We start from the raw sequence: 216028 nt of genomic DNA on the forward strand, positions 1-216028 counted from the left end.
TATACCGGAGTCCAACCGACATGCGCTTCGGTATTTACAGTCTTGCTGGCCTGGTCCGGAATGAACTGGGCTTTGATCCGTCAAGTGGTGATGTTTTTGTTTTTCTTAGTAAACGACTTTGTTCCTAACCGCTTGAATCATTGGACCAGTTTGTAGCCTCAAAACGAGAAACAGATATGGTATTAGAAATGATTAAAAATGCACGCCAGAGTTCATCGGGAAAGAACAACGCTTCGGTAACCCAGAATCTGGGTATGTTTGAAGCACCTTCGGACATAGCCGATAACTATGGCGTGCGGATGCGGGGATATATATGCCCTCCCACAACAGGTATTTACACGTTCTGGCTTGCCGGTGACGATAATGCCGATCTATGGTTAAGTACCGACGAGAACCCGGATAATGCCCAGATCACTGCCTACCACGATGCCTGGACGCCTTCCCGTGAATGGAGCTGGTTCGCCGGGCAGCGCTCTTTTCCCATTACCCTGCAGGCCGGACAGAAATACTATATCGAGGCACGTATGAAAGAAGGGAGCGGGGGAGACAATCTTGCAGTAGGTTGGCAATTACCAAATGGTTCTCTTGAACGTCCAATTCCCGGTAACCGTTTAATTCCTTTTAGTGGAACAACAAACCCAACGAGTTGTGATTTCAATATCTCAGCCTCCAACACCAACAATAATCCATCCGCTAATCAGGGTTTACAGGTAACATACGGCTGTTCAGGAAATGACTGTGCTGGTGTTTCCTACGCTTGGAGTGGAAATGGTGTTAGCGGAAATTCATCTCCGCTCAATATCAGCGCACCAGGTTCAGCGGGGACTTACACTTATACAGTCACAGCAAGTAAAAGCGGGTGCAGTAATAAAACGGCAACGACCAGCATAACAGTATCCGAAGGTGGGGGGGGGCGGTAGTTTCAGCCAATGCCTGGAAGCAGAATCAAATTCGGGAAATGGAGCAATCACTTCTGACCCTAATGCATCCAATGGACAAACCCGGGAGGAAGAAAATAATTACAATCACTATGTGGACTATTCAGTTACTGGGGTGCCTTCGGTGGAGATTTCGGATATGCTGACCATAGGATTCCGTGGCGGACTGACCACTTGATGAAAGTGTTTTGGTTTGGTGTATTTATTTGATAATAAATCATTTATATATGATTGTGTTGCCCGATTTTCTATGATCTTGATTTCCGTATTGTAGTGATCACGAGCACCGAAATCTCCAACTCAGACCAGGTTAATAACGGAAATGTTAAACTGGTGCATTTCAACGGTACAAGATTTTGAAAAATGCTGATGAATATGGATACAGATTTCGCAATATTTCTACGTTAAATAAAAATATTTATATAAATATTTTAAAAAATTTGTTGCTCGTCGGTTACGGTTGCATATTTAGGGAGCTTTGTTCTACTCAAATCTTGCTCAATATGAAACAATTTTTTATTTACCTTTTTTTGATGATTGCGGCAAAGGGTCTTATGGCCCAAAACAATGTCGGGATCAATACCGCATCCCCCGATGCTTCTGCTGTTTTAGATATTAGTAGCAGCAACAAAGGGCTCCTAATTCCTCGTTTGTCCCAGAGCGAACGCGGCGGAATCCAAAGTCCTGCTACGGGTTTGCTGATTTTTCAGACAGACAATACCCCTGGGTTTTATTACAACGCCGGTACCACTGCAACACCTGCCTGGACAGCAGTTGGAGCGGGTAGCAGCACCGCCGGAGCCAGTATTTACGGTAATGGGGCGGGTGGTGTATTAACTGTTCCTTCCGGTAGTACTTTGGATTTGGCTGGGACTGCTACAATCCCCGCCCAGTATTCCAGCATCACCATAAACGGTACCCTGATTGTTTCTAGTGGGACGAAACTTCGTTGTAGTGGTAATGTAACAGTGGCGGGAACTATAACGGTTGCACCGGCCCCAAATACAGCGAAGTCGGTATCCGGTGATAAGGGGATTGCGAGTAGTCTGGCTCATTTTAATGATGTTACATTAGGAGCAAAGAAATTTCCAGCCTCTTCGGTTTCTTCACTAATAAATATTCCATTATATGGTGGTGGAAGCGGCGGTGGAGGCGCAACGGGTGAAAGCAACGGCGGTGGCGGTGGCGGTTCTTTTGCGATTTATGCCCTGGGTAATATTTCAGTGCCTTCGGGAGGGCAGGTTAATGCGAACGGTGCAGGTGGAGTCAATAATGTGCCTACTTCGAATACAAGTGGAGCCGGTGGTGGCGGTGGTGGACTAATCGTATTGGTATCTAAAGGCACCATCACTATTGGCGGCACGCTAAGAGCTAATGGAGGTTCAGGAACTTCCGGACTGCAATTCACAGGAAGTATGCGCGGTGGCGGAGGAGGAGGCGCAGGTGGTATTGTATGTCTTGTTGCACCTGGTGCGCCTTCTGTAACAGGATCAGTTTTGGTCAATGGGGGTGCCGGCGGAGCAACCTCTGCTGCGGGAACGGGTGGATCCACTGGTGCAAATGGCGGAGCGAGCGGTGGTGATGGGGGAATTGGAGGGAGTCCTGCTACAAGTGTGCTGGCTTCGGGCGGATCTAGCGGATTATATAAAACAATCCTTACTTCCAATCCTGAAAATCTTTATTGACAACGACTAAAAAGTTCAATTGTATGATGAAGAAAATTCTTACTTTTCTCGCACTGATAATTCCGTTGGCATTAAACGCTCAGCTGGTTTACAACAATGGAGCAGTCCTTACGCTTTTGAGCGGAAGTTCTATGAAAGTGAATGGCAGCCTGCAAATGCAAAGTGGCAGTACATTTTTGAATAACGGTGCTTTAACGATCGCCGGAAATGTGGTTAGTAACGCTGTCGGCATTACCTCAGCTGGAACATTGGTTTTAAATGGCAATGCAATACAAACGTTTAGCGGTAGCCAAAGTTTTATTGCAAAGGATGTAGTATTTAACAACGCAGCAGGAATCACTTTGGCTAGCCCGCTTAAAGCAGCTGGTATAGTAACTTTTACCTCTGGAATCATAAGTGCATCCAGTGCATCTGCTGCGCTTATAATTGCTAGTACCGGTTCGGTAAACGGCGCTGGCAACAGCAGTCATGTGAATGGTTATGTAACGAAAGAAGGCATTGGAGACTTTACTTTTCCGATTGGAGATGGTACCCGTTTCCAATCGTTAAGTGTACATCTTACTGCAAACAGTGGCGGACTTACTGCGCGCTATTACGGTTCAGATTCGGGAACAGCGCCTTTTGGTACGTCTGGCAGCTCACCAGTAGCGCTAGAATCTTATAACGCAAACGAATACTGGGATGTCAATCCAGTCGGTACAGCCACTGGTTATGTGACTATTTTTTGGGATAACTATAAAAGTCCGGTTATCACCAACACCGCTTTACTGGCTGTTGCCCATAAAAGAAACGGAAGCTGGCTTAACGAGGGCGCTCTGGCGGTCACCGGAACTACTGCAAGCGGCAGTTTGAAAAGTGCCACCATCAGCACGTGGAGTCCGTTTACGCTTGGAACTTTGCCTTTGAGCGCGCTTCCCGTACGCCTAATCAGCTTTACAGCCAAAGCTGCTGAACAAAAAGGTAGTCTACAATGGCGTATAGCCGACGCAAACGGATTTAGTCATTTCGAAGTGGAAAGAAGCAGCGATGCCCGCAATTTTGAAAGGATAGGCAGGGTTGACTTTTTACAGATGCGCCAAAGTTATGACTATGTCGATGATGCCCTGCACATGGCTACTGCATACTACCGGTTGAAGATGGTTGATTTAGATGGGTCCTGGGCTTATAGTCGTACCGAATCTATAAAAGTTGAAGGAGACGCGAATGCCCTGAGAGGGTATCCCAACCCTTTTATCAGTACCCTAACGATATCTTCACCCATCTTGCAAAAGGCAAAACTGCTAGATATCACCGGGGCTACGGTTCACGAATTTAACTTGCAGAGTGGTGACAATAATTTAAACGAATTGAAAATAACATCAGGTACTTATCTGATTAGGACTGAAAAGGGAGAAACCATAAAAGTTGTAAAGCAGTAGTGTAATGATTACTCCCTGTAATCGTATCAGCTGCGCTGATTCTTCAAACAACCATACAGATTTAGTTATATCCAGTTGCTGGTAAGCAGCTGGATATAACTAATTACATTGAGAAAGGAATTTACAAAGGCCGCCCTTTAAGCTTGTATTATACTGATAAACAGAGTATTGTAAAAACACCAAACCCCGAATATGCCATTATCTGGCATAATTCGGGGTTTTTGCTTATCTTAAGGTTACCACACTTCAAAATAAGCGCATGCAATTTACTCTATTTCCTCTAGATTTCGAATACACCTCAAAATGGTACAATTTCAAGACCACAGAACTTGGCCGTATACATGATTGTGTCGATTGGGATGGCTTGACAGCATTATTACCTAAGAAGGAGACTCTTCGTGGAGCTCCCTCACGGCTACCTCAAAAAGGCCTATTGGGGATGATGTTTTTAAAGCATTATACGGGTTTGAGCGACGAGAAACTACTTGCTCGTTTTAATACGGAGCGGTCCGCCGCCGCGGTGGGCGATGCAGCTTTTTTGCGGAATACTGTTAACTGACAATGAATCAATTAAAGACAATTCATTCATTTCCAAAGTACGGAGCTACTTGGGACGTAATGTAGATATGATAGAGGTCCAAAAAGTCTTGATTAAAGCCTGGAAGAAGGAAATTCCTGATAAAAATGTGCTTTTGATGGATGCTACTTGTTATGAAGTTCATCTACGCTTTCCGACAGATGTCAAAATACTGTGGGAAAGCTGTGGGTGGATCTGGGAGAAGAAGATCTCTGAACTTTGTAAACTCAATAAGCTGCGCCTGCCTCGCTCAAAATACAAAGAGCAAAAAATCAAAACCACTACATATAGTAAAATCAGGAAAAAGACTCATCGAAAAACTAAGGCTAGAAAGAATGCTTTATTGAAGCTATTGGCGAAGGGTATTGAAATCTACCAGGACTTACTAAATCAAGTTCACGGCCGTGGACTAACGGAGATAGATTCAAAGACTTTCAAAACCATTAAACTGGTCTATCAGCAACAGAAACACCATTTTAATCACCCCAACGCAAAGATAAAGGATCGGATTGTTAGCATTTACAAGCCATATATTAGACCGATTGTTCGTGGTAAAGAAAATAAACCGGTCGAGTTTGGGCTAAAAGCTCACAAACTTCAAGTAGGTGGGATTAGCATTTTGGAGCATGTGAGCTACAAGGCTTTTAACGAGTGTAAAAGACTAAAAACTAGCATCTTAAAGCATAAGATCATATTTGGTCAATGTTCACATGTAGGGGCAGATGCCATTTACGCTACTAATGAAAATAGGAAATTCACCACCAAAGAAGCCATTATTACAAACTTCATTAGAAAAGGAAAGGGAAAGGATGATAAACCCACCAAACTAATCAAGGCGGTTCTCAACAAAGAAAGGTCGACCCGTCTAGAGGGGAGCTTCGGAAATGAAAAGGAGCACTATGGTCTCAAAAAAATCAAAGCTCGGAAATCCGAAACAGAGCTAGTCTGGCTGTATTTTGGGGTTTTGACAGCCAATTGCGTATTAATAGCAAAATGACGGCACGGCAAAAAACAGGAAGTTAAAATCGCCGCCTAAATCAATTATCTTAATACCTTTTACATTCTTTGAAAACACGAAGAGCAGGAAAGTTATCCCCTTTTTGCATACATTATACCACATAAATAAAAACAGCAGACACAAAACTGTATTATTCCAAGTTTGCGTCTGCTGTTTCAATAATTAGGTCGCCTAAATTCAGATCTTACTCTGATTAATTCTCACTTGAAAATGAATTTCTAAGGAAAGCCTAACTAAAGCCCTGTTGGAGTGTATCTAACGGGGTTTTACATTTTTAGATGTTATTGCGATAATAAGTATGTGGATGAAATTATTTGATAGAATTTTAGTAACTAACGCAAGTCGCGTAGTATAGTAAAATGCAAAATCCGTCAAAATGAGGGTAATTTGTTTTGCGAACTGAACAACCTTATGGTGAAAGATTATACAATTGCAATGTAGCGGAACGCCGCCCGTTGCACTAATAGACAATTACAACTTAGATAAACGTAGAGATGGATATTTTGAAACCCCATTTTTCGTATTGTGAGGGGGTAGTTATTAAAATCATCAAGAAAAAACATAGAATTTATCCTGGGTTTGTTTGGAGGTGGGGGGATTCATTGATTTCGATTCAGTACACTAATAATCAACATCTTAACAGTATCCATCTCTTCCGGCTTACTGGCAGCAGTAAAAAGCGTCAAGCTGGCAAGTGCCTCATTACTAATAAGCAGATCTCCGTCTTTGGACTTTAATAAATCATTTACTTCCAAGAAGAGTAAAAAACAAGCCGCCGCGATTCGTTTGTTTCCGTCCACGAAAGAATGATTCTTGATGATTAAATAGAGTAGGGTGGCCGCCTTCTCTTCGATAGAAGGATAAAAGTCAACATCACCGAAACCTTTGCTTATCTGCGCAACGGAGCTTTTAAAGCTATCATCCTTCTCTTTTCCAAAAACGGAAGATTCGAATTCGCTTCTCACGGCTTCAATAATATTTTGGTAATCGGGCAATTCCGGGTAATTTGCCGGATGCGTGTTTCTACCTTTCTGGTCAAGGTTTTCATGATCGTAATCGTCTAATAATTCAAGGCCTTTCGCAAATTGGTCAAGCCATGCTGTGTCAGGATCTCCAATCTGGGTTTCAATGGCTCTGCTTAGGATGCGTATTCCGTTTTTTAATGTTTGTACTTCTTGCTGTTTCTGAGCAAGTCTTTTCTCATTGATGGCATAGCCTTGAATCAAATAGTCCTTTAAGCGTTGAGTCGCCCATCGACGGAATTGAATACCGCGTTTTGAATTTACCCGGTATCCTACGGAAATGACAGCGTCAAGATTATAAAATTTCATTATTCTTTTGACCTGACGTTTACCTTCTTGTTGAACTACCGAGAAATCCTCGGTAGTTGCTGGTGCTTCCAGCTCTTCTTCGTTAAATATGTTTTTTAAATGCAAACCGATGGTATCAGTGTCCTTGTCGAAAAGGTCAGACATTTGCTTCTGGCTCAACCAAACTGTGTCTTGCTCAAATTTTACTTCGATCTGGGTTTCGCCGTCACCGCTTTGATAAATTTCTATCTGGTTCTCCATTCAAAAGATTTTAATATTTCAAATTTAAGATAAAGTTGATCAATGAAAAATAACACACAAAATCGCATTACTTTTGAGATTAAGGAGCATGGTAATGGATAGTTAAGTCTTAAAAATCCTACCATACGGGAAGTGATTTTGGACTAAATGTCAGATAATACATGAAGAGAAAAACATGCTTTCAAACCCGTTTTGTACCTAATTTGTACCTTACTTAATTTAATCTTCTAATTATCAAGTATTAATACATATTGTATCAAATCTGCAAATTCCCTTGCATACTTATTGCCTGATAGCCCGGAAAGCAGTAGCATACGTATTGTTATAATACAGGGTGCATTTTGCTATACCTATTTTAACTCCTAACTTTTATCAAGATGTTTGGTAGATTCCTTCTAAGCCTCGTTGTGGGCATCTTGTTTATTCAGGAAGTTCATTCTCAACAGCTTCCGCTTCAAAAAATGGCCACAGATAAGTGGATCAAGACCTGGCTGCTGTGCGGGCCGGTTCCACTGGAAGCGCCTGTGGACGGCAAGAAAGGGGTAGGGCATTTGCGTGGTTATGAGGGCGATTATCTTAAAAAATTTGGTGGCGAGCGGAATCTTACGGTTAAGGCTGGTGACGAAATTACAGTTAAGGGAGGTACGGCCAAATGGAAATTGTACACAACGCCAGATTCAATTATCGATCTGCGGAAAGTGATTTCTAAGGATGCGCCGGTATTCGCGTATGCGTATACCGAAATCCATTCTGATCAGGATAAGACCTGTTTTGTGTCGTTTGGCTCCAACGATGGCGGGACGCTTTGGATCAATGGCGCCCATGTTTGGGATTATGCCACGGTGCGTGGCTTGCGTATCGACCACGATGTAATTCCGGTTCATTTCAAAAAAGGGAAAAATAAGATACTCCTGAAAGTAGAGCAACATGGAAACCGCTGGGAGTTTTGCATGCGGTTGCGCCAGTTTACTCCGGAAAAGCTGGAAAATGGACAGAACGTTTTTAGAATAGACAGTAAGCGTAACGGTGAAGTGGCCCTGCAATCACCTTATACCGAATCCAATTTGGCGCAGTTGGTTAAAAGTGTACAAGTGGAAGTGCGCAACTCAAAAAATCAGGTGGTTCTTTCCGAAAACAGATCTTCCGATTTTCTGGCTCCTGTCAGTCTGAAATCCATGGACTTTCAGACCTATAATGCTCATTATAATGTAGCATTGCAAAGCGGGGTAAAGATTCACCAGGACCAGATTTTCAATGCCGGGAAACGATTGGAATTTGTTTTGTTTAAGAATCAAAAAACGGATTATACCATTGTACTGGCCGATGATGCTTCCGAATCGGAAAAATGGGCTGCAGACGAATTGAAGCATTGGTTAAAGGAGCTAAGTGGCGCGGATTTTTCGATTAAATCGCTGTCTTCTGCTACCGGTCCGCGTATTATTTTAGGCTATAATCCGGTGGTCAAAAACCTGACCGGAATGCCAGCCCCTGCGGTGTTGGATGAAGCTTACCATTACAGTAACGTGGGGCAGGATCTGGTTATCTTTGGAGGGAAACAGCGGGGTACCATGTATGGGGTGATGTCGTTTCTGGAAAATGAGCTGGGGTGTCGCTGGTATACTCCCACTGTGACGAGTATTCCTAAAAGAAACGAACTAAAATTTACGCATTTAGGGCATAGCGAAAAACCTGGTGTGCGTGTTCGTAACGATTTTTACTTCGAGGCATTTGATCCTATCTGGGCGGCAAGGAATAAAATGAACGGATCGATGGGGGCGCCTAAACAGCCGGGCGAGGTGGAAAGTTACTGGTCGGTTCATACGTTTTACCCGTTGGTTCCTCCGGCAGAGTTTTTTGAGAAACACCCGGAATATTATAGTTTGCTGAAAGGGAAGCGTGTGCCGGAACTGGCGCAGCTTTGCCTGAGTAATCCGGATGTATTGGCTATTATCAGTGACCGTATCAAGAAACGCATGCGGGAAAGCCCGGAATACCTGATTTACGATGTTTCACAGAATGATTACTACAATCCCTGCGAATGTGATAAATGTCAGGCCATCGTGAAACGGGAAGGCAGTGAATCGGGATTGATGATCTGGTTTGTGAATCAGGTCGCAGAGTCTGTGGAAAAAGAATTTCCTGACAAGTTTATCGGCACGCTCGCCTACCAGTATACACGTAATCCACCCGCGCGTATCCGTCCGCGGGAGAATGTGGTCGTGCGCTTTTGTAGTATTGAGTGTTGCTTTGCACACGATTTCAAGACCTGTCCGCAAAACCAGTCGTTTATGAAGGATATGCAGGTGTGGGCCAAGATGGCGCCGCATATCTACATTTGGGACTATGTCGTTAATTTTGGACATTACCTGATGCCGTATCCTAACTTTTCCGTGCTGCAGTCCAACATCAAATCGTTTAAGGAACACAACGCTATTGGTATCATGGAACAAGCCGCGTACCAAAGCAGGGGTGGTGAGTTTGCCGAGCTGAGATCGTATCTGATTGCCAGGCTGCTATGGAATCCTGACATCAACACCAAAGATGTTATCGATGAATTTATGTACGGCTATTATGGTCGTTCCGGTAAGTTTGTCAAGCAATATTTTGATCTGTTGCAAAGTCAGGTGAAACCGGATACACACATCGGGCTGGGTACCGACCCCAGCAATCCGATTTTTTCGGAAGCATTTGTTAATCAATCCGTGGCTATTTTTGAGGAAGGTGTCAAGGCCGCCGAAAATGAAGAAATATTGCACCGCGTCGAGCTGGCTTCATTGCCGGTACTGTACCTGAAATGCAAACGGACCCCGGCGATTGCCCGCTACGACGGCAGTTACCAAAAACTATGTGAAATCGTAGACCGCGAGAAAATTACGCACTTTGCTGAGGGTGGTGAAGTGGATCAATTTCATAAGGGGATGCAGGAACACTGAGATTGATTTTAGCGAGGAGGATCTGAACAAAGCAGAGGTGCTTTGGGTCTTTCAGTCAGTCGACGAATATGATTGTAAACTGCGAAAATCCTTTGACTATTATTGCCAATTTAATAATAGTCAACAGGATTTTCGCTGATTTCACTTTATTCTCAAATCCTTCCGTACCTGATCAAAATGAACATTTTTAAGTCCCAGACGTTCAAATTCTTTTAGGTCTTCTGTCAGGTGTTCTTTGAACTTTTCCCCGTCGGCGAATTTTTTGCTGCTATGGGCACGGTATATTTCGATAGCCTGTTCATACTTGCCGGTCAAAAGGTAGTAATTTCCAAGGTTTGCAAGTAAATACAGATCCTGGGGAGCTTTGCCCAGGCCAACTGTTAAATTCGTCCGTGCTTCATCGAACTGACGCAGACAAAGCTGGTTGAAGGCGAGCCCGTTGTATACCTCCGGCGTTTTTAGGTCCATCCAAATTAATTCGTTGTAAGACAAAACAAGCCCGGGAGCATCTTTTGTGATCTGCTGTCCTTTCACCAGTTCCATAATTGCTTTGACCCGGCTGGTTTTATCGATCATGCCCGAAGTACTCATTTGCGCTATGCAGCTTTCTAGATTTTCTACCCGGACTTTATCTCTGGCCGGGTTTGTCAGATTCGCGAAGGCCGCAGGAGAATAACGGGTTTTGATCTTATTTTTTGCACAATCACAAATACTTTTGCTGGTACTATCCTTGTAACTGAATTTTGCAAGGCAGTCCGTGTAAAGCGTTTCCGTGCTTTTGACAGACCAGATATCGCGATATTCCTTATTGGAAACAATGGCAACAATATCCAGAGAAACCGCAACACCTTCGGTGATACTGGGGTTTCGTAAACAAAGAGACAGGTCATTTCTAACCACTGGGATCTGGAAAGCGCCATTACGGCTATTTTCAGCGGTGCCTTCCTTGTAAAACGTAGGGACGTCATGGCTATACATCCCGACCAGATCTTTCTGTTCAAATTCTTTTAATCCCGCGGCATTTGTAAGATAAATATCCACAGAGCTGTTACCTGTGGGTTTTATCAGCTGCCCGGCGACATTGGTAGCAAGGCCTACGCCAATCATGTTGAGCAGTCCGCTTGTGATCAGTTTGGCAATCTGTATTTCCAGGCCGGTGCCTGCTACCTTTTGGTTGGCATTGTTCGTGGCCAGCGTGGTAAAGGAATAGTACCAGGCTACGGTGCCAGGCGGAAGCTGGACGGGTATCACAATCCTGTTTTTGCCGCCCATCCGGGTTTTGCTGTTCAGGTAAATGGTTTGCCCTTTTATGAGGCTTTTTTCTTTTAAAACCGTTGTGGTGGATTGTCCGGTGACCGATAAGGAATGGAGGATAAATAATGCTAAGGCGGGTAGTATTTTATGCACTGGGTTTAATTTTAATCGGATGACTGTCGCAGGAAAATAATATCCCCATTTTCGAAGGGTTTTGTTAAATGATTCAGGACTTATCAATAAAGTATAGGCCGGGTATATGATTTGGCAGGCAAATTTAACCTAATAAGATTTCATTGCCAGATTTATTTGTCAATCTTACAACGGGGTGAAATCGTTGAGGGGAAACAAGAATTCAGATTGCGGGAAATTTTAGGGGTAAGGTATTGTATTTCAAGTGGAAACGCAGCCGAAAAAAAGGATCAGTAGCAGACGCTCTGACCCTTTAAGAATAACCCTCCTTTAACAGCATTGCAGCTGTACATCAAAATTACGGGCATTATTTTGCTTTCGATAACCTCTTAATAAATAGATATACAGAGGATTATACTTTTTTGAAGTCGTTAAGCTTTTTATATCAATTGTAGGATCACTGAATTTAAGCTGGTTTAAGGACAAGACCGGACCAGTGCGAACAAGGTGTCGAGGTAACCGGCCCTGATGAAGCTATTTATGCACCATGTAACTGTTGCGATTTTTAAATATGTTAATTTAACTTACTACTCGGATAAGAAAATGCATACGCTCTAAAAAAATATACATTTTCTTTGTATAGTTAAATTAATCTCAAAAGGGCTTCTCCGGAGGTGTTGAAGATGCTATTTTGGACGACTTCCTGGTGATAACAAACGATATTTATTTTTTTGGTTATGACGGCTAAAACCCATGCTGATTTTTTGCGGGCGATTCTACTGGCTCTTTTGTTGTTTCTTCCCGGTGCTTCCGGCGCTGTCGATATTTACGTTTCAAAAACCGGGAATGATCATAATCAGGGCAGCAAGCAAAAGCCGCTGGCCACGATTGAGGCTGCCAGAAACAGGGTCAGAAATATCCGAGGACCGGTGACGGTTTTTGTACGGGGTGGTGTGTATTACTTAAATCAACCGGTTATTTTTAGTCAGCCCGATTCCAGGAAATCCGGGGAGGAAGTGGTTTATAAGGCTTTTCCGGGTGAACACGTTGTCATCAGCGGAGCTTTGGAGGTTAAATCCAAATGGGAAACGTATAAAGGTAATATCAAAAGAGCACCGGTTTCCGGCAACCAAATCTTTGACCAGCTATATGTCAATGATCAAAAGCAACGGATGGCACGTTATCCGAATTTTGACCCGACGAGCAGTCACTTCGGTGGATACTCGGCAGATGTTTTATCTTCTGAAAAAATCAACAGCTGGAAATCTCCTGAAGGGGCTTATATCCATGCGATGCACAAGCATGAATGGGGTGATTATCACTACCTGATAACGGGTAAAAATGCAGACGGAACACTTGCCATGGTAGGCGGTTATCAAAACAACCGCCAGATGGGGATGCACGATAAGTACCGGTTTATTGAAAACGTTTTTGAAGAGCTTGACGCACCGGGGGAGTGGTATTTCAATAAAAAAGACAAGATGCTGTATGTTTATTCGGCAGAGGATCTGTCGAATAAAAAAATACTCAGCCCTCAGATTAAACATCTTTTCGAGTTCAGGGGCACTTCCGCCAATCCGGTTCGAAACATAGGTTTGGAAGGTTTTGAGTTCGCGCATACTTTGCGCACATTTATGGAAACCAAAGAACCGCTACTAAGAAGTGACTGGGCCATTTACCGGGGAGGTACGGTCGTTTTTGAGGGTACTGAGCAATGTTTTGTCAAAAAATGCCACTTTAACGCCGTGGGCGGTAACGGCGTATTTTTTAATAACTACAATCGGAAAAGTGAGGTTTCAGGCTGCCATATGGAAAACATAGGGGCCAGCGGAGTTTGTTTTGTAGGGGACCCGGCAGCGGTTCGATCACCGAGTTTCGAATACCACGAGTCGGTTTCATACGACCAAATGGATAAGCAGCCAGGGCCTAAGAGCAATAACTATCCTGCGGAATGCAAAGTATATGACAATCTGATGCACGGGCTGGGTCAGGTAGAAAAACAGATTGCCGGGGTTCAGATTTCGATGGCTATGGATATAACGGTCAGTCATAATACGATTTACAATATGCCGCGTTCGGGCGTTAACATCAGTGAGGGAACCTGGGGAGGACATGTGATCGAATTTAACGACATTTTTAATACGGTATTGGAAACAGGGGATCACGGCTCGTTTAATTCCTGGGGAAGAGACAGGTTCTGGCACCCCGACCGGGATGTGATGAATAAGCTGGCAGTGGATTACCCTGAAATCATTCTGCTCGATGCGGGGAAAACAACCATTATCCGTAATAACAGGTTCAGGTGCGATCACGGCTGGGATATTGACCTGGATGACGGGAGCAGCAATTATCATATCTACAACAATCTTTGCCTTAACGGCGGGTTGAAATTACGCGAAGGTTTTCAGCGGGTGGTTGAGAACAATATTATGATCAACAACTCATTCCATCCGCATGTCTGGTTTGCGGCGAGTGGAGATGTGTTTAGAAAAAATATTGTGACCAAACCATATTTCCCGATCCAGGTCAGGGAATGGGGTAAGGAAGTGGATTATAACCTTTTTCCCGATCAGGCAGCCCTTGAAAAGGCTCAAATCAATAAGACAGATGCGCATAGTCTTGCCGGGGATCCGATGTTCGTGGATGCCGCGCATGGAAATTATCAGGTGAAACCGGGGAGTCCTGCCTTGAAACTGGGATTTGTCAATTTTCCAATGAATAATTTCGGTGTCGTTTCGGCTGGTTTGAGAGCAAAATCGGCTGTGGTTCCGCTACCCGTTGTCAATAACAACCTGGACGATAAAAATGTACAGGATATTGTTTGGCTGGGGGCAAAATTTAGAAATGTCAACGGGTTGGGAGACCGGTCTGTGTATGGTTTGCCTGACGAAAAGGGGGTTATTCTTGAAACCATTCCTCAGGGCAGTATTCTTTCCAAATCGGGGTTGAAAAAAGGAGATGTGATTCGTCTGCTCAACAAAAAAGTGATCACCAATGTATCAGATCTGATCAACGTTTTTCAGGAGGTCAACTGGATGGGGCACTCTGAGGTGGAATTTTTCAGAAATCAACAGTTGAGCAAAGAAACGGTCTCTTTTAAATAAGTGTACAACTATTTTAGTGATTAACCTTTATAAATTCAATAAATTGAAAGCAACTTTTTACCTACTAACGCTGGCAACGCTGATCCTGGGGTTTTCCCATGAGAGTTCTGCCCAGCAAGATCTTAAACTTTGGTATAAACAGCCTGCACGTAACTGGAACGAGGCTTTACCTGTTGGAAATGGCCGCATCGGTGCGATGGTTTTTGGTCGGGTTAATGAGGAATTGATTCAGCTGAACGAAGAAACGCTCTGGTCGGGAGGGCCGGTGAACAATAACCCTAATCCCGGCGCGGTAAAATACCTGCCGCAGATTCGTAAGGCTCTGGAAAACGAAGATTACAAACTGGCCGAAGACCTGACCAAGAAGATGCAGGGCCTTTTCACTGAATCCTATGAGCCGCTTGGCGATCTGCTGATTAAACAGGATTTTAAAACAGCTCCGTCTGCTTACCGGCGTGAGCTGGATATTTCCAATGCATTATCGCTGACTACTTTTACGGTTGACGGTGTGGAGTACAGCCGTGAAATTTTCGTTTCCGCGGCCGACCAAGTCATGGTAATCAGGCTTAAATCGAGCAAGAAAGGTGCGCTTAATTTCACCGCTTCAACAAGCAGCCCGTTGGTTTACCGCAATGTAGCGCTGGCCAATGACCAGCTGGCAATGAAAGGCCAGGCGCCGGCGCACACGGATCCAAGTTATATGCAGACGATGGAAATACCGGTCGTTTACAACGATCCTTCGCAGTGTAAGGGTATGCGTTTTGAGCTGCGGGTAAAAGTGAAAGAATCCGATGGTAAGGTGACAACTGATACTGCCGGTGTACACATTACTGATGCCAGTGAAGTAGTATTGCTTCTTTCTGCTGCCACCAGTTTCAATGGTTTTGATAAATGTCCGGATAAGGAAGGTAAAGACGAAACATTGCTTGCCGGTCAGTATCTGAAACCAGCTTTGGCAAAAAACTTTGACTCGATCAGGAAAGATCATATTGCAGATTTTCACCGGTTTTTTAATAGGGTAAGTCTGGTTTTAAATGGTAATCCCAAGACGGACCTGCCTATGGATGAGCGTCTAAAGAATTATACGGAAGGAGCCAAAGATCCCGCGTTGGAATCTCTTTATTTCCAGTTTGGCAGATATCTGCTCATTTCCAGCTCCCGTCCGGGTGGGATCGCGGCCAATTTGCAGGGTATCTGGAATCATCAGGTCCGTCCGCCATGGAGCAGCAATTTTACGACCAATATCAATGCCCAGATGAACTACTGGATGGTTGAAACTGCCAATTTATCGGAGTTGCATACCCCGCTTCTTGACATGATCAAACAGATGGAGGTGACAGGGACGAAAACGGCTAAGAATTTTTATAACGCCAATGGCTGGGTCGTACACCATAACTCGGATATTTGGGCGACATCCAATCCGGTAAGCGGAAGTCCTTCCTGGGCGAACTGGCCGATGGGTGGCGCGTGGCTGTGTCAGCATCTGTGGGAACATTACCAGTTTACAGGCGACAAGCAATTTCTTTCCAAAGAAGCTTATCCGCTTATGAAATCGGCAGCGATGTTCTGTTTGGACTGGCTGATCGAAGATAAGAATGGGAAACTTGTAACTGCACCGGCTACAACGCCTGAGAATATTTTCATTGATGACAAAGGATATAAAGGCTCGGTTTCCGTTGCCACGACGATGGACATGGCGATAATCTGGGATTTGTTTACCAACCTGATTGAGGCTTCTGAACGCCTGGACACCGACCCGGAATTTAGAAAACTGCTGATTGAAAAGCGTGGTAAATTATTTCCGATGCAGGTTGGTAAAAAAGGAAATTTGCAGGAATGGTACAAGGACTGGGAAGAAGCGGAACCAGAGCATCGTCACATCTCGCATTTGTTTGGGTTGTTTCCGGGCAGACAAATTTCTCCGCTTACCTCGCCGGTCTACGCGCAGGCAGCCAGAAAAACCATGGAACTTCGCGGGGATGGAGGCACCGGATGGAGCAAGGGCTGGAAGATCAATATCTGGGCGAGGCTTTTGGATGGAAATCATGCCTACAAACTGATCCGTGAGCAGTTGAAACTGACTGGTGTTGAAGGGACAAACTATGCCAATGGAGGTGGTACGTATCCCAATCTGTTGGATGCGCACCCGCCGTTTCAGATCGATGGGAACTTTGGAGGAACGTCAGGGATTGCCGAGATGCTGGTGCAAAGCCACGACGGATTTTTGAATATTTTGCCTGCTATTCCCGATAACTGGACGAGCGGTGAAGTAAAAGGAATGAAAGCCCGTGGTGGTTTTGAAGTGGACGTTATCTGGAATAATGGAAAAATTATCCAACTGACCGTGCGATCAAAATTGGGTGGAAATTGCCGGATCGATGTTCCGAATGCCGTAAAAGTAATCGGAAAAACAGCTGTAAAAGCTGCTAAATCCGCAAATCAGAATGCATTTTATAAAGTAATTCAACAGTCCGCCGCAGAACCGGTTGTGAGAAAAAACAGACTTGTTTATGATTTCGCAACGGAGGCTGGAAAAGAATATATCTTTAAAGCTGGCAGATAAGGATCAAAAGCCGGGTGAACAGAGCCAGTCCGTTTCCGCGGACTGGCTCTGTGCTATTTTAGGAGTCCGTCTAGGTTAACTTATTTCCGCAATTTTTTCAAAAATCCTGGCGATCACTTCTGCACCGGGATCTGGCACATTTCTAAGCACCTCCTCGGATAAATAGGAGGAACGACCGAATTTAGTATTGACGATATTTTTGGTGTGGTCTGCGCCGCGGCGGGCGTGTTGGGCTGCCACCGCGACAGAATCCCCATGGGCCAGTGATTCGAATCCGGGTTGAAGGGCATCGATCATGGTACGGTCACCCAGGGCGGCACCGCCATAATCTTTAACTTTTTGCAGACCGGCTAGCAGTGCTTTGCCAAGGTCCGGGTTTTCGCTGTAAGCTGTGCCCGCTGCCGTAAACAAAATGGACAGGAGCACGCCGCTGGATCCTCCGGCTTCCCGGGCCAGAATCCTGCCGATGGTCAACAGCAATTTACCGGTTTCATTGAGCGGAAGTTTTTCAATCACGGCTAAAAGTCGCCGCCCGGACAGCGCAAAGGTGGAGCCTGCGTCTCCGTCGCCTACTTTTACATCCAGACCATTGATCTCTTTTTCAATATGTACCAATAAATGTGCCACTTCTTCGATCAGTTTTTGAACCTCTAAATTCTGCGAAGGAGCATAAGGAATCGTGTCCGGCAATTTCGGGCTGCTGATGCTGGCCGGTTTTGCAAATGCGTGGATTTGCCAGTTGACTGGTTCGGCGGGAGCTAACAAAGCTCTTTCTGTTTCCTGATTCAACAACAAAACAGAAAGGGAAAAGCCGCTCATGTTGATTGAAGACATCAGCGCCGCCGGTCCGATGATGTAATTGATTTTCCCGGCAAGTTTCGTTTTTTGAAATGAGTTAACCAGTAAACTCATTTCAATAGGACTAACACTTCCCATGTTGTTGAACAGCAGCGCATATTTGTCGTCGGTTTCCGGCAGGAAAGAGCTGAGCTTATCGACTGCCAGCGCCATCATAACATCGGCCGTATCATAAGCAATTACTTCGATGCCAGGCTCTCCATGAATACCAAGTCCTAATTCAGCCTGATGGTCATTCAACCGGTGCGTTGGCTCCTGGTCCAGATGCTGGCATTCGGTTAACGATAGCCCGATGGATGAGGTATTGTCAATGACTTTTTGCGCCGCATCGACGATCTGGTCCAGCGTTTTTCCTTCTTCGGAAAGCTGACCGGCAATTTTGTGTACGAACAAAGTTCCAGCCAATCCGCGTCTTTTTACATCTTTACCCAAGGCGATATCATCATCTACGGTAACGGTACGCACATTAAATCCCAGCGCCCGGGCTTGCTCTGCCGCCAATCCGAAATTGAGGCGGTCGCCGGTATAATTTTTTATAACCAGAAGGCAGCCGGAAGAACCGGTTACAGCCAATATTGCGGACAATACTGCATCGACCGTTGGGGACGCAAAGATATCGCCGCAGATGGCCGCCGTTAGCATACCTTTGCCAACAAAGCCTGCATGTGCGGGTTCGTGACCAGATCCGCCGCCGGATATTATGGCAACTTTAGATTTATCCCAGTCTTTCCGAACGACAACCCTGACCTCGGGAAAATTATCGAGTTTAGCCAGTTTTGGATTTGTGAGTAATCCGTTAATCGCTTCGTTAACGATCTGGTTGGTTGCATTGATGAAAAATTTCATAAGCCGCATCAATTAAATGATAGGCTGCAAATTAGTAAAAACTTGCTTTCAACAAGGTTTTTGGGCTTGAATGTGATTTAAAACTTCATCAATAACCGTATGCATCCGCTGATGAACCGTCGCGTCGTTTGCATTACAAAACCCTGGATAATTAAAAGCGTCAGGGATATCTTTTTGCAGGTTTAGTGATGACTGTTTTTGACAAAGACAGATGCCTTGCGCATGAAGACGTTTTCCTAGATATTCCTGTTCCGACTGTCCGGGCGTTGGGATAAGTAAAGCCTTTTTATGAATAACAGCCAGGTCCATCAGGGTGGAATAACCACTGCGACATATCACCAAAGCCGATTCGTTCAGTAATTTCGTCAGTTGCAGGGCGTTCAAATGCGTTTTGTAGCTGATGTGTTCAGGCATGTCCACGGGTACGGAGGTCGAAGGATTTCCGGCTACGATTGTGAAATGATATTCCTTTTGTTTGGATGCCTGTGATAATATTTTCTGCTCTAAAATACTGCGCATTGGTTCAGGCCCCGAGAGTAAAACCAGAATGTTTTTTTTGTCAGGGACCGCTTTTTCAGCCATTGGATTTAACTGGGAGAGTAAGCCAATATATTTAGCGTTTGAAGGTATCGTTCCCGGATGTGACAAACTTCCACCCAGGCCTTGTGGGGACGCTTCGTCGACAACCCAGCATTCGTCAAACTTTTCCAGCATGGGGTAATGCACCGATTTCAAAATGAGATCGGCCAGGAATCCTTTCCCCGATTTGATTTGTAGTTGATGCGTCATAATGACCGAGTAAAGGCCGGCCGTTTTTAGGCCATAACGATTATCGGAAATGACCAGATCGAATTTATACTCGTCGGCAAGCTGGCTTAACCAAAGTCTTTCCCTTTTAATTGACCGGAGGATTTTTGGGATTTGCGCGAGTATTTTTGGTGCAAAAGTGAGCGAATTTTTACTATACGAAATCCGATAGCCGCGGAGGCGCACTATTTTCAATTCGGGGAAATTACTTCTTAACAATACAGCCACAGGACCTTCGGCTGCCAGGGTTACCACGCAGTTTTTTTCAAGAAGATATCGGATGATTGGGATACAGCGGGTTGCATGTCCGAATCCCCAGTCCAGGGGGGCGACTAAAACATGTAACGGTCGGTTGGTAAGCATAACGATTTTTCTGATTGCGGATTAATTTGCTGGTATGTACCCTAAAATACCTGTTTATCTTAGAAAATACAGCTACTCAAATAAGACCCAATGCTAGCAAAAATCTTTCTAAGATTGCGAATATGGCAAATCTTTGTTTGAAAATAGTAACACTTGGACTCGGGAGCCCGCAAATTGTTGCGTGCCAACGTATACGTTATCCTGGATAACCAGAAAAATTAATGGCTGGAATTGACATGAAGCGCTTCACGTATATCTGAGTATTTGGCAGTTTTTCCCTTGAAGGTAAGTAGTAGTGGAAAATTAGTTTATATTATTGACTTTTATAATAAGCTATTAATCATCCGGTTACTGAGCTAATCGCATATAGCTAATTACCAACAGCTATTTACTTTCATGATGACTCTTCTTTGAACTTAAATTATTAAAAATATAACAATACAAATGGCGCTTGTTTTTCAACCCTGATTTTGTCCGTCTCAATGACGAACTGCAACGTTTTGTGCGCACAGACCATGAATTTTGACTTATTAAACATGCACTTGACGTGCCAACCATAAGCCAAATGAAAAGGTATTTCTTTCTGATATTCACCATCGCTTTGTCCGTTTCGGCTCGGGCACAGGAGCATCTGAGTTTAAAGCAATGCATTGATTACGGCCTTAAACACCATCGCAGCACAATTGTATATAAAAATGAGAGAGAGGCTGCCCGTTTTAAAGCAAAGGAAGCGATGGCGGCTTATCTGCCGGCCGTGAATATAAACGGGAGTGTTGATGATAACCTGAAAGTACAGCAATCCGTGATTCCTGCCGGCGTTTTTGGCCCCACCGATGTGAAAGTGGCATTTACCAAAAAATTCAACAGCAACGTAACAGCCCAGGTTGACCAGACTATTTTTGACAAATCTTTGATCACGGGGCTGCGGGCTAATAAGTTTTCGATAAAACAAGCAGAGCTGAACTCGGAACAAAATGATGAGACGATCATTTACAACATCAGCAATGCTTATTATCAGATATTTGTTTATCGTCAGCAGCTGTCGTTGCTCCAAAGTAATCTGGATACGTATCAGCAGCAGCTCGGGATTTCCAAACTGCAACTCGAAAAAGGCGTGGCAATGGAATCGGACGTCAATAAGATCCAGGTTAATTATAACAACACCAATTCGCAGGTGCTGGTGGCGGAAAGCAATCTTGAACTGGCACAAAACCAGCTGAAAAATGCAATGGGTTATTCGCTCAGTGACTCGCTTAAAATTCAGGATTTTCTTCTAGATGAGCCCGTCGCACAGCAAACACAATTTACGCCGTCTGATTTTCCGTTGTTTAACGTTTCAAACCGGACGGATTTTAAGCTGTCGGAAGTTGACATTGCGCTGCTTGATATTGACCAGAAAAGAATTCGTGCTACGGCGGTTCCAAAATTGACGGCGTATGCGAGATACGGCGGGGTGGGATTCGGCGATAATTTAGGCCAGTCTTTTTCAAAGATCAGTGATTTTGCAGCCGTGGGAATTAAGCTGGCGATACCGGTCTTTGATGGTTTTAAACGCAATGCGCAGTACAACCAGGCCAGGATCAAGCAGGTTAATGCACGTGAAAATTTGAAGATCGATCAGGAAACCTTTCATCTGGAATTTGACAATGCACGTACCCAACTCATCAAGGCGCAAAGCAGCCTGGAAAACGATAAAAGAACGATCGGACTGGCCGAATCAGTTTTCAAAAGTACCGATCTGCAATATCAGAAAGGCGTCACGGACCTGACCGACTGGCTGAACTCACAGTATTCGCTGAAAGAGGCACAAAGCAATTACCTGAATTCTCTCTATAATTTTCTGATAGCCAAAATCGACCTTGAAAAGGCGAACGGCACTTTGAAAACTTTTCATAACATGTTATAACATCCATCATGAAACGCAAATACATCATCTCAATCGGCCTTCTGGCAGTGATCTTGCTGATCGCTTTTAAGCTAACGGCCAACAAAAAACAGCTGGATCAGAATAATCAGCCTGAGAAAAAAGTGGCGGTAAAAATTCCTGTGAAGTATGCGGCAGCGAAAGAACAGGTTTTGGAAGTAAGCATTGTGAAAACAGGTAATCTGGCACCTTACAAAGAGTCAAAGGTGATTACAACCAGCAGTGGTATTTTGCAGAAAGTTCGCTTCGAACTGGGAGACCAGGTTCGTCAGGGGCAGGTATTGGCTATGATGGACAACAGAACGGCCCAGCTGGATCTCCAAAAAGCCCAGAGCAGTCTGGCCAAACTGAAAGCGGATTTACAAACCTATACAGAGCTTTTTGAGGGCAAGGCTGCAACCCGGGAAAAAGTAAACGAGATCCGTCAAAACTATAACGATGCACTGGTTGAAGTTGACCAGATCAAAAAACAGATGACGGATGCCTCGGTGAAAGCACCGACAAGCGGTATCATTGCTGCTAAAAATCTGGAAGAAGGTGTTTTTGCGAACGCCGGTTCTGAAATTGCCACGATCGTAAATTTGTCACGTACAAAGGTGCAGGTGAATCTGACGGAAGCTGAGGTGTATCAGGTTAAACAGGGACAATCGGTAAAGATTACAGCTGACGTATATCCTAATGCGGTTTTTACCGGAAGGGTATCTTTCATAAGTCCACAGGCCGATGTAACGCATAATTACATGGCGGAAATCATGATTGATAATGCACAGAATTCGCCGTTGCGTTCAGGAACTTTCGTGTATGCCGATTTTTCGCAAAAATCAAAGGAACAGATTCTGGTTATTCCCCGGGAAGCGCTGACAGAAAGTGTTAAAAATGCCTCGGTTTATGTGATCGGGCAAGACAACCGGGTGGCGTTGCGGGCGGTGCAGCCGGGAAGGGAAACCGGCGGAATGATCGAAATAATCACCGGGCTGAAATCCGGCGACCGCGTGGTGACCTCGGGGCAGATTAACCTGAAAAACGGAAGTGAAGTTAGTTTATCTAATTAATCAAAGAACATGTCAATATCAGAAATAGCCGTAAAAAGGCCTTTGCTAATCGTGGTAATATTTACTGTGCTTATCCTTTTCGGGTTGCAGAGTTATACCTTGCTTAACTATAATCTGCTGCCTAAAATGCAGGTTAATGTAGTCAGTGTCAGTACTGTTTATCCGGGTGCATCCGCCGCGGAGGTGGAAAGTTCGGTAACCAAAAAGCTGGAAGATGCCTTTGCCTCAATCGAAGGTCTGGATCAGATCAGCTCAACATCGCAGGAAGGGGTATCACAAATTTCGGTAACCCTGAAAAGTGATGCCGATGTGGACAAGGCCGAACGTGATATTCAGCGTAAAGCCGATCAGGCGCAAAATGAATTGCCTCAGGATATCGACAAGCCGCTTGTCAACAAGATCAGCCTGGAAGAAACGCCGGTGATTAAAGCCGGTGTAACGTCAAAACTCGCTCCCCGGGATTTGTATGACCTTATTGATCTTCAGGTTCGCCCGCTTCTTCAGAACATTCCCGGTGTCGGACAGGTGAATATCATCGGCGGCGACGAGCGTCAGATTCAGGTAAATATTGACCAGGCTAAACTGAAAGGTTATAATTTAAGCATTGCGCAGGTAACGCAGACCGTCGCAAAGGCAAATCAATCTTTTCCCGCCGGTCAGATTGAAACTAAAAATCAGCAGTTCTCCATCCGTTATGATGCCAATGTAACTTCGTTAGGACAGATCAACAAACTGATCGTTGCAAGGGATAGAAAAGGAGGGACGGTCTATCTGGAAAATGTGGCCGAAGTGGTGGACGCAACAGCGAAGACCACAGCCATCAATCATATCAATGGTATTCCGTCGATTGGTATTCAGCTTGTTAAGCAAACGGATGCCAATGCGGTGGATGTCAGCCGGTTGGTTAAGGAAAAATTCACTTCATTGGAAACGCAGTTTAAATCTCAGGATGTTAAATTTGAAGTTTCCAGTGATCAGAGTACGTATACGCTTTCGTCCGCACACGCCGTGATGGAGGATCTTGTGCTGGCGATTATCATTGTCGGACTTGTTATGCTTGCCTTCCTGCACAGCGTTAGAAGCTCGCTTTTTGTTCTGGTGGCTTTGCCCTGCTCCATTATCCCGACGTTTATTGCCATGTATTTTCTCGGTTTTTCACTGAATATGATGTCCCTGATGGCTATGTCGCTGGTTGTTGGAATTCTGGTCGATGACTCGATCGTGGTTTTGGAAAATATTTACCGACATCTGGAAATGGGTTCGGATAGAAGAAAAGCAGCCCTCGACGGACGTAGTGAAATTGGCTTTACAGCCCTGGCTATCACGCTCGTCGATGTTGTCGTGTTTCTTCCATTGGCACTTTCCGGTGGTATCATCGGCTCTATTCTTCGGGAATTTTCACTGGTCGTTGTGATCTCAACCCTGATGAGTCTGTTTGTTTCCTTTACCATCACGCCGCTTCTTGCCAGCCGTTTTGGCAAACTTGAAGAATTGAATGCAAAAAGCTGGTGGGGGAGGCTGAACCTTGGTTTTGAGCGGATTATCGATCGGCTGAAAGATGATTATGCTTACTTATTGGAGATTGCGCTGGGGAAAAAACGCTGGTTGTTATCAGGCGTTCTGGTACTTATTTTTGGCTCTGTGATGCTGTTGGCCAAAGGCTTTATCGGAGCTACTTTTATTCCAACATCGGATCAGGGGGAGCTGATGATCAAGATTGAACTGGATCCGTCGGCGACCATTTATCAGACGAATATGATCACCCAGCAGGTGGAAAAGATGGTGATGCAGAAACCCGAAGTGGTCAATGTTTTTTCAAGTATTGGTTTTGTTTCGGGTAGTGTTGCAGGCGCGGCTAATAACGGAAATTTGGCGGAACTGACTGTAAGTCTGGTAGATAAAAATAAAAGAAACTTTTCTCCGGGTGAATTCGGGCTGAAAATGCAGCGGGAAATCAGTGCGGTGATACCGGGGATCAAGGTATCTTCTTCGCCGACAAGCATTTCCGGACAAAGTCAGGCGCCGATTCAGGTCGCTGTAAAAGGTGTTGATCTTGAGCAGGTTCGGGCGGTGGCCAGTCAGTTTAAAGATACCATAGCCAGTATTCCGGGAACCCAGTTTGTTGAATTATCGGTAAAAGATCAAAAACAAGAGGTGGATGTAAAGCTTGATCGCGAAAAAATGACGTTGCTGGGTCTCGATGCCAGCCAGGTTGGTGCTGCGCTGCAAAATGCTTTCAGCGGGGACGATAAGAGTAAATTCAAGCAGGCGGGTAACGAATATGACATTAAAATTGGCCTTGACCAGTATAACCGTTCGGAGATTGGGAACGTTAAAAACCTGTCTTTTGCCAACAGCGACGGTCAGAGTTTTGTACTAAGCCAGTTTGCCGAAGTGGGCGATGCGCTGGGCGAGAGTGTGTTGCAGCGAAATAATCGTCTCAATGCGATAACGGTTAATGCCAACGTAGTAGGCCGTCCGGTGGGATCTGTGGCAGACGATATTAAACTTAGCGCCAGCCACATCAAATTGCCTGAGGGTATTACAATTGAGTATCTGGGAGAAGTGAAAAACCAGGGGGACGCATTCAGCAGTCTTGGACTGGCGTTGGTAACGGCTATCCTGCTGGTTTATCTGATCATGGTTGCGCTTTATGAAAGTCTGATTTATCCGTTTGTGGTATTATTTTCGATACCGGTTGCGCTGATCGGGGCATTTCTAGCCCTTGCCCTGACGATGGAAACGCTTAATATTTTTTCTATAATCGGCGTCATTATGCTGCTGGGGCTGGTTTCTAAAAATGCCATTCTGATTGTTGACTTCACCAATGAGTTGAAAAGCAGAGGACATTCGGTTAAAGATGCGCTTATTGAAGCGGGGAAAGAAAGGCTTCGCCCCATCCTGATGACGACATTGGCGATGATCCTGGGCATGCTGCCGATCGCGCTTGCCAGCGGTCCGGGTGCCGAAGTTAAAAACGGAATGGCCTGGGTGATCATAGGCGGTCTGACGAGTTCGATGATTTTTACCTTGTTTGTGGTACCCTCTGTTTATCTGATCGTTGAAAAACTGCTTGTTCGCTTTGGCAGTAAGCCACAACCCGAACCCGTCATGGCGCTGAATACTTAAAGCCGGAATCAGAGATTTGAATCGGTTTTGACGGGATAAGGCAGTGTTTTTGACTATGTCTCCGGGGTTAACTTATGAAGATAAGTTAACCCCGGAGACATTTTTCTTGTTTCCAAACGGCATAATTTTCAAATGCCTAGCCATCTTTCGCACCGGTATTATTTTTAATTAATTTTTTGAAAAATGGATAGGGGGAAGAGCGTTCTGTCTTGTCATGGATTTGTAGCCTCAAAAGATTATTACAAACCAATTAAGTCGCTGAATTTCAACCTCCATCTGGGCCGGTGTGCTGTGTCTAATAGGCAGAGGCTGCCAAGGATTTGAAAGTTGAAAAATGACAGGATCAGGTTTTCATGAAGGGGCTGGCTAGCACCATGATATTTATCCCGATTGTGTTTGGTTTTTGTCTGATCACCAAAGCATGATGATCCGGTTTGGCTACGAAAAAGTGTAAAGTATTAATTCAAGAAGCCGTCAAAAATCTAACCTAATTTATTAACAATGAAAACGATCATTGCTTGTGCCCTTTTGTGGGTAATCGGAATTCCTGTGTTTGGCCAGGGCCTGAAATATCAGCTGAGCCCAAAAGCACTGGACTCGTTAAAATTCGTGCACTATCGAATGGCTGCCTTAAAGTACCCGAGTATCCGGCAAGCGTCCATTTCAACGGATTTTGTTGCAAGTGCGAATGTGAATTCAAAACTGCTGGGGGAGGATCTGTTTGAGGGCCAGGCACAAATCACAAGGGTTAAAGCGCATTTTACAATACCCGTGGTGTCCTGGGGAAAGAATACAATAGCCTCAACATTGGGGATTACCAACCAGCATTTGAACCTGAACCGTGTCAGTAGTTATACATCCCTTCTTGGTGTAAAAAACATGAAAACGGATCTGACCACGCTCAATTTCATTGCCAGTTTTACCCGAAGTGATTCACTGTTTAATAAACCCATCACGCTGGGCGTCGCGGCATCCGGACTGGCTAATACCTCATTTGACCGGACAAGAATGGTTTTTACCGGATTCGCATCCATTAATCTCATCAGAAACCCGGTTTCGAGCCTGTCGGTTGGGTTGGCGCTGATCAGTGACCGTTCATCGATGACACCCGTTACTCCGATCATCAGTTATTCCCGTAAATTCTCTAACCTGGGCATGGAATTGCTGGCGGATATGCCTTCAAGGATTATTCTTAGAAAAGAATTGTCTGCCCGAACTTTTGTGTCGCTCGGTTCTGAGCTGACGGGCAATTTCTTCTTTTTCAATGTGAACGATTCGAGCCTGCCTGCGAATGCCGTTGGCACTACATTAATTATCAAGTCCGGGGTGACTTTGGAGCATTTAATTTCCAAAAGTATCGTTGTCGGTGTCAATGCGGGTTTTTTCACAACGCCGTCCACCAAAGTGATGGGTGATAAGGCGCGCCCGACAGATTATTTTATCAAAACTAAAACCACAAACGAACCCTATCTCAACCTGACAGTTTCGTTTCTACCATTCTGGAAAGGACTGAAATTATAATTTAAATACCTAGCCCTGAAAGGGCGTCATCCCTCACCACAGGGCATCGCCCTGTGAGGTATTGATATTGAGGTATTATCTTGTCATGCATTACCCCTGTGAGGCATTACGGATGCCCCGATAGCCAGGCCAGGAATTGGGGCGTCTTCTCTTTGCTTACCGTGATAATGTCATGGAAAGGAATCGAAACGGCAACGGAGAGCTTTCGGGAAAGGTAGCTCGAAGCGTTCACCACACTTTTTCGGTTTAAAAGACACTGTCGGTTAGCGCGAAAAAATCCGGTACCGGTTACCTTTTCCAATTCATCCAGATTGCTTTTAGGGTAATAAATTTTGTTGTCAAAAGTAACCAAATGGGTAATTTCATTTTCGACGTAAAACAAAGCAATGTCGTCGAGTTTTACCGGCATGATCACGTCTTTGTAATAAACCAGAATCGCCGTTTGCCTGGGCTGATATTGATTCGAGATCTCCTTAATCAGCGACTGGAAATAGCTGTCGTTATTAGCCGGTTGAACATTTCGCAGATTATTAAACTTTTTGAGTGCCGCCTGGACGGACGTCAGTGTGAAGGGTTTAAGCAAATAATCGATGCCATTTGCGTTGAATGCATTTAAAGCATATTCATCAAAAGCCGTACAAAAAATGACCGGTGTGGTGATCTTGATTGCTGAAAAAATATCAAAACTCAGGCCGTCGCCTAGCTGTATGTCGCTGAATATTAAATCCGGAGGGGAATTTTTACTGAAATAGCTCAGGGCCTCTTTGACAGATGGTAAAACCGCAATGATCTCGCTTGCCGGTGCAGCCTGAATAATCGTGTCGGCAAGATCATCAGCAGTCCATTTTTCGTCCTCAATGATTATAATTTTCATTCTCATACATTTTAATAGTTACCGAAAAACTTTCAGCGCTCTGTTTTATATCGATCTTATCACCCGACAACAGTTTGTATCTTTCAGCAAGATTCGCCAGACCCAGGCCCGTAGAAACTTCCTTATTGGATTTTACCTGAAGGTTGTTTTCAACCGTGATGAAATCGCCGTCATCCGAGACATTGATTTTTAATGGATTTTCTTCTGTCAGTGCGTTATGCTTAATCGTATTTTCCAGCAAAACCTGAATGGAAAAGAATGGCACAAATTTGCTTCTGGCCTGCTGAGATACGTTTATATTGTATTCGATCGCATCGCCAAACCTAATTTTTTGCATTTCCATATAGTCCATGCAAAGCGTTAATTCCGTTTGCAAGGAAGAAATTTTGGAGGCGTGGTCGGAAATGGAGGCCCTGAGAAAATTGGCTAATTTGGTGAGATAGAATTCGCCCTTTTCCGTGTCTTTTTTATAAAGGGATTTTAAAATGGTCAGGGAATTAAAAAGAAAATGAGGATGTATCTGCTGTCTTAACAGAAAGTTGGAAGCCTCACTGACAGCTGCTTTTAATTGCATATTTTCAAGTTCGGCCTGCGTCTTGCTATGCTGGAGAAGCACCTGGTTTTGCATCACGATCATCAGGGTGCTGAAAATTACATACGACACAAAATGAGTAATGATCATTCGTTGATCCGATAATTCATTTTGCTTCCCGGATAGTATTGAAAAAGATATAATCAGTATTGCGTAAATACTCAGACTTAGTATCGTGCCGAATAAATATCTGAAAAATAGCCCCTTTTTATGCGATTGGGGATATCTTGCCCGCCAAAAACGGAGTGTATAAATGTTCGACAGCCCAAGCAAGTAAATCATAATGCAGCCACGAATGAAGGTCATGACGACAAAGGTTATCGACTCAACCTTGCTGATGATCAGTATGACAAAGACAAACAAGTTGATGAAAATTGTCATCAACAGGTTAAGCCGGTACAGATTTTGAAGTGGGAGCGATGCGTTCATGCTGAAAATTAGCAAAAATTAAGCGTTTACTTTCAGGGTTTCCGATTGAAACGGACAAAATTGATGGTGACGGGCGCCATTTGTTTTGTCTGTGCACATCTCGCAAACCAGTCTGCTCATGAACCCAGGTAAGATTGATGCCTTTGTAATACAAAACGATTCGCCCGACATAGCAGACGAATCGTTTAAGAATTTTATCAAATAAAACTGACCCGGTATCGCTCGGGAATATTTAGGGTTTGCCAATAACGGTCACAATACTTTTTGCGGCAACCGCAAATTCTCCCGTCTTGTTAATGCCCACTGGCACCATATCCGATTGGGCGGATGTTTGATAAATCCGGTTTTTTACCGTGGAAGCGGAATAGTTTAATTTTACGGGTATGTTCTGACCAGTCGGGTTCACGATCACGGTTACCAGTTGGTTGTTGGTGTTTTTAAATGAAGAAATCAGCAGTTCGGAATGATTTGTAACATCAATTCTAACCGCGCCCGGCTGAATGAAACGGCTGTACTGGCCCAGCGCCCAAAGCATTTTTGAAGTCTGGAAATTACCGTCCGTTTTATTTTTATCAACGTAAATCAGGCCGTCTTTGTAATCATAGGGCGAAAGTGCGATCCACCAGTGCCATCCCGAAGCGTTGGCGTTAACGAGGTCGTTATGGATTACGCGCGCCACATAAAGCGCCGGATCAATCCCCAGATCTTTCCCTTCTCCCTTGATATCTCCGTTGTTATCGCCCAAAATACAGTACTCCGACATCCAGTATTTTAATCCCGGGTTGCTTTGAAGAGCCTGTGCGATCTGCACCCTTTTTGTTACCCCATCCTTGTATGGCGATGTAGTAAAATAGCTGTGTCCTGAAATCACCGGCGTCAGGTTGGGCAGATTGCCGATATAGTCTGCGGATGACTTGTTAAAAAAGGCACTGATCTGATTTTGCCTGCCTTGTTTATTGAATTCGGAATAAAGATATTCGATCTGACCGGCTTCTGCCACGTCAATTTTTGTTGTCAGGTTTTTTTTGAGCAGGGAGGCGCTGAGAGATCTGGTAATCGCTGCGATTTCGTTGTTGAAAAAAGGCGTTCCTTCTTGTCCGCCGTCGCTCCAATCCCATTGAGGTTCGTTTAAAGGGCTTATGTGGTTGAAAGTAATCCCGGTTTTTTGTTTGACACCGGCAATCACATCAGCCATGTAATCAGCGAATTTTCCGAATTGCTCCGTGGAAAGATTGGGTTTGCCAGCAGTAGCATATCCTTTTTTATTAACCGTCAGCTGGACGGGAGGACTGTTGGGAAACGCGAGAAATTCGTTGATACCGCGCATTTTTGCCGCATTCATAAACCAGATCTGGCCCGCTTGTTTATTGAAATTGTACGTGCCGTCGTCATTGAGAAATCCTTCTGCACGGCGCCATTCGTCTTTTATTCCGCTGGCGTCACCTTGTTCGGCTGTTCCTGCTCCGATATTGAACCGCCATAACGAAAGGCCAATACCCTTTGGTTGTCCGTTGGCAAGCGTATCACGGCTGAAAAGAAGATCAGCAATGGCGTTCCGTTTCACATCGGGCCAGTTGCCTACAAACTGGCAGGCCCAGGCATCGGACGCTCCGAAATGGTCGATGGTCTGATACGTTTTTGCCGGATTTATGGTGATCGTCACCGATTTGTTATCATCGGGTGTCGTATTGTTTTTTTGCGGCTCAGATCCCTTACAACATGTTACTGATAGAAAAAGACTGGCAGCAATGACTGTTTTGCTGTAATGATTTTGTGGAAAATACATGTGGTTTTGTTTAGGGGAAATAAGATCGCCCTTTTCCGATGAGAAAAGGGCGATTAAAAAAGGTCAGTTAATAACCCGGATTCTGTTCAAGCTTGTTGTTGGAAGCCTGAATTTCCGAACGGGGTATCGGCAGCCAATACTGCTTGTCAGCGAAATTTCTTCCGGTCAGCGCTTCTTTTTTTGTATAAGTTAAAGCCGTTCCGTTTTTACCGATCTCGATACCGTAAGCAGGGACATTCTCAGTAACATTCGCAATCTTCCAGCGACGTACATCATAAAAACGATGTTCTTCAAAAGCAAGCTCAATGCGGCGTTCATTTCTGATTTTTTCACGCATTTGTGCCTGAGTCAGGCCGGCCGCAAGGGCTGGCATAGCCACACCGGTACGTTGTCTGATCGCGTTCACGGCTGCATACACACTTGCGTCAGGACCTGAAGCCTCATTTTGTGCTTCCGCATAATTGAGAAGAATTTCAGCGTAGCGGAAATAGATCCATGTCTGCGTGCCTGCGATATCCCACGGGTTGTCGATCGGCAGGTTGTCGTTCATGAATTTTTTAAGATAATAACCTGTCTTGGATGTGTTCCAGTTGGATGGACCGTCTTTACTATCCTTACCACCCGGGGTGTAAGTCTGAATGGTGCTGTTGCGGTACGTAGCGCCATTGTACAGAATGGTTGCGTAGAACCTTGGATCCCTGTTTTTATATGGGTCTTTCGGGTCATAGCTTGTACCCGGATCCGTGATCTTTGTCCCGTCAAGCATTTCGTAATCATCCACCAGATTTTGAACCGGCACGTTTCCGCCCCAGGCGTTGTAGCTATTAGGTCCGTTGGCGATTTCCAGACATACGTGGCGTGCGCCTTTGGTGTACAAACGCCCGAAAATAATTTCTGAATTGTTCTCAGCGGTAAAAAGATTACCGTATCCACCCGTATACAAGCTGTATTTGTTCAAATCCATAACAGCCTTGGAAGCCGCTGCGGCCTGCTGCCAGGTTGCGGCGTTGTTGTACAACGGACTTGCGCCGTAAAGCAGCAGTCTTGCTTTCAAAGCCAATGCAGCACCTTTGGTTGCACGGCCCAGTTTCCAGGTGTTGTTATCATTGGCAGCTGGCAAAAGGGCAGTCGCCTCATCCAGCTGAGCCACCGCATAATCAATACCCGCTTTGATATCCGAGCGGTTGAAGAGGTCCTGACTGGTCAGATCATCACTGATTTCGTACACTTTATCGCCAAGTAAAACCACTTTCCCGTAGTTACGGATCAGGTCATGGTAACGGAACGCGCGGATAAACTGGATTTCACCTTTCAGCGCATTTTTCTTCTGCTGGCTCATCGGTACTTTATCTACGTTTGCCAGCGCATAATTCAGCTCACGGATGCTTCTGTAACTTCTGCCCCAGAAAGTACCGGCAATCCCGGTGTTCTCCGGCGCGATTTGTCCGCGCTGAATAAGCCAGGTATTATCGTCATTGTTGTAGATGGATTCGTCGGTCACGGACGACCACATGGCGTACTCAAATCCGCGTCCAAATCCAGGCAGCGTTCCTTCTGCTTCCTTATCTGTCAGCCTTGCACCCATGTAGCGGTTCAACACAAAGGCTTCAAAAAGTACGGAATCAGACAGGATCGACGCATCCGAAACACGGTCCGTTGGCACAACGTCCAGAAAATTTTCCTGACATGCTGAAAAAGTTAAAAGCATGGCACCCATCAGCGCAGGTATTGTTATATTTAGTATTCGCTTCATAATGATTCGGTTTTCAATTAAAACTTAATGTTGACACCCAGGTTGATAATTCTTTGCTGCGGGTAAAACTGGCCGCTTGAACTATTTCCTTCCGGATCGTAATCCTTCACGCCTGTGATGGTGAACAGGTTAAATGCGCTTGCATAAACACGCAGAGACGACAATCTGATTTTTGAAAGGGTTGCTTTCGGAAGTGTGTAACCTACTTCGATGTTTTTAAGCCTTACAAAAGAGGCGTTGTTCAGCCAGAAGTTATTTTTATAAAGCCCTCCGTTGATGGACGAAGATGCTCTCGTATCCGCTCTCGGATAAGTGCCTTCGGTGTTTGTCGGGCTGTAACGGTTATCCGCCCAGCTGCTGTAAAAGTTTCCAACCTGACCCGATTCCGGCAATACATATTGCGTCACCATGCCTTGTCCTGAGAATACGATCGAAGCATCAAAAGCCTTGTAACCACCGTTGAAAACCAAACCGTAGGTTAGCAAAGGAACATTGCCATATTTTGTTCTGACCTGGTCATCTGCCGTGATCTTGCCGTCCTGGTTGTGATCTTCCAGAATCAGGTCACCAAATTTTGTTCCCTGAATATGCGGATACTTATCCAGATCAGCCTGGGTGCGGAAAATTCCGAGGGTATTGTAAAGAAGTTCCGTGTAAAGCGGGCCGCCCGTCTGGCGCTGATAATCCAGCACACCCGGTGCTTCGTCGATAAACACGATTTTACTTTTGGCATAGGTAACATTTCCTGAAATGCTGTACCGGAAATTCCCCGAATGGTTGTATCCCGCAGTAGCTTCAAAACCGCTGCTGTTCACCTTTCCAAGGTTTTCATCGGGTACAAGCGGCGTGTTTTGGTCTGTTTTGAAAGGGTTAACGATACCGGAAGTATTAGGAATCGACGCGTTACGTGCGGCAAGAATGTTTGAGCGTTTCTGATTGAAATAAATAACTTCCAGATTGAAATGTTTCAATACCACCGCATTCAAACCGATATCCATTTTCTTGGACGTTTCCCAGGTAATGTTCGGGTTTGCCAGCTTGGTCAAATCGATACCGGATGTGATCACATTGTCGCCGGTAACATATTGGTTATTAAATGAATAGTTGTTGTAGTACTGGAACTGACCTACGTTATCATTACCCAGTGTTCCGTACGATGCTCTGATTTTAAGGTCATTAACAAAATCGACACTGTTTTTAAACCAGTCTTCTTCCGAAATGCGGTAACCTGCCGATACCGATGGGAAAAAGCCATATTGCTTTCCTTTCGGGAAAATCGACGAACCATCCAGACGTGCCTGTACTTCGGCCAGATATTTCTCATTGAAGTTATAAGCCAGACGACCAATAACACTTTTTCTGGTGAAGTTATAGCTCTTGCCGTTGTTGTCCTTGTCCGTAGCAGCCGGACCTCCCTGAGAAAGTTCAGGTGTTGAAGCGGTAGGGTAGTTGATCCTTGATGCACCGAAAGTTGTCTCATTGCGTTTGTTTTGCTCATAAGCAACGAATGCATTGACGTTATGTCCCCCAAACTGACGCAGGTAATTCAGACGGATGTTCTGGGTAATGTTGGTAATATTCGTCTGGCTTTCCGTCAAAGAAGCCTTGCCCGCCGATCCGCCAGTTACAACAGGGCTATAGGCGTCTGTTGTTTTGTTATAATTATAAAGTGTGTAAGGAACGCTGAACGTTTTCGAAAAGTTGAAAGATTTATCCGCCGAGTAAAAACCGTCCACCGAAAGTCCCTCTACAAAAGGCGTGTAATAACTTGCCCGCAAAATACCGTTGAAAACCGAGGTAGGATTGCTGGTTGTTCCGCCCATGTTTGTCCCCAAAACTACCGGGTTGCTATTTTCTACACCGGTTGAGTAATAACCGTTTGGATATTTTGAAATAACCGTCGGGTAAGCGCGGTAAATGGAACGGAAAGTGTTTCCTGCCGAGGAAACCGGGAATTGTCTGTTTTCCTGACGGCCCGAAAGCGAAAGGCTTACCTTGAAATCTTTGGTAATATTGGCGTCAACGTTGGAGCGGAAGTTGTACTGTTTGTACTTGGTGGCTCCGTTTTTGTATAAACCGTCCTGATAGATGGTACCCAGAGAAACATAGTATTTTACATTTTCGGTACCGCCATTAATACCCAGGTTATGCTGGTTTTGCAACGCCACTTTTTTTAAGGCTTCTTTCTGCCAGTCGGTATTGGGGTAATTGATCGGATCTGAACCATCTCTGAATTTCTGGATTTCCGCAGCCGAGTAATGCTGATTCATGCCGCCAACCGGATTGTTGTAATAATCAATCTCGTTCAGGATCGTCGCATAGGTCGGTGCGTCAGCCAGTTTTGGAAGGCGCGTCGCTGAGGAGAAGCCCTGGTTGAAACTATAAGAAATAACAGGTTTGCCGGTTCCGCCACGTTTGGTCGTAACCAGGATAACACCATTCGCTGCACGGCTTCCGTAAACAGCGGCCGAAGCATCCTTCAGGATGGAAATACTTTCAATATCATTCGGGTCAAGACGATCAAGGCCGCCAACCTGACCAGGAATACCGTCTACAACGATCAGTACATCGCTATTTCCCGTGGAAGCGAAACCACGGACGGTGTAGCTCGAACCGTCATAACCCGGCTCACCACCGCGGTTATTGGCAACAAATCCAGAAAAACGTCCAGCCAAAGAGTTGGAAAGGTTTGGCTGTGGACTTTTTACGATATCCGAACCTTTTACTTCGGAAACAGATCCTGTTAAGGTCGCCTTTTTTTGTGTGCCATAACCCACCACGACAACCTCTTCAAGCGTTTTGTCATTGGTAAGCAGCTTTACATCGATCTGACTTTTATTGGCAACCGCAATTTCCTGTCCCACGTAACCGATGTAGGTAAAAACAAGCGTGCCTTTGGAATCAGGAAGATTCAGTGCGTACTTTCCTTCGGCATCTGTGGTTGTACCCGTGGAGGTTCCTTTTAAAATTACACTGGCACCGGGCAGGGTTTCGCCGGTCTCGGAAGTCAGCACGCCTTTGACATTAAATGCCTGTCCAAAACTGAACGTAGATACGACCATAAAAAGCAGAGCAAAAAGCCCGCCTTTCCAAATTGTTCTACCGGCATCTTGCGAATGGAGATGCGAAGCAGAGGTTTTACGAAAAGTTTTTTTCATACCGAAATGATTGAATAATTAAATAATTGGCTTTTAAAATCAGCGCAGAATTGCGTGCGGATTTTTCATTATTTTGAAAAGATGCCTTTGGAAATCGTCTTTCTTGAAATAATAATATGTCCTGCCGGGGTTCTGATTTTTTATAAATTGATCAATCAAAAGTAGGATTATTTAAATCTGCCGGACGGGGGACATTCTCACATTAAAAAGGGGGTATTTCAATAAAAAAGCCCGATTCTAATCGAATCAGGCTTCTCTTGCGCTTCATACTTCAATATTCTTACCGAATTATCCCATTTTGTTCCTGAAAACATCCTTGTTGATCAACTGATTTTCATGGAAGGGTTTTCTGTATTTTTTTATATATTCCGAAGGTTTCATGCCAAAAAGTTTATTGAACTGTTCGCGGAAATACTTGATGTCATTGATACCAACCTGGTACGCCGTTTCGGAAATGGTTGTGTCGGTGGTGATCAGAATTTCAGCAGCCCGGCGCAGTCTGATGAAGCGGATAAAACTGTTGGTAGACTGGCCAGAGATCGACTTGATCCGGTTATACAATGTCGAGTGGCTCATCCCGATTTCAGCCGCCAATACTTTAATATTAAAGGATGGGTCGGTCAGGTGATTTTCGACAATGCTGATGCAGCTTTTAAGAAATTCTTTATACTCCGATGAGATCTTGAAATCGTTACTTTGCAGCGTAATTTCGTTGAAAAAATACTTTTGCAGATCGCTTCGGTTTTTAAGGATGGAAGCGATTTTAGCAACGAGCAGATCCTTGTCAAATGGTTTGCTGATGTAATCATCGGCCCCGCCTTCGATCCCTTTTAAACGGATCTGCGCGGAGGAGCTGGCCGTGAGCAGCACGACCGGAATATGACTCAGTGCAACATCGGCTTTCAGCTGCGCGCACATTTCAATACCCGAAATCCCGTCCATCATGACATCGGAAATGACAATGTCGGGCAAATACCTTTTGACGAGCATAAGTCCTTCTTCACCGCTGACGGCTTCCAGCAGTTTGTATTTTCCGGTAAAAATGTGTCTTAAATATTGCCGGATCTCCGTGTCATCATCCACGATCAGAAGCGTGGCAAAGTCCGCGCTCAGCTCCTCGATCACAGGTTTGCTTTCGCTGGTTATGCCAGTTGGCTTTGTCTCCTCCGGTGGCACCTCCGCAAGTTCTTCCAGAAGAACGGAAGCATTTTCAGTTTTGATACCTGTTTTATTGTCCGCCCGCAGTGCGTGATGCTTTTTCCAAAGGGTCATTTTAAAAACAGTACCTTCTCCTGGAACAGAGTCATAGGTTAATGAGCCGAAGTGGCTTTCGGTAAAAGTTCTCGCCAGAAACAAGCCGATTCCGAAACCACCTTTTGAAGGGAAACGACTGTCGGCATACTGGTGAAACACGGAAAATATTTTTTCCTGCGCTTCTTTAGGAATACCACGTCCCGAATCGGCCACAAGTATCTGAACCTGATCCCCGGTCTCGGTTAAGTGAATGCTTACCCGGCCATTTTCCGGTGTGAATTTGAGTGCGTTAGAAACCAGGTTAAATAAGGCAATCTCTATTTTTTCGCGGTCCGCCGTGATTTCTATATCTTCGTTTTCACAGATGAAATCGTAGTGAATATGCTTATGTTCGGCCTGATGGGAAAAGTATTGAAACACTTCTCTGATCAGCTCGGGCAAATTATGAACAGCCAGTTTTAGTTCATCCTGTTTCTGTTCAGCCTTCCGGAAAAGCAAAAGCTGGTCAACCAGACTAAGCAATCTTTTTGCATTACGATAAATGATATTCAGGCTATTGGTATCCTGCTGCGTGTTATTTTCTTTTAAAAGCTCTTTGGCCGGATTGATGATCAGCGTTAACGGCGTACGGAATTCATGCGAAATGTGTGTAAAAAATGAGATTTTCTTTTCATTAAGTTCCTTTTCTTTCTGCGTCTCAAAATGCGCCAGTTTGATCTCGTATTGAAGGTTGGCCTGTCGGATTTTATATTGCTGGTAGTAATAAAAAGCCAGTGCTACCGCCGTCACGTAGAGCATATAGGCCCACCAGGTCTGATACCAGGGCGGAAGGATGCGGATGTGCACGCTGGCATAATCATCAAACCAAATCCCATCCTGATTGGAAGCTTTTACTTTAAAAGTATAATCGCCTGCGGGCAGATAACGATAGGTGGCAGCGTGTTCGTTAAGCACATAGTTCCAGTCTTTATCCAATCCTTCGAGCCTATAGGCAAACTTGCTTCTTTCCGGATATGCATAGTTTAATGCCGTATACAGAACAGAAAAAACGGCCTGCTTCGGATCAAGAACAATGCTTGTTTTATCCGTGATCTGCTCATTGAGAATCATTTTCCCATCTTTTTCCAGACCGACCTGAACATCTTTTCCGAATAGCTGTATGCCTGTAACCAAAACACGGGGACGGTAAAGCGAAGATTTGATCTGATCTGGATAAAACAGGTTCCAGCCTTCGGTTCCGCCAAAACAGATAAATTTTTCCTTTTCATGGTATAACGCCGAACCCGGATTGAACTGTCCTGATTGCAATCCATTGCTCCGGTCAAAATTTTCGACCGAATGATCAAGCAGATTAATTCTAGAAAGACCTTTGTTGGTACTGACCCAGATCTTGTCCTCGCTTTCGGCTTGTATGGCATTAATGACGTCATTGGCCAGGCCGTTTTTTTCGGAAAATAGTTTGGCTGTTTTCTTTCCGGTATCAACGATCAAAAGTCCGTTACCCTCCGAGCCAACGAACAGACGTCCTTTTTTATCAAAATAAAGTGAGAAAATAATACGGTTGGAAAGGAAAACTTTTTGTTTCGGGTCGTTTAGAAACGAAGTGAATTTCATGGTTTTTGAATCCAGATAATTCAATCCGCCACCGTAAGTGCCGATCCAGAGATTTCCTTTTTTATCTTCGGTTATCGCCCTTACATCATTAGCGTTAAGCGTGCTGTTCGATGGGATAAACTGGCTGAAAGTGCCGGTTGTTCTGTTCATCCGGCAAAGCCCGCCGCCATTAGTGCCGACCCAGATCGTCTTTTTTGAATCTTCAAAAATTACCCGGACATCATTTTTGGGCAGGCTCCGGAGATTTCCCGGTTCGTTGGCATATTGTTTGAAGGAGTCGGTCGCCGGGTTGTAAAGATAGAGGCCTTTGGAATAAGTCCCGAACCACAAGTTGCCGCCACTGTCCCGGTAAGCGGAAATAACCGCACCGTCAGAGAGGCCTCCGGGTTTGTTTGTAACCGGGTAATGCTTGATTATTTCACCTGTGCTTTTGGTTTTATAAATGCCGTCGCCGTCGGTTCCAAGCCATAAGTTTCCATCTTTATCCGCACACATGCCATAATATCGCAGATAACCTTCTGCCCGTTCGTCCACGACTTTCTTTTCGAAATGCTGGAATTTTTCTGCGATGCTGCTGATCAGATATACCCCTTCACCGTACGTGCCCAGCCAGATATTGTAGTCTTTATCCATAAAAAGTGACTGGATGGAACGCTGGGTAATACCTTGACCGCGGGAGTTTTTTACGGGTTCAAATGAAAATTGGGTGGGTTCTCGTTCCTGAACCTAGTTAAGGTCAAGGCTATACAATCCTCCGTCCTGCACACCAATCAACAGCCTTTTCTTTTGGTCTTGCAGGAGAGAAAGGCAAATATTACTCCCGTGAAAGGTGTTTAATTTTAGTACGTGAAATTTACCGTTGCTGCGCTTAAAAAAGATGAGTCCTTTGGAGGAAGCAATCCAGATGTTGCCAAGGGAATCTTCGTAAATACTGTTGATACGGGCGTCAGGCAAAGCGGAAAGGTCCAGACCAGACTTTGTTAGCTTCCGGTTTTTGTCAATGCGGAAAACCTCTATCCCTGAGTCACGTGTCCCCGCCCAAAGCAGATTATGAGAGTCTTCAAAAATATTTAAGATGGCGTTGGAGGCCAGTATTGGCAGTGTGCTTTGGTTGTAATAGGTGAAACTTTTCTTTTTCCTGTCAAAAGAACAAAAACCGCTCCCATTCAAAGAAAGCCACAAATCCCCGTTTCTTGCCTGGCTGATATCACTGACATCATTGTCGGTATTGTTGTTGGCAGGAGAAGGGTGGTGACGGACAAATTGCTCTTTATCAGCTGAAAATTCATTAAGTCCGTTACGGGAGGAAACCCAAATAACACCATCTTTGTCCTTAAAAATGGATTTTACATAATTTCCGGAGATGCTGTTTTTGTTATCCGCGTTGAACTTGAATATTTTGAAGGTATTGCCGTCAAACTGATTGAGGCCGTCACTCGTGGCAAACCACATCAATCCTTTATCGTCCTGAACAATACTGTTGACGATGCCAAAAGACAAGCCTTGTTTTAGGGTATAATTAAGCACCCGGCCTTTTTCTCTCTGGAATCCAAAGGAAAAAAAGCTGGTAAAAATTATCATGAATGCAATCAATCCGGTCTTGCTTTTCACTTTGCAGACATAATTCATACGTCAATTACTCAGAAGTTTTACGTACGAAATTACGATTACTTTTTGAATTGACGGTTTAATTATCAGAAGTGGGTTAGGTGGAGTTGATCCTGTTTGGTTTGAAATGCCGGGTGAAATTTACACCCTCAGCCAACCGCGGAATCCTCTGGCGGCATAGTAAGATTCTGCGCCGTTGTGATACAGGAAGACATGGTTATAGCGGCGGTCACAAAAGAAGGCACCGCCAAGCTTTCTGATGGCTGCAGGTGTAACAACCCAGCTGGACGTTTTTAAATCGAAATTTCCAAGTTGCTGTAAAGCGCGGTATTGTTCTTCAGTTAAAAGTTCAATGCCCATGTCTCTGGCCATCTCAACAGCGCTGTTTTCCGGCTTATGTTCTTTTCTGGATTCCAGCGCTTCATGATCATAACAAATACTTCTGCGACCTTTGGGACTTTCTGCTGAACAATCGAAAAAAATGTATTCGCCCGTTTTTTTATCGTGACCGACAACATCCGGTTCGCCGCCACTTGTTTCCATTTCATTCAGTGACCACAGTTTTTTGGTATCAGCCTCCAGCCTGGCCTGTACTTTGGTCCATTCGAGACCTTGATGACGGCTCATGTTTTTCTCAAAACGGACTTTTATTGTGCTAAGTAATTCGTCGCGCTGTTCCTGCGGAAGCTCTTTTTTATTGCTATGCATCTGGTTCGTGTTTTTATTTATTGCTTAAAAAAAATGTATCAGGCGAATAAATGCAATTTTATTCGACGTTTTCTTCACGAAGAAGATTGGACAGATATTTTTCAAGTTTTTCTAGATTCTGCTTCTGGCCTTCGTCTGCTTTGTGTGTTTTGGTCACAATTTCACACATTTCAGCGGTGTCAAATAACAGTGACCAATCTATTACCGTTTCTTGCCCTTTGGATTCAAAGAGAACCGTGGTAACAAAATGCGGATTGAAGTGCTCAAATACGATTTTTTTTAACGGAATGATTTCCTTGAAAATGCTCCGGTTGGGATAGCTTGTTCCATCGGGTCCTCGCATCGTTAATCTCCATTCGCCTCCTTCCTGAAAGTCCATTTTATGAATTGTATTGGTAAATCCATTAGGTCCCCACCAGTTTGCAATGTGTTCAGGGTTAGTCCAGACTTCCCACATCGGTGCAATGGACGCCTTAAATGTTCTGGTCATTCGGGTTTCTCTGTTTTCTGGTTTTTCCATGGGTTTATTATTTTGAATTTTTTTCTTAATACCTGTCAGGATTATCGAAGCGATCTTCCGGATTTCTTTTCAAAAATGCACGGCATTGCGCAAACGTTCCATACGGGAGGTAAGTTGCCAAGTGAATTACGTATATATATAATCGTTTAAATTGCTCCTGAATGCACAAAATCAATATTGTCGATAACCGAAGATATGAATGAATCCCGCCGATTCTTACCGTTAAATAAATTTCCGTTCGATAATTGTATTACTATTATAATATTTTCTAGGTTTATGTATATATTGTGTCATAATTATTTTACATAAACTACAAATAAATATGACATCAGCCAAACTCAACGTTTTTTGAATAGTATCTGATTTTTATGCCCTCCTATGCGACAAGTATACCTTGGTGATGTAGCCATTGCTGAGGGGAAACTGTTGATATGTTGCTTTCCATGAACTTCAACTTAATCGGGAATCATTCCCTTTAGCCAACCTGCGAGCCTTTTATAATATGGTTAGATGGCTCTAAAAGCAGGATTAATAATCATGAAACAAGACGTAACCCCCCAAACTTTATTTCTTGAAATCTCAGTGCTTCTTACAGGTTTTAACAAGGCTGAGCTTTACGGAACCGGTATGTTTGATACCTACTATCATGCTTTGCAGGCCAATACGGGGCAGGCGAACTTTATGTACTTTTTTGAGGAAGTAGAAAAAATTTTACTGGAAAATGGAAATGCGGCTGAAAAAATTAATCAGGCCATAACCTCCAGACTTATGCAGCCCTCGTCGTACAACGGCCTTGCCGGGTCAATCATTACGATGTGGTATACAGGTAATTGGGGAAATGATGTCATAGATGGCCAGGCCTACGTGCAGGGACTTGTCTGGGATGCTGCACAGGCACACCCGCCTGGCGCGAAACAACCGGGATTTGGCTCCTGGAGTATGCCTCCTTTGTAATCGTCATCTAAAAAGCTGAGAAAATGGAATCAAAACATTATGATGTGGTGATTGTGGGTTCGGGTATAGCGGGCTCAGTAATTGCCAAAACTTTAACGAATGCCGGCAAAAAAGTACTGATACTTGAAGCCGGTTTGCAGGCCGGTATCGCACTGGAAGGGGAGGCGGCTTACAATGTTTATCAGGATTATATCCAGACTTTCTACAATGCTCCGGCAAAGGTACCCAATTCACCGTACCCGGATCTGAAAGACGCGCCGTCGATTGATGTCCTTGAAATTCAGAAACTGCAACCGGGACAAGCCCCACCTCCGGGTTATCTGGTGCAAAAAGGGCCGCTGCCTTTTGCCAGTGACTGCATGCGGGGGCCGGGTGGCACGACATTGCACTGGCTTGGCACGACGCTGCGTATGCTTCCCAACGATTTTAGAATGAAGTCGGTGTACGATCAAAACGTGGATTGGCCGATAACCTATGAGCATCTGAAACCCTATTATGAAATGGCCGAGCTGGAAATAGGTGTCTCAGGGAATGTGGAAGATCAGCATTATCCGGGTATCGGCCCCGATTTCTTTGGAGAAGATTATGTGTATCCGATGAGAAAAATCCCACAGAGTTACATGGATGGGCTGATTGCCAAGAAAACAGACCGGCTTAAAGTAACGGTGAACGATAGAACCTATGAGCTGAGCTGCATCAGTACCCCGCAAGGTCGCAATTCTGTACCCAATACCCGTTATGCATACAGTAAAATAGTCTGGGATAAAACGAAAAAGAAACTCCGGTTAGCGAAGGCAGATCAGTACAGCACGATCCCGTCGCTCTGGGATAATTATACGGGAGAACGCTGCGAAGGCAATGCGAGCTGCGTGCCCATTTGCCCGGTGCAGGCCAAATATAATGCCCTGAAAACACTTAAAAAGGCAAGTCAGGAAAATCTGGAAATATCCACGCGGTCGGTGGTGTCGAGGATCATGATTGACAGAAAAACGAAACGTGTGGACGGCGTAGCATACAAACGGTACGAGAATCCCGGCGAACCGGAGCATGCAACCCGGCTTGCCAAAGGCACGATTTATGTCCTGGCTGCGAGCGCCATTGAAAATGCCAAGATTTTACTGGCCTCCGATGCTGCCAATACGAGTGATCAGGTCGGCCGTAACCTGATGGATCATTTGGTGATGTTAACCTGGGGTCTTTCAAAGGAAAAAGTTTATCCCTACCGCGGACCAGGATCGACAACCAACATTCCAACTTTCCGGGACGGTGCGTTCAGAAAAGAACACGCTGCCTGGATATCGCCCATTGATAACTGGGGATGGAGCTGGCCTGTTTTTTCGCCGGGTTCCGATGTCAGCGCCGCCATTGCCAATGGTCTGTTCGGCAAGGCGCTGCGCGATCACATCAATGAAGTGGTGACCCGCCAGATCTTGCTGCATTTTGAGGTCGAACAAAGCCCGGAGCCGGGAAACCGGGTGACCATTGATCCCGCTTACAAAGATGCTCTTGGGAATTACAAACCGGTCATTCATTATAGTGTAAGCGACTACATGCTGAAATCGTTTGAAGCCGCCAAGATCGTTTCCGATCAGATTTTTGAGGCAAACGATATTGAAGATCATACGGTTTACAATCCTGTGACGGACCCGGACTACGTGGTTTATAAAGGCCAGGGGTATACTTTCCGGGGGGCAGGGCATATTGTGGGCACGCACCGGATGGGTTTTACAAAAGACGATTCGGTCGTGGATAAAGATCAGCGCTGCTGGGATCATGACAATTTGTTTCTGGCGGGTTGTGGAAATATGCCTACGCTGGGCACATCAAATCCAACCCTGACCATGACGGCGCTGGCGTTCAACGTTGCCGAAAATATCCTCAAACAACTTTAAGTTTTTCACCGATGAGCGAGTTACTAAACAAAATATATACCGAATCAACAACGCAGCCGGGCAATCCGAAACGTCAGAAACTGATCAAGGCATTACCGGCCGTTCCTGTTGCCCGCTTATTTACCGCAGAGGCTGCCGGACGGGAGCAATTTCCGCAGCCCTTGATCAGAACATTGGAGGATCTGAAACGTAACCTGCAAACGGCTGTTGCGCTGGAACATTCGACGATACCACCATACCTTTGCGCCCTTTATTCGATCAAAGAAGGTACGAATACCGTCGCCTCGACGATTATCCGCAGTGTCGTGGTGGAAGAAATGCTGCACATGATCCTGGCAGCCAACATTCTTAACGCCATTGGCGGCAAGCCGGTCATCAATCAAAAGGAATTTGTTCCGACATATCCCGGCTATCTTCCCGGAAGTGATAAGTCTTTCATTGTTGGGCTTGAAAAGTTCTCGAAAGAAAGCATCGACGTTTTTCTCAAAATTGAAAAGCCTTCACCGCCACTTCCGAAAATAGATCCCGAACAGGCGGTTGATCTATTGTTTGAAGATCCCGGTTTCCAAACGATAGGACAGTTTTATCAGGCTATTATGCTGGGGATTGAATATGTAAATGCCAATACACCGGGAGGGATTTTTATCAATGATCCAGAAATTCACAAAAGACAGGTAACGCAGGAGCATTATTATGGGAGCGGAGGCATGATTGTACCGGTGTACAGCATCGAAAACGCCCGGGAAGCAATCGAAGAAATTGTAGGGCAGGGGGAGGGAATAGACGATACCATCGAAGACTCGGACGCGAAATTATTCGATCAGACAACGGAGTATGCGCACTATTTCCGGTTCAACGAGCTGTTGATGGAGCGCATGTATGCCGAAGATGACACACCGAAAAGCGGCCCTACGGGTGAGCCAATCGTGGTTGACTGGATCGCGGTCCATAACATGAAAGCGAATCCGAAAGTAGCGGATTACAAGGATCAGCCTGACTTACTGGCAAAAGCGAAGGAGTTTAATCAGGCGTATACCCAACTGCTTGACCAGATTCATAAAGCCTGCAATGGTGAACCGGAACAGCTTATGAAAGGGATAGCCCTGATGTATAAACTGAAATATCTGGCGACCGAACTGATGAACATTCCGCTGGCAGATTCCGGCATGATGGCTGGCCCTACCTTCGAATTCGAGCCATAGTTACCCCGAATAATTTTAACCATACAATGATCACCGTAAACTTAATCCCTATGTTAAAAGTATCAAGTAATGTCGCCCAAACCATAAGGCTTGGCGGCGAGGTTTCTGAAACTACCTCCATGTTTGGTCCGCTTACAGACCTGATTGGCACCTGGGTAGGAAACAAAGGCTGGAACCTGGTAGCGGTTCCGAACCAGAAAGGCGGCTTTTTGCTGCTGGTGCAACCCTACACGGAAACGCTTACGATTACACCATTAAGTACGCCAACGCCGAACCGTGGAACGGACATTATTCAGCAGGTGCCCACTTTGCTGTATAGCCTGAGTGTGCACAGTAATGTGGACGGAAGTTTGCTGCATGCTGAAAATGGAACCTGGCTCTTGCTGCCGGATTGTCCAAGTGATTTCAGTATTGCGCGACAGGCGTCGGTTCCGCACGGAGACTCGCTGTTGGCTCTGGGAGGTTCATCGGTTACAGCCGGGCCGCCGCCGATCCAGCCGATAAGCACCCTGCCGATTACCGGGCCGGGCCGAATGCCATTGGGGTACACAGATCCTTATCTTGTGCCCATGCAGGGGTTTAACAAAATAAACCCGCATGCCACTTTGCTTGATGCTATCAGCGGACAAACCATTGTTTCGTCTACCAATATCTCCATCAGCACCGCGAACCAGGGAGGTATTTCCAATATTCCCTTCATTACAAAAAATGCCAACACAACCAGTTTTGAAGCAACATTCTGGATAGAAACCGTGCGAAACCCGACAACCGGGGGCACATTCCTGCAATTGCAGTATTCTCAAACAACAATCATCGAGTTCATTCCTCAGTTTGGTGATCCATCGAAACTGATACAGTGGCCTCACGTGAACATCAACACGATGGTTAAACAATAAGGGATTGGAGCCGGAACTTGTTTCCGGCTCGTGTTTCTACAATCACCAAATTAAAAAAGAAAGATCAGTTACCGGGCCTTTAATTGACATAAGTATTATAGTCTTCCCCTCAAACATCTGAAATTATGACAAAAGAAACAGGTAATCACTTCGATGTCATCGTCATTGGCGGAGGCGCTATCGGGTTGGCCACGGCTTATCATTTAAATAAAAGAAGCTGCAAGACACTGGTGCTCGAACAGTTTAACTTCAAAAATCAGCTGGGTAGTTCGGCAGGGGTATCGCGGCAATACCGCATTCCGTACCCGGAGGAGTACATGGTACAAATGGCGCTGGATGCTCAGCCTTTCTGGAACGAATTACAAAATAGGACTCCCCGGAAATTACTGGATAAAGTTGGGACGCTCTGGTTTGGCGATCCGGCTGTGCATTCCACCGAGGGTAATATCGCCGAAGCAGAACAGGCGCTCAAAGCATTAAATGTCCCCTACACGACATTGACTTCGAAAGAAATTGAGGGAAAGTATCATTTTAAAAACTTGCCCGATACTTATACCGGTCTTTTCCAGGCGGACGGAGCCAGCATTGATTTTAAAGCCACGATCGAAACGTTATACGAGGCCGCAGAGAAAAGTGCTCATATTACCTTGAAAGAAGAATCGCCTGTTACGGATATAAAACAGGTGGGCAAATTATTCGAGGTCGTGACACCGAAAGGAACATTTATCAGTGAAAAACTGATCCTTGTGCCCGGGCCGTACATTGACAATGTTATCAACTTGTTAAACTTCAGAATCGAAGCGACTTACTGGAATATGTCGTCCGCTTATTTCAAAAAAACGGATCCTTCCATGCAATACCCCACCTGGTTTGTCTTTCAGAATGCCATTGCGCAAAACGGGAATCAGTTCTATGGTTTTCCGGGCGTGGTCTGGGATCATCCTGAGTATATCAGGGTAGCGCCGGATTTTGTGATTGATCCCTTATCAGATCCCGACCAGAGAAGTTTAGTGCCTAACTCGCAGGAGCTCGCTTATACATCGGAATGGATCAAAAATCACATGACCGGATTGGACCCTGTTCCGCATTTTACTTCCACCTGTCTGATCGCGCTCAGCAAGATTGCCAATAAGGAACTGCTGATTGATTTCGCGCCGCCTTATGTGCCCAACAATAAAAACATAGTCGTTTACGCGACAGGTTGGGCCGCGAAGTTTACGCCGTTTTTAGGCAAAATATTAACCGATCTATCTCTTGACGGACATTCGGACTTCGATATTACTCCGTTCAAACTGGGATATAATTTTTTCAAAGCTATTTAAATCCGACAATAACCACGATGAATAAGAATACTCCACTTAACAGCGGCATGGCGCCCGGAATGAAAATTGAGGTGGCCATCATAGGTGCCGGGACTTCGGGCCTTTACAGTGCTTACCGGTTGACAGAACATAAAAAATACACGGCCGATCAGGTGCAGATATTTGACATGAGCGAAAGACTTGGCGGCAGGCTGGAATCCGTCATCATGCCGGGAATGAACTTCTGGGGAGAACTTGGCGGGATGCGCTACCTGACTTCCCAGGAAATTGTGACCACACTCATTGAAGGCTATCCCGTCTCGGAACCAGATCTCAGCAAGCGAACGCCGGTACTGAAAGACAAAATGACGCCGGTGGATTTCCCCATGGGTAATCCCGCAGAATTGTTATTCTATTTGCGTAAGCAGCATTTCAAACAGGATGCGTGGAATATTGCACAGCGTTATGGCGAAAAACTTCAAACCAGGTATTACCTCAATGAAGATGACCACGGTTTCAGCTCCGATCAGCTGTTCAATAAAATTATTTACGAGGTATTAACGGCCGATCCCTGGTTTGTCGGAAACTATTCGGACAAAGTGTCGAAGGGCCCTTCTCAGTATGATTTTAGCTTTATGCTGACGAGCCGGGACTGGGACGAAGTAAAACCTAAACTGACCTATCATTTCAAGGGCTCTCCTTATGACGGACGGAAAGTGAATGACCTGGGTTTCTGGAACCTGATCAAAGACCAGGTATCGCAGGAAGGATATTCGTTTTTAGCCAATGCGGGCGGTTATTATTCCAATACCATCAACTGGAACGCTGCCGAGGCATTTCCATATATGGTTGGAGATTTCTCTGAAAACATTACCTACAAAACGATCGACGAAGGCTACGACAGCATTGCTTATGCTTTGGCTAATCAATACATGGGGCATGACGGGGCCTGTATCTGGTCGGAAAATAAACTGCTCACTTTCACAAGAGATCATGCTGAAAAGGGTTATCGATATGAGCTCACTTTCCTGAACCTGAAAACAAATAAGCGATGGAAAGCATATGCCAACACACTGATTTTGGCGATGCCGCGCAAATCGCTGGAACTGCTCGATCAGGACAATTTCTTTTTCAATGTTAATGAAAATACTGTTCTGGATAAAAACATACGCTCCATTATCATGGAACCTGCTTTTAAAATTCTGATGGGCTTCAAGCATCCCTGGTGGAAACAACTTGGGTTGGATTCCGGACATTCGATTACGGATTTACCGATACGTCAATGTTATTATTTCGGGACGGACCCTGTGACTGACAATTCGATGTTGCTGGGCAGTTATGGAGATATGGAAACGGAAACTTTCTGGAAGGCGCTTTCGGATGACAAGGTTTTGTTCAAGGTGAAAGCGGCCAAATCTGCCTCACTTAATGAGTTGAAGTCGCTGGACCATGTTCAGGCAACGCAGCTGATGGTGGATGAAGTGATGTCGCAGCTCCGTGAAGTGCATGGGAAAATGGTGGCCATTCCGGATCCCTATGTGACATATTTCAGAGACTGGACCGATGATCCTTTTGGCGCCGGATACCACGCGTGGAAAGCGGGTGTTTCCGTGAAAGATGTGATGCCTTACATGCGCAAACCGGATGCCAACGAACAGATTCATATCTGCGGGGAAGCGTATTCGGACCAGCAGGGTTGGGTGGAAGGTGCTTTCTGTGAGGCGGAAAAAATGTTGCAGGAGCATTTTGGTATGAAACGTCCTGTTTGGTTGAGTAAAGGGTATTACATGGGCTGGTAAGTGCTGTGCCTATAAATCTTAACGAATGAAGACCTTGCCGAATTTTCCGGCAAGGTCTTCATTCGTTATCTGATCATTTACAAAATACTTAGACAAAAATTTTACTGTCAATCAGGATGATAGCTCCGTTGTTATTTAAGGTAAACAGCTTCAAACCTTGCCAGCGGAACATTCTTTGAAGAGCTTAGCAATAAAGTTTCTCCTTTCAATGTGTAACGCGTAGCGGTTTGCAGGACTTTTATGAGTCGTTGTTCATTATCGGTATTTTGGCAGGCCATTTTTGTGGTAATAATTTTCGAGAAAGCGATGCGGCTGTCGGCTTTTAACTCATACTGTCCGTTGAGCACATTGCACCCGCCGTGCCCTTTGAAACGTCCTCCCTGGGATTTGAGGATGATATGCGGTTCGCGGCTATCATTTTTTGCAAGGGGTTTGCCGCCGATGTCGATCAGTTTCCAATATTTTTCGGTTATATCAGAGGATTGCATCGTAAGAATGTATCGATCCGCATGGGGACCTGTGATCGCATTTCCTTTTTTATCCAGCTGTATTAGTTTCTGTTCTCCGACATGGAAAATCGTTGTACTGTTCTTCGCTTCTCTCAGGAGAATCGAGTTTCCGTCTTTGCGCCATGAAAATGTTCCGCTCGACTTAAAAGACGCACTTTTTTTACCCAGATATTTTCGCTCGATTTGAAATGTAAGGTTCTTTTCCAGAGAAATGGTTGTTTCAATACCTTCGCAATCCGCACAGGGTGTAATGCCGTGATAAGTCCCGGGCCAATCCAGCGATTGAGCGCTCGTATGTCCGTCCGATTCGGTGTTATTTTTTCTGTTAAAACGCATCATCGGAACATCATTGGTCAGGAGGCTTAATGTATTTCCGTCGCTGCTGATGTTGTAGGAGGTAATTTGTTTCAGTGTTTTAAAATAAACCTGCTCCCCGTTGCCTTCACAAGCGATCATGGTCGCGATAGCATCCCCAAAGGTGATTTTGCTGCCTTTTACACTGACTTTTCCCCCATATCCGTTACAGCTGCTATTGCCGCTAAATTCAGAAAGTGGTGCATTCAGGATAAGCGTGGGTTTATTTTCAGGATACAATCCGTCAAATGCAATCCGGGGACCGGAAATGTAATTTAACGCCCAGCTACCCGAAAGCGCGGGAGATTTCGAGGGCTGGTGTTTTTCTCGATTGGCGGGTTTTTGACTCACTGCGCCATTTGTAAACGCCATAAAGGCAAAGAAAACAAAGAGGATGAATTTTTTCATTTTACGTTTTGCTTGATGAATGTTTTGAACAAAATCAGTTGATTTCCTCGTTGGGGTATTATGGGCAATATTTCAATAGCACTGTTTGGTTTTGCACTTAAATATCAATACTATTGCCTATGTCAGGTAGATGAAGGGTCAGGCCGGCATTCTTAAAGGTTTGAATGGCTTCTGATTTATCTAATTTGATAAACCCGAATGTATCATAGTGTACGCCTACGATCCTGGTTGTTTTAACAAATTGTGCCGCTTCGATCGCGTCTTCGACACCCATGGTCAGCACATCGCCAATTGGAAAAACCGCGAAGTCTAAGTCAGCCCATTTGGGGATTAAGGTCATGTCAAGGGAAAGTCCGGCATCGCCGCTGTAATAAAAGTTGCCGTCAACAGTTTTTAAAACAAAACCGCTCGCTACACCGGCATAACTTCCATCCGGGAAGCTGCTTGAATGTTGTGCGATCACCGCTTTTACAGTGCCAAAATCGAAGGTTACCTTGCCGCCCGGATTCAATGGATGGACATTTTTAACGCCTTCTTTACCAAAATAGCCGTACAGTTCCCAGCCTCCGACAACCATTGCCCCGGTACGGTTGGCGATCGCCACGACATCGAGCATGTGGTCAAAATGTCCGTGGGATACAAAGATATAATCGGCTTTTATGTCATCAATGTTGATATGTTTTGCCAATTCATTTCCCGAAATAAAGGGGTCAAATAAGATATGCTTTCCACCAGCCACGACCGAGAAGCAAGAATGACCATAATACGTAATTTTCATCGTTATGTTTTTAATGCAATAATAGTAATTTGTTATACAGAATCAATAGACAAATCAATACTTAGACATCATCGTTGAAATGCTCGGCTGCAAACCGGACGGGTTATCACGCAGCTGGCCTTGTTTATCCAAGATAAACAAGGCCAGCTGCGTAGGTAGAAAATCGTTGAATCCTTTTTTAAACAGGGTTTTATCGCTTTAAATAATAGAAATGGCCGTCCTCCGCGCCGACCAACAGGTCGCGGACCCCGTTTTTATCCCAGTCAACGGTTGTAGGGCTAGTATCGTGACCGGCCAGTTTTCGGCTCGAAAGATTACCCTGGTTTTTGAATTTTACTTTGCCATCCTGTTCGCCCAGATTCTCGTAGAAATCAACATTTTTGCTGTCGATCAGCATATCCAGGTCGCCGTCGTTGTCCCAGTCGGTCAGGGTGAATTTCCTTCTTCCGCTGCCACCATTTTGTTTCTGGTTTAAACGGAGTAATTCGCTGCCGGTTTCATTGTAAAAGATTCTTTTTCCCGGTTTGAGAAAAAGGGCGTTATTTTTCCGGAAGCGTTCGAAAAACGCCAGATATCCTTCATGATCCAGCATGACAAGATCGGTAAGGCCATCCTTGTTCCAGTCGGTTGCATAAGGCGTGGTCCGCCACTGCGTAGCTAGTTCATTGGGTTGCGGGGTCCACCAGTTCCATTTTGGTTTTGGCACCACATCACCCCAGTCGACCAGGACCGGCTGGGATTTGGCCAGGACAGGGGATTTTTTACTGCCTTTGTTACGGAACCATTCGACTTTCCCCCATATCGAATTCACAATAATATCGTGGAGCCCATCTCCATCCCAGTCGGTTACCGACAGGGTGGTATACCCCCATTTGGTTTCACAAGGTCCCTGAATGGAGCCGTTCGGTCCGGCCTGCAACCGAATCACCTTTCCATCCGCTTTTAAAAATTGCGGAGCCGCCCAGTCGGGATTAGAACCGCCGTTTTTGTTTTTAATAAATGTGATATACCCTGCGGAATTGCCTGTGATAATGTCTTCGTCTCCGTCATGATCCCAATCCACACTGACAGGTGTCGCCAAGGCACCCGATTTCACATTTCCTGCTTTTTGCTGAAAGTAAAACGGCGCTTCAAAAACCGGCATCCTGTCTTTCTTTTTACCTGTATTTCTAATATACGCCACGCGCCCATCTTCATCACCAACGATCAGGTCCACATGCCCGTCCTTATCCCAGTCAACAGCCACCGGAATAATCATTTCGAGATCCATTCTGATGGCGCCGGTGCTGTTGGAAAGATGTTTTCCTTCGGCGTATTCAGGTTTTTCACGGGAGCCTGTATTTTCAAACCAGGTAAGTTTATCTACAAATTCGCCGCAGATCAAGTCGAGATCGCCGTCACTGTCAAAATCTGCAAAGTTGGGGGATGGCGGACCGTATATGTCCAATATTTTCCCGCCCGCTTTAATCCTTCCTTTGTTGTGATAAGTGCCATTCTGATTTTCTATCAGATAAACGTAACCATGCAGGGTGCCGGTTATCCATTTTCCGGAAGAATCATACCCCGTGTCCCAGCCGTAGTCAAGCCAGTCGTCAATACCAGCCACCAAATCCAGGTCCGAATCATTGTCGTAGTCGACGAATTTCCATTCGGTAAAACGCGGTTTCTTTTTGAAATCGCGCTGAAGAGAATCCGGCGAATAAAGCAATACTTTCCGGCTGCCCTGAGCGGCTATAAAATCAATCATTTCTGAGCCCTGGTCCAGGACTCTCGGTTTGCCGTCGACATAAGAGACCTGCGGATTTTTAAGGCCTGCCCCAATGCGTACCGGTGCTTCAAAAACCGGCACTTTTTTTCCGGATTTGTTTTCAAAAAAATATAGCCCGTTGAAGGGTGCATCCGGGCAGGACAGCACCATGTCCATATCGCCATCCTGGTCATAATCCATGGGCAGGGGCCATGCCCAAAGACCGCCGCCAAGATCCGTCACCAGATCCTTATTCTGATATTCCAGCCTGACCAGATCCGGTAAAACGGGATTGGCTGGTTTTTTACCCGCGGGTGGTTGTAAAGCCACGGACGCGAAAAGTATAATAATACCACAGGCTAATTTCATTTTTGACAGGGTTTGATGAGTCGTTGCAGACACAGTTCAAAGACAATATGATGTTTTTTAAGGAAGTACGCCGGGTATTTCAACTCCGACTATCCCGTTGCCCATTTTTTATCGGTATTCCAGTCACTTATGGAAAGTAGAGATGGGGGAATGGCGGAGGAGCGCTGGAAATACCTTTAAATTATTTAAAAATAAAATCCTAAAAAATATTTGAATAATAGTTTTTTATTTATGTAAATAGTTATCTTTATAGTAACCTAGTTATTACCAAATCTGAAAAGAGAAAGGAGCTGATTATGGGAAAAGTCAGGAATATTCTGGAAACAAAAAAAATAGCGCCAATATCCATTCACCCGGATAGCACTGTTTTTGAAGCCCTGGAACTGATGTTTGAAAAAAATATCGGAGCGCTTTTGGTAATGGAGCAAAAGAAGTTTGTTGGTATTTTCACCGAGAGAGATTACGCGCGAAAAGTTATCCTGAGAGGTAAGGCCTCTAAAGAGATCATGATCAGAGAAATCATGACAGAAAATCCTGTTACGGTATCCTCAGATACGACCATAGAAGATTGCATGGCACTTATGACTGATAAATTCATCAGGCACCTGCCCGTTATGGACGACGAAGAGCTTATCGGAATCATTTCCATTGGTGATGTGGTCAAATACATTATTGAAGACCAGGAATTTATCATCGGAAACCTGAAACATTACATCACCGGTATTTAAACCGTTTGATTTTTGTTGTATTAGATTTCAGAATATTACCCATTAAGAAAGGACAGTTTTTGGCTGATAACATTTTTTAATAAGGTGGATTATGAATGACTTAAATACGTCTGAAACACCAGGCTGGCCTTTTTGGGTTTACGCACTCTTGGTTTTTGGTTTGTTAACACTGATTATTTCGCTTTCTTATTTTCTTGGACAACGTCATCAGGACCGGGCAACCGCACAGCCTTACGAATCCGGTATTCTGGAAACCGGATCAGCGAGGCTGCGGTTCTCTGCCCAGTTTTACCTGGTTGCGATGATGTTTGTCATATTTGATATCGAGGTGGTTTTTATTGTTTTATGGGCGCTGGCGTTCAAGGAACTGGGATGGCCCGGCTACCTTGGAATTTGTGTTTTTATTGGACTTTTATTTGCTGTACTGATCTACGAATGGAGTGTGGGTGCGCTGGACTTTGGTCCCGATGGGAAAAAGATCCTCAAAGCTTACCGACACCTTCCTTTAAAGAAACCTGTCATATGAAATGGTGGCTGAGTAATCCTTCCGAGCCCGCAAATGCGGTACAAGGCACGGGTTCTTTCGAAGAATCGGTGCAGCAAAGTATCATGCTCACCACCGTACAGGATCTGTTGGCCTGGGGACGTAAAAATTCGATGTGGCCTTTCCATTTTGGCTTATCCTGTTGTTTTGTGGAAATGGCAACGAGCCTTACCAGCAAATATGATGTCGCCCGTTTTGGGGCGGAAGTGATCAGGGGAACGCCCAGGGAAGCGGATGTGATGGTGATCGCAGGCACTGTTTTTGTGAAAATGGCGCCGATTATTAAAAGATTGCATGAGCAAATGATGGAACCTAAATGGGTGATATCCATGGGTTCCTGTGCTAATTCGGGTGGTATGTATGACATTTACAGCGTGGTACAGGGCGTCGACAAATTTTTGCCCGTCGACGTATATGTGCCGGGTTGTCCGCCGAGACCCGATGCTTTTATGCAGGGATTAATGCTTCTGGCCGATTCAGTTGGGAAGGAGCAGCGGCCTTTGAGCTGGGCCATCGGCCCGCAGGGGGTTATAAAACCCGAGCAGTTGGTGATGAAGGATGAGAAAAGAGAAGAAAGAAAAAAGATGATTGATTTTCGTACGCCTGACCATGTTTAAAAAAGTCAGAAGTATGTAAGTGCGGTTGGCAAACTAAAACCTCAAGAGCATGAATGAATATTCAGGCTTGGAAGATGAACTGATCTCCGTTTTTGGAGAATCCGCCATAGTTCAGCAGTCAGCAACTGATGGAGTAATAACCTTATGGGTAAAAAAGGACAATATGGTCAAAGTCCTGACTTACCTTAAACAAACGGTTGGTCATCCGTTCGGGATGCTGTTTGATCTCTCTGCCATTGACGAACGAAACAGGGTGAAATCAAGGTCGAACGGTGTTATCCCTCCTGATTTTACCGTCGTATATCATTTGTTTTCCTTTGAACGGAATTGTTTCATCCGGCTTAAAGTCGCGTTACATGGTGACTTCCCGGCGATTTCTTCCATCCATACGTTGTGGAAGAATGCAGATTGGTATGAAAGGGAAGTTTATGACATGTTTGGAATTCAGTTTGAAGGGCATCCAAACCTTAGACGTATATTAATGCCGTTAACTTGGATCGGGCATCCGTTAAGAAAAGAACATCCGGCACGTGCAACAGAAATGGGGCCGTTCAGGTTGTGGGATGAGAAACAGGACAGGGAGCAGGAAGCGCTGCAATTTAAACCGGAGGATTGGGGTTTAAAAAGGCACAGCGCCGACGCCGATTTTATGTTTCTGAACCTGGGGCCGCAACACCCGGGTACGCATGGCGTGCTGAGAATTATCCTTCAGCTGGATGGAGAGGATATTGTGGACGCCGTGCCCGATATCGGTTTTCACCACCGGGGAGCTGAAAAAATGGGTGAACGTCAGTCGTGGCATACGTACATACCGTACACCGATCGGGTGGATTATCTGGGCGGCGTGATGAACAACCTTGCCTATTTGCTGGCCGTGGAAAAACTGGCGGGTATTAAGGTCCCCGAAAGGGTGGAGGTGATCCGTGTGATGCTTTGCGAATTCTTTCGTATTGCCAGTCATCTGGTCTGGTATGGTACATTTGCACAGGATCTCGGGCAGCTTTCTCCGGTGTTTTACATGTTCACCGACCGTGAAAAGATCTTCGATATTGTGGAGGCGATATGCGGTGCACGCATGCATCCCAACTGGTTTCGTATCGGAGGCGTTGCGCAGGATTTGCCGGTGGGATGGGATAAACTTGTTCGCAATTTTATTGCGCATTTCCCCAAACGGCTCAGAGAATATCATAAGATGGTGATGCAAAACAGCATTTTTAAAGCACGCACGGTGGGTATCGGGATCTATACTTTGGAAGAAGCCATTGAATGGGGGGTAACTGGTCCGGGGTTACGAGCATGCGATTTTGCCTGGGATTTTAGAAAAAAACAGCCCTATTCCGGGTATGAAAACTTTGATTTTGACATACCCACGGCTAAAAATGGTGATTGTTATGACCGTGCCGTGGTGCGGGTAGAGGAAATGTCGCAAAGCCTGCGGATTATTGAGCAATGTCTTAACAATATGCCTGAAGGTCCTTACAAATCCGATCATCCGTTAACCACACCACCCGTTAAGAAAAACACGATGAAAGATATTGAAACACTGATCACGCACTTTCTGAATGTCAGCTGGGGGCCTGTGATTCCGGCGGGAGAGGCCATGAGCTGCATTGAAGCAACCAAGGGAGCCAACAGTTATTACCTGACCAGCGACGGCAATACATCGGCATACCGGGTCAGGATACGGACTCCTTCATTTCCCCACATGCAAATGCTTCCGTATATCAGCAAAGGCTACACGGTAGCCGACTTGTTGTCTATTCTGGGAAGCATGGATTATGTTTTGGCAGATATCGATAGGTGAAAATGTTCAGGTTAGACTATTATTCGTATTAAATATGCTGACAGCAGAAGAAATAACGGAAATAGATCACGAGATCGCACTAGTTCCCATTCGCAGGGCGGCCTGCATAGAGGCATTGAAAATTGTCCAGCAGCACCGTGGGTGGATCTCGGATGAGAGCCTGAGAGCCATTGCCGAATATATGCAGATGTCGCCTGAGGAACTGGACAGCGTGGCAACATTTTATAATCTTGTTTTCCGAAAACCCGTGGGCAGAAATATTATTTTGCTTTGTGACAGCATCACCTGTTATGTAATGGGTTACGAAAAACTCTACGAACATCTGAAAGCCAAACTGCGCATCAGCTTTGGAGAAACCACCGCTGACGGTCGTTTTACACTTTTGCCCAATGCCTGCCTGGGCACCTGCGATCATGCGCCGGCACTTATGATCAACAACGAATTGTACCGGAACGTGACCCGTGAAGATCTGGACGGAATTTTAGACGGATATAAATAATACCATGGAAACACCGCTCACCCAACATATCAGCGCGTCGCGCCCACCGCTTAATCTGAGAGATTATGAGCAGGTGGGAGGATATCAGGCTTTGCGCAAGGTGTTAAAGTCCATGAATCCATCCGAGGTGACAAAAACGGTCCAGGAATCTGATCTGAAAGGCAGGGGAGGCGCGGGGTTTAATACCGGAATGAAATGGAGTTTTGTTCCCATGAATGACGGAGAAATGACCAAATATCTGATCGCTAACGCAGACGAAATGGAGCCCGGTACTTTCAAAGACCGTCTGTTGCTGGAAGGGAATCCGCATCAACTGTTGGAAGGTATGATCATATCTGCCTTTGCGATCCAGGCCAATATATCCTATATCTTTTTACGCTGGGCTTATAAAAAGGCAGCCAGGCTCGTCAGGCATGCCATGGATGAAGCCTACGCCGCCGGATATCTGGGCAGAAATATCCTTGACAGCGGATACAATCTTGAAATGTATTTGCATACAGGCGTGGGAAGGTACATATGTGGCGAAGAAACCGCGCTTCTGAATGCGCTTGAAGGGAAACGGGCTACCCCCAGAACGAAACCGCCGTTTCCGCAGGTGAGCGGGTTATTTGGAAAACCTACCATCGTCAATAACGTTGAAACGCTTTGCAATATTCCGCATATCGTCAACAACGGAGCCGACTGGTTTAAAGGGTTAAGTCCTGGAAGTGACGCAGGTACCAAACTTTATGGGGTCAGCGGACGCGTCAATAATCCCGGATTATGGGAATTGCCGATGGGAACAACGATGAGGGAATTGATCGAGGGGCGCGCCGGGGGGATGAAAGAGGGATATAAATTCCGGGGCGCCTTACCGGGTGGCGCCTCCACTGATTTTCTGGTGGATCAGCATTTTGATATTAAAATGGATTTTAAGTCGGTTGCTGCGGCAGGAAGCAGGTTGGGGACCGGTACGATGATCGTTCTTGATGACCGCACCTGTCCCGTTGGATTCGTCCATAATCTGGAACATTTTTTTGCACAGGAATCCTGCGGTTGGTGCACACCTTGCCGGGAAGGATTACCGTGGACGGAGAAAATATTGCTTTCGCTTGAAAGAGGGGAAGGCCGGCCGGAAGATCTAAAACTGCTTGCGCTGCACACGCAGTTTTTGGGACCCGGTAACACGTTTTGCGCCCTGGCACCGGGAGCAATGGAGCCGCTACAAAGCGCACTGAAATATTTCAGGGAAGATTTCGAAAGGCATATCAACGAAAAAAAATGCCCCTGGGCGAAGGATCATGGCACACATTAATATAGATAAAAAGTCTTATGAAGCGAAGGAGGGTAAAAACCTGCTGGAAACCTGTCTGACGCTGGGTTTTAACCTGCCTTATTTTTGCTGGCACCCGGCAATGGGTTCTGTTGGGGCGTGCAGACAATGTGCCGTTAAGCTTTTTAAAGATGAAAATGATACGCAGGGGCGCCTGGTGATGGCTTGTATGGAAAGTATTCGGGACGGTATGTTTTTATCGGTGGATGATCCTGTTGCCAAAGCTTTTCGCTCGCAAAATATTGAATGGCTCATGACCAATCACCCGCATGACTGTGCGGTTTGTGATGAGGGCGGTTCCTGTCATTTGCAGGATATGACCGTGATGACGGGGCATGCTTACCGCCGTTTTGAGTTCAAAAAACGAACCTATAAAAATCAGTATCTGGGCCCGTTTATCAACCACGAAATGAACCGGTGCATCCAGTGTTATCGCTGCGTGCGGTTTTACAAGGATTATGCGGGCGGAAAGGATCTGGACGTTTTTGGCGCGCATAACCACGTATATTTTGGAAGGGAAAGCGATGGCGTGCTCGAAAATGAGTTCAGTGGTAACCTCGCTGAAATTTGTCCGACGGGCGTTTTTACCGATAAAACGTTGAAAGACCATTACACCCGGAAGTGGGATATGACCATGGCACCGTCCATTTGTCAGCATTGCAGTGTTGGCTGTAATGTCATAGCCGGTGAACGTTATGGAAAACTCAGGCAAATCACCAGCCGCTTTAACAGTGAGGTGAACGGTTATTTTATATGCGACAGAGGACGTTTTGGCTACGAATTTGTCAACAGCATAACCCGCGTTCAACAACCGCTGATCCGGAGAGAAATGGTGGGTTTTGATGAAAAACGGAATTTGTACGACAATTTGAAAACGTTTTTCGGAAATCAGAATATCATAGGCATCGGATCTCCACGGGCATCACTGGAAGCGAACTTTGCTTTAAGACAGTTGGTCGGTGAGGAGCATTTTTATCAGGGTATTTCGGAAAATCAGGCTGGTCTGTTACGGATTATACTCGAAACTTTAAATTCCGGAAAAATCCATACGCCGTCACTAAAGGAGATGGAACAGGCGGATGCTGTGCTGATTTTGGGCGAGGATCCCACCAATGCGGCGCCGCGCATAGCCCTGGCATTGCGGCAGGCTGTAAGGAGAAAACCATTGGAGCACGCGCAGCAGATTAAGATACCGGCCTGGCACGATGCGGCTTTGCGCGAATTTATTCAGGAGGAAAATGGAGATATGTTCATCGCTTTTCCCATTGAAACGAAACTGGATGAGCTAAGCACTGATACAATTTTCAGTTCACCTGAAGAGATCGCACGTTTTGGTTTTGCCATTACCAGTTACCTGACTAACGATGTTTCGAAACCGGAGGGTTGTGATGAAACGATGATGAAACGTGCGCAACACATCGCAGAAATTTTTAAAAATGCAGAGCATCCCCTAATTATTTCCGGTACAAGTTTGTGCCATGAAGGCATTATCAGAGCGGCTTGCAATATTGCCCTGGCACTCCGTTTACATAAGGAAACCGCTAGTTTATCCATGATTGTGCCGGAATGTAACAGCATGGGATTGGCCATGATGCAGGCTCCAGCTCTTGACAAAGCCTTTGAGCGGGCAGAGCAAGGGAAGGTGAATGCTGCCATTATTCTCGAAAACGATTTATATACTAGAAATTCAAAAACAGCCGTCGACAACTTTTTTGATTCCTGCCAGCATGTGATGGTGCTCGACCATTTACATCACGCAACAACCAGTCGGGCCTCACTGCTGATCCCGGTTTCTACCTTTGCCGAGGGAGATGGCACGATGGTCAGTAATGAAGGACGCGCGCAAAGGTTTTTTCAGGTTTTTATGCCAAAAAATGAAAATATCCGCGAAAGCTGGCTTTGGCTTGACGAGTTTAAACAATTTAAAAACGGGGTGAATCCGCAGAAATTAAACGAGTCGGCAAACCTGATCGAGGAATTGGTCAAGGCAATGCAGCAATTTAAGGGAGCTGAAACAGTTTCGCCCCCGTCTGATTTTCGTATCAACGGACAAAAAATTCCGAGGGAACCACATCGTTACAGCGGGCGTACCGCCATGTTGGCGAATGTCGCGGTGAGTGAACCCAAACCGCCTCAGGATGAAGATTCGCCGCTTTCTTTTACCATGGAAGGATATCGGGGAATTCCTCCGGCGCCGTTGATCCCGTTTTTCTGGTCGCCCGGATGGAATTCCGTACAATCCATTAATAAATATCAGATTGAAGTTGGCGGGCCCTTGCATGGGGGAGATCCGGGCAAGCGATTATTTACGGAGGAAAAAATATCAAACCTTGATTTCTGGGAAATGCCTGCGCAGGATTTTTCGCCTGCCGCTGGTGAAGTAGAGATTGTACCCCTGACCCATATTTTTGGCTCGGAAGTGTTGAGTGTATATTCAGCGGCTATTGCGGAAAGAGCACCCAGGCCTTACCTAATGATCGGAGAAAAAGATGCTGGGGATTTTGATGTTGCCGAGCATGCGTTATTGCGTGTGAAGATTCAAAACCAGAGCTTTGATCTTCCGGTGAGAATAAAAAAGGAATTGCAGCCGGGGCTGGTGGCCATACCGTTTAACCTGCCTTCAATGACAGGAATCGGCTGGCCGGCAAAAGGTACCTTATCAAAAATAAAGCCATGAACGAGATACTCCGATATGTGCTGATGATTGTGATCGTGTTGTTTACACTGACCACCACTGCTGCCTGGCTGATCTGGCTCGAACGTCGCATGCTGGCTTTGTGGCAGGACCGATATGGCCCCAACCGCGCAGGGCCGTTCGGACTGTTGATTGTGGCTGCCGACACCATCAAGCTGTTTTTTAAGGAGGACTGGATTCCGCCATTTGCGGACAAGTTTATTTTTGTGATTGCCCCCACGATTGTTGCCGCAGCGGTTCTGATGAGTTTTGTTATCGTACCCTTTGCGCCCGGAATTCTTATCTCGGACCTGAACGTAGGTTTATTGTTTTTCCTGGCTATGGCATCGTTGGGCGTATACAGTATTGTACTGGGGGGATGGGCTTCCAATAATAAATATTCCTTACTGGGTGCGCTGCGTGGCGCTTCTCAAATGATCAGTTATGAGGTTTTTATGGGGTTGTCACTCATGGGTGTGGTGATGCTTTCGGGGTCATTCCGGCTTACGGATATTGTTTTGGCGCAAAAAGAATATTGGTTTGTTTTCACGCAACCCGTGGGTTTTGTGCTTTTTTTAATCGCCGGAATTGCTGAAACACACCGTCTACCTTTTGATATTCCAGAGGCTGAAAGCGAGCTGGTGGCAGGTTTTCACTCCGAGTATTCCGGTATGAAATTCGGGATGTTTTTTATCGGTGAGTATCTGGGGATCACATTGGTTTCCGCCATGGTTGTTACGGTGTTTTTCGGAGGGTGGCTTGGGCCTTCATTTTTGCCTCCGCTGGTTTGGTTTATACTGAAAACTTTTGTTTTTATTCTGCTTTTTATACTACTGCGGGCATCGCTTCCCAGGCCAAGGTATGATCAGTTAATGGAATATGGCTGGAAAATAATATTGCCAATAGCGCTGCTGAACTTATTGGTTACTGGCGCTATCGCATTGCTAATATATTAATAATCAGGTTAAATGACACGATTATGATCAGTCTGTTAAGAACGATGGGACTTACTTTTCTGCACATGTTCAGAAAACGGGAAACCATCCAGTACCCGGAGGAAAAGGTGGTATTGCATCCACGTTGGCGGGGGAGAATCGTTTTAACCCGCGACCCGGATATGGGCGAGCGCTGCGTGGGATGTTATTTGTGTGCCGCCGCTTGTCCGGTGGACTGCATTTCTTTGCAGGCGACCGAAGATGAAAATGGCAGGCGGTATCCCGAATTTTTTCGCATCAACTTCTCGCGCTGTATTTTTTGCGGCTATTGTGAAGAAGCCTGCCCCACCTATGCCATTCAGCTTATTCCTGATTTTGAGATGGCTGAGTATAACCGGCAGAATCTGGTGTATGAAAAAGAGGATTTGCTGATCAATAGCGAAGGGAAATATCCGGGTTATAATTATTACAAGGTAGCGGGTTTGTCTGCGGGGATCAAAGGCAAGGGTGAAGGAGATAATGAAGAACCGCCAGTGGACGTACACAGTTTATTACCGTAAAAATGGACATTGCATTTTACATCACAGCAGCGGTCACGCTGATTTCGACGGGCATGGTTATTACCCGGCATAATCCGGTGCATGCACTGTTGTATCTGGTCATTTCCCTGCTGTCACTTGCCATGATTTTTTTCTTGCTTGGCGCTGCCTTTGCGGCGCTTTTGGAAATAATCATTTATGCGGGTGCGATCATGGTGCTGTTTATTTTCGTGATCATGCTCCTGAATCTGGGCGAGGAAACGGCTGCGCAGGAGAAGAAATGGCTGAAAACGAGAATCTGGATAGGGCCGGCCATCATGGCAGGGGTTCTGCTGTTCGAGCTTTGTTATCTGATATCGTCTTCGGATGCTGTTTTATACGATCAGCCCAACGTTGGCCCGCGGCCCGTCGCCCTGGCACTATTCCGGGAGTACTTGATCGGTGTGGAGCTGGCGGCGATGCTGCTTATGGCCGCCATGGTTGGTGCTGCACATATTGGTCGACATAAAAAAATGGTATTGCACCGGTTTTTAAAAGAAAAGGAAATACAATGAACTCGTCTGTATCCACCGAAATCGTGATGTTGCTGGCCGGTCTGCTTTTCGTGCTGGGCATTACCGGCGTGGTCATCCGTAAGAATATCATTTTTATGCTGTTGTCGGTCGAGATCATGCTGAATGCATCCGGGCTGGCATTTATAGCGGCCGGTGCACGCTGGGGCCAGCCTGACGGACAGGTCATGTTTATTTTTATTCTGGCGATGGCGGCCGCGGAAGTTTCCATTGGTTTGGCACTGATCTTGCAAATCTATCATCAGCACAAGTCTTTGGATATTGACAAACTAAGGGAAATGAACGGATAACGCACCTTTAATTGAAAGGCTATGAATAACCTGTTATGGCTCATACCCGCTTTACCTCTTGCCGGTTTCCTGATTTTGGTAGCCGCTGGAAAACATTTGTCCAATAAACTGGTGGCGTTAACCGGCGTTGGAAGTATATCGCTTGCCGCAGTCGTAACGATTATTGTTGGCTTTAACTTTTTGTCATCTCCACCGGAAGGCGGGGCTTATGCACAAACGTTATGGACCTGGATGGATGTTGCTGGGTTTAGCCCGAAAATAGCACTTTCGCTCGATTCTCTTTCACTGGTTTTTATTTTTGTAATCACGTTTATAGGCAGTTTGATCCACATTTATTCCGCCGGGTTTATGGCGGCTGATAAAGACTATTCCCGGTTTTTTGCCTGCATGAATTTGTTTGTGTTTTCAATGCTCGTACTGGTTTTAGCCGACAATCTTTTACTGATGTATCTGGGCTGGGAGGGTGTTGGCTTATGCAGTTATCTGTTGATCGGATTTTGGTATGAAAATCCTGCGAACGGCTATGCAGCCCGAAAAGCCTTTGTCATCACCCGAATAGGTGATACGGCCATGGCACTCGGACTTTTTACTATTTATTATCAGTTTGGGACGCTGGTTATGTCGGAGATCACGGCCACTGCGCCGTCTGTCTGGCAATCCAATTCCTCCATCGCAACCGTTACGGCACTGTTGCTTTTGGCTGGTGGTATGGGTAAATCTGCCCAGCTGCCCTTACAGACCTGGCTCCCTGACGCAATGGCGGGGCCATCGCCGGTCAGCGCACTTATTCATGCGGCAACGATGGTCACAGCCGGTGTTTATCTGATAGCCCGAATGCATGTTCTTTTTGAACTGTCCGCCACTGCACAAATGATCGTTGCGGTTGTCGGGGCGGTAACTTTACTTGTTGCCGGTTTCAGCGCACTTACCCAATATGATATCAAACGTGTACTGGCATATTCTACCATCAGTCAGATCGGTTATATGTTTCTGGCATTGGGCGTGGGTGCCTGGACGGCCGCAATCTTTCATTTTATGGCCCATGCTTTTTTTAAAGCACTTTTGTTCCTGGCTGCCGGTGCAATCATTGAAGCGCTGGGACATGAGCACAGCATGTTTAAAATGGGTGGACTAAAAGATAAAATGCCCGTTGTCTTCTGGACTTTTCTGATCGGGGCCGCGTCGTTATCGGCTTTGCCGCTGGTGAGCGCCGGTTTTTACAGTAAAGATCAGATTCTCTGGTATGCCTGGGCGTCAGATAAGGGAAGCCCGCTATTGTGGCTCACTGCTTTTCTGGGTGCGTTTACTACCGCAGCTTACACGACCCGTATGATGATCCTTACGTTTTTGGGGGATAGTAAGACCGGGATCGGCCATCATCCCGGAAAACTCATGACGATACCGCTGATCGTTCTCGCCTTTTTCTCTGTTGTCGCCGGCTTTATTGAACTACCCCACAATTTCGGACATTTCACACTTTTTTCAGATTTGCTTCATGGGGTGCTTCCGTCCACGGTATTACGGGCTGACGAAAGCTCGGAATGGAAATTTCAGCTGCTGGCGTTTGTCGCCACTTTCGGTGGTATTTATCTGGTATTTATTTACTATTACAGAGAACCATATAAAATAGAAAGATTACGGGAAAGTCCTTCGTTTCAATGGCTTTACAGGTTCTGGCACGGTGGCTGGGGATTTGACAGGTTATTCGATCTGGTATTTGTAACGCCGTTCGTTTTCCTGGCTAAGATCAATAAACGTGACGTCGTTGACAGGTTTTATGAGGGTATAGCTTCCGTCACAAATCATCTTTACCGACTCCTGTCCGCCACGCAAACGGGGTCGCTGAGATGGTATATCATGGGTATGGTCATCGGCGCAATAATCATTTTAGGCTTACAAATCATGTTATGATACTCGTCTGGCTCATCGGCATTTTAATGGGAGGAGGTACCGCGGCACTTGTCCTGGGACAATGGAATAAAACAATTCCAAGATGGATTGCACTGGTTACGGTATTGACCGGATTTTTGCTTATTCTGATTTTTTGGATGGATCAGTATCAGACGATTGATGAGCATTCCGCCGATGTATGGCTTATTGATTTTAAACGGGACTGGATCTTGTCGTTCGGGATAAGTTTTCATTTGGCGATCGATGGGCTAAGCCTGCTTTTGCTGGTGTTAACAGGTTTTCTGGGGATTTTGGCTGTGCTTTGTTCGTGGAAAGAAATCACGGAACGGACCGGTTTTTATTACTTCAATTTGCTTTGGATACTTGTCGGCGTTTCAGGTGTTTTCATGGCTATGGATCTGTTTCTCTTTTATTTTTTCTGGGAAGTCATGCTGATTCCGATGTATTTTCTGATCGGCATATGGGGAAGCGAAAACAGGATCTACGCTGCTTACAAGTTCTTTATTTTTACCCAGGCGAGCGGTTTGCTAATGCTCCTGGCTATTTTGGGATTGTATTTTATTCATGGTCAGAATACAGGAATTTATACGTTCAATTATTTTGAGCTGTTAGGAACCGTTATTCCATCCGGAACAGGTCTTTGGCTGATGATGGGTTTTTTTGTTGCTTTTGCCGTAAAACTTCCGGTATTTCCCTTTCATACCTGGCTGCCCGATGCGCATAGCGAGGCACCCACGGCAGGAAGTCTGATATTGGCCGGGTTGCTTTTGAAAACGGGAGCTTATGGCTTACTACGGTTTGTTATCCCGCTTTTCCCGGTTGCTGCTGCACAAATGGCCCTGCCTGCGATGATCCTGGGCGTGATCGGAATTGTTTACGGCGCTGTTCTGGCCTATTCCCAAACGGACCTGAAACGACTGGTGGCATTTACCAGCGTGAGCCACATGGGTTTTGTGCTGACAGGTATTTTCGCTTTTAATGAACTGGCTTTTCAGGGTGTTGTCATGCAGCTTGTAACCCATGCCATCAGTACCGGGGCACTGTTTATTATGGCGGGTATGATCAAGGAACGGTTGCATACACGTGACATCAACCAGATGGGCGGGCTTTGGTCGCGGATGCCGAAAATGGGGGCCATTGGACTTTTGTTTGCGATGGCATCACTGGGATTGCCGGGATTGGGCAATTTTATTGCGGAATTTCTGATCCTGTTAGGCGCTTTTAAGGTCAGTATCTGGATAACGGTCATTGCTACGCTCGGACTTATTTTCTCGGCTGTTTATTCGCTGCGTATTGTGCAGAAAATTTTCTGGGGGCCGCAGGATGGCTATGGCAATATTCGGGATTTTTCTTTGCGGGAGATCCTCGTGATGACTGTGCTTACCTTGTCTATTGTCGGCCTGGGATTGTACCCGCAGCCCGTAATCGACACAGCGTCACCAGCCATTCATAAGCTGGTTTTGCTGTTGGAAGCGGATAAGTCCAATATTGGGAAAGAAATTAAATATCAGGAATCCTATGTCAGATAATGACTTTTTCGCTCTAACACCACTACTGCTGCTATCGGGATCCGCGGTACTGATTATGCTGCTGATCGTAGCAAAGCTCAGCCATCGTATCATCCAGATCAGCAGTCTTATCTTGTTTATTATCTCGTTTTCTTCTCTTTTCTATATTCAAAAAATACTTCCTTACAACGTAGGGACGTTGTTCGTTGTCGATGGTTTTGGTGTTTTTGTGGTTGGTCTGGTTATTTTTTCAGGGCTTGTCGTCAACATACTTTCATACATTTATTTTGAAGAAAAAGAGGAGGGGCCGAGAGAGTATTATGTGCTGCTTTTTTTATGCACGCTGGGCGCGTCGGTCCTTGCGCTGAGCAAACATTTTATTGCCTTATTTCTCGGACTCGAAATTTTAACGGTTGGTTTGTACGCGTTGATCGCTTATCTGAGAGGAAGAAATCACAGCATTGAAGCCGGAATAAAGTACCTTGTTCTGGCCGCGTTCTCTTCTGCATTTCTCCTTTTTGGGATGGCATTAATTTATCTGGAGACGGGCGCAATGGAATTTCAAGATATGATCCCGGAATCGGCAAAATCTCTTTCGCACTTATTCTATACCGGCCTGGGCATGATGTTGGTTGGGGTAGGTTTCAAGCTGGCCGTTGTTCCTTTTCATATGTGGACGGCTGATGTGTATCAGGGAGCGCCCGCGCCCGTAACGGCTTTTATTGCTACGGCCTCGAAGGGTGGTGTGCTGGCGGTTTTGCTCCGCTTTTTTATAGCGATTGATGGTTTTAAATTTTCACCGGTGATGTTCACACTGACCTGTATCGCAGCAGTTTCGATGATCTTTGGAAATTTACTTGCGTTACGTCAGCGGAATCTGAAACGTATCCTGGCTTATTCATCCGTCGCCCATATGGGTTATTTGCTGGTAGCATTTATTCCGGGGAACTTGATGAGTCTTCAGGCGGTGTGTTTTTATTTGTTTACTTATTTTGTAACGACTTTGTCCGCTTTTGGTGTCGTCATTATGATGTCGGGTAAAAATGATGATGCGGAAGATATCGATGAATACCGGGCGCTTTTCTGGAAACATCCGGGACAGGCCTGCATCCTGAGCTTTGCCATGCTTTCTTTGGCTGGTATTCCGCTTACCGCCGGATTTACCGGCAAGTTTTACATTCTCGCGACCGCCATTCAGTCCGGTTACTGGCCGCTGGCCGTTATTTTGGTGCTGAGCAGCGTCATTGGTTTGTACTATTATCTCCGCGTTATCACAGCCATGTTTACCGGAAACAAAAATACCATCCCGGAAGAAAGGGAAAAACATGTGTTTTTTTTCAGGACCGGAATGCTGGCATTATCGGTCCTTGGTGCAATGATCATTTGGTTAGGCATTTATCCGCAGGATGTGATCAGTTTTATTAGTCAAGCATTAGTAACCTCTGATTTACTTTTCACTAATTTTTAAACATTGCCGCAACGCTTGGGAATTTCGGTGTGACGGCTCGGAAGTAAATAAATCCGTTTCGGTCAGAAAATTAAACGGACGAATTCGTTTGACGATATTTTTGCAGATATATCGTTAAAAAAGTCAGTATGCATTTTATAAGAAAATCTCTTTTGGCTGTTGCCATTGTAACCTTGCAATGGGGTTGCGGAACCAAAGGAGAGACAACCGAGCAGAAAAAACAGGTTAAAAAACTGCCTGTGATTACCCTTCAGGAAAGTTCAGTAACACTGTCTTCAAACTATCCGGCGCGTATAGAGGGAAAGGTCAATGTGGATATACGTTCGCAGGCGGAAGGTTATATCGAAAAAATATTCGTTGAGGAAGGGGCTTTGGTGAGAGCCGGGCAGCCTTTGTTCAAAATTGTCGCGGCACCCTATATCCAGCAGCTGAACACGGCAAAAGCAAATCTGGAAGCTTCGAAAGCGGCTCTGAAAAACGCGACCCTTGAAGTTGAAAAGTTTACAGAGCTCAGCAAAAGCAAGGTTACATCTGATTTTCAGCTGAAAACGGCAAAAGCTGCTTATGAATCGGCGGAGGCAAATGTGGCCCTGCAGTCAGCGGCGGTCGAGGCGGCAAAGATCAATCTTGATTTTACTTTGATCAAGGCACCCGTAACCGGTTTTATTGGCCGTATTCCAAAACGTATCGGTAATCTTGCCTCAAAAACAGATACGCAGGCACTGACGACACTTTCAGACATCAGCGAAGTGTATGCTTATTTCTCCATGACAGAAAAGGACTTTTTGACCTTCAATCAGCATTATCCAGGCAAAACGCTTCAGGAAATAATCACTGCGCTGCCAAATGTTTCCCTGCAGCTGGCGGATGGAAACCGTTATGAGAAAGAGGGGAAAATTCAGATGGTAGACGGACAGTTTGACAGCAGTACCGGTGCGATCAGCGTCAGGGCGATGTTCAAAAATCCACGGTTTTTACTTCGTTCCGGCAATACCGGCCGTGTTTCACTTCCTGAGACCCAGCATAAAGCACTGCTGATTCCGGTGCAGGCAACCGTTGACATGCAGGACAAAATTTTTGCTTACCGACTGACCGCTGACAACCATACTGAGCGCGTTTCCATTACCGTCTCGGCAAGGAGCGGCGATCATTATCTGGTAACAAGCGGCCTGCAGGCCGGTGATCGGGTTGTTGCCAGGGAAGCTGCCCTGATTACAGAAGGTGAGCAAATTGAGCCTAAGAAATAAAGACTTTCAGAATTAAATATTATGCTTAAAAATATAATTGACCGGCCGGTTCTGGCAACGGTTATCTCCATCGTGCTCGTGCTGCTGGGGATCGTGAGCATTAGCCGGTTGCCGGTTACCCAGTTTCCGGATATCGCGCCGCCGACGGTTTTTGTGTCGGGCGCCTATCCGGGAGGCAATAGCGAGAGCGTGACCAGATCGGTGATCACGCCTTTGGAAGAGGCCATTAATGGCGTTGAAAACATGCAGTACATGAGCTCAACGGCGGGAAGCGATGGCTCCTTTTCTATTCAGGTTATTTTTCGTCAGGGTATAAATCCTGATCAGGCGGCGGTGAATGTACAAAACCGGGTGGCACAGGTAAACAGCCAGATTCCGGCAGAGGTAATCCGTGCGGGGATAACGACAAGCAAGCAGCAGAACAGTAACATCATGTTTTTCAACATTATGAGCCGGGATTCTGTTAAATACAATGAGATTTTTCTGCAAAATTATGCGAAAATAAACCTTGTGCCAGGTCTGAAAAGGATTCCTGGGATTGGTAATGTCCAGCTTTTTGGAAGTAAAGATTATTCGATGCGTATCTGGCTCGATCCTCAAAAACTGACGGTCAATAACCTTGTTCCGAAAGATGTTGAGGATGCTATTAACAACAGCAGCCTGGAGGCTTCGCCAGGTAAGCTTGGCGAAGAATCGGATGCGCCGATGCAATATGTGGTTAAGTACAAGGGGAAATTAAGTGAACCCGGAGAATTTGAGCGGATCGTAATCAAAGCGAATAGCGATGGTTCGATGTTGAGGCTCCGGGATGTTGCCCGGATCGAATTTGGAGCAGCTTTTTATGACAGTGATAACAAAGAAGACGGCTTCCCCGCTGTAACACTGGCGATTCAGCAAACGAGCGGATCCAATGCGAACCAGATTGAGACGGAAGTTCGCAGCAGTCTGGCTGAGCTGAGTAAATCCTTCCCGAAGGGTGTTGAATATCACATCATTCAGAGTGTAAAAGAGCGTTTGGATCAATCCATTGATCAGGTTAAGAAGACGCTGATAGAAGCGTTCATTCTTGTTTTTATCGTTGTGTTCATCTTTTTGCAGGATTTCAGATCGACGCTTATTCCGGCCATTGCGGTGCCGGTTGCTATTATTGGAACGTTTTTCTTTTTACAGCTCATCGGTTTTACCATCAATGTGCTTACGCTGTTTGCCCTTGTACTGGCCATTGGTATTGTTGTGGATGATGCCATTGTAGTCGTGGAGGCGGTGCATGCCAAGATGAAAGGAACCAAACTGAGCGCAAAACAGGCAACGGTTTCCGCGATGCAGGAAATTACAGGTGCTATTGTTTCGATCACGATGGTGATGTCAGCGGTGTTTCTTCCGATTGGTTTTATGGACGGGCCAGCCGGGATTTTCTATAAACAATTTGCCTTCACGCTGGCGATTGCGATCCTGATTTCAGCGTTAAACGCTTTGACTCTAAGCCCTGCATTATGTGCACTTTTTCTTAAAAGTGAGAACCATGACGAGGCGCATGGAAAACAGGGGTTCGGGCAGCGTTTTTTTTCGGCGTTTAATATCGGCTTTGATAACCTGACGGATAAATATGTGCGCAGCGTTAAATTTCTGATATCAAAATGGTGGCTGAGTCTGGGTGGCCTGGCTTTGGTCAGCGCATTGGCCTTTTGGCTGATGGCGCGTGCGCCGAAAGAATTCGTGCCCAGTGAAGATGATCGTTTTATCACGTATGCACTCGCGCTGCCAGCAGGGAATAACCTGAAATTTACAACCGCCGTTATTGCAAAGATCGATAAGGCGTTGGGTAAAATGCCTGAGGTTGAAATGGTTTCCAGTATTTCGGGCTACAATTTGCTTAGCAACAGTGCCGGACCGTCATACGGACTTGGATTTATCCGCCTGAAACCAACCAAGGAACGCGGTGAGATTCAGGATATGGACGAGGTTATCGCGGTAATGAACGAGCGGCTTACCGATGTGAAAGAAGGAGAGTTGAGTCTTTTTCGTTCACCACCCGTGGAAGGTTTCGGAAGTGTGAGCGGGGCGGAACTGGTATTGCAGGATCGTGCGGGAGGAAAGCTGGATAAGTTCAGCCAAACGGCCAACCAATTGATTGCAGAACTTAATCAGCAACCATCGGTTTCGGCAGCATTTACTACATTCAGAAGCGATTTTCCGCAGTTTGAAGTGGTCGTTGATGAGGACAAAGCCTATCAGCTCGGCACGACACCAAAGGATATCATGAACACGCTCCAGTTGTTTTACGGTGGTGCCCAGGCAAGTGATTTTGTCCGTTTTGGTAAATTTTATCGTGTCAATATCAAGGCGGAAGGGCAATACCGTATGGACGAGCAGTCGCTGAGCCAGGTTTTTGTAAAAAGCAATACAGGTGCTATGATCCCGATCGGGACTTTGGTTAAACTGACTAAGGTATATGGCCCCGAGGTTGTAAACCGGTATAATCTTTTCAACAGTATAACCATTAATATTCTGCCAGGGGCAGGTTTCAGCACCAGTCAGGCGATGGAAACGGCTGAAAAGCTGATCAGTGAAAAACTACCCGCGGGCTATGGATACGAATGGAGTGGATTAAGCCGTGAGGAAAAGAAATCGGGAAGCCAGATGGTGTTTATTTTCGGGCTTTGTATCCTGTTTACTTATTTCCTTCTGGCAGCACAATATGAGAGTTATATCCTGCCTTTGGCCGTTATCTTTTCAATTCCGACCGGTATTTTGGGCGTGTATCTGGCGATTGGCTCTGTGGGGATTACCAATAATATTTACGTCCAGGTTGGGCTTATTATGTTGGTGGGACTGCTGGCAAAAAATGCTATTCTGATCGTGGAGTTTGCGCTGAAAGCGAGACAATCGGGCATGGAACTGCTGGCCGCATCGCTCGAAGGCGCGCGGCAAAGGCTTCGCCCGATCCTGATGACTTCCCTAGCTTTTGTTGCAGGTTTGGTGCCGCTGATGTTTGCAACCGGCCCTTCTGCGGTCGGAAACCGCTCGATCAGTACCAGTGCGGCCGGAGGTATGATTTCGGGTGTTTTGCTGGGTGTGTTGATAATTCCGGTACTTTTTGTTGTTTTTCAAAAACTTCAGGAGAAAGTAAGCGGGGTGAAATACCCAGAGGTTCAGGATGGTTCTTCACAAAATTGAATAAGAAGATGAAAATAAGATATTGGGTTTTGCCGATGATGCTGGCCGTAACTTCCTGCCGCGTGGGCAGAGATTATGCCAGACCGGAATTAAATATTCCAGGAGTGTTTCGTACCGAGGTGAAAATCGATACAACCATGAGCGTGCTGCCGGATGTTAAGGATTTTTTTAAAAATCAAACCTTGCAAGCATTGATCGATACCGCTATTGCTCAGAATAACGAGTTGAAGATCGCGATCAAAAATATTGAGTCAGCACAGACGGTTTTAAAGAAAGTACGACTAAATTATTTGCCCGACCTGAATGCACAGATTACGGGAAATCATAATATTTCTTCGGCTAACAGTTTGGCGGGAATTGGTAATGAGCAGTTTATTGGCTCCCGGAGCGTAGAGGATTTCAGCGCATCGCTTGGGTTGAGCTGGGAAATCGATATCTGGGGACGTATCAGAAGAGAGAAGGAAGAGGCGCTTGCCAGCCTTTTGCAAACCGAGGAAGTGAAACGGGCTGTTCAAACCCAGCTTGTAGCGGATGTAGCCAATGGTTATTATAATCTGTTGATGCTTGACAGGCAACTGGAAATTGCCCGTCAGAGCTGGCAGCTGAGTGATAGCACTTTGGCCATTACAAATGCGCAGTACCGGGTAGGAGAGGCCAATGCGCTGGCGATCAAACAGGCAAAAGCGCAGCTGGAACTGACCCGGCAACTGGTGCCGCAGATAGAACAAAGTATTGCCATCCAGGAAAATGCGCTGAGTCTTCTTTGTGGAAATTATGCCAGGAAAATTGTGCGACATCCCTGGGAGTCCGATGAGTTTAGTGATGTTGCCAAAACGGCTTATGCTGTTTCACTTTTATCAACAAGGCCCGATGTACATGCGGCGGAGCTGGGGTTACGGGTTGCCAACGCGAGGGTAGGCATAGGCCAGGCATTGATGTATCCGGCGCTTACCATCACGGCAACCGGCGGATTAAACTCATTTAAAGCATCGAACTGGTTCAGCGTACCGGGCGCTTTGTTTGGAACCGTGGCTGGCGGACTGACCCAGCCTGTATTCCAGCGCAGAAAGTTAAAGACGCAATATGAACAGGCACAGATCGAGCGAGAAAAGGCGGTGATCAGTTTCCGCCAGTCTGTTTTGCAGGGTTATGCGCAGGTTTCAGACGCATTGATTGCGAATCAAAAACTGGACGAGCAGTCGAAGGCGGCTGAAAAGAGGCAGGAGGTGTTGCAGGAAGGAATTAGCGCTGCCCAGATTCTTTTCCGGACGGGTATGGTAAACTATCTTGAAATTATAACAGCAGAAAATAGTTATTTGCAGACGCGTTTAAACGTGGCGCAGCTTTCAAGAGAAAAGGCTGGGGCAATCATTGAACTATACCGCGCGCTTGGCGGCGGCTGGAAATAAGACAGGATATTTTGAACCGTCGATTTTTATACAAAACGGAATGGAAACAGTAAACTCAAAACACAACCGATATTTGCGACTGGTGTTGATACTGGTTGTGGTGGTGCTGATTTATCTGCTGGCCTATCTGATGGACCCCTACAATGCAACCTGGACATGCTTTGTTGAACGGAGTTTTGAAGATCTGTCTATCGAGATTTTTTTGAATCTTTTGTTGAGCTGGGCCATTATCGAAACCAGTACCGGCATTGCATATTGGCTTGAAAACCGCTTTCCCTGGGATGGGTCTTCGTTGATCAGGTTTTTTTTGCAAACGATCCTGATCATCATTTCGGTCGGTGTACTGCTTTTTATTCAGGACCTTGTATTTGTTGCGATATATGGCAATATCAATTTTACTGCACAGGAAAGGCTAAGCATATGGCAGTTTTTTATGGTAACCATGCTTGTTTCCGTGATGGTCAGCGCGGTGCATACGGGTTATTATTTGCTGGAAAGGTGGAAAATATCGATGTCTGAGGCTTCGGATTTGCGGGTAAAGACGCTGGAATTTAAGGAAATTGCGATGCAGGCTGAGTTGCAGTCGCTTAAACTGCAACTCGATCCGCATTTTATGTTTAACAATTTCAGTACGTTATCCGAACTGATCAATGAAAATCCGAAAATTGCTGTCTTGTTCCTTGAAAATCTTTCGCGGGTATACCGCTACATGATACAAAACCTGAAGCGTGATCTGGTACAGTTAAAAGATGAAATGACTTTTGTTAATGCTTATGTTTATCTGATCGGCATCCGTCATGGAGATCATGTGCGTGTCGATATTGATCTGGATGAAGCGGTCATGGCCAAGTCCATTCCACCCATCACGGTTCAGCTTTTGATTGAAAACGCAATCAAACATAATATTGCTACCTCGCTGAAACCCCTGACGATCCATATTTTTTCGGTTGACCAGCGTAGTATTACCGTAACGAATAATCTTCAGCCGATTGCTAACGCTCTGCCGTCGACACATTTGGGCCTGCAAAATATCCGGGACAGGTATAGGATTTTATCGAGTAGGCTGCCTGAGGTAATCAAAGATACAGATCAGTTTTCAGTAGTGCTCCCGCTGATTGATTTTTAATCGTTACAAGGATGAAGATATTAATCATAGAAGATGAAAAGTTTAACGCGGCACGTTTGCAGCGTATCCTAAAAGAAATTGACCAGCCGGTTGAGATACTTGCCGTACTGGGAACCGTCGCAGAAAGTGTGGTGTGGTTTAAGGAAAACCCCGGACCCGACGTTGTGTTGATGGATATACGGCTGGCTGACGGACTAAGCTTTGATATTTTTGCGCAGACAAACGTGGCGAGCCCGGTTATTTTTACAACGGCTTATGACGAGTACGCGGTCAGGGCATTTAAGGTAAACAGCATTGATTATCTGCTTAAACCGATCGAAAAAGATGAACTGGAAACTGCCTTACAGAAAGTTAAGCCCGTAGCAGCTATGTCAATGGATCACAATCTTTTACAGGTGCTTCGGGTATTTAAAGAGCGGAGCCAGGTATACCGCAAGCGGTTTTTGCTGCCGAGTTATGATGGTTTTAAAACTGTGTCCGTTGAAGATATTGACCTGGCTTACTCCGAATTCAAGCTTACCCATCTTGTTTTAAAAAACGGTACGGTTGAAACGGTGCCACAAAGCATGGAAGATCTCGAAGACGAGCTTGATCCGGATGCTTTTTTCAGGGCCAATCGTCAGGTTATCGTTGGTGTGCATTGCATCGAAAGTATTCAAAATGATTTTAACGGGAAATTGAGAATAATACTCAAAAGAAACGCTGACAATGAGGTGCTGGTGAGCAGGGAAAAAGCCCCTGTGTTTAAAGCCTGGCTTGACAGGTAGGCAAGTGCTAATGTTTTAATCGGGTTACAGCCTGGTATATTCAAGCGGAAGGGCAGCTTTTGTTCAAGACGACGTAGAATCTGTGAAGGATAATAAAAATATGAGCCGAATAATTGATTTATTCGGCTCATATTTTTATTATATTTGAGCCAAATAGAAAAGCTAATCGGCTCATGAAATACAATTGGGAACTACCGGATTGGGCGGATTTTAAATATTCGCTTGACGCTATCGAAACGCAGCTTTATGCTTTTGCTCTCGAAACCGGCGAAATAACGGGAATCCTGAAATCATTGCCAAAAGATATCCGGGAAGCCTCGCTGCTGGAAGTAATGTTGTCTGAGGCTATCAAAACTTCTGAAATTGAAGGCGAGTTCCTGAGCAGACAGGATGTGATGTCTTCAATTCGGAATAACCTCGGGCTGAATGAAACCAGGGAGCTGGTTCGTGATGAAAAATCAAAAGGTATCGGAGCGTTAATGGTGGATGTCAGAAGAACTTACCAAGAGCCTTTGACTGTCGACAAACTGTGGGACTGGCATAAGCTGTTACTGGGTAGTTCATTACGTATTCGTATCGGACAATGGCGGTCGGGAGATGCGCCGATGCAAATTATCTCAGGTAGTATCGGCAAAGAGAAAATACACTTTCAGGCACCGCCATCCGGGCGTATTCCTGACGAAATGAGTCGTTTTATTCAATGGTTTAACGACACAGCAGCCGGTGGAATACGTGCTATAAGCAGTGCTCCGGTAAGAGCGGCCATTGCTCATTTATATTTTGAAACAATACATCCTTTCGAAGACGGGAATGGGCGAATAGGCAGGGCCATAGCGGAGAAGACGTTGTCCCAAACCCTTGGAAGGCCTGTGATGATGAGTTTGTCCCGGACTGTTGAAGCCGACAGAAAACAATATTATACTGCACTCGAACATGCTCAAAAAAGTAATGAGATCACAAAATGGGTAACCTATTTTGCAGAAGTTGCTTTACAGGCGCAAAGAGAGAGCCGGCAACTGATCGATTTTACACTTCAAAAGACACACTTTTTTGAGCGTCACAAAAAACAGCTCAATGACCGCCAGACCAAGGTTATTCAAAAGATGCTGGAAGCAGGACAAAAAGGGTTTGAAGGTGGGATGTCGGCTAAAAAATACATGTCTGTTGCAAAAACTTCGAAGGCCACGGCTACAAGAGATTTGCAGATGCTGGTTGAAATTGGAGTTTTTGAAACGCTTGGAGGGGGTAGGAGTGTCCGTTACGAGCTGGTGTTGTGAGAAACCAATTCAATGAATCTGATTCGTGAAATAAACAAAATTTTTAATTTAATCTTCACATAACGGTCCGATTTTTAGTAACTTTAATATGCACTAAAATCAACAGGTTATGAGCTATTTAAAGAGTATTTCTATCCTATCGGCGTTATTGATTTGTCTGTCATTTACTATGTTGCATCACGGCTGGGCGGATTATGATCAAACCAAAGTACTTGATTTTAAAACCACGATTGACGAGTCGGTTTATGAAAATCCGCATGTACTGGTTAAAGTAAAATACAACAAGGAGACATGGACGGTTTTTCTGGCGCCAACAAGTCGGATGAATGACCGTGGATTAACAGGCGATATGATCAAAAAAGGCACATCCGTGAGACTTGTGGCCTATCCCCACAAAACAGAGAAGGGAGAAATGCGCGCCGAAAGAATATTTGTCGACGGAAAGAAATTTGAATTACGCTAACCGTGCCTGAATTTTTTGACTGGCTGGAAAAAACTTCCTGGGCGGTAAACATCCGCCAGTCGCTATGGTTATACCCGGCTCTGGAAATTGCCCATATTGTGGGTATTGTCGCACTTGTCGGGGCTGCTTTTATGTTTGATTTACGACTATTGGGTTTTTCTAAAAATTTGCCCCTAAATGGTTTGTCCCGTCATTTGTTGCCATGGTCGCAGCGGGGACTTATCCTGATTCTTCCTTCAGGGATTTTATTGTTTATTACCAATGCGAAAGCGCTAGCGTTTGATCCGGTATTCTGGATAAAATTGCTTTTGCTATTCGTCGCCGCACTAAATGTTTTTGTCTTTCACCGATTTGTTTTTAATGACAAAGACGATTTGCGGGGCTCCGAAGAATTGCCGCTTTTTTCAAAAGTGTCGGCCATCATTTCCATAATCGTCTGGATCGCTATCATTGCCTGCGGCCGGTTATTGGCTTATTAGATCATGATGGTTAGTCGGATTATGAATTCCACCAGCCGAAAGTTGACTGCTAATCGCGGAAAAGTCAATAAGGATGATCAGTATTTTTTGTCATGTAACGGGTTTAGGTATTTGTACTCCAAAACAGAAACAACACCAATACTTAAATCCGCGGGTAATTTTTATGAAAAAGATCTTTCTTCTGGCTGTTCTCGTTTTTATATCCCTTGCGTCAAAGCCACGAAAAATAACCTGGGTTGCCATCGGAGATTCGATTACTTATCTTAACGATCACCAGAACGAAACCGGGAACAGGGTGACAAAAGGCTACATGACTTTGATCAGTGAAAAGCACCCGAATATCGAATATAAAAATCAGGGGCATAACGGATGGACTTCAGTAAATATCGCTGATAAAATAGAATCACTGGAGATTGTCAAAGCGGATGTTTACACGGTGTTTCTCGGTACGAATGACTGGTGGCAGGGAAAGTCGTTGGGGACGATAACAGATTATCAGCAAAATACGGGAACGGGGACGGTTTACGGGGCATTCCGGATTATCAATAACAAGTTAAAACAGCTCAATAAAAAAGCCAGGATTATTTTGATAACGCCTATGCAGCGAGGCGATTTTGTTTACATCAACAGTTCGAAAAATAATGCTTATGGTTCTTATAAACCTAAAAAGGAACAAACATTAGAACAGTTTGCCAATGCTATTGTTGAAATCGGGAAATTTGAAAAAGTCCCGGTTGTTGACCTATACCATGACAGCGGTATTACGCTGGACAATATGGTAAGTTTTAAAAAATTAAAAGACCCGCAAACAGGCGGCTATAAAAACTATACCTATCCGGAATATACAACAATACCATTTGATCCCTTAAAAGACGATTACCCTTATCCGGTTGAAGCTGTGAATATGACTTACGACGGGCTGCATCCGTCCGACAAGGGATATCAGGTGATCGCCGATATGCTTGCTGCGAAATGGAAGGGGCTCAAATAAATATTCCTTTTTTCCAGGATTGAAATTCCGGGCTACAAAATCGGTTGTGCCGATGGCACTGTTACGTTTTAATGCCGTACAGTGCCGTAGGGCACGACCGATCTTGTAGCAACGGAATTCATTCCGTTGAATTTTGAAATTTTTGAATTTTGAAAATCAATTTCATTCGGGAATTTGTGACCAGATTTATGTTCATATGTCTTAGAATAAGAGACACATGAATTTGATTTGGACACCATGGCAAATACGTATCACCAAATGTATATCCAGGCCGTTTTTGCGGTAAAATATCGGAAAGCGGCTATTCAGCTTGCCTGGAAAAAGGATCTTTTCGGCGTGATCGGAAACCTGATCAATGAAACAGGCTGTAAAACCTTAATTGTAAACGGTGTAGAAGACCACGTACATTGCTTCTTTGGTTTAAAACCTTCCGTATCTATTTCGGATGTTATGAAAAATGCAAAAGCTAAGTCTTCCAAATGGGTTAATGAAAGTAGATTATTGCCGCACAGATTTGAATGGCAGGAAGGATATGCATCTTTTTCATATAGCCGGTCCCATATTAATGCCGTTCATACATACATCCAAAATCAGGAAGCACATCATAACAAGAGAACTTTTAGAGAAGAATATGTCGATATGCTGACAAAATTCGACGTTAATTTCGATGAAAGATATATTTTCAACGACTTAATTTGATTCACGATTGAAATCCTCCGCTACAAAATCGGTCGTGCCGATGGCATTAAGGTATTAAAACGTAACAGTGCCGTACGGCGCGACCGATCTTGTAACAACGGATTTTAATCCGTTGTTTAATCAATAATATTCCAATTCCAGCACAATAGGGGTAGTTGTATCATCTTCACCATTGGCGTTGATGAATCCTCTTGTAATGGTAATCTTTTTTGGATAGCCGTTTGGCAGATATTCGTAGGCATAGGTAGACTTTACACCCCGGTCATTAGCATTGTAAATCGTCTCCTTAATAATGTTATTCGGACTGATCGCATAGTTTGAAAAATCACCTTCCCAGTCGATGCCCAGCTTGAAGAACGGATTGTGGTTTGTATCGTATTGAAAATCAGACTTGTCGGTTTTCGTAGTCTGCGATTTTTTAATGCTCCACGTTTGGGATACATTATTTTCCGAGTTTCTGACGTAGGTAACCACATAACTGTCATCGGCGGATGAACTTACATTTTGCCGTGTAATGAATCCGGCTTTGTTAAAAAGATAATTTCTGTTTAAGGTCACCGAAGTAAAGAAATTTTGTTCCGCAATTTCTCGTGTTGAATCTGTTTTCGCCGCGTTGAACTGGAAGCTGGTACGCGGTTTTTGATTTTCAGAGACAAACTCTGTTTCGGGAATAATGTCCGCTACTGCTATGTCAAATTTTGCAGGCACGCCTGCATTTCTTGTAAAAACACCAGTCGAAAAGAACTTTGGTTTTGAAAAAGCCACGTATTTTTTAAAGCTGCTCATGTAGCCTTTGCTATACGCGTATTCGATCAACAGCGTGCCGTTGCGGGTAACTTTTTTTAGCTTTACGTCAACCGTATCGACTCCGAAAGGAGACTGGTATTTGTTGGCAACAACTGGATCTGGTTCTTCTGCTTTTGAGCTACAGGAAATGGAAGCAAATAACAATATCAGATAGAAAATATTTTTCATGCTTGGTTCGGTTTTTTGATTGTCCTATTAAAACTAATTTGTTAAACTTATTATTGGGTCAATACACAGTAATGTTAAGTTTCTTTAAATTTAATTTTTAGCCGGAAGGTCAAATCACTGAAACTGGTGCATAAAACGCAGAAGTTAGATGCAATTATACAAATTAATTCTAGTTGTCATAATTATTCTTTCTACAATTTATCTTGCTACATCGTATTTTCAGTTTATTCAGGAATCTTATCTTCTGGAATTCATCCATCTGGCGATACCTGACATCCATCCTTCTTATTGTAGCCTTTATCATATTTTTATACTAGGGCTTTTTTTTCTTTTGCAATTTTAAGCATCAATCACAATCTATTAAAATGAAGACATTTCTCCTTGCTATTATTTTTACTGCCTTATTTTCGCCGGTATTCGCCCAGTTTCCTGCCGGAGGAGGTGCTCAGCCAAAGGCTTTGCCGGGTACAGCCGGGGACCAGACACCAAAAGGTAACTCCAAAATATCGGGAGCTATCGTCGATTCAGCAGCGGCAAAAGGGGTTGAGTTCGCCAGTATCGCACTTTACAACATAAAAACCGGAAAAGCCATCGATGGTACGGTCGCAGATGAAAAAGGAAAGTTCTTGTTAACCAAAATTGTTGCGGGCGACTTTAAGATATTGATCTCTTTCATTGGTTATCAAAATAAAACCATCGACAATATTACCTTAGCGAAAGGACAGGAACTTGATCTGGGAATCATTAAGCTGACAGCCAATGTAAAACAGCTCGATGAAGTTACGGTAACGGGCCAGGCGGCGCTTATCGAAGAAAAAGTGGACCGGCTTGTCTACAATGCAGAAAAGGATATTGCAGCCAAAGGCGGCGATGCAACGGATGTTTTAAGAAAAGTACCGCTCCTTACGGTAGATCTTGACGGAAACGTGTCGCTACGAGGCAGCCAGAATATCAAAGTTTTGATTAATAATAAACCCAGTACGATCGTTGCCAGCAGTGTTGCTGACGCGTTGAAACAGATTCCGGCAGATCAGATCAAAACCGTTGAGGTAATTACCAGTCCGTCGGCCAAATACGATGCAGAAGGTTCGGGTGGTATTATCAATATCATTACCAAAAAGAACAGTCTTCAGGGCTTAAACCTGAACGTGTATGCGGGCGTTGGTAACCGTGGCTCAATGCTTTCGCTGAATGGTGGTTATAGAAAAGGCAAAGCTGGATTTACGATAGGAGGTTTTGGTCGTGGCAATTACAACACGATGACAAAGACGACACTGGATCAAAGCAGTACCGTGGATGGCGTAAAAACGTTGACGAATCAGACGGGTGATGGATCAAGCAAGGGATTGTTCGGCCAATACAATGTCGGGTTTGATTACGATCTTGCTAAAAACCAAAGTCTTACTGCCGGGGTGCGTTACGGCTTGCGTAATTTTCTGAGCCAGCAAGATCTCATTACGAAATTGTATAAGCAGGGAGAGCTCACGGAAACCTCCGGGAGAAATGTAGACGCGAAAAATCTTTCGGGTACGGTTGACGCCAATATTGACTATTTGCATACATTCAAACCGCAGCAGGAGTGGAGTGTCTCTACGCTATACAGTCGCAATGACCTGACGAATAATTTTGACGCCGACCTTCTGAATGCAAACAAAGCGGTTTCGAGCCGTGAACGTAATGAAAACAAGAACATTAACCAGGAGTTTACGCTTCAGACCGATTATCAGACACCGATCAAGAAAAATCAATTGCTTGAATTTGGAGGAAAAGGTATTTTCAGGGAGGTAAACAGCGACTATAAATACTTGATCGCTGATAAGAACGGAGACTTTGTCAAGGAAGTTAGTCAGCCTTCCGGAGAACTGACGTATCACCAGAATATTGCCGCAGCTTATTCGTCGTACACCTATACAACCAAGAAAAGATACACACTTAAAGGAGGGCTTCGTTACGAACACACCTTTATAGACGCAAGCACACGTGAGGGCGGAAGAATTGGTGTGGGAAATTATGGTGTCCTGGTGCCAAGTGTCAATGCATCCAAAACCATCAAAGGAACAACCTTGAAGCTCGGTTACAACCGTCGTATTCAGCGTCCGGGACTTGCCCAGCTTAACCCCAATTTTAACGCAGCCAATCCACAGAACATTACCATCGGTAACCCGGAACTGCGCCCCGAGTTAACCAATAACTTTGAACTGGGTGTAAGTAAAAATATCAAAAAGGTGTTTGTGAATGCGACTTTCTTTGGACGGGTTACCAATAATGCAATCAGCCAGGTGCGTCAGCCTTCTGACACACTTCCGGGTGCCGTTGTGACGACTTTCCAAAATATCGGGCGCCAGCATGCCTATGGTACCAACCTTTTTGCAAATGTCGCAGCGACCTCCAAAATTAATTTCGGGCTGTTTCTGAACGCATTTTATACGACATTAAGTGGACAGTCGCTGAGTTCGGGCGGCGTTACGGAAAAATTAACCAATACAGGTGTCAATGTGAGCGGAGGTGTTTTTTCCCAGGCACAGTTTAAAAATGGCTGGGGAGCGCAGGCTTTTGGTTTCATGCAGGGTACGCAAATTCAGTTACAGGGGAAACAGGGCGGTTTTGGCTTCTATACGGTTGGTGTGAAAAAAGAATTTAGAAATAAAAAGGGAAGCCTTGGCCTGGCTGCGGAGAATTTCCTGAGCAAGCGTTACAGAATGCATACCGAGTTAAATTCGGAGCAGTTTAACCAGATTAGTAATGTTTATCTGTATAACCGTGGCGTCCGTTTGACTTTCCAGTATAAAATTGGTAAGATGACGATGGACGCGCCGAAGAGAAAGGCCAAGTCGGTAAATAATGATGACGTGAAGGGTGACGGAAGTGGCGGACAGCAGCAATCCGGTGGCAATGCACCCGGCGGTGGCCAGCCTAAATAGTAAATTACTTACAATCAACTTTTTATAAATTGCAAACTAAAAATCGACCTGAACAATGAAAAGAAACCAGTTATTTATCGCGCTCGTAGCAGCCAGTATCTCGGTAAGCAGTTATGCGCAGACGGTAGACGAAATTGTCGAAAAACATGTTGCGGCCATGGGCGGCCTTGATAAATTAAATGCTGTGAGCACGCTGGTGACAGAACGTTCTCTTGCCGTGCAAGGGATGGAAATTCCCACTAAAACCACGTTGGTTGTAGGGAAATCATTGCGTAGCGAGTCAACGGTCATGGGCAATTCCATGGTGCAGGTGGTTGCAGATTCAAAAGGCTGGATGATTCGCCCAACGATGATGGGTGGTACCGGGGAACCTGAGGATATGCCTGCCGATCAGCTAAAACAACAAACCAGTCAGCTTGATCCGTTCGGTGGTTTGGTTAACTACAAAGATAAAGGGAATACTGTTGAGCTTATCGGCAAGGAAAAGCAGGACAAAAGGGATGTTTATCATTTAAAGGTGACATCCAAAGATGGCCAGGTTATTGACGAATTCCTTGATGCCAATACTTATCTGTTAAGTAAGGTAAAGGCAAATATGAACGGTCAGGACGGAGAGATTAATTTTTCTGAGTACAAAGATTACGAGGGTATCAAATTCGCCAGTTCTATGGATATTACCAATCCGCAGATGGGTGTCATGACTTTCATTACCAATAAAGTAACGATTAATAGCAAAATAGATGACGCTGTATTTAAAAAACCGGTGAAATAAATCTGATCATTTAGATAACAAAGCGAAAAGCCCAGGTTTCATAAACCCGGGCTTTTCGCTTTGTTAAATGTGTATATTTTCATTTTTAATCTCAAAATATAACAAAAATGATGCTAACTGGGTTTAATTAATCTTTTATTAATCATTCTGTTAATCCTTGCCGTGTACTTTGCGCAAAATTTTACCCGAAAACGGAATTGAATTTTTACATAAATCTTTAATTTTTATAACAAATTATGATTAGAGTACCGGTTCTGTTGCCTTCTTCAATTGTCATTCGAACCCCGGTCGATTAATTCTTAAAAACTTTACCATGAACAACAAAATTTGGATCGTTTGTATCCTGACAGCCTTTATTATGATAACCTGCCAGGTTTCCCGTCAGAAACCTGCCGATAACACGCTGAGGACAACTGCTGCTTCGGTGGAAGCAATTCCCGCTTTTACGGCAAATCCGTCACCGGCTTATCTGACACCGGAGCAAAGTCTGAAAACATTCCGTTTGCCCAAGGGATATCATCTGGAACTGGTGGCGAGTGAACCGATGATCCATGAACCGGTGGCCGTTGCCTGGGACGGAAACGCACGGATGTATGTGGCGGAACTAAATACCTACATGCAGGACGTGGAGGGCACCGGCGAGCATGAACCCACCAGCAGGGTTATGCTTTTGGAAGATACCGACAACGATGGCAGGATGGATAAAAGTTCTGTTTTTATTGATAAAATGCTGCTGCCCAGAATGATTTTGTGTGTTGGGCACGAGCTGCTTGTCAATGAAACGGACACTTACAATATTTACAGTTACAAGGATACGAATGGGGATGGAATCGCGGATGTAAAAAGACCGGTTTATACACCGAATAAAAAAGCGCCGGGAAACCTGGAACACCAGCGAAGCGGTCTGGAATGGAACGTTGATAACTGGATTTATACCACGGTTGACCCGGTACGCTTCCGGTATTCAAAAGGAATGCTGGTTCCGGATTCAATCCCAAGCGGCTCCAATGGTCAATGGGGATTAACCCATGACAATTTCGGGCGCCTTTTCTTTTCTTCAGCGGGTGGAGAAGTGCCGGCGCTGGGTTTTCAGATTAATCCGGTTTATGGGCGGCTGGAATTTAATGATCAGTATACCAGGGAGTTTAATGAGGTTTGGCCGATTATTAAAACACCAGATGTTGAAGGCGGATTAAAACGTCTGAGAGCGGATACGACGCTAAATCATTTCACGGCAAGCTGTGGGCAAGTAATTTTTCGCGGTGACCGTTTGCCAAACGATTTGCAGGGAGATCTGCTGATCAGTGAACCGGTAGGCCGGTTGATCCGTCGGGCCAAAGTGATTGATAAAAATGGCAAGATCACGCTGGAAAATGCCTATCAGAAAGAAGAGTTTATCGCATCAACCGACATGAATTTCCGTGTTGTAAATATGTACACCGGGCCGGATGGGAATCTGTATCTGGTTGATATGCATCGTGGTATTATTCAGGAGGGGAACTGGACGGGACCTAATAGTTATCTACGGCCTCAGATTAAGCGGTATGGTCTGGATAAAAACATTCAGCATGGCAGAATTTACCGTCTTGTTCATGACGGAATGAAACCTGGGCCTAAGCCCCAACTTTTGGACGAGTCGTCGAAAAAGCTTGTTTCCTATCTCAACCATCCCAACGGCTGGTGGCGGGATAATGCGCAGAAAGAACTGATTCTGAGAAATGATCAATCGGTTGTTGCTGGCCTGAAAGCAATTGCGGCCGGTCAGTCTAATAAACATATCAAAGGAAACACCGCCCTCAGTCGTCTGCACGCTCTTTGGACACTGGAAGGTTTGGATGCTTTGGATAAAACGATTGTGACCGCAGCTTTGAAAGATCAGGACGCGGAAGTAAGAAAGGCCGCTATTCGGCTAAGTGAAATTTATCTAAAACAAAATGATGAACAGATGATTGATCAGCTGGCAAGTTTGAAGGCGGATGTGAGCAATGACGTGAAGATGCAGCTGATTTTGTCTCTATCATATAGCAAATCGCCAAAAGCAAAGGATTTGGTGACGACATTACTGACTGCATCAAACGGCAATGAAATACTCGCCCGTGCGCAAAAAAGTATTGATAAAAATGAAGATTCCAAAAAGTTCGGACTTCGCCTGGGCCGACTGGATGAAACGGACCGTAATCTAATACTAAATGGCTCTGTAATCTATAAATCTCTTTGCACAGCATGTCACGGTGTCGATGGAAAAGGGTTGTTAAGCAAAACAGCTCCGCCATTGGTAGGTTCAAAAAGGCTCGGTAGAGGCAAGGATATGGCCTTGCGAATATTGCTACATGGACTTTCCGGTCCGATTGACGGTGAAACCTATCCAAGCGAAATGCCAGCCATGGGCGATAACGATGATCAATGGATTGCCTCCGTACTGAGTTACGTACGCCACGAATTTGTAAACGCGCCACCCATACGGCCGGCCGATGTAAAATCAGTACGTGAGCAAACGGCAGGACGTAATAAATCATGGACCGTGACAGAATTGTCCGGCATGTAGGGGCAACCCTCGTGGTTGCCCGAATCCCAGTTTTGATCCCCGATCAAAACTGGGATTCCCAAAAATCAAAGAAAAGGAGAAAAAATCCCAACCAACCATGAAAATCAGAATTGATTTAACATCCTCGCTGTGCCTGTTTGTTATTATTTCAGAAAAACCACAGGCGCAATCCCAGGATTTGCATACGAAAAAACAACCTGGCACGGCTTTGACCGTTTGATTTAGTCATGGATAAAGATGAACTACAAACCGAGACAGAACTTTTAAAGAGAGGTTTTGTGATAACCTTTATTACCCCAGGTCCTTCAAAGATCGTGAATTTCATTACGCGTAACACGAAATAGTTTTTCAAATTTTATCATTAGATCCGATGCGTAAAGTAATATTGCTTGGACAGCTTTTGCTGAGTTTTTGCATGTACAGTGCCCGTGAAAAGGAAAAACCGGGGCGGGATGAGGACTGGCCAAACTACGGTGGGAATAAAGCAGGAAACCGGTATTCTCCACTCGATCAGATTAATACGGGAAATGTACAAGCATTGCAGGTTGCCTGGATGTATGATGCGTCGGAGAAACCGAATCCGGCAAATCCCGGCAGGCAACGCAACCGTGCCATTCAGTGCCAGCCGATTGTTGTTAACGGAATTATGTATGGCACGACACCCGAACTGAAATTATTTGCCCTCAAAGCTGAATCGGGCGAGCAGCTTTGGAAGTTTGAACCCGGTAAAAACGACAAACTGAATTCCAACCGGGGCGTGGTATACTGGCGGAGTGGAAGTGATCAGCGTATATTGTATACGGTTGGTTCCGGTTTGTATGCAGTCAACGCTGAAACGGGACAGATTATCAAAAGTTTTGGTGTCGAAGGCAGAGTTGATATTCATGAAGGTCTTTCGACGAATATGGATCATGATGTCAGCGTTTTATCGGTTAATGCGACCAGTCCGGGGATCATTCATAAAAATACTTTTATTCTGGGATCGGCTGTTTCCGAATCCGGCGATGCAGCGCCAGGGCATATCCGGGCGTTTGACGTCGTGACCGGTCGGTTGAAATGGGTTTTTCACACCATTCCCCAGCCGGGAGAATTTGGCTATGAAACCTGGCCGAAAGGAGCTTATAAGAAAATCGGTGCTGCCAACAATTGGAGTGGCATGAGTGTAGATGAAAAAAGAGGCGTTGTATATTTCGGGACGGGATCGCCCGCCTCGGATTTTTATGGAGGTGATCGGAAAGGCGCCAATCTTTTTGCGAACTGCATACTGGCACTGGACGCCGAAACGGGTAAAATGAAATGGTATTATCAGACGATCCATCATGATCTGTGGGACCGGGATCATCCAAGCCCTCCGAACCTTACCACCATTAAACATAACGGAAAGAAAGTCGATGTGCTGGTGCAATCCACAAAAGACGGGCTGGTTTATGTGCTTGACAGGGATAAAGGGACTTCCATATTTCCTGTCAAGGAACGTGCGGTTCCAACCGAAGGTCTTCCGGGTGAACATCCTTATCCTACACAAAAATATCCCGTTAAGCCACTACCGTTATCCCGTCAGATTTTTACTGAAAATGATATTACAGATCTTTCCCCGGAGTCTCATGCTTATGTGAAAGAACGTTATCAGAAAATAAAAACGAATAACAAATTTGCTCCGCCAAGTACAACCGGAACATTACTTTTTGGTTATAGCGGAGGTGCAGAGTGGGGCGGAAATGCTGTGGATCCCGAAGGTGTTTTTTACCAAAATGCGAACGAAGAGCCTTGGGAGCTGATTATGATGGACGCCGCCCAAAAGAAAACCGACGCTCCGCGTACTTTGGGAAACGCGCTTTATATGACAAACTGTTCAGCTTGTCATGGCCAGGACAGGAAGGGTAGTGGTAACGAGCTGCCATCGCTTGTCGATATCGGAAAGAAATTAAATACAGCGTCGATCCAAAGTATCCTGAAAACCGGAAGCGGACGGATGCCTGCATTCTCACATTTGTCTGAAAAAGAGCAGGACGCGATTATTAGTTTTTTGTTTAACATCGAAAAGGATCAGAAAATGGTTGTTGAGACAAAAACAAAGCCGGTCGAAAAAAATGCTTTTCCCTATAAACCCGCCTACGTAACCAAGAGCTGGCAAAGATTTACAGACCAGAATGGATATCCGGCCGTCAAGCCGCCGTGGGGAACTTTGAATGCAATTGATTTGAATACAGGCGAATATCTCTGGCGGGTGCCGCTCGGAGAATATCCTGAATTAGCAAAAAAAGGTATTCCGACAACGGGTACAGATAGTTATGGCGGCCCGTTGGTTACCGCTGGCGGCCTTGTTTTCATCGCCGGAACGAAGGACGAAAAAATCCGTGCTTTTGACAAAAGGACGGGAAAGGTTGTGTGGGAATATCAGTTGCCCGCGGGTGGTTTCGCTACGCCGATTACCTACCAGATCAATGGGAAACAATATGTTGCGATTGCAGCAGGTGGCGGAAGAGGCCAGAAAATAGGAGGAAATTACATCGCTTTTTCATTAAAATAAAACGGAACCCGATTACCTATGTTTAAATCAGAAAAAAATGCAGATAACAGTCGTCGTCATGCGATGAAACTGCTCGCCGCCGGCTCTACTGCCGGGTTGTTCTCCTTGTTTGAAACACCGCAAGCCCGGGCCGAAAAGTATGAAAAACCGGCTTATGCCAAGGGAATGGCACCGGTGACGATTAAAAGTGTAAGGGCCATCACAACCGCGCCGGGTGGGTCCAACCTGGTAATCGTCAAAGTGGAAACATCCGAGCCGGGTTTGTATGGGTTGGGCTGTGCCACTTTTACGCAACGGGCGTTGGTGGTTATTCCTGCGATCAACGTTTATCTGAACGAGTTTTGCGTTGGGAAGGATGTCGATAATATTGAAGATATGTGGCAATCCGCTTATGTGAGCTCGTATTGGCGAAATGGACCGGTTTTGAATAACGCATTGTCGGGATTGGACCAGGCTTTATGGGATATTAAAGGCAAGCGGGCGAACATGCCGGTTTACCAGCTTTTGGGCGGGAAAACCCGGATTGCCGTGGACACTTATACACATGCAAGCGGGCCCACGCCCGAAGCGATCGCCGATAAAGTGCAGCAGTATATGTCCGAAGGGTTCCGTCATGTCCGGATTCAACAAGGCGGGTATGGTGGCGTAGGGGCCATGGACGAAATCAAGCCGGATTTTAAAACGGCCGGTTTCGGCAGGGCAACCGACGATTTCAGTGACCAGCGGACGTATTTGAAACGTGTGCCCAAAATGTTTGAAATGGTGCGTAAAAAATGCGGCGAGGATGTTGAGCTTTTGCACGATATGCATGAGCTGGTCGAGCCTATGGATGCGATTAATATGATCAAAGGCCTCGAAGAATACCGTCCCTATTTTGTAGAGGATCCGTTTTCTCCGGAAAATATGGGCTGGTTTAAACAGCTTCGGCAAAGTACAACCGTTCCGATCGCGATGGGGGAGCTTTTCAATAATATCAATGAATTCCGTGATCCTATGGCAAATCAGTTGTTCGACTATATCCGCTGTCATGTTTCTCAGTTGGGCGGCATTACACCGGCCATGAAGGTCGCGCGTCTGGGCGAATGGTTTAACGTGAAAACGGCATGGCACGGCCCGGGTGATACTTCGCCGGTGGGGCATGCCGCCAATAATAACATGGATATCGCGATCTGGAATTTCGGGATTCAGGAATCACAAAAGTTCAGCGAAAAGGTTCAGGAAGTTTTTCCGGGCTGTCCGACGATCAGGAATGGTTATTATTATGTCAACGAAACACCGGGGCTTGGTATTGATATCAATGAAAAGGAAGCTGCCAAATATCCGATCGGCTCCAAATCCAGATGGACTGTGAGAAAGAACGATGGGACGATTTTGAAGCCTTAACTGAGATTTATCGAATCGCCGGGTTCGCCGGGTTGAAACCCGACGCTACGGTATTGGTCGTGCCTGCGGCACTTTGTCGGTGTGGTTTTGTGTCGCAGGTATGGTTGGTTTTGGAAATGAGTAGGTTATGGATTTGTTGATTAATATAATCTGGTTTTTTATTTAAATTATTAAATAAAATTGCAAAAAAATAGCACTGTTAATCATTTATTAAGATTTTCTTAATGCCGTGATTCTAAGTTTGCCAGACTTATTTGTTAACCTTCTTGGCAAAAATCACATGAATGATACAGACTTGTGGAGGAACTTCCGAAGCGGAGATGATGCTGCCTTTTCCATGTTGTACCGCAGTTATATTGAGATACTTTACAAGTATGGTCATAAACTTACACCTGACAGCCAGCTGGTTGAAGACTCGATTCAGGATATGTTCGTTGAGCTTTGGAACAGTCGGCAACGGTTGTCGGATACGGATTCTATCAAGTTTTATCTGTTCCGGGTATTGAGACGAAAGATTACTCAAAATCCGTTGAGTCGGAGTGCCGTGGGTATTGATGTTCTGAGTTACGAGCAAAAGTTCTTTTCTACTTCCGCAGAAAGCCAGCTGATTGCTTCTGAAAATGAAGGAGCAAGAACCAGGATGCTTGGCAAAGCACTTCTGAAACTTCCACCGAGGCAGCAGGAAGTCGTAAATCTTCGCTATTACCATGAATTTAACCATCAACAGATTGCCAATATTATGAACATCTCGTTGCAATCTGTCCATAATACGCTTCAAAAATCAATGAAAGGGCTGAGGGGGATTCTTTCGGATTATTCAGAGATTATTTTGAGCTTTTTTACGCTGTTGATTTTCAGGTAGTTGTAGTTGATTGTGTGAAAAATTTAAATATTTCAAAAAAAAGTTTAATTCCTGGGGTAATCCCAGCCGGTTATCCCCATTTGATAAATGAATAAGGGAAACCAGATTTTCTATGAATTATTTGTCATTTGAACCGGAGGATTTTGCTGTCGACGATTTTTTTTGTCGCTGGGTGCTTGCTCCCACACCAGAAGCCGAAGTTTTCTGGCGCGATTGGCTAAATGAAAATCAGTTCAAAAATAAAGACGTAGAAATGGCCAGACAATTGGTGTTGCTGGCTTCTGCGGATGAAGGCGTCGTGCCAACTTCTGAAACGGTCGACAGAATTTGGCAACGGATCGATGAAGGAAAGCAGGTCGGTAAAATTCATTTTCTGAGAGAGAGCAAATTCTGGATGAAAGTTGCGGCGGCGGTTTCACTACTGGTTATTGTTTTTGCTGGCTATTTTCACAAACGTATCCAAAGTCAGACTTATCGCACAGCTTTCGGGGAGTCAAGACGTTTGTTGTTGCCTGATAAGTCGCTTGTAACCCTCAATGCGAATTCAACCCTGCGTATTTCAGATGTTTGGGGGAAACCCACGGAACGTGAGGTCTGGCTTGAAGGGGAGGCGTTTTTTAGCGTGAGCAAAATCAGAAGAAACAACCAGTCTGTGAAATTTGTGGTACACACACCAGACCTGAATGTCGAGGTAAAAGGGACGGAGTTTAACGTGAACACGAGAAAAAATAAGACCAGGGTCGTATTGAGTGAAGGTCTCGTTCATCTCTATTTATGCGGTATTGGCGAGAAAAACGAGATCAGAATGAACCCCGGTGATTTGGTTGATTTTTCTAGCAACAATAAAAAACTGTCCAGAAAACATCTTGCTGATGCCAGTCCGGTTTACTCCTGGAAGAACAATATCTGGACGCTGGATGCTACCTCGCTGGAAGAAATCTCAGCACTTATTCAGGAAACGTATGGGCTGACCGTTAGTGTTGACAACGATTCATTAAAACGGAAAAAGGTAACCGGTATTATTCCCACAGACAATGTAGATGACCTGCTCAACGCCCTTGAAAGTATTCTGCCTATATCCATCGCGCGAAAGGAAAATGGCATCATGATTAAAAACATTCAGTAACCCTGCTTAATCGAAAATTGTACTAAAACTTAATTGTAATCTCATGAAAAAAATTAATCTACTCATGATGGGGTTGATTTCTTGCTGTCATTCCATTGCCGACGCCCAGACTTTTGCGCGCGGACAGGTCCCGCAAACAGATCAGCGTTCCCAAACAAATTACCGAAATCTCGACCTGGTTCTGAGAGATCTTGAAAAGAAACATTCGGTTTATTTCATGTACCACAACGACAAGATCAAGTGGATGCAGGTACAATATCAGATCAAGGCTGGTGAAGCGGTGGATGAAACGCTTAACCGGGTTTTGAAGCCAAACGGGCTGGACTACAAAAAACATGGAAAGATCTATGCGATTTTTCCGAAAAACGCCGATTCTGGCTCGATTAATGAGCTGAAACAGGCAATTAAACAAACACAGCTGCCATTTAACGATTCCGAAACAAACACAGGGTCGCCAATCAACCTACGTCCTGATCAGGCAGTTGTAGAGGGAAAACTAACGGGAATCAAGGGAAGGGTTTTGGATGAAAAAAATGACGGACTTCCCGGTGTGAGTATTGTTATCAAAGGCACACAAACCGGAACCACCTCCGATGTCAATGGCCAGTACCAGCTGGAAATTCCCGACGCGCAAGCCGCAAGCGCCGTCCTTATTTTCAGTTTTGTGGGTTATGAAAGTCAGGAAGTTTTGGTTGGTGGAAAAACTTCACTGGATATCAATCTTAAAGTGAGCGAACGCGGTTTGGATGAAGTGGTTGTGGTAGGTTATGGGGAGCAGCGCAAGAGTGAGGTGACGGGTGCAACCAGTACAGTTTCTGCGAAGGAAATAGCCAAACGACCTCTTTCAAGGTTGGAACAGGCCTTGCAGGGCACGACGGCGGGCGTGATGGTGGTGAGCCAGAATGGTCAGCCGGGCCAGGGGCTTCGTGTGAAAATCAGGGGTGCTAATTCGATTACGGGGAGTAATGAACCGCTTTATGTAATTGACGGAAACATCGGTTCGGGTTCTGATGTCAATGTAAATGATGTGGAATCCATAGAAATTCTCAAGGATGCGGCCTCTACTGCAATTTATGGTTCGAGAGGATCTAATGGTGTCGTGATGATTACCACCAAATCAGGAAAAACAGGAAAAATGCAGATCAATTTTGAATCCTGGGTTCAGAAGGCAATGATTCCCAGAAAGCTTGAGCTGATGAATGCTTACGATTTTGCACGTTCGGTGAATGCACAATTTGTGGCGACAGGAAGCACACCGGCTTTCAATGAAAGTCAGCTGAACGGTTTTAAGCAAAACGGTGGGACGGACTGGCAAAATGAATTGCATACAAAACCGTGGGTGAAAAATTATCAGCTGGATGTGTCAGGCGGGAATGAATCGGTTAAGTACCGGTTTTCTCTTGGCTATCTGGATCAGCCCGGAGTTATCTTGAATCAATCGTATAAACGTGCTTCATTCAGATCCAACATTGATACAAAGATCAATAGCCGGATGAACCTGAAATTCATTGTGGCAGCCACAATTCCGAAAAGCCACAATAACAGTTATGGTGGCGGTCTTGGCGATCCGTTTAATCAGGCCGTTGAATGGGACCCGACTTCGCTCGTGCGTGACCCGGTTACCGGAAATTATATCAACCGTTCTTCTTATGCGTCGATCCAGTTTAACCCTATCGCACAGGCCAACAGCCAGGTTGTTGACAATATCGGTACCAACGTTTCGGGAACTGCCACGCTTACTTACAGAATACTGGATGATCTGACATTTACTTCAACCAATGTTTATTCGATCGGTACGGGTTATGGCCAGCGGGCGTTCGGACCGGGAACAGGTGAGTATGATTCTAAATCAGATTATGCACAAGTTAACTCAAACCGCTCCCGAGGTTTTTTAAGCAGTAATTTCCTTACCTACAAGAAAAAATTCGGTGATCACGCACTGACAGTTACAGGTTTGTACGAGGCGATGTCAGGACAAAATACTGCCGTACAGGCAACCGCGAAGAATTTATCAACCTATTCGCTGGGTTATTATAATCTTAGTCTGGGCGCTACGCAGCAAACTTCTTCCACTTTTTCAGCCGATGTACTGCGGTCTTACATGGGAAGGGTTAACTATTCTTACAAGGAAAAATATTTCCTTACCGCCAGTTTACGAACTGATGGTTCTTCCCACCTTACCGATAAATACAGTTCTTTCCCGTCGGTTGGGGTAAGCTGGAATCTGGCGAACGAAGACTTTCTTAAAGATTCCCGATTTGTCAATAATTTGAAAATCAGGGCTTCTTACGGACAGACGGGCAATCAGGCCGTGGCGGCTTACTCAACCATCCCGGTTATCTCGACCGGCGGAACGCAGCCTGCCTATTATTTCGACGGAGCAACGCCGAGTGTGGCAACACCCCTGGGAGCTCCGGTATCTCCTTCGCTTAAATGGGAGGTCAAGACATCTTACGATATTGGTATAGACGCAGCATTTTTAAATGGCCGACTGACGTTTACCGCCGATGCCTACCAGAATACGGTGAATGACCTTTTGTATAATTATCAGGCTCCTTTCTATTTGGGAGGTGGCACTTACAGCCGGAATATCGGTAGTGTTTCCAACAAAGGACTAGAATTTGCTCTGGGGGGAACACCGGTGGTGACCGACAAAATTCGATGGAATACCAACTTTACCATCGCATTTAACCGCAATAAAGTACTCGACCTGGGTGGATTGGATAATGTAATTACAGGCGGTGTGACAGGACAGGGAATTTTGAAAGTAGGCCGTCCGCTCGGCGAGTTTTACGGATTTGATTTTCTGGGCACCTGGAAAAGCAGCGAGGCAGCGGCAGCAGCCGTGTTTGGGATGAAACCAGGGGATGCAAAGTATGCGGATGTAAACGGTGACCATGCTTATACTTCGGCAGATTATGTGCCGATCGGAAATGGTACGCCAAAATACAGTCTGGGTTTCATCAATGACGTTTCTTACAAAGCTTTTACGTTGAGTTTTATGTTTCAGGGTACGCAGGGAAACAAGAAATTTTCACAGACACAGGCATTTCTTTGGGGCGGATTGGGTGATATGAAAAATGCAACGACGGCGGAAGCTGTTCCTGAAAACTTATGGTCGCCTGAAAATGAAACCGACAATCCTGCATGGAGTAAAACCGGCAAGAACTATAACCTGAGCAGCCGTTATGTGTATGATGCAAGTTATATCAAACTTAAAAACGTTGCGATTTCCTATCGTCTGCCGACTGAACTGCTGAGCAAAATAAAGGTAAGAAGTTTGGAATTGTATTTGAGCGGGCAAAATCTTTTCACGATCACACCTTACAAAGGTTACGATCCGGAAGTTGAAAACGGCAATGACGCTATTTCACAAGGACAGGAGTTTGGGGTGATTCCCAATCCAAGAACCTACACGGTGGGAATTCGCCTGGGTTTGTGATCAATTCTGACTTAACCAGTAATTCTAAATTTGATTAAAGACTATAAAATGAAGACAAGATATTCAATAGTGGCATCGATCGTTTCTATGATGGTTTTTGCCGGATGCCAGTCGCTCACGGAAGATCCCAAGGGAACGTTAACGCCGGTAACTTATTTTAAAACACAAAGTGACCTGGACGCCTCGGTGGCAGCCATGTACGTGCGCCTGGCCAGAGATGGTGGCTGGGGATTCACCAGCAAAGAGACTTCCTATTTTGGCTCAGATGATTACACCACCGACCCGGGACTTAACAAACAGGACCAGCGTGATTTTGATAAACTGGCTGGTGGAAGTACCAACCAAAGTATGGTCGCGCAGTGGCAGGGCCCCTGGGAAACAATTTATCAGGCCAATAACGTCATAGCCAATTTTGATAAAGTGAATTCCACACCGGAACTTAAAAATGCTGCTGCCGGGCAAGCGTATTTTCTGAGAGGGTTATGTTATTATTATCTGGTAAGAACATTTGGTCAGGTTCCGATCATTTTGGGAACCATTGATGTAAATGAAAGACCGCCGAGAGAAGAAATAGCCAAGGTTTATGCGGCGATTATCAGCGACTTACAAACGGCGAAAACCATGCTCGGGACCAAGCTGGAACAAGGCAAGCCTAATAAATATGCCGCAAGTTCCATTCTGGCCGATGTATATCTGACCATGGCTGGCTGGCCGTTGAACCAGGTGAGCAATTATGCGTTGGCTGCTGCCGAAGCAAAAACGGTTATTGATGCCAATGTGTATAATTTGAACACGGCCTATGACAAGGTTTTCACGACGAACAACAGCACGGAATCCATTTTTGCCCTTCAATACAATGTCTCGGGCGGCTTGCCAAACCGCAGGTTCGGATCCAGCAATATTCCTTTGGATGAAGTAGCGGTTGATGGATCAAGCGGTTGGGATGATGTATATCCTGAAATTGCGTTTTTTGAAAAAGCACCTGAATGCAGTCGCACCGACCTGACTTTTTATACAACGCTTAAATTGAGACAACCCGACAAAACCACGTTTAAACTGGTGCCGTGGAATTCTTCCGAAACCCATGCCAAGCATCCGTATTACAAAAAATTCAGGGCAGGACTTAATGGCGATGGTGTGAAGGAAACAGATACGCAGCTTCTTTCGATACAGCCAAGTACAAACAAGGCGACCGATATCATGCGTTATCCGCTGGTCCTTTTGAATTTCGCTGAGGCGTCGGCTATGGCCGGAGGCGCACCGACACCAGAAGGTTATGCAGCGATTAACCTGGTGAGGAAGCGTGCGGGATTGCCTGATTTGCCAGGCGGACTTGCCCAAACGGCTTTCCGTGATGCGGTGGTTTTTGAACGGGCGTACGAATTTGCCGGCGAATTTGGTGTGCGCTGGTTTGATATCGTCCGTCTGCAATTGCTCCCGAAAATTATAGCTGAAAGAAATCCGGTAGAAAATCCGATTCCGGCCGGGACGAATATCAGCCAGAAATACATCGCGCCAATTCCTTATACCGAAATGGTACGGAATCCGGCCTGGAAGCAGAATGACGGGTACTAATAAGTCCCTGCGTTCATAAAATTGACTTTGGTTTAACCGTGTGCAAGTACGGTTAAACCAATTTGTGCTATAATTTTAGTTGTAAAAAATACATTCTGTCAAACCTGAAAATGAAGACTTTGAAACAAGCGAAAACAAATGTTATGAAGCCGAAAAGACTTATCGTATTTCGGTTGATCAGTCTTTTGGTTCCGTTTGTACTGCTGTTTTTGTTGGAATTAACCCTGCGTATTTTTCATTACGGATATGATCTCAATTTGTTTATCGAATATCCCAGAGACAAAAATTTTCTATTCCTGAACCCGGATGCGTCCAAAAAATATTTTTCCAATCAAAGGAATGCCACGACTGGAAATGTGGAACCTTTCAGGAAGAAAAAGGATGCAAACACACTGAGAATCTTTGTACTGGGTGAATCGACAACGATCGGTTATCCTTATTTTCATAACGGCTCTTTTCACCGCTGGCTTCAATACCGGTTAACGCATACGTATCCGGATCGAAATTTTGAAATTATTAATGTTTCACTAACCGCGGTAAATTCATATACGGTTTCAGGTTTTGCGAGAGAAGTGGTGAATTATCAGCCGGATGCCGTGATGATTTACACAGGTCATAATGAATATTACGGCGCTTTGGGTGTTGGGTCAACGGAGAAAATAGGAGGGAGCCGTTTTCTGGTTAAGCTGATCCTTTATCTGAGAGAATTTAAGATAACGCAGTTGCTTACAGCGCTGATTGAAAAGGTTAATCCGCTCAATGAGTCAGCAAATGCTACCCAGGATGGAACCAGGATGCAACGCATGGCTGCTGATCAAAAAATTGTTTATCAGTCGGAATTGTATCAGCGGGGCGTAACGCAGTTTCGTCATAATCTCAATGAAACGCTGGAAGTTTTTAACAAAAACGATATCCCGGTTTTTATCAGTAATCTGGTAAGCAATGAAAAGGATTTGAAGCCATTTGTGAGCTTTTCGGCTGACAATAGCAAATTTCCGGAATTCTCTAAAAGTTATGACGAAGGTTTGAAAGCATTAAAGTCGGGCGATAATCAAACCGCTTTTAACAGTTTTCAAAAAGCGGATCAGATTTATGACGGACATGCCCTTTGTAATTATTACCTCGGGCAGACTTCCCTGGTTTTGGGCAATGTCAAACTGGCGGCTGCATGTTTTTCAAAAGCGAGAGATCTTGACGGATTGCGGTTCCGGGCTCCTTCTGTGTTTAATACAACTATAAAAGATTTGGCCGACCGGTATTCGAACGTGTATCTGGTTGACACGAAAGCAATTTTTGAAGCAAATTCAACAAATCATATCGTAGGCGATGCGCTTATTCTGGAACATGTGCATCCTGATTTGAAGGGTTATGCGCTGATGTCGGATGTCTTTTACAAAGCTTTGCAAAAAGCAAGACTTGTTGATGCTGAACCGGCTGAAAATATAACTTTTCCCCGATTGTTAAATGAAATGCCTATTACAAGAGTTGATTCTTTGTCTGGGCTTTACAAAGTGGAAAAACTTAAAAACAGCTGGCCCTTTAAAGAAACGATGCATGCTAAAATGCCGGAAACAACATCTTTTGAGGCGAAACTGGCTTTTGATCTTGCCAACAGAAAGATTCAATGGTTGGATGCTATGAATGCCTTGTTCGATTACTACATACAGCGTAAAGACTTGATCAATGCAAGAAAAACAGTGGAAACCCTCGTACTTGAATATCCGCTGGAAGCGGGTTATTACTTGAAATCAGCCATGTTGAACGGAGAAATGAGGGATGAAAACAAAGCATTATTCAGCTTCAAAAAAGCCTTTGCATTGTCGCCGTCTTTCGATATTGCCTGGTATATATTTGTGATCTGTCTCAAAACAGACCGGCCTGCCGAAGCCATGCCCTATTTGGATTATGCCGTGGCGAACAATACTTCGCGTTTTGATCTAAACCAGTTGAAAGCAAATGCCCAGACTATTGTAGCGCTTCAAAAAAGATACCGGGCGGACACAACCAATACCCGGATTTTAAACCAGATTGCTCAGGTTTATCTCAAAATGGATAACAAAGAAGCGGCCTTTAAGTATGTACAAAAAGTTTTGAAAACCGAGCCACAAAATAAAACCGCTTTAACGTTGGCATTTGAATTGAAGTAATTGGCTTATTTTCTATCGGTTAAAGCGACTTTTATGCCTAGGGCAATCAGCGTAAATCCGCAGAATTTATTTATATAACCAGAAACTTTGCCATTGTTTTTTAACCTGGCGAAAATGGAAGAGGCAAAGACAGCCAGAAACAAACACCAGATTGCCCCCGTAGTCACAAACGTTATACCCAGGGCCAGAAAAGGGAGCACTGTATTTTTTAAGGTCGGATCAATGAATTGTGGAAGAAAAGCTATAAAAAACAAGGCTACTTTTGGATTCAACAAGTTGGTCATGATGCCAGTCCGATATATTTTTCCGTAGTCAATTGATGGTTCTTGCACGATTTCGCCTGTGTCAAGTCGGCTTTTATCAGTCAGCATCTTATAACCCATATACAACAGATATATAGCTCCGGCGTACTTGATGATGTTATAAAGCAGAATCGATTTTGCAATAATGATTGAAAGTCCTAACGCGGCGAGGATCGTGTGAATAATACTACCGGTCCCGATACCCAAAGCGGAAATAATTCCTGCCTTTCTATTTTGTCCGATGGTCCGTGTTAAAATAAAAATAGTATCGTTACCAGGTGTGATGTTCAGTAAAATACAGGTTAGTAAAAAAGTTTCAAATTGGATTATTCCGCTCATAGTAAACGTGTTGGATGTTTTTTCAAATATAGCTGTTTCGCTAGAATTTAATGGTACAAGTTGGTTGGGAAGATTTAATGCTACTCTATTTTCAGGCTTTTTACCGGATTCATCAAAGCCGCTCGCACCACTTTGTAACCTACTGTCAGCAGCGTGATTAGCAGAATGATCAGCCCGCCGGAAGCCATGAGCCACCAGTGCAGGTTGATGCGGTATGCAAAGTTATTCAACCAGTTGTTCATAATATACCAGGCTACTGGTGTTGCGATGATGCATGAAAGGCAGACAAGTTGTAAGAATTCTTTCCCAAATAATAAAACAATGCTGTGGACACCGGCTCCAAGCACTTTTCTTACACCGATTTCCTTTGTTCTCTGAGAAACCATAAATGAAACCATGCCGTACAATCCAAGACAGCAGATGAAAATGGCAATGATTGCGAAGGACTGGATCAGGGTTGTCAGTTGTTCTTCTTTTTGATAAAACCGGGCAATTTTTTCGTCAACAAATTGATATTCGAAGACTTCATCCGGATATATTTTTTGCCAGGCATTTTGAATGGTTTTCAAAGATTTTGAAAAATCTCTGGTGTCGAGCTTGATTGCAACTTCCTTGTACAGTTTCGAATTGGCAAAAATGGCGCAGGGTTCTACGGCGTCCTGAAGGGATTTGAGATGGAAGCTTTTAACAACGCCAACAATCGGGCCTTTAAAGCCGGTATTGCCATCTTCCAATTGGCGACCGAGCATTTTCTGCGGATCCTGAATGCCCAAACGGCGCATTAATTCCTCGTTGATGACAAATTCCGTAACCGAATCACGGTCAACCGGACTCCTGCCGGCCAGCAACGGCATTCTGTATGTTTCGAGATAATGTTGATCGGCAAACCGGTCGCGGATCACGAATTTTTCCCATTCCGATCTGTTGTCAAAACGCACCGAGCCACCATAGCCCATGGCCGAGGTTGGGGCTTCGTACTGATAACTGACTGATTTTACATCCGGATTTTGCATCAATTCGTTACGAAATGATTGGCTTACCTTTTTCGCCGATTCTGTTTTGGGAAGAGAAAGTGTTACAATCGCATGCTGATCAAAGCCCAGGTCGGCATTTTTGAAAAATTTCAGTTGCAGCAGTAAGATCAAAGTCCCGATAACCAGTACTTGCGCGATAACCAGCTGAACCGTAATCAGGGAGCGCCGAAGCCCGATGCCGCCAACCTGTTTGTTTCCAAGTTTACCTTTTAACGCATGGATGGGGTTGAAACCTGAAATGATGACAGCAGGGTAAAACCCGGCCAGGATAACGATAACAAGCAGCGTGACCAGCCAGAAAACAGCCAGTTCAGATTGAAATAATTGCCCGAATTGGTACGCCTTTGTCTGCGTCCAATTGTTCATCGCGGGTAAGGATAATGTGATGAAGAGCAATGTCAGCAGTGAAGAGGCCAGGGTTATCAATGCTGTTTCGCTCATAAATTGCCAGAATAGTTGCTGCTGCGTGCTGCCTAAAACCTTTCGGACCCCAATTTCTTTTGCTCGTTTCAATGCCTGTGCAGTGGCCAGATTTATAAAGTTGATGCAGGCTATAACCAGTAAAAAAGTCCCTACGCCAGCCAGTATCCAAAGTATAGATCTCCTTATTTTACCATCATATCTTTCATCAAAATGGATATCGGCTAAGGGTTGAAACTGGTGTTCGTAATACTTAGCCTCGGCTCCATAGAATTTCGGGCCATTGGTTTTTAAGAGATGATGTATTTTTTTTACATCGGTATTTTTGGCAAAACGGACGAATGTGAAGTTTCGGCTGCTGATCCAGGAAAACGACGACATGTCGTAAGCCGGATCGATTTGTTTGATCGTTGGTAGTGAAATATAAACTTCAAAATCGAGGTCTGTGGGATGTTTCTGATCTTTTACCACACCAATGATCCTTAAATCGTGGGCGTTATTCATGCGCAGGACTTTTCCGGTGACGGCAGTTTCTCCAAAATATTTTCGTGCAATTTTTTCACTGATCACCACCGTTGCCGGTTCAGTCATCTGATGCGGATCGAACGGACTAAGCCAGTCGAAAGTAAACATTTCCATAAAACCCTGGTCTGCCAGAACCACATTTGTTTTTTCGAGAAAGCGGGTGGTCTTTTTGTTGTCGGTTGCGGCTAAGGTCATGTTTGGCATTTTTGACATAAACCCGGCTTTTTCTACCTGGGGATAATCCCGTAAAAGGGTAGGAGCCATAGGCGCTGCTGAGCCTGATTCGTGTTCGGTTCCTTCATCCAGGTGCAGATCCAGGACAACCCGGTAAATTCGGCCAAAACCGGACTGATGGCGGTCGGTGCTCAGATGATACCGCAGGAAAAGGAATATCAGCACGGCACCCGCAATGCCCAAACCCAGCCCGAGCATATTCATAATCGAATAAGTTCGGTTATGACGAAGATTCCGTATGGCAATTTTGAAGTAGTTTTTTAACATGGCCGGACTGTTGTGTTCGGGATTTGACTGGTCAAGTTAAAGAAATACCCGGGTTTTGAGAATTGATACAAAGGGTTTTAACATGATTTAACATTAGCCGGATCGAGCAGTATCGTGAACGTTTATTTGTTACCGGTCATCACTGACACTTTTGGAATCGCTTCCCAATGGTCATCTTATCGCATTTGGTTAATTATAATTGGGTACTTATGTAGAATTATTTTGATTATTCCGTTACATTAGCCGATTGATAAATCCTCAATCTCACTAATCAATTTAGTCTAATGCAGTGTTTTTTACCCCTCTTAAAAAGAGTAGTTCCTTTTTTATTTTTCGCAATCAGTTTTAGTACGGCACAGGCGCAAGATTGGAAACAGATCATTAAAATGAACGGAAATGACCGGACGAATAAAAAGACCTCCGGAAGAAGTGTTGACGATGAATTTGGAAGTGCCGTTGCTATTTCCGGTAATTATGCAGTCGTTGGCGCACGTTATGACGATGAGGACTCTCTGGGATTAAATCCGATGATGAATTCCGGTGCTGCCTTTATTTTTCAAAAAGTGGAAGGCAAGTGGCAAAAAGTAAGAAAAATTAATGCCAGCCGCAGGACCAGCGAAGCCTATTTTGGGTGTGCGGTAGCAATCTACGGCAACTACATCGTCGTTGGCGCGCACAGAGACACTGAAAACCAGTTCAACAGTGCGGGAGCTGCCTACATTTTCGAAAAAGATGAAGGAGGAACGGGTAATTGGGGTGAAGTAAAGCGAATTGTTGCTCCTGTTCGTACGGAATATGGCGATGCTTTTGGATTTTCCGTCGGGATTAGCAACGATTATGTGATCGTGGGTGCTCCCGGGGAAGACCAGGACGCACATGAATCGAACACGATCAACGATTCTGGATCGGCATTCATTTACAAACGTGACAATGGCGGCGCGAATAACTGGGGAATTGTAAAAAAAATCACTGCACCTGTCCGTGACGCCGGAGATTCTTTTGGGTATTCGGTTTCAATAAGTAATGATTATGCAGTAGTTGGTGCGAACTGGGAGGGCGAGGATGCTAACGAAGGCAATACAATGCCCGGATCAGGCTCAGTCTACCTGTTTAATAAGTTCGTTGGTGGGGAAAATAACTGGGGTCTCTTTAAAAAGCTGACGGCTACTGCACGTTCAGAGCATGCTTACTTTGGCTGCTCCGTCTCTATTGAAGGCAATTTTGTTGTTGTCGGCGCTTCCGGAGCGAATGGTTCGGCCTATGTTTTTGAAAAGGACTGGGGTGCTTTTAATAACTGGGGACAGGTGAAAAAACTCGTTGCTCCGGTTGAGGAAGCCGGTGCGGAGTTTGGCTTTGCTGTTGCTATCGACGGGCATCGCGCTATTGTAGGATCGAGGTCTAGGGACTATCGTGTGAACAACCCTGACGCAGGTGCCGCGTATGTTTTCAAAAAAGATCAGGGTGATTCCAATAATTGGGGGTTATTAAGGGAGGTTAACGCTTCCGGTAGCAGTTCAGGCGATTATTTTGGCACCTCGGTAGCAATCAGCGGAGAAAGCGCCTTGGTAGGTGCCGTTGGTGAAAGCGGAGATGATCATGAGAATCTGACAGTAAAATCGGCTGGTGCGGCTTACTTTTTTACGGGTGATTATTCAGGTCCAGATTCATGGAATCTTTTGCAAAAAGTCACGGCATCAACCGGTGCCAAACCTTCTGCCTTTAGCGGAATGTTATCAATCAGCGGAGATTATGCAATTATGGGTGCTCCCTTGGAAAGTGGGGATGCGGATGGACAAAACCCGATCATTTTTGCTGGTGCGGCCTACATCATGTACAATAATGCTGGCAACTGGGTACAGGTCAAGAAAATTGTCGCACCGGATCGTCACGAAAGGGACGCTTTTGGTTATTCTGTTGCGATCAGTGGCGAGTATGTAGTCGTCAGCGCGATGTGGCAGGTAAGTGGTACAGGTGCTGCGTATATTTTCAAGAGGGATTTAGGTGGAGCCAATAACTGGGGATTTCTGAAAAAAATTACTTCATCGGTTCCGACAGTCGATGATTGGTTCGGGATTTCTGTCGGAATAAGTGGAGATAACGTTATTGTTGGTGCTTTTGGTGAAGATGAGGACGAATCTGAAGGGAATAAGCTTAATGCCTCCGGTGCAGCTTATATTTTCAATAAGGATCAGGGCGGTTCCGATAACTGGGGGTTGGTGAAAAAAGTAACGATCGAAAAGCGTCTGGCGGATGTTCAGCTAGGTTCAGCGGTTTCGATCAGTGGAGATTATGCAATTGCGGGGGCCATAGGAGACGATTATGATGAGTCGGATGCGAATTTTATTGATAATTCAGGAGCAGCCTATATTTTCAAAAAAGACCAGGGTGGAATTAATAACTGGGGGCAGGTAAAAAAGCTTGTTGCATCAGAACGGACCTCTGGAAGCCAGTTTGGAATCGGATTGGCAATAAGTGGTGAAAATGTTATTGTTGGAGCTCCGGCTGGTTATATCTGGGATGCCAGTGCCGTGTATATTTATAGTAAAAACAGTGGCGGGACAGATCATTGGGGGATACAGAAGAGTTTAAGAGGAGCAGAAAAAACAGCTGGTGCAAAGGTGCAGACCTCAACGATTGAAAAGTTTGGCAGGACGGTAGGTATTTCAGATGATTATGCCGTCATGGGAACAAGCCGTTTAGGTCTGGATTCGCTTGGCCGAGCAGTAGATTATGGTTACGATGCAGCCTATGTTTTTGGAAAAAATAAAGGCGGAACAAATAACTGGGGATTATCTCAGACTTTAATCTCGAAGGACAGTGTCCGGGGAGATGCATTTGCTAGTTCGGTAGCCATTAGCGCTAAGTACATTGTTACGACTGCCCCTGGTGATGATGAGGATACGAATGGAGATAATACAATATCGAATTCCGGATCTGTTTATTTTTTCATTAACGCTGCTACGCCGCTGCCTGTGACGCTAATAAGTTTTGACGCGGGGAAGGTTGAGAATCAGATTTTATTAAAATGGATCACCAATTTTGAATCGAATTCTGATTATTTTGAAATACAAAAAAGTGCTGACGCAAGAAATTGGGAAGTGATCGGAAATTTGAGTGCGGCACAGGAAAGCAGTTCGCAACAAAATTATGCATTTACTGATGCGAGGCCTTTTGCCGGAGAAAATTTGTATAGATTGAAGATGGTGGATCGTGATGGAACATTTGCTTTCAGCCGAATCAGAAGCCTGTCCAATGATGGTAAAAATGGAGTTGTTTTATATCCCAACCCGGTTTCTGAAAGACTTTATATCCGTTCGGACGCAGGCAAAGTTGAGTCGGTGAAAATGACCAATGCGTTGGGACAAATGGTGTTGGAATTTAATAATATCCCAGCAGATGGTATTTCGCTGGAACATCTTGCAACTGGCGTTTACGTGATACAAGTGAAAAAAGTGGATGGTGGTAGAACGTCTCAGAAGGTTGTAATTGCCAGATAACGGGGTTTACAAAAAGGATATTTATAAAACGCGCTTGATTCCGGGCGCGTTTTTTGTGAGATTATTGGATCAACGATCACATTTTCAACACAATCTTCCCAAACTGCTCCCCGCTTTCCATACGTTCAAACGCGCATTGGATATCGTCGAATGCATATACCGAATCGATGATTGGACGGAGTTGATGATACAGCACGTAATAGAGCATATTTTTAAATTCATCAGCATTGCCCATGGTCGTGCCCATAATGGTGATTTGTTTGAGAAAGATGAGTTTGGGATTAAATGAGGGTATTGATCCGGCCGTTCTGCCAAAACTTATTATTTTTCCACCGGCTTTTACCAGATGCAGTAAAACTTCGAACCCCGTTCCGGCAGCTCCGTCCAGGATCAGGTCAAACCCTTCTGTCTGATCAGACAATTCCTTTTTCCAGTTTGGGTTTTTATAATTTGCCCCGCCGCTGGCCCCGGCAACAATGGCTTTTTGTATTTTATCGTCTTGCCCGGATGTTACATAAACCCTGGAATTCATTTTTAATGCGAATGCCAAAGCCCAGAGCGCCACGCCGCCACCAATGCCGGTGATTAATACAGTACTTTTCCGGTTGAGTTGTCCCCGGGAAAAAAGCGCGCGGTATGCCGTAAGCCCGGCCAGGGGAACAGCTGCGGCCTCTTCATAGCTCAAATGGGCCGGAATTTCATAAATGGATCGCTCATCAATGGCGATGTATTCTGCAAAGGTACCCTGTGTGGGATAACCCAGGATCTCGAAATCACTTTCGAAATTTTTCGCGTTTTTATCCCGGTTTAATGAAGGATTGATAATGACGCGTTTATGAAGCCAGGAGCTGTCGGTATCCGGTCCAATATCAACAACATCACCGGCGCCATCCGCACCAGGAATAATCTTAAAATCTGCAAACTGGTTTTTTTCCTGCATAGGCCATAATTCATGATGGTTCAGGCTTGCTGCTTTGATTTTGACGAGGACCTGACCAGCTTTTATTTCAGGAATCGCGACTTCTTCAATGCGGATTGAGAAGTCTGACTGATCCAAAACGGCTGCTTTCATATTTCATTGTGGTGGGCTAAATTGAGTGTTCTGAGGCAAATAGCAAACTGAAAACATTTTACGCGCAACGCGATTAAAATATCTTAATTTATGATCTATCCGGTAAATACGTGCTGTCGCAACAACATTTTATCAATTGCTTGACATTCAGTCTGCCACAGGGGTTTATTTAAGACTCAAAATAACAAATTTTCCTGGTATTTAAATAGCTTGGAAGATGAAAATCTCGCGGCATGTTTTTCCCCGATCTGCTATACTGGTGATTCTCCATCTTGCAACCTTTAAGGGTATACGCAAATTATCCATATTTAAAGATAGAATTAGATTATTTTATAAGTAAATAAACCTTACCACGAATAATATTGTATGACAATTTTGCTTTCGGCTAGGCGCCCCCGGCGGATTAACGCTCGCAAGACTTTTGCAAATGAACGGAGGGGGTGTAAAGGTCTATGAGCGAGATCTCCGCAAGGATGCCCAAGCAAAAGGTGCCACGCTCGATTTACAACGATGAATCTGGATTGCTGGCAATTCGTGAAGCCGGGCACCGTGGTTTGGGGAAGTCACTTTGTTGCGCTTTCCGAGGAAAACGGCGCATGGAAAATTGAATTTAAAGACGGAACATTTGCTGCTGCCGATCTCGTGATTGCGGCCAATGGCGCAAATTCAAAAATGCGTCCCTATGTAATGCCCATTCAGCCGTTTTACGCGGGTATTACGATGGTTGAGGGAGCTGTTTATGATTCTGAAAAGACGAGCCCCGGTATCCATAAATTGTTAAATGGCGGGAAAATATTTGCGATGGTTGCCGGTATCACATTGGAGTCAACCGCGGCACTGCATACGCCCGAGGCTATTGCATATTTATTGGATATTGTTGGCTGATGAAGAATCCATTGATTTGTGGCAATGGTTTGGCGTATCGGTTATACTCGGGGCGATTGGTGGGATGAATTTGTTTAAGGGTAAAAACAAAGCCGCTGATTGATCATTGGGTTTTAAACAAACAGGCTTCTGAACTTTCGGATGCCTGTTTGTTTAAAACAAGATCACTTAAAACTCGATTTGAGCCCGGATCTCACCGCCTGGAAAAGTGGAATTATGAATGTTGAAATAATATTTCCCGGCAAGTAAATCCGCTTCATTGATGGCAATTCCATCCACGACAACGGAGTTTGAAAAGGAGCCGGAAACGGTTTTGGGAATCAGCGGGAAGAAATCAAATTTAACCGGCGCATTGGTACCCTTCGCAGCAGGACCGTGAATGTGCGAACCCGTAGGGATGCCTGCCAGATTGTTCCAGGTCAGGAAAAAACTAAGCAATTTGGTCGTTTTGTTATAGGTTACATCCGCAGTTCCCGTGGCCGTGCTTGGGTTGGCCGGAACCTCGTTGGCACCACTTAATACAAGACCTTTTTTACTAACGATATGGCTTTGGTTGTAAAACTCGATCTGTCCGCGTATTTCGCCGCCGGGGTTGGTTGGTGTGTGAAAATTAAAATAATATAAGCCGTTTAAAAGGTCGGTTTCATTAATTGCTGTACCATCGACAACCACTGAGTTGGTAAATGAGCCGCTTGGTGTTTTGGGGATCAATGAGGCGAAATCATGTTTTACCGGCGAATTGGTGCCTCTTGGCGCCGTTCCGTGGATGTGCGCGCCAACCGGGTTGCCGGTCAGGTCATTCCATTTGACGGTATAGCTTAATACTTTACTGACTTTGTCGTAGGAAACGTCAGCGGATCCCCATGCTTTGCTGCTGTTAAAAACGGATTCTTGTGCCGCGCTTAAAGGAAGTCCTTTCTGGGAAACTACATTTTCAACTTTGTGGTCTTCGCAAGCCGAAAAAATAGCGATGAATATGATCAGGGAGCATAGTTTGAATAATGACTTCATAGAATAGTTCGTTTAGGTGAAATGATACATTAAAGTTAATGTTTAATACGGAATCGTGTCATTATTTTGTAATATTAAATTATTAATAATGAGTGTGTTAATCTGGTTTTGGGGCTTGGGCAGGCTGGGCAGTAATTTTTGTATTTTTATTTCTCGCTAACAAAAAATTGAAATGGGTGATTTAAACCGGATTTTACTCCTGGGAGCCACCGGCAGGACCGGGAAAGTGCTGTTAAAACTGGCATTAGAAAAGGGATATAGCGTGAATGTTATCGTGCGGGATATCGGCAATTTTCCCGTCCAACATAAGGATCTGAAAATATTTGCAGGCAACCCCATGGACCAGCAGGTATTGAATGAAGCCATGCAAGGCTGTCAGGCCATTGTAAGTACATTAAATATCTCCCGTCAGTCAGATTTCCCCTGGTCGGGATTAAGAACACCTGAAAATTTTTTGTCTGAAACGATAAGGCATGTTATCGCATTAAGTCCTTTACACGACATCAGCCGGATTGTTGTGCTGTCGGCCTGGGGTGTTGGTGACAGTCGGAAGTATATTCCTGGTTGGTTCAGATGGTTGATTGATCACAGCAATATTGGCGCGGCCTATCGGGAGCACGCCGCACAGGAGCAGCTTCTTGCCGCTTCCGGATTGCAATACACCGCCATCAGACCGGCGGCACTGGTGAATGCTGCACGGCCTATAGATATTTTGGTAAGTTTTAATAATTCGCCGAAACCGGGACTGACCATTAGCCGGTTTAATGTGGCGATATTTATCCTGGATATTTTAGCGCAAAATAGTTATCTCAGGGAAACACCCGTGATTTCAACTTAAAATTTCGCTTTAATTTTTTTCTGCGAGATCTTTATAACCAATCAGTTGTATTCTTCTGGTTTTAATAACTTCCTTTACCTGATCGCTTGTAAAAAGATCGGTCACACCCTGCCGGTCTTCTGCAACATTTTCATAACCAATGTGCGAAATCGCCCGTAACTCTGCGTCATCCAGGCCAGGATGGTCCACAAACAGGTAAGTCTTTCCGTTTTCAAGTTTGCCGAGCATCGAGATGAAACTCCGGATCTTTTCATCCGAAGTTTTATGCGGACCGTCATAGCTGACATATTTATCCACTTTCGGCTCGGCATCAACCGGAATTTTATATTCTTTGGCAAGTCGTCTGGTTAACGCTTTTACTTCTTCCGTTATGCCCGTGCAACCCATGTGGGAAGATAAATGGCTGATGCGCGGTATTTTTTTCAAGGCCATCTCAATCTGTGCACGAAACTCTTTTTCGATGTCAGCCAGCTGCCAGTCGTTTTCTACAACAGATCGTTTTGGATAATTTTTGTTGGGATAAACCATCGGGAAAAAATACCCGTCCGCATCACGAAGGCTGGGACAATTGGTCATGGGGCGCCATTTCATATTGTCCCATTCGCTGGTTATCGCCAAATGTATCCCAACGTCAATGCCCGGATTATCATGCAACATTTTGACAGCCTCAGGGAACCATGGAGAGGGCACGATCACCTCAATGGAAGTTTGAAAACCTTCTTTTGAAGATTTGATTAGCGCCAGATTCCCCGAATGTGAGTAGCCCATGTCATCGCCCCGGACGATTAGTTTTGGGGCGGATTGCTGGGCGTAAGACATCGATACGGACAAAGAAAGGAGCAGAAGACAGATGGATTTATTCACGATTTGCCAGCTTAAAATTTACGTTATGAAAGTAATAAGAGACCGGGTGTTTATAAAGATGTATCTCAATTTTACTAAAATGTTGTGATACACATTTTTAACCCAGCTCGTTAGCTTTGATAAGCTTTCAGGTGATATATTTCTACCCGTCAGCGGTATCACAAAGTTATTGTTGGGAAATAAGATAACTTGCGGAGCATGGCATTAAAATGCGAATTAAATATCGGGTTACTTTCAAACAATTTCCTTTCCAATTCCCTACTTTTGCCTCCAATCAAAAAACTAAAAAATGGATATAAAAGTTATTGCCTTTGACGCGGATGATACTTTATGGGTAAATGAGCCTTATTTCAGACGTACCGAGGAAGAGTTTTGCAACCTGTTGAGTGAGTATTTGCAACCCCACGCAATGGAGCGGGAATTGTTCAAAATTGAGATGGATAACCTTGGATTATATGGCTATGGCGTAAAGGGTTTTATGCTTTCGATGATCGAAACGGCACTAAAAGTTTCCAACAAAACGATCAGTCTGGATCATATAGAAAGAATCCTTGATTTGGGTAAAAACCTGCTCAATGAGCCTGTCGATCTGCTGGCCGGTGTGGAGGATGTCCTCGATACACTGAAGGGAAAATACAGATTGGTAGTGGCGACAAAAGGAGATTTGCTGGATCAGGAAAGAAAGCTTAAAAAATCGGGATTGAGCCATTATTTTCACCATATTGAGATCATGTCGGAGAAAGATGATGCGAATTATCTTAAACTGATCAAACATTTGGATATCCTGCCGGAGAATCTTTTAATGATCGGAAATTCGCTGAAATCGGACATCCTGCCCGTTTTGAATATCGGCGGTTATGGCATCCATGTGCCTTATGCCATCACCTGGGCGCATGAACAGATCGAGCATACCATTGAAAGCGAGCGATTCAGAAGTGTGGAGCATATCAAGGAAGTTCTTCAGTTCCTGTAAGAAAATCGCATATTTTCTTTTATAAGTTTAATTTCTGGCACGATTCATATAAGCGAAATCTGATTAGAGCCAGAATCCATTGTTCATTAAGTTCTTCATTTTATGACAACAAAAACCAAAGCTTTTATACTTTTTGTAATGCTGTCGCCCTTTGCGTTGAAGGCCCAGCAACTGATTACAATGTCCAATAAATGTTATAAACAGGTTCAGGCCGGTAATAAACAAAATGACCAGGGGCAGTATCAGGATGCGTTAAATACCTTTACGAAGGTGCTTAAAGACTGCTCCGCGAAAGACGCGAAGGAGGAAGGTAATGTGGGAAAGGCGATAGCCTTTAACGGATTGAAGCAGTATGAAGACGCTATAAGTCCTGCGAATGCGGCCATTAAGGCAAGTAAGCAAAAGAATGTAATGGCTTATTATGCAAGAAGTTATGCATATAATAATCTGGGCAGGACAGAGGATGCGAAGGCCGATCTTGTTAAAATAACAGACCTTACTAAAAAGAATAAAAATGTAAAAGCCCGGGCGGGTATGTTTGCGCAGCTGGCGCATCTGGATTTTCAGCTGAACATGCTGACCGAGGCTGATGTGAATCTGGCAAAAGCAATTGAACTTGATCCGACAAATCCTGCTTTTTTTATCCAGAAGGGTGATATGATGGTCAAAATGAATAATTATGACGACGCATTTGTTGCCTATGACAAAGTATTGGATTTGGGTAAAAACGATCTTGAAATTTACCAGATAAGAACAGAGGCGCGTTTGAAACAAGTACAGCAAAAATATGTTACGACGGATATCAAGGAGCTCTCGAAAAGAATGACGAAAGCGGAGCAGCGTACTTTGTGTACGGATATGAAAAAGGCGCTGGATATGGGATTGCGGAATTTGCAGCTCGACCTATTTTCCAGCATGATTTGTGAGTAAATAATTGATAAACTAAAACGTTAAGAAGTGAAAAGAAATAGTATTGTTATTGTCGTATTGGCTTTTTTGATTGGCTGTAAAAGTATGAACAGCACCCAGAAAGGAACCGGGATCGGTGTGGCCGGCGGGGCGGCTGCGGGTGCCGTAATTGGTGAACTTGCCGGAAAAAACAGTGTGATTGGTGCGCTGATTGGCGCAGCGGTAGGTGGTTCGGCCGGTTATTTCATCGGAAAACATATGGATAAACAGGCGCAGGAGCTGAAACAGGCGATCCCTGACGCGACTGTGGAAAGAGTGGGTGAGGGAATCAACCTGACTTTTAATTCAGGTCTGTTGTTCAAGCTTAACTCGTCTGAACTGAGTGAAGGTGCCAAAACAGAATTGAAAAAAGTAGGCGGTATTTTAAGCAAGTATGACGATACGCAGATCCTGCTGGAAGGTCATACGGACGACACAGGTTCTGACGACTATAACATGAAATTGTCTGAGCGTCGTGCTGAGTCCGTGTCTAAATATCTTGAATCACAGAATATTCCGTCTGCACGGCTGAGAACAAAATGGTACGGAGAGTCGCAGCCTAAATTTGCTAACGACAGTGAGGTAAACCGCGAGAAAAACCGTCGTGTTGAACTCGCCATTTTTGCCAACGATACGATGAAGAAAGATGCTGAGAAAGGGGAGATCCGGTAAACATAATTAATCAAGTATTCTTCGAAAACACAATAGGCTGCCCTGTGGAGGCAGCCTATTGTGTTTTCGGAAAATTAACTTAACTAAGCGTTAATTCCTTGGCTGCTTTCTTTTTTATCTTTTTCTTTTCAAAACGTGCCTTGATCCGGTCAACTACCAGATAAGCAGAAGGAACAAGCAACAGCGTCAGAACCAGAGAGCTCGTTAGTCCGCCGATAATAACCCAGGCCATACCATTTTTGGTTTCTGCACCTGCGCCGCTAGCCAAAGCAATGGGCAGCATACCGAAAACCATCGCCAGCGTCGTCATCAGAATGGGACGAAGACGTTCTTTTCCTGCTTCGACCAGTGCCTGCACGACTTCGTAGCCTTCTTCCTTTAAGTGATTGGTGAAATCGACAATCAGGATCGCGTTTTTTGCCACAAGACCCAGCAGCATGATCATACCGACAATCGCGAAAACAGTTAAACTCTCCATTGATAATGCCAGTGCCAAAAGTGCACCGATCAAGGCTACTGGAATGGAGAATAACACGACGAAAGGATAAACGACACTTTCATATAGCCCAACCATGATGAAATAAACCAGCAGGATGGCAATCACCAATGCAAGCCCCAAGCTGCCGAACGCATCGCCTTGCTGTTGCATCTGACCCAGATATTGTATAGCAATACCCGCTGGCAAGGTTAGTTTTTCAACCTTGGCTTTGATGTCGGCGCCAACCGTTCCTACCGGGCGGCCAACGACCTGGGCGTTCACGGAGATTGAAGAAAGGCGGTCAATGCGCTGTAAAACGCTTTCACCGATTTGTTCTTCTACGGTCGCGAACTGGGATAACTGAAATGATTTTCCCTGATTATTGACAAAAGCCAGTTGGCTGATATCGCTTGCGCTGGTCCGGTCAAATTGATCCAGACTTATAAGGATGTCGTATTCTTTGCCATTCTGTTTGAATTTGGAACGGTCATCTCCGCGGAAACCGTTCTGCAAGGCAATACCAACTTCTGCGGCATTGATACCCAGTTGGGCCATCCGTTCACGGTTCAGGTTTACTTTTACCTCTGGTTTTGGATCCTGCACCGAATATTTGACGTCCTGCGTTCCCGGGACAGATTCTGCAACGTTTTTAACCAAAGCCGATGCTTTACGGATGGAGTCAAGATTGGTTCCCTTAACGGCAATCTGAATCGGTGCTTCCGAAGTTCCAACCAAACCAGTAGGGCTGACGGTCACTTTTGTCCCAGCGATTTTTGCAATTTCTGCTTTAACCAAAACACTGAAATCTTCGGTAGAAACGGTCCGCTCTTTTTTATCAATTAACTTGACATTCAAGGTGGACAGGTTACTGTTGGACGATGAAGTCAGGTTATTGCTGCTGTATCCGATGTTACTGAACACGTTGGTCACTTCCGGATGTTTCAGTAGCATTTGTTCGGCTTGCTGGGCTACCTTGTTGCTTTCATAAATCGATGCGGTCGGTGCCAGTTCAATTTGTACGGTAAACTCACCCTGATCACTTTGTGGCATAAAAGCCGCGCCGATAAAACCGGCAGGAACTAAGGCAATTGCCCCGATCAACAACGCGAGCACGCCCAGAAAAACATATCTTTTATGGCTTAATACTTTGAGCAAAATGCGTCCGTAACCATTTTGAAGGCTGGTCAGCAGGCTTTCAAATCCAAGATTGAGTTTCCCCCAAAGCGATTTCGGATTAAGTACTTCCATTTTTCCAAAACGCGAAACCAAGAGCGGGGTTAAGGTGAAAGAGACAAACAAACTCATCAGTGTTGAGAAAACCACCACCAGAGAGAATTCGCGAAGAATATTGCCAATCAATCCGCCGGTCATGGCCAGGGGAATGAAAACGACAACGTCCACCAGGGTAATCGCAAGGGCAGTAAACCCGATTTCGCTGCGTCCGTCAAGCGCAGCCTGCCAGCGGCTCTTACCCATTTCCATGTGCCGGTTAATGTTTTCCAAAACCACAATGGAGTCATCAACCAGGATACCGACAACTAGCGAAAGGGCCATCAGGGTCATCAGATTCAATGAAAACCCAAGGAGATACATCAGAATGAATGTCGGAATAATGGAAGAGGGTAACGCAACCAACACGAAAAGTGATGACCGGAAGCTATGCAAGAACATAAGCATGACGACCGAAACAATGGCAACCGCCAGGAACAGGTCAAACACAACCGCATCGGCTGATGCCAGCGTATACGTGGATTGGTCAGCAGCGATATTGAACTTTAACCCTGAGGAAGCATACTGTTTTTCAAGTGTAACGATTTTTGCCTTTACCTGTTTGCTCACTTCAACTGCATTGGCATCCGATTGTTTCAAAACCTGTAAACCGATGGAAGGCATCGCATTGATGTGGTTAATGGCCGTTGGTTTTGTGGTTGCATCCACAACTTCGGCAACATCCTTCAATTGTACTTCACCGCCATCCGCATTCCTCGATACAATTAAGTTTCTGAATGCATCCGAGTTTTCCACCGAAGCGTCAAAACGGATGGATAACTGGGACGCGCGGGTTTCAAGCTGGCCAGCCGGATAACTCGTATTGGCATTGTTGATTGCCGCAGCAATTTGTCCAATCGAAAGATTATAGGCACGTAATTTCTGTGCATCTACGTTAACCTGAATTTCACGTTCGTTACCGCCAATCAGGTCGATCCGTCCCACACCAGCCGCATTGGAAAGCTGTGGTTTTAACTCATCATCAATCAGATCATAAAGTTTTGCCGGGGAAATATTAGCGGTAACCCCCATACGAAGCACAGGAAGCTCGTCGGTTGAGAATTTATTAATCGTAGGGCGATCCGCTTCATCGGGCAGCAAATTGATAATCTGCTCCACTTTACGCTGCGCATCCTGCTGTGCAAGCGTTACGTCGACTCCGTTTTTTAATTGGATCACCACGATCGAAGCCCCTTCCTGGGAAGTGGAATTGATACGGTCCAGACCTTCGAGCGAAGCCAGCGCGTCCTCAATGCGTTTGGTAACATTGGTCTCTACTTCATCCGCCGAGGCGCCCCGGTAGGTTGTGGAAACACTGATTACGTTTGCCTCAAATTTGGGCAAAAGATTATAGGAAAGCTGCTGGTAACTGATCACACCGAAAAGAATCAATACGGTGAAAATCGTTGTAATCAACAGCGGTCTTTTAACTGATAATTCGGTTATAGACATGGTTATATGTTTTAATGGTTCCGGACTATACCGCCGGTCTATTTAGTGATCTGAACCGGTTTGCCGTTGGTAAGATTTAGCTGACCCGTTGTAACAACCTGATCACCTGCCTGCAATCCGCCCAATACTTCGATAAGGTCTCCCAATTCTCTTCCCACAGTGATTTTACGCTGTTCGGCAATATTGTTGCTGACCACGTATACATATGGATTTTTTACACTTTCAACTAATGAAACCCTTGGGATCTGCAATGATTTTTCTTTGGATTTTTGGGAGAAATCGACGTTTACAAAAGTTCCGGCTTTAAGAGGGCCTGCGCCTCCAACGGTAATTTCAACTGGGTAGCTGTGTTCTTCATTTCCACGCGGCGCGATGTAGGTGATCTGGCCCGGATAAATTTTACCTGCCAAAACATCAGCGCTTACTTTTACCTTTTGTCCCTCATGCAATTGATAAACGTCCTTTTCATTGACCATAACCTGAACTTTCAGGCGCGATACGTCAAGGATTGTTCCCAGTACCGTTCCCGTATTTACAAATTCCCCCACTTCAATATCTTTTTTTACAATACGGCCGCTGATAGGTGCTTTCACCGTGGCGTCCTGAATTTGTTTTGTGATTTGCTCAGCCTTGTTAACAGCACTTTCATAGTCATATTTCGTTTGATTGAGCTGTAATTCGGTCGTTGCGTTGCCAGCATATAGCGTATTATAACGGACGACGTCTTTTTTGAGTTTTTCGATATTAAGCTGCGTCGCCTGTAAAGCCAGTTGGTTCAGTTTGTTGTCAATCTGAATGAGCGTTGATCCTTTTGAAACATGACTCCCCAGGTCAAAATTGACATTGAGAACCTGCCCCTGGCTGGCAGCCATGATGGATGTTTCCCGGAAAGGGATCAGATTCCCCGTTTTCAACAACGACTGGCTCACAGTGTCTTCGCGCACTTGCACCACGGTAACCGGAATTGCCGCAGTGGAAACTGCCACGGGTTTATTTTTTTCGTCAATTTTCTTCTTGTTGGAAACCAGCCTGGCGCCAATAAGCCCTACAACGGCCAGTATCGCCAGCGTAATAATTATTGTTGTCTTTTTCATTGCCTGTTACAATTTGTTATTTCAAAGTTGTTGGAAGAAAGGTATTAATGTGCCCTGCGCCTGTTCCAGATCCAGTTTGGCCTGGTAAAAATTGATCAGAGAATTTACATAATCCGTTTGCGCCTGGCGATAAGCATTTTCGGCGTTGATCAGATCCGTCAGTGGGGCAGTTCCCTGTTTGTATTGAAGCGTCGTCATGTCATACACTTTCTGCGCCAGCTTCACATTTCGGTCATCGTTGTCTACATTGACTGTCGACTGCTGAATCTGAGATTGTGAATTATTGAAGGCAAGACGATAAGACTGAACATTCATTTTCTGCTGTTCTTCCTGGGTTACGATCTTTATTCTGGCTTGTTGAATCTGTGCGCTTCTGTTAAAACCATCGAAAATCGGGATATTTAGTTTCAGCCCGATTGTCGCGAATCCCCGGAAGTTTTGCAGCGCATTGCCCAATTCATTTGTCAAAGCCAATTGGCCATACCGGGCATTGAAACTTAGCCGAGGCAGATAACCCGCTTTGATACGTTCCTGGTCCAGCCGGTTCAATGTTAGTTCGTTTTCAGTTAACTGAAAATCAGTCAATCTTTTAGCGTCAAACAAAGATTCCTCAACCTTGGGAAGCTGCGTCAGTAAAAGCGAATCTTTCAATAATAATTCCTGGTCCTGGTCAAGTCCCATCTGGTATTTCAAACGGTTCAATGCAAGCGTCACATTTGTTTTTGCCAACGACAGCTGTGACTTGTTGCTGTTGTAACTAACGTCGGTCCGGTCATAATCAACAGGTTGAATCACGCCGTTGTCACGCTGTAATTTCAGAATATTCAGTACCTGTTGTGTTCTTTCGAGGTTATCCTGCAAAAGTGAAATTTGCTGCTGGGAGACAAAAACCTGATAATAATTCTTCGAAACCTGGTAGATGATTTCCTCCTGCGTTTGCCTTTCGTTAAGCTCCGCACGCTGCTGGTTCGGTTTATTAGCCTTGATCCCTGTCAGTAATGACTTGTCAAAAATAACCTGATCGGCAGAGGCGGTAAAATTGGTTTGGTATTTTGTCCCAAAAGCAATCCGGGCCGGCTCAGGTCCTAAAATTCCTGCGGGCAAAGTTGTCATTTGCAATTTCAGGTTATCATCAAAGGTTCCGGTACCCGAAACCTGAGGCAGATAACCAGCCAAAGCCTGGCGTGACTGCTGCCGTGCATTTTCTTTTTGATACTGGGCGATTCGTACGGTTCCGAAATGTTTCAGACCATAATCGATGCAATCTTTTAATGACCAGGCAGTTTGTGCCTGAGAGAGCAATGGAAAGGCAAGCAGCATAACCAGCTTACCCAGAAATCTTTTTTTCATACTAATAGGTTGATGTATCTACTGTGGATATATCAACTATATATCCAATTTTTTTTACTCTTTAACGATGTTTGAAATTTTTCTTACAATGGAAATCAACGCGTCAATTTCTTCCTGGCTGATCGAGGCAGTCATTCGTCTGTCGATATCTTCAATGGATTCCATCATTTTGGTTACCACCATTTTCCCAGCTGGCGTGAGTTCAATCAGGTTTTTGCGACGGTCGTGTGAGTCACTTACAATCCGCACATAGCCATCGCGTAAGAGCGTTTGAACCGAGCGTTGTATACCGCCTTTATCTTTTTGAGAAAAATTGGCAATTTCCTGCTGCGACGGAGAGTTTCCTTCCCGCAGATACACGAAAAACAGTATCTGAATTTGTTCAACCTGTAAAGTATAACCCATTTTAGCCAGCTCTTTATTGGTATTACGGCCAATAAGGTGCGAAACATTGAGTATATTAAACAGCATCATCCTGCTTAAACGCTCAAAGTTGGCTTGATTTAGTTCTTTTACTTCTATATCCATGGTGCAAAGGTAAAATAGGTAGATATATCAACCAAATTTATTTTCAAATAATCAAAACGGAATTTCCAGATCAGATAAAAATATACTTATATCCTGAAAGTTTTGAAGGAAATATTTAAAAATTTAAAAAAGCTATGCCAGAAAAGTGCATTTGAATCCTGTATTTAATTAACTTACGCAGTTATTTGAAATCAAAGGATACGAACTTTCGTATCCTTTTGAATTTCAACCATTAATCCTGAATCAATATTATTAACAATTTTCCTTTCAGATGAATCGTAGAGAAGCCGTTCAAAAATTAACCCTTCTGATGGGAGGTGTTATTTCTGCGCCTTTAATGGCTGGCGTGATGGGAGAAAAGCTGAATTTTGGCCCTTCTTTGGAGGTTTCTGCCGAACAGGAGGCTTTGCTCGCTGAGATTGCCGACGTTATTATCCCCACCACGAAGACACCAGGTGCGAAAGCTGCCGGCGTTGAGAAGTTTATCACCCGTGTGATCCGCGACTGCTATGTCCGGGAAGAACAGCAAAAATTCTATGACGGCGTGGAAAGGTTGAACAAAGACAGCAATACCGTGTACGGAAAAGGTTTTGCTGCGTTGGACACGGCTCAGAAAAATGAGATTGTGAAGCGTAGCACAACGGCTGATAAGCCATTTTTCCTGCAAATGAAAGGTCTTACGGTGACGGGCTATTTTACTTCCGAAATCGGAGCAACGAAGGCGCTGGATTATCTGCCGATTCCAGGTCGTTTTGACGGTTCCTATCCAATGAAAGAAGGCCAGAAAACGTGGGCGCTTTAAGATCTAAACCTTTCTAAATTTTCAAAAGAATTATCACCATGGCGAATTTAAATGTTGATGCAATAAAAGATATGACCTACGATGCCATCGTAATCGGCTCCGGTGTTTCGGGCGGATGGGCAGCGAAGGAATTGACTGAAAAGGGATTAAGAGTGTTGATGCTTGAAAAAGGGAAACCGCTTGAACACGTAACAGGTTACGAAAATGCGTTGAAAGATCCCTGGGAAACGAAATACAACGGCCGTTTGACAGTCAAACAGAAAGAGACACATCCGTTCTTATCCCGTGATTATCCCTACAATGAGATGACCGAAAAGTACTGGATGAACGATTCGGATTCACCTTATGAAGAAAAGAAAAGATTTGACTGGTTCAGGCCCAATATTGTCGGCGGAAAATCCATTATGTGGGGCCGTCAGTCGTATCGTTGGAGCGACCTGGACTTTGAAGCGAATTTAAAAGATGGAATCGCCGTTGACTGGCCGATTCGTTATAAAGATATTGCACCCTGGTATTCTTACGTTGAGAAACACGTTGGGATTTCAGGTGAAAAACTGGGATTGCCCCAGCTTCCGGACAGCGATTTCTTACCGCCGATGGAAATGTACTTTGTGGAAAAAGAGGTTCGAAAGAGACTGGAAAAACAATTTCCTGGCCGTACCATGACGATCGGGCGGGTTGCCAACCTTTCGCAGGCGGGTAAAATCCAGCTGGAAGGAGGGCGCTCTCCGTGCCAGTACCGTAACCGTTGCTCTTATGGATGTCCTTATGGGGCTTATTTCAGTACGCAGTCGAGTACGTTGCCGCCAGCGGTAAAAACGGGCCGTCTTACACTTCGTCCGGATTCCGTAGTACGGGAAATTGTTTATGATAAAACGAAGCAAAAAGCAACGGGTGTGAAGGTGACGGATTCGGTTACTTTGGAGGAACGCGAATATTTTGCCAAGATTATATTTGTTTGCGCGAGTGCGATTGGTTCTTCACTGGTGTTGCTGAACTCCACTTCTGACCGTTTTCCTAATGGTTTGGGTAATGATTCAGGCGAATTGGGACATAACCTGATGGACCACCATTTCCGTACCGGGGCCAGTGGTGTTTGGGAAGGTGATCTGGACAAATATTATTTCGGTCGTCGTGCCAACGGTATCTACATCCCTCGTTACCAGAATATTGGTTCTGACAAGCGTGATTATCTCCGTGGATTTGGCTACCAGGGCGGCGGCGGTCGTCAGGGCTGGCAGCGCAATGTCGCTGAACTTGCATTTGGTGCCGATTTCAAAGAAGAATTGACGACGCCAGGTCATTGGACAATGGGTTTTGGTGGTTTTGGTGAAACGTTGCCATACCATGAAAACCATATGTACCTGAACAAGGATAAGAAGGATAAGTGGGGCATGCCGACGGTTGTTTTTGATGCAGATCTTCGTGAAAACGAGAAAAAAATGCGCAAAGACATGATGAACGATGCGGCTGAAATGCTTGAAAAATCGGGTCTTAAAAATGTGAAAACACATGATAACGGATCTTACCTTGGTATGGCAATCCACGAGATGGGAACTGCGCGTATGGGACGTGATCCAAAAACGTCTGTTTTGAACGGAAATAACCAAATGCATGCCGTGAAGAACGTTTTTGTTACGGATGGAGCCGCTATGACTTCTGCATCTTGTGTGAACCCGTCGCTTACCTACATGGCGTTAACCGCAAGAGCTGCTGACTTTGCCGTGAAAGAACTGAAGAAAAAGAATATCTGATAAAAAGATAGATAATTTGTTTCCCTCTGACCAAATTGCTTGATTTGGTCAGAGGGATTTTTTGTTTCCCATTAAAATCCATGTTTACAAGATCGGTCATGCCTATGGCATTGGGAGTTCGTGATCGCAAAATTAGCTTTAGTAATAGCGTTTAACACGCTGAAATTTTGTTCTGGGTATGAAGTGCCAAGGGCACGTTTCACGTTGTAGCCCTGGAATTCATTCCGGAAAATTCTCGTTCCAAAGCGAACAATGGTGTTCATTATCGGACATCACGTCTGTATCTGTAAAGAATCAATTGTTTGATAGTCAATATTTTAATTAAGTATGTTTTAAGTGGCAAAGTATTTGAACAGACACTTCTATTAATAAAATGACAAACAAAGCTCTTAAAGTATTTGTCCGATTTTATTGCTTATTAATCTATTAGCCATGATACATAACTATTTTAAAATTGCTTTCCGGAATCTTGCTAAAAACAAGGGATATGGGTTCATTAACATAACCGGTCTGGCGATGGGTATGGCCGTTGCGATGCTGATTGGCCTATGGATTTATGATGAAATTTCATCCGATCGTTACCACAAGAATCATGGCAGGATCGCTCAGATCATGCAGCATCAAACCTATAATGGACACATAGGAACGCAAACGGCTGTTCCTTACCCGATTGGGGCGGAACTCAGGCGGAACTATGGAAGTGATTTTAAACACGTGATCATGTCAACATGGAGCAACCGCCATGTGTTGGCTTATGGCGACAAGAAATTCGCGAAAAACGGGCCCTATATGGAACCGGATGCACCAGAAATGCTAACCCTTAAAATGATAAAAGGATCCGGTTCAGGGTTGAAAGATCCTTATTCTATTCTGCTGTCTGAATCGGTTGCAAAAGCTTTTTTCGGTGAGGCCGACCCGCTTGACCAGATCATGAAAATTGACAATAAATTCAACGTAAAGGTTACCGGGGTTTATGAGGATATACCACACAATTCGTCCTTCAGGGATATGCAGTTTCTGGCTCCGTGGAGCCTTATGGAAATTGCATCGCCGTGGTTGAAAAAAGAAGAGGATCCATGGCGTGCCAATAGCTATCAGACCTTTGTTCAGCTGAATGACCATGCTGATATTGACAAGGTTTCTGCCAAAATAAGAGACATAAAGGTCAAAAATATACATAAAGAACAGCTAAAATATAAGCCTGAAGTATTTCTGAATGCAATGGCCGACTGGCATCTTTATTCGGAGTTCAAAGAAGGGAAACGTGTAGGAGGCCAGATCGAATTTGTCTGGCTTTTCGGCACTATTGGTTCTTTTGTATTGCTTCTTGCTTGCATCAACTTTATGAACCTGAGCACGGCGCGTTCTGAAAAGCGGGCAAAAGAGGTAGGTATACGCAAGGCAATCGGTTCTGTCCGTAATCAGCTGATCGCCCAGTTTTTCACCGAATCGTTTATAGTTGTCGCACTGGCCTTTGTTGTGGCCCTGGTGCTGGTGTTGCTCATGCTGCCACAGTTTAATGAAGTTGCCGATAAAAAACTGACCATTCTGTGGGGTAGTCCGTTATTTTGGTTTGCCAGCATTGGTTTTAGCCTTTTTACAACGGTGGTTTCCGGAAGTTATCCTGCCTTATATTTATCATCTTTTCAGCCGGTGAAAGTTTTGAAAGGGACATTCAAGGCAGGCAGGTTTGCTGCTGTCCCCAGAAAGACGCTGGTTGTTGTGCAGTTTACGGTTTCTATCATTTTGATTATTGGTACTGCTGTTGTCTTTCGTCAGATCCAGTTTGCCAAAAATCGTCCGGTTGGTTATGATCGCGCCGGATTGCTGGTTCTTAACATGGCAACAACCGATATTCATAACCATTTTGATGCAGTTCGCGATGAACTAAAAAAATCGGGAGCAATCTCGGAAATGGCTGAATCGGTAAGTCCTACCACCGAAACCTGGTCGTCAACAAGTGGTTTTGCGTGGAAGGGAAAAGACCCGTCGCTGTCCGTTGACTTTCATTTCAATGAAGTATCCCATGATTATGGGAAAACGGTAGGCTGGCAGTTTAAAGGTGGCCGAGACTTTTCAAGGGATTTTGCATCCGATTCCGCCGGGCTTGTGGTTAACGAGTCGGCTGTTAAATTTATGGGATTGAAAAATCCGGTCGGTGAAATGCTGACCTGGAACGGTACGCCTCTGACGATAATCGGTGTTGTGAAAGACATGATCGTTCAATCACCTTATGCACCCATACAGCCGCTTTTTTACAGTATGGCAATGGGTGATGGTGGTGTTATCAATATTAAAATCAATCCGCATACCAATACGGCCGATGCTTTGGCCAAAATTGAAAATGTGTTCAAGAAATATGATAGCGCTTCGCCTTTCGAATACAAATTTGTAGATGAACAATATGCCCGGAAATTTTTCAACGAAGAACGGATTGGCAAACTGACAACATTCTTTTCGGTTCTGGCGGTGATCATTAGCTGCCTGGGTATTTTTGGACTGGCTTCTTTTACGGCGGAACAACGGACCAAAGAAATAGGCGTTCGAAAGGTGCTTGGTGCTTCCGTTGCAAACCTTTGGCAAATGCTTTCAAGGGATTTTGTTGTTCTGGTCGTTGTTTCCTGTGTTATTGCCGCACCAGTGGCTTTTTATTTTCTGCATGGGTGGCTGCAAAAATATGAGTACCGGACAGAGGTTTCCTGGTGGATTTTTGTACTGGCTAGTTTAGGTGCGTTGATTATTACGTTGATGACGGTAAGTTATCAGGCCATCCGGGCTGCTTTGCTTGATCCGGTGAAAAGTCTTCGGAGTGAATAATCTATTGTTCACCAGGCCAAGCGACGGGTGTCACGGAGTCGGGTCAATATTAAGATGTAAAACATAAAAGTTAAACTGCTGCCAGTATATGATCCTTAACTATTTTAAGATTGCTTTCAGGACTTTATTGCGTAACAAAAGCTACGCGTTCATCAACATTACAGGGCTGGCGCTGGGTTTAGCCGCTTGTATCGTGATCTTTCTGGTCGTACAAAACGAATTGAGCTATGATAATTATCATACGAAAGCCGACCGTACTTATCGTGTGACGCTTTTTGGAGAACCCTGCAATCCAAGTGTCTCTTTTGCGGTTGCACCAGCATTTAGAAACGACTTTCCGGAAGCTGAGGTCTCTCAATATTATTATCAGGAAGGCGGATTGGTTAAGGTTGGTGAGCAAAAATTTAAGGAAAAGGTTTATGCTTTTGCTGATGAGCATTTTACCGAAATTTTTGATTTTACATGGCTGCAAGGTAACCCGAAAACAGCATTGAAGGAGCCCAATACGGTTGTTCTGACAGAAAGCATAGCAAAAAAATATTTTCAAAAGGAGGACGCTATCGGTAAAATGATCAAGCTGGATAATCAGCGAGATCTGCGTGTGAGCGGGGTTATCAAAGATCTTCCTTCGAATACCCATTTCGTTTTTTCATTTTTAGTGTCGTGGGAAACGATCAAAAAGGATATCGGGGATCATAAATTCTGGTCTATTCAGGGTGGTTTTGTGTATGTGACGCTCCCCGACGCGAAATCTGCCCGGGGTGTTCAGGCGCAGTTGCCAAATTTTCTGACGAAGAACTGGCGGGAGGAAATTGGCAAGGAAAAAGGTGTGCTGCTTTTGCAGCCGCTTAAAGAGATTCATTTCGACAGGCGTTATCTGAATCATATCTCAATGCCAAGATCCAAGGAAACGATCTATGGGCTCGCAGGTGTCGCGCTTTTCATAATCCTGACAGCCTGTATAAACTTCATTAATCTGGCCACGGCGCAATCTCTGAAACGCGGAAAGGAAGTAGGTGTCCGAAAAACACTGGGCGCTCAAAGAAAACAACTCATCATGCAAATGTTGGGAGAAACGACGGTCCTGGTGGGCATCGCTGTCATGTTGGCGTTGGTTGCCGTGCTGTTTTTTTTACCGTACACGGAGTCGTTGCTGGATATTTGTGTAGCATCTTCCAGTCTGTTTGAACCCAGGGTTATCGGTGTCGTTGCCGGGATCACGGTACTGACGATTGTGATTGCCGGTATGTATCCGGCCTTTGTGCAGTCAGGATTTCAGCCGATAAAAGCGTTGAAATCCGGCCTGGCCGACAATACCCATGGAAAGTCTTATTTGAGAAAGGGTCTGGTGGTTGTGCAATTTGCAATAACCCAGATCCTTTTGGTGGGAACGCTGATCGTAGGCAATCAAATGGATTTCTTTTTAAATCAGGATATGGGTTTTGATAAAGACGCTATCATGATTTTCCCGACCGGTGAGAAAAAAGATGTGTTACGGCAAAAACTGGAAGATAATCCGGGTGTGGAACAAGTTAGTTTTGCATCGGGCGGTCCGGCATACAGTACCAATTTTGCTCCGTTCAATTCGCCGGAATTGGGTATGACGGAAACCGACGTGACGGAGATCAAACAGGTGGATGATAATTATTTGTCCATGTATAAAATGAAACTGCTTGCAGGTGAGCCCATAAGAAAAATGACTTCAAAGGATACCATCGTGAATCTGGTTGTCAACCAAACATTGATTAAAAGGATGGGGATACAGGATCCGGGAAAGGCTATCGGGAAACGAGTGTTTATTGGCAGTACGCCTACGCGAATCAGCGGTGTTGTCAGGGATTTTCAAAGCGAATCCAAACATGAGAAGATCAGGGCCTGTATCATCATGTACAACCCAAATTCTTTCTGGCAGGCCAGCGTAAAACTTCGTCCGAAAAATATGCGGGAGACCGTTGCTTCGATCGAAAAGGATTGGTCGGCGCTTAATCCGGATAATCTTTTCAACTACGAATTTATTGATCAGCATATCGCCGGAATGTATAAACAGGAAGAGAAAATGTACAACGCGTTTCGGATTTTCTCCGCAATTGCGATTCTGATCGGTTGTTTAGGGCTTTATGGATTGGTGTCGCTGATGGCTGTTCAGCGTACGAAAGAAATAGGGATCCGTAAAGTGATGGGCGCGTCGGTTCCGGGCATTGTCGTGCTTTTTGTCAACCAATTTATCTGGCTGATCCTGATCGCTTTCGTCATTGCCGCGCCCGTAGCCTGGTTTGCCATGGATCAATGGCTGCGCGAATTTGCGTATCACATCAGCGTCGGTCCGGCTATTTTTGGCATTTCCATTGTGATAACGCTTGTGATCGCCGGTATTACAATCAGTTACCAGAGCATTAGAGCTGCATTGATGAATCCTGTAAAAAGTTTGCGGAGTGAATAGATGAAAGATGTAGTTACTGACTTTTCCTAACCCAATATCCGAAAACATGATCCGTAATTATTTCAAAATATCGTTCAGGAATCTGATAAAAGGAGGGTGGTATTCGGCCTTGAATATAGGCGGACTTGCTGTTGTTCTTGCTGTCAGCCTTTTGCTTTTTTGGTGGGTGAAGGATGAGCTGAGTTTTGACAACTTTCATTCCGATAACGAACGGATTTACAGGATCAATTCTCATTTTGGGGTTAAATTGAATGAAAGTACTTTTTCAGATACTCCGGCACCAGTTGCTGTGTTAGCAAAAAAATCAGTGCCTGGTGTAGAAGCCGTATTACGTATCGCCGATTACGATCACGGAGATTTTCGTGTTGGCGATAAGATTATTGCGGAAAAAGGAAGAATGGCATACTCGGATGAAAACCTCCTGACTTTTTTTGATGGGCTTACGGTTCTCCATGGCGATCCGAAAAATCCGTTTCCAACACCTGTATCGGTGCTGATTACCAGGAAACTCGCAGAAAAATTTTTTGGATCTTCAAATGTAATTGGTAAAATCTTTACAAATGTTGATGATAATCAAACTTTTTCAGTGGGCGCTGTCATCGCGGACAATCCCGACAATGCGTCACTTCGGTATCAGATGTACATTCCGATGCAAGCGTTAAAGCAGTCTTATAAAGTACAATATAACCAGCAATCAATGGATGATAACTGGGATGATTTCGGTTTCGAAAGTTATGTAAAGCTTGGTGTCAATACGGATCCGGTTGAGGTAGAGAAGCAATTAACCCTGACCCAAAATGCTGCGCGAAAGACCGGCGAAGAGGTAGCTGATTACCGGCTTCAACCGCTTCGGAAGTTACATCTTTATTCACCAGACGGCAAGAGTTCGGGCATGCGGCAGGTGAAAATTTTTGGTTTGACGGCATTGCTACTTCTAGCCATCGGATCTATTAATTACGTAAATCTGACAACGGCCAGGGCAACGAGGCGCAATAAGGAGGTAGGTATTCGTAAAGCAGTCGGGGCTAAATCCCGTCAACTGGCGGGACAACTATTGGTAGAGTCGGTGATTACATTAAGTCTTTCCTTGGTGACGGCCTTGATTTTGATTCAAATACTGCTCCCATTTTATAAAAACATAACGGGCAAAACGGGTCATTTTTCGTTGCTTGACTTTCAGTCATGGGTGATGCTGTTCGGAACACTTATCCTGACCTTTCTGTTGGCGGGTATTTATCCGGCCGTCCTTATTTCTGGTTACAATCCGGTTAACGCACTACGCGGGCGTTCGGGGCGTCGGTCCAGTGTGGGGTTGCGTAAGGGATTGGTAGTTGCGCAATTTGTTTTGACGACTGTCCTGATCAGTAGCACTTTTATTATCGGCAGGCAGCTAAATTACATTCGTCAGCGCGACTCTGGATTTAACCGTGAACATGTGTTTTCTTTTGATGGTAAAAAATCATCTGCACTTTTAAAGCAGACACTTCTGACGCAATCCGGTATCAAAAATGTGAGTACTTCCAGCGATACGCCTATTGATGTAAGCCATGGAACGACGACGGTTGCTTGGGATGGTAGCAACAATAACCAGGGACTCATTTTTGTTCATATGAGTATTGACTCTGCATTCATTCCAAATTTTGGGATCAGAATTGTAGAAGGGAAGAATTTTGATGGAAGCCCTTCTGATTCAGCTCATTTTATCTTGAATGAAATGGCGTTGAAACTATCGGGAATTAAAAATCCAGTTGGCAGAAGGTTTAAATTTGAAAGAACGGAAGGCACAATCATTGGTGTGGTGAAGGATTTTAATATCGCTTCTGCCCACGAACGGATTCGGCCTTTGATCCTGTATAGCATCCCTGCTAAAAATGATATGGTACATGTTCAAACTACCGCTATTTTGGCAGAATCAGCGGTGGCCGCTGTTGAGAAAATATGGAAAAAATACAATCCGCAAACTGCCTTTGCATATACGTTTTTATCGGAATCCTACGATAAACAGTACCGCGGCGAACAGCAGACGCAACAATTGTTTAGTTTCTTCGCAGCAACTGCCATTATGATATCCTGTCTCGGGTTGTTGGGTCTCGTTGGTTTTACCGCCGAGCAGCGTACGAAAGAAATAGGTATCAGGAAAGTGCTTGGAGCAGGGGTTTTCGGTATAACCGCTTTGTTATCAATGGATTTTTTGAAACTTGTATTGTTCGCCATCTTCATTGCAATACCCATTTCCTGGATTTCGATGGAAAACTGGCTGGCAAATTTTGCCTTTAAAGTGAGTATAGAATGGTGGGTTTTCGTGGTAACCGGCGTGATGACGGTTATGACGGCGCTGCTCTCAATCAGTTATCAGGCCATCAAAGCCGCCCTGATGAACCCCGTAAAAAGTTTGAAATCCGAGTAGGGGCGACGCTTGTCGTCGCCCGGATCTGCCAAACAATCCATAGTTTGACAGATCCCAACAAACACAAAGATAACCCCACCAGCCATGATCCAAAACTATCTAAAAATCGCCTGGCGAAATCTCCTAAAAGAACGCCAGTTCACGCTCTTCAACCTCGCAGGTCTATCAACGGGCCTGGTGTGTACGCTTTTGATTTACTTATGGGTAAATGACGAGTTGCAGGTCGACAAGGTCCATGAAAAAGACAGCCAGCTTTATCAGGTGATGGCCAATCACAGCAACGACAACGGCATCAAAACCATCGACAATACACCCGGTGTTCTAGCCGACGCACTAGCCTCTGAAATGCCGGAAGTAGAGCACGCGGTTTCGGTGGTTCCGGCATCGTGGTTTTCCAATAAGGGCGTAATTTCATTCGGGGCTACACATTTGAAAGCGGCAGGTCAATTTGTTGGTAAAGATTATTTCGAAGTATTTACCTGTCCACTGATACAGGGAGAAAGAAAGAACCTTTTTGCCGACAGACAAACGATCGGGATTTCAGAGGAACTGGCGATAAAATTGTTCCATACAACCCATGACATTATTGGAAAAACAATAAAATGGGACGAGGGTGAGATGAGCGGCTCATACAACGTTGGCGCTGTTTTTCAAAACAATCCGGTCAACGCCACCAACCAGTTTGACGTGCTTTTTAATTTTGAACAGTTTGTTGAAAAAAGGCCGGGTATGAAAGTCTGGGGGAACAGCGACCCAAGCACATTTTTGATCCTGAAAAAGGGAACTGAGATTGATAAATTCAATACCAAGATCAAAAATTATCTCAAATCAAAAGACAAAACACTTGCCACACAGCTGTTTACCATTAAGTACTCGGATAAATATCTCCACGGCCAGTTTGAAAATGGGGTTGAAGCAGGTGGAAGAATCACTTATGTCAGACTTTTTTCTGCGATCGGGATTTTTATTCTCCTCATTGCCTGTATTAATTTTATGAATCTGTCCACGGCCAAAGCCTCGGGGAGGATCAAAGAGGTAGGTATCAAGAAAGTGGTGGGGGCACTTAGGAGTACACTTGTTTTTCAATACCTGGGCGAATCTTTGCTTATGGCATTTCTTTCTCTGGCAGTTGCAGTACTGATGCTGTTTCTTTTACTACCGCAGTTTAATGCAGTTACAGGAAAGCAGATTGCTCTCCATTTTGACGGTACATTGATAACTGTCATTCTCGGAATAACCATATTGACTGGTCTTGTTGCAGGCAGTTATCCCGCTTTGTACTTATCCGGTTTTACGCCGGCGACGGTATTGAAAGGAAAGCTCAAAACTTCTGCCGGGGAAATTTGGGTACGACAAGGACTGGTAGTATTTCAATTTGTCGTCTCGGTGATATTTATTGTGTCTGTTCTGGTGGTTTACAAGCAGATCGACTACATTCAAACCAAAAATCTTGGTTATAACCGGGATAATATCATTCATTTTGAAATTCCACTCGAAATGGATTCTGTAAAACTGAAAAATGCTGAGACATTTCTGAGTGAAATCAGTGCCATTCCGGGCGTTAAAAATGCGTCCAGTTATTATCATAATCTTACGGGGTCCCACGGTGCTATTTCCGGATTTGAATGGCCGGGGAAAACAGCCGGTACCAACATTGAATTCTCGAATCTTGAAGTTGGGTATAATTTCATCGAAACACTTGGCATGAAATTGAAAGAAGGACGGAGCTTCTCACAAAACCCAGGTGCTTATAAAGAAATTGTATTTAACGAAGCCGCCATCAAAAGCATGGGACTTCGGGATCCTATTGGCAAAACGGTAAAATTCTGGGGGCAGGAAAGGCAGATTGTTGGTGTCGTGGCAAATTTTAATTTTGAGTCTTTGTACGAAACAGTAAAACCATGCTTCTTTCAGGCTTATCCGGTCATGCCCAACGTCATGGTCAAGATAACTGCCGGTACTGAAAAACAGACGGTGGCCCAGATTCAAAAACTATTTCAGCAGTACAATCCGGGACTGGTTTTTGACTACCAGTTTTTGGACGAAAACTATAAAGCACTCTATGCCTCTGAGCTTAGAATTGGGGTTTTGTCACAGTACTTTGCCGGTCTGGCCATCCTGATCTCCTGTCTCGGCCTGTTTGGTCTTGCCGCTTTTACGGCACAAAGAAGGCAAAAGGAAATTGGTATACGGAAAGTCTCGGGAGCAACGGTTATGAACGTTACCCTGATGTTGTCGATGGATTTTCTAAAATTGGTACTGATTGCCCTGTTGATCGCGTTTCCAATCATTGGCTGGGCGATGAATCGATGGCTGCATGCGTTTGCTTATCGTGTGGACATCGGTATCGAAGTGTTTGTTTTTGCAACGATTTCCGTTGCTTTGCTGACATTGCTAACAGTTGGCTACCAGGCCGTGAAAGCAGCGCTGATGGACCCGATAAAGAGCTTGAAAAGCGAATAAATATAGGCGGCCAAGGGATTCTGGAATAAACGGAGATCCTGACAGTCCTTCGAGAAACAGGCAATCTGACAATATTCGGAATATTACCACACGGATGGTTGCCTGTGCTGGTACGATCTACCTTATGCGAAAATTTTCCTGATACTCCTTTCTTTTATTATCTTCGTTTATCACCGGGACTGTTGTGTCTTTTTCGGGCTGAAATAGTATTTTGACATAACGTCTGTATAATATTTCCTTTCGCCCTGATTATCCGGAGACCATTAGAAACGATACACGTTACCGGATTGTTTACATTAAAATAGTTTTATAATGAAGGTAGTGATTATAGGGGGTGGATTTGCGGGAATTAATTTTGCGCTTTCACTTGCCAACAAAGATTCGTTTGAGATAGTACTTGTCGACAAAAACAATTACAATTTTTTTCCGCCGCTGATATATCAGGTAGCCACAGCTTTTTTAGAACCATCCAGTATCAGTTATCCATTCCGGAAATTGTTTTCTGGAAAAAATAATCTTCATTTCCGTTTGGGTGAACTGAAAAAGGTGATTCCCGCTGAGAAGAAAATCGTGCTTTCCAATGGCGTGCTGGATTATGACTACCTGGTGTTTGCAACTGGTGCAGAAACCAATTATTTCGGAATGGAAAATGTGAAGGCAAACGCCATACCTATGAAAACGCTGGACGATGCGATTGAAATGCGCAATAAATTATTGCAGCAAATGGAACAGGCGTCTATTTGTACGGATCCCGAGCTGACCAAGAAATTGTTGACGATTGTCATCGCAGGCGGTGGCCCGACCGGCGTTGAGGTGTCGGGCATGTTTGCTGAAATGAGAAATGGTATATTGAGGAAGGAATATCCCGAACTGGCGGGAAAGGGAAGTGAAATTTATCTGGTAGACGGAGGTCATGCGTTGCTTTCTCCAATGAGCGAGCAATCGCAGAAAAATACCTATGATGATTTGAGACGGCTGGGTGTGAAGATCAAGCTCAATTGCCATGTAAAAGACTATGTCGGGGATCAGGTGATTTTTGACAACGGTGAGGTAATTGAGACAAAAAACCTGATCTGGGCAGCAGGTGTTACTGCCAAAATTTTTGAAGGAATTCCGACAGAAAGTTATGGACGTGGCAGAAGGATGATCGTGGACGAACATAACAAGGTTCAGGGTGTTGATAATATTTACGCCATCGGGGACACCTGTATTCGGCAGACCGACCCGAATTTCACGGGCGGGCATCCGCAGGTTGCACAGGTTGCGATTCAGCAGGGAAAATTGCTGGCAAAAAATTTCGAGCGTATTGCAGCAGGACAACCGCTGAAATCGTTTGGCTATTTGGATAAGGGATCCATGGCCATCATCGGGAGAAATAAGGCTGTGGTGGATTTGCCATCGCCAAAGCTGCACATGAATGGTTTCTTTGCCTGGCTGATCTGGTTGTTCATTCACTTGCTCTCGCTGATCACTCATAGAAACAGAGTCCGTACGTTCTACAACTGGACCATTGCCTATTTTACCCGGGATCAATCCCTTCGTATGATTATTAAACCGTCCAGACAAAATAAAAGTGAGACGGAAAAAGGAATTCAATAGCTTTGTTTATTGTTGAATCAGTCACAGTGATCAGGGTATCTTGTCTTCTGATCTTTGGCTGATTTAGATGATGTTATTTCTTGTTATAATCATAAAAGAAGAAATGTTTTTCTGATCGCGTTTGATACTTTTGTTTTGGTATTTTGCCCAAACAAAAGTATCAAGAGAAATAAGTGATTCCACTGAAATAATTTAGAGATGAAGGAGACCATTCTTGATATATCGCGACACGTTCTACCAGGAATGGAGCATATGGATGTATCATTATCCTTTAGGAAATTTGTTGGTTATATAAAAGAGAGAATTTCGAAGGAAACCACTGTCAAGAAAAAGTTTTTTGAATTTGTATTGGAAAGGTTTACAGCCGATCCGAGGTTTTTAGAGGATATCAGGTTAGAAGAAATTCCAGAGTTTCAGGAGCAGCTTGGCCTGGTTTATAATATGCTGGTGCCGGTCATCGCTGATGAAAATGAAACCCTCTGGGCGCTTAGTGTACCGCTTTCGCAAACCGTGTTTTATGAAACGAGTGCTTTTCAGGAACTGCTTTCTGATAAAAGTACCGGCGTTGTGAAATGTGACTTGTTAAGAGAGATTGATATCACGATCGAGAAGAAGCAGAAAGCACAGATGATTTATTCATTTTTGCTTGAAAAATTCTACAACATCTCGACTTTTCACAGCGATGCGCTTGTTATTTCGATCCGGGATGAAAATACTTGCCTTTCAAGGTATTACAGGTTAAATATCGGTTCGGATTATGTGGAGGTTACGGCAAAAGGACCGCTTCCGGAAATCAATTTTGAAACGGTTAAAAGGAACACTAAGGAGGATTTTGACTGGACGGTTTTGTTCAAACTGCTGCCGTTTTCAATGTTCAAATTTGAAGGTTTCACAGTGATTACGTTGACCGATGTTACTGCGGACCAGGCGGTTGAAAATATCAAAAATATTATACTCAATCCGGCCGTGGACAATGTGCAGGGGTATTATGACCAGATCATTTCTTCGCTGAATTTGCTTGTAGGCAGTCGGGATATCAAATTTGGTCTGCTGCCCGAACTCAGGGTTAATGAAAAGCTGGTGTTTAATGACGAGATCTGTACACACAGCGCTTTGGTCCAAACCTCTGTTGAAAAGGGGCTGGATTTGGATGAATTTATGCAGCTTGCCGACGAGTATTTCAAAAATCCGGAGGTTCTTTTTTATAGAAATACCGCTGATTCGGATAAGCGTAAGGGTTTTCTCTCAACCCTTGAGAGTAACGGCGTAGCTTCTTACGCGTTGGTACCGGTTTACAACAATAGCCGGTTGGTTGGCGTTTTGGAGGTTTATACTAAAATCAAAGATTTGCTGGATGAAAAGCTGCTTGCGAAACTGGAACCGGCAGTCCCGCTGATCGGGCAGTTGCTTCAGAATAATATTAACGAATTTGAGGCCAGGATCGAAAACGTAGTCAAGGAAAAATTCACTTCGCTTCAGCCTGCCGTTCAGTGGAAATTCAAGGAAGTAGCCTGGCATTACATTCGCGATAATGCGATGCAGCTTCCGAAAAAACCAATTGAAAATATCCATTTTAAAGATGTGTACCCGCTGTATGGTGCCATTGATATCCGTAATTCTACTGTGGAGCGGAATGAGGCGTTGCATGCAGACCTGGAAGTGCAGTTTGAGTCTCTGATTAAAGTTTTGACGCATATTAAGGAAGATGTAGGCCTGGGGCTTGCCGATGAAGTGATCTTCAAGTGCAAAAAATGGATGGCACAAATTTCAGGCCAGTCGACAGATAGTGATGAGATGAAGGTGATGGATTTTCTGGAATATGACGTGTATCCGTTTCTGCACCATTTCAGGGAAAGTAAAGGAAGGCTGGGGGAAAGTATCAACGCTTATTACCAGTTGGTAGACAAGGAAAGTGGAATCGCTTTCGCTAACCGGAATTCGCTGGAAAGTGCCATGCAGAAAATTAACGCCGCGGTTAATCTCTATCTCGAACTTTTTAAGAACGAAATTCAGCAGACCTATCCATGTTATTTTGAAAAATTCAGGACAGATGGTGTAGAATATGATATTTACATCGGTCAGGCAATAGTTCCGGAAAAAACATTTAACCTGCTGTATCTTAATAATATAAGATTGTGGTAGCTTACTTCCATGGCGGCCATTGCCAGAATTACCCATGAGCTGATTCCGCAAATGGAAAAACCTTTGCAGACCACCCAGCTTATTTTTATCAATTCGGGCAGCATTGATATCAGTTTCCGTGATGACGAAAGACGTTTCGACGTGGAAGGATCTTATAATATCCGGTATCATGTGATCAAAAAACGTATCGATAAGGTGCATGTGAAGGAAACAGGAGAGCGTTTGACGCAACCGGGGAAAATAGCGCTCGTATACTTTAATTCGAAGTCGGCTGAGGAATATATTAATTATATAAAGTACCTTCAGGAAAAAAATACACTGAAAAATGACCTGGAATTTCTGGAACTGGAAGAATTACAGGGTGTTGCCGGTTTGAAAGCCCTGCGCGTAGGGGTAAATCTGGAAGGGGAGTGGAAGTAGGTAAATCGCTTTGTTTTCTCTGTTAAGTCATAATTTTAAAGATTGTATGAATTATACCAAACTCCTGGAACATGTTAAACATCACGTCGTTCATTCCTTTAAAACACAGCAAGGAGAGACGTTAATTTATCATAATGTAGCACATACCCAGGAGGTTGCGGATCACGCAGCCAAAATTGCGGAGCATTATCAGCTGCACGAAAAGGACATGTTTATTGTCGTGACTGCCGCGTGGTTTCATGATATTGGCTACCTGGCCGGCGAAAATGTGGGGCATGAGCAGCGTGGTGCGGAAATGGTGAAAGCGTATCTGGCAGAGTATGAGGTTAACGAAGAACTGATCAGTGCGGTGCAGGGGTGTATTCTGGCAACAGTTATTCCCCAAAAACCTGCCAGTTTTCTTGAACAGATTGTTTGTGATGCAGATTTGTATCATTTTGGATCAGCGCTTTTTGCCGAACGGAACAAGCTGATGCGAAAGGAAGTCGAGAAACGGCAGGGGATTAAAATCGATAAGAGCGAATGGCGGAAAAGTACCATTAAATTATTGGAAGAGCATATCTATCAAACCGATTATTGCCAGAATTTACTGAATGATAAAAAAAGTGAAAATCTGCAAAAGTTAAGGGAAAAAGATACCGAAAAGATAAAGGAGGAAGAGCCTCCGATTAACCTGCTTAAATATGTAGATACGAAAAATATGGCACCAGAACCTGAGATACAGGATGTAAAAAAGCCAAAGACAGACCGACCCGACAAAGGAATTGAGACGATGTTCCGGATCAGTTCCAATAACCATCAGCGGCTGAGTGATATGGCTGATAATAAGGCACATATCATGATCACGACCACGTCGATCATTATTTCAGTTTTGCTCAGTATTCTGTTGCGGAAATTGGAAGACAATGCCTATCTGATATTTCCAACGATTTTGTTGTTAACAATTTGCGTGATTACGATGGTTTTTTCAATTCTTGCCACGCGTCCTACTATCCCGCAGGGAACTTTCAGCGAACAGGATATCACGGACAAAAAAGTGAATCTTCTTTTCTTTGGTAATTTTTACCGGATGAACTACGAAGCGTATGCGTCAGGGATGCAGGCGATGATGAACGACCGGGACTTTTTATACGGAAGTCTTACCAAGGACGTATATTCACAAGGTGTGGTTTTAGGGAGAAAATATCGCTTGTTAAGAGTGGGTTACAACGTTTTTATGTTTGGGATCGTGGCATCTGTTGTCTCTTTTGTCATCGCTTCGATGTTTTTCGGGAAGTAATTTTAATCCAGAAGATATATAGGAAATTTTTACACTAAAATACAAGATAACAGAAACTGAATTCACATGAATTATCCTGTTAAGAAGTTGTTTGGGGTATTTTTTGCGTTGGCTGCTATTGGCTCCGCTTGTACCAATTCGCATGAAAACGAGCAAACGCTCAAAAATTATAATCTGGAAGCGCCCGAAAAATTTTTTATGCCTGAAAGTCTTTTTGAGATTTCGGGCATAACTTTTAACAGGGGGAATAGTGACACGGTTTATGCGGTTCAGGATGAAGAAGGAAGATTGTTCCGTTTGGGATGGGGTGTGAAAAAACAACGCAATAGTAAATTCGGCAAGAAGGGAGATTACGAGGATCTGACGATTGCCAATGACCGTGTTGTCATTTTAAAGAGCAATGGTACGTTATACTCCTTTCCTATGAGCGAGGCTATTTTTCCTGAGGCTGATAGCGTGCAGGAGTGGAAAAAAATCCTTCCAAAAGCGGAGTACGAGGGCGTTTATGCCAATGAACAAACGGATAGCCTTTATGTACTTTGTAAAAATTGTCCGCAGGATGATTCTAAAAAAAGTGTAACCGGTTATGCATTTCACCTGGGCGATAGCTCGGCCGTACACCGGACTTTCCAGATTAATGTAAAAGAAATAAAGGCGCTTACGGGAAAGGTAGAAAGAGGGTTCCGGCCATCGGGATTGGCACAAAATCCGGTCACAAAAGACTGGTATATCATCTCGGCCGTAAACAAACTGCTCGTTGTCACAGACAGCAACTGGAAAGTTCAACAGGCGGTTCCGCTTAATGGGAATACATTTGTCCAGCCAGAGGGAATTGCGTTTGACACTTCGGGGAATTTATACATTTCAAATGAGGGCGACGATTTCGCCGAGGGGAATATTTTGAAATTTGTAAAGTTGGGAAAATAGAAAGACATTCCTGAAATTTTGTTATGAAAATAAATATTTACTCGCTAGTCGTCGCGGTAGTCATTGTAATTTCTTCTTCCTGTTCGAGTTATAAAAAATTGCAATATTCGAAGGAAGCAAAAGGATGGGAGCAAAACACTCCCGCTCCCGGACTGGTGCTGAAACACACCATGTATCTGATCGGCGACGCCGGCAATGACTCGCCTGAGCATAAGGCGCCGGTACTTCTCTATTTGAAAGACAAACTTGCCAAAGAATCTAAAAACAGCTCAGCGCTATTTTTAGGGGATAATATTTATGAATATGGCATGCCGCCTGCTGAGGATTCGGCTAAGAGAAAGGTTGCGGAATATCGGATCACCTCACAACTGGAAACCCTTAACGATTTTCAGGGAAGGCCGTTTTTTATTCCGGGAAATCATGACTGGCGGGGTTGGGGTAGAAAAGGGCTGAAAAGACAGGAGGCTTTCATCCAGTCCTATCTGAACATCCGACGGGGAAAGCCTAATAAGGAGGAATGGGAAAATTACTTCCTGCCCCAGGATGGATGTTCAGGACCGGAAGTAATTGAGCTGAACGACAATGTGGTCGTGATTGCAGTCGATTCACAATGGTGGCTGACTGACTGGGATAAAGACAGCAAGATTAACGATGGCTGCGAGATCAAAAATCGCGCTACTTTCAATTTTGTCTTTGAAAATATTATTAGAAAATACCGCAATAAGAATGTGGTCATTGCGATGCACCATCCGCCGTATACCTACGGCCCCCACGGTGGAAAGTTCACCATTAAGCAGCACATTTTCCCGCTTACCGAAATGAACCCGAATTTGTACATTCCGCTGCCGGGTATCGGAAGTTTAAGTGCTATTTTTCGGGGCACTGTTGGCTCCCGTCAGGATACACACAACAAACTTTACAAGGATATGCGCGACGGAATATTGGCCGCTGCGCGAAAAAACGGCAATTTTATCTTTGCGAGCGGTCATGAACACGCGTTGCAGTTTATAGAAAATGATGGTCAGGATTTTGTCGTGAGCGGGAGTGGGTCAAAGAATAGCCCGATCGGCATGGGGAAGGGCTCTGAGTTTGCCTCTACCGCTTTGGGATATAGTACTTTGTCTTTTTATGAGGGTGGAGAAACCTGGGTTCAATATTGGGAGGTAGATGCGGACGGGCGTTCTGCCAGGATCGTTTTTCAGAAGAAGATCAAGGATAAATTGCCAGTGGCAACGGCTGAGCCGACGGTTGCATACAAAGAATACGAACAGCATGCTGACAGCTCCAGACAGTTTGTTTTGAGAAACGAGATTAAACCTGTTAATGGTTTTCATAATTTCTTGTTCGGTGCGCACCACCGAGATCTTTACATGGAAAAATACCCTTTCCCGGTACTTGATCTGGCTACTTTTAAAGGCGGCGTTGTACCGGTTAAGCAAGGCGGAGGTAATCAAACCAATTCGCTGCGTGTTCGAGGTGCGGATGGGAAGGAATATGTATTTCGGGATATGACCAAAGATGTCAGTCGGTTTCTGCCTTATCCGTTCAATAAAATGATGGCGGCGCAGTTTTTGGCCCAGGAGAACTTTCTTTCGACACATCCGTTTGCGCCTTTAACTTTCCCGAAACTGGCTGACGCCATTCAGGTTTATCATACAAACCCCCAAATTTATTATGTCCCGGCCCAGCCCGGTCTTGGTGTTTTTAACCAGATTTTTGGGGGCAGCCTGAGTTTGGTTGAGGAAAGACCGGACGGGAAGCGGTGGAAGGAAGCTCCTTATTTTGGGAATGCCGATAAAATTATCAGTACGCCTGATCTGTTGGAAAAGATTTTAGAAAGCGATAAGGATAAAGTCGATGAAAAATGGGCGTTAAAAACCCGCTTTCTGGATTTGATAACCGGCGACTGGGACCGGCACGACGATCAGTGGACATGGGCTTCTATCAAACAGCCGGATGGATCAAATCTTTATCGCCCGATTCCCCGTGATCGCGATCAGGCCTTTTCTAAATATGATGGTTTGGTCACCAATGTAGCCAGACTTACCATGCCATTTTTACGCCAGTTGCAGGTGTATGGTCCTGAGGTTCCCAATATGAAGTGGACGACATGGAGCGCGCGGTTGTTTGACCGTACTTTCCTGAACGGGCTTGACTGGAAACAATGGGAGGAGCAGATCCGCTTTGTACAGACAAATCTGACGGATCAGATGATTGAAGGAGCGTTCTCTGACTGGCCTGAAAAGGCCAGGGAGATGTCTGCTGCGTATATGATTAAAAGTATCAAAACGAGACGTGATAATCTGCGGGAACTTGCCAGAAAACATTATGAATTTTTAGGGCAATCTGTAAATGTTATTGGGACAGAAGAGGAGGAACGTTTTGAAATTGAACGAATCGATGACCAGCATACACGCGTAACGGTTTCCGGATTGGGTAAAAAAGGCCAGATCAAACAACAGAATTATCAGCGTGTTTTTGATCATGCGGTGACAAAAGTTATCAATGTTTACGGCAACGGAAATGAGGACGAATTTGTTGTGCGGGGCGACGTGGAAAAAGGTATCAAAGTGAGGCTGATCGGAGGGACCGGGAAGGACGTGTTCACAGACAGTTCCAGAGTACATCATGGCGGAAAGAAAACCATCGTTTATGACGACTTTGGCAAGAATACCATCAACGCCGGTGGCGAAACCAAAGATAAACGCACGAGCCTTTACCGATACAATATCTATGATCGTCGCAGCGCCGAAAGTGATTATGACATAACCATTCCGCTACCGATTATTGGTTTTAACCCGGATGACGGCGTTTTGGTTGGAGCGAATTTCAATATGATCAAATATGGGTTTAAGAAAGAACCTTATGCCTCTTTTCAGCACTTTGGTGGCAGTTATTCATTTGCCACCAAGGCTGTAAAACTGAATTATACCGGAGATTTTCTGAATGCGTTTAAAAGTCTGGATTTTTATCTGGATACGTACTATCATGGTCCGGCGTATGCGTTTAACTATGCCGGACTTGGCAATACATCGGAAAGGCCTGTTGATAATCCTAATTTTTATCGGGTGCGCCAGCGTTCTTTCCATGTGTATCCAGCCATTAAAAAAAAATTTGCTGGTAATAGCGGATTTGTAACCCTGGGGCCTTTATTTGAGATTTCGGATGTAGCATCAACGGCCGGAAGGTTTATTACAAGTGATAACAATCAGTTACCGGATGATATTTTTAAAACCAAATATTACAGCGGCGGACAGATGCTGTTTAATTTCAGCAGCGTGGATAATATTTTCGCGCCGCATTCCGGTATTCGCTTTAATTCAGGACTTAATTTTACAAAGAATCTGAGAGAAGATAAGCATTTTGCCGGCCTGAAAGCACAGCTGGCATTTTTCATCAGCCTGGACCGGAAGGAGAATCTTATCCTGGCTTCCCAGATCGGGACCGGTTTGAATTTTGGTAAGGGATATGAGTTTTTCCAAATGCCGACAATCGGAGGCAATCAGGGGCTACGGGGTTATCGAACCCAGCGTTTTTACGGAAAGAGCAGTTTATGGCATGCTACGGATCTGCGCGCGCGCCTGGGGAGTTCTGTAAATCCGACACTTCCGCTCACTTATGGTCTTTTTGGAAGTTTCGATTATGGGCGTGTGTGGCAGGAGAATGATGTCAGCAAAAACTGGCATTACAGCTACGGAGGTGGCATTTGGATCGCTCCGGTGGATATCCTGACTTTGTCAGTTGGCGCATTTATTCCAAAGGAAAAGAAAGAAGAAAAACCAAGAATCGCGTTCCAGGTTGGGTTTTGGTTTTAGTAAGTACATGATTGATCAGACTATTCAGGGAATGTAATTTTTTGACCATAACGGTATATCACAATGAGAAGTCAAATTCGGTTGAACATACCTTTGTTATTTGCCTGTACCGGTATCATTGTGATTGTCGTTGGGTTGTTCATGAAATCGGTCTTGGAAATTCAATTTTACGACACGTATTTTATTGCTTCTCAGAAAATAATCGCTGTTTATGCCTGCGGCACCATGGAAGTATCTGCCCTGGTTTATCTGACTTTAAACAAAATAGGTAAATATGTAAGCGCAAACCTTAGTCTTGTTCATTACGCAATGACTGTTTTTTCATCGGTTATCCTGCTGACGGTTCCTTTTTTTAACAACCTTTCGGACGATTTGGCCCTTTGGGAAATCGTATCAATGACCGTATTAGCGGCTGTTTCGGCTTTTGTTTTAGGTCAGTTTGCGTTGATCATTAACGTTATCCAAAGTCTGTTACGGAATAAACAACGATGAAGTGAATTTTGTAAACCTCACTGGCGCTGAATTATTTCAAGAGTTTTATAGCTCCAATGCGTTATCGGTTTTGGAGGCATATTTTCTCGTCGCTTACTGCAAAATCCCCTCACTTTGCAATTGGATTTTACGGTTGCAAAGCGAGGGGATTTTTACAAGTACTGTTCCTCAAAAGTTTACTTGATTTCGTGGTTGCTATAATCTCAATTCAAAGACATGATATAACCAATTCTTTGCAAGATGACAGTGTGGGATAGGTTTGTTAGTCTTTCACAAACCTTTTTGCCGTCCCGTCTGCAAATTTCAAAAAGTACAATCCACTCGCCAATGATCTGGTATTGATTTGCTGCTGTTTGCTGATTATGACAATACTTTGAATCTGCCGTCCTGAGAGGTCGTATAAGATCGCAGTGCTTTTAAGCAAAACATCGTTTACCTGGAGCGTGACAGATTCTCCCGCCGGATTTGGATAAATACCCGCCAGTTCTTGAACACTTTTTAGCGAAATGATCTTGCTGAAAGTAAAAGTCCCGTCGCGGTCCGACATTTTCAGACGGTAATAGATCGTGCCGCTGTAACCCGCCCGGTCATTGTAGCTGTACCGATGGTCACCGCTGCCGGCTGCCGAAACGAGGGCTATTTTGCCAAAACTTTTTGCGTTGACACTACTCTGAACTTCAAAATAGTCCGTATTGACTTCACTGGCGGTGCTCCATTGGAGCAAATTACTTCCTGTTTCTTTGCTGGCGGTGAAACTGATCAAACGCAGCGGCAAAGCAGATTCAATGGTTTTGATGAAAAAACCGCTAAAACCTGTGACATCAAAACTTACTTCCCAGCGGTTGGCATCGGCGTTCCAAACTACATTTCCGTTAGCGTCCGAAGGTTTGAAGGTCACAATTGCGCCCGTGTAAGAACCTGGCAAACCTGAACCATCGCTGCTCGCTCCGGAACGTTTTTCGATATGCAGGTTCGCTTTGTAATTTTCTGTATCTGCGGCGTTAACCGGCAACTTAGTGGAATTCCCAACATTGAAATCCGTGAATTCCTGCTGCGTAAAGTAAAGGGTTACTCTGGCGGAGGCATTGGCGGCATTGGTCGCGGGTGTAATCTGATAGTGTCTCTTTAGGAAGTTTACCGGCTGGGCGTTTGCCACCCAAACCTTGGCCGTGACGGAACCGTTTACCGGTGCGCCACCATTGGGCGACAAATAGGCCAGGATCTTGCAATTTGAACCATTGGTCGTCAGAATAAGATCTCCGGAAACAGTAGCGGAGGCTTCATTGCCATCAACAGCCAGCTCACGCGAGGTTCCGCCAAACTCATAAGCGCCCATGTCTACTAAATTTTCACGGATTCTTGGTTTGCTGTCCAGGTCAGTGGTAATGCCTGTCAGGTCGGGGATTTGACCCGATGCGAAGAAATTATATCCTTTATTTACCAATGGGCTGCAAGGCTGCAGCCGGTAATTACCTGCACCGACAAAAAGCGGATCGGTAGTACCGGCAATATTGTGGTTATTTGTGCTGTTTTCTCCCTGTACCAGGCTGTACTGAATTGCCAGCGTGGCATTATTGAAATTCTCAATATTGTTACCATAAACAATGCTGTTACGCAGTTTGGAGGAAAGACTACTATAATTACAAATCCCTCCACCCTGGCCCGTAGCTGTATTGCCGACAATGGTGCAATTGGTCAATGTCACGGATGCATTGGAAATAAGTATCCCCCCGCCATTGTTAGCCGTGTTGTTACTAATTAAACAGTTGGTCAGCGTTGGCGAGCCACCTGAAATTAGTACCCCGCCACCATCGGATGTGGAGCTATTGCCCGTAAAGGTGCAGTTGATCAGTGCCGGGGAGGAAGCGCTGATATAGATGCCTCCAAAAGAATGATTATCCATGACGACCAGATTAACCAGCATTGGAGATGCCCCCGAGAGGTTCTGTATGGCAGGGGCGTTTGTAGCTCCTGTGATGATAAAGCCGTCCAATACAGCGGCACTTGTGAGGGTGAGTCCACTGTTGATTAAAACACTGGCGCCGTTTGTTTGCAAGGTACTTTTATTAGAGGTTATGGTCAGGTTTCTCTCAGTCAGGCTCGCTTCTGTGCCAGTAAAACCACCGTAAATTTTCACACCTTCCTTCATGCTGTACGACCCGCCACCCGCTGGCTGATAGGTACCGCGAGCTACCCAGACCTGCTGACCGGCTGTAGCAGAATTAATAGCCACCTGCACATTACCCGCCGCACAATCCCAGCTTGCTCCAGAGCCTGTCGCACCTGCTTTGATATACGAAACACCTGCAACACCTACGGGCGGGGGATTGCCCTGATATTCATAGGTGCCCATATCTGTTACACCGTTGCTATAAAAGCGCGGGCTGCCAAGCAGATCCGTTGTGACTGCGGAAACATCGGGTGTCTGGCCACTGGCATAAAAGCCGTTGCTGGCTTTGTTCAAGGCCGGACTGCAAAGTTTCAGTTGATAATTACCGTTGGCAGCATCTTCAAAAAGCGGATCGGCATCACCCGAAATGTTATGATTAGCAGGATCGCTCGCTGAACCCTGCACCAGACTGTACTGAATATCCGTACTGGACCCTGACTCGTTGACTATGCCGCCTTCATTACCGTAAACAATGCTGTTGCGTATTTTCGCGGAAGAGCTGTTCGTATTGTAGATAGCACCAATGCCCGCCGCTGAGTTTGTATTCCCGGCAATCGTGCAATTGATCAGTACAGGAGAGGATATCGAATTATATATGGCTGCGCCGTTTGCGGGAGATGCATTGTCGATAATAGCGCAGTTGATCAGGACCGGAGAAGATCCCTGGTTAGATACAGCCCCGCCTGAATAATTGCCGGTGATGATAACATTGGCCAGCATCGGAGAGGACGAGAAGTTGTCTATGGCAGGACCGAAGGCGCTACCGGTGACCGTAAAGCCATCCAGCAAAGCAGCTGTCGTAAGGTTCAGGCCGTTATTCCTGATTACCCTTGCATTGTTGCCCTGCAAGATGCTTTTATTCGCGGTTTTCGACAAATCCCGGTCGGCAAATGTTAGCTCTGTTCCTTTGAAATTGCCGTAGATTTTCACCCCTTCTTTCAGACTGAACGACGCATTACGTGTTGGCTGGTAGGTACCGCCTGCCACCCAGATTTGTTCCCCGCTTTTGCTAACATTCAGCGCTATTTCTAAACTGCCCATCGGGCAATCCCAACTCTTTCCCGACCCTGTCCCGCCGGCTTTCACATACCAGATGTCTGCCACGCCCGCCAGTGGATCGCCCTGATATTCATAGGCGCCCATGTCCACGGCACCATTGCTGAAAAAACGGAGATTGCCATCCAGATCGGTCGTGAAAGCGGATACATCCGGGGTTTGACCACTGGCATAATAGGTTTTGCTGCCTCCGTTGACGGCCGGACTGCAAAGCTGCACCCGGTAATTTCCTCCGGCGGCATCCACAAAAAGGGGATCGGCATCACCCGGAAAATTGTGATCATTCGGATTGAGGTTGTTTTCTCCATACACCAGGCTATACTTCATGATCGTAGTGGAGCCTGCCTCACTAAATATACCAAGCGAAAGTGTCCCTCTTTTGTTGTTGGTAACAATACAGTTACGTAATTCGGGAGAGGAATTACCAGCATTGTAGATCGCCCCAACTGCACTGGATAGCCCCGTATTACCGGCAATCGTACAATTGATAAGTACCGGTGAGGATGCTGAATTATATACGCCTATGCCATTGCCGGTAGATCCGTTGCCGATAATAGCACAGTTGATTAGCACCGGAGAGGATCCCTGATTACTGACAGCCCCAGCCGCATTATTGCCCGTGATGATCAGATTGGCCAGCATTGGAGAGGATGAGATATTGACTATGGCAGGGCCGAAGACGCTACCGGTGACGGTAAACCCATCCAGCAAAGAAGCAGTCGTGAGGTTCAGGCCTTCATTCCTGATGACCATTGCATTGTTCCCTTGCATGATGCTTTTATCAGCTGTGCTCTTCAAATCCCGGTCAGCAAGTGTTAGCTCTGTACCTTTGAAATTGCCATAGATTTTTACCCCTTCCTTCATGATAAAAGATTTGTCCCGTGCTTGCTGGTAGGTGCCGCCACCCACCCATACCTGTTCACCGCTTGACGCAGAAGTAATCGCAACCTGTAAATTCCCTGCCGCACACCCCCAGTTTGCTCCTGAGCCCGTTCCGCCCACTTTCACAAATGAAACGCCCGCAATGCCTGTTGGCGGGTTACCCTGGTATTCATAAGCACCCATGTCTGTCACGCCGTCGTTATAAAACTGGGGATTACCATCCAGATCGGTGGTGAGAGCGGATAAATCGGGCGTTTGGCCGCTTGCAAAATAGGTATTGCTGCCCTTGTTCAAACCAAAGCTGCAAAGTTGCAAACGGTAATCTCCTCCGGCGGGATCTACAAAAAGCGCACTGGCATCACCCGGAATATTGAAATCATTTGGATTGGACGTGTCGTCCCCCGGTACAAGGCTGTTCTGTACCAGGCTGTACTTAACTGCTGTTGCAGACGTAAAGTCATTCCTGATGTTACTGCTATTACCAACAACACTTTTGTTGCCGGAAATGATACTGTTCCGCAGTTTGGGCAAAGAATTACTGGCATTGTTCATACCACCGGTACCGGTATTGCCACCAATCGTACAATTGGTAAGTATGGGAGAGGATGCCGAATTGTAAATACCTCCACCCTGCTGCGTTGAATTGCCAGTGATCGCGCAATAAGTCAGGATTGGCGAGGAGTTTGTATTGATCATCCCTCCACCGAATTGCGGTGCTGTATTATCCCTGATGTAACATTTGATCAGTACCGGGGAGGCTATTTCATTGGAGATTCCTCCGGCGGTATTTCCACTGATGATCAAATTAACCAGTTTCGGCGAACATGAAGTATTGGCGATACCAGCAGTATTGGAAGCGCCGGTAATGGTGAATCCGTCCAGAAGGGCGGCATTGGTGAGCAGATTGTTATTATTGGTGATCACGCTGGAACCGTTGCCTTGCAGGATGCTTTTATTGGCGGTGATCATCAGATTCCGGTCGGCAAGATTTACCTCAGTGCCTGCAAAGCCGCCATAAATTTTCACCCCTTCTTTCATGGCAAATGACTGCCCGGCCGCGAGCTGGTAAGTGCCCCCGGCTACCCATACTTCATCACCGCTGGATGCACCATTGATGACAGTCTGAAGATTACTGCTTGCAGCGGACCAGGATATGCCTGAACCTGTCCCGCCAGGCTTTACATAAAATCTTGCAGCAAATGTACCGGTTGAAAAAGTGGTTGTAAAGAACAGGTGAAACAATATAACGGATGCCCGAAGGGGGACAAAAAATAGGAAACACCTACTTTTTGTGGGAGGTAAAGTTGGATACATACAGGAAGTAAAGTTTGATACATAGAGGAATGAAAGTTTGCATTTTACGCGAATAATTAAAGTTCAAGCTTTTATCCGCAAAATCCTAGGGAAAAGATAATGCCGGTTATTTTCCTGGAAATTTCACTGAGAAAGAGCGTATTTAGGGCAATAACCAATGCTTGCGGTTTGAAAAGACTATTTTATTTTGACAAAATAGTAAATCCCACAAGAACAGATACTAATTTTATGACCCACTTAAAACGTATCCGGTTGCCAATGAAATTATCTTCGAGCTTGAAAAAGTTAGTCTCTGTGTGCATGTTTCTTATTTTTTCTCATTTTACACACGCACAGCAATATGTTTTTTTTCTGCACAACAAATTTATTGAAGAGAATGTGTTGAACGATGCGCATCCGGAGTACGGGAAGGCAGAATATTATCAGATTATTTATGCCTTTAAGAGGAAGGGATTTCAGGTGATCAGCGAGCTGCGCCCTAAGGATACGGACGTCAGGGTATATGCCCAAAAGGTTGTGGGGCAAATCGACAGTCTGATGGCAGGCGGAGCAAACGGCTCTCAGATAACGGTTATTGGTACATCCAAAGGAGGATATATCGCACAGTTTGTTTCGAGTTATCTTAAAAACAGAGATGTGAATTATGTTTTCATCGGTAGCTGTGGGGAAGAAGATGTAACGGGTATGCCGGATATCAATTTCAGTGGAAATGTGCTTTCTATTTATGAAAAGAGCGATTTGTCGATGCAATCTTGTCTGAATATGCAGAACAGGTCGGCAAATGTGACGGGACGTTTTAAAGAGATTGAACTGAATACGGGGCTCAAACACGGTTTTTTATTTAAAGCGCTGCCACAGTGGATCGGGCCGTCGATCAAGTGGGCTGCAAGAAGCTATGGCTCCGACCACACCAGGACATTGTCTTTGGAGGGAGCTTCTTTTTCGGAAAAATTGGATGCGTTTTTGTCCGCCCCGACGGAAAAACCCTTTAACGGAATCGTACTGGTCTCACAAGGTGGGTTATCAAAATTTGCAAAAGTATATGGACGTCCGTCGCTTGAAAAGGATGTGGATTTTAAATTCGACGATCAGTTTGTGATAGGGTCTGTCAGTAAGCAATTTACATCCGTTCTTTTGTTACAGGAATATGAAAAAAGACGTGTGAAACTGGAGGCGCCCGTCAAAACCTATTTGCCGGAATTACAGCAGACCTGGGCAGATACCGTGACGGTTCACCAGCTACTGACGCATACGCACGGCATTACGGCATTGGATAAACCGCTGGCATTTAAACCCGGCACACAGTACGCATATTCACAGATTGGTTATGATCTGCTTGCAAGGATCACGGAAAAAACATCCGGCAAATCTTTTGCTTCCCAGTCGGCCGCACTTTTCCGGAAATGTAAAATGTATAACACTTTCCACCCGGACACCAAAGGTTATCACAATCTGGTACCGGGTTATACCGAAGACGAAAATGGAAGCCTTATCACGGAAACAAGAACTTTTCAGAATTTCGTTGCGGCGGGTTCTTTTATATCCACGGCGCAGGATTTGGTTACCTGGAATGCGTGTTTGCATGAGGGCAAACTATTATCGGCGTCAACTTATAAACTGATGACGACAAAACAGAAAAATGCGGTGCGCAATCACCCGATTTTCGGTGTTGTTGATTATGGTTATGGAATCACGGTAGATTCTCATGAAGAGGTATCGCAGTTGGGACAGACTGGTTTTTCTCCGGGATTTATTTCTATGAATTTTTATTTCCCTAAAACGAAAACCAGTATCATCGCCCTGGATAACGTCGTTTGGAATGAAGATGACCTGAAAAGTGCATTTCAATATCATTCCGAAATGTTGAAAATGATCAGGGAGAGCAAACTGGTGAAGAAAAGTTATTAAACTGGAAAGGGTATAAATATTGTAGGTGCTATGCAAAGGACCGTTGATTAATACCATAAAAGGTATCATCTGTCTTTTAATATGCGGATCATTAATATGATATTTGTATCGGATAATTACAGAATCAAAACACAGAGGGCCTGGCAATAAAAGTCTTACCTTTTTTGGATGCGGTAATTGTCGGTTCAAGAGTTAAAACCCTGTTTTTAATCCATAGCAATCATGAAACATAGCCGTTTATATAGCGTGGCGTTTAATAAATGTCCACGTTGTGCTGAGGGAGATTTTTTTATTACAAAAAGTGCTTATAGTCTTAAGTTTGATAAGATGAACAAACGCTGCCCGCATTGTGATGAAAACCTTGTGCCTGAGCCTGGTTTTTATCAGGGGGCGCTGTATATGAGTTATGCTTTTTACGTGGTTTTTATGCTGGCATACTTCCTGGTCTTTGTCAATTTGTTTGGGGAATATCTGGATTATTTTCTTTACAGCATTATTCCCGTCCTTATTATTCTTACACCGTATTTTTATCGTTTGGCCAGAAGATCATGGCTTGCCATTTTTATAACGCCCCGCGAAGAGGAAGTAGTACAGAACGTTAAGTAAGTATATCCTGCCCCGCAATGCTGTATTTCTGGAATATTTGTATTACAGAGATACAGTATTGCGGGATTTTTGTAGCTAAAATTTCTGGAATTCGGATGGGCGGACATTGACCAAGCCGTAAAAAGTATTGCTGAAGGTAGCAATGCTGTTGTAGCCCGTTTCATAAGCGATTTCGTTGATCGTTTTATTGGTTTGCAGAAGCTGCTCCATCGCCCGTATCATACGCGAGAGCTTTAAGTATTGCAGAAAAGAGGTATCCAGCGTAGCCTGAAATAATCTGGAAAGCGTTCGGACACTCATGCCGAAAGTTTTGGCTACAAATTCGAGATGAAGCGGCGCCTCCAGGTTGTTCTGAATATATTGGATGATTGGCTGCATACGTTCATGATCCGTAGTTGGCAGGACAATGGGTAGGGGATGTGTGCTAATGCGGGGCAGAAGCCTGCGCAGGGTTGTCAGGAACTCATTTTCAAAAGTTTCTGCGGCAATCTCCCCATTCCATTTTTCCGTGTACTGCACCATTTCCAAAAACAGTTTGTTCGCCGGATATATGCCCATTTTATTGTAAAATGGATGCAGGTCACTGGCTGGCATTGCGAAATAAAGATTACGTACAATGGAAGAGTTCTTTTTCTGATGCACGAAATGTTCCAGTCCGGGCGGAATCCATATATAATGACGTGCGGGTAAAAAGTAGGCCTTGTCCGTTGTATTCAAATAAGCGATACCGCCTTCTACATAGGTTAACTGACCTTTCTGATGGTGATGAAATGGAAAGCGATTTTCCATTCTGTCATGCAGTACGTAATTGGAATCGGGATTTTGGTCAATATTAACCAATTGCTCGGAAACATTCATAATGGCCGGAATTAACAAATATTTGGCAATATATAGAAAGTAGTTGTTTTTGACACATATTACCTTTGTGAGGTCATCAAACAAATGTATGTGTTACCATCAAAAACAATTTTTGACTCTTCTGTTTTTCGGAATATCAGGACTTCAACCAACTCATTCACAAGAAACTACCAGTACACCGGATTCACTAAAACTATCGTTGCAGCAGGTCTGGCAACAAGCTGAAACACACAACAAAAGTGTTCAGATACGGCAATTGCAGATAGTTGTCCGCGATGAAAATCTGAAAGATGCCAGGGCCGAGCGCTTGCCGGAAATAAAAAGTGCCACGAAATATGCCAGGGTCTCTGATATGCCATTGTACGAAAATGGTATTTTTAGTAAACCTGTTTATGGAAATATCATCCATAATTATTTCCAGTTGAACGCAGAGGCATCCATGGTGCTTTACAACGGGGGCAAGATCAAGACAAAGATCAGGGAAGAGGAGGTCGAGCATGAGATTGCAACGATCGAAAAAGACTTAACGGCGTCGGAGATCAAGTTTAAAGCGACAGCTTTTTATCTTGAAATTGAACGGAATATGGTATTCAAAAATCTGGTATTGGCAGATATTGCCGAGCAGCAGAAGCGACTCGACCAGATTCGCGAATTGTTCAAGAATGGGGTTATTCTTAGAAGTGACGTGCTTCGGGCTGAGCTGCAATTATCCAAACAGAAAATGCTGCTTGTTGAAATTGAAAACACCATGGCAATCAACAACCAGAAACTCGTGATCCTGATCGGGTTGCCGGAAAACGCCCTTATAAAGCCGGAAGAAATTAGTCTGGCGCAAGAAAATCCGGGTAAAATTTATGATGATTATCTTACCGATGCTTTCGCACATGCGTACGGGATCCGGATATCGGAGAAGGAAACTGAGCTGAAAAAACTGGCCCTTAAAGAGGTTAAGTCAAATGCGTTGCCCAAAGTCGTGGCTTATGCCGAGTACGGATACACCTATCCGCAAATTCTTTTTTATCCTTATGCTGCATCGCTTTATGGTTTGGGGCAGGCGGGGGTTAAAGTTTCTTATACGCTCTCGTCGCTTTATCAAAATAATCATAAAGTAAAAGCTGCTAAAATTAGCATTGAAAAGCAACATCTTAGCCATGGCGACGAAGAAGACGCACTGAAAGTTCAGGTGCATGAGGCGTATGTGCGGTATAAGGAATCGTTAAAAAGGATTTCAGTTTCTGAACAGAACATTAAACAGGCAACGGAAACTTACAGGATTGTTTACCATACTTATTTCAATCAGCTGGCGCTATTGACCGATTTGCTGGACGCAGATACCCAATTGCTGCAATCGCGCTTCGATCTGACTTCGGCACAGATCCGTGCAAAACTCGAATATTATTACCTCATGAAAACCATCGGCGAACTTTAAGAAAATGAGCACCACGCAAAATCAATTTAACAATTCGGACAAACTGATCACAAAAGTTACAGCCTGGATTGCCGGGATAATCCTGGTCGGGTTATCCATCTGGGGACTTTCTACCGTATGGGCGCTGTGGAAATATGAGGTGACGGAGGACGCGCAGATAGAGGAGTACATCAATCCGGTGACATCGAGGGTAGGAGGGTATATACGGGAGATTTTTTATGAAGAAAACCAATCGGTAAAGAAAGGGGATACGTTGTTAATCATCGACAACAGGGAATACCAGTTTGAACAGGAAGAGGCAGAGGCGGCGTTGCTTAATGCAAAAGCACAGATCGGTGTGTTACAAAGTGCTGTACAGACAACTTCCAAAAACGCAACTGCAAACGAGGGGCAAATAGCAGCTGCGAAGGCAAAACTATGGCATCAGGAACAGGAATTTGCGCGTTATGAAAAGCTGCTGCAGGTGGAAGCTGTGACGCAACAGCAATTTGAAAACGTGAAAACGGCACTGGAAGTGGCGAAAGCAGAGTATAAATCGTTTCAGGATACTTACCAGGCATCGTTATCGAAAGTCAATGATGTTGCGGTGCAGCGCGAAGTTGCTTTGGCTGAGATCAAAAGGAGGGAGGCGGTTGTTAACCGTAACAAACTGGATGTTTCGTATACGGTGATCACGGCACCTTATGATGGCAAAATGGGCAGGAAAACGATTCAAGATGGCCAAATGATACAAGCCGGACAAACGCTTGCCTACATTGTCGACCAGCATGAAGGGAAATGGGTTATCGCCAATTTTAAGGAAACCCAGATCCGGCACATGCGCACAGGCCAGCTTGTCGATATTGAAGCAGATGCCTTGCCCGGAGAACATTTTAACGGCAGGATTGTTTCTCTGTCTCCGGCAACGGGTTCGAGGTTCTCATTACTTCCGCCTGACAATTCAACAGGGAATTTTGTGAAAATTACACAGCGGATTCCGGTGCGGATATTGCTTACCGATGCAAAATCAAAAATAGAATATTTACGGGCAGGTATGAATGCGATTGTGGTGGTTAAGAAAGGAGCCTTAAGCCATGAATGAAGTGCAGCGGCCCTTATTTAAACCCTGGGTCCCGGAGTGGCTGATACGCGGCAGTATTGGAATTGTTATGCTTCCGCTGCTGGCACTTTTCGGATTATTTACCAGCAACATCAATGCTACCGCAGGATATTACGGCATCGAACCGGTAGATGTTCAGTATTCGACGATCCTTTACTATGCGGCGCTTGTCAGTTTTTATTCCCTTGAACAGCGTTTTTTTAACTATTTGCCGACAAAACAATACTTCATTATCAATCTGGTTTTACTGATGGCGACCTGTTACGTCTGTTATTACACGCGTAGTCCGTTTGTTTTTTTGTTAACCAGATTTTTGCAGGGGATATTCACTGCCGGAATTAACAGTATTTGTATTACGCTGATATTTCGGAGGCTGTCCGGTGAACGGGCCAGGGAAATCGGGTATTCCATTTTTTACGGTTTGCTGGTTATTTCCGCGCCACTTACCATGTTTAGTGCGTCGCTGATCATCGAATATTTTGGTTATCAGGCGCTGTATAAAGCAATGGTCTATATGATTTTACCGGGATCGGTGTTGCTGATGAGTATCATGAATAACATCAGGCTCGGTCGCAGATTCCCTTTATACCAGCTGGATTGGAGCAGCTTCATTTATTATGTGTGTTTCTTATGTCTTTTTAGCTATATATTAATCTACGGACAAACCAATTACTGGCTGGAAAATTTCCATGTCTGGGCTTGTATGGGTGCGCTGCTGGTGCTCATGCCGTTATTCATTATTCGGCAAAACAGCCTGAAAAGACCCTTTATGAACCTGGCAGTGTTCAAATATTCTAATTTTCGGATTGGGGCGTTTTTGCTTATTTCGTTTTATATCTGCCGTGGCTCGCTGAACATTACCTCCAATTATTTCGATGCTGTTTTGGGTATGGACCCGATCCATGTGTCGGAATTGATGCTTGCCAATATGATCGGTGTGGCGGTCAGCGTTTTGGTGTCTTCACGGTTAATTTTACAAAAAAGACCTATGCGGATGATCTGGCTTAGCGGTTTCGGCTTTTTGCTGCTTTTTCACGGCTGGATGTATTTTCTTTTTTCAGTTGAAGCGGATGCATCTACTTTTGTTCTCCCTTTGATCGTTCAGGGACTTGGTACGGGTACGCTCATGACACCCCTGATTATTTTTACGGTTTCATCGGTTCCTGCGGCTATTGGCAACTCGGCTTCTATGGCGGGAATTCTTTTCCGTTTTACGGGTTTTACGTTGAGTATGGCTACGATCACATCCTTTCAGCTGTTTTCAAAAAGCGTTCATCAGGATGATTTTCGCAATCAGATCACAGTTTTGAGCACCGTGGTCACGGACCGGCTTGCCGGATATCAGCATCAAATGGAAGCGCATGGTATTCCTCAGGACCAGGCCGCTAAAATTGCGACCGGCTTATTGAACAAAGCCGTTGAAAAACAAATGCTGCTGCGGTATGCAATGGATTATTATTCGTGGGTTTGCTGGGGAATTTTATTTGTGATGCTGCTGATCGCGTTGTATCCCTATTTTAGTCATACCGTGCTTAATCTTAAAACACGGCAGCCGGAGCCTTATTGATTGTTGCGGGAAATTGGCTGGGGTATCAATGTAACACTACGCTACCGAAGTTTTTTTTAACATTTCATTATCTTTAATTTCACCCATCGTTTAAGATTCTTTTAATTCCTCATTAATTTAATTGGTCCTTTCCATACCACGACACGTTCCTATGGAACGAAAACCAGATCGATCTACCGCAGTTTCTACCAACGAAATGTCCCGATGGGACAAAAACATTCGGATGTTTCGGTATTTTGTTCCAAAAGGAACATTTCGTTGGTAGTCATGATGTTGAAATTGTAAAATATCGTTCCTTTGGAACGGTTGATGGTGTTGGATGCAGTTAGTCGAGGTATCCAGATCGCCCGGAGTTGGTTTTGGATATTTTCCCGCTTCAAACTTTCGCCATTTTAATTGCTGCGAAAATTATCTTCGGGTAGCGTAATATAACACTTAATGGTATAACAATTTGATATTCAATTACATTTTTAGATTTTGGTTGAATTGACTGCCTGCACGATTATTTTTCCAAAATCGAATTTTTCCTAAAAACCTCCGGACTCATACCCGCTTCTTTTTTAAAGAATTTGGTGAAATATGAGTTGTCGCTGAAATTAAGTTTATAGGCAATTTCGGAAACACTCAGTCCGAGATTTACCAGCAGACGTTTGGCTTCCAGGATCACCCGGGTCCGGATCACTTGGCCCGCCTGCATACCCAGGTGCTCCTTGCATAAGGCATTCAAATGGTTTGGCGTGATGTTTAATAATTCCGCATATTCGCTGGGAAGTCTGGTTTTTAGATAATTTTTTTCAATCAGTTTTTGAAAATTTCTTAAAACAGGATTTGACTGAAATGACGTGTTATGTGGTTTGTCGAGTGAAATACTTTGCTCGATTGCAATAAAGATCTGCAAAAGCAGTACACGAAGCATATCTTCTTTGAAAACCCGGTGTTGTTGCGATTGCGTGATCAGGTCCTCAAAAAGTGCCACCATCGGCTTTTGTCCGGTATCAGAGAGGTTGATGACACTGTCCGGACTGATACCGTTGAAGAAAGAAAAAGAGCTGATGTATTCGGGCCTCAATAGAAACGACTGAAAGAAATTGCCAGAAAAGTTAACCACATAACCATCCACCTGGCCTTCAAAATCCCAGGAGTGGACCTGCCCGGGGATCATAAAATAAATCTGATAGGGTCTGACATCGAAATGATTGAAGTCAATGGTGTGCCTGCCACCTCCTTCGGTGAAAAAAAGCAGGTGAAAAAAACTATGACGGTGCGGGGCAGTCAGGTTAGGATGGATGGCCAAATACTCCGCAAACCGGCTTACCATAATATCATCGTTCCGGTAAGCGGAAAGGGTACTGATATCAACTCGTGGAATATTGGTCTGCATTGTTTTCTTTGAATGGTGTTTCAAATCTAATCAGTAGCGTTGCAAAAACAGTGGTTTTTACCGAGGTTGATTAAATTATAGGCATTTTTGAATAAATCCGATAATAATATTTAACTTTTAGCTTTAAAACAACCCGCAAATACCCGTTAAGAAAATGTCCAATATCAATCTGATTATAGAAGAACGCCCGCGAAATATCGGTAATTTTATGGTAGGGCGACTGCTGCCATTTTCAGGCAAAAGGATGGTCGGGCCTTTTATTTTTATCGACCACATGGGGCCGGTCAAAATGAATGATCACCAGAACATGGATGTTCCGCCGCACCCGCATATCGGGCTTTCAACACTGACTTACCTGTTTGAAGGCAACGTCATGCACAAGGACAGTCTTGGTACAGAAATTGAAGTCACGCCCGGACAGGTTAACTGGATGACGGCCGGTGCCGGGATCGTTCATTCGGAAAGAACGCCTGAATATCTTCGCCATTCGGAAAAGGAACTTCACGGCCTGCAGATATGGGTGGCTTTGCCCAAAGCACTTGAACAAATGGAGCCTGAATTTTTCCACGCTTCTGAATTGGAATTGCCTCAATGGGAAGAAGGCGGGGTGTCGTTCAAGCTGATAGCAGGCTCTTTGATGGGGCGGAAATCTCCTGTGCCCGTGTATAGCCCTCTTTATTATCTTGAAATAAAAACGACGGAGGCAAGGGCCGTAAAAATCGGCGATGCGTTGTATGGTGAAGTCGGTTTGTATATCCTGGAGGGTAGTATTGAAGCGGAGGGAAATACGTATTTGCCCAAACAGCTTTTGGTAGCCAAGGAAACACACCTTTGCGAATTTTACATGTCTGAAAATACCACGGTTTACATTTTTGGTGGAGAGCCATTTCCCGAGGACAGGTTTATTTACTGGAATTTCGTTGCCAGCAGCCAGGAATTAATCGATAAAGCAAAAGAAAACTGGCTGACACAGCGTTTCAAGCCGGTTCCAGGGGAAACAGGTTTTGTGCCGCTTCCTCCTGAAAGTACTAATTTAAAAAGAAAATAATGGCAAAGGTATACGCAAAAATCGGTACGGTACTTTTTAGAACCGATATAAAAACGGCTACCAATAGCCTGGTAGCCGATGAGCCGGTTTCGGCCGGAGGCATGGATCTTGGTTTTTCTCCTTCGGAATTATTGGCTTCTGCTTTGGCGGCTTGCACCTGTGGGACTTTGCGGATGTACGCAAACCGGAAGGGCTGGCTGGCGCTGACTGAAATTCATGTGGAAGTGGAATTTTCAAGAGATGTTCAGCAGAATAAATCACAGATGAACCGGAAAATTGAAATCGTCGGAGATTTGAGCGAAGAACAGAAAAAACAGCTTCTCGTGATTGCCGACAAGTGTCCGATTCATAATACATTAACCCATACCATTACGATTGATACGACCCTGATCTGACCGATTCAAACGCGGTGCGGTCCCCTTTTTTTAATTTTTGCCAGAGCAATTTTATCTGTTCCATTGTTATGGAGTGGATAAAAATTGGAATTATGATTTATCCCGGTTTTATTTTTTAATTTATCCAGTAATCATCACAATTAAACTTTTGGACTACTATGAGAAGGATTTCACTGTTGATTTTGTTTTCTGTTTTATCTGTTGCGTCGTTTGCCCAGACTACCTGGAAATCTGACAAGCCGCATTCCCAGCTTAAATTTGATATTACACATCTCGGCGTTTCAACAATATCCGGCGCATTTACGGATTTTGAGGCCACAATAAAAGCGTCAAAACCGGATTTTAGTGATGCTGTTTTTACACTGAATGCTAAAACAGCGTCGATCAATACGGGTGTGGAAAAACGGAATGATCATTTAAAGTCGCCTGACTTTTTTGATGCGGCTACCAATCCTGAGCTGACTTTTAAAAGTACCGGAATGAAAAAAGTGAGTGAAGGAAAATATCAGCTATCGGGTGATCTGATGATGCACGGCGTGACAAAGCCCGTTACTTTGGATCTTTGGTATCGCGGAACCATTATAAATCAGATGAGCAAAAAACCTGTGGCAGGTTTCCGTGCGACGGGCATTGTCAAGCGTGCTGATTTTGGTATCGGGCCTAAATTCCCTGCACCGATGCTCAGTGAAGAGGTGTTGATTATTGCTGATGGAGAATTTGGTCAGGAGTAATTAGAAGGCTTTCGGTGACCGGTTTCAGAGAAGTCAACACTGGGCGTGCCCCTTTCCAAAAGTTGACTTCTCTCATTCTCTCACATAATCCACCTTCTTTTTCTGGAAACTGTAAATCAGATAAAAAAGGGCAGGGAGGATAAAAAGACTTCCAATCAGCAGGGCCATTGCCAACGCTTCAATGGTTTTTTCGTGACCGCTGTGTTCGATCAGGGAAAGATAACCTCCGTTTTTCAGAACCACAATATTGGGATAATGCCGGTATGTGGTCGTTAAGAGGATCATTGTAACTTGGAATCCGGCGAGCACGCGCAGGATATTTTTCTTCCCTTTATACAATAAATACCATAACAGAATCAGGGACAGGGTTGCTGCTGTAATGGCGATAATCCCAACGGCATTTCCAAAGACCCAGTCAATTAAAGGGATACCGTCTGCAAGTGCCGATAGAAATACCAGAACGCCACTTACAACAGCGGCGATGTTAAAGGCTTTGGCTTTGCGTTCGAATCTTATCCGGTCGTGGTCGTTATCCGTTTCACCGATAAGAAATACGGCCGCCAGGAACCCGCAAATGGCAACCGTGAACAAGCCCACGGAAATAGAAAACCAGTGAAGCCAACTGAAAATATACGCGTCCATAAAGTTACTGGCGCTCGGGTCGATATGCCCCGATACAGCACTTCCGGCAATAATACCCAGGAAAAAGGGTGTAATGAAACTTGAATAGGCGAAAATCGGATTGTAAATGTCCTGCATATCATCTTTTACCGCATCGTAATGCCGGAAGGTAAAAGCAGTACCCCGCGCAATTATTCCCCAAAGCATAACGGTCAAAGGAATGTGCAGGTTTACCGACATGGTGCTGTAAATCGTTGGAAAACCTACAAATAGTATTACGATCGCGATGATCAGCCACATGTGGTTGGCTTCCCAGATGGGTCCAATCGCCTCGTAAAGCGTTTTACGGGTTCGGATCTTATTGGCTTTGGATGTAAACAACTCAATAATGCCTGCGCCAAAATCGGCTCCGCCTAAAAGCAAATAGAGCAGAATGGATGTCCATAGATATATGATGACGACGTATAACATATCAATTTTGGGTAAGTGAAGGATGGAGTAACTGAATACGATTGCCCGAAGTCCGGATTAATGTTTTGTATCAGACGGCAGGTCGTACAATTTGCCTACCATTTTTATTTGTCTGTATAACATGAAAGTCACGATGATACCCAGGGAAACGTACATGGCGGTGAATAAGTAAAACGAATAACCAATGCCGGGCATAGGTGTTACGGCGTCAGCAGTGCGCATGACATTGTAAATGATCCAGGGCTGTCGCCCGACTTCCGTGACCGTCCAGCCAGCTTCAACGGCAATAAATCCCAAAGGCGTAGCGGCCACGAAAAGTTTGAGGAGCCAATCACTTTGAAGCCATTGTTTCTTTTTCCACAAAGCAAGAAAATAGAGCAATGCAATCGTCATCATCGTCATCCCCAGGCCGACCATGATCTGGAACGCGTAGTGTGTAATGGCCACGGGCGGATGATCTTCGGGTTTTATCTGGTCCAGTCCCGTAACCTCTTTACTGAAATCGCCATGGGCCATAAAGCTAAGCAGTCCGGGAATTTTGATGCCATAATCCACCTTTTTATTTTTCTCATCCGGAATTCCTCCGACAATAAGTCCCGCTGATTTTTCGGTGTGAAAATGGGCTTCCATCGCAGCAAGCTTGGCAGGCTGTCTTTTTGCCACATCTTTCGCGGAAATATCGCCGCTCAGCGGTTGCAGCAATGCCGCAGCACATCCAAAAATCGCGGCGATCGTAAAGGATTTGGTATGGAAATACACATTTTGCTTCCTGATGATCATAAGGGCATGCACACCGGCTACGGCAAAACCGGTAGCTGCAAAAGCGGCGATGCACATATGCAGCGCCTGTGAAAACCAGGCATCATTGAACATGGCTTTCATTGGATCCACATTCAGATACTGACCGTCTACAAAATCAAAACCCGAGGGACTGTTCATCCAGGCATTGGCCGCGACAACGAGAATCCCGGAAGCGAGTCCGCTGACACCGACAACTACGCCCGTTACCCAGTGAAACCATTTGTTAAACCGGTCCCAGCCGTAAAGAAAAAATCCCAGTGCAATGGCTTCAATAAAAAAGGCGGTACCTTCCAGAGAAAAAGGCATACCGAAAATGGGGCCAGCATGCACCATGAATCGAGGCCATAGCAAGCCCAGCTCAAAAGACAAGACAGTACCCGAAACGGCACCTGTTGCAAAGAAAATAGCAACCCCTTTGCTCCACGCTTTCGTTATATTTTTATAAACAATATTGTTTGTTTTGAGATAGTAATAATGTGCAACGGCCATAAAAAATGGCATGACCATTCCGATGCACGAGAAAATGATATGGAAGCCCAGAGAAAGGGCCATTTGAGATCTTGCTGCAATGAAATCGTCCATAGGTGAGATTCAATTATGTCAGGGAAATGAAAAATATCCGGAAGGGAAATGATCGTGTATTCTTTGTAATATTATATTTTAACTGGTCTTAAAGCTAGTGTAAAACAATAGAATCCGAATACCTCAAAGCTACTCAAGACTTTCCATAAGAACCACTTTATTAAGTAAAAATTCCAAGAATAAAATCGGGTTTTGCAGTAAGAAAAAATGATTGTTTCTTTTTTAAATGAAGCAGCAGGCATGACCGGTTATTTTGATCTTATCTGGATCGGTTTGCCAACTCATATCGTTAAAAATGTTTTGTATTAAGTATGCGGAGAATACTGATTTTAGTTTTTTTAGTTTTGACTTTTCCTGCGATTGCTCAGGTTTATCCAATTTATGTATCGCCAAAAGGCAATGATGAAAATGCCGGAACGCTTAGCAAACCGGTAAAAACATTGGAAAAGGCCTTGGCAGTTATGGATCAGTATTCAGGGAAAAAGGTCAGCATCCAGCTGTTGGCCGGAACGTACTACCTGACCGAAACGGTAAAAATAAAGCCTTCGTTGAAATCACCGTCGCAGCTCGAAATTAAGGCCTATGAAAATCAAAAGGCAGTAATCAGTGCGGGCCGTGTTTTAAAACCGGATTGGCATCATTTCCATAGCGGAATTTACAGAGCCCGCATACCGACTGATATTTCCTTTGAAAGGTTATTTGTGAACGGCACTTTACAAACCATGGCGCGTTATCCCAATAGTGATTCGACGGCCAAAATATTTAATGGCACAGCAGCGGATGCCACTTTTTACGTTCGGGTATTGACCTGGGGCAATCCATCAGGAGGATATGTCCATGGGTTGGACGAGGCACAAAATGGGAGTCTGCATTACCGGATTACAGGCGTTGACGACACGGATAATGTTGAACTGGATGGAGGCTGGCAATATAAATATCCGAGCCATATGGATGAAAAATACCGTTTTGTTGAAAACGTTTTGGGCGAGCTCGACACACCCGGGGAATGGTATCTGGATAAATCGATAAATATGTTGTATTACCATCCAAAGGCCGGTCTGGATCTGTCTAAGGCGGTTGTTGAAGTTTCCAACCTTAAAAATAGCATTGAATTAACCGGCACCGCAACGGCTCCTGTGCAAAATGTTACGTTAAAAGATCTTTGGTTTTGTCACAACGAGCGGACGTTTATGGATAGCCGCGACATATTGCCCGGAACTGACCGGGCTGTATATCGGGGCGGGGCCGTCGTTTTGGAAGGAACGGAAAACTGTAAAATCGAGGAGTGCACCTTTTCAGACCTGGGTGGTAACGCGGTTGTATTCAATAAGTATAATCGTAATGATTCTGTAACTGGTTGTCTGGTATCACATGTTGGCGCAAATGCCGTTTCATTTTTCGGTAATGCTACTGGTCTTGCTGAAAATGGGAAATCATTAAATTGCCTCGTTGAGAATAATCTTTTTCAGTATGTCGGAGTGATTGAAAAGCAGGGGGCAGGTATACATTTGAATGGAGCTGCCGGGATTGAGATCAGGCAGAATACAATTTATCATGCGCCGGGACCGGGGATTAAAGTCGAAAATACGGATGTGGAAACGTTGAAGTTTAGTCTTAACGAAATCGTAGACGAATATCGGGAAATCTTGTTTGGAGCCGGTAAAAAGGATGACTATTATGTAAAACCCGGGAGCAATGCGGGCGTGCAAAAGCAGTCGTTGAAGCGACTCCTTCCATCAGTCAAATAAACAATGTAAAATTTCAAACCCATGCGAAAAACAATACTATTGCTGCTGCTAACCGTTCACTTTCTTTACGCCCAGAAAAGGGAGACACCGGTGATTGACGATAAAGTAATCAAGGTTGATACGCTTCTTTGGAATCTTCGGGCACTGAGTAAGCCGCCGAAGTTTGAATGGTTGCGCCAGGATGGAAAGGTGCAAAGTATGTTTTACCAGGGTGTAGATTACCAGGGAAAAGCAACTCAGGTTTTTGCCTACTATTCAAATCCGGATCTGATTGCGGGTAAACCGCAGTCGAAACGCAAGTTTCCGGGTGTGGTATTATTGCATGGTGGAGGTGGTAAAGCATTCAGAGAGTGGGTTGAAAAATGGGCAGCGGAAGGTTATGCAGCGATCGCGATGGATTTTTCCGGAGCACAGAAAGATGTACGGGAATATACTTCACCCGGACCGGGGCAGTCAGATCTTGATAAGTTTGAGAAACTGGAAAAGGGGAGCAGCCTGAGGGATATGTGGACGTACCAGTCGGTGGCCAATGCAATTCGGGCACATTCTCTTTTGTTAAGCTTTCGGGAGGTTGAACAGTCGGAGACCTGTCTGACGGGGATTAGTTGGGGCGGGTATCTGACTTGTCTGGTCGGAAGTTTGGACAATCGTTTCAAAGCGGCGGCCCCGGTTTATGGCTGTGCTTTTTACGACGAATCTGACGTATTTAAGGTGTCATTAAATAAACTATCTCCGGCAACGAAGCAAAAATGGATGAAGTACTTCGATCCATCGTCCTATATGCCTTATGCAAAACCGCAGTTTTTGTTTGTTAACGGAAATAAGGATAGATTTTACAATGTTGTTCCCTATGACAAAACTTACAAGCTGATCCCGGAAAAACAGCGGTCGATGTGCCTGATCCCGGATATGAAACACAGCCATGAATGGGGTTGGGAGCCGCAGGAGATCCGGTATTTTTTTGAAAGTGTTATCCATGAGAAAAGCCCGCTTGTAAAAGTTGACTCGGTAATGGAAAAGGATTCTGTTTTGACTGTCCGATATAACGCTCCGGTTTCCTTGCGGTTGGCAGAATTTTACTACACCAATGACACAGTATCAACCAATGAAAATAGGGTTTGGCAGGTACAAAAAGCGACCATCGACAAGGATGGTAAGACTGCCGTTTGTCCGTTACCCGCGGAAGGGTTCAAATATGGTTTCTTCTATTTAAAAGACCACAGGAACGTATCGGGATCCAGTGCGTTTGTCATGCATTGAAACAAGTATTTTGGTGATTTGTTTGGATGATGATTGTGGTTATCAGGTGTGTTTCTATCACCCTTTCAGGGTTTTTCGGTTTCGAATCCGCTTAAGTGCTATAATACTGTCAACCCTGCGGGTTTGATGATTTGAGATCGTTGGTGTTTCTGTGACTCTTTCAGGTTTTTCGGTTTTCAGTCCGCTTAAGTGCTATAATACCGTCAACCCTTCGGATTTGGAAATCGCCTAAACCCGAAGGGTTGACAGTATTATAGCAATAGAAACCAATTTGCGGTCCCCAAAGCTAACCCTGAAAGGGTGATACAACGTTTTTACAGCAATGCTACTGGCTTTGCTGCTGCTGTGTTTGCTGCTCTTTTAACTTCTTTTTTACCAGATCGGCCGGGTATTTTAATGCCAGTTCACGGATTTCATAACTGAAGGCAGCGTAGGTTTCTTCCCATAATTTGGCCTCCTCTGGTGTGTAATCATAAAATCCTTTGGCGTTTGCTACACCCTTACCACCGGCTTCAACAATTTTGCTTATCAGCTCCGGAACTTCGGTACTGTTGTTTAAAGTGGGCAGCAGATCTTTCATCACGGCATGATACGCCGGAATGCCGGTAAGGTCCATCCAGCGAAAAATCCCAACGAAGGTCATAAAATAGCCGGCATTGTTCCGGCATGAACGGTCAATGTCTTCCACTGTTGCATAACCGCCTTCTACGAGACTGATGGCTTCCCGGTACATGGCGTACATCAGCCGGTTTGTGATAAAACCGGCAATATCCTTTCGAACTAAAATCGGTTCCTTACCCCAATGGGAAGATAGCTCGTACAGGAATTCACCATGGCTGATATTGCTGTCGTCTCCGCAAATGATTTCTAAAAAACGGGATGTATGGGCAGGAATTGACCAATGCAAGCCGAAAAACCTCTCGGGATGTCGTGTGAGTTTTTGCAGCGTACTGATGGGGATGGCGGATGTGTTGCTTGTCAGAACGGCATCAGAAGCAATCACCGATTCTACTTTTTGGTAAACGGCCTGCTTGATTGTGAGATCTTCCAGGGTGCTTTCAATCACAAGTTTACAGGCGAACAGATCTGAATAGTCTTCTGTAATCGTAAGGTTTTGGAGATAATATTCAGGTGTCTTTTTGATGACACCGTGTTTTAACGATTTTTCGAGATCGTCGGTGATTCTCTTTTTGGCATAAAGAAGATCGTTGGCGACCGGAGCCAACGCAACGACAGGGTGCCCTGCAATAAGCATACAAGTGACAATGCTGGACCCCATCAGGCCGAGCCCAACAACGGCAACGGGAATTTCTTTGACATTCATAAGTGGTTCAGGATTTGTAAGTTTATGCTGATCCTTAAAGGTATTCAGGAAAAGTTGTTTTGCAGAATATGAAATATGAATAATATGTCAAGGGAATAAGATTACAATGAAATAGCCATGGAATGGGTTTCCATGGCTATAAAATCGGTCGTACCGGTGGCACGGTGATATGGACAGTTTTATTTTAAGCTACAAAATCGGCGGTGCCTTTGACACCGGATATTATTGACTGAAAAGATGTCAAAATCTAATCCCGTAGGCATGACCGATCTTGTAACCGCGGATTTTAATCCCCGGCGGGACTATCAGGCTTTGGCCAGCAATTTATCCAGACGGACGACACTCTGAACCATCGATCGCACCGAGTGATAATTTACCTTCCAGGAATGGCTCATATGTTTCCAGATCGGTTCGCCCTGACGCGTAAGCAGCGGCAGCCATTCGCCAACCTGATGGTGGATCATTTTATCAAATACAAACCGGTGGGTGGCGTCATAAGCTTGCAAATACTTTTCATCGTCATAAATCCGGTAAGCATCCAGCATGCCGATCAGCACTTCTGCCTGCTGCCAGAATTCTTTTTCACGGTCATAAACAGCTCCTGCATGGGAACCTTCAACATACACACCACCAAACTCCCAGTCGATGCCGTGCGCGATCGCGTGATCGAATGATTTTAAAAGCTGCGTCTGATATGCATCGTAAGAAACACCGGCGATATCCAGCGCGTGCATCAGCAACCAGGCAAATTCAACATTATGTCCATAACTCGTGTTGTCCTCAGCAGAACTCTTTGCGCCATCTTCTGAAAAACGGTCCCATCCCCAGATGATGTCAAACTTGATCTGCGGCGCAACCGTCCAGTCTGCCCAGAATTGAGGAATTCCTGTCCCGTAAACCGGATGCATGATCTTATTGATTAGCAACTCAATGATCTCCATTAGTTTTCTCCGATGCACCTGTTTGCCGCTGGCTTCGTACAACGTGGTAAAAGCCTCCATTAGGTGCATGTGCGCGTCCAACGTTTTTCTGTCACCTCCGGCAGGGCCAGCGCCTTTCAATTCCCATTCACGGGTAAACATTTCAAAATAGCCGCCGTAATACGTATCCGCTCCATGAACCTGCAACAGATTGAATGTTTTTTCGGCATATTCAAGCCCGATGGGATCTCCCGTAGCCAGCGTGTATTCACTTAAACTGTAAATAGCGAAGCTCAGTCCGTAAACTATTTTTTCATCTATTTTTATATTTCCCTTCCGATCCATCAGCCAGTAAAACCCGCCATTTTCTTCGTCCCACATTTTATTGATCAAAAAGTCAACGCCATGTTTGGCAACAGCCGCATAGCGCCCGTCTCCATAACCTGCACGGTGCGCAGAGGAAAAAGTGAACACTGTTCTGGTTTGGGCGATCAGTGATTTTTCGTCTTCACCCGAGTCATTGCCGGCGTTATCAAAATGGGTAATAAATCCGCCGTTTTCCTTGTCAACACAGCGGGTTTCCCAAAAGGGGAGTAATTCATTCGTAAGGTGTTGGTGCGCTTCGTCGCGATACTGCTTAAGCTGTGCTACATTCATGTGCGATTAAGTGGTTTTTAGGATTTATATTTTAAAAAATAGTTAGCCGATTTTAACGGTGGTCCCGGTTTTTGCCGCCTTGTAGATCGCTTCCACAATCCGGATGTCCCGAAGTCCTTCTTCCCCCGGTACGAGCAGAGGTTTGTTTTGCATGATCGCCAGCGCGTCTTCGTCCATTTGTTTGGCCTGCTGGTTATCAATCGGGAAATTAATTTCACCCAATGTGCTGTAACCTTTGTTGCCATTATATCCCGAGAACGAGTCCATATGCAATGATCCTTTGTCGTAATTCACTTTCAGGAAATTGGTGTTAATGCCGTGACTTCCCGTACAATTGGCTACGGTTCCTCCGGGAAACTGTAACTGAAAATGGGTGATTTCGTCTGCGTCGCTGAAAATTTCGGGACGGTTCACAACATGCTGCGCCGTTACCGCCAAAGGTTCAGTGCCTGCCGCCAGACGAGCGCCTTGTAACGCATACACGCCCATATCATACATGGCCCCGCCACCCATAGCGCTTTTTACCTTCCAGTTTTCGGCACGACTTTCCTTATATCCCGCGGCACAGGAAATCAGCTGAACATTTCCAAGCGATTTTTCTTTGGCCAGACGCATATAGGCCTGGGTGTTCGGATCGTGCTGACAACGGTAACCAATGGATAAACTCCTTTTGTTATTCTGACAAGCCCTGATCATTTCCTCACATTCTTTGACATTAAGCGCCATCGGTTTTTCGCAAAAAACATGCTTTCCGGCTTTTGCTGCACGGATCACATATTCCTTATGCATGGAAGGCGGAAGCACTACATATACTACGTCAATATCGGGATTATTGGCTATCGAATCGAAGTTTTTATAATTATAAATATTTTTATCAGGAATATTGTACTTTTTCTTCCAGGTTTCGGCCTTTTCTGGTGTGCCTGTAACGATGCCAGCCAAATAGCAGTTTTTGGTTTTTTGCAGTGCCGGTGCGAGTAAATCTGTGCTGTAATAGCCAAGGCCAACCAGAGCAATGCCCAGCCGTTCTTTGGGTTTGCCCAGCGCGATACTAAACGGAGAAAAGATTGATGCGGTGATTATACCGGCGCCTGCAGTGAGAAAATCGCGGCGGGAAAAAGGATGGATGATGTCCGGAACCATAAGTTTGATTTTTTCTATTTAAGGTAAGCGAGTTTCAGAACTACTTTAAAAATAGGAAAATCAGGCAGCAAACGATAAAATAGTATCAGATTCGGCAAGATTGATTTGCAAATGCTGACACATACTTCGTAATTCGCAGATCATTACTAAATAAAGCAGACCCATGACCAACGATGAAATTGTAGAGATCCTCGAACTTACTGCCAAACTGCTTGAACTTCACGGAGCTGACCCTTTCAAAGTCAAAAGTTATGGCGTGGCCGGGTTTTATCTGGATAAATATAAGGACGGTGAACTGGCTCAGATGTCGCTGGAAGAACTCACCAAACTTCAGGGCGTTGGAAAAAGTACGGCAGCGAAAATTGTTGAGATCTCCCAGCGGGGAACCTTTAAGGAGCTTGAAGAATTGCTGGAAAATACGCCGCTTGGTGTCCTGGAAATGTTTAACATTAAAGGGATCGGTGCAAAAAAGATAGCGATTTTGTGGCGCGAGCTTGGCATAGATAATTTGCACGAACTGGAACTTGCTTGCCAGAGCGGGAAAATTGCGAAAGTGAAGGGATTTGGTGGAAGCACAGAACAAAAAATTCTGGATTCGCTGGCATTTTTGAAAGATCAGGCTGGAAAGCTGCGTATGGATAAAGCGCAGGTTATTGCTGAACTCATCGCGGAAGAACTGAAAAAAGGATATGAACAGGTTGAAATAGCGGGAGAGGTGCGGCGCAAGGCCGAAACCGTGGAAACGATCAGTGTGCTTGTTGGCACGGTTGCTCCGGCAGGTTTGCAGGATTTTGTGAATGGGATTTTGTTTCTTCTCAAAGATGAAAAACGTTCCTCTCCCTTTGTATGGAGGGGAAAAATGCAGGATGTTACGGTAGCGGTTGAAATTACGGCCGTGGCTCCGGAGAGTTTTGTGAATGAGTTATTCCTAGAAACGGCTTCCCAGCAACATCTGGGTATTTCGGGTGTTTCCGGTGAGTCGCTTTGGAGACTGGCAAAATATGAAGTTTTCGCCGATGAAGAAGCCATTTACGAAAAAGCGGGTCTGCCCTATATCGTACCGGAAATGCGTGAAGGCGCGGGCGAATTTAGCTGGTCTGAAAACCATACGCCTGACCAACTGATTACCTGGGATGATCTGAAGGGGATTTTGCACAACCACAGTACATATTCCGACGGGCAGCATTCCCTGGAACAAATGGCCTTGTTTTGCCAGGAATTAGGTTTTGAATACCTGGGCATTGCAGACCACTCGCAGACGGCCTCTTATGCGGGCGGGCTAAAGGCTGAGGACGTGTTTCGGCAGCATGAAGAAATTGCGCGTTTGAATGAACGTTTTGCGATAGGAAACCCGGAAAAACCTTTCAAAATTCTTAAAGGAATCGAGTCGGATATCTTGGGTGATGGCTCTCTGGATTATCCCAATGAAATATTGTCGAGTTTCGATTACGTGGTGGCTTCTGTGCACAGCAACCTGACGATGACTTTGGAAAAAGCAACGGCGCGTCTGTTAAAGGCGATCGAGAATCCTTATACGACCATCCTGGGCCATCCAACGGGTCGTTTATTATTATCAAGAGAGGGCTATCCGATCGATCATAAAGTAATCATAGACGCCTGCGCTGCGCATAAAGTTGTTGTGGAGATCAACGCTTCCCCCTGGCGGTTGGATCTTGACTGGCGCTGGATTTCCTACTGCATGGAAAAGGGAGTATTATTGAGTATCAATCCTGATGCGCACAAAAAAGAGGGATATTATGATATGCACTACGGCGTAGCGGTGGCCAGAAAGGGCGGGCTTACCAGAGATATGACTTTTAATGCTTTTTCTCTGGCAGAAATAGAAATGTATTTAAAAATGAAAAAAGGATAATTTAGTAATTAAACCGGGTTTTTGATGAAAATAGTTTTAGTTCTCAGCGTTATCGTAAGTTTTGTACTGATTGGGTGTAAAAAAAATGAACCAGAAATCCCTGTCAAAGAACCAGAAAAAATTACTTTTAAAGGGATCGTGAAAAGAGATGCCAAAGGGATTCCCTATTCAGAAGATGCGGATGACTGGAACTTTAAAGACAAATGGGTAGAGCAGGAGCTTAGTCTTTTTGGTAAGAGCCTGAATACAAGTTGTCAGTTGCCAGAATCTTATGGAATCATAGCTTATCCCAATCCTAGTATTGATAAGATTGCAATTCATGTCAATAAGCCAGACACAGTTCGGTTGGCGGTAAGAATTGTCGATAAAAATTTCAAGACGCTTTTGTCGAGCGATTCGCTGTATGCAAAGATTAATGTGATCGATCTGGCGAACCTGGGCATCAAGGACACGGTTCGGGTTTATTATAAATTCATGGATAAATCGTGTGAGTTTCGGGGACACGGTGATGTGGTCATTACGAAATAATTGTAGTAAAGAGCAGCCTGCGTTCTGTTTTGATACGGATGAATATTGTTTCAAACAGAACGTCGGCTACATCATCACCGGTGAAGAAGGGTTATCTGATTTCTCTTAATGAAGGATTGCTTTTGATCATCCTTTTTTCACGGACAACAGCGTTGTCTTTCAGCGATTCGCTGATAAAGGATTCGACCTGCTTTGTTGCGGCTAGCCTTGTTCCGGTTGGTGCAGGAATGCCCATCACATCCAGTGCCTTCCGAAGCAAAGTTTCATTTTCGTCACCAAATGCTTTATAAGGAATAACCACGTCTTTTACTTCATAGGTTGGCGGCATGCCGTTCACCGTTCCATAATCCGACTGGTTGTTTACATTGGCTGTTTGTCCAAGCATCACATATATACCCCATTTCCACCGGCTTTGATCGTCGCTTACCAATGATCCAAACAGGTTTTTGCCATAGGTATGCTCACCGATCGTTATTACGTCCATATACGGCCTTAAACCATTAATCACAAGCTCACTGGCGGAGGCGGTGCCATTGGAAGTTAACACAAATACACGACTAAGACTGGAACCAATATTGCTGGCTTCATCAAGAAACTTGTAATTCAGTGCGTTGGCTCCGTTTTTACCTTGCCAATAGGCGAGATACTTGTCGTTCCACTGCTCTTTGTAAAAAATCTTGGCGCTGGAAACACTTTTGCCGATCAGGGAAGCCAGTGTCTTCGCAGAACTGATATAACCTCCCGGATTAAACCTCAGGTCAAGTACCAGCTCATTAACACCCTTGCTTTTAAAATTAGCGAACACTTGCCGGAGTTCATTGTCATACTTATTGGCATCGGTGGTTGTACCGGGAATAAATTGCGTGTAGACCAGATAGCCAATTGTTTTGCCGTAAGCACTTTTAGAAATCACGCTTGAAAAAACAACGGGATCTTCGCTGATCTCAGCTTTTGTTACCGATATAGTATTTGAATTATCAGTAGTGAGTACGGTACCGTTTAACACGCCCAAAGTGAAGGTAGCAGTTTCATTGTTCCCAAAAAGGGTTGTGTAGTTACTGGTTGTGAGCTGTGTCCCATTCACCTTCATGATGATATCCCCGCGTTTCAATCCGGCGGTTTCGGCCGGACTTCCTTTCACTACATAACTGAGAAATGCAGCCAGGCTGGTTTTGCTGGCATCGGTATAAGAAAGTGTGTAATTAATGCCAAAAATTTTACTAATGCCGTTAAATTCCTTCGTTAACGCGTCAGCATCGCTGGTGATGGCTGAAAACCGGTCGGTCGTTGTACGTTGATAAATTAATTTTTCGAAATAGTCTTTTGGGTTAAGTTTACTGTCCAGGCTACTCTCCGCAGGCATATTTTTATACCAAAAATATGTGTCATTCATTACCTCATATATCCAGCTGTTGACGGTCTGGTAACTTGTACTGTCGGTAGTTTCTGTTGTTGTCGGATCGACATCCTTATCCTTACAACCTGCCAAATATATGGCAGCCACAATAAACCCAATTCTGCTGAACTTTTTTAAATTTAACATATTTAGCCAGATTAAAATTGAGTACGTTTTCTATGCATAGACTGAAAATAATTTGGAATTAACCGGATGTGCACAATAGATATTACGTCGGAATAAAATTAAGTGTGGCGTGGCAAGGGGAATTTAATTTTCAGAAACTGGAAATGCGGCGGGGTGAAGTTGACCGTTGTATAGCATAGTGGATCAATGCGGACTAGGTCATTGAACTGGTTAGGCAGGCAGATCAGGATTGATATGCAAAAAAGAAATGATAGTCGGGAAGTAACCTTAATTTTTAGGTGTTTTGAAGAAGCCCGTTTTGATGATGGCGAGGGTGGGGTGAGGGGGGAAAGAAGTCAAGTTTTTGAAACTTGACTTCTTTAGGCAAACCCTGACTTATTGAAAAAAGCAATTGAAAATCTAGATATCAGTCAGATTTTTGAAGAATTTACGGGCAATCATCGCATATTCCAAAGGATTGGCAACCGCTGGATCCTGTTCCGCTTCCAGCACAATCCATCCCTGGTAATCACTGTTTTTGATCACTTCAAACAAAGACGGGAAATCAATACAGCCTTCTTTGTCACCCGGCACGGTAAACACGCCCTGTTTTACCGCGGTTAAAAAGCTGAGCTTCTCATCATGCACGCGCTGCAAAACATTTGGACGGACATCTTTTAAATGGATATGGGCCGTTCGGCCTATGTATTTTTTCAAAGCTTCTACCGGATCTTCTCCCGCGAAATAAAAATGGCCGCAATCATAATTCAGATAAACGTTTTCAGGATCGGTTTCACGCATTAAACGATCTGTTTCGGCGATGGTTTGGATGCAGGTCCCCATGTGATGATGAAAAGCCAGTTTCATACCCCGCTGGCGCGCTATCTTGCCCAGTTCATTTAAGCCATTTGTAAACGTTTTCCATTCTGCATCGGTATTCAGCATACCTTTTCCGTCAAAAACCGGCACCGTCATTTGTCCCTGACAACTGTTTCCAACCTCTCCGCCGCCAATCACTTTGGCCCCCATTGTTTCCAGGAAATCCAGCAGTTCCGTAAAACTTTTGATATTTTCTTCTAACGACTTCGTCGTGAGTTCGTAGCTATTCCACTGGTTACAAATTTGAAGGCCGCGCAGCTCTAGGGCCTTTTTCAGCACATGGGTATCACGGGGAAATTTGTTGCCGACTTCGCAGCCGGTAAAACCGGCCAAGGCCATTTCACTAATACATTGTTCAAATGTATTTTCCCCGCCAAGCTCCGGCATATCGTCGTTGGTCCAGTTAATCGGAGCGACGCCTAATTTTATATTTTCGAAATTCATTTTGTTAGATTTTGGGAGTTGTCACAGTTTTTGGAATTCAAATGGCATAATCAAAGAAAAATCCGTTGCTGTTTTTTGTTTTTGGTATAGGTTTCAAACGCTTTTTGCACGGATGCTGACTCGGAGACTTCCGCGATCGGAACTTCCCACCAGGCATGATATCCCTTGACAGTGCGGTAAAGGCTCGTTTCGATATAAATCACCGTTGTTCTGGTATTGATTTTGGATTGTTCGAGTGCTTTTTCCAGCGAAGTTCTATCCGTCGCTTTTATCACAATGGCACCAAGACTTTCTGCATTTTTTGCCAGATCAACGGGAAGGAAATCGCCCGACAGCTGCCCGGAATTTTCATCCCGGTAGTTGTACATCGTACCAAAGCGCTCGCTTCCGATACTTTCTGAAAGTCCGCCGATACTGGCGTAACCGTTATTGTTCAAAAGTAAAATGGTGAATTTTACGCCTTCCTGAATTGACGTGACAATCTCATGGTTATTCATCAAATAGCCGCCGTCTCCGCAGATCACGTAAATGTCACGGGATGGATCGGCCATTTTTGCGCCCAGTCCGGCAGCGATTTCATAACCCATACAAGAGAAGCCATATTCGAGGTGGAAATTCTTGGAATCCGTCGCCCGCCAAAGTTTGTGCAAATCTCCCGGAGCGCTTCCCGATGCGTTAATCATTACATCGCGACGGCCCATAAAGTTGTTCAATGTCCCAATTACAATAGCCTGATCAATAGGAGGAACAGTGCTGTTGCCGTCTTTGTAAATTTGGGTAACTTCGTTGTCCCAGGCCTGGTTGTAATCTGCTATTTTCCTGCGGTAGTTTTGATCTACTTCAAAATCACCGAGCAAAGTGGAAAGCTCTTCCAAAATCACTTTTGCATCACCAATGACGGGCAGCGCGGCGTGTTTGAAGGCGTCAAATTCGCTGATGTTAATGTTTATAAATTTAACGTCAGGGTTTTTGAATATTGATTTTGAGGCCGTTGTGAAGTCACTGTAACGTGTTCCTATGCCAATCACGACGTCGGCTTCATTGGCAATTTCGATGGCATATTTGGTACCCGTTGCACCCAGTCCCCCAATACTGTAAGGTTCGTCAAATTTTACGGCCCCCTTTCCGGCAAATGTTTCACCAACGGGTATGCCTGTTTTTGTGGCAAAATCATGTAAAATATCATCCGCACCGCTGTAAATAGCACCGCCTCCGGCAACGATCACTGGATTCTTCGATGCACGAATCCATTCCACTGCCTTATGCAAGATCGGCAGATCTGGTCGTGGGCGACCCACATGCCAAACCCTCTTTTTGAACAATTCTTCAGGGAAATCGTAGGCGTGCGTTTGAACATCCTGCGGCATGGAAAGCGTTACAGCGCCCATTTCGGCCTGTGAGGTAAGCACGCGCATAACCTCGGGCAATGAAAAAATCAGCTGTTCAGGCCGGTTAATGCGGTCCCAGTATTTAGAGACAGGTTTAAAACAATCGTTAACAGATATATCCTGCGTCGAAGCACTTTCCAATTGCTGTAAAACTGGGTTTGGCTCTCTTGTGGCAAAGATATCTCCTGGTAAAAGCAAAACGGGCAGGCGGTTGATCGTTGCCAACGCGGCACCGGTAATCATATTGGTAGCGCCCGGACCAATCGAAGTCGTGCAAACGAAGGCTCCAAGACGGTTTTTAACTTTGGCATAAGCCACCGCGGTGTGCACCATGGATTGCTCATTCCGGCATTGATAGTAGCGAAAATCAGGATTTTGCTGTAAGGCCTGGCCCAGTCCGGCCACGTTTCCATGTCCGAATATTCCGAAACACCCGCCAAAGTAAGGTTTTTCAATACCATCGCGTTCGATGTATTGATTTTTTAGAAATGTTATGGTAGCCTGGGCTACTGTTAATCTTCTGGTCATGGTTTAAGGGAATATTTTGATGATTTTAAGAAGTGTAGGATAAGAGGGAATTTATTGTATTGACAAATATTGCGGTGCGCTGCACCTTTGGATAATTGCGGATACCGCAGGCCTTCTACAAATATTTTGGTGCTCTGCACCGCTCATTATCTGGTGCAGAGCACCAAAATATTTGTAGGAGATGTAACGTTTTTGATCCACAAGGTGCGGAGCACCGTAATAATTAAATGCTTTGTTATTTTTAAATGTAATATTTTAATCAATCTAATTCAAAAACTCATCTGCCTTCCCAACACACCCGAACAATTCAAATTTCTGCAACATAAAACGCTTATATTCTTCCATGAAAATCTTTCCAGGCGTCGTAGGAGCAAATTCATCCGGATGATCCCGGAAAAATTCCCGGTTCACCATCGTCCATAACAAACGCGTATCGGTGGCAATGTTTATCTTGCAAATTCCCAATGGAATCGCTCTCAAAATTTCGTCTTCCTGAACCCCTTTGGCATCCGTTTTGAGATTACCGCCGGCCGCGTTGATACGTTTGACAACTTCGATACTGACGTTGGAACCACCATGCAGGACGAGCGGAAAACCCGGTAACCGTTTTTGTATTTCTTCCAGAATGTGAAATTGCAGACCCTGTCCGCCGGAAAATTTGTAAGCTCCGTGACTGGTACCGACGGCAATCGCCAGGCTATCGCAACCCGTAGCCTTCACAAAATCGACTACCTGCTGAGGATTGGTATACGACGAATGTTCGGCGTCGACGGTTAAATCATCTTCAACGCCGGCTAAAACGCCCAGTTCCGCCTCTACACTGATATTTTTGGCATGAGCCTTTTCAACTACTTCCCTGGTTCTCTGAACATTTTTATCAAAATGATCATGAGAAGCATCAATCATCACTGACGTGTAGCCACCGCTTGCAATCGCATCCCAGATATGTTCTTCAACGCCATGGTCGACATGCACGGCAAATACGGTTTTGGGATATAATCTCGATGCCGATTGAATCATCGAAAGCAGCATATCCGCTTTGGCATAATCTCTGGCAAACGGCGTTGTCTGAACAATAAAAGGTGCGTTGGCCTCCTGAGCCGCTGCGAATAAGCCATGTATTTCTTCCATGAAAAATACGTTCACCGCAGGAATGGCGTAGCGGCCGTAGCATTTTTGAAAGAGTTCTTTGGTTGTTAAAAGCATAATAATTTGGTTGGTAACCGGCCGAGCAAATCATCCAGCCGGTTTGGTGTTACCAGAACACACAATATAAAGCGCCGAGTATGCCACAGATAAGAATAGAACAGATCAGGAATCCGGTACTCACTTTGAACATAGAAGCTTCGATTTCAAGCCCTTTCGGATTGTTTTTGCTTTTTGGATCAGCGAGCGTGACCAGAACAATAACGGCTATAAGAATCAGGAAAATAATGCCCATACGATCCAGAAACGGTATTTCGGAATACCAGAACTTGAATGCCGTTGATAGCGGAATCGTTAACAAAGCCGCAACCAAAGCTGCATTTCCTGTCGTTCTCTTCCAGAAAAAACCAAGAAAGAAAATCGCGAAAACCCCTGGTGTAATAAAACTTGAATATTCCTGAATAAACTGATAGGCCTGTTCCAAAACCCGAAGTTGTGGTGCAATGATGGCGGCGATACCCATCGCAACCCAGATTGCAACCCGTCCGACACGAATCAGATGTTTTTCGCTCGCATCCGGTTTGATGTATTCCTTGTAAATATCAAGCGTGAAAATCGTTGAAATACTGTTCGCTTTTCCAGCCAGCGAAGCGACAATAGCCGCCGTCAACGCCGCAAAAGCCATTCCTTTTAGTCCCGAAGGAAGCAGATCCAGTAAAACCGGATAAGCGTGGTCAGGTTTCACAACGCCGTTGGCGTCAAGCATTTCAGTTTGAAACATGCCGTTCTGAAAAAGAACATAAGCGGCAATCCCCGGAAGCACCACTATGATTGGAATAATCAGTTTTAAACTGGCTGCGAATAAAATCCCTTTTCTGGCAACAGGCAAACTAGCGCCCAATGTGCGTTGAATAATATATTGATTACAACCCCAGTAATTCAGGTTATTCACCCACATGGCCCCGATGATCACGGAAAGTCCCGGCAGATCCTTAAAATAAGGATTATCCTTCTTCAAAATCATGTGAAAATGCGGTTCCGCCTGCGTTCTCAAAGTGCCGAATGCGCTGAAAACGTTCGGATTCCCAAAGTGTTTGGCAACGAGATCCATAGCCAGGTAAGTGGTAACCAGACCGCCCGCGATTAATACAACCACCTGAATTACGTCAGTATAGCCAATCACTTTCATACCGCCAACCGTGATGATGATGGCAAAAACAGCCAGCGCAGCGATGGCCCACGTAAAGTCTATTCCCGCCGTTACTTCAAGCGCCAAAGCGCCCAGATAAAGAATTGAAGTCAGGTTAACGAAAACATACAAAAGCAGCCAGAAAATAGCCATTGTTGTAGCAACCACAGGATTATACCGTTGTCTCAAAAACTGAGGCATCGTATAGATCTTGTTTTTCAAATAAATCGGTACAAAGAAAATAGCGACAACGATCAGCGTGGCGGCCGACATCCATTCATAGGAGGCAATAGCCAGACCGATTGCGAAACCAGATCCGGACATACCGATAAAGTGCTCTGCCGAAATATTGGAAGCAATAAGCGATGCTCCGATGGCCCAGAATGTCAAAGAACCTTCTGCTAAAAAGTAATCGGTTGAACTCGTTTCCTTGTTTGATTTCTTTTTATAAATCCAAAATCCGTACGAGGAGACAGCAATAAAATAGATGAAAAATACGACGTAATCAAGCGAATGCAGACCTTGTTTCATGGGGTTGTTTTAGGGTATAATCTTCTTACACCAATGTATGACTCATAACTTCTTCCAATTTTACGGGCCTTCCTTCCTGCAAAGATTTCATGGCTGCAATACCAATTGCCGTCGCCATTAATCCGTCGTGGGCGTCCACAGGGGAAGGAGTGTCATTGAGTACACAATTAACGAATGATTTCAGACAAACCCGGTATGCCGTTTCATATCTTTCAAGGAAAAAATGAAGGGGAAGTGATACATGGCCGCCATTGCTGTCGAAATGTACCAGATTGTCAGCCGTATTGTTCTCCGCTTTCGCCATACCTTTTGACCCGAAAATTTCCAGTCGCTGATCATAACCATACACGGCTTTACGACTGTTGTCGATCACCCCGATGGCTCCGTTTTCAAAGGTCAGAACGATAACGGCGGTATCAATATCGCCGAATTCTTTTATTTCAGGGTTAATGAGCGCATCTCCTTTCACAAAAACTTCGGTCACCTCGCTGCCGACAATGTAGCGCGCCATATCAAAATCATGAATAGACATATCAAGGAAAATTCCCCCGGAAGTCTTCAGGTATTCGATTGGCGGCGGTCCCGGGTCACGGCTGGTAATGCGCAGGATTTGCGGATCTCCGATTTTATCGTCAGAAACGATGTTACGAACGTTGGAAAAGTTGGTATCGAAGCGACGGTTAAAACCGAGCATTAATTTTACACCGTTATCGCTTACCGCTTTTTGAGCTGCATAAATGGCATCCAGCGTTACATCCAGCGGTTTTTCGCAAAATACATGCTTTTTCTGATTGGCCGCAGCTACCGTGTACGGAACGTGAAATGGCGTAGGAGAACAGATAATCACCGCTTCTACATCCGGGTGATTAATGACGTCAAAAGCATCTGTGGTAACCGTTTGCACACCCAGATTCTTGGCGAAAGCGTGAGATTCAGGAGAAAGGTCCGAGGCAATAACAACTTCCGCGCCGGGAATGTGGTGTAGCAGATTGCTGAGGTGTATCTGTCCGATACGTCCCAGTCCAATCACGCCGATTTTGAGTTTCTTTGACATGTCTTTTAGGTTTTAGCGGTTGGCTATTAGCCGCGCGGCGGGCCGCTGTTAGCCAATCCGAGCTTGGTTTGTTTCTTAATTATTTCGTTACAGTTTGAATGTCCTTATGAGCCGGAAAGGCTAATCCCTAACGGCTTATAGCTAACAGCTTACATCAGAATTTCCTGTTCCATTCTTTCAGCCAGCGCTCGATCACCACTTTGGTTTGGGTGAAAAATTCGACAGCGTGGTTTCCTTGCCCGTGCAAGTCTCCGTAAAAACTGTCTTTCCAGCCTGAGAATGGGAATTGGGCAACAGGTGCGGCTACACCGATGTTGATACCAATATTTCCGGCTTCGGCTTCGTGACGGAATTTACGCGCGTTTAAACCACTGCTTGTGAAAATACACGCCATGTTTCCATACCTTCCGGAATTGATAAAGCGGATTGCTTCTTCGATCGTATTGATGTGGACAAGGCTCAAAACCGGCCCGAAAATCTCGGTCGCTGCCAATTCTCCGTCCAATGGAATATCTTCGATGATGGTCGGTTCAATAAAGTTTCCGTTTTCAAAACCGGGAACGTTCGCGTTACGGCCATCTACGAGTAATCTTCCGCCTTCGCTCAAACCTTTTTCGATCAGATGGTTGACACGGTTTTTACTTTCTGCCGTAATCACCGGCCCCATTTGCACGTCACTTTCAAGTCCGTAACCGGTTTTACGGTTTTTGGCAGAAGCAACCAGGCTTTCGGTAATGTCCTTATGTTCACCCACCGTGATAATGGTAGAAGCAGCCAGACAACGTTGGCCCGCGCAACCGTAAACACTGTCGATAACAATTTGGGTGGTCATGTCGATATCGGCATCCGGCAGTACAATAACCGGGTTTTTAGCACCGCCTTGCGCTTGAACACGTTTGCCATGCGCTGCACCTTTGGAATACACGTACTTGGCAACGTTGGAAGAACCCACAAAACTGATTCCTTTGATAACCGGGTGTTCCAAAAGGGCGTCAACCACTTCTCTTCCACCTTGCACCAGATTCAGTACGCCTTTCGGAAGATCAAGTTTCTCCATCAGCGCGACGATTTTGGTCATTGTCAATGGTACTTTTTCCGAAGGTTTAATGATGTAACTGTTCCCGCAAGCCAGTGCATAAGGCAAAAACCAGAAAGTGATCATACCCGGAAAGTTGAATGGAGCGATGCTGGCACAGGGGCCAAGCGGCTGGCGGATCATGTATTCATCGATGCCTTTCGCGATATCCTCTGAAAACTCACCCTGCATCAAAGCAGGCATTCCACAGGCATTTTCGACGTTTTCGATGGCGCGTACCATTTCAGCTTTCGCTTCCAGAAAAGTCTTTCCGGACTCAAGCGTAATCGTTTTAGCGATATCGTCGATGTTATCTTCCAGCAAAGTTTTTAGTTTGAAAAGATACTGAACGCGTTTTGAGACCGGCGTGCTTCTCCATTCCTGAAACCCTTCGTGTGCAGCCGTAGCGGCGTCAGCAACGTCCCTGGCATTACCTGTCGGAACCTGTGCTAAAACTTCCTGCGATGCCGGGTTTAAAACATTCGTAAAACTGTCCAAATGACTATCAACCCACTGTCCGTTAATATAATTCTGTAACTTTTCCATATTATTGGTTGTTAAACGCAGAGTTCAGGGAGTTTTCCGCTGAGTTGCGCTGTTTTTTAATTCATTTAATAGTTAAAAACAAAAAGCTCAGCGTAACTCTGCGCAAAACTCCCTTACCTCTGCGTTTAAACTAAAATCCGCCTCGGCTTTCTACAAACTCAGTTACTTCTGCATACGTGGGCATGAAGTTGGCGCAGCCTTCTCTTGTTACGATGATCGCACCGCAGGCATTTCCCATTCTGACGCTTTTAAACAACTCCCATCCATTCAATAGACCGTATGAGAAACCGGCGCAGAACGCGTCTCCGGCACCTAAGACGTTTAATACTTCGACGGGAAATCCGGGTACTTTCACTTCTTCTTTTCCAGGCTGGAAAATGGAAGCACCGTCTTTTCCACGTTTCACCACCAAAGTTTCCACACCCGATTTCAGGATTTCCTGAATGGCCGTATCAATATTTCCGCGGATTTCGGGCGCTGAGATTTGCTGATGTTTTATTAAAAGCTGTTCTTTATCGGTTAAATAGGTTGCCAGGATTTCTTCTTCTGTACCTACCACAATCGTGAAATTGTTCAAGGCAGCGCGTAACGTCACACCAAAGGCTCTTGGATCATCCCACTGGTCGGCTCTGAAATCAATATCCAGAAGGGTGGTCAGCTTATTCTTTTTCGCTAATTCCAGCGCATAAAACATCGCAGTCCGGCTCGGGTCTTTGCTGAAAGCAGTTCCTGAAAATGCCACCGCTTTGAATTTTTCAAATGGAATGGCATTAACATGGTCGATGTTGAGATTGATGTCGGCACAATGCTCACGGTAATAAACGAGCGGAAACTTGTCAGGTGGCTCAATACCGAGGATTACAGCCGAACTTCGCGTCCCCTCAATCGTTGGAATAAACGCTGTCGATATTCCTTCGTCGTTTAAAAAATGTTTGATAAAATTACCCACCTGATCGTTACCGATGCCGGTAAGAATGGCGGTATTAAGTCCAAGTCGCTGTGCTCCGGTTGCAATGTTCAGCGGACAGCCACCTACAAATGCATTAAAAGCACTTATTTTCTCAAACGGGCTGCCAATATTGGCCGAGTACAGGTCAATGGAGGAGCGCCCGATGGTTAAGAGGTCATGTTGAGGCATTGAATAAATAATTTAGCCGGATTAATCTTAAAATTTGAAGAAACCTTGTTACCAGGGAATCTGTTTAGCATTGTTCATTTCCAGCGTCACAATGGGTAACCGCGGATCCTGACCTTTCCAGGAGCCATAGATCCAGTCGTGGTCAGGGTCAGAGGTGTTGGCCAGTGACTGATCACTGCCCGCCAGAAAATTCAGGTAATAAACATTGTAGCCATGTGCCGCCGCGACCGGATGATAACCTTTGGGGACCAAAACAGCCTCGTTATCATGCACACGCACGATCTCGTCCAGCGAACGGTCATCGGTATAAACCTGCTGAATGGCATAACCTTGTGGTTTATCGATCTTGTAAAAATAAATTTCTTCAAGGTTGGCTTCGATCAGATTACCATCGGCGTCCACTTTTCTGTCGTCATGCTTGTGCGCGGGGAAAGAACTCCAGTTGCCTGATGGCGTGTAAACTTCCACACAAACGATCTTATGGCAGTCGAATCCCGGTTGAAGCAGACTGTTGATCTGACGGTTTGCATTGTCTCCGCCTCTGAATTCGATGGCAGCTTCCTCGGGACGCTTCATGTATGGCGGATGATCTTCGTCGGTGGCCACCCAACAAATAGCAATATCTGTATCAGGCGATTGAGCGGTTAAAACAAATTCGGTATTTCGGGATAGGTACATCGCGTGGCCAATCCCGCTGAACACATCTTTCCGTCCATTAATAGTTTCCCAGCTTCCTTGGTCGGTTTCGACTTTAAAATTTCCACCTAAAAGCGTAATGCAGTATTCGTAATCTCCGGTGTTCAGTGTATATTGTTCGTTCAGGTCAAGAACTCTGGCTTCGAAGTTTAAATAAGTCCATCCGGCCTGGTCGCTGGTCAGGGAATGATAGGTTTTTTGGTTAGGTTTCGGTTTTACCAGAAGGTCGCTCATTGTTGCTTTTCTATTACATTTGCACAATGATAGCGTTGTATAAATTAAATACAAAGTGTAAATATGTTAATATCGAATGCAAACGTTTGAAAAAATTTTAAATATTTAATTGTAATTATCCTACTCATGAATTCCTCTCGTCCGGTTACCATTAAAGACATTGCCCGCCGCTTCCGTTGTTCTCCATCCACCGTGTCCAGGGCGCTTAATGATCATCCGGCTATCAATGAAGACACCAGGAAAAATATTCAGGAATATGCCAAAGAGGTGGGTTATCAGCGTAATGAAGTGTCGCTGAGTTTATTGAATAAAAAGACGGCCACCCTGGGCGTTGTGGTGCCAACGATCGGGAATTATTATGAAACGGCGGTGATTGAGGGGTTGCACACGGTTTTGCAGCCGTTGGGCTATACGCTTAATATCTGCGTGACGAATGAAAACTATCTGCTTGAAAAAGAATATCTGTCAAAACTGCTGTCCAACCGAACCGAAGGTATTTTCCTTTCGGTTTCTCAGGAAACCTATGATGCGGGTTACTATGAACACCTCGAAAGTGTAATTCAGCGGAAAACACCTTTGATTTTTATAGACCGGGAATATGAGGATTTTGAAACCAGCCGGGCCACGGTGGATGATTATCACGGAGCCTTCGCTGCGGTAGAGCATCTGATCACAATTGGTTATAAAAATGTCGCCCATTTAAAAGGTCCGAATGGACTTACAGTCTCCGAGCAGCGTTTTAAAGGCTATCGCGACTGTCTGAAAAAGTATGATATCGCGATCCGGGAGGAGCTGATTATCAACACCAATTTTCAGGTTGAAAGTGCGATTGTGCCAACCAAACGACTCCTGGATCTTGACTCGCCGCCGGATGCAATTTTTGGTGTAAACGATCAGGTTGCGATAGGGGCGATGCGGGTTATCCTGGACCGCGGGTTGAAAATTCCGGGCGATATTGGCATCGTTGGTTTTGACAATTCACCAATCTCAGCCTACACTTATCCTTCTTTGACCACCATAAGCCGTCCGGGGCGAAAGATTGGTATGGAGGCTTCGCGGTTATTTTTGAACCAGATCAATGCTTCCGGCGATTTCGCGCATGAGAGTATTGTGTTGCCTTCGGAGTTGATTATCAGGGAGTCTTCTTTGCGGATTTCATAATATTTGAACAACAGGAGGCTCCGAAGGAGCCGGGAAAGGCGGGTAACCCTGTATTTGCTATAAACAGGGTGCCCCTAAAGGGGCTGCATCCGTACCGCATTCGTTGCCGTGATTTTATAATCGGTGGGGTTTCCTGCTTGTAGCCATTTATGCTATGATCAATATTTGGTATTGAACGAGGATCAGTTTGTTCTACTTATTGCCTAAAGCACGAAACATTCGTTTTTAAGACTCACCTTACTTTGGCGATTTCCGATAACATTGAAATACGAACTAATGAGTTAGCATATCACAAACGTCAGGATGAAATCTTGATGATGATTGATGTGGATGCCCTCCCGGCTCATTCGGAGCCTCCTGTTTATAGCACCAATCTGTCCGTGGCAAATCCTGACTCCGTAGGCGTCTCCTAAATAAACTACAACTTCTGATACTGAATTATATCCCGGACTGGATAATAATTTTATTAATCAAACGATTAAATATTTTGATTTAATAAAATTATTAATAACCTTTGCCAGGCAATAAAACAAAAGCATGGCTAAGGGAAAGAAAGATCTGGATTTGTCGACGGAGGAGAAGATTATGGAGGCGGCGCGTAAAGTGTTTACCGAAAAAGGTTACGCAGCGGCCCGCACGAGGGATATTGCCGAAGAATCGGGGATCAACCTGGCGTTGCTGAATTACTATTTCAGAAGCAAGGAAAAGCTGTTTGAACTGGTGATGCTGGAACGGGTCAATAAATTGTTTGGTGCCATAATCCCGATTTTAAATGACGAGAGCAGCACTCTGGAAGAGAAGATAGAGGGTATTGCAGGTTCTTATATTGATCTGCTGACGGAACATCCGGACCTGCCGATTTTTGTTTTAAGCGAAATCAGAAACAGGCCAGAGAAATTTGCAGCGCTTGTGAATGCCAGGGATCATCGGGTGACCAAATCGGTTTTTATGAAACAATTGATTGAACGGAAATTAAGCGTGAGTCCGTTTCATATTCTGATCAATTTGCTTGGCATGACGGTTTTTCCCTTTGTTGGGAAACCGGTTTTGTCGAAACTTGTCGGAAATGAAGCCGAATTTGATGCGCTGATAAAACAGCGTAAGGAGTTGATTCCCATGTGGATAAAAATGATGCTGAACTGACAGCATTTTTTTGATCTGTGCATTAATCAAACGATTAAATTAAAAGACTAAATAAGATGATTAAAAAGCTGAAATTTTGGGTGCTCCTTTCCTGTACCTGGCTGTTAAAAACGGCGCTTTTTGCTCAGTCCATTCAAAATTTGTCAATTGAGGCGTGTTATTCGCTGGCGCGGGAAAATTATCCGTTGATTAAAAAATACGATCTGATCAAAAAAAGCGGCAATTTTTCTGTGGAGAATGCGGCGAAATTGTATTTGCCTCAGTTGGCGATAACCGGACAGGCCAGTTACCAGTCTCAGACGATCAGTTTTTCAGATGCCATTCCTGCTATTCCCGGTGTGAGCCTGCCATCGATCAGTAAAGACCAGTACAAAGTCCAGGCTGAAATTAGCCAAATCCTTTATGATGCAGGCGATGTTCAAAATCAAAAAGCCGCAATTCGAGCAAATGAGGCTGTTCAGCAGCAAAATATTGAGGTCAATCTGAGAACACTGAATGAACGCGTGAACCAGATTTATTTTGCGGTCATTTTGATGGATGAGCAATTGAAACAAAATGAAATCAGGAAATCGGAGTTGCAGAGCCAGCTGGAAAAAACGCAGGCCGCACTGAATAACGGCACGTCATTCCGAAGTAATGTGGACCAGTTGAAAGCGGAACTTGTCAATGTGGATATGAGCAGTATAGCGTTCAGATCAAACCGCCGGGCATATTTACAGATGCTCTCGCTGATGATCGATAAGAAGCTTGATGCAAACACGACACTGCTTATGCCGACGGAAAAACCGGTTCAAAAGGAGATTAACCGGCCGGAATTAAAACTGTATGACCTTCAAAAACGACTGTATGATGTCGAAGAACGAAAGTTGCAGTCAGCCTATACGCCCAGGTTAAACGCTTTTTTTCACGGCGCTTACGGGCGTCCGACGCTCAATATCATTGAAAACAAATTCGGCCCCTGGTTTATTACCGGATTGCGGCTGAACTGGAATTTGGGGAGCTTGTATGCGTTGAAAAATAACAAGGAAATTCTTCACGTCAACCGCCAGAACGCGGATGTAGACCGGGAAGTATTTTTGTACAATACCAATCTGACATTAACCCAGCAGGGAGAAGAAATACAGAAATACCGGGATTTGATCGATCAGGATAAGCGTATGATTGAACTTCGGGAATCAGTTAAAAAATCCTCACAGGCGCAGCTGGACAATGGTGTGATCACGGTACACGAGTATATCTCACAGCTCAATTCGGTTAATCTTTCACGTCAGACGCTCATACTGCACACGGTTCAGCTTTTACAGGCAGCATACAAACACAACCATACCTCAGGCAATGAAAATTAGAAATCATTTGATCACGCGACATAAAACATTACCAGCCCTCGCGCTGCTTTTTCTCCTGGCAGCCTGTGAAACAAAAAATGATTATGACGCGTCCGGAAATTTTGAAGCCGACGAAGTGATTGTTTCTGCGCAGCAAACAGGGCAGCTTTTAGCATTTAGCGTTCAGGAAGGTGCGGAACTGAAAGAGGGAGAGAAAGTTGGACAAATTGATGTGAAAATTCCGGAGTTGCAAAAGCAGCAGACCGAGGCGTCCATAGCAGCGTTAAAACAAAAAACAGGAAGTTCCAAAGACCAAACCGAGGTGGCTCTGAAACAACTTGCGGTTCAGGAATCTCAACTTGCCCAGCAGATGCGTGAGCGAAAAAGGACGGAAAATCTGGTGAAGGCTGACGCCGCGACGCAAAAACAGCTGGACGATATGGATGCCGCTATAGACCAGATGCAGAAGCAGATTGGTGTAACACGGCAGCAGATTAAACTGTATAACTACAACGCAGCCACGCAAAACCGGGGAATTTTGAGTGAGCAGTCGCCACTGTCTGTTGCCGCGAAACAATATCAGGAGCAGATCAACCGTGGGCAGATTATCAATCCGTTAACGGGTTTAGTCCTGACAAGATATGCGCTGAAAGGTGAAATGACGGCAACGGGCAAACCGCTTTACAAGATTGCCAATATGGATACACTCACATTGAAGGCCTACATAACGGGCGACAAGTTGGCTCAGATCAAAACGGGGCAAAAAGTGACCGTGCGGATTGATGCGGGGGAGAAAAAGTACAAATCTTACAGCGGACAGATTTACTGGATTTCAGCAAAAGCCGAATTCACCCCGAAAACAATCCAGACAAAAAATGAAAGGGCGAATCTGGTGTATGCGATGAAAGTCCGGGTCAGGAACGACGGGTTTTTGAAGATTGGAATGTATGGGGAGGTTGTTCTTTTTTAGGGCGGCCGCGGGTTGAGAGTTGAGAGTTGAGAGTTGAGAGTTGAGAGTGGAGAGTTGAAAGTGGTTCGGGGGCCGTGGGGAAGGTTTGGTAATAAGGTGACGATTTTTGAAGTTTTAGTCTTTATGGTAAAACGTCATATGAGAAAAGGGATTGTTGCACCTAAGTCGATCGCATTTGCGATTCGTGTGGTTGGTATGTATAAGTTTTTGTCTGCTGAACTTCGGGAGTATGTTCTTTCCAAACAGTTGTTAAGGAGCGGAACTGCCGTTGGAGCATTGATCCGGGAAGCTGAGCACGGGCAATCGAAAGCTGATTTTCTCAATAAAATGAACATTGCATTGAAGGAAGCTAATGAATCCGATTATTGGTTGTTGTTATTAAGAGAGGGAAATTATCTGACTGAAATTCAATATCAATCAATCCAGGCCGATTGCGACGAATTAATAAAACTATTAGCCAGTATAGTAAAATCAACTAAAATGAGTCTCGGGAGATAAAACCAAGAAAGAGGATACTCAAACAACTTTTAATTGTTTGAGTATAGCTATCTGGTACCTTGCAGGCTCACACAACCGCACTGCGACCGCTTTCAACTCTCAACTCTCCACTTTCAACTAAGAAACAATGAACGCAGTCACACTCCAAAATATTTCCAAATCCTACCAGGATGTAAAGGCCGTCAGGGATGTTTCATTCGAAGTGAAAAAGGGTGAACTTTTCGGACTTATCGGAGCGGATGGGGCCGGGAAGACATCCATATTCCGGATTCTGACGACGGTATTGCTGGCAGACAAAGGTACGGCTACCGTTGCAGGTTTCGACGTAGTGAAAGATTACAAGGCGATCCGGGACAGGATTGGATATATGCCCGGCAAGTTTTCGCTGTATCAGGACCTTACAATCAGAGAAAATCTGGAATTTTTCGCGGCCATTTTTGGAACAACGATTGATGAAAATTATGAGCTGATCAAAGATATTTACGATCAGATCAAACCGTTCAGCGACCGGCGTGCAGGGAAGTTGTCGGGTGGAATGAAACAAAAACTGGCCCTTTGCTGCGCGCTGATCCACAAGCCGGAAGTTCTGCTTCTGGATGAGCCAACAACCGGAGTCGATGTGGTTTCACGTAAAGAGTTCTGGGCCATGCTAAAATCTTTGCAGGAAAAAGGAATTACGATTCTGGTTTCAACACCTTATATGGATGAGGCCAATTTATGTGAGCGTATCGCATTGATCCAGAATGGGAGAATCATGAGCGTAGATACGCCTGAAAATATTATCAAATCGTTTCCTGTAAAACTCTACGCAGCGAAATCGGATGCTATTTACAAGCTTTTAAAAGATTTTCGTGCAGCTCCGGTGGTGGACAGCTGTTATGCTTTCGGTGAATTTCTGCATGTCACCATGAAGGGAAACCGGGAAACGGGAAGTTCTGAGTTAAGAGATCTGGCGATTGAAAGAGGGCATACCCATGTTGTCGTGCAAGAAATTACCCCCGGTATCGAGGATAGTTTTATCCGTCTGATGAACGAAAAAACGGAAGTGTCGGCGCATCAATAAATTCAATTATGGAAGATAACAAAGCCATTGTTTGCAAAGATCTGACCAAACAGTTCGGTGACTTTTATGCCGTAAACAAGATTTCCTTTGAGGTCTTAAAAGGGGAAATATTCGGGTTTCTCGGGGCGAATGGTGCGGGAAAAACTACCGCGATGCGGATTCTGTGCGGGTTATCCTTTCCGAGTTCCGGTACCGCGACAGTTGCGGGTTTTGATGTGTACAAACAACAAGAAAAAATCAAGAAAAGCATTGGCTACATGAGTCAGAAGTTTTCGCTTTATGAAAACCTGACTGTACTTGAAAATATTGAGTTTTACGGAGGGGTATATGGTGTGTCGAGGAAAGAAATAAAAACCCGCAGCGAGGAGCTCGTGCAGACACTGGGTCTGGAATCAGAGGCAAAAAAGCTGGTAGGCGCGTTGCCCCTGGGCTGGAAACAGAAGCTCGCATTTTCGGTAGCGATTTTTCATAAGCCGCAAATTGTCTTTCTCGACGAACCAACAGGTGGTGTTGATCCCGTGACCCGGCGGCAGTTTTGGGATATGATTTATGAAGCCGCAGCAACCGGTATCACGATTTTTGTCACCACGCATTACATGGATGAGGCAGAATATTGCAACCGTATTTCAGTGATGGTGGATGGAAAAGTGGAAGCACTGGATTCACCGGCTAATTTAAAAAAGGAATTTAATGCAGATTCAATGGACGAAGTGTTTTATCAACTGGCCCGGGGAGCAAAACGTTCGGGTGATTGAGATTTTCGGGTTACGCAGAGGTCGATAGAGCGGAGGTCGCGCGGCAATAAAGAGGGGCGCAGTGCTTTTTTATTGTACAAACAAAATCTCAGTGTCCCCGCGCGGCGTCCGCTCTTAACCACTCTGTGAACCTCTCTGTAACCTAAAACCACCATGAAGCAATTACTGGTATTTATAAGAAAAGAGTTTTTTCATGTTTTTCGCGACAGGAGAACATTGCTGATCATGTTTGGCCTTCCGGTTGTACAAATTGTTTTGTTTGGCTTTGCATTGACCAACGAAGTGAAAAATATCGAAATCATTATTTCTGATAACGCAAGGGATATCAATGCTCAGCAAATTACCGATAAAATAAAAGCGTCGGCTTACTTCAAAGTACAGGAGTCTGTTTTGGATTATAACGACATTGAGAAGGCGTTCAAGAAAGGAAATATTAAGTGTGCACTGATCTTTCCGGCACATTTTGGCGATGATTTATGCCATGAAGGAAAAGCCCAGGTACAGATCATTACCGACGGTTCCGATCCGAATATTGCGAAAACCGTGGTCAACTATCTCACCGCCATTATTGGTGATTATCGGCAGCAAATATCGCCTTCTCCGACGTTGGCCTACCGGATTATTCCTGAAACCCGCATGCTTTATAACGAAGAGGGAAATGGTTCGCTGAATTTTATCCCGGGTGTAATGGCTTTGGTTCTGATGATTGTCTGTACCACACTGACTTCGGTGGCAGTGGTGAAAGAAAAGGAGCTGGGAACCATGGAAATACTGCTTGTTTCGCCATTTAAAGCTGTTTTTGTCCTGATTGCCAAAGCGGTTCCGTATTTGTTGCTTTCCATGATCAATGTGGTACTGATTCTGCTGTTGGCGGTTTATTTGCTTGATGTTGAGATTAAAGGGAGCGTTTTACTGCTTTTTTTTGAAAGTGTGCTGTTTATCATTACCTGTCTTTCCCTTGGTTTGTTAATCTCGAATGTTACCGATTCCCAGCAGACTGCCATGCTTATTTCGATGATGGGTATGATGCTACCAACGTTGATATTTACCGGTTTTTTATTCCCCTTGGAAAATATGCCCAAGGTGTTTCAGATCATTTCTAATGTAATTCCTGCCCGTTGGTATTTCATCATCACGAAGGCCGTCATGTTAAAAGGACTTGGTTTTACCTATGTCTGGAAGGAAACACTGGTGCTGACCGGTATGACCGTCGCACTGCTTGGCATTGCGTTGAAAAACTTTAAAATCAGACTACAATGACCGTACTTGGCTTTTTGTTGCAGAAAGAATTCCGGCAGATCCGGCGGGATACGACCATCCTCCGAATTATGTTTGCGTTGCCGGTTATTCAACTGATTGTGTTTCCGCTGGCGATGGATTTTGATGTGAAAAGTGTCAATATTTCGATCGTGGATCAGGATCATAGCACGTACTCCCAAAAGCTGATTTCTAAAATTGCTTCCTCGGGGTATTTCAAAATTGTGGGTGCAGAAACCTCATTTAAAAAGTCGTTGACCTATATCGAAAATGGTGAAGTGGATCTGGTCATGGAAATTCCAGCGGGGTTTGAACGGAATCTGGTACGGGAAGGTGTTCAGAAAATAGGGATTTCGGTGGATGCCATCAATGGGACAAAAGCAGGAATTAGCGGACAATACCTCAACTCGATTATCGCCGATTTTAATGCCAATATGGATGTAAATGTAAAAACTAGTGCCATGTCCCAGCAAGGGATTATTAATATCACTTTTACAAACTGGTTTAATCCAAGGGCTGAATATAAATACAACATTGTTCCGGCGATTCTGGTATTGCTGCTAACTATGATCGGGGGATTTGTAACGGCACTGAATATTGTCAGGGAAAAGGAAGTGGGTACCATAGAGCAGATTAACGTGACACCGATCAAAAAATGGGAGTTTATTTTAGGAAAACTGATTCCGTTCTGGATTATCGGAATGATCGTTTTTACGCTCGGGTTAACCATCAGTTGGTTGGTATACGGGATTGTTCCGGTAGGTAGTTTTCTAACGCTTTATGCATTTGCGGCAGTGTACCTTGTTGCCTTGCTCGGTTTTGGTTTGTTAATTTCTACATACAGCGATAACCAGGTTCAGGCCATGTTCGTCGCTTTTTTCTTTATTATGATTTTTATTCTGATGAGTGGCTTTTTCACTTCCACGGACGGGATGCCGGGGTGGGCGAAAGTTATTTCGAACATGACACCAGTGGCGCATTTTGTTAAAACCGATCGGATGATCATACTCAAGGGAAGTAGTTTTAACGATGTAAAACAGGAGTTTTTATATTTAGTTGCTTTTGCCGGGGTGTTAAACGGTTGGGCAATATGGAATTATCGGAAGACGAATTAGTATTTTGCGTCGGCAAATTTGGTAAGTTGTTTGATTTTGTCTGTACCGGTCAGCAGACGTTCCTTCGAAGCGATTCAATGTTTGCTAATTGTCGATGTGCTACCGACCAAATTCGGTATTGCAGCCCACCAGGCGTTCCTTAGGAACGCTTGAATAATTACTGGTTTCTTACTTTCCTACCGACGAGATGTGCCTATGGCGCAAGAATTAAGAGCGTTTCAATTTTGAATTTTCAGATGATCTCCGTGTTTTCTTCTCACATAATGATAATCGTTAATGATTGCAGAATATTCTGCCTTAGGCAGATTTTGTGGGTAGCTCGATGCGCTTCTCGTAGCCACCATGCGTTCCAACGGAACGCCTCGTGAATCGGGCTTACGCAAAAAAAACTGCTCGTTAGATTTGCTTTTGGAACATGAATGATTCAGTACCGGCCATCACATTTTCGGTTTAATCGGAATCCAAACCTCTTCCTCAGAATCCGGATCTTCATTTTTGTATTTTTCTCCTAAAATTTCAAAATGTGGCCGATCGTCGAGTACATAATCCGAAGCGGGAACCCAGGTGCCGTAAATGTATTGGAAAGTTTTCTCTCCCGCGCTTGCCGGACCCTTATGGATGAAAACGGCATAAAGTCCTCCCGGTAATGGATATGTTTCCATATCCGAAGGAACGATATTAAAATCAGAAACCTCGATCGCAGCCCATTTATCAAACAGTGCATCCGGATTGAAATTCTCAAAATGCGCCGGACTTTTGTAAACCTGCATGGAATATAAATCAGTGCCAATATTATTCATGATTTCGCGACGCCGGGGCATAAAACTTCTCCATAACGCGTAGGTTTTATTATTGGTCAGTGAAGTTTTAATGCGTTTACCGACCAGGAGCTTGGGAGCTAGTGTTTTTAGTATTGGCTGTAAGGTGTACTGCATAGGTTCCATCGATCGTGTTCGGCAAGATAGTGAATAGGATTTTAAGGCAATAAAATAATTTCCCAGTAATATTTTGTAAATAAAGGCAATATTTGAATCTGGGTTGGCAACCGAAGAAACTTTGAAAGTATATTATAAATTCTATCTTGACAAAATTGATTTTAGACATCCAACACGAATACAAAATCGGCCAGGACACGTTCCTACACAGCTTTTCTCCTCAACATGATTTTGGGGTTGTGTTTGAAGATGACCAGGCAACCGGTTATTTCTACGCCATTGATAAATCAGAAAACCCTGACGTTCTGGACGGCTTGCATATTTACAATGTCGAAGATATTATTGAAAAAACACTGCCAACGAAAATTGAAATTTGCTGGCGGGAAGATGGTTTGCTTGCCGCGCTTTTAGTAAATAATCATTGCCATGCAATCTTCGATTTTGGGCATAAAGCGGGCTATTGTCGTAATGGTTTTCCGGATACGCCCGGCGACTGGGCTTTGGTTAAGGAAAGGCAGCTTACGGAAGAAATGATTGCCGCAGTTTTTGAGGTCAAGCGCTGAAAAGATCGTCGCCCAGTAATCATTGCAGCTATTTTCAGGATTGGTATGAAGCCTTAATTTTTCAAAGTAAGGCTTCGTACCAATCTTGCGGAACGTTGTCAAAACGGCTTGTTTTTTATCCAATCCGCCAAAGATTCGTGGCTTGGTTTCCAGCCAAGTAAATTTCTTGCATGAACGGCGCGGACGCGGCTATTTGAGCCTAAGGCAAATCTGGCCCAGTCGCCCAGTTCAGCCAGGGCATCTTCGGCAGACCAGCTTTGTGTTTTTCCTTCGTAGCCGAGGGCGCTGGAAACATAACCTGCTATGTCTTGATAAGATTCTTCACCATTTTCTGCGTAAAAATAGGAAGCGGATGGTGCCTTTTCCAATGCTAATAGATAAAGGGTTGCCAAATCAGCGATGTGTACGTTAGACCAACGGTTTACGCCTGCACCCAGATAAATACCTGCCTGATGTTCGATCGATTTTTTGAAGATAACGGGCAGCTGATCACTTTCAACAGGGAGCCCGAGTGCTTCGCCGTAGGCCATCGAGGGCACAATTACAACGGTTCTTACCCAATTGTCAATGCCTGCGCGTCTTACAAAGTTGTTTATTGCGACGCGTTCTTCCCGGATATCCATGGGTATAAAAGGTGTTTCTTCTGTGTAAATATCCGTGGTCGTTGATTCACCCAAAACATCGTCGCCGACGACACTCGAACCGGAGGTGTGAATAAAAACTTTGCCTGTCCCGGTAAGTGTTTCGATGAACGTTTCGACTGCTGCCCTGTGGTCAGAATTGGCCGTATGAATGACTGCGTCTGCACGGGTGGCATTTTCAACTAAGATATGCCTGTCTTCCAATGTACCGATGACGGGATGGACGCCAAAACGTGCGACAGCGTCGGCGTTTTCCTGATTTCTGACCAAGCCAAACACCTGATGTCCGTTGTCTATTAAAATCTTGCCAACGGATCCGCCTATATAACCGGTGGCTCCCGTGAGAAAAACTTTCATGATTTTACTAATAAAGTGGATGTTATTTTTCTTGCAAAAATACCGCCCCTGAAATCGTTTTAATAATTACTTAAATCATGGAAAGGTATCAGCAAGGTGATAGGAGAAGGGTGGTTTGGTCGGTTGTGGAAGGAAGCGACCGATCTTTTTACTACATCGTTTCAGCCGACAAATTATCACTCTATCCAACAATCAAATGACGTGATAGATGTGAACTTTGCAGAAAACAATAACAGATATGACTCAGCTAGAACATGTACAGCAAGTCGAAGGCCGACTTTTAAAAGCCATGCTTAACGACGACCTTTCAGAACTCGACAAGTTATTGGCCGACGACTTACTGGTCACCGCGCCCGACGGTTTGCTTGTCGGGAAGGCAGCGGACATGGAGGCACATCGTAACGGCGAAATCCGGATAGATTCGATGAAAGCACCGGAAACGGATTATAGATTTTTACCAGATGTAACCATCGTATTTGTGCTGATGGAAATAACAGGACGTTTTCAAGGGCAGAAGTTCGAAGGGCGGTATCGTTACACGAGGGTTTGGCAAAACCGGAACGGAAATTGGCAGATCGTGGCGGCGCATATAAGTTTGGGACAATAAGAATTCTTTCAACCATTCAGGCAAAAGGATTCTTACAGGTCTTACTTACAAAAGGTTACTTTTGATATTGAATATCTTTCTGATGTTTAGGTAATTAGCTGTGTTTTTAGCATTGGTACCGTTAGGTATTAACTAAATCATTAAATACCATTGCAGCGGGATTTTTATCCTGCATACGCCGGGCGAAAGGACATTTACAGGTTCCCCAATTGCACTTGGTATACATGAAGATCGCGTCTTCAATCATCCCCTGATTACGTGCTGTTCTGGCGAAACGAAGCAGATGTCTGATCAATTTCTGTATCGATTACAGAAATTGATCAGACAAATCTTACAAAGCCATCTTTAAACCAAAAGATAAATTGACGATATCAGAAAGTTTCAGATACTCGCGGTTTTGAATATAACTGATCATCAGCAGATCGTAACTGCCCAGCTCGTAATACAGTTCAAATGTTTTTCTTTGCCTGTTTACCTTAAAATCCCGTCCGACTTTTCCTCCGATGTAAACGGCCGGCCGGATAGCCGTTGCCCACCAGTAATATCCCGATGGATAATAGGAGGGCCATTTTGAGTCAAACTGGGAACCGAACGTATAGCTAAGATACGCGCCAAGTGAGAACGGAGCAATGTAAAAGGTATTTTTGAGCGGAATACGCCAGGGGGAATAGGTTGTTTTTGCGGTGATCGTGATCAGCTCGTCTCCCCCAAATTTATGGGGTAAAAAGCCAAACATCAGATCAGTTTCCAGTGTTTTATTTTTGGAAGCATAACCCGGTCCACCCGACATAAACCCGATATTGCCAGCGAATTGCAGCTTAAAATGATTGGGTACGAACCACTTCGGTCGTTTTGCTTCAACGGGTTCTTTCTGTGCAAAAGCGGTCACGGTCAAAAACAGGGAAAGTACTATCAGTAATTTTTTCATGATGATCAGAATTCAACACGGTCCACTTTATATCCATCTTTCCACACGTTAACGATCATATAACCTCTCGTTCCCATGCTTGTGGTAACATAATAATGAACGCCATCTTTAAACGTATGCTGATGACCATACAGGGACATTTTTACAGTCCCGCTTTCTGCCAGGATCCTGACATATTCTTTTTCCAGTTTCGGGTTGAAGTCGGCGTCAAAAGGTGGGACGTGTGCCACGACGATCGTGTTCTTTTTACCCGGATTATTAGCCAGTTCTGATCTCAGCCATGCGAGATTTGGAGTCGTCCCGTCAAAGGCATATTCGCGTGAGTTGGTGTTGACGAAGATGAACTTATGCTGACCAAATTCGAACGAATAATCCAGCGCTCCGTACATTCTCGTGTAGGTATCCGGACCGTTTGCTACAATGTCGTGGTTGCCAATAACAGTGAGATAAGGGTAGTTTAATTTCTGCATGATTGCATTTACCCATTCAAATTCACGGGTTATGCCGAAATCGGAAATGTCTCCGGCGTGCAAAACGAAAGAGATATCCTTTTGTTTGTTGGCACTTTTTACAAAATCCGAGGTCTCGTCGTACCAGCGCTGGCTGTCGCCCATGAGTATAAACCGAAGCGTGTCTTTAACCGGAAGTTGTTTTATTTTTTCAATATTCTTAACCGTCAGATCCTTCTCATTGTCTTTTAGCACGATCTGATTTGGGTTGAACTGAAAAATCCCATCGCAGGAAATGAGGAAAATACCCAGGAAGAGAATCGCCAGTTGCGATAACGTTTTCAATGTAATTTGACGTTAGTAAATGATTACTTTATTGTCTTACTAACCATTCTAAACGCCTTATAATTCCGGAAATGGGATTGGAGCTCGTTTTTCTGAAATCGTTTTTGTCTTAAATAGTACGGTATGCGTTTGATAATCAATCATCAAAAAAAATAGCAATGCCGTTTTTCGATGTGGTAAATAAAAAGAAAAAGAGCGGGTCGGGAACGGACAGCTATGATCATTTGAACAGGACATTCATTTCTTTAAATACCCGGTAATCTTACATTTTTTGCTGTAAAGCCCTTATTTAAAACAGAAAAAGCAGATTCGAAAGAACCTGCTTTTTCTGTTATTGACTTACTTCTATCGAATCTTACTTTTTCTGCTGCGAAAGGAAAGTGATCAAAGATGCGAACTCCTCATAAGACAAAGCACTGGCGAGGCCAGATGGCATCATGGAATCTTCCAATTCTTTGCGGGAAACGATATCCGATGTTTTGATGGTGTAAAGTTGCCCCGTGATGTCTCTCATAACAACTTTTGAAGCGGATTCCTGTGTGATGAATCCCATATAGGTTTTACCGCCTTTGGCGTCGATTACCACCGAGGCAAAACCTTGTGAAATCGATGCATTGGGTTTAAGAATGGATTCCGCAATTTGTTCGCGGTTCATGATCGATCCGATCTGCCCCATAAATGGTCCCTTCATCGTTTCGCCCTTAGTCACGCTATGGCAGGCAACACATCCCTGACGGGTAAATAACGTTTTTCCCAGTGCAGGGTCTCCGTTGATCTTGGCCATTGCCAGCATCACATCCTCAATTGAAGATTCGCCAACTTGTCCTTTTTTATTTCTGATCTTATCCAGATCAACCTTCACTTCTTCCTTTACGGCTGCAACTTCGCCGTCGCCCAATTCTGCTATTTCCATGCGGTGCCTGCTGTTCAGGTCGGCAAAAAACTGTTTTCCGGCAGCATCGGACTTATTGTATTCCTGCGTTAAAATGGCTTTAATTGCAGGCGACGATTCCCAGGTAATCGCTTTGTAATAGGGGCCGTGAGAATCAGGCCGGGTGCTCCACCACCAGGAGCCGTCATAGTCAGCCTCTTTTTTATAAAGTCGGGAAAGTGTTGTCAGAATCTGCTTTTTCGAAGCCTCATCTTTCACTTGTTGGTATGCTGAGATCAGTCCGTTGACTGCTTTCGGATCATGCATGTAACGCAGTGCCCAAAGTGCAATGGTTGAATTTTCGGTTCCGATCGCAGCCACGCAAGCATCCACAGCATGAAGAGATACAAGCGAACGAACGGCAATGTGAGGCGGAACAATCGCTGAATTTGGCGTCGCATGGGGACCTTCCACCCCTTTCGCAGGTGGAACAAATGAAGCAGGAACTTTAACCTGTAACAATGCCTGCGCAGATTCTACACGGCCAAGGCGTCCAAGCCCAATTGTCGCCGCAATTTGTACGCGAGGAGAAGCATCCTGAAGCCCTTTCAGGAATGGCTCAATAGGTACATTTTTAAGATTTCCTTTACGGTCTGTCAATGCGCGCAATGCAAATTCTCTTGTATCGTTATCGGCAACAAGTTGTAGTAGATTGGTTACTCCATCGGCACCCGTGATCTGGGCATACGTGAAAATTCCCGCCACCCTGGCGTACAATGGTAAATTTTTGTCGGCAGCAATTTTCCATACCGCTTTGGCCGATTGTTTGGCCGGGCGTGTCAATAACTCCTGCTGGGCATCCAAACGGGCAACTGCACTGCCGGATTTAAGCAAAGTCACCAATTGTTTAACCGATGCTTTTTTTATGTCCGGATAAGCTTTGTAAGTCCAGTTCTGAGGGACGGCGCGGACAACAAATCCTTTGGACGGGTTTCCGGAATAACCGGCACCAGCCCAGGCCGAAAGATACAAACGACCGGCGCCATCTATATCCAAATCTGTGATCTGAGATAATTTAATGAATTCTTCGTCTTTCTGCTTAAATGTCGCGTTGTCGGGTGTGATGCGGTGGATGAAAAGCTGGCTTCTGCCCCAATCCGCCATCATAGGCACGCGGTTATATTTTTCAGGCCATGAAGAATCGTCCATAAATAAAGCACCGGTTCCTGAACCACCGCCAAGATCTACCATGGCTGGAATAATCTCATCCGTGAAATGTTGGAACAAAACAGGATATCCGTATTCTCCCGACTGTATCTGATTGCTGAAACGGATATTCCATCCGCCGCCATCGTTGGTATTTCCACGTGTGAAAATGTTCATATACGGATCAATGGCAACATCATAAATATTTCTCATGCCATGCGTATAAACTTCCATCTCGGTTCCGTCCGGTCTGACCCGAACAATGCCGCCGCCAAGCATGGTCATTTTTTTACCGCTGCGATCAACTGCGTCATGAAAGCCGAAATCACCGACAGCGATGTATATCCATCCGTCAATACCCATCCGGATGCCATTTGTGGCGTGATCCGTTCCACGGCTTTGCAGGAATTTAGGAGAGCTTATGTTCTGAATCAATGGTTTTGATGGTCCGTCGGCTATGCCATCGCGGTCTTTATCCTCAAAAACAACGAGATCCATGCCACTTGCTTTTTTTGTTTCCTGCGAAAATGTTGTGTGCAGTACAAAAACCTGATCGCCTTTGGCTATAATTCCCCGTGGATTATCGGCCATCGCAAAAACAGAATGTTTGTCAACTTTGCCATCGTTATCGCTGTCGACAAGCTTGACAATCCTTCCCTTTCCGGGATCTTTTCCCAGTGAACCGATCATGTCCACACCAACGAAAACGTCTCCGTTTGGCGCCACGGCCAGGCAGGCGGGACTTGGCGTCAGATTAGGACCTGCAAAATGGGTGATTTTTAATTCAGCAGGCCAGCTGCTGGCGTTGGGTAATGAATCGACACGGGTGTAGGATGCTGATTGTTTTTTTGTCCCTGAATTTTTATGCTGCGGGCCAAACCACATGAGCATAAGGAAGGCAGAAATTAGCGTAAAGGTAATTTTTAACATGTTTATAATTTATAGATAATGGGGCTGAGGAATTTGTGAAAAAAGGACAAACAATTTCTTTAATAATTTTGCTTAACCCGTATTTTCCCGGCAAAAAGAGTCAAATTTTGAATTTATTAGGGGCATTGTATGAAAAAATGGATAAAACAGCCAATTGGGCGGGAAATTAAAAAACAATTCCTTTAAATCCATGTGACGGAAGTATACCAGAAGTGCTTTAAGAGGAGAAAACGATTGTTTTATTTAAAATCCAGCTTCTAAATCTTAAAAATTTCTTAAAAGTATTTTTGCCGGTAAATTATTTTAGCTTAATCGATAACTTCGCTTTTCGCGCTATTGGATTCGTGCGCAGGATCAACAAACAAACCAGGAATAAAGACGAAGCTTCATGTCACAAAAAATAGTTGTAATCGGTAGCTCCAATACCGATATGGTAATTAAAACCAAAGTATTCCCCCTGCCCGGAGAAACCGTTTTGGGGCAGACATTCCTGATGAATCCCGGAGGAAAGGGGGCAAATCAGGCTGTTGCCGCAGCCAGGCTTGGGGCTGATGTCCGCTTCGTTGCGAAAGTCGGTCAGGATATTTTTGGAAACCAGGCGATGGTCGATTTCAAAAAGGAGGGACTGGATATCGACCACGTTTCCCAAACACCGGATTATCCCTCAGGCATTGCTACCATCACGGTGAACGACAAAGGTGAAAATCAGATCATTGTGGCTTCCGGGGCGAATATGGATCTCAAACCCGCAGACCTGCCCGATGTTATTTTCGAAGATGCGTCACTGGTGCTGATTCAGCTTGAAATTCCGCTCGAAACGGTTCGGTATATCGTTGAAAAATGCAGATCGCTACAAATTAAATTGGTTTTGAACCCGGCTCCGGCCAAGCCAGTAGACGATGACCTGTTGAACGGGCTTTATCTGATTACTCCGAATGAGACGGAAACGGAGATTTTAACAGGGATTGTACCCGATAGCCCCGAATCACTAAAAAAAGCCGCGCTTTTCTTTCGGAAAAAGGGGGTTGAACATGTGATCATTACACTGGGGGAAAAAGGAATTTATCTTTCCAACGGGCAGTATGAACAAATTATTCCGGCCGTGGAAGTGCAGGCAGTGGATACAACCGCTGCCGGGGACGTGTTCAACGGAGCCATTGTTACGGCGCTTTCCCAAGGCTGGAATTGGCTTGAGGCCTGTGATTTTGCCTGTAAAGCTTCGGCGATATCGGTAACAAGAATGGGTGCTCAGAGTTCGGCACCTTATCAACATGAAATGAAATAACGATGAAAAAAATACCGGTTATCATTGACTGTGACCCTGGCCATGACGACGCGCTCATGCTGATGCTGGCTTTTGGAAGCGGATTGTTTGATGTCAAAGCCGTGACAACGTCGGCCGGAAATCAGACGCAGGATAAAACATTGGCCAATACCTTAAAAATTCTTTCGCTGATCGGGGCAAATGTGCCTGTTTACCGTGGATGTGAAAAACCGATTTTTAGAAATCTTGTGATCGATGATTCGGTACATGGTGAAAGTGGCCTACACGGGATAGAATGGGTTGTACCTGCTTTCCAGCCCGAAACAATTTCGGCGGTGGAAGGCATTGCAAGGATATTATCGGAAAGTGAAGGTAAAATCACGATTGTGCCCACGGGCCCCTTGACAAATATTGCAGCGTTTTTATTGGCTTTCCCCAATCTAAAGGATAGGATTGAACGTATTTCCCTCATGGGAGGCGGAATTTTCAGAGGCAACATGACGCCCCTGGCCGAATTCAATATTTACGCAGACCCGGAAGCGGCGGCAATCGTATTCGCCGCCGGTATCCCGGTTACCATGTGTGGGCTGGATGTGACGCATAAGGCGGTTGTTTTTCAAAAAGATATCGATTTATTCCGCGCCATTGGAAACAAGAGCGGTGAGGCCGCGGCCAACTTCCTTGAATTTTATTCGCGGTTTTACAGGGAAAACAGGATTGAGCTGGAAGGCGGTGCCGCCTTGCATGACCCTTGTGCTATTGCCTGGCTGATTAATCCCGATATGTTTAAAACAAAATCCTGTTACGTAGCCGTTGAAACGAAAGGAGAGTTGACCAGTGGAGCTACGGTGGTGGATTTTTACAATGTGCTCAAAAAAGCGCCGAATACAGAGGTGGCTTATGATATCAACAGAGAAGAATATATTAAAATGCTGGCAGATGCGATCAGGAGCTTACCCTGATATTTTAATGTTCTTAACTGATTTTATGTAATTATTAGTAAAACAAGCAAATGCGCTGATGTATTTTGCACAAAGCGTGATACTTTTAGATCATCAAACAAATTAAACAATTCGTGAAAATTTCTGAAAGGAATTGGAGGTTGGGAAAACCTGGTTTTCATCAGAAAATGAAGCGAAATTAAAATTTATGAAGGAGCAATTGAGAAAAGAACAGGCATTGGATTACCATGCCAACGGTAGACCTGGGAAAATTGAGGTGATACCTACAAAAGATGCAAAAACCCAGCGCGATTTATCTCTTGCTTACTCGCCCGGCGTGGCGGAACCCTGTAAGGAAATTTTCAGGGATGTAGAGGAAGTTTATAAATATACGGCCAAAGGGAACCTGGTAGGCGTAATTACGAACGGAACAGCGGTGCTGGGCCTTGGTAATATCGGACCGGATGCCAGCAAGCCGGTGATGGAAGGAAAAGCCGTTTTGTTTAAGATTTTTTCTGATATCGATGTTTTCGATATTGAAATCAATGAAACGGATCCGGATAAGTTTATTCAGATTGTGCTGGCACTCGAACCTACTTTTGGCGGGATAAACCTGGAAGATATAAAAGCGCCCGAGTGTTTTTATATAGAAAAACAGCTGAGGCAGAAAATGAAAATTCCGGTGATGCACGACGACCAGCATGGTACGGCGATCATCAGCAGTGCCGCTTTGCTGAATGCACTGGAATTGCAAAAGAAGAATATTGGAACCGCAAAATTTGTGGTGAGCGGGGCTGGAGCTGCCGCGATGTCCTGTGTTTTATTGTATAAATCCCTTGGGGCGCGCGCTGAAAACTTTACGCTTTTTGACAAGGACGGCGTTTTGCATCGTTTAAGGACCGATCTGGACGATGACAGAAGGCAATTCGCGGTATCGGCCTCGCCCGAAATGACACTCGCTTCGGCCATGAAAGACGCAGACGTTTTTCTGGGGTTAAGCGTAGGCAATGTGGTAAGCCCGGACATGATCAAAAGCATGGCGGCCAATCCGATTGTTTTTGCCATGGCCAATCCTGATCCGGAGATTTCATACGAAGCCGCCACGGCCGCGCGCAGCGATGTGATTATGGCGACGGGGCGCAGCGATTATCCGAACCAGGTAAATAACGTGCTCGGTTTTCCGTTCATTTTCAGGGGAGCGCTGGACGTCCGTGCCACGCAGATCAATGAGGAAATGAAACTTGCGGCGGTAAGGGCGCTCGCTGATCTTGCTAAAAGCGCGGTGCCGGATATTGTTAATCTCGCCTATAACGAGACGACGATATCTTTCGGGAAAGATTATATTATTCCAAAACCGCTGGATCCAAGATTATTGTCCACGGTTGCCCCCGCAGTAGCGCTGGCGGCCATGGAAAGTGGTGTAGCTAAAAAGGGGATTCAGGATTGGAATGCCTACAAGGAAGAATTGAACCACAGACTTGGACTTGATAACCAATTGCTGCGGGTGATTGGTAACAAGGCGCGCCTTGCCCCGAAACGACTGGTATTTGCCGATGCAGACAACTGGAAAGTATTGAAAGCAGCGCAGATTGTTTTCGATGAAAAAGTTGCTTATCCGATCTTGCTTGGGGATGCCGTCAAAATCAGGTCGGTTGCAGCTGCCAATGGCATTGATCTGGAAGGTTTGACGATCATCGATCCGCGCAGTGATACACAAGAGGAAAACAGAAAAAAATATTCACAATTATATTTTGCAAAACGCCAGCGAAAAGGTATCAATGAGTATGAGGCCGTGAAAGCCATGTATGACCTCAATTATTTTGGTTGCATGATGGTTGAAACGGGCGATGCGGATGCCATGATTTCCGGTCTTACCAAGAATTATCCGGATACGATTCGCCCGGCACTTCAGATTATTGGTACGGAAGACGGTGTTAAAAAAATTGCCGGTATGTACCTGCTGATCACGAAAAAAGGGCCTTTGTTCCTTGCCGATACCACGGTGAATTTTAATCCGACAGCGGAGGAACTTGCGGACATAACCGACCTGGTTGCACGTGAGGTAAATAATTTCAATCTGACACCACGGATTGCCCTTTTAAGCTATTCCAACTTTGGCAGCAGTGATTCCCCGGAAGCGAAGGTGATGTCGGAGGCAAGAAAACTGATCAAAAAAAGAAACCCATCGCTGATTGTCGATGGAGAAATGCAGGCCAGCGTGGCTTTCAACCCTAAAATGCTAAAGGATAGTTATCCGTTCAGTGAATTGGTGAACCACGATGTGAACACGCTGATTTTTCCAAACCTCGCCGCGGGTAACATTGCCTATAACCTGCTCAAGGAAGTGGGGAACGCAGATGCCATTGGCCCGATTTTATTAGGTCTGAAAAAACCCGTACATGTGCTACAATTGGGGAGTTCAGTCCGGAGTATTTATTATATGGCATTGGTAGCAGTTATCGATGCCCAAATGAAAAGTAAAAATGAAGGTGAAGAGTATGTCGGAAAGATTTGATTATTGAGGTAAGATAAGCAAGAAAGTCCTGTTTTTTTAGCGGGACTTTCTTGCAGAATCATCATTTCTATCCAGTTGGAGTGCCATAATTCGGCCCATAAAGCCTTGATAATTTATGAAAATCGATAGAAAAATTTCTATCCGGTTAATAGTTTTTTATTGTGCCCTACAACGCTTTTCGCCTAATTTGTGTCGTTTAAGTTACGCAATGGATAACATTTGATTTTTCATATTACATGAAGTACACTGTCTATTCTTTACTTGTTCGTTTCAAAAGATCTTCTCTTTCGGCTTTTTTCAGAGCCTATTTACTGTTCTCACTGGTCCCATTCAGTGTTTCCGCACAAATCGATGTGACTGCTCCTCTGGAACGGGCCGTCTATCAGCGGGAGACAAATGGTTCGGCAGATGTCACGATCAGCGGGAGTTATTCAATTCCTGTCGATAAGATCGAGGTGCGTGCTACGCCCATTGTCGCATCACAGGGAAAAGAGATCGGATGGACAACTTTACAGAACAAACCCACTGGCGGTGTTTTTAACGGAGTTATCAATATTTCCGGCGGCTGGTATAAAGTGGAAGTACGCGGCATTAAAGGAGGAATTATGATTGGCAATATCGATGTCATATCCCGTTTGGGAGTCGGCGAAGTGTTTGTTATTTCCGGACAGTCCAATGCACAGGGCATGGTTGATTCCAGGGTTACAACGGTTCCGCCGCCCGGTGCACAGGACGACAGAGTTAATTATGTAAGTTACAATAACGAAATTCTAAACTCGATGGGAGATCCGCCGGCACCGAGTTTCAACCACGTCGACAGTTTCGAGGGTAACATGGGGATGCGGGGGCATGGAAGTTGGTGCTGGGGGATTTTGGGTGACCTTTTGGCGCAGAAAATGAATGTCCCGATCATGTTTGTCAATACGGCCTGGGACGGAACTTCGATAAGAAACTGGTGGGAGAGTGCGCAGGGACTTCCTACATGGGGCGTGTACAGTAATCCCCAACCGCTGTTCCCATCTCAGATGCCATATGGGAATTTGAAACTTTCCATGCAGCATTACGCCAAACAATATGGTGTAAGGGCCGTGTTGTGGATGCAGGGCGAAACCGATAATTCGCCTTTGAACATGGGCAGTGATGAATACAAAAATAGCCTCAAATCACTGATTGGGAAGCTTAATTCGGATATCGGCCGCCAAATTCCATGGATTGTAGCCAGGACTTCTTACGTGGATTACCATCCGGACCCTAATATTGTTAATGCCCAGAATTCGGTTATCAATGAGCTGCCTGGTATCGCTTTTGCCGGTCCAGATACGGATAATCTGCCCGTACAGCGGGTGGATGGAACGCACTTCTACGGAAATGATAATCTGGTCACGCTGGCCAATGCCTGGAACGATGCGTTAAATGTGAACTTTTTTTCAACGGTCAATCCGGTTTCAGTTTCACAGGAACCTAAAATTATTAGTAGCTGTGCAGACAATAACACCTCCGTAAATTTGACCTTGCCGGATGGTTATCTTAATTACGAGTGGTCGATGGCTGTCAATGGCGGGAATGAATATAGAAACGGGAAATCGATCAATGTCACAAACCCGGGTGTGTATACAGGGAAAGTGAAAGACGCGAACGGAAATACGCTGCGTACCCAGACGATGGTCATCAGCTCCTCCATCAAGCCAAGTAAGCCGACAATCAGAGAGGTAGGATCTCAGCAGTCCTGCGCGGATTCATCATTTACTTTTTCCATTAATGAAGGCAATGATTTGTACAACTGGTACAAACAAGGCTCGAACGATGCGTTGGCAACCAACAATTCAATAACGGTTAAAGAAGGCGGCAACTATTTTGTGAGAAGTGAAAATGTTTTCGGCTGTTTGTCAGATAATTCTGATGCATCAACGCTTATTTATCGTCCGCAGGTTCCCACGCCTGTTATTGCAAAAGTAGGGCCGTTCACGGCGGAAGCAACGATCAACCAGACAGGTTTGGAAGAGAAATATGACTGGAAGCGTGATCAGCAATTGCTTGTTTCTTCTACCACAAATACTGTTCGGACAACAGAAACGGGTCTTTATGCTGCCAGAGCAAATGTTACTTACCTTTTGGAAAGCAATTTGCTAACCTGTTATTCACCTTACTCAAATGACCTTCAGTTCATAACGGAAGGGGAGTCTGACATTGTTGTTTTTCCAAATCCCGGCGCCCGTGACAACGTTTACGTTGAATCCCGAGATGATATCAATGACGCTGAAATAATCGTTTATGATCTTTACGGCCGGGTTATGGTGACGCAAAGACAGGATATGAAAAGCCGGGTGAAAATTCTGGTCAGGAATCTGTCATCCGGTAAATACATTGTTCGTATCAAAGGTGCCAATGTGGATGTAAGAAAACAATTGATGGTACTGTAAGAACCGATAATCATTCAAAAATATTTTACGAAAAGAACCGATTCAACCGGCAAGCCATGCACAGGAATTACCGGTTTTTCTATGACGAAGCCATTGGCGTTAAGTAACCCGGAAATAGGGCTGTCGGTCGGCTCTTCAAGCCAGAGTGCGGCGCAAGTTTTGGATACATTTATACATTTTTCCAGCAACATCTCGGCTGCCCCGGTATTTTTAAAAACAGACAGTATCTCAAATTGCACGAGGTGTTTAGTTCTCTTCGCTGTGAGAAAATCCGGTTTCTGTCCTTTGTCTGAAAAGTATGCGAAGCCTGCTGGTTTATCATCGAAATAAACGATGATGCATTGATTGGAAAAATCGTTAAGTTCGGAGATAATCGTCTGGGTATTGTATCTTGACTCAATGTAGTTTTCAAGTTCATTTGTATCGATTTGACCGGTAAATCGCTCCTTTATAGTCGTTCTCGCAAGATCTTGTAAATGCAGTATACCCGTTTCGTTTGCTACAATAAATTTAGTTTTAAGCATGATATGTGTCACCGTTTAATTCATTCATCCGGCAAAATTAGCAGGTCTGGATTCCCGACGGGCATACACTTTATGAACAACTGACCGGTACAGATCGGTTATGCGTCGAGTAGCCTGACAGCTGTTTCACCTGCAATCGCCAACGCCTTTTCCCGCAAAACGGAATATTTATCGGAGAATACCAGCCGAAAAAATGGGTTGTAAGCTCTGGAGAAGCTAAATGTGTAACCCGGCGTGAAGCGTATGCCCGTTTGTTCGCAATGTTTGTAAAACAATTCCATGTCAAGTTTTTCGTCCATTTGCACCCAAAGATTGCTGCCTCCGGTCGGGGTACTGACGGCAGTGCTTTCCGGGAAAAAACGGGTTATCAGATTTTGGGTATGATAACATTGCCTGGCAAGCTGATTCCTGAAAAGTCTGACATGCCGGTCATAACCCGTAGATGAAATGAGTCTTGCAATCGTTTCCTGATAAATCGGACTGACAGTGCTGCCGAGTACATACCGGATCTGTTCAGCTTTTTCGAAAAATTGACCAGCCGAAAGCCAGCCAAGACGTATGCCCGGAGCCAGCGATTTTGAATAAGAGGAACAGGTAAGGACCAACCCGCTTTCGTCAAGGGATTTGATATTGACCGGCCGATGTCCTGCATAGTGCAGATCTCCATAAATGTCGTTTTCGATTAATGGGATTCCTTTTTCGTGAATGAGAGCGAGCAGATACTTCTTTTGCTCGTCGCTTAATAAACAGCCGGTAGGGTTATGAAAATTGGGCGTAACGATCACCGCCTTAATATCGGTTTTCTGACAGGCTTTTTTTAGAAAGTCGATATCAAAACCCTGATGAATATCGACGGGGATTTCAACAACGCGTAATTTTTGGACCCGTATTATTTCCAATACGGAAAATACACAGGGACTTTCCACAGCCACAAGATCTCCTGGTGTACAAACCGAGGCCAGTGCGATGTACAAAGCCTGCAATGCGCCGTCCGTAATAATCAATTCCTCAGGGTTTATGATTGTTTTATAGGTGGCGGCTCGTTGGACAATTTGTTCCTTCAAGGCTGTCGATCCATTGGCTGGATAATATCGCAACAAGCTGGCGCTTTTCTCCCTGATGACTTGTTGCATGGTCCGGAGGATGAGCTTTTGCGGGATGAAAAAATCACCCGGTTGCGCAACATTGAACTCTGATAACTCGCTTTTCGTACTTCTTAGGGAAGTGATCCGGGATAAGTGATCGGTGAAAAAGGCATCCCGGACCACCAGGGGAATTTTCTTCTTTTCGTAATTTATCGGGTGTGCGGCAGGCTGATATTTGACATAATATCCGGATTTGGGTTCGCTTCGGACAAGGTCTTTGATCAGCAGATGCTCATACGCACGCTGAATGGTTGCGATACTGGTGTTATATCGGTCTTTCAACGTCCTGACAGAAGGTAGTTTATCTCCGGTTCTGTAATGCAGGCTGATAATATTTTCTTCAATTTCCAGCGCAATTTCCTCGAACTTATATCTTTTTGCAGTCAATATCTGTACTGGTTAAATATTTACTAAATAACTTCTGTATTTTCATTTTTACAATAAATAGAGAAAATAGGGGCTGCGAAAGTGTGGGAAGACAGATCGTATCCGTCGCTTTATTGCGGAATTTTTCCTTGATTTACACCCTGTCGGGTTAAAATCGGTTAATAACTGATTAAATACAGCAGAGGATATACTGATGTTAAAGTCTAATTTTGACTTTTTGAAAAATGGGACAGATGAAAATTATTTCTGTTGAAAAGCAGAAGGAGAGATGTGGTATTATTGAGGGATAGAAGTAATTTAGGCAGGAGAATAAAATGTATAAATCTAGCATTATAGGTACTGGCGGTATGTTTAAAATAACGAAACTCATGTTTTGCGGCTGTTTGATGTCAGTTTTTATGGCCGGATGTAAAAATTCAGGCGAGGAACAGACTGTCAGAAGCGATCAATCTTTTGAAAGTTATTCCTCGGGTTTCATCGAATCGCTATGGAAACAATATCCCGACTGGGCAACTGGTGTGGGTTACCACCAATACGACAGTGTTTTGGTCGTGCCGGATGAAAAATCGGTGCAGTCGTCGGTCGCTTTTGCAAAAATTCATCTGGATTCCCTGTCTTCTTTCGATCCGGCAGGGTTATCAGCTTCCAACAGGACCGATTTTTATATGATCCGGAATTTGCTCAAAGCATCGCTTTGGAGTACCGACACTTTGCGATCATATCAATGGGATCCCACGATTTATAATGTAAGCGGAACTTTTGCTTTTATATTAAATGAAAAATATGCTCCGCTGAACGAACGGTTAAGAAGTATCCGCGGACGATTGGCCAATGTCCCTTCCTATTATAAGGCGGCAAAAAATACGGTTGTTAATCCGGTACCAGAACTTCTTGCTTTGGCGATGGATCAAAATTTGGGAGGCTTATCGGTTTTTGAAAAGGATCTTCTGGATTCTGTAAAAGTGTCAACACTGGATGCAGGGGAAAAGAAACAGATTATTGAACGATCACAGCTGGCGGTAACGGCTATCAGGGATTATGTGCAATGGTTAAAAGTATTGAAAAGCGAAAAGCCACGGAGTTTCCGGTTGGGCAAGGATTTGTATGCAAGAAAATTTGCACACGATATCCAATCCGCTTATACGGCCGACCAGATTTATGATTCGGCGGTGGCTAGAAAGCAAGAGGTTCAGTCTAAAATGGCTGGTATCAGTCGGCAGTTGTGGCCCAAATATTTTGGAAATAAACCCATGCCGAAGGATTCTCTGGCATTGATAGGCGAAATGATTGATACCCTTTCGGCCAATCACGTCAAACAAAAAGATTTCCAGACAGCCATTGCAGATATTATTCCCGGGCTGATCAGCTTTATTAGTGAAAAGAAACTGATCGCATTGGATCCAACCAAACCACTTATTGTCCGTAAGGAGCCCGCATACATGGCAGGCGTTGCCGGAGCCTCCATCAGTGCGCCCGGTCCGTATGACAAAGGCGGCAATACCTATTATAATGTAGGCAGCATCGAAAACTGGCCGAAAGAAAAGGCCGAAAGCTATTTGAGGGAGTACAATCATTACATCATGCAGATACTGGATATCCATGAGGCGATTCCCGGACATTACACGCAGCTGGTTTATGCGAATCAGTCGCCGAGTTTGATTAAATCACTTTTGGGCAACGGGGCGATGGTAGAGGGCTGGGCAGTTTACACCGAACAGATGATGCTCGAAAATGGCTTTGGAAATAACCAGCCGGAAATGTGGCTGATGTGGTATAAATGGCATTTGCGCGCAGTTTGTAATACAATTCTGGATTATAGTGTGCACGCCGGGAACATGAGTAAAGAGGAGGCGATGCATTTATTGACAAAAGAAGCGTTTCAGCAGCAGGCCGAGGCGGAAGGGAAGTGGAAACGGGTAAGTGTTAGCAATGTGCAGCTGACAAGTTATTATACCGGATATAAGGAGATCATCGATCTTAGAAAAGCGTACCAAAATAAGCTGGGAAACAAGTTTGACCTGAAATCTTTCCACGAAAAATTCCTGAGTTATGGAAGTGCTCCGGTAAAATACATTAAGGACCTGATGCTGGAAGATTAGGTTCGCGATAATTAATATAGTTTGAATCATTTAAATTGAAAATTGATCATGTTTAGTATTGACATATATAAGGAAAGAAGGCAGCTTTTAAAGAAAACGGTTGGGAGCGGGCTCATTCTTTTATTAGGGAATGAGGAAGTGGGGATGAATTACCGGGATAATACCTACCATTTTCGGCAGGATAGTACGTTTTTGTATTTCTTTGGTTTGGACAAACCCGGATTGGCGGCGCTTGTTAATGTTGACGAAGATGTGGAGATATTACTGGGCAACGAACCGACCATTGATGATATCGTCTGGATGGGAACACAGCCCTCCGTGTCGGATACCGCAGCATTGACAGGGATTCACCAGGTAGATGCGCTAAGTGCGCTGGAAACGTTGGTGAAGAAATCTTTTGCCAAGGGACAGACGGTGCATTATCTTCCGCCATATCGTGCGCAGGCTGTGATAAAACTGAGTGAGATCTTTGGGATTTCGTATGCGGAGGTGCAGGAGCGCGCTTCTGTTAAGTTGATCAAAGCGGTGGTGGCCCAGCGATCTTACAAATCCGCTCAGGAAGTTTCTGAAATTAATAAGGCTGTTCTTGTCAGCAATGAAATGCATCTGGCGGCGATCCGTTATTCAAAGGAGGGGCGGACAGAAAAGTACGTTGCCGGTATTTTGGAAGGGATGGCCTTGAGTGCGGGGGGCAATATTGCGTACCCGGTCATTTATACGGTCAATGGTCAGACACTGCATAATCATCCGACACAGAATCAGTTGAAAAAAGGGCAGCTCATCTTGTGTGATTGCGGGGCGGAAACGGCCATGCATTATGCCGGTGACCTGACAAGGACTTTTCCGGTCGAGCAAAAATTCACAGCACTTCAAAAGGAGGTTTATGAAATTGTATTGAAGGCCGAGGAAGCGGCGGTTGATGCACTGAAACCGGGAATTCGTTTTCTGGATGTACATCATCTGGCTTGCGAGCAGCTGGTGGATGGTTTGAAACAACTGGGTTTAATGAAAGGAGATGCGCAGGAAGCGGTAAGCCAGGGAGCACATGCCTTGTTTTTCCAATGTGGTCTCGGGCATATGATGGGACTGGATGTGCATGATATGGAAGATCTGGGCGAACAGTACGTAGGTTATTCGGATGATTTGGTAAAAAGTAAGGAGTTCGGTTTGAAATCTCTCAGATTGGGCAGGGAGCTGGAAGCCGGCTTTGTGCTTACTGTGGAGCCGGGTTTATACTTCATTCCTGAACTCATGGATATGTGGCAGGCACAGGGCAAGCTGAAAGACTTTATTAACTATGATAAACTGGCCGCCTTCCGTGATTTCGGCGGAGCCAGGATCGAGGATAATTTCCTAATCACAGAAAATGGTTATCAATTACTGGGAGAACCGTTGATAAAATCAGTGGCCGATATCGAAGCACTGGGTAGAATATAACATTTCCGGTACATTATATATAGAATGAGCTCCAAGATTCCGTACTATGGGAAATTTTGGAGCTCATTTTATTTATATCTGGTGTTGTGAATGAATAATCCAATCGAATTTTGTACCCGGAAAAGTTCAATTTGATACTTGTACTGGCTGTTTGAAAACGCCTACTCGAAAACTTAGAAAAAACTTTCCTTAAAATGCTGCTGAATTTCAGTGTATTAGCAAAAGAATCAAAAATAATTCACAATTATTTTACCTACGTGCTTGCGTAGTAAAAAAAAAGCTGCCACTTTTGCACTCCCAATCGGGTAATACGGCGCTGAAAACGATCACTGCCACAAGTTCCGGAAGTGATGGAGCACAGTTCTTTGACATGATGAAGAGAGTAACAAGATAGTTCGTTTAAGAAGATACCGTGACATTCTTTGGGATGATCACAAACAAAAATTTACAATGGAGAGTTTGATCCTGGCTCAGGATGAACGCTAGCGGCAGGCTTAATACATGCAAGGCGAGG

152 protein-coding genes, 1 rRNA gene and 1 pseudogene are annotated in these 216028 nt (G+C 44.7%); 104 read left to right on the forward strand and 50 right to left on the reverse strand.

Going from position 1 to position 216028, the window contains the following annotated elements:
- From tnpB to RB622_RS12455, 6 genes are all read left to right on the forward strand, one after another.
- Positions 1–128: IS66 family insertion sequence element accessory protein TnpB (gene tnpB, locus RB622_RS30310; protein ID WP_409021424.1), on the forward strand; the 128-nt coding region annotated here is incomplete at its 5' end.
- A 48-nt stretch (positions 129–176) separates the two neighbouring features.
- The gene (locus tag RB622_RS12435) at positions 177–920 is read left to right on the forward strand and encodes a PA14 domain-containing protein (protein ID WP_308046878.1); all 744 of its coding nucleotides are present in this window, start codon (positions 177–179) and stop codon (positions 918–920) included.
- Positions 904–1116, forward strand: coding sequence for a hypothetical protein (locus RB622_RS12440; RefSeq protein WP_308046879.1), 213 nt, complete (start codon positions 904–906; stop codon positions 1114–1116). Before RB622_RS12435 ends, RB622_RS12440 begins: the two co-directional genes overlap by 17 nt.
- Before the next feature lie 325 nt (positions 1117–1441).
- The gene (locus RB622_RS12445) at positions 1442–2623 is read left to right on the forward strand and encodes a hypothetical protein (RefSeq protein ID WP_308046880.1); all 1182 of its coding nucleotides are present in this window, start codon (positions 1442–1444) and stop codon (positions 2621–2623) included.
- Between the two features lie 23 nt (positions 2624–2646).
- The gene (locus RB622_RS12450; RefSeq protein WP_308046881.1) at positions 2647–4041 is read left to right on the forward strand and encodes a T9SS type A sorting domain-containing protein; all 1395 of its coding nucleotides are present in this window, start codon (positions 2647–2649) and stop codon (positions 4039–4041) included.
- A 608-nt stretch (positions 4042–4649) separates the two neighbouring features.
- A complete protein-coding gene (locus tag RB622_RS12455; protein WP_308046882.1) occupies positions 4650–5615 on the forward strand; it encodes a hypothetical protein in 966 nt (321 codons plus the stop codon).
- A gap of 620 nt (positions 5616–6235) precedes the next feature.
- On the opposite strand, the gene RB622_RS12460 is transcribed toward RB622_RS12455, so the two are convergent.
- Positions 6236–7207 (reverse strand): virulence protein RhuM/Fic/DOC family protein, encoded by a 972-nt coding sequence (locus tag RB622_RS12460; RefSeq protein ID WP_308046883.1) that lies wholly within the window; start codon positions 7205–7207, stop codon positions 6236–6238.
- A gap of 377 nt (positions 7208–7584) precedes the next feature.
- Between RB622_RS12460 and RB622_RS12465 the strand changes: the two genes are divergently transcribed.
- Positions 7585–10140 (forward strand): DUF4838 domain-containing protein, encoded by a 2556-nt coding sequence (locus tag RB622_RS12465; RefSeq protein WP_308046884.1) that lies wholly within the window; start codon positions 7585–7587, stop codon positions 10138–10140.
- 141 nt (positions 10141–10281) lie between these two features.
- Here RB622_RS12465 and RB622_RS12470 read toward each other — a convergent pair whose 3' ends face one another.
- Positions 10282–11547 (reverse strand): hypothetical protein, encoded by a 1266-nt coding sequence (locus tag RB622_RS12470; protein WP_308046885.1) that lies wholly within the window; start codon positions 11545–11547, stop codon positions 10282–10284.
- Between the two features lie 716 nt (positions 11548–12263).
- Between RB622_RS12470 and RB622_RS12475 the strand changes: the two genes are divergently transcribed.
- Positions 12264–14630, forward strand: a complete 2367-nt coding sequence (locus tag RB622_RS12475; RefSeq protein ID WP_308046886.1) for a PDZ domain-containing protein — start codon at positions 12264–12266, stop codon at positions 14628–14630.
- 43 nt (positions 14631–14673) lie between these two features.
- On the forward strand, positions 14674–17193 hold the full coding sequence (locus RB622_RS12480; RefSeq protein ID WP_308046887.1) for a glycoside hydrolase family 95 protein: 2520 nt from the start codon (positions 14674–14676) through the stop codon (positions 17191–17193).
- A 75-nt stretch (positions 17194–17268) separates the two neighbouring features.
- On the opposite strand, the gene RB622_RS12485 is transcribed toward RB622_RS12480, so the two are convergent.
- Both RB622_RS12485 and RB622_RS12490 read right to left on the reverse strand, forming a co-directional pair.
- Positions 17269–18897, reverse strand: coding sequence for a dihydroxyacetone kinase subunit DhaK (locus RB622_RS12485; RefSeq protein WP_308046888.1), 1629 nt, complete (start codon positions 18895–18897; stop codon positions 17269–17271).
- Positions 18898–18945: 48 nt separating this feature from the next.
- Positions 18946–20067 carry a glycosyltransferase gene (locus RB622_RS12490; RefSeq protein WP_308046889.1) on the reverse strand — a complete coding sequence of 374 codons (1122 nt, stop codon included), beginning with the start codon at positions 20065–20067 and terminating at the stop codon, positions 18946–18948.
- A gap of 565 nt (positions 20068–20632) precedes the next feature.
- Here RB622_RS12490 and RB622_RS12495 point away from each other — a divergent pair.
- The 4 genes from RB622_RS12495 (at position 20633) to RB622_RS12510 (ending at position 27693) form a co-directional block, all read left to right on the forward strand.
- Positions 20633–21973, forward strand: coding sequence for a TolC family protein (locus RB622_RS12495; RefSeq protein WP_308046890.1), 1341 nt, complete (start codon positions 20633–20635; stop codon positions 21971–21973).
- 8 nt (positions 21974–21981) lie between these two features.
- On the forward strand, positions 21982–23043 hold the full coding sequence (locus tag RB622_RS12500; protein ID WP_308046891.1) for an efflux RND transporter periplasmic adaptor subunit: 1062 nt from the start codon (positions 21982–21984) through the stop codon (positions 23041–23043).
- A gap of 9 nt (positions 23044–23052) precedes the next feature.
- Complete coding sequence (locus tag RB622_RS12505; RefSeq protein ID WP_308046892.1) at positions 23053–26172, forward strand: efflux RND transporter permease subunit; 3120 nt, start codon at positions 23053–23055, stop codon at positions 26170–26172.
- Positions 26173–26673: 501 nt separating this feature from the next.
- On the forward strand, positions 26674–27693 hold the full coding sequence (locus tag RB622_RS12510) for a hypothetical protein (RefSeq protein ID WP_308046893.1): 1020 nt from the start codon (positions 26674–26676) through the stop codon (positions 27691–27693).
- Positions 27694–27799: 106 nt separating this feature from the next.
- Here the strand turns inward: RB622_RS12510 and RB622_RS12515 are convergent, their stop codons facing one another.
- The 9 genes from RB622_RS12515 to RB622_RS12555 form a co-directional block, all read right to left on the reverse strand.
- Complete coding sequence (locus RB622_RS12515; RefSeq protein ID WP_308046894.1) at positions 27800–28567, reverse strand: LytTR family DNA-binding domain-containing protein; 768 nt, start codon at positions 28565–28567, stop codon at positions 27800–27802.
- Positions 28548–29588: a histidine kinase gene (locus RB622_RS12520; RefSeq protein ID WP_308046895.1), complete on the reverse strand. Its 1041-nt coding sequence runs from the start codon at positions 29586–29588 to the stop codon at positions 28548–28550. Before RB622_RS12520 ends, RB622_RS12515 begins: the two co-directional genes overlap by 20 nt.
- 232 nt (positions 29589–29820) lie before the next feature.
- Complete coding sequence (locus RB622_RS12525; RefSeq protein ID WP_308046896.1) at positions 29821–31374, reverse strand: glycoside hydrolase family 30 protein; 1554 nt, start codon at positions 31372–31374, stop codon at positions 29821–29823.
- Positions 31375–31441: 67 nt separating this feature from the next.
- The gene (locus tag RB622_RS12530) at positions 31442–33127 is read right to left on the reverse strand and encodes a RagB/SusD family nutrient uptake outer membrane protein (RefSeq protein WP_308046897.1); all 1686 of its coding nucleotides are present in this window, start codon (positions 33125–33127) and stop codon (positions 31442–31444) included.
- 17 nt (positions 33128–33144) lie between these two features.
- Positions 33145–36285 (reverse strand): TonB-dependent receptor, encoded by a 3141-nt coding sequence (locus RB622_RS12535; RefSeq protein WP_308046898.1) that lies wholly within the window; start codon positions 36283–36285, stop codon positions 33145–33147.
- Positions 36286–36573: 288 nt separating this feature from the next.
- Complete coding sequence (locus RB622_RS12540) at positions 36574–39816, reverse strand: two-component regulator propeller domain-containing protein (protein WP_409021425.1); 3243 nt, start codon at positions 39814–39816, stop codon at positions 36574–36576.
- A gap of 63 nt (positions 39817–39879) precedes the next feature.
- Positions 39880–40734 (reverse strand): two-component regulator propeller domain-containing protein, encoded by an 855-nt coding sequence (locus RB622_RS12545; RefSeq protein WP_308046900.1) that lies wholly within the window; start codon positions 40732–40734, stop codon positions 39880–39882.
- Positions 40735–40902: 168 nt separating this feature from the next.
- Complete coding sequence (locus RB622_RS12550) at positions 40903–41469, reverse strand: DUF4256 domain-containing protein (protein ID WP_308046901.1); 567 nt, start codon at positions 41467–41469, stop codon at positions 40903–40905.
- Positions 41470–41527: 58 nt separating this feature from the next.
- Positions 41528–41989: an SRPBCC domain-containing protein gene (locus RB622_RS12555; protein ID WP_308046902.1), complete on the reverse strand. Its 462-nt coding sequence runs from the start codon at positions 41987–41989 to the stop codon at positions 41528–41530.
- A gap of 537 nt (positions 41990–42526) precedes the next feature.
- On the opposite strand from RB622_RS12555, the gene RB622_RS12560 reads away from it, so the two are divergent.
- From RB622_RS12560 to RB622_RS12585, 6 genes are all read left to right on the forward strand, one after another.
- The gene (locus RB622_RS12560; protein WP_308046903.1) at positions 42527–42943 is read left to right on the forward strand and encodes a hypothetical protein; all 417 of its coding nucleotides are present in this window, start codon (positions 42527–42529) and stop codon (positions 42941–42943) included.
- 23 nt (positions 42944–42966) lie between these two features.
- A complete protein-coding gene (locus tag RB622_RS12565) occupies positions 42967–44835 on the forward strand; it encodes a GMC family oxidoreductase (protein WP_308046904.1) in 1869 nt (622 codons plus the stop codon).
- 11 nt (positions 44836–44846) lie between these two features.
- Positions 44847–46037, forward strand: a complete 1191-nt coding sequence (locus tag RB622_RS12570) for a ferritin-like protein (RefSeq protein ID WP_308046905.1) — start codon at positions 44847–44849, stop codon at positions 46035–46037.
- A 50-nt stretch (positions 46038–46087) separates the two neighbouring features.
- Entirely contained in the window at positions 46088–46933 is an 846-nt protein-coding gene (locus RB622_RS12575; protein WP_308046906.1) for a heme-binding protein, read from the forward strand.
- Between the two features lie 125 nt (positions 46934–47058).
- On the forward strand, positions 47059–48255 hold the full coding sequence (locus tag RB622_RS12580) for an FAD-dependent oxidoreductase (RefSeq protein WP_308046907.1): 1197 nt from the start codon (positions 47059–47061) through the stop codon (positions 48253–48255).
- A 17-nt stretch (positions 48256–48272) separates the two neighbouring features.
- Positions 48273–50033, forward strand: a complete 1761-nt coding sequence (locus tag RB622_RS12585; RefSeq protein ID WP_308046908.1) for an FAD-dependent oxidoreductase — start codon at positions 48273–48275, stop codon at positions 50031–50033.
- Positions 50034–50164: 131 nt separating this feature from the next.
- Here the strand turns inward: RB622_RS12585 and RB622_RS12590 are convergent, their stop codons facing one another.
- The 3 genes from RB622_RS12590 to RB622_RS12600 all read right to left on the reverse strand — a co-directional run bounded on the left by RB622_RS12590 (position 50165) and on the right by RB622_RS12600 (position 54198).
- Positions 50165–51304, reverse strand: a complete 1140-nt coding sequence (locus RB622_RS12590; protein ID WP_308046909.1) for an META domain-containing protein — start codon at positions 51302–51304, stop codon at positions 50165–50167.
- Positions 51305–51401: 97 nt separating this feature from the next.
- Positions 51402–52082 (reverse strand): metal-dependent hydrolase, encoded by a 681-nt coding sequence (locus tag RB622_RS12595; protein WP_308046910.1) that lies wholly within the window; start codon positions 52080–52082, stop codon positions 51402–51404.
- 190 nt (positions 52083–52272) lie between these two features.
- Positions 52273–54198, reverse strand: a complete 1926-nt coding sequence (locus RB622_RS12600; RefSeq protein WP_308046911.1) for a VCBS repeat-containing protein — start codon at positions 54196–54198, stop codon at positions 52273–52275.
- 296 nt (positions 54199–54494) lie between these two features.
- Between RB622_RS12600 and RB622_RS12605 the strand changes: the two genes are divergently transcribed.
- The 24 genes from RB622_RS12605 to tnpA all read left to right on the forward strand — a co-directional run bounded on the left by RB622_RS12605 (position 54495) and on the right by tnpA (position 81234).
- Entirely contained in the window at positions 54495–54926 is a 432-nt protein-coding gene (locus tag RB622_RS12605; protein WP_308046912.1) for a CBS domain-containing protein, read from the forward strand.
- 91 nt (positions 54927–55017) lie between these two features.
- Positions 55018–55452 carry an NADH-quinone oxidoreductase subunit A gene (locus tag RB622_RS12610; protein ID WP_308046913.1) on the forward strand — a complete coding sequence of 145 codons (435 nt, stop codon included), beginning with the start codon at positions 55018–55020 and terminating at the stop codon, positions 55450–55452.
- A complete protein-coding gene (nuoB, locus tag RB622_RS12615) occupies positions 55449–56087 on the forward strand; it encodes an NADH-quinone oxidoreductase subunit NuoB (protein WP_308046914.1) in 639 nt (212 codons plus the stop codon). The genes RB622_RS12610 and nuoB overlap by 4 nt, the downstream gene beginning before the upstream one ends.
- A gap of 49 nt (positions 56088–56136) precedes the next feature.
- Positions 56137–57891 carry an NADH-quinone oxidoreductase subunit C/D gene (nuoC, locus tag RB622_RS12620; protein ID WP_308046915.1) on the forward strand — a complete coding sequence of 585 codons (1755 nt, stop codon included), beginning with the start codon at positions 56137–56139 and terminating at the stop codon, positions 57889–57891.
- A gap of 34 nt (positions 57892–57925) precedes the next feature.
- Positions 57926–58390 carry an NADH-quinone oxidoreductase subunit NuoE gene (gene nuoE, locus RB622_RS12625; RefSeq protein WP_308046916.1) on the forward strand — a complete coding sequence of 155 codons (465 nt, stop codon included), beginning with the start codon at positions 57926–57928 and terminating at the stop codon, positions 58388–58390.
- Positions 58391–58394: 4 nt separating this feature from the next.
- Entirely contained in the window at positions 58395–59684 is a 1290-nt protein-coding gene (gene nuoF / locus RB622_RS12630) for an NADH-quinone oxidoreductase subunit NuoF (RefSeq protein WP_308046917.1), read from the forward strand.
- Positions 59671–62379: an NADH-quinone oxidoreductase subunit NuoG gene (nuoG, locus tag RB622_RS12635; protein WP_308046918.1), complete on the forward strand. Its 2709-nt coding sequence runs from the start codon at positions 59671–59673 to the stop codon at positions 62377–62379. The genes nuoF and nuoG overlap by 14 nt, the downstream gene beginning before the upstream one ends.
- Positions 62376–63332 (forward strand): NADH-quinone oxidoreductase subunit NuoH, encoded by a 957-nt coding sequence (gene nuoH, locus RB622_RS12640; RefSeq protein ID WP_308046919.1) that lies wholly within the window; start codon positions 62376–62378, stop codon positions 63330–63332. Before nuoG ends, nuoH begins: the two co-directional genes overlap by 4 nt.
- Positions 63333–63355: 23 nt before the next feature.
- On the forward strand, positions 63356–63871 hold the full coding sequence (gene nuoI / locus RB622_RS12645) for an NADH-quinone oxidoreductase subunit NuoI (protein WP_308046920.1): 516 nt from the start codon (positions 63356–63358) through the stop codon (positions 63869–63871).
- Positions 63872–63873: 2 nt separating this feature from the next.
- Positions 63874–64404, forward strand: a complete 531-nt coding sequence (nuoJ, locus tag RB622_RS12650) for an NADH-quinone oxidoreductase subunit J (RefSeq protein ID WP_308046921.1) — start codon at positions 63874–63876, stop codon at positions 64402–64404.
- The gene (gene nuoK, locus RB622_RS12655) at positions 64401–64712 is read left to right on the forward strand and encodes an NADH-quinone oxidoreductase subunit NuoK (RefSeq protein ID WP_308046922.1); all 312 of its coding nucleotides are present in this window, start codon (positions 64401–64403) and stop codon (positions 64710–64712) included. The genes nuoJ and nuoK overlap by 4 nt, the downstream gene beginning before the upstream one ends.
- A gap of 21 nt (positions 64713–64733) precedes the next feature.
- The gene (gene nuoL / locus RB622_RS12660) at positions 64734–66623 is read left to right on the forward strand and encodes an NADH-quinone oxidoreductase subunit L (RefSeq protein ID WP_308046923.1); all 1890 of its coding nucleotides are present in this window, start codon (positions 64734–64736) and stop codon (positions 66621–66623) included.
- Positions 66620–68152, forward strand: a complete 1533-nt coding sequence (gene nuoM, locus RB622_RS12665) for an NADH-quinone oxidoreductase subunit M (protein WP_308046924.1) — start codon at positions 66620–66622, stop codon at positions 68150–68152. The genes nuoL and nuoM overlap by 4 nt, the downstream gene beginning before the upstream one ends.
- Positions 68142–69599, forward strand: coding sequence for an NADH-quinone oxidoreductase subunit N (locus RB622_RS12670; RefSeq protein WP_308046925.1), 1458 nt, complete (start codon positions 68142–68144; stop codon positions 69597–69599). Before nuoM ends, RB622_RS12670 begins: the two co-directional genes overlap by 11 nt.
- A gap of 128 nt (positions 69600–69727) precedes the next feature.
- Positions 69728–70846: an efflux RND transporter periplasmic adaptor subunit gene (locus RB622_RS12675; RefSeq protein ID WP_308046926.1), complete on the forward strand. Its 1119-nt coding sequence runs from the start codon at positions 69728–69730 to the stop codon at positions 70844–70846.
- 21 nt (positions 70847–70867) lie between these two features.
- On the forward strand, positions 70868–74023 hold the full coding sequence (locus RB622_RS12680) for an efflux RND transporter permease subunit (RefSeq protein ID WP_308046927.1): 3156 nt from the start codon (positions 70868–70870) through the stop codon (positions 74021–74023).
- An 8-nt stretch (positions 74024–74031) separates the two neighbouring features.
- Positions 74032–75432: an efflux transporter outer membrane subunit gene (locus RB622_RS12685; protein WP_308046928.1), complete on the forward strand. Its 1401-nt coding sequence runs from the start codon at positions 74032–74034 to the stop codon at positions 75430–75432.
- A gap of 40 nt (positions 75433–75472) precedes the next feature.
- Positions 75473–76558, forward strand: coding sequence for a histidine kinase (locus RB622_RS12690; protein ID WP_308046929.1), 1086 nt, complete (start codon positions 75473–75475; stop codon positions 76556–76558).
- 11 nt (positions 76559–76569) lie between these two features.
- Positions 76570–77325, forward strand: a complete 756-nt coding sequence (locus RB622_RS12695) for a LytTR family DNA-binding domain-containing protein (RefSeq protein WP_308046930.1) — start codon at positions 76570–76572, stop codon at positions 77323–77325.
- Between the two features lie 173 nt (positions 77326–77498).
- A complete protein-coding gene (locus RB622_RS12700; RefSeq protein WP_308046931.1) occupies positions 77499–78602 on the forward strand; it encodes a Fic family protein in 1104 nt (367 codons plus the stop codon).
- Between the two features lie 109 nt (positions 78603–78711).
- Entirely contained in the window at positions 78712–79065 is a 354-nt protein-coding gene (locus tag RB622_RS12705; protein WP_308046932.1) for a DUF6152 family protein, read from the forward strand.
- Between the two features lie 2 nt (positions 79066–79067).
- Positions 79068–79544: a DUF6644 family protein gene (locus RB622_RS12710; RefSeq protein ID WP_308046933.1), complete on the forward strand. Its 477-nt coding sequence runs from the start codon at positions 79068–79070 to the stop codon at positions 79542–79544.
- Between the two features lie 163 nt (positions 79545–79707).
- On the forward strand, positions 79708–80535 hold the full coding sequence (locus tag RB622_RS12715; RefSeq protein ID WP_308046934.1) for an SGNH/GDSL hydrolase family protein: 828 nt from the start codon (positions 79708–79710) through the stop codon (positions 80533–80535).
- 237 nt (positions 80536–80772) lie between these two features.
- Positions 80773–81234, forward strand: a complete 462-nt coding sequence (tnpA, locus tag RB622_RS12720; RefSeq protein WP_308046935.1) for an IS200/IS605 family transposase — start codon at positions 80773–80775, stop codon at positions 81232–81234.
- A gap of 120 nt (positions 81235–81354) precedes the next feature.
- Here tnpA and RB622_RS12725 read toward each other — a convergent pair whose 3' ends face one another.
- Positions 81355–82209, reverse strand: a complete 855-nt coding sequence (locus RB622_RS12725) for a hypothetical protein (RefSeq protein WP_308046936.1) — start codon at positions 82207–82209, stop codon at positions 81355–81357.
- A gap of 365 nt (positions 82210–82574) precedes the next feature.
- On the opposite strand from RB622_RS12725, the gene RB622_RS12730 reads away from it, so the two are divergent.
- From RB622_RS12730 to RB622_RS12780, 11 genes are all read left to right on the forward strand, one after another.
- A complete protein-coding gene (locus RB622_RS12730) occupies positions 82575–85130 on the forward strand; it encodes a TonB-dependent receptor domain-containing protein (RefSeq protein ID WP_308046937.1) in 2556 nt (851 codons plus the stop codon).
- 55 nt (positions 85131–85185) lie between these two features.
- Entirely contained in the window at positions 85186–85902 is a 717-nt protein-coding gene (locus RB622_RS12735; protein ID WP_308046938.1) for an outer membrane lipoprotein-sorting protein, read from the forward strand.
- Between the two features lie 313 nt (positions 85903–86215).
- Complete coding sequence (locus tag RB622_RS12740) at positions 86216–88447, forward strand: c-type cytochrome (RefSeq protein ID WP_308046939.1); 2232 nt, start codon at positions 86216–86218, stop codon at positions 88445–88447.
- A 97-nt stretch (positions 88448–88544) separates the two neighbouring features.
- Positions 88545–88667 carry a hypothetical protein gene (locus tag RB622_RS12745; RefSeq protein WP_308046940.1) on the forward strand — a complete coding sequence of 41 codons (123 nt, stop codon included), beginning with the start codon at positions 88545–88547 and terminating at the stop codon, positions 88665–88667.
- A gap of 150 nt (positions 88668–88817) precedes the next feature.
- A complete protein-coding gene (locus RB622_RS12750) occupies positions 88818–90977 on the forward strand; it encodes a PQQ-binding-like beta-propeller repeat protein (protein ID WP_308046941.1) in 2160 nt (719 codons plus the stop codon).
- 18 nt (positions 90978–90995) lie between these two features.
- Positions 90996–92360 (forward strand): enolase C-terminal domain-like protein, encoded by a 1365-nt coding sequence (locus tag RB622_RS12755; RefSeq protein ID WP_308046942.1) that lies wholly within the window; start codon positions 90996–90998, stop codon positions 92358–92360.
- Positions 92361–92640: 280 nt separating this feature from the next.
- A complete protein-coding gene (locus RB622_RS12760; RefSeq protein ID WP_308046943.1) occupies positions 92641–93222 on the forward strand; it encodes a sigma-70 family RNA polymerase sigma factor in 582 nt (193 codons plus the stop codon).
- Positions 93223–93334: 112 nt separating this feature from the next.
- Positions 93335–94348: a FecR domain-containing protein gene (locus RB622_RS12765; protein ID WP_308046944.1), complete on the forward strand. Its 1014-nt coding sequence runs from the start codon at positions 93335–93337 to the stop codon at positions 94346–94348.
- Between the two features lie 43 nt (positions 94349–94391).
- Complete coding sequence (locus RB622_RS12770) at positions 94392–97790, forward strand: TonB-dependent receptor (RefSeq protein ID WP_308046945.1); 3399 nt, start codon at positions 94392–94394, stop codon at positions 97788–97790.
- Between the two features lie 48 nt (positions 97791–97838).
- On the forward strand, positions 97839–99365 hold the full coding sequence (locus RB622_RS12775) for a RagB/SusD family nutrient uptake outer membrane protein (protein ID WP_308046946.1): 1527 nt from the start codon (positions 97839–97841) through the stop codon (positions 99363–99365).
- A gap of 143 nt (positions 99366–99508) precedes the next feature.
- Entirely contained in the window at positions 99509–101512 is a 2004-nt protein-coding gene (locus tag RB622_RS12780; protein ID WP_308046947.1) for a hypothetical protein, read from the forward strand.
- Positions 101513–101517: 5 nt separating this feature from the next.
- Here RB622_RS12780 and RB622_RS12785 read toward each other — a convergent pair whose 3' ends face one another.
- Positions 101518–102153, reverse strand: a complete 636-nt coding sequence (locus tag RB622_RS12785) for a LysE family translocator (protein WP_308046948.1) — start codon at positions 102151–102153, stop codon at positions 101518–101520.
- 80 nt (positions 102154–102233) lie between these two features.
- A complete protein-coding gene (locus RB622_RS12790; RefSeq protein WP_308046949.1) occupies positions 102234–104633 on the reverse strand; it encodes an FtsX-like permease family protein in 2400 nt (799 codons plus the stop codon).
- A gap of 284 nt (positions 104634–104917) precedes the next feature.
- Here RB622_RS12790 and RB622_RS12795 point away from each other — a divergent pair, with 284 nt between their 5' ends.
- On the forward strand, positions 104918–108130 hold the full coding sequence (locus RB622_RS12795; RefSeq protein WP_308046950.1) for a T9SS type A sorting domain-containing protein: 3213 nt from the start codon (positions 104918–104920) through the stop codon (positions 108128–108130).
- Positions 108131–108206: 76 nt separating this feature from the next.
- On the opposite strand, the gene RB622_RS12800 is transcribed toward RB622_RS12795, so the two are convergent.
- Positions 108207–109202, reverse strand: a complete 996-nt coding sequence (locus RB622_RS12800; protein ID WP_308046951.1) for a zinc-binding dehydrogenase — start codon at positions 109200–109202, stop codon at positions 108207–108209.
- Between the two features lie 510 nt (positions 109203–109712).
- On the opposite strand from RB622_RS12800, the gene RB622_RS12805 reads away from it, so the two are divergent.
- Positions 109713–110087, forward strand: a complete 375-nt coding sequence (locus RB622_RS12805; RefSeq protein WP_308046952.1) for a hypothetical protein — start codon at positions 109713–109715, stop codon at positions 110085–110087.
- Between the two features lie 168 nt (positions 110088–110255).
- On the opposite strand, the gene RB622_RS12810 is transcribed toward RB622_RS12805, so the two are convergent.
- The gene (locus RB622_RS12810) at positions 110256–111098 is read right to left on the reverse strand and encodes a CHRD domain-containing protein (protein WP_308046953.1); all 843 of its coding nucleotides are present in this window, start codon (positions 111096–111098) and stop codon (positions 110256–110258) included.
- Between the two features lie 172 nt (positions 111099–111270).
- On the opposite strand from RB622_RS12810, the gene RB622_RS12815 reads away from it, so the two are divergent.
- Positions 111271–111936: an NAD(P)H-binding protein gene (locus RB622_RS12815; RefSeq protein ID WP_308046954.1), complete on the forward strand. Its 666-nt coding sequence runs from the start codon at positions 111271–111273 to the stop codon at positions 111934–111936.
- 9 nt (positions 111937–111945) lie between these two features.
- Here RB622_RS12815 and RB622_RS12820 read toward each other — a convergent pair whose 3' ends face one another.
- Complete coding sequence (locus RB622_RS12820; RefSeq protein ID WP_308046955.1) at positions 111946–112800, reverse strand: polysaccharide deacetylase family protein; 855 nt, start codon at positions 112798–112800, stop codon at positions 111946–111948.
- Positions 112801–113089: 289 nt separating this feature from the next.
- On the opposite strand from RB622_RS12820, the gene RB622_RS12825 reads away from it, so the two are divergent.
- From RB622_RS12825 to RB622_RS12835, 4 genes and pseudogenes are all read left to right on the forward strand, one after another.
- Complete coding sequence (locus RB622_RS12825; protein ID WP_308046956.1) at positions 113090–113773, forward strand: HAD family hydrolase; 684 nt, start codon at positions 113090–113092, stop codon at positions 113771–113773.
- A 102-nt stretch (positions 113774–113875) separates the two neighbouring features.
- Positions 113876–114703 (forward strand): hypothetical protein, encoded by an 828-nt coding sequence (locus RB622_RS12830; RefSeq protein WP_308046957.1) that lies wholly within the window; start codon positions 113876–113878, stop codon positions 114701–114703.
- Positions 114704–114787: 84 nt separating this feature from the next.
- Positions 114788–114940: pseudogene (locus RB622_RS30315) on the forward strand (YMGG-like glycine zipper-containing protein); the annotation flags it as partial.
- Positions 114941–115393, forward strand: a complete 453-nt coding sequence (locus RB622_RS12835) for an OmpA family protein (protein WP_409021426.1) — start codon at positions 114941–114943, stop codon at positions 115391–115393. It abuts the pseudogene before it with no gap.
- A gap of 79 nt (positions 115394–115472) precedes the next feature.
- Here the strand turns inward: RB622_RS12835 and RB622_RS12840 are convergent, their stop codons facing one another.
- The 4 genes from RB622_RS12840 to RB622_RS12855 are packed head-to-tail and all read right to left on the reverse strand — an operon-like array spanning position 115473 to position 121564.
- Positions 115473–118592: an efflux RND transporter permease subunit gene (locus RB622_RS12840; RefSeq protein ID WP_308046959.1), complete on the reverse strand. Its 3120-nt coding sequence runs from the start codon at positions 118590–118592 to the stop codon at positions 115473–115475.
- Positions 118593–118630: 38 nt separating this feature from the next.
- Positions 118631–119686, reverse strand: a complete 1056-nt coding sequence (locus RB622_RS12845; RefSeq protein WP_308046960.1) for an efflux RND transporter periplasmic adaptor subunit — start codon at positions 119684–119686, stop codon at positions 118631–118633.
- Positions 119687–119707: 21 nt separating this feature from the next.
- A complete protein-coding gene (locus tag RB622_RS12850; RefSeq protein WP_308046961.1) occupies positions 119708–121036 on the reverse strand; it encodes a TolC family protein in 1329 nt (442 codons plus the stop codon).
- A 54-nt stretch (positions 121037–121090) separates the two neighbouring features.
- Complete coding sequence (locus tag RB622_RS12855; RefSeq protein ID WP_308046962.1) at positions 121091–121564, reverse strand: MarR family winged helix-turn-helix transcriptional regulator; 474 nt, start codon at positions 121562–121564, stop codon at positions 121091–121093.
- Between the two features lie 271 nt (positions 121565–121835).
- Between RB622_RS12855 and RB622_RS12860 the strand changes: the two genes are divergently transcribed.
- From RB622_RS12860 to RB622_RS12920, 13 genes are all read left to right on the forward strand, one after another.
- Positions 121836–122366 (forward strand): gluconate 2-dehydrogenase subunit 3 family protein, encoded by a 531-nt coding sequence (locus tag RB622_RS12860; RefSeq protein WP_308046963.1) that lies wholly within the window; start codon positions 121836–121838, stop codon positions 122364–122366.
- Positions 122367–122404: 38 nt separating this feature from the next.
- Positions 122405–124120, forward strand: a complete 1716-nt coding sequence (locus RB622_RS12865) for a GMC family oxidoreductase (protein WP_308046964.1) — start codon at positions 122405–122407, stop codon at positions 124118–124120.
- Between the two features lie 432 nt (positions 124121–124552).
- The gene (locus tag RB622_RS12870; RefSeq protein ID WP_308046965.1) at positions 124553–126937 is read left to right on the forward strand and encodes an ABC transporter permease; all 2385 of its coding nucleotides are present in this window, start codon (positions 124553–124555) and stop codon (positions 126935–126937) included.
- Between the two features lie 88 nt (positions 126938–127025).
- On the forward strand, positions 127026–129377 hold the full coding sequence (locus tag RB622_RS12875; RefSeq protein ID WP_308046966.1) for an ABC transporter permease: 2352 nt from the start codon (positions 127026–127028) through the stop codon (positions 129375–129377).
- Between the two features lie 46 nt (positions 129378–129423).
- Positions 129424–131784, forward strand: a complete 2361-nt coding sequence (locus RB622_RS12880) for an FtsX-like permease family protein (protein WP_308046967.1) — start codon at positions 129424–129426, stop codon at positions 131782–131784.
- Positions 131785–131868: 84 nt separating this feature from the next.
- The gene (locus RB622_RS12885) at positions 131869–134247 is read left to right on the forward strand and encodes an ABC transporter permease (protein ID WP_308046968.1); all 2379 of its coding nucleotides are present in this window, start codon (positions 131869–131871) and stop codon (positions 134245–134247) included.
- Positions 134248–134559: 312 nt separating this feature from the next.
- On the forward strand, positions 134560–135846 hold the full coding sequence (locus tag RB622_RS12890) for an NAD(P)/FAD-dependent oxidoreductase (RefSeq protein WP_308046969.1): 1287 nt from the start codon (positions 134560–134562) through the stop codon (positions 135844–135846).
- A gap of 198 nt (positions 135847–136044) precedes the next feature.
- A complete protein-coding gene (locus RB622_RS12895; RefSeq protein WP_308046970.1) occupies positions 136045–137988 on the forward strand; it encodes a GAF domain-containing protein in 1944 nt (647 codons plus the stop codon).
- 9 nt (positions 137989–137997) lie between these two features.
- The gene (locus RB622_RS12900) at positions 137998–138408 is read left to right on the forward strand and encodes a hypothetical protein (protein ID WP_308046971.1); all 411 of its coding nucleotides are present in this window, start codon (positions 137998–138000) and stop codon (positions 138406–138408) included.
- A 46-nt stretch (positions 138409–138454) separates the two neighbouring features.
- Positions 138455–139687, forward strand: coding sequence for a Pycsar system effector family protein (locus RB622_RS12905; RefSeq protein ID WP_308046972.1), 1233 nt, complete (start codon positions 138455–138457; stop codon positions 139685–139687).
- A gap of 66 nt (positions 139688–139753) precedes the next feature.
- Positions 139754–140614: an SdiA-regulated domain-containing protein gene (locus RB622_RS12910; protein WP_308046973.1), complete on the forward strand. Its 861-nt coding sequence runs from the start codon at positions 139754–139756 to the stop codon at positions 140612–140614.
- Positions 140615–140637: 23 nt separating this feature from the next.
- Positions 140638–144429: a metallophosphoesterase gene (locus RB622_RS12915; protein WP_308046974.1), complete on the forward strand. Its 3792-nt coding sequence runs from the start codon at positions 140638–140640 to the stop codon at positions 144427–144429.
- Between the two features lie 63 nt (positions 144430–144492).
- Positions 144493–144921: a hypothetical protein gene (locus tag RB622_RS12920; RefSeq protein WP_308046975.1), complete on the forward strand. Its 429-nt coding sequence runs from the start codon at positions 144493–144495 to the stop codon at positions 144919–144921.
- 262 nt (positions 144922–145183) lie between these two features.
- On the opposite strand, the gene RB622_RS12925 is transcribed toward RB622_RS12920, so the two are convergent.
- Positions 145184–150271 (reverse strand): right-handed parallel beta-helix repeat-containing protein, encoded by a 5088-nt coding sequence (locus tag RB622_RS12925; RefSeq protein WP_308046976.1) that lies wholly within the window; start codon positions 150269–150271, stop codon positions 145184–145186.
- Positions 150272–150643: 372 nt separating this feature from the next.
- On the opposite strand from RB622_RS12925, the gene RB622_RS12930 reads away from it, so the two are divergent.
- Complete coding sequence (locus tag RB622_RS12930; protein ID WP_308046977.1) at positions 150644–152251, forward strand: serine hydrolase domain-containing protein; 1608 nt, start codon at positions 150644–150646, stop codon at positions 152249–152251.
- 327 nt (positions 152252–152578) lie between these two features.
- The gene (locus tag RB622_RS12935) at positions 152579–152857 is read left to right on the forward strand and encodes a DUF983 domain-containing protein (protein WP_308046978.1); all 279 of its coding nucleotides are present in this window, start codon (positions 152579–152581) and stop codon (positions 152855–152857) included.
- Between the two features lie 75 nt (positions 152858–152932).
- On the opposite strand, the gene RB622_RS12940 is transcribed toward RB622_RS12935, so the two are convergent.
- Positions 152933–153715: an AraC family transcriptional regulator gene (locus RB622_RS12940; RefSeq protein ID WP_308046979.1), complete on the reverse strand. Its 783-nt coding sequence runs from the start codon at positions 153713–153715 to the stop codon at positions 152933–152935.
- A 112-nt stretch (positions 153716–153827) separates the two neighbouring features.
- Here RB622_RS12940 and RB622_RS12945 point away from each other — a divergent pair, with 112 nt between their 5' ends.
- The 3 genes from RB622_RS12945 to RB622_RS12955 are packed head-to-tail and all read left to right on the forward strand — an operon-like array spanning position 153828 to position 157810.
- Complete coding sequence (locus RB622_RS12945) at positions 153828–155144, forward strand: TolC family protein (protein ID WP_308046980.1); 1317 nt, start codon at positions 153828–153830, stop codon at positions 155142–155144.
- Positions 155145–155148: 4 nt separating this feature from the next.
- Positions 155149–156225, forward strand: a complete 1077-nt coding sequence (locus tag RB622_RS12950) for an HlyD family secretion protein (RefSeq protein WP_308046981.1) — start codon at positions 155149–155151, stop codon at positions 156223–156225.
- Positions 156218–157810: an MFS transporter gene (locus RB622_RS12955; RefSeq protein ID WP_308046982.1), complete on the forward strand. Its 1593-nt coding sequence runs from the start codon at positions 156218–156220 to the stop codon at positions 157808–157810. The genes RB622_RS12950 and RB622_RS12955 overlap by 8 nt, the downstream gene beginning before the upstream one ends.
- A gap of 502 nt (positions 157811–158312) precedes the next feature.
- Here the strand turns inward: RB622_RS12955 and RB622_RS12960 are convergent.
- Positions 158313–159191, reverse strand: a complete 879-nt coding sequence (locus tag RB622_RS12960; RefSeq protein WP_308046983.1) for a helix-turn-helix transcriptional regulator — start codon at positions 159189–159191, stop codon at positions 158313–158315.
- A gap of 154 nt (positions 159192–159345) precedes the next feature.
- Between RB622_RS12960 and RB622_RS12965 the strand changes: the two genes are divergently transcribed.
- From RB622_RS12965 to RB622_RS12975, 3 genes are all read left to right on the forward strand, one after another.
- On the forward strand, positions 159346–160239 hold the full coding sequence (locus RB622_RS12965; protein WP_308046984.1) for a pirin family protein: 894 nt from the start codon (positions 159346–159348) through the stop codon (positions 160237–160239).
- A complete protein-coding gene (locus tag RB622_RS12970; RefSeq protein ID WP_308046985.1) occupies positions 160239–160634 on the forward strand; it encodes an OsmC family protein in 396 nt (131 codons plus the stop codon). Before RB622_RS12965 ends, RB622_RS12970 begins: the two co-directional genes overlap by 1 nt.
- A 158-nt stretch (positions 160635–160792) precedes the next feature.
- On the forward strand, positions 160793–161365 hold the full coding sequence (locus RB622_RS12975) for a YceI family protein (RefSeq protein WP_308046986.1): 573 nt from the start codon (positions 160793–160795) through the stop codon (positions 161363–161365).
- Between the two features lie 72 nt (positions 161366–161437).
- On the opposite strand, the gene RB622_RS12980 is transcribed toward RB622_RS12975, so the two are convergent.
- Both RB622_RS12980 and RB622_RS12985 read right to left on the reverse strand, forming a co-directional pair.
- A complete protein-coding gene (locus tag RB622_RS12980) occupies positions 161438–162457 on the reverse strand; it encodes a cytochrome d ubiquinol oxidase subunit II (protein WP_308046987.1) in 1020 nt (339 codons plus the stop codon).
- 57 nt (positions 162458–162514) lie between these two features.
- Positions 162515–163840, reverse strand: a complete 1326-nt coding sequence (locus tag RB622_RS12985; RefSeq protein WP_308046988.1) for a cytochrome ubiquinol oxidase subunit I — start codon at positions 163838–163840, stop codon at positions 162515–162517.
- A gap of 311 nt (positions 163841–164151) precedes the next feature.
- Between RB622_RS12985 and RB622_RS12990 the strand changes: the two genes are divergently transcribed.
- Both RB622_RS12990 and RB622_RS12995 read left to right on the forward strand, forming a co-directional pair.
- A complete protein-coding gene (locus tag RB622_RS12990; protein ID WP_308046989.1) occupies positions 164152–165588 on the forward strand; it encodes a right-handed parallel beta-helix repeat-containing protein in 1437 nt (478 codons plus the stop codon).
- A 21-nt stretch (positions 165589–165609) separates the two neighbouring features.
- Complete coding sequence (locus RB622_RS12995; protein WP_308046990.1) at positions 165610–166848, forward strand: acetylxylan esterase; 1239 nt, start codon at positions 165610–165612, stop codon at positions 166846–166848.
- A gap of 325 nt (positions 166849–167173) precedes the next feature.
- Here RB622_RS12995 and RB622_RS13000 read toward each other — a convergent pair whose 3' ends face one another.
- The 3 genes from RB622_RS13000 to RB622_RS13010 all read right to left on the reverse strand — a co-directional run bounded on the left by RB622_RS13000 (position 167174) and on the right by RB622_RS13010 (position 170892).
- Complete coding sequence (locus RB622_RS13000) at positions 167174–168172, reverse strand: 3-hydroxyacyl-CoA dehydrogenase family protein (protein WP_308046991.1); 999 nt, start codon at positions 168170–168172, stop codon at positions 167174–167176.
- A 305-nt stretch (positions 168173–168477) separates the two neighbouring features.
- Positions 168478–169749 carry an AGE family epimerase/isomerase gene (locus RB622_RS13005; RefSeq protein WP_308046992.1) on the reverse strand — a complete coding sequence of 424 codons (1272 nt, stop codon included), beginning with the start codon at positions 169747–169749 and terminating at the stop codon, positions 168478–168480.
- Between the two features lie 42 nt (positions 169750–169791).
- On the reverse strand, positions 169792–170892 hold the full coding sequence (locus RB622_RS13010; protein WP_308046993.1) for a Gfo/Idh/MocA family oxidoreductase: 1101 nt from the start codon (positions 170890–170892) through the stop codon (positions 169792–169794).
- 163 nt (positions 170893–171055) lie between these two features.
- Here RB622_RS13010 and RB622_RS13015 point away from each other — a divergent pair, with 163 nt between their 5' ends.
- Together RB622_RS13015 and RB622_RS13020 are read left to right on the forward strand one after the other, a co-directional pair.
- Positions 171056–172765 (forward strand): helix-hairpin-helix domain-containing protein, encoded by a 1710-nt coding sequence (locus tag RB622_RS13015; RefSeq protein WP_308046994.1) that lies wholly within the window; start codon positions 171056–171058, stop codon positions 172763–172765.
- Between the two features lie 24 nt (positions 172766–172789).
- On the forward strand, positions 172790–173293 hold the full coding sequence (locus RB622_RS13020; protein ID WP_308046995.1) for a hypothetical protein: 504 nt from the start codon (positions 172790–172792) through the stop codon (positions 173291–173293).
- A gap of 91 nt (positions 173294–173384) precedes the next feature.
- Here RB622_RS13020 and RB622_RS13025 read toward each other — a convergent pair whose 3' ends face one another.
- From RB622_RS13025 to iolB, 9 genes are all read right to left on the reverse strand, one after another.
- Positions 173385–174836 (reverse strand): S41 family peptidase, encoded by a 1452-nt coding sequence (locus RB622_RS13025; RefSeq protein ID WP_308046996.1) that lies wholly within the window; start codon positions 174834–174836, stop codon positions 173385–173387.
- 399 nt (positions 174837–175235) lie between these two features.
- Positions 175236–176138, reverse strand: a complete 903-nt coding sequence (gene iolE, locus RB622_RS13030) for a myo-inosose-2 dehydratase (protein WP_308046997.1) — start codon at positions 176136–176138, stop codon at positions 175236–175238.
- A 50-nt stretch (positions 176139–176188) separates the two neighbouring features.
- Positions 176189–178054 carry a 3D-(3,5/4)-trihydroxycyclohexane-1,2-dione acylhydrolase (decyclizing) gene (gene iolD / locus RB622_RS13035; protein WP_308046998.1) on the reverse strand — a complete coding sequence of 622 codons (1866 nt, stop codon included), beginning with the start codon at positions 178052–178054 and terminating at the stop codon, positions 176189–176191.
- Between the two features lie 264 nt (positions 178055–178318).
- Positions 178319–179260 carry a class II fructose-bisphosphate aldolase gene (locus RB622_RS13040; protein ID WP_308046999.1) on the reverse strand — a complete coding sequence of 314 codons (942 nt, stop codon included), beginning with the start codon at positions 179258–179260 and terminating at the stop codon, positions 178319–178321.
- 49 nt (positions 179261–179309) lie between these two features.
- Complete coding sequence (locus RB622_RS13045) at positions 179310–180920, reverse strand: sodium/sugar symporter (RefSeq protein WP_308047000.1); 1611 nt, start codon at positions 180918–180920, stop codon at positions 179310–179312.
- 25 nt (positions 180921–180945) lie between these two features.
- Positions 180946–181974 (reverse strand): inositol 2-dehydrogenase, encoded by a 1029-nt coding sequence (iolG, locus tag RB622_RS13050; protein WP_308047001.1) that lies wholly within the window; start codon positions 181972–181974, stop codon positions 180946–180948.
- Positions 181975–182128: 154 nt separating this feature from the next.
- The gene (locus tag RB622_RS13055; RefSeq protein WP_308047002.1) at positions 182129–183595 is read right to left on the reverse strand and encodes a CoA-acylating methylmalonate-semialdehyde dehydrogenase; all 1467 of its coding nucleotides are present in this window, start codon (positions 183593–183595) and stop codon (positions 182129–182131) included.
- 130 nt (positions 183596–183725) lie between these two features.
- Positions 183726–184733: a 5-dehydro-2-deoxygluconokinase gene (iolC, locus tag RB622_RS13060; RefSeq protein WP_308047003.1), complete on the reverse strand. Its 1008-nt coding sequence runs from the start codon at positions 184731–184733 to the stop codon at positions 183726–183728.
- 48 nt (positions 184734–184781) lie between these two features.
- Positions 184782–185663: a 5-deoxy-glucuronate isomerase gene (gene iolB, locus RB622_RS13065; RefSeq protein WP_308047004.1), complete on the reverse strand. Its 882-nt coding sequence runs from the start codon at positions 185661–185663 to the stop codon at positions 184782–184784.
- Positions 185664–185789: 126 nt separating this feature from the next.
- Between iolB and RB622_RS13070 the strand changes: the two genes are divergently transcribed.
- The 9 genes from RB622_RS13070 (at position 185790) to RB622_RS13110 (ending at position 194950) form a co-directional block, all read left to right on the forward strand.
- Positions 185790–186824: a LacI family DNA-binding transcriptional regulator gene (locus RB622_RS13070; protein WP_308047005.1), complete on the forward strand. Its 1035-nt coding sequence runs from the start codon at positions 185790–185792 to the stop codon at positions 186822–186824.
- 537 nt (positions 186825–187361) lie between these two features.
- Positions 187362–187967, forward strand: coding sequence for a TetR/AcrR family transcriptional regulator (locus RB622_RS13075; protein WP_308047006.1), 606 nt, complete (start codon positions 187362–187364; stop codon positions 187965–187967).
- 56 nt (positions 187968–188023) lie between these two features.
- Positions 188024–189313, forward strand: coding sequence for a TolC family protein (locus RB622_RS13080; protein WP_308047007.1), 1290 nt, complete (start codon positions 188024–188026; stop codon positions 189311–189313).
- Positions 189303–190262, forward strand: a complete 960-nt coding sequence (locus RB622_RS13085) for an HlyD family efflux transporter periplasmic adaptor subunit (RefSeq protein ID WP_308047008.1) — start codon at positions 189303–189305, stop codon at positions 190260–190262. The genes RB622_RS13080 and RB622_RS13085 overlap by 11 nt, the downstream gene beginning before the upstream one ends.
- Positions 190263–190400: 138 nt before the next feature.
- On the forward strand, positions 190401–190760 hold the full coding sequence (locus tag RB622_RS13090; protein WP_308047009.1) for a four helix bundle protein: 360 nt from the start codon (positions 190401–190403) through the stop codon (positions 190758–190760).
- 127 nt (positions 190761–190887) lie between these two features.
- A complete protein-coding gene (locus RB622_RS13095; protein WP_308047010.1) occupies positions 190888–191823 on the forward strand; it encodes an ABC transporter ATP-binding protein in 936 nt (311 codons plus the stop codon).
- A gap of 8 nt (positions 191824–191831) precedes the next feature.
- Positions 191832–192578: an ABC transporter ATP-binding protein gene (locus RB622_RS13100; protein ID WP_308047011.1), complete on the forward strand. Its 747-nt coding sequence runs from the start codon at positions 191832–191834 to the stop codon at positions 192576–192578.
- Positions 192579–192731: 153 nt separating this feature from the next.
- A complete protein-coding gene (locus RB622_RS13105; RefSeq protein WP_308047012.1) occupies positions 192732–193838 on the forward strand; it encodes an ABC transporter permease in 1107 nt (368 codons plus the stop codon).
- The gene (locus RB622_RS13110) at positions 193835–194950 is read left to right on the forward strand and encodes an ABC transporter permease (protein WP_308047013.1); all 1116 of its coding nucleotides are present in this window, start codon (positions 193835–193837) and stop codon (positions 194948–194950) included. Before RB622_RS13105 ends, RB622_RS13110 begins: the two co-directional genes overlap by 4 nt.
- 437 nt (positions 194951–195387) lie before the next feature.
- On the opposite strand, the gene RB622_RS13115 is transcribed toward RB622_RS13110, so the two are convergent.
- Positions 195388–195885, reverse strand: coding sequence for a GyrI-like domain-containing protein (locus RB622_RS13115; protein ID WP_308047014.1), 498 nt, complete (start codon positions 195883–195885; stop codon positions 195388–195390).
- Between the two features lie 155 nt (positions 195886–196040).
- Between RB622_RS13115 and RB622_RS13120 the strand changes: the two genes are divergently transcribed.
- Positions 196041–196448 carry a DUF2251 domain-containing protein gene (locus tag RB622_RS13120; RefSeq protein ID WP_308047015.1) on the forward strand — a complete coding sequence of 136 codons (408 nt, stop codon included), beginning with the start codon at positions 196041–196043 and terminating at the stop codon, positions 196446–196448.
- Between the two features lie 98 nt (positions 196449–196546).
- Here the strand turns inward: RB622_RS13120 and RB622_RS13125 are convergent, their stop codons facing one another.
- Complete coding sequence (locus RB622_RS13125; RefSeq protein WP_308047016.1) at positions 196547–197446, reverse strand: NAD-dependent epimerase/dehydratase family protein; 900 nt, start codon at positions 197444–197446, stop codon at positions 196547–196549.
- A gap of 238 nt (positions 197447–197684) precedes the next feature.
- Between RB622_RS13125 and RB622_RS13130 the strand changes: the two genes are divergently transcribed.
- The gene (locus tag RB622_RS13130; RefSeq protein ID WP_308047017.1) at positions 197685–198053 is read left to right on the forward strand and encodes a nuclear transport factor 2 family protein; all 369 of its coding nucleotides are present in this window, start codon (positions 197685–197687) and stop codon (positions 198051–198053) included.
- Between the two features lie 331 nt (positions 198054–198384).
- Here RB622_RS13130 and RB622_RS13135 read toward each other — a convergent pair whose 3' ends face one another.
- The 3 genes from RB622_RS13135 to RB622_RS13145 all read right to left on the reverse strand — a co-directional run bounded on the left by RB622_RS13135 (position 198385) and on the right by RB622_RS13145 (position 202782).
- Positions 198385–198981 (reverse strand): hypothetical protein, encoded by a 597-nt coding sequence (locus RB622_RS13135; protein WP_308047018.1) that lies wholly within the window; start codon positions 198979–198981, stop codon positions 198385–198387.
- A 5-nt stretch (positions 198982–198986) separates the two neighbouring features.
- Positions 198987–199775, reverse strand: a complete 789-nt coding sequence (locus RB622_RS13140; RefSeq protein WP_308047019.1) for a metallophosphoesterase — start codon at positions 199773–199775, stop codon at positions 198987–198989.
- Positions 199776–200130: 355 nt separating this feature from the next.
- Positions 200131–202782: a c-type cytochrome gene (locus RB622_RS13145; protein WP_308047020.1), complete on the reverse strand. Its 2652-nt coding sequence runs from the start codon at positions 202780–202782 to the stop codon at positions 200131–200133.
- Positions 202783–203170: 388 nt separating this feature from the next.
- Between RB622_RS13145 and rbsK the strand changes: the two genes are divergently transcribed.
- The 4 genes from rbsK (at position 203171) to RB622_RS13165 (ending at position 209922) form a co-directional block, all read left to right on the forward strand.
- Positions 203171–204067 (forward strand): ribokinase, encoded by an 897-nt coding sequence (gene rbsK / locus RB622_RS13150; protein ID WP_308047021.1) that lies wholly within the window; start codon positions 203171–203173, stop codon positions 204065–204067.
- 2 nt (positions 204068–204069) lie between these two features.
- The gene (locus RB622_RS13155) at positions 204070–205008 is read left to right on the forward strand and encodes a nucleoside hydrolase (protein WP_308047022.1); all 939 of its coding nucleotides are present in this window, start codon (positions 204070–204072) and stop codon (positions 205006–205008) included.
- 187 nt (positions 205009–205195) lie between these two features.
- The gene (locus tag RB622_RS13160; RefSeq protein ID WP_308047023.1) at positions 205196–207502 is read left to right on the forward strand and encodes an NADP-dependent malic enzyme; all 2307 of its coding nucleotides are present in this window, start codon (positions 205196–205198) and stop codon (positions 207500–207502) included.
- A gap of 236 nt (positions 207503–207738) precedes the next feature.
- The gene (locus RB622_RS13165; protein ID WP_308047024.1) at positions 207739–209922 is read left to right on the forward strand and encodes a sialate O-acetylesterase; all 2184 of its coding nucleotides are present in this window, start codon (positions 207739–207741) and stop codon (positions 209920–209922) included.
- A 14-nt stretch (positions 209923–209936) separates the two neighbouring features.
- Here the strand turns inward: RB622_RS13165 and RB622_RS13170 are convergent, their stop codons facing one another.
- Positions 209937–210446, reverse strand: a complete 510-nt coding sequence (locus RB622_RS13170; protein ID WP_308047025.1) for a GNAT family N-acetyltransferase — start codon at positions 210444–210446, stop codon at positions 209937–209939.
- A gap of 98 nt (positions 210447–210544) precedes the next feature.
- Positions 210545–211978 carry a PLP-dependent aminotransferase family protein gene (locus RB622_RS13175; RefSeq protein WP_308047026.1) on the reverse strand — a complete coding sequence of 478 codons (1434 nt, stop codon included), beginning with the start codon at positions 211976–211978 and terminating at the stop codon, positions 210545–210547.
- A gap of 398 nt (positions 211979–212376) precedes the next feature.
- Between RB622_RS13175 and RB622_RS13180 the strand changes: the two genes are divergently transcribed.
- The 3 genes from RB622_RS13180 to RB622_RS13190 form a co-directional block, all read left to right on the forward strand.
- The gene (locus RB622_RS13180; RefSeq protein ID WP_308047027.1) at positions 212377–214077 is read left to right on the forward strand and encodes a DUF885 domain-containing protein; all 1701 of its coding nucleotides are present in this window, start codon (positions 212377–212379) and stop codon (positions 214075–214077) included.
- Positions 214078–214125: 48 nt separating this feature from the next.
- The gene (locus RB622_RS13185; protein ID WP_308047028.1) at positions 214126–215514 is read left to right on the forward strand and encodes an aminopeptidase P family protein; all 1389 of its coding nucleotides are present in this window, start codon (positions 214126–214128) and stop codon (positions 215512–215514) included.
- A gap of 447 nt (positions 215515–215961) precedes the next feature.
- Positions 215962–216028, forward strand: a 16S ribosomal RNA gene (locus tag RB622_RS13190); the annotation flags it as partial.

The sequence above is a fragment of the Dyadobacter sp. LHD-138 genome, from assembly GCF_030929615.1.
Lineage (GTDB): Bacteria > Bacteroidota > Bacteroidia > Cytophagales > Spirosomataceae > Dyadobacter.

What these genes read in the sequence shown, in the direction of transcription:
- RB622_RS12435 (WP_308046878.1), top strand. Translation starts at nt 177, where the DNA reads ATGGTATTAGAAATGATTAAAAATGCACGCCAGAGTTCATCGGGAAAG.
- RB622_RS12445 (WP_308046880.1), top strand. Translation starts at nt 1,442, where the DNA reads ATGAAACAATTTTTTATTTACCTTTTTTTGATGATTGCGGCAAAGGGT.
- RB622_RS12450 (WP_308046881.1), top strand. Translation starts at nt 2,647, where the DNA reads ATGATGAAGAAAATTCTTACTTTTCTCGCACTGATAATTCCGTTGGCA.
- RB622_RS12460 (WP_308046883.1), bottom strand. Translation starts at nt 7,207, where the DNA reads ATGGAGAACCAGATAGAAATTTATCAAAGCGGTGACGGCGAAACCCAG.
- RB622_RS12465 (WP_308046884.1), top strand. Translation starts at nt 7,585, where the DNA reads ATGTTTGGTAGATTCCTTCTAAGCCTCGTTGTGGGCATCTTGTTTATT.
- RB622_RS12475 (WP_308046886.1), top strand. Translation starts at nt 12,264, where the DNA reads ATGACGGCTAAAACCCATGCTGATTTTTTGCGGGCGATTCTACTGGCT.
- RB622_RS12485 (WP_308046888.1), bottom strand. Translation starts at nt 18,897, where the DNA reads ATGAAATTTTTCATCAATGCAACCAACCAGATCGTTAACGAAGCGATT.
- RB622_RS12490 (WP_308046889.1), bottom strand. Translation starts at nt 20,067, where the DNA reads ATGCTTACCAACCGACCGTTACATGTTTTAGTCGCCCCCCTGGACTGG.
- RB622_RS12495 (WP_308046890.1), top strand. Translation starts at nt 20,633, where the DNA reads ATGAAAAGGTATTTCTTTCTGATATTCACCATCGCTTTGTCCGTTTCG.
- RB622_RS12500 (WP_308046891.1), top strand. Translation starts at nt 21,982, where the DNA reads ATGAAACGCAAATACATCATCTCAATCGGCCTTCTGGCAGTGATCTTG.
- RB622_RS12505 (WP_308046892.1), top strand. Translation starts at nt 23,053, where the DNA reads ATGTCAATATCAGAAATAGCCGTAAAAAGGCCTTTGCTAATCGTGGTA.
- RB622_RS12510 (WP_308046893.1), top strand. Translation starts at nt 26,674, where the DNA reads ATGAAAACGATCATTGCTTGTGCCCTTTTGTGGGTAATCGGAATTCCT.
- RB622_RS12515 (WP_308046894.1), bottom strand. Translation starts at nt 28,567, where the DNA reads ATGAAAATTATAATCATTGAGGACGAAAAATGGACTGCTGATGATCTT.
- RB622_RS12520 (WP_308046895.1), bottom strand. Translation starts at nt 29,588, where the DNA reads ATGAACGCATCGCTCCCACTTCAAAATCTGTACCGGCTTAACCTGTTG.
- RB622_RS12525 (WP_308046896.1), bottom strand. Translation starts at nt 31,374, where the DNA reads ATGTATTTTCCACAAAATCATTACAGCAAAACAGTCATTGCTGCCAGT.
- RB622_RS12530 (WP_308046897.1), bottom strand. Translation starts at nt 33,127, where the DNA reads ATGAAGCGAATACTAAATATAACAATACCTGCGCTGATGGGTGCCATG.
- RB622_RS12535 (WP_308046898.1), bottom strand. Translation starts at nt 36,285, where the DNA reads ATGAAAAAAACTTTTCGTAAAACCTCTGCTTCGCATCTCCATTCGCAA.
- RB622_RS12545 (WP_308046900.1), bottom strand. Translation starts at nt 40,734, where the DNA reads ATGATAATTTTTACCAGCTTTTTTTCCTTTGGATTCCAGAGAGAAAAA.
- RB622_RS12550 (WP_308046901.1), bottom strand. Translation starts at nt 41,469, where the DNA reads ATGCATAGCAATAAAAAAGAGCTTCCGCAGGAACAGCGCGACGAATTA.
- RB622_RS12555 (WP_308046902.1), bottom strand. Translation starts at nt 41,989, where the DNA reads ATGGAAAAACCAGAAAACAGAGAAACCCGAATGACCAGAACATTTAAG.
- RB622_RS12560 (WP_308046903.1), top strand. Translation starts at nt 42,527, where the DNA reads ATGAAACAAGACGTAACCCCCCAAACTTTATTTCTTGAAATCTCAGTG.
- RB622_RS12565 (WP_308046904.1), top strand. Translation starts at nt 42,967, where the DNA reads ATGGAATCAAAACATTATGATGTGGTGATTGTGGGTTCGGGTATAGCG.
- RB622_RS12570 (WP_308046905.1), top strand. Translation starts at nt 44,847, where the DNA reads ATGAGCGAGTTACTAAACAAAATATATACCGAATCAACAACGCAGCCG.
- RB622_RS12575 (WP_308046906.1), top strand. Translation starts at nt 46,088, where the DNA reads ATGTTAAAAGTATCAAGTAATGTCGCCCAAACCATAAGGCTTGGCGGC.
- RB622_RS12580 (WP_308046907.1), top strand. Translation starts at nt 47,059, where the DNA reads ATGACAAAAGAAACAGGTAATCACTTCGATGTCATCGTCATTGGCGGA.
- RB622_RS12585 (WP_308046908.1), top strand. Translation starts at nt 48,273, where the DNA reads ATGAATAAGAATACTCCACTTAACAGCGGCATGGCGCCCGGAATGAAA.
- RB622_RS12590 (WP_308046909.1), bottom strand. Translation starts at nt 51,304, where the DNA reads ATGAAAAAATTCATCCTCTTTGTTTTCTTTGCCTTTATGGCGTTTACA.
- RB622_RS12595 (WP_308046910.1), bottom strand. Translation starts at nt 52,082, where the DNA reads ATGAAAATTACGTATTATGGTCATTCTTGCTTCTCGGTCGTGGCTGGT.
- RB622_RS12600 (WP_308046911.1), bottom strand. Translation starts at nt 54,198, where the DNA reads ATGAAATTAGCCTGTGGTATTATTATACTTTTCGCGTCCGTGGCTTTA.
- RB622_RS12605 (WP_308046912.1), top strand. Translation starts at nt 54,495, where the DNA reads ATGGGAAAAGTCAGGAATATTCTGGAAACAAAAAAAATAGCGCCAATA.
- RB622_RS12610 (WP_308046913.1), top strand. Translation starts at nt 55,018, where the DNA reads ATGAATGACTTAAATACGTCTGAAACACCAGGCTGGCCTTTTTGGGTT.
- nuoB (WP_308046914.1), top strand. Translation starts at nt 55,449, where the DNA reads ATGAAATGGTGGCTGAGTAATCCTTCCGAGCCCGCAAATGCGGTACAA.
- nuoC (WP_308046915.1), top strand. Translation starts at nt 56,137, where the DNA reads ATGAATGAATATTCAGGCTTGGAAGATGAACTGATCTCCGTTTTTGGA.
- nuoE (WP_308046916.1), top strand. Translation starts at nt 57,926, where the DNA reads ATGCTGACAGCAGAAGAAATAACGGAAATAGATCACGAGATCGCACTA.
- nuoF (WP_308046917.1), top strand. Translation starts at nt 58,395, where the DNA reads ATGGAAACACCGCTCACCCAACATATCAGCGCGTCGCGCCCACCGCTT.
- nuoG (WP_308046918.1), top strand. Translation starts at nt 59,671, where the DNA reads ATGGCACACATTAATATAGATAAAAAGTCTTATGAAGCGAAGGAGGGT.
- nuoH (WP_308046919.1), top strand. Translation starts at nt 62,376, where the DNA reads ATGAACGAGATACTCCGATATGTGCTGATGATTGTGATCGTGTTGTTT.
- nuoI (WP_308046920.1), top strand. Translation starts at nt 63,356, where the DNA reads ATGATCAGTCTGTTAAGAACGATGGGACTTACTTTTCTGCACATGTTC.
- nuoJ (WP_308046921.1), top strand. Translation starts at nt 63,874, where the DNA reads ATGGACATTGCATTTTACATCACAGCAGCGGTCACGCTGATTTCGACG.
- nuoK (WP_308046922.1), top strand. Translation starts at nt 64,401, where the DNA reads ATGAACTCGTCTGTATCCACCGAAATCGTGATGTTGCTGGCCGGTCTG.
- nuoL (WP_308046923.1), top strand. Translation starts at nt 64,734, where the DNA reads ATGAATAACCTGTTATGGCTCATACCCGCTTTACCTCTTGCCGGTTTC.
- nuoM (WP_308046924.1), top strand. Translation starts at nt 66,620, where the DNA reads ATGATACTCGTCTGGCTCATCGGCATTTTAATGGGAGGAGGTACCGCG.
- RB622_RS12670 (WP_308046925.1), top strand. Translation starts at nt 68,142, where the DNA reads ATGTCAGATAATGACTTTTTCGCTCTAACACCACTACTGCTGCTATCG.
- RB622_RS12675 (WP_308046926.1), top strand. Translation starts at nt 69,728, where the DNA reads ATGCATTTTATAAGAAAATCTCTTTTGGCTGTTGCCATTGTAACCTTG.
- RB622_RS12680 (WP_308046927.1), top strand. Translation starts at nt 70,868, where the DNA reads ATGCTTAAAAATATAATTGACCGGCCGGTTCTGGCAACGGTTATCTCC.
- RB622_RS12685 (WP_308046928.1), top strand. Translation starts at nt 74,032, where the DNA reads ATGAAAATAAGATATTGGGTTTTGCCGATGATGCTGGCCGTAACTTCC.
- RB622_RS12690 (WP_308046929.1), top strand. Translation starts at nt 75,473, where the DNA reads ATGGAAACAGTAAACTCAAAACACAACCGATATTTGCGACTGGTGTTG.
- RB622_RS12695 (WP_308046930.1), top strand. Translation starts at nt 76,570, where the DNA reads ATGAAGATATTAATCATAGAAGATGAAAAGTTTAACGCGGCACGTTTG.
- RB622_RS12700 (WP_308046931.1), top strand. Translation starts at nt 77,499, where the DNA reads ATGAAATACAATTGGGAACTACCGGATTGGGCGGATTTTAAATATTCG.
- RB622_RS12705 (WP_308046932.1), top strand. Translation starts at nt 78,712, where the DNA reads ATGAGCTATTTAAAGAGTATTTCTATCCTATCGGCGTTATTGATTTGT.
- RB622_RS12715 (WP_308046934.1), top strand. Translation starts at nt 79,708, where the DNA reads ATGAAAAAGATCTTTCTTCTGGCTGTTCTCGTTTTTATATCCCTTGCG.
- tnpA (WP_308046935.1), top strand. Translation starts at nt 80,773, where the DNA reads ATGGCAAATACGTATCACCAAATGTATATCCAGGCCGTTTTTGCGGTA.
- RB622_RS12725 (WP_308046936.1), bottom strand. Translation starts at nt 82,209, where the DNA reads ATGAAAAATATTTTCTATCTGATATTGTTATTTGCTTCCATTTCCTGT.
- RB622_RS12730 (WP_308046937.1), top strand. Translation starts at nt 82,575, where the DNA reads ATGAAGACATTTCTCCTTGCTATTATTTTTACTGCCTTATTTTCGCCG.
- RB622_RS12735 (WP_308046938.1), top strand. Translation starts at nt 85,186, where the DNA reads ATGAAAAGAAACCAGTTATTTATCGCGCTCGTAGCAGCCAGTATCTCG.
- RB622_RS12740 (WP_308046939.1), top strand. Translation starts at nt 86,216, where the DNA reads ATGAACAACAAAATTTGGATCGTTTGTATCCTGACAGCCTTTATTATG.
- RB622_RS12745 (WP_308046940.1), top strand. Translation starts at nt 88,545, where the DNA reads ATGAAAATCAGAATTGATTTAACATCCTCGCTGTGCCTGTTTGTTATT.
- RB622_RS12750 (WP_308046941.1), top strand. Translation starts at nt 88,818, where the DNA reads ATGCGTAAAGTAATATTGCTTGGACAGCTTTTGCTGAGTTTTTGCATG.
- RB622_RS12755 (WP_308046942.1), top strand. Translation starts at nt 90,996, where the DNA reads ATGTTTAAATCAGAAAAAAATGCAGATAACAGTCGTCGTCATGCGATG.
- RB622_RS12760 (WP_308046943.1), top strand. Translation starts at nt 92,641, where the DNA reads ATGAATGATACAGACTTGTGGAGGAACTTCCGAAGCGGAGATGATGCT.
- RB622_RS12765 (WP_308046944.1), top strand. Translation starts at nt 93,335, where the DNA reads ATGAATTATTTGTCATTTGAACCGGAGGATTTTGCTGTCGACGATTTT.
- RB622_RS12770 (WP_308046945.1), top strand. Translation starts at nt 94,392, where the DNA reads ATGAAAAAAATTAATCTACTCATGATGGGGTTGATTTCTTGCTGTCAT.
- RB622_RS12775 (WP_308046946.1), top strand. Translation starts at nt 97,839, where the DNA reads ATGAAGACAAGATATTCAATAGTGGCATCGATCGTTTCTATGATGGTT.
- RB622_RS12780 (WP_308046947.1), top strand. Translation starts at nt 99,509, where the DNA reads ATGAAGCCGAAAAGACTTATCGTATTTCGGTTGATCAGTCTTTTGGTT.
- RB622_RS12785 (WP_308046948.1), bottom strand. Translation starts at nt 102,153, where the DNA reads ATGAGCGGAATAATCCAATTTGAAACTTTTTTACTAACCTGTATTTTA.
- RB622_RS12790 (WP_308046949.1), bottom strand. Translation starts at nt 104,633, where the DNA reads ATGTTAAAAAACTACTTCAAAATTGCCATACGGAATCTTCGTCATAAC.
- RB622_RS12795 (WP_308046950.1), top strand. Translation starts at nt 104,918, where the DNA reads ATGCAGTGTTTTTTACCCCTCTTAAAAAGAGTAGTTCCTTTTTTATTT.
- RB622_RS12800 (WP_308046951.1), bottom strand. Translation starts at nt 109,202, where the DNA reads ATGAAAGCAGCCGTTTTGGATCAGTCAGACTTCTCAATCCGCATTGAA.
- RB622_RS12805 (WP_308046952.1), top strand. Translation starts at nt 109,713, where the DNA reads ATGAATCTGGATTGCTGGCAATTCGTGAAGCCGGGCACCGTGGTTTGG.
- RB622_RS12810 (WP_308046953.1), bottom strand. Translation starts at nt 111,098, where the DNA reads ATGAAGTCATTATTCAAACTATGCTCCCTGATCATATTCATCGCTATT.
- RB622_RS12815 (WP_308046954.1), top strand. Translation starts at nt 111,271, where the DNA reads ATGGGTGATTTAAACCGGATTTTACTCCTGGGAGCCACCGGCAGGACC.
- RB622_RS12825 (WP_308046956.1), top strand. Translation starts at nt 113,090, where the DNA reads ATGGATATAAAAGTTATTGCCTTTGACGCGGATGATACTTTATGGGTA.
- RB622_RS12830 (WP_308046957.1), top strand. Translation starts at nt 113,876, where the DNA reads ATGACAACAAAAACCAAAGCTTTTATACTTTTTGTAATGCTGTCGCCC.
- RB622_RS12835 (WP_409021426.1), top strand. Translation starts at nt 114,941, where the DNA reads ATGGATAAACAGGCGCAGGAGCTGAAACAGGCGATCCCTGACGCGACT.
- RB622_RS12840 (WP_308046959.1), bottom strand. Translation starts at nt 118,592, where the DNA reads ATGTCTATAACCGAATTATCAGTTAAAAGACCGCTGTTGATTACAACG.
- RB622_RS12845 (WP_308046960.1), bottom strand. Translation starts at nt 119,686, where the DNA reads ATGAAAAAGACAACAATAATTATTACGCTGGCGATACTGGCCGTTGTA.
- RB622_RS12850 (WP_308046961.1), bottom strand. Translation starts at nt 121,036, where the DNA reads ATGAAAAAAAGATTTCTGGGTAAGCTGGTTATGCTGCTTGCCTTTCCA.
- RB622_RS12855 (WP_308046962.1), bottom strand. Translation starts at nt 121,564, where the DNA reads ATGGATATAGAAGTAAAAGAACTAAATCAAGCCAACTTTGAGCGTTTA.
- RB622_RS12860 (WP_308046963.1), top strand. Translation starts at nt 121,836, where the DNA reads ATGAATCGTAGAGAAGCCGTTCAAAAATTAACCCTTCTGATGGGAGGT.
- RB622_RS12865 (WP_308046964.1), top strand. Translation starts at nt 122,405, where the DNA reads ATGGCGAATTTAAATGTTGATGCAATAAAAGATATGACCTACGATGCC.
- RB622_RS12870 (WP_308046965.1), top strand. Translation starts at nt 124,553, where the DNA reads ATGATACATAACTATTTTAAAATTGCTTTCCGGAATCTTGCTAAAAAC.
- RB622_RS12875 (WP_308046966.1), top strand. Translation starts at nt 127,026, where the DNA reads ATGATCCTTAACTATTTTAAGATTGCTTTCAGGACTTTATTGCGTAAC.
- RB622_RS12880 (WP_308046967.1), top strand. Translation starts at nt 129,424, where the DNA reads ATGATCCGTAATTATTTCAAAATATCGTTCAGGAATCTGATAAAAGGA.
- RB622_RS12885 (WP_308046968.1), top strand. Translation starts at nt 131,869, where the DNA reads ATGATCCAAAACTATCTAAAAATCGCCTGGCGAAATCTCCTAAAAGAA.
- RB622_RS12890 (WP_308046969.1), top strand. Translation starts at nt 134,560, where the DNA reads ATGAAGGTAGTGATTATAGGGGGTGGATTTGCGGGAATTAATTTTGCG.
- RB622_RS12895 (WP_308046970.1), top strand. Translation starts at nt 136,045, where the DNA reads ATGAAGGAGACCATTCTTGATATATCGCGACACGTTCTACCAGGAATG.
- RB622_RS12900 (WP_308046971.1), top strand. Translation starts at nt 137,998, where the DNA reads ATGGCGGCCATTGCCAGAATTACCCATGAGCTGATTCCGCAAATGGAA.
- RB622_RS12905 (WP_308046972.1), top strand. Translation starts at nt 138,455, where the DNA reads ATGAATTATACCAAACTCCTGGAACATGTTAAACATCACGTCGTTCAT.
- RB622_RS12910 (WP_308046973.1), top strand. Translation starts at nt 139,754, where the DNA reads ATGAATTATCCTGTTAAGAAGTTGTTTGGGGTATTTTTTGCGTTGGCT.
- RB622_RS12915 (WP_308046974.1), top strand. Translation starts at nt 140,638, where the DNA reads ATGAAAATAAATATTTACTCGCTAGTCGTCGCGGTAGTCATTGTAATT.
- RB622_RS12920 (WP_308046975.1), top strand. Translation starts at nt 144,493, where the DNA reads ATGAGAAGTCAAATTCGGTTGAACATACCTTTGTTATTTGCCTGTACC.
- RB622_RS12930 (WP_308046977.1), top strand. Translation starts at nt 150,644, where the DNA reads ATGTTTCTTATTTTTTCTCATTTTACACACGCACAGCAATATGTTTTT.
- RB622_RS12935 (WP_308046978.1), top strand. Translation starts at nt 152,579, where the DNA reads ATGAACAAACGCTGCCCGCATTGTGATGAAAACCTTGTGCCTGAGCCT.
- RB622_RS12940 (WP_308046979.1), bottom strand. Translation starts at nt 153,715, where the DNA reads ATGAATGTTTCCGAGCAATTGGTTAATATTGACCAAAATCCCGATTCC.
- RB622_RS12950 (WP_308046981.1), top strand. Translation starts at nt 155,149, where the DNA reads ATGAGCACCACGCAAAATCAATTTAACAATTCGGACAAACTGATCACA.
- RB622_RS12955 (WP_308046982.1), top strand. Translation starts at nt 156,218, where the DNA reads ATGAATGAAGTGCAGCGGCCCTTATTTAAACCCTGGGTCCCGGAGTGG.
- RB622_RS12960 (WP_308046983.1), bottom strand. Translation starts at nt 159,191, where the DNA reads ATGCAGACCAATATTCCACGAGTTGATATCAGTACCCTTTCCGCTTAC.
- RB622_RS12965 (WP_308046984.1), top strand. Translation starts at nt 159,346, where the DNA reads ATGTCCAATATCAATCTGATTATAGAAGAACGCCCGCGAAATATCGGT.
- RB622_RS12970 (WP_308046985.1), top strand. Translation starts at nt 160,239, where the DNA reads ATGGCAAAGGTATACGCAAAAATCGGTACGGTACTTTTTAGAACCGAT.
- RB622_RS12975 (WP_308046986.1), top strand. Translation starts at nt 160,793, where the DNA reads ATGAGAAGGATTTCACTGTTGATTTTGTTTTCTGTTTTATCTGTTGCG.
- RB622_RS12980 (WP_308046987.1), bottom strand. Translation starts at nt 162,457, where the DNA reads ATGTTATACGTCGTCATCATATATCTATGGACATCCATTCTGCTCTAT.
- RB622_RS12985 (WP_308046988.1), bottom strand. Translation starts at nt 163,840, where the DNA reads ATGGACGATTTCATTGCAGCAAGATCTCAAATGGCCCTTTCTCTGGGC.
- RB622_RS12990 (WP_308046989.1), top strand. Translation starts at nt 164,152, where the DNA reads ATGCGGAGAATACTGATTTTAGTTTTTTTAGTTTTGACTTTTCCTGCG.
- RB622_RS12995 (WP_308046990.1), top strand. Translation starts at nt 165,610, where the DNA reads ATGCGAAAAACAATACTATTGCTGCTGCTAACCGTTCACTTTCTTTAC.
- RB622_RS13000 (WP_308046991.1), bottom strand. Translation starts at nt 168,172, where the DNA reads ATGAATGTCAAAGAAATTCCCGTTGCCGTTGTTGGGCTCGGCCTGATG.
- RB622_RS13005 (WP_308046992.1), bottom strand. Translation starts at nt 169,749, where the DNA reads ATGAATGTAGCACAGCTTAAGCAGTATCGCGACGAAGCGCACCAACAC.
- RB622_RS13010 (WP_308046993.1), bottom strand. Translation starts at nt 170,892, where the DNA reads ATGGTTCCGGACATCATCCATCCTTTTTCCCGCCGCGATTTTCTCACT.
- RB622_RS13015 (WP_308046994.1), top strand. Translation starts at nt 171,056, where the DNA reads ATGACCAACGATGAAATTGTAGAGATCCTCGAACTTACTGCCAAACTG.
- RB622_RS13020 (WP_308046995.1), top strand. Translation starts at nt 172,790, where the DNA reads ATGAAAATAGTTTTAGTTCTCAGCGTTATCGTAAGTTTTGTACTGATT.
- RB622_RS13025 (WP_308046996.1), bottom strand. Translation starts at nt 174,836, where the DNA reads ATGTTAAATTTAAAAAAGTTCAGCAGAATTGGGTTTATTGTGGCTGCC.
- iolE (WP_308046997.1), bottom strand. Translation starts at nt 176,138, where the DNA reads ATGAATTTCGAAAATATAAAATTAGGCGTCGCTCCGATTAACTGGACC.
- iolD (WP_308046998.1), bottom strand. Translation starts at nt 178,054, where the DNA reads ATGACCAGAAGATTAACAGTAGCCCAGGCTACCATAACATTTCTAAAA.
- RB622_RS13040 (WP_308046999.1), bottom strand. Translation starts at nt 179,260, where the DNA reads ATGCTTTTAACAACCAAAGAACTCTTTCAAAAATGCTACGGCCGCTAC.
- RB622_RS13045 (WP_308047000.1), bottom strand. Translation starts at nt 180,920, where the DNA reads ATGAAACAAGGTCTGCATTCGCTTGATTACGTCGTATTTTTCATCTAT.
- iolG (WP_308047001.1), bottom strand. Translation starts at nt 181,974, where the DNA reads ATGTCAAAGAAACTCAAAATCGGCGTGATTGGACTGGGACGTATCGGA.
- RB622_RS13055 (WP_308047002.1), bottom strand. Translation starts at nt 183,595, where the DNA reads ATGGAAAAGTTACAGAATTATATTAACGGACAGTGGGTTGATAGTCAT.
- iolC (WP_308047003.1), bottom strand. Translation starts at nt 184,733, where the DNA reads ATGCCTCAACATGACCTCTTAACCATCGGGCGCTCCTCCATTGACCTG.
- iolB (WP_308047004.1), bottom strand. Translation starts at nt 185,663, where the DNA reads ATGAGCGACCTTCTGGTAAAACCGAAACCTAACCAAAAAACCTATCAT.
- RB622_RS13070 (WP_308047005.1), top strand. Translation starts at nt 185,790, where the DNA reads ATGAATTCCTCTCGTCCGGTTACCATTAAAGACATTGCCCGCCGCTTC.
- RB622_RS13075 (WP_308047006.1), top strand. Translation starts at nt 187,362, where the DNA reads ATGGCTAAGGGAAAGAAAGATCTGGATTTGTCGACGGAGGAGAAGATT.
- RB622_RS13080 (WP_308047007.1), top strand. Translation starts at nt 188,024, where the DNA reads ATGATTAAAAAGCTGAAATTTTGGGTGCTCCTTTCCTGTACCTGGCTG.
- RB622_RS13085 (WP_308047008.1), top strand. Translation starts at nt 189,303, where the DNA reads ATGAAAATTAGAAATCATTTGATCACGCGACATAAAACATTACCAGCC.
- RB622_RS13090 (WP_308047009.1), top strand. Translation starts at nt 190,401, where the DNA reads ATGAGAAAAGGGATTGTTGCACCTAAGTCGATCGCATTTGCGATTCGT.
- RB622_RS13095 (WP_308047010.1), top strand. Translation starts at nt 190,888, where the DNA reads ATGAACGCAGTCACACTCCAAAATATTTCCAAATCCTACCAGGATGTA.
- RB622_RS13100 (WP_308047011.1), top strand. Translation starts at nt 191,832, where the DNA reads ATGGAAGATAACAAAGCCATTGTTTGCAAAGATCTGACCAAACAGTTC.
- RB622_RS13105 (WP_308047012.1), top strand. Translation starts at nt 192,732, where the DNA reads ATGAAGCAATTACTGGTATTTATAAGAAAAGAGTTTTTTCATGTTTTT.
- RB622_RS13110 (WP_308047013.1), top strand. Translation starts at nt 193,835, where the DNA reads ATGACCGTACTTGGCTTTTTGTTGCAGAAAGAATTCCGGCAGATCCGG.
- RB622_RS13115 (WP_308047014.1), bottom strand. Translation starts at nt 195,885, where the DNA reads ATGCAGTACACCTTACAGCCAATACTAAAAACACTAGCTCCCAAGCTC.
- RB622_RS13125 (WP_308047016.1), bottom strand. Translation starts at nt 197,446, where the DNA reads ATGAAAGTTTTTCTCACGGGAGCCACCGGTTATATAGGCGGATCCGTT.
- RB622_RS13130 (WP_308047017.1), top strand. Translation starts at nt 197,685, where the DNA reads ATGACTCAGCTAGAACATGTACAGCAAGTCGAAGGCCGACTTTTAAAA.
- RB622_RS13135 (WP_308047018.1), bottom strand. Translation starts at nt 198,981, where the DNA reads ATGAAAAAATTACTGATAGTACTTTCCCTGTTTTTGACCGTGACCGCT.
- RB622_RS13145 (WP_308047020.1), bottom strand. Translation starts at nt 202,782, where the DNA reads ATGTTAAAAATTACCTTTACGCTAATTTCTGCCTTCCTTATGCTCATG.
- rbsK (WP_308047021.1), top strand. Translation starts at nt 203,171, where the DNA reads ATGTCACAAAAAATAGTTGTAATCGGTAGCTCCAATACCGATATGGTA.
- RB622_RS13155 (WP_308047022.1), top strand. Translation starts at nt 204,070, where the DNA reads ATGAAAAAAATACCGGTTATCATTGACTGTGACCCTGGCCATGACGAC.
- RB622_RS13160 (WP_308047023.1), top strand. Translation starts at nt 205,196, where the DNA reads ATGAAGGAGCAATTGAGAAAAGAACAGGCATTGGATTACCATGCCAAC.
- RB622_RS13165 (WP_308047024.1), top strand. Translation starts at nt 207,739, where the DNA reads ATGAAGTACACTGTCTATTCTTTACTTGTTCGTTTCAAAAGATCTTCT.
- RB622_RS13170 (WP_308047025.1), bottom strand. Translation starts at nt 210,446, where the DNA reads ATGCTTAAAACTAAATTTATTGTAGCAAACGAAACGGGTATACTGCAT.
- RB622_RS13180 (WP_308047027.1), top strand. Translation starts at nt 212,377, where the DNA reads ATGGCCGGATGTAAAAATTCAGGCGAGGAACAGACTGTCAGAAGCGAT.
- RB622_RS13185 (WP_308047028.1), top strand. Translation starts at nt 214,126, where the DNA reads ATGTTTAGTATTGACATATATAAGGAAAGAAGGCAGCTTTTAAAGAAA.